Origin of the sequence: Vreelandella neptunia (genome assembly GCF_000712975.1) — a bacterium.
In the GTDB taxonomy this organism is placed as follows: Bacteria; Pseudomonadota; Gammaproteobacteria; order Pseudomonadales; family Halomonadaceae; genus Vreelandella; species Vreelandella qaidamensis.
This window is the reverse complement of the sequence record NZ_JHQL01000003.1, coordinates 519,043-749,728: the sequence shown is the minus strand read 5'-3', so window position 1 is coordinate 749,728 and position 230,686 is coordinate 519,043. Positions and strand designations below refer to the sequence as shown.

The 230,686-nt window shown below is 49.6% G+C and carries 214 protein-coding genes, 7 tRNA genes, 1 other RNA gene and 2 pseudogenes (1 of these 224 cut by a window edge); 95 read left to right on the top strand and 129 right to left on the bottom strand.

The genetic code is table 11. The features are described 5' to 3' along the window. The 3 genes from CR46_RS0111540 to metH form a co-directional block, all read right to left on the bottom strand. Positions 1 to 358: the 5' portion of a nitrite/sulfite reductase gene (locus CR46_RS0111540; RefSeq protein WP_030073003.1), read on the bottom strand. 1,301 nt of this gene lie to the left of the window's left edge; the window shows 358 of its 1,659 coding nt (coding positions 1-358); its start codon is at positions 356 to 358; its stop codon lies beyond the left edge, outside the window. A gap of 138 nt (positions 359 to 496) precedes the next feature. Next, the gene (locus tag CR46_RS0111535) at positions 497 to 1,813 is read right to left on the bottom strand and encodes an MATE family efflux transporter (protein WP_030073002.1); all 1,317 of its coding nucleotides are present in this window, start codon (positions 1,811 to 1,813) and stop codon (positions 497 to 499) included. Positions 1,814 to 1,823: 10 nt separating this feature from the next. Beyond that, positions 1,824 to 5,519: a methionine synthase gene (metH, locus tag CR46_RS0111530; RefSeq protein WP_030073001.1), complete on the bottom strand. Its 3,696-nt coding sequence runs from the start codon at positions 5,517 to 5,519 to the stop codon at positions 1,824 to 1,826. 287 nt (positions 5,520 to 5,806) lie between these two features. Here metH and nfuA point away from each other — a divergent pair, with 287 nt between their 5' ends. Then, positions 5,807 to 6,418 (top strand): Fe-S biogenesis protein NfuA, encoded by a 612-nt coding sequence (gene nfuA, locus CR46_RS0111525; RefSeq protein WP_030072999.1) that lies wholly within the window; start codon positions 5,807 to 5,809, stop codon positions 6,416 to 6,418. A gap of 73 nt (positions 6,419 to 6,491) precedes the next feature. Here nfuA and CR46_RS0111520 read toward each other — a convergent pair whose 3' ends face one another. After that, positions 6,492 to 7,526 carry a DNA-binding protein gene (locus CR46_RS0111520; RefSeq protein ID WP_030072997.1) on the bottom strand — a complete coding sequence of 345 codons (1,035 nt, stop codon included), beginning with the start codon at positions 7,524 to 7,526 and terminating at the stop codon, positions 6,492 to 6,494. Positions 7,527 to 7,724: 198 nt separating this feature from the next. On the opposite strand from CR46_RS0111520, the gene CR46_RS0111515 reads away from it, so the two are divergent. Further along, entirely contained in the window at positions 7,725 to 8,921 is a 1,197-nt protein-coding gene (locus CR46_RS0111515; protein ID WP_030072995.1) for a tyrosine-type recombinase/integrase, read from the top strand. 37 nt (positions 8,922 to 8,958) lie between these two features. Next, on the top strand, positions 8,959 to 9,378 hold the full coding sequence (locus CR46_RS0111510) for a SufE family protein (protein ID WP_030072993.1): 420 nt from the start codon (positions 8,959 to 8,961) through the stop codon (positions 9,376 to 9,378). Between the two features lie 30 nt (positions 9,379 to 9,408). Here the strand turns inward: CR46_RS0111510 and yidD are convergent, their stop codons facing one another. The 6 genes from yidD to CR46_RS0111485 are packed head-to-tail and all read right to left on the bottom strand — an operon-like array spanning position 9,409 to position 14,082. Further along, a complete protein-coding gene (gene yidD, locus CR46_RS18160) occupies positions 9,409 to 9,684 on the bottom strand; it encodes a membrane protein insertion efficiency factor YidD (RefSeq protein ID WP_232222383.1) in 276 nt (91 codons plus the stop codon). Between the two features lie 56 nt (positions 9,685 to 9,740). Further along, positions 9,741 to 10,208: a phosphoribosyl-AMP cyclohydrolase gene (hisI, locus tag CR46_RS0111505; protein WP_030072991.1), complete on the bottom strand. Its 468-nt coding sequence runs from the start codon at positions 10,206 to 10,208 to the stop codon at positions 9,741 to 9,743. Next, complete coding sequence (locus tag CR46_RS0111500) at positions 10,208 to 10,657, bottom strand: transcriptional repressor (protein ID WP_030072989.1); 450 nt, start codon at positions 10,655 to 10,657, stop codon at positions 10,208 to 10,210. Before CR46_RS0111500 ends, hisI begins: the two co-directional genes overlap by 1 nt. 31 nt (positions 10,658 to 10,688) lie before the next feature. Continuing rightward, positions 10,689 to 11,687: an alpha-L-glutamate ligase-like protein gene (locus CR46_RS0111495; protein ID WP_030072987.1), complete on the bottom strand. Its 999-nt coding sequence runs from the start codon at positions 11,685 to 11,687 to the stop codon at positions 10,689 to 10,691. Further along, complete coding sequence (locus CR46_RS0111490) at positions 11,684 to 13,207, bottom strand: inactive transglutaminase family protein (RefSeq protein ID WP_030072986.1); 1,524 nt, start codon at positions 13,205 to 13,207, stop codon at positions 11,684 to 11,686. The genes CR46_RS0111495 and CR46_RS0111490 overlap by 4 nt, the downstream gene beginning before the upstream one ends. 38 nt (positions 13,208 to 13,245) lie before the next feature. Next, positions 13,246 to 14,082, bottom strand: coding sequence for an ATP-dependent zinc protease family protein (locus tag CR46_RS0111485; protein ID WP_030072984.1), 837 nt, complete (start codon positions 14,080 to 14,082; stop codon positions 13,246 to 13,248). A 222-nt stretch (positions 14,083 to 14,304) separates the two neighbouring features. Between CR46_RS0111485 and CR46_RS0111480 the strand changes: the two genes are divergently transcribed. Then, entirely contained in the window at positions 14,305 to 14,841 is a 537-nt protein-coding gene (locus CR46_RS0111480) for a DUF3833 domain-containing protein (RefSeq protein WP_030072983.1), read from the top strand. A 118-nt stretch (positions 14,842 to 14,959) separates the two neighbouring features. On the opposite strand, the gene CR46_RS0111475 is transcribed toward CR46_RS0111480, so the two are convergent. From CR46_RS0111475 to gorA, 4 genes are all read right to left on the bottom strand, one after another. Beyond that, positions 14,960 to 15,352 (bottom strand): ectoine synthase, encoded by a 393-nt coding sequence (locus CR46_RS0111475; RefSeq protein WP_030072981.1) that lies wholly within the window; start codon positions 15,350 to 15,352, stop codon positions 14,960 to 14,962. A gap of 101 nt (positions 15,353 to 15,453) precedes the next feature. Continuing rightward, positions 15,454 to 16,722, bottom strand: a complete 1,269-nt coding sequence (ectB, locus tag CR46_RS0111470) for a diaminobutyrate--2-oxoglutarate transaminase (RefSeq protein WP_030072979.1) — start codon at positions 16,720 to 16,722, stop codon at positions 15,454 to 15,456. Between the two features lie 114 nt (positions 16,723 to 16,836). After that, entirely contained in the window at positions 16,837 to 17,415 is a 579-nt protein-coding gene (ectA, locus tag CR46_RS0111465) for a diaminobutyrate acetyltransferase (RefSeq protein ID WP_030072977.1), read from the bottom strand. Positions 17,416 to 17,685: 270 nt separating this feature from the next. Further along, positions 17,686 to 19,068: a glutathione-disulfide reductase gene (gene gorA / locus CR46_RS0111460; protein ID WP_030072975.1), complete on the bottom strand. Its 1,383-nt coding sequence runs from the start codon at positions 19,066 to 19,068 to the stop codon at positions 17,686 to 17,688. Between the two features lie 171 nt (positions 19,069 to 19,239). Between gorA and can the strand changes: the two genes are divergently transcribed. Continuing rightward, a complete protein-coding gene (can, locus tag CR46_RS0111455; RefSeq protein ID WP_030072973.1) occupies positions 19,240 to 19,887 on the top strand; it encodes a carbonate dehydratase in 648 nt (215 codons plus the stop codon). 58 nt (positions 19,888 to 19,945) lie between these two features. On the opposite strand, the gene CR46_RS0111450 is transcribed toward can, so the two are convergent. The 6 genes from CR46_RS0111450 to CR46_RS0111425 form a co-directional block, all read right to left on the bottom strand. Next, positions 19,946 to 20,476 carry a c-type cytochrome gene (locus CR46_RS0111450; RefSeq protein ID WP_030072971.1) on the bottom strand — a complete coding sequence of 177 codons (531 nt, stop codon included), beginning with the start codon at positions 20,474 to 20,476 and terminating at the stop codon, positions 19,946 to 19,948. Between the two features lie 44 nt (positions 20,477 to 20,520). Beyond that, complete coding sequence (msrA, locus tag CR46_RS0111445; RefSeq protein ID WP_030072969.1) at positions 20,521 to 21,138, bottom strand: peptide-methionine (S)-S-oxide reductase MsrA; 618 nt, start codon at positions 21,136 to 21,138, stop codon at positions 20,521 to 20,523. Positions 21,139 to 21,147: 9 nt separating this feature from the next. Continuing rightward, on the bottom strand, positions 21,148 to 25,155 hold the full coding sequence (tamB, locus tag CR46_RS0111440) for an autotransporter assembly complex protein TamB (RefSeq protein WP_030072966.1): 4,008 nt from the start codon (positions 25,153 to 25,155) through the stop codon (positions 21,148 to 21,150). A 9-nt stretch (positions 25,156 to 25,164) separates the two neighbouring features. After that, positions 25,165 to 27,018: an autotransporter assembly complex protein TamA gene (tamA, locus tag CR46_RS0111435; RefSeq protein ID WP_030072964.1), complete on the bottom strand. Its 1,854-nt coding sequence runs from the start codon at positions 27,016 to 27,018 to the stop codon at positions 25,165 to 25,167. A gap of 82 nt (positions 27,019 to 27,100) precedes the next feature. After that, positions 27,101 to 27,949 carry a hypothetical protein gene (locus CR46_RS0111430; protein ID WP_030072962.1) on the bottom strand — a complete coding sequence of 283 codons (849 nt, stop codon included), beginning with the start codon at positions 27,947 to 27,949 and terminating at the stop codon, positions 27,101 to 27,103. 9 nt (positions 27,950 to 27,958) lie between these two features. Beyond that, positions 27,959 to 29,251, bottom strand: a complete 1,293-nt coding sequence (locus tag CR46_RS0111425) for a nucleotide sugar dehydrogenase (RefSeq protein WP_030072960.1) — start codon at positions 29,249 to 29,251, stop codon at positions 27,959 to 27,961. A 165-nt stretch (positions 29,252 to 29,416) separates the two neighbouring features. On the opposite strand from CR46_RS0111425, the gene ubiG reads away from it, so the two are divergent. Continuing rightward, positions 29,417 to 30,160: a bifunctional 2-polyprenyl-6-hydroxyphenol methylase/3-demethylubiquinol 3-O-methyltransferase UbiG gene (gene ubiG, locus CR46_RS0111420; RefSeq protein ID WP_030072959.1), complete on the top strand. Its 744-nt coding sequence runs from the start codon at positions 29,417 to 29,419 to the stop codon at positions 30,158 to 30,160. Beyond that, on the top strand, positions 30,161 to 30,829 hold the full coding sequence (locus CR46_RS0111415) for an HAD-IA family hydrolase (RefSeq protein ID WP_030072957.1): 669 nt from the start codon (positions 30,161 to 30,163) through the stop codon (positions 30,827 to 30,829). It begins immediately after the preceding gene. 124 nt (positions 30,830 to 30,953) lie between these two features. Here CR46_RS0111415 and CR46_RS0111410 read toward each other — a convergent pair whose 3' ends face one another. From CR46_RS0111410 to CR46_RS0111350, 13 genes are all read right to left on the bottom strand, one after another. Then, positions 30,954 to 31,715, bottom strand: coding sequence for a YciK family oxidoreductase (locus tag CR46_RS0111410; protein ID WP_030072955.1), 762 nt, complete (start codon positions 31,713 to 31,715; stop codon positions 30,954 to 30,956). A 32-nt stretch (positions 31,716 to 31,747) separates the two neighbouring features. Beyond that, positions 31,748 to 32,539, bottom strand: coding sequence for a tol-pal system protein YbgF (gene ybgF / locus CR46_RS0111405; protein WP_030072953.1), 792 nt, complete (start codon positions 32,537 to 32,539; stop codon positions 31,748 to 31,750). 83 nt (positions 32,540 to 32,622) lie between these two features. Then, positions 32,623 to 33,168: a peptidoglycan-associated lipoprotein Pal gene (pal, locus tag CR46_RS0111400; protein ID WP_030072951.1), complete on the bottom strand. Its 546-nt coding sequence runs from the start codon at positions 33,166 to 33,168 to the stop codon at positions 32,623 to 32,625. A gap of 46 nt (positions 33,169 to 33,214) precedes the next feature. Beyond that, a complete protein-coding gene (gene tolB, locus CR46_RS0111395) occupies positions 33,215 to 34,501 on the bottom strand; it encodes a Tol-Pal system beta propeller repeat protein TolB (RefSeq protein ID WP_030072949.1) in 1,287 nt (428 codons plus the stop codon). Further along, positions 34,501 to 35,577, bottom strand: coding sequence for a cell envelope integrity protein TolA (gene tolA, locus CR46_RS0111390; RefSeq protein WP_035536612.1), 1,077 nt, complete (start codon positions 35,575 to 35,577; stop codon positions 34,501 to 34,503). Before tolA ends, tolB begins: the two co-directional genes overlap by 1 nt. Before the next feature lie 13 nt (positions 35,578 to 35,590). Then, on the bottom strand, positions 35,591 to 36,028 hold the full coding sequence (tolR, locus tag CR46_RS0111385; protein ID WP_030072945.1) for a protein TolR: 438 nt from the start codon (positions 36,026 to 36,028) through the stop codon (positions 35,591 to 35,593). A gap of 11 nt (positions 36,029 to 36,039) precedes the next feature. Further along, on the bottom strand, positions 36,040 to 36,720 hold the full coding sequence (tolQ, locus tag CR46_RS0111380) for a protein TolQ (RefSeq protein WP_232222375.1): 681 nt from the start codon (positions 36,718 to 36,720) through the stop codon (positions 36,040 to 36,042). A gap of 144 nt (positions 36,721 to 36,864) precedes the next feature. Further along, on the bottom strand, positions 36,865 to 37,257 hold the full coding sequence (ybgC, locus tag CR46_RS0111375) for a tol-pal system-associated acyl-CoA thioesterase (protein ID WP_030072941.1): 393 nt from the start codon (positions 37,255 to 37,257) through the stop codon (positions 36,865 to 36,867). After that, positions 37,254 to 38,291, bottom strand: a complete 1,038-nt coding sequence (gene ruvB / locus CR46_RS0111370) for a Holliday junction branch migration DNA helicase RuvB (protein WP_030072937.1) — start codon at positions 38,289 to 38,291, stop codon at positions 37,254 to 37,256. The genes ybgC and ruvB overlap by 4 nt, the downstream gene beginning before the upstream one ends. Before the next feature lie 42 nt (positions 38,292 to 38,333). After that, entirely contained in the window at positions 38,334 to 38,942 is a 609-nt protein-coding gene (gene ruvA, locus CR46_RS0111365) for a Holliday junction branch migration protein RuvA (protein WP_030072935.1), read from the bottom strand. Positions 38,943 to 39,012: 70 nt separating this feature from the next. Next, positions 39,013 to 39,570 carry a crossover junction endodeoxyribonuclease RuvC gene (ruvC, locus tag CR46_RS0111360; RefSeq protein ID WP_030072933.1) on the bottom strand — a complete coding sequence of 186 codons (558 nt, stop codon included), beginning with the start codon at positions 39,568 to 39,570 and terminating at the stop codon, positions 39,013 to 39,015. Positions 39,571 to 39,700: 130 nt separating this feature from the next. Next, positions 39,701 to 41,482, bottom strand: coding sequence for an aspartate--tRNA ligase (gene aspS, locus CR46_RS0111355; RefSeq protein ID WP_030072931.1), 1,782 nt, complete (start codon positions 41,480 to 41,482; stop codon positions 39,701 to 39,703). 66 nt (positions 41,483 to 41,548) lie between these two features. After that, positions 41,549 to 41,830, bottom strand: coding sequence for an FmdB family zinc ribbon protein (locus tag CR46_RS0111350; RefSeq protein ID WP_030072930.1), 282 nt, complete (start codon positions 41,828 to 41,830; stop codon positions 41,549 to 41,551). Positions 41,831 to 42,032: 202 nt separating this feature from the next. Here CR46_RS0111350 and CR46_RS0111345 point away from each other — a divergent pair, with 202 nt between their 5' ends. Continuing rightward, on the top strand, positions 42,033 to 42,983 hold the full coding sequence (locus CR46_RS0111345) for a D-2-hydroxyacid dehydrogenase (RefSeq protein ID WP_030072929.1): 951 nt from the start codon (positions 42,033 to 42,035) through the stop codon (positions 42,981 to 42,983). An 11-nt stretch (positions 42,984 to 42,994) separates the two neighbouring features. On the opposite strand, the gene yccX is transcribed toward CR46_RS0111345, so the two are convergent. Together yccX and CR46_RS0111335 are read right to left on the bottom strand one after the other, a co-directional pair. Beyond that, positions 42,995 to 43,270, bottom strand: coding sequence for an acylphosphatase (yccX, locus tag CR46_RS0111340; RefSeq protein WP_030072927.1), 276 nt, complete (start codon positions 43,268 to 43,270; stop codon positions 42,995 to 42,997). Between the two features lie 172 nt (positions 43,271 to 43,442). Then, a complete protein-coding gene (locus CR46_RS0111335) occupies positions 43,443 to 44,342 on the bottom strand; it encodes a YihY/virulence factor BrkB family protein (RefSeq protein ID WP_030072926.1) in 900 nt (299 codons plus the stop codon). 162 nt (positions 44,343 to 44,504) lie between these two features. Here CR46_RS0111335 and CR46_RS0111330 point away from each other — a divergent pair, with 162 nt between their 5' ends. After that, on the top strand, positions 44,505 to 45,599 hold the full coding sequence (locus CR46_RS0111330) for a bifunctional nicotinamide-nucleotide adenylyltransferase/Nudix hydroxylase (protein WP_030072924.1): 1,095 nt from the start codon (positions 44,505 to 44,507) through the stop codon (positions 45,597 to 45,599). A 47-nt stretch (positions 45,600 to 45,646) separates the two neighbouring features. Here CR46_RS0111330 and CR46_RS0111325 read toward each other — a convergent pair whose 3' ends face one another. The 7 genes from CR46_RS0111325 to CR46_RS0111295 all read right to left on the bottom strand — a co-directional run bounded on the left by CR46_RS0111325 (position 45,647) and on the right by CR46_RS0111295 (position 53,323). After that, a complete protein-coding gene (locus tag CR46_RS0111325) occupies positions 45,647 to 46,564 on the bottom strand; it encodes a LysR substrate-binding domain-containing protein (protein WP_030072922.1) in 918 nt (305 codons plus the stop codon). Between the two features lie 53 nt (positions 46,565 to 46,617). After that, positions 46,618 to 48,036: a cardiolipin synthase gene (gene cls / locus CR46_RS0111320; RefSeq protein ID WP_030072920.1), complete on the bottom strand. Its 1,419-nt coding sequence runs from the start codon at positions 48,034 to 48,036 to the stop codon at positions 46,618 to 46,620. A 117-nt stretch (positions 48,037 to 48,153) separates the two neighbouring features. Then, positions 48,154 to 49,659, bottom strand: a complete 1,506-nt coding sequence (locus CR46_RS0111315; RefSeq protein ID WP_030072918.1) for a fumarate hydratase — start codon at positions 49,657 to 49,659, stop codon at positions 48,154 to 48,156. Between the two features lie 180 nt (positions 49,660 to 49,839). Further along, a complete protein-coding gene (nei, locus tag CR46_RS0111310; protein ID WP_030072916.1) occupies positions 49,840 to 50,664 on the bottom strand; it encodes an endonuclease VIII in 825 nt (274 codons plus the stop codon). Between the two features lie 3 nt (positions 50,665 to 50,667). Beyond that, positions 50,668 to 52,692 carry an excinuclease ABC subunit UvrB gene (gene uvrB, locus CR46_RS0111305; RefSeq protein ID WP_030072914.1) on the bottom strand — a complete coding sequence of 675 codons (2,025 nt, stop codon included), beginning with the start codon at positions 52,690 to 52,692 and terminating at the stop codon, positions 50,668 to 50,670. Positions 52,693 to 52,718: 26 nt separating this feature from the next. Further along, entirely contained in the window at positions 52,719 to 53,126 is a 408-nt protein-coding gene (locus tag CR46_RS0111300) for an OsmC family protein (protein ID WP_030072912.1), read from the bottom strand. Then, on the bottom strand, positions 53,126 to 53,323 hold the full coding sequence (locus CR46_RS0111295; protein ID WP_030072910.1) for a hypothetical protein: 198 nt from the start codon (positions 53,321 to 53,323) through the stop codon (positions 53,126 to 53,128). The genes CR46_RS0111300 and CR46_RS0111295 overlap by 1 nt, the downstream gene beginning before the upstream one ends. A 207-nt stretch (positions 53,324 to 53,530) precedes the next feature. On the opposite strand from CR46_RS0111295, the gene ygfZ reads away from it, so the two are divergent. After that, the gene (gene ygfZ, locus CR46_RS0111290) at positions 53,531 to 54,499 is read left to right on the top strand and encodes a CAF17-like 4Fe-4S cluster assembly/insertion protein YgfZ (protein ID WP_030072908.1); all 969 of its coding nucleotides are present in this window, start codon (positions 53,531 to 53,533) and stop codon (positions 54,497 to 54,499) included. Here ygfZ and CR46_RS0111285 read toward each other — a convergent pair. The 8 genes from CR46_RS0111285 to CR46_RS0111245 form a co-directional block, all read right to left on the bottom strand. After that, positions 54,476 to 55,273: a TatD family hydrolase gene (locus CR46_RS0111285; protein ID WP_030072906.1), complete on the bottom strand. Its 798-nt coding sequence runs from the start codon at positions 55,271 to 55,273 to the stop codon at positions 54,476 to 54,478. The two genes, ygfZ and CR46_RS0111285, sit on opposite strands and share 24 nt — an antisense overlap. 16 nt (positions 55,274 to 55,289) lie before the next feature. Next, positions 55,290 to 56,879 (bottom strand): peptide chain release factor 3, encoded by a 1,590-nt coding sequence (locus CR46_RS0111280; RefSeq protein WP_030072904.1) that lies wholly within the window; start codon positions 56,877 to 56,879, stop codon positions 55,290 to 55,292. A gap of 246 nt (positions 56,880 to 57,125) precedes the next feature. Further along, a complete protein-coding gene (locus tag CR46_RS0111275) occupies positions 57,126 to 57,335 on the bottom strand; it encodes a putative motility protein (RefSeq protein ID WP_030072901.1) in 210 nt (69 codons plus the stop codon). A 105-nt stretch (positions 57,336 to 57,440) separates the two neighbouring features. Continuing rightward, positions 57,441 to 58,682: an NAD(P)/FAD-dependent oxidoreductase gene (locus CR46_RS0111270; RefSeq protein ID WP_030072899.1), complete on the bottom strand. Its 1,242-nt coding sequence runs from the start codon at positions 58,680 to 58,682 to the stop codon at positions 57,441 to 57,443. Between the two features lie 533 nt (positions 58,683 to 59,215). After that, positions 59,216 to 59,290: transfer RNA gene (locus tag CR46_RS0111260), tRNA-His, on the bottom strand. 40 nt (positions 59,291 to 59,330) lie between these two features. Next, positions 59,331 to 59,405, bottom strand: a tRNA-His gene (locus CR46_RS0111255). Positions 59,406 to 59,463: 58 nt separating this feature from the next. Then, positions 59,464 to 59,540: transfer RNA gene (locus tag CR46_RS0111250), tRNA-Arg, on the bottom strand. A 92-nt stretch (positions 59,541 to 59,632) separates the two neighbouring features. After that, positions 59,633 to 59,709 (bottom strand) — tRNA-Pro (locus CR46_RS0111245). Positions 59,710 to 59,940: 231 nt separating this feature from the next. Between CR46_RS0111245 and folD the strand changes: the two genes are divergently transcribed. Together folD and mtnN are read left to right on the top strand one after the other, a co-directional pair. Further along, the gene (gene folD, locus CR46_RS0111240; RefSeq protein WP_030072896.1) at positions 59,941 to 60,807 is read left to right on the top strand and encodes a bifunctional methylenetetrahydrofolate dehydrogenase/methenyltetrahydrofolate cyclohydrolase FolD; all 867 of its coding nucleotides are present in this window, start codon (positions 59,941 to 59,943) and stop codon (positions 60,805 to 60,807) included. 50 nt (positions 60,808 to 60,857) lie between these two features. Further along, entirely contained in the window at positions 60,858 to 61,565 is a 708-nt protein-coding gene (gene mtnN, locus CR46_RS0111235; protein ID WP_030072895.1) for a 5'-methylthioadenosine/S-adenosylhomocysteine nucleosidase, read from the top strand. A gap of 134 nt (positions 61,566 to 61,699) precedes the next feature. Here mtnN and pyrC read toward each other — a convergent pair whose 3' ends face one another. Next, the gene (pyrC, locus tag CR46_RS0111230) at positions 61,700 to 62,737 is read right to left on the bottom strand and encodes a dihydroorotase (protein WP_030072893.1); all 1,038 of its coding nucleotides are present in this window, start codon (positions 62,735 to 62,737) and stop codon (positions 61,700 to 61,702) included. A gap of 149 nt (positions 62,738 to 62,886) precedes the next feature. On the opposite strand from pyrC, the gene CR46_RS0111225 reads away from it, so the two are divergent. The 3 genes from CR46_RS0111225 to CR46_RS0111215 are packed head-to-tail and all read left to right on the top strand — an operon-like array spanning position 62,887 to position 65,160. Continuing rightward, positions 62,887 to 63,303, top strand: a complete 417-nt coding sequence (locus CR46_RS0111225; protein ID WP_030072890.1) for a hypothetical protein — start codon at positions 62,887 to 62,889, stop codon at positions 63,301 to 63,303. Between the two features lie 7 nt (positions 63,304 to 63,310). Continuing rightward, complete coding sequence (locus CR46_RS0111220; protein WP_030072888.1) at positions 63,311 to 64,585, top strand: ATP-binding protein; 1,275 nt, start codon at positions 63,311 to 63,313, stop codon at positions 64,583 to 64,585. Between the two features lie 35 nt (positions 64,586 to 64,620). Next, positions 64,621 to 65,160: a response regulator transcription factor gene (locus tag CR46_RS0111215; RefSeq protein ID WP_030072886.1), complete on the top strand. Its 540-nt coding sequence runs from the start codon at positions 64,621 to 64,623 to the stop codon at positions 65,158 to 65,160. A 51-nt stretch (positions 65,161 to 65,211) separates the two neighbouring features. On the opposite strand, the gene CR46_RS0111210 is transcribed toward CR46_RS0111215, so the two are convergent. Next, positions 65,212 to 65,985, bottom strand: a complete 774-nt coding sequence (locus tag CR46_RS0111210; protein ID WP_030072884.1) for a 3-hydroxybutyrate dehydrogenase — start codon at positions 65,983 to 65,985, stop codon at positions 65,212 to 65,214. Positions 65,986 to 66,076: 91 nt separating this feature from the next. Further along, positions 66,077 to 66,526 (bottom strand): [NiFe]-hydrogenase assembly chaperone HybE, encoded by a 450-nt coding sequence (gene hybE, locus CR46_RS0111205; RefSeq protein ID WP_030072882.1) that lies wholly within the window; start codon positions 66,524 to 66,526, stop codon positions 66,077 to 66,079. A 142-nt stretch (positions 66,527 to 66,668) separates the two neighbouring features. Here hybE and CR46_RS0111200 point away from each other — a divergent pair, with 142 nt between their 5' ends. Together CR46_RS0111200 and CR46_RS0111195 are read left to right on the top strand one after the other, a co-directional pair. Then, positions 66,669 to 66,932, top strand: a complete 264-nt coding sequence (locus CR46_RS0111200; protein WP_030072880.1) for a GrxA family glutaredoxin — start codon at positions 66,669 to 66,671, stop codon at positions 66,930 to 66,932. Between the two features lie 134 nt (positions 66,933 to 67,066). After that, a complete protein-coding gene (locus CR46_RS0111195; RefSeq protein WP_030072878.1) occupies positions 67,067 to 67,834 on the top strand; it encodes a VOC family protein in 768 nt (255 codons plus the stop codon). Positions 67,835 to 67,875: 41 nt separating this feature from the next. Here the strand turns inward: CR46_RS0111195 and CR46_RS0111190 are convergent, their stop codons facing one another. Further along, positions 67,876 to 68,541 carry a CoA transferase subunit B gene (locus tag CR46_RS0111190; RefSeq protein WP_030072876.1) on the bottom strand — a complete coding sequence of 222 codons (666 nt, stop codon included), beginning with the start codon at positions 68,539 to 68,541 and terminating at the stop codon, positions 67,876 to 67,878. A 45-nt stretch (positions 68,542 to 68,586) separates the two neighbouring features. Further along, entirely contained in the window at positions 68,587 to 69,285 is a 699-nt protein-coding gene (locus CR46_RS0111185) for a CoA transferase subunit A (protein ID WP_009724478.1), read from the bottom strand. A gap of 147 nt (positions 69,286 to 69,432) precedes the next feature. Between CR46_RS0111185 and CR46_RS0111180 the strand changes: the two genes are divergently transcribed. The 3 genes from CR46_RS0111180 (at position 69,433) to CR46_RS0111170 (ending at position 72,263) form a co-directional block, all read left to right on the top strand. After that, positions 69,433 to 70,326, top strand: a complete 894-nt coding sequence (locus tag CR46_RS0111180) for a LysR family transcriptional regulator (protein WP_030072874.1) — start codon at positions 69,433 to 69,435, stop codon at positions 70,324 to 70,326. Between the two features lie 165 nt (positions 70,327 to 70,491). After that, entirely contained in the window at positions 70,492 to 71,373 is an 882-nt protein-coding gene (locus CR46_RS0111175) for an acyltransferase (RefSeq protein WP_030072872.1), read from the top strand. Positions 71,374 to 71,456: 83 nt separating this feature from the next. Beyond that, on the top strand, positions 71,457 to 72,263 hold the full coding sequence (locus CR46_RS0111170) for a LysM peptidoglycan-binding domain-containing protein (RefSeq protein WP_051690166.1): 807 nt from the start codon (positions 71,457 to 71,459) through the stop codon (positions 72,261 to 72,263). 157 nt (positions 72,264 to 72,420) lie between these two features. Here CR46_RS0111170 and gcvT read toward each other — a convergent pair whose 3' ends face one another. Together gcvT and CR46_RS0111160 are read right to left on the bottom strand one after the other, a co-directional pair. Then, positions 72,421 to 73,533, bottom strand: a complete 1,113-nt coding sequence (gene gcvT / locus CR46_RS0111165) for a glycine cleavage system aminomethyltransferase GcvT (RefSeq protein WP_030072868.1) — start codon at positions 73,531 to 73,533, stop codon at positions 72,421 to 72,423. 93 nt (positions 73,534 to 73,626) lie between these two features. Further along, the gene (locus CR46_RS0111160) at positions 73,627 to 75,045 is read right to left on the bottom strand and encodes an alanine/glycine:cation symporter family protein (RefSeq protein WP_030072866.1); all 1,419 of its coding nucleotides are present in this window, start codon (positions 75,043 to 75,045) and stop codon (positions 73,627 to 73,629) included. Between the two features lie 411 nt (positions 75,046 to 75,456). Here CR46_RS0111160 and gcvH point away from each other — a divergent pair, with 411 nt between their 5' ends. Both gcvH and gcvP read left to right on the top strand, forming a co-directional pair. Next, positions 75,457 to 75,846 carry a glycine cleavage system protein GcvH gene (gene gcvH, locus CR46_RS0111155; protein WP_030072864.1) on the top strand — a complete coding sequence of 130 codons (390 nt, stop codon included), beginning with the start codon at positions 75,457 to 75,459 and terminating at the stop codon, positions 75,844 to 75,846. 78 nt (positions 75,847 to 75,924) lie between these two features. Next, positions 75,925 to 78,819 carry an aminomethyl-transferring glycine dehydrogenase gene (gcvP, locus tag CR46_RS0111150; protein ID WP_030072862.1) on the top strand — a complete coding sequence of 965 codons (2,895 nt, stop codon included), beginning with the start codon at positions 75,925 to 75,927 and terminating at the stop codon, positions 78,817 to 78,819. 39 nt (positions 78,820 to 78,858) lie between these two features. Here the strand turns inward: gcvP and CR46_RS0111145 are convergent, their stop codons facing one another. Then, positions 78,859 to 79,761 carry a LysR family transcriptional regulator gene (locus CR46_RS0111145; protein ID WP_030072860.1) on the bottom strand — a complete coding sequence of 301 codons (903 nt, stop codon included), beginning with the start codon at positions 79,759 to 79,761 and terminating at the stop codon, positions 78,859 to 78,861. Positions 79,762 to 79,936: 175 nt separating this feature from the next. Between CR46_RS0111145 and ppnN the strand changes: the two genes are divergently transcribed. From ppnN to CR46_RS0111130, 3 genes are all read left to right on the top strand, one after another. Next, positions 79,937 to 81,319 (top strand): nucleotide 5'-monophosphate nucleosidase PpnN, encoded by a 1,383-nt coding sequence (ppnN, locus tag CR46_RS0111140; protein WP_030072858.1) that lies wholly within the window; start codon positions 79,937 to 79,939, stop codon positions 81,317 to 81,319. 104 nt (positions 81,320 to 81,423) lie between these two features. Then, entirely contained in the window at positions 81,424 to 82,149 is a 726-nt protein-coding gene (locus CR46_RS0111135) for a sulfite exporter TauE/SafE family protein (RefSeq protein ID WP_030072856.1), read from the top strand. 120 nt (positions 82,150 to 82,269) lie between these two features. Continuing rightward, the gene (locus CR46_RS0111130; protein WP_030072854.1) at positions 82,270 to 82,470 is read left to right on the top strand and encodes a hypothetical protein; all 201 of its coding nucleotides are present in this window, start codon (positions 82,270 to 82,272) and stop codon (positions 82,468 to 82,470) included. 186 nt (positions 82,471 to 82,656) lie between these two features. Here the strand turns inward: CR46_RS0111130 and CR46_RS0111125 are convergent, their stop codons facing one another. From CR46_RS0111125 to CR46_RS17765, 6 genes are all read right to left on the bottom strand, one after another. Further along, positions 82,657 to 85,401: an HAD-IC family P-type ATPase gene (locus CR46_RS0111125; RefSeq protein ID WP_030072852.1), complete on the bottom strand. Its 2,745-nt coding sequence runs from the start codon at positions 85,399 to 85,401 to the stop codon at positions 82,657 to 82,659. A gap of 799 nt (positions 85,402 to 86,200) precedes the next feature. Continuing rightward, a tRNA-Pro gene (locus tag CR46_RS0111115) sits at positions 86,201 to 86,277 on the bottom strand. A 125-nt stretch (positions 86,278 to 86,402) separates the two neighbouring features. Continuing rightward, positions 86,403 to 87,212, bottom strand: coding sequence for an inositol monophosphatase family protein (locus tag CR46_RS0111110; RefSeq protein WP_030072848.1), 810 nt, complete (start codon positions 87,210 to 87,212; stop codon positions 86,403 to 86,405). Positions 87,213 to 87,302: 90 nt separating this feature from the next. Then, positions 87,303 to 87,761 carry an anti-virulence regulator CigR family protein gene (locus CR46_RS0111105; RefSeq protein ID WP_030072846.1) on the bottom strand — a complete coding sequence of 153 codons (459 nt, stop codon included), beginning with the start codon at positions 87,759 to 87,761 and terminating at the stop codon, positions 87,303 to 87,305. Between the two features lie 93 nt (positions 87,762 to 87,854). Continuing rightward, positions 87,855 to 88,244 (bottom strand): pilin, encoded by a 390-nt coding sequence (locus tag CR46_RS17770; protein WP_035536546.1) that lies wholly within the window; start codon positions 88,242 to 88,244, stop codon positions 87,855 to 87,857. 94 nt (positions 88,245 to 88,338) lie between these two features. Beyond that, entirely contained in the window at positions 88,339 to 88,743 is a 405-nt protein-coding gene (locus CR46_RS17765) for a pilin (protein WP_035536543.1), read from the bottom strand. A gap of 244 nt (positions 88,744 to 88,987) precedes the next feature. Here CR46_RS17765 and pilB point away from each other — a divergent pair, with 244 nt between their 5' ends. From pilB to CR46_RS0111065, 6 genes are all read left to right on the top strand, one after another. Further along, positions 88,988 to 90,742, top strand: coding sequence for a type IV-A pilus assembly ATPase PilB (pilB, locus tag CR46_RS0111090; protein ID WP_030072841.1), 1,755 nt, complete (start codon positions 88,988 to 88,990; stop codon positions 90,740 to 90,742). An 8-nt stretch (positions 90,743 to 90,750) separates the two neighbouring features. Beyond that, entirely contained in the window at positions 90,751 to 91,980 is a 1,230-nt protein-coding gene (locus CR46_RS0111085; protein WP_030072839.1) for a type II secretion system F family protein, read from the top strand. Positions 91,981 to 92,021: 41 nt separating this feature from the next. Next, positions 92,022 to 92,867, top strand: a complete 846-nt coding sequence (locus CR46_RS0111080; protein ID WP_030072838.1) for a prepilin peptidase — start codon at positions 92,022 to 92,024, stop codon at positions 92,865 to 92,867. A gap of 40 nt (positions 92,868 to 92,907) precedes the next feature. After that, positions 92,908 to 93,504 carry a dephospho-CoA kinase gene (coaE, locus tag CR46_RS0111075; protein ID WP_030072836.1) on the top strand — a complete coding sequence of 199 codons (597 nt, stop codon included), beginning with the start codon at positions 92,908 to 92,910 and terminating at the stop codon, positions 93,502 to 93,504. Between the two features lie 67 nt (positions 93,505 to 93,571). Then, positions 93,572 to 93,805 carry a DNA gyrase inhibitor YacG gene (gene yacG, locus CR46_RS0111070; protein ID WP_030072834.1) on the top strand — a complete coding sequence of 78 codons (234 nt, stop codon included), beginning with the start codon at positions 93,572 to 93,574 and terminating at the stop codon, positions 93,803 to 93,805. 188 nt (positions 93,806 to 93,993) lie between these two features. After that, on the top strand, positions 93,994 to 94,866 hold the full coding sequence (locus CR46_RS0111065; protein ID WP_030072832.1) for a hypothetical protein: 873 nt from the start codon (positions 93,994 to 93,996) through the stop codon (positions 94,864 to 94,866). A 14-nt stretch (positions 94,867 to 94,880) separates the two neighbouring features. Here CR46_RS0111065 and CR46_RS0111060 read toward each other — a convergent pair whose 3' ends face one another. The 9 genes from CR46_RS0111060 to CR46_RS0111020 all read right to left on the bottom strand — a co-directional run bounded on the left by CR46_RS0111060 (position 94,881) and on the right by CR46_RS0111020 (position 107,296). Continuing rightward, a complete protein-coding gene (locus CR46_RS0111060; protein WP_030072830.1) occupies positions 94,881 to 95,216 on the bottom strand; it encodes a hypothetical protein in 336 nt (111 codons plus the stop codon). A 1,041-nt stretch (positions 95,217 to 96,257) separates the two neighbouring features. Next, positions 96,258 to 96,632 carry a histone-like nucleoid-structuring protein, MvaT/MvaU family gene (locus tag CR46_RS0111055; RefSeq protein ID WP_030072828.1) on the bottom strand — a complete coding sequence of 125 codons (375 nt, stop codon included), beginning with the start codon at positions 96,630 to 96,632 and terminating at the stop codon, positions 96,258 to 96,260. A gap of 290 nt (positions 96,633 to 96,922) precedes the next feature. After that, complete coding sequence (rpsA, locus tag CR46_RS0111050; RefSeq protein WP_030072826.1) at positions 96,923 to 98,599, bottom strand: 30S ribosomal protein S1; 1,677 nt, start codon at positions 98,597 to 98,599, stop codon at positions 96,923 to 96,925. A 184-nt stretch (positions 98,600 to 98,783) separates the two neighbouring features. Continuing rightward, a complete protein-coding gene (cmk, locus tag CR46_RS0111045; protein WP_030072824.1) occupies positions 98,784 to 99,473 on the bottom strand; it encodes a (d)CMP kinase in 690 nt (229 codons plus the stop codon). Next, positions 99,463 to 101,769 carry a bifunctional prephenate dehydrogenase/3-phosphoshikimate 1-carboxyvinyltransferase gene (locus CR46_RS0111040; RefSeq protein ID WP_420038468.1) on the bottom strand — a complete coding sequence of 769 codons (2,307 nt, stop codon included), beginning with the start codon at positions 101,767 to 101,769 and terminating at the stop codon, positions 99,463 to 99,465. The genes cmk and CR46_RS0111040 overlap by 11 nt, the downstream gene beginning before the upstream one ends. Beyond that, positions 101,766 to 102,857 carry a prephenate dehydratase gene (gene pheA, locus CR46_RS0111035; protein ID WP_030072822.1) on the bottom strand — a complete coding sequence of 364 codons (1,092 nt, stop codon included), beginning with the start codon at positions 102,855 to 102,857 and terminating at the stop codon, positions 101,766 to 101,768. The genes CR46_RS0111040 and pheA overlap by 4 nt, the downstream gene beginning before the upstream one ends. A 5-nt stretch (positions 102,858 to 102,862) precedes the next feature. Then, positions 102,863 to 103,966, bottom strand: coding sequence for a 3-phosphoserine/phosphohydroxythreonine transaminase (gene serC, locus CR46_RS0111030; protein ID WP_030072820.1), 1,104 nt, complete (start codon positions 103,964 to 103,966; stop codon positions 102,863 to 102,865). Continuing rightward, entirely contained in the window at positions 103,950 to 106,709 is a 2,760-nt protein-coding gene (gene gyrA, locus CR46_RS0111025; protein ID WP_030072818.1) for a DNA gyrase subunit A, read from the bottom strand. The genes serC and gyrA overlap by 17 nt, the downstream gene beginning before the upstream one ends. 152 nt (positions 106,710 to 106,861) lie before the next feature. After that, positions 106,862 to 107,296: an acyl-CoA thioesterase gene (locus tag CR46_RS0111020; RefSeq protein WP_030072816.1), complete on the bottom strand. Its 435-nt coding sequence runs from the start codon at positions 107,294 to 107,296 to the stop codon at positions 106,862 to 106,864. Positions 107,297 to 107,474: 178 nt separating this feature from the next. On the opposite strand from CR46_RS0111020, the gene CR46_RS0111015 reads away from it, so the two are divergent. The 13 genes from CR46_RS0111015 (at position 107,475) to CR46_RS0110955 (ending at position 120,956) form a co-directional block, all read left to right on the top strand. Beyond that, the gene (locus CR46_RS0111015; protein WP_030072814.1) at positions 107,475 to 108,413 is read left to right on the top strand and encodes a recombination-associated protein RdgC; all 939 of its coding nucleotides are present in this window, start codon (positions 107,475 to 107,477) and stop codon (positions 108,411 to 108,413) included. A gap of 58 nt (positions 108,414 to 108,471) precedes the next feature. After that, a complete protein-coding gene (locus CR46_RS0111010) occupies positions 108,472 to 109,653 on the top strand; it encodes a 1-acyl-sn-glycerol-3-phosphate acyltransferase (RefSeq protein ID WP_030072812.1) in 1,182 nt (393 codons plus the stop codon). 170 nt (positions 109,654 to 109,823) lie between these two features. Continuing rightward, positions 109,824 to 110,105, top strand: a complete 282-nt coding sequence (locus CR46_RS0111005) for a hypothetical protein (protein ID WP_030072810.1) — start codon at positions 109,824 to 109,826, stop codon at positions 110,103 to 110,105. A 114-nt stretch (positions 110,106 to 110,219) separates the two neighbouring features. Next, on the top strand, positions 110,220 to 112,256 hold the full coding sequence (gene metG / locus CR46_RS0111000) for a methionine--tRNA ligase (protein ID WP_030072808.1): 2,037 nt from the start codon (positions 110,220 to 110,222) through the stop codon (positions 112,254 to 112,256). Between the two features lie 91 nt (positions 112,257 to 112,347). Further along, a complete protein-coding gene (locus tag CR46_RS0110995) occupies positions 112,348 to 113,949 on the top strand; it encodes a sensor domain-containing diguanylate cyclase (protein WP_030072806.1) in 1,602 nt (533 codons plus the stop codon). Continuing rightward, complete coding sequence (rsxA, locus tag CR46_RS0110990) at positions 113,946 to 114,527, top strand: electron transport complex subunit RsxA (protein ID WP_030072805.1); 582 nt, start codon at positions 113,946 to 113,948, stop codon at positions 114,525 to 114,527. The genes CR46_RS0110995 and rsxA overlap by 4 nt, the downstream gene beginning before the upstream one ends. Positions 114,528 to 114,532: 5 nt before the next feature. Then, complete coding sequence (gene rsxB / locus CR46_RS0110985) at positions 114,533 to 115,135, top strand: electron transport complex subunit RsxB (protein WP_030072803.1); 603 nt, start codon at positions 114,533 to 114,535, stop codon at positions 115,133 to 115,135. Continuing rightward, on the top strand, positions 115,122 to 116,801 hold the full coding sequence (rsxC, locus tag CR46_RS0110980) for an electron transport complex subunit RsxC (RefSeq protein WP_030072801.1): 1,680 nt from the start codon (positions 115,122 to 115,124) through the stop codon (positions 116,799 to 116,801). The genes rsxB and rsxC overlap by 14 nt, the downstream gene beginning before the upstream one ends. Continuing rightward, positions 116,798 to 117,847, top strand: a complete 1,050-nt coding sequence (locus CR46_RS0110975; protein ID WP_030072799.1) for an RnfABCDGE type electron transport complex subunit D — start codon at positions 116,798 to 116,800, stop codon at positions 117,845 to 117,847. The genes rsxC and CR46_RS0110975 overlap by 4 nt, the downstream gene beginning before the upstream one ends. After that, on the top strand, positions 117,844 to 118,503 hold the full coding sequence (gene rsxG / locus CR46_RS0110970; protein WP_030072797.1) for an electron transport complex subunit RsxG: 660 nt from the start codon (positions 117,844 to 117,846) through the stop codon (positions 118,501 to 118,503). Before CR46_RS0110975 ends, rsxG begins: the two co-directional genes overlap by 4 nt. Continuing rightward, entirely contained in the window at positions 118,500 to 119,201 is a 702-nt protein-coding gene (locus CR46_RS0110965; protein ID WP_030072795.1) for an electron transport complex subunit E, read from the top strand. Before rsxG ends, CR46_RS0110965 begins: the two co-directional genes overlap by 4 nt. A 15-nt stretch (positions 119,202 to 119,216) precedes the next feature. Continuing rightward, positions 119,217 to 119,855 (top strand): endonuclease III, encoded by a 639-nt coding sequence (gene nth / locus CR46_RS0110960; RefSeq protein ID WP_030072792.1) that lies wholly within the window; start codon positions 119,217 to 119,219, stop codon positions 119,853 to 119,855. Positions 119,856 to 119,885: 30 nt separating this feature from the next. Continuing rightward, complete coding sequence (locus tag CR46_RS0110955; protein ID WP_030072790.1) at positions 119,886 to 120,956, top strand: carboxysome shell carbonic anhydrase; 1,071 nt, start codon at positions 119,886 to 119,888, stop codon at positions 120,954 to 120,956. A 12-nt stretch (positions 120,957 to 120,968) separates the two neighbouring features. On the opposite strand, the gene CR46_RS0110950 is transcribed toward CR46_RS0110955, so the two are convergent. Beyond that, positions 120,969 to 122,027, bottom strand: a complete 1,059-nt coding sequence (locus CR46_RS0110950) for a tRNA-queuosine alpha-mannosyltransferase domain-containing protein (RefSeq protein WP_030072787.1) — start codon at positions 122,025 to 122,027, stop codon at positions 120,969 to 120,971. A gap of 165 nt (positions 122,028 to 122,192) precedes the next feature. Between CR46_RS0110950 and CR46_RS0110945 the strand changes: the two genes are divergently transcribed. From CR46_RS0110945 to CR46_RS0110930, 4 genes are read left to right on the top strand one after another with little or no spacing between them, the layout of a single operon-like run. Next, positions 122,193 to 122,567 (top strand): response regulator transcription factor, encoded by a 375-nt coding sequence (locus CR46_RS0110945; protein WP_030072786.1) that lies wholly within the window; start codon positions 122,193 to 122,195, stop codon positions 122,565 to 122,567. After that, complete coding sequence (locus CR46_RS0110940; RefSeq protein WP_030072784.1) at positions 122,564 to 124,624, top strand: 3'-5' exonuclease; 2,061 nt, start codon at positions 122,564 to 122,566, stop codon at positions 124,622 to 124,624. The genes CR46_RS0110945 and CR46_RS0110940 overlap by 4 nt, the downstream gene beginning before the upstream one ends. Beyond that, positions 124,621 to 124,824, top strand: coding sequence for an Asp23/Gls24 family envelope stress response protein (locus CR46_RS0110935; protein WP_030072782.1), 204 nt, complete (start codon positions 124,621 to 124,623; stop codon positions 124,822 to 124,824). Before CR46_RS0110940 ends, CR46_RS0110935 begins: the two co-directional genes overlap by 4 nt. Positions 124,825 to 124,826: 2 nt before the next feature. After that, the gene (locus CR46_RS0110930) at positions 124,827 to 127,583 is read left to right on the top strand and encodes a sensor histidine kinase (protein ID WP_030072780.1); all 2,757 of its coding nucleotides are present in this window, start codon (positions 124,827 to 124,829) and stop codon (positions 127,581 to 127,583) included. A 3-nt stretch (positions 127,584 to 127,586) separates the two neighbouring features. Here the strand turns inward: CR46_RS0110930 and CR46_RS0110925 are convergent, their stop codons facing one another. Genes CR46_RS0110925 through CR46_RS0110915 form a run of 3 tightly spaced genes read right to left on the bottom strand, consistent with a single transcriptional unit; the run spans position 127,587 to position 130,349 of the window. Beyond that, the gene (locus CR46_RS0110925) at positions 127,587 to 128,714 is read right to left on the bottom strand and encodes a DUF294 nucleotidyltransferase-like domain-containing protein (RefSeq protein WP_030072778.1); all 1,128 of its coding nucleotides are present in this window, start codon (positions 128,712 to 128,714) and stop codon (positions 127,587 to 127,589) included. Between the two features lie 34 nt (positions 128,715 to 128,748). Further along, complete coding sequence (locus CR46_RS0110920) at positions 128,749 to 129,075, bottom strand: HlyU family transcriptional regulator (protein WP_030072777.1); 327 nt, start codon at positions 129,073 to 129,075, stop codon at positions 128,749 to 128,751. Positions 129,076 to 129,128: 53 nt separating this feature from the next. Continuing rightward, complete coding sequence (locus tag CR46_RS0110915) at positions 129,129 to 130,349, bottom strand: argininosuccinate synthase (protein ID WP_030072775.1); 1,221 nt, start codon at positions 130,347 to 130,349, stop codon at positions 129,129 to 129,131. Positions 130,350 to 130,558: 209 nt separating this feature from the next. Here CR46_RS0110915 and rnt point away from each other — a divergent pair, with 209 nt between their 5' ends. Beyond that, positions 130,559 to 131,227 (top strand): ribonuclease T, encoded by a 669-nt coding sequence (rnt, locus tag CR46_RS0110910; RefSeq protein ID WP_030072773.1) that lies wholly within the window; start codon positions 130,559 to 130,561, stop codon positions 131,225 to 131,227. 205 nt (positions 131,228 to 131,432) lie between these two features. Next, entirely contained in the window at positions 131,433 to 132,692 is a 1,260-nt protein-coding gene (locus CR46_RS0110905; RefSeq protein WP_030072771.1) for a 6-phosphofructokinase, read from the top strand. Positions 132,693 to 132,780: 88 nt separating this feature from the next. On the opposite strand, the gene CR46_RS0110900 is transcribed toward CR46_RS0110905, so the two are convergent. Beyond that, a complete protein-coding gene (locus tag CR46_RS0110900; protein WP_030072769.1) occupies positions 132,781 to 134,496 on the bottom strand; it encodes a bifunctional protein-serine/threonine kinase/phosphatase in 1,716 nt (571 codons plus the stop codon). A 278-nt stretch (positions 134,497 to 134,774) separates the two neighbouring features. On the opposite strand from CR46_RS0110900, the gene ppa reads away from it, so the two are divergent. The 8 genes from ppa (at position 134,775) to purH (ending at position 143,686) form a co-directional block, all read left to right on the top strand. Continuing rightward, positions 134,775 to 135,305 carry an inorganic diphosphatase gene (gene ppa, locus CR46_RS0110895; RefSeq protein ID WP_009724723.1) on the top strand — a complete coding sequence of 177 codons (531 nt, stop codon included), beginning with the start codon at positions 134,775 to 134,777 and terminating at the stop codon, positions 135,303 to 135,305. A gap of 233 nt (positions 135,306 to 135,538) precedes the next feature. Further along, the gene (dsbD, locus tag CR46_RS0110890) at positions 135,539 to 137,422 is read left to right on the top strand and encodes a protein-disulfide reductase DsbD (RefSeq protein ID WP_030072767.1); all 1,884 of its coding nucleotides are present in this window, start codon (positions 135,539 to 135,541) and stop codon (positions 137,420 to 137,422) included. A 296-nt stretch (positions 137,423 to 137,718) separates the two neighbouring features. Further along, complete coding sequence (accB, locus tag CR46_RS0110885; protein ID WP_030072766.1) at positions 137,719 to 138,180, top strand: acetyl-CoA carboxylase biotin carboxyl carrier protein; 462 nt, start codon at positions 137,719 to 137,721, stop codon at positions 138,178 to 138,180. A gap of 30 nt (positions 138,181 to 138,210) precedes the next feature. Next, entirely contained in the window at positions 138,211 to 139,551 is a 1,341-nt protein-coding gene (gene accC, locus CR46_RS0110880) for an acetyl-CoA carboxylase biotin carboxylase subunit (protein ID WP_030072764.1), read from the top strand. Between the two features lie 123 nt (positions 139,552 to 139,674). Beyond that, on the top strand, positions 139,675 to 140,586 hold the full coding sequence (prmA, locus tag CR46_RS0110875; RefSeq protein WP_030072762.1) for a 50S ribosomal protein L11 methyltransferase: 912 nt from the start codon (positions 139,675 to 139,677) through the stop codon (positions 140,584 to 140,586). 98 nt (positions 140,587 to 140,684) lie between these two features. Beyond that, on the top strand, positions 140,685 to 141,725 hold the full coding sequence (dusB, locus tag CR46_RS0110870; protein ID WP_084180449.1) for a tRNA dihydrouridine synthase DusB: 1,041 nt from the start codon (positions 140,685 to 140,687) through the stop codon (positions 141,723 to 141,725). Further along, complete coding sequence (gene fis, locus CR46_RS0110865) at positions 141,722 to 142,045, top strand: DNA-binding transcriptional regulator Fis (RefSeq protein ID WP_030072758.1); 324 nt, start codon at positions 141,722 to 141,724, stop codon at positions 142,043 to 142,045. Before dusB ends, fis begins: the two co-directional genes overlap by 4 nt. 60 nt (positions 142,046 to 142,105) lie before the next feature. Continuing rightward, positions 142,106 to 143,686, top strand: coding sequence for a bifunctional phosphoribosylaminoimidazolecarboxamide formyltransferase/IMP cyclohydrolase (gene purH / locus CR46_RS0110860; protein WP_030072756.1), 1,581 nt, complete (start codon positions 142,106 to 142,108; stop codon positions 143,684 to 143,686). Positions 143,687 to 143,793: 107 nt separating this feature from the next. On the opposite strand, the gene CR46_RS0110855 is transcribed toward purH, so the two are convergent. Further along, the gene (locus CR46_RS0110855; protein ID WP_030072754.1) at positions 143,794 to 145,251 is read right to left on the bottom strand and encodes an NAD-dependent succinate-semialdehyde dehydrogenase; all 1,458 of its coding nucleotides are present in this window, start codon (positions 145,249 to 145,251) and stop codon (positions 143,794 to 143,796) included. A gap of 119 nt (positions 145,252 to 145,370) precedes the next feature. Continuing rightward, positions 145,371 to 145,922 carry a GTP cyclohydrolase I FolE gene (folE, locus tag CR46_RS0110850; protein WP_030072751.1) on the bottom strand — a complete coding sequence of 184 codons (552 nt, stop codon included), beginning with the start codon at positions 145,920 to 145,922 and terminating at the stop codon, positions 145,371 to 145,373. 297 nt (positions 145,923 to 146,219) lie between these two features. Here folE and CR46_RS0110845 point away from each other — a divergent pair, with 297 nt between their 5' ends. Continuing rightward, complete coding sequence (locus CR46_RS0110845; protein ID WP_030072749.1) at positions 146,220 to 146,813, top strand: hypothetical protein; 594 nt, start codon at positions 146,220 to 146,222, stop codon at positions 146,811 to 146,813. Positions 146,814 to 146,859: 46 nt separating this feature from the next. Here CR46_RS0110845 and CR46_RS0110840 read toward each other — a convergent pair whose 3' ends face one another. Together CR46_RS0110840 and CR46_RS0110835 are read right to left on the bottom strand one after the other, a co-directional pair. After that, a complete protein-coding gene (locus CR46_RS0110840; RefSeq protein WP_030072747.1) occupies positions 146,860 to 147,834 on the bottom strand; it encodes a serine/threonine protein kinase in 975 nt (324 codons plus the stop codon). A 33-nt stretch (positions 147,835 to 147,867) separates the two neighbouring features. Further along, entirely contained in the window at positions 147,868 to 148,467 is a 600-nt protein-coding gene (locus CR46_RS0110835) for a ComF family protein (protein WP_232222374.1), read from the bottom strand. A gap of 203 nt (positions 148,468 to 148,670) precedes the next feature. On the opposite strand from CR46_RS0110835, the gene CR46_RS0110830 reads away from it, so the two are divergent. The 3 genes from CR46_RS0110830 (at position 148,671) to CR46_RS0110820 (ending at position 150,674) form a co-directional block, all read left to right on the top strand. Next, positions 148,671 to 148,755: transfer RNA gene (locus CR46_RS0110830), tRNA-Leu, on the top strand. A 176-nt stretch (positions 148,756 to 148,931) separates the two neighbouring features. Continuing rightward, a complete protein-coding gene (locus CR46_RS0110825) occupies positions 148,932 to 149,561 on the top strand; it encodes a hypothetical protein (protein ID WP_030072743.1) in 630 nt (209 codons plus the stop codon). A gap of 39 nt (positions 149,562 to 149,600) precedes the next feature. Continuing rightward, complete coding sequence (locus tag CR46_RS0110820; RefSeq protein WP_030072741.1) at positions 149,601 to 150,674, top strand: hypothetical protein; 1,074 nt, start codon at positions 149,601 to 149,603, stop codon at positions 150,672 to 150,674. Positions 150,675 to 150,760: 86 nt separating this feature from the next. Here CR46_RS0110820 and CR46_RS0110815 read toward each other — a convergent pair whose 3' ends face one another. After that, a complete protein-coding gene (locus CR46_RS0110815) occupies positions 150,761 to 151,522 on the bottom strand; it encodes an SDR family oxidoreductase (RefSeq protein ID WP_030072739.1) in 762 nt (253 codons plus the stop codon). A gap of 228 nt (positions 151,523 to 151,750) precedes the next feature. Here CR46_RS0110815 and CR46_RS0110810 point away from each other — a divergent pair, with 228 nt between their 5' ends. The 4 genes from CR46_RS0110810 to CR46_RS0110790 all read left to right on the top strand — a co-directional run bounded on the left by CR46_RS0110810 (position 151,751) and on the right by CR46_RS0110790 (position 155,339). After that, positions 151,751 to 152,218 (top strand): FxsA family protein, encoded by a 468-nt coding sequence (locus CR46_RS0110810; RefSeq protein WP_030072737.1) that lies wholly within the window; start codon positions 151,751 to 151,753, stop codon positions 152,216 to 152,218. A 229-nt stretch (positions 152,219 to 152,447) separates the two neighbouring features. Continuing rightward, positions 152,448 to 152,741, top strand: coding sequence for a co-chaperone GroES (locus tag CR46_RS0110800; RefSeq protein ID WP_030072732.1), 294 nt, complete (start codon positions 152,448 to 152,450; stop codon positions 152,739 to 152,741). A 58-nt stretch (positions 152,742 to 152,799) separates the two neighbouring features. Further along, positions 152,800 to 154,443 (top strand): chaperonin GroEL, encoded by a 1,644-nt coding sequence (gene groL, locus CR46_RS0110795; protein ID WP_030072731.1) that lies wholly within the window; start codon positions 152,800 to 152,802, stop codon positions 154,441 to 154,443. A 161-nt stretch (positions 154,444 to 154,604) separates the two neighbouring features. Then, positions 154,605 to 155,339, top strand: coding sequence for an RNA methyltransferase (locus CR46_RS0110790; protein ID WP_030072728.1), 735 nt, complete (start codon positions 154,605 to 154,607; stop codon positions 155,337 to 155,339). A gap of 75 nt (positions 155,340 to 155,414) precedes the next feature. Here the strand turns inward: CR46_RS0110790 and CR46_RS0110785 are convergent, their stop codons facing one another. From CR46_RS0110785 to fabI, 4 genes are all read right to left on the bottom strand, one after another. Continuing rightward, positions 155,415 to 156,761, bottom strand: coding sequence for a Na+/H+ antiporter family protein (locus CR46_RS0110785; protein WP_030072726.1), 1,347 nt, complete (start codon positions 156,759 to 156,761; stop codon positions 155,415 to 155,417). A 153-nt stretch (positions 156,762 to 156,914) separates the two neighbouring features. Next, complete coding sequence (locus CR46_RS0110780) at positions 156,915 to 158,168, bottom strand: acetate/propionate family kinase (RefSeq protein ID WP_035536540.1); 1,254 nt, start codon at positions 158,166 to 158,168, stop codon at positions 156,915 to 156,917. A gap of 2 nt (positions 158,169 to 158,170) precedes the next feature. Continuing rightward, the gene (locus CR46_RS0110775) at positions 158,171 to 159,601 is read right to left on the bottom strand and encodes a bifunctional enoyl-CoA hydratase/phosphate acetyltransferase (protein WP_030072722.1); all 1,431 of its coding nucleotides are present in this window, start codon (positions 159,599 to 159,601) and stop codon (positions 158,171 to 158,173) included. A gap of 58 nt (positions 159,602 to 159,659) precedes the next feature. Next, complete coding sequence (gene fabI, locus CR46_RS0110770; RefSeq protein ID WP_084180447.1) at positions 159,660 to 160,433, bottom strand: enoyl-ACP reductase FabI; 774 nt, start codon at positions 160,431 to 160,433, stop codon at positions 159,660 to 159,662. A gap of 333 nt (positions 160,434 to 160,766) precedes the next feature. On the opposite strand from fabI, the gene CR46_RS0110765 reads away from it, so the two are divergent. The 7 genes from CR46_RS0110765 (at position 160,767) to CR46_RS0110740 (ending at position 166,122) form a co-directional block, all read left to right on the top strand. Then, positions 160,767 to 162,227 carry a GntP family permease gene (locus CR46_RS0110765; RefSeq protein WP_030072718.1) on the top strand — a complete coding sequence of 487 codons (1,461 nt, stop codon included), beginning with the start codon at positions 160,767 to 160,769 and terminating at the stop codon, positions 162,225 to 162,227. A 72-nt stretch (positions 162,228 to 162,299) separates the two neighbouring features. Beyond that, the gene (locus tag CR46_RS0110760; protein ID WP_030072715.1) at positions 162,300 to 163,511 is read left to right on the top strand and encodes an MFS transporter; all 1,212 of its coding nucleotides are present in this window, start codon (positions 162,300 to 162,302) and stop codon (positions 163,509 to 163,511) included. Continuing rightward, the gene (locus CR46_RS18635; protein WP_264018190.1) at positions 163,508 to 163,639 is read left to right on the top strand and encodes a hypothetical protein; all 132 of its coding nucleotides are present in this window, start codon (positions 163,508 to 163,510) and stop codon (positions 163,637 to 163,639) included. The genes CR46_RS0110760 and CR46_RS18635 overlap by 4 nt, the downstream gene beginning before the upstream one ends. A 133-nt stretch (positions 163,640 to 163,772) precedes the next feature. After that, positions 163,773 to 164,537, top strand: a complete 765-nt coding sequence (locus CR46_RS0110755) for a DUF1538 domain-containing protein (protein ID WP_030072713.1) — start codon at positions 163,773 to 163,775, stop codon at positions 164,535 to 164,537. After that, positions 164,537 to 165,352, top strand: a complete 816-nt coding sequence (umpB, locus tag CR46_RS0110750) for a Na,Li,K/H(+) antiporter subunit UmpB (protein ID WP_030072711.1) — start codon at positions 164,537 to 164,539, stop codon at positions 165,350 to 165,352. The genes CR46_RS0110755 and umpB overlap by 1 nt, the downstream gene beginning before the upstream one ends. After that, positions 165,342 to 165,695, top strand: coding sequence for a P-II family nitrogen regulator (locus CR46_RS0110745; protein ID WP_030072709.1), 354 nt, complete (start codon positions 165,342 to 165,344; stop codon positions 165,693 to 165,695). Before umpB ends, CR46_RS0110745 begins: the two co-directional genes overlap by 11 nt. Positions 165,696 to 165,705: 10 nt before the next feature. After that, positions 165,706 to 166,122, top strand: a complete 417-nt coding sequence (locus tag CR46_RS0110740) for a CBS domain-containing protein (protein WP_051690165.1) — start codon at positions 165,706 to 165,708, stop codon at positions 166,120 to 166,122. On the opposite strand, the gene CR46_RS0110735 is transcribed toward CR46_RS0110740, so the two are convergent. Genes CR46_RS0110735 through CR46_RS0110725 form a run of 3 tightly spaced genes read right to left on the bottom strand, consistent with a single transcriptional unit; the run spans position 166,112 to position 168,831 of the window. Then, the gene (locus CR46_RS0110735) at positions 166,112 to 167,050 is read right to left on the bottom strand and encodes a metal ABC transporter permease (RefSeq protein ID WP_035536605.1); all 939 of its coding nucleotides are present in this window, start codon (positions 167,048 to 167,050) and stop codon (positions 166,112 to 166,114) included. The genes CR46_RS0110740 and CR46_RS0110735 overlap by 11 nt on opposite strands. A 14-nt stretch (positions 167,051 to 167,064) precedes the next feature. After that, positions 167,065 to 167,889, bottom strand: coding sequence for a metal ABC transporter ATP-binding protein (locus CR46_RS0110730; protein ID WP_035536538.1), 825 nt, complete (start codon positions 167,887 to 167,889; stop codon positions 167,065 to 167,067). A 6-nt stretch (positions 167,890 to 167,895) separates the two neighbouring features. Continuing rightward, on the bottom strand, positions 167,896 to 168,831 hold the full coding sequence (locus CR46_RS0110725) for a metal ABC transporter substrate-binding protein (RefSeq protein ID WP_030072701.1): 936 nt from the start codon (positions 168,829 to 168,831) through the stop codon (positions 167,896 to 167,898). 153 nt (positions 168,832 to 168,984) lie between these two features. On the opposite strand from CR46_RS0110725, the gene mntR reads away from it, so the two are divergent. Both mntR and CR46_RS0110715 read left to right on the top strand, forming a co-directional pair. Further along, positions 168,985 to 169,497, top strand: coding sequence for a manganese-binding transcriptional regulator MntR (mntR, locus tag CR46_RS0110720; RefSeq protein WP_051690164.1), 513 nt, complete (start codon positions 168,985 to 168,987; stop codon positions 169,495 to 169,497). A gap of 236 nt (positions 169,498 to 169,733) precedes the next feature. After that, positions 169,734 to 171,014, top strand: a complete 1,281-nt coding sequence (locus CR46_RS0110715) for an MgtC/SapB family protein (protein ID WP_030072698.1) — start codon at positions 169,734 to 169,736, stop codon at positions 171,012 to 171,014. Between the two features lie 102 nt (positions 171,015 to 171,116). Here CR46_RS0110715 and CR46_RS0110710 read toward each other — a convergent pair whose 3' ends face one another. Together CR46_RS0110710 and CR46_RS0110705 are read right to left on the bottom strand one after the other, a co-directional pair. Next, positions 171,117 to 171,461, bottom strand: a complete 345-nt coding sequence (locus tag CR46_RS0110710) for a hypothetical protein (protein WP_030072696.1) — start codon at positions 171,459 to 171,461, stop codon at positions 171,117 to 171,119. A 147-nt stretch (positions 171,462 to 171,608) separates the two neighbouring features. Then, positions 171,609 to 172,370, bottom strand: coding sequence for a DUF3750 domain-containing protein (locus CR46_RS0110705; RefSeq protein ID WP_030072694.1), 762 nt, complete (start codon positions 172,368 to 172,370; stop codon positions 171,609 to 171,611). Between the two features lie 626 nt (positions 172,371 to 172,996). Here CR46_RS0110705 and CR46_RS0110700 point away from each other — a divergent pair. Then, on the top strand, positions 172,997 to 173,467 hold the full coding sequence (locus CR46_RS0110700; protein WP_030072692.1) for an antitoxin Xre/MbcA/ParS toxin-binding domain-containing protein: 471 nt from the start codon (positions 172,997 to 172,999) through the stop codon (positions 173,465 to 173,467). Positions 173,468 to 173,849: 382 nt separating this feature from the next. Here the strand turns inward: CR46_RS0110700 and cas6f are convergent, their stop codons facing one another. The 9 genes from cas6f to abiEi form a co-directional block, all read right to left on the bottom strand. After that, complete coding sequence (gene cas6f, locus CR46_RS0110695) at positions 173,850 to 174,458, bottom strand: type I-F CRISPR-associated endoribonuclease Cas6/Csy4 (RefSeq protein ID WP_030072690.1); 609 nt, start codon at positions 174,456 to 174,458, stop codon at positions 173,850 to 173,852. Next, the gene (gene csy3 / locus CR46_RS0110690) at positions 174,455 to 175,504 is read right to left on the bottom strand and encodes a type I-F CRISPR-associated protein Csy3 (RefSeq protein WP_035536536.1); all 1,050 of its coding nucleotides are present in this window, start codon (positions 175,502 to 175,504) and stop codon (positions 174,455 to 174,457) included. The genes cas6f and csy3 overlap by 4 nt, the downstream gene beginning before the upstream one ends. A gap of 10 nt (positions 175,505 to 175,514) precedes the next feature. Then, a complete protein-coding gene (locus tag CR46_RS0110685; RefSeq protein WP_030072686.1) occupies positions 175,515 to 177,572 on the bottom strand; it encodes a hypothetical protein in 2,058 nt (685 codons plus the stop codon). A 4-nt stretch (positions 177,573 to 177,576) separates the two neighbouring features. Then, entirely contained in the window at positions 177,577 to 178,815 is a 1,239-nt protein-coding gene (locus CR46_RS0110680; RefSeq protein ID WP_051690162.1) for a TniQ family protein, read from the bottom strand. Between the two features lie 220 nt (positions 178,816 to 179,035). Then, on the bottom strand, positions 179,036 to 180,052 hold the full coding sequence (locus CR46_RS17760; RefSeq protein WP_232222373.1) for a DUF4236 domain-containing protein: 1,017 nt from the start codon (positions 180,050 to 180,052) through the stop codon (positions 179,036 to 179,038). Between the two features lie 90 nt (positions 180,053 to 180,142). Then, the gene (locus CR46_RS18565) at positions 180,143 to 180,262 is read right to left on the bottom strand and encodes a DUF4236 domain-containing protein (protein WP_232222372.1); all 120 of its coding nucleotides are present in this window, start codon (positions 180,260 to 180,262) and stop codon (positions 180,143 to 180,145) included. A gap of 28 nt (positions 180,263 to 180,290) precedes the next feature. Continuing rightward, a complete protein-coding gene (locus tag CR46_RS0110670) occupies positions 180,291 to 180,812 on the bottom strand; it encodes a hypothetical protein (RefSeq protein WP_030072682.1) in 522 nt (173 codons plus the stop codon). Between the two features lie 716 nt (positions 180,813 to 181,528). Beyond that, positions 181,529 to 181,864, bottom strand: a complete 336-nt coding sequence (locus CR46_RS17965; protein WP_084180445.1) for an antitoxin Xre/MbcA/ParS toxin-binding domain-containing protein — start codon at positions 181,862 to 181,864, stop codon at positions 181,529 to 181,531. A gap of 21 nt (positions 181,865 to 181,885) precedes the next feature. Beyond that, positions 181,886 to 182,425 (bottom strand): type IV toxin-antitoxin system AbiEi family antitoxin, encoded by a 540-nt coding sequence (abiEi, locus tag CR46_RS0110655; protein ID WP_030072677.1) that lies wholly within the window; start codon positions 182,423 to 182,425, stop codon positions 181,886 to 181,888. 295 nt (positions 182,426 to 182,720) lie between these two features. Here abiEi and CR46_RS18435 point away from each other — a divergent pair, with 295 nt between their 5' ends. Continuing rightward, entirely contained in the window at positions 182,721 to 182,966 is a 246-nt protein-coding gene (locus CR46_RS18435) for a hypothetical protein (RefSeq protein WP_198023719.1), read from the top strand. 270 nt (positions 182,967 to 183,236) lie between these two features. On the opposite strand, the gene CR46_RS17750 is transcribed toward CR46_RS18435, so the two are convergent. From CR46_RS17750 to pglZ, 11 genes and pseudogenes are all read right to left on the bottom strand, one after another. Next, positions 183,237 to 184,532: a PDDEXK family nuclease gene (locus CR46_RS17750; protein ID WP_035536534.1), complete on the bottom strand. Its 1,296-nt coding sequence runs from the start codon at positions 184,530 to 184,532 to the stop codon at positions 183,237 to 183,239. A 294-nt stretch (positions 184,533 to 184,826) separates the two neighbouring features. Further along, entirely contained in the window at positions 184,827 to 185,753 is a 927-nt protein-coding gene (locus tag CR46_RS0110640; RefSeq protein WP_030072673.1) for a hypothetical protein, read from the bottom strand. 353 nt (positions 185,754 to 186,106) lie between these two features. Continuing rightward, the gene (locus CR46_RS0110635; RefSeq protein ID WP_030072671.1) at positions 186,107 to 186,712 is read right to left on the bottom strand and encodes a hypothetical protein; all 606 of its coding nucleotides are present in this window, start codon (positions 186,710 to 186,712) and stop codon (positions 186,107 to 186,109) included. Between the two features lie 258 nt (positions 186,713 to 186,970). Beyond that, positions 186,971 to 187,294, bottom strand: a complete 324-nt coding sequence (locus CR46_RS0110630) for a hypothetical protein (protein ID WP_030072670.1) — start codon at positions 187,292 to 187,294, stop codon at positions 186,971 to 186,973. 58 nt (positions 187,295 to 187,352) lie between these two features. After that, positions 187,353 to 187,535 (bottom strand): hypothetical protein, encoded by a 183-nt coding sequence (locus tag CR46_RS0110625; protein ID WP_030072667.1) that lies wholly within the window; start codon positions 187,533 to 187,535, stop codon positions 187,353 to 187,355. 62 nt (positions 187,536 to 187,597) lie between these two features. Then, positions 187,598 to 189,667: pseudogene (gene brxL / locus CR46_RS17745) on the bottom strand (protease Lon-related BREX system protein BrxL). 26 nt (positions 189,668 to 189,693) lie between these two features. Further along, positions 189,694 to 190,218 carry a helix-turn-helix transcriptional regulator gene (locus tag CR46_RS0110615; RefSeq protein WP_030072665.1) on the bottom strand — a complete coding sequence of 175 codons (525 nt, stop codon included), beginning with the start codon at positions 190,216 to 190,218 and terminating at the stop codon, positions 189,694 to 189,696. Then, positions 190,215 to 190,478, bottom strand: coding sequence for a hypothetical protein (locus tag CR46_RS0110610; RefSeq protein ID WP_030072663.1), 264 nt, complete (start codon positions 190,476 to 190,478; stop codon positions 190,215 to 190,217). Before CR46_RS0110610 ends, CR46_RS0110615 begins: the two co-directional genes overlap by 4 nt. Positions 190,479 to 190,837: 359 nt before the next feature. Next, the gene (locus tag CR46_RS18150) at positions 190,838 to 191,239 is read right to left on the bottom strand and encodes a superinfection immunity protein (protein ID WP_035536533.1); all 402 of its coding nucleotides are present in this window, start codon (positions 191,237 to 191,239) and stop codon (positions 190,838 to 190,840) included. 279 nt (positions 191,240 to 191,518) lie between these two features. After that, positions 191,519 to 191,677, bottom strand: a pseudogene (locus CR46_RS18680) (hypothetical protein); the annotation flags it as partial. A gap of 121 nt (positions 191,678 to 191,798) precedes the next feature. After that, positions 191,799 to 193,166, bottom strand: a complete 1,368-nt coding sequence (gene pglZ, locus CR46_RS0110595; protein WP_232222371.1) for a BREX-1 system phosphatase PglZ type A — start codon at positions 193,164 to 193,166, stop codon at positions 191,799 to 191,801. Positions 193,167 to 193,345: 179 nt separating this feature from the next. Between pglZ and CR46_RS18320 the strand changes: the two genes are divergently transcribed. Together CR46_RS18320 and CR46_RS0110585 are read left to right on the top strand one after the other, a co-directional pair. Continuing rightward, complete coding sequence (locus tag CR46_RS18320; protein WP_156963061.1) at positions 193,346 to 193,504, top strand: hypothetical protein; 159 nt, start codon at positions 193,346 to 193,348, stop codon at positions 193,502 to 193,504. 36 nt (positions 193,505 to 193,540) lie between these two features. Further along, complete coding sequence (locus CR46_RS0110585) at positions 193,541 to 194,113, top strand: hypothetical protein (RefSeq protein WP_030072656.1); 573 nt, start codon at positions 193,541 to 193,543, stop codon at positions 194,111 to 194,113. A gap of 165 nt (positions 194,114 to 194,278) precedes the next feature. On the opposite strand, the gene CR46_RS0110580 is transcribed toward CR46_RS0110585, so the two are convergent. The 8 genes from CR46_RS0110580 to CR46_RS0110550 form a co-directional block, all read right to left on the bottom strand. After that, positions 194,279 to 194,836: a DUF1819 family protein gene (locus CR46_RS0110580; RefSeq protein WP_030072655.1), complete on the bottom strand. Its 558-nt coding sequence runs from the start codon at positions 194,834 to 194,836 to the stop codon at positions 194,279 to 194,281. Between the two features lie 57 nt (positions 194,837 to 194,893). Then, positions 194,894 to 195,211, bottom strand: coding sequence for a helix-turn-helix domain-containing protein (locus tag CR46_RS0110575; protein ID WP_009095642.1), 318 nt, complete (start codon positions 195,209 to 195,211; stop codon positions 194,894 to 194,896). 145 nt (positions 195,212 to 195,356) lie between these two features. Continuing rightward, positions 195,357 to 196,376, bottom strand: coding sequence for a TniB family NTP-binding protein (locus CR46_RS0110570; protein WP_030072650.1), 1,020 nt, complete (start codon positions 196,374 to 196,376; stop codon positions 195,357 to 195,359). Further along, a complete protein-coding gene (locus CR46_RS0110565; protein WP_051690160.1) occupies positions 196,376 to 198,271 on the bottom strand; it encodes a Mu transposase C-terminal domain-containing protein in 1,896 nt (631 codons plus the stop codon). The genes CR46_RS0110570 and CR46_RS0110565 overlap by 1 nt, the downstream gene beginning before the upstream one ends. An 8-nt stretch (positions 198,272 to 198,279) precedes the next feature. Next, complete coding sequence (locus CR46_RS0110560; protein ID WP_030072646.1) at positions 198,280 to 198,903, bottom strand: TnsA endonuclease N-terminal domain-containing protein; 624 nt, start codon at positions 198,901 to 198,903, stop codon at positions 198,280 to 198,282. 122 nt (positions 198,904 to 199,025) lie between these two features. Further along, positions 199,026 to 199,122: signal recognition particle sRNA small type (gene ffs, locus CR46_RS18145), an RNA gene on the bottom strand. Positions 199,123 to 199,178: 56 nt separating this feature from the next. Next, positions 199,179 to 199,255: transfer RNA gene (locus tag CR46_RS0110555), tRNA-Met, on the bottom strand. Positions 199,256 to 199,374: 119 nt separating this feature from the next. Next, entirely contained in the window at positions 199,375 to 200,307 is a 933-nt protein-coding gene (locus tag CR46_RS0110550; protein WP_030072645.1) for a choline ABC transporter substrate-binding protein, read from the bottom strand. A 190-nt stretch (positions 200,308 to 200,497) separates the two neighbouring features. On the opposite strand from CR46_RS0110550, the gene betI reads away from it, so the two are divergent. From betI to CR46_RS0110495, 11 genes are all read left to right on the top strand, one after another. Next, on the top strand, positions 200,498 to 201,121 hold the full coding sequence (gene betI, locus CR46_RS0110545; RefSeq protein ID WP_198023718.1) for a transcriptional regulator BetI: 624 nt from the start codon (positions 200,498 to 200,500) through the stop codon (positions 201,119 to 201,121). Positions 201,122 to 201,131: 10 nt separating this feature from the next. Next, positions 201,132 to 202,601 carry a betaine-aldehyde dehydrogenase gene (betB, locus tag CR46_RS0110540; protein WP_030072642.1) on the top strand — a complete coding sequence of 490 codons (1,470 nt, stop codon included), beginning with the start codon at positions 201,132 to 201,134 and terminating at the stop codon, positions 202,599 to 202,601. Between the two features lie 99 nt (positions 202,602 to 202,700). Beyond that, positions 202,701 to 204,377 carry a choline dehydrogenase gene (betA, locus tag CR46_RS0110535; protein ID WP_030072640.1) on the top strand — a complete coding sequence of 559 codons (1,677 nt, stop codon included), beginning with the start codon at positions 202,701 to 202,703 and terminating at the stop codon, positions 204,375 to 204,377. Positions 204,378 to 204,577: 200 nt separating this feature from the next. Continuing rightward, positions 204,578 to 207,064 carry an acyl-CoA dehydrogenase gene (locus tag CR46_RS0110530; RefSeq protein ID WP_030072638.1) on the top strand — a complete coding sequence of 829 codons (2,487 nt, stop codon included), beginning with the start codon at positions 204,578 to 204,580 and terminating at the stop codon, positions 207,062 to 207,064. Positions 207,065 to 207,369: 305 nt separating this feature from the next. Next, positions 207,370 to 208,458, top strand: coding sequence for an ABC transporter ATP-binding protein (locus CR46_RS0110525; RefSeq protein WP_030072636.1), 1,089 nt, complete (start codon positions 207,370 to 207,372; stop codon positions 208,456 to 208,458). Position 208,459: 1 nt separating this feature from the next. Further along, positions 208,460 to 209,557 carry an ABC transporter ATP-binding protein gene (locus CR46_RS0110520; protein WP_030072634.1) on the top strand — a complete coding sequence of 366 codons (1,098 nt, stop codon included), beginning with the start codon at positions 208,460 to 208,462 and terminating at the stop codon, positions 209,555 to 209,557. Then, positions 209,554 to 210,441: a carbohydrate ABC transporter permease gene (locus CR46_RS0110515; protein WP_030072632.1), complete on the top strand. Its 888-nt coding sequence runs from the start codon at positions 209,554 to 209,556 to the stop codon at positions 210,439 to 210,441. Before CR46_RS0110520 ends, CR46_RS0110515 begins: the two co-directional genes overlap by 4 nt. 1 nt (position 210,442) lies before the next feature. Then, positions 210,443 to 211,339: a carbohydrate ABC transporter permease gene (locus tag CR46_RS0110510; protein WP_030072630.1), complete on the top strand. Its 897-nt coding sequence runs from the start codon at positions 210,443 to 210,445 to the stop codon at positions 211,337 to 211,339. Between the two features lie 14 nt (positions 211,340 to 211,353). Continuing rightward, positions 211,354 to 211,626 (top strand): DUF2160 domain-containing protein, encoded by a 273-nt coding sequence (locus tag CR46_RS0110505; protein ID WP_009724636.1) that lies wholly within the window; start codon positions 211,354 to 211,356, stop codon positions 211,624 to 211,626. Between the two features lie 72 nt (positions 211,627 to 211,698). After that, entirely contained in the window at positions 211,699 to 213,438 is a 1,740-nt protein-coding gene (locus CR46_RS0110500; RefSeq protein ID WP_030072628.1) for an ABC transporter substrate-binding protein, read from the top strand. A 166-nt stretch (positions 213,439 to 213,604) separates the two neighbouring features. After that, positions 213,605 to 215,260, top strand: a complete 1,656-nt coding sequence (locus CR46_RS0110495) for a glycerol-3-phosphate dehydrogenase/oxidase (RefSeq protein ID WP_030072626.1) — start codon at positions 213,605 to 213,607, stop codon at positions 215,258 to 215,260. An 83-nt stretch (positions 215,261 to 215,343) separates the two neighbouring features. Here the strand turns inward: CR46_RS0110495 and glpK are convergent, their stop codons facing one another. The 5 genes from glpK to CR46_RS0110470 all read right to left on the bottom strand — a co-directional run bounded on the left by glpK (position 215,344) and on the right by CR46_RS0110470 (position 221,703). Beyond that, positions 215,344 to 216,828 carry a glycerol kinase GlpK gene (gene glpK / locus CR46_RS0110490; RefSeq protein ID WP_030072624.1) on the bottom strand — a complete coding sequence of 495 codons (1,485 nt, stop codon included), beginning with the start codon at positions 216,826 to 216,828 and terminating at the stop codon, positions 215,344 to 215,346. 163 nt (positions 216,829 to 216,991) lie between these two features. Continuing rightward, positions 216,992 to 217,750, bottom strand: coding sequence for a DeoR/GlpR family transcriptional regulator (locus CR46_RS0110485; protein WP_030072622.1), 759 nt, complete (start codon positions 217,748 to 217,750; stop codon positions 216,992 to 216,994). Positions 217,751 to 217,879: 129 nt separating this feature from the next. Then, a complete protein-coding gene (locus tag CR46_RS0110480; protein WP_030072620.1) occupies positions 217,880 to 219,733 on the bottom strand; it encodes an SLC13 family permease in 1,854 nt (617 codons plus the stop codon). Between the two features lie 163 nt (positions 219,734 to 219,896). After that, positions 219,897 to 220,700 carry an enoyl-CoA hydratase-related protein gene (locus tag CR46_RS0110475; protein WP_030072618.1) on the bottom strand — a complete coding sequence of 268 codons (804 nt, stop codon included), beginning with the start codon at positions 220,698 to 220,700 and terminating at the stop codon, positions 219,897 to 219,899. Positions 220,701 to 220,725: 25 nt separating this feature from the next. Next, on the bottom strand, positions 220,726 to 221,703 hold the full coding sequence (locus tag CR46_RS0110470; RefSeq protein ID WP_030072617.1) for an NADPH:quinone reductase: 978 nt from the start codon (positions 221,701 to 221,703) through the stop codon (positions 220,726 to 220,728). A 201-nt stretch (positions 221,704 to 221,904) separates the two neighbouring features. Here CR46_RS0110470 and CR46_RS0110465 point away from each other — a divergent pair, with 201 nt between their 5' ends. Then, on the top strand, positions 221,905 to 222,672 hold the full coding sequence (locus CR46_RS0110465; RefSeq protein WP_030072614.1) for a glycerophosphodiester phosphodiesterase family protein: 768 nt from the start codon (positions 221,905 to 221,907) through the stop codon (positions 222,670 to 222,672). 36 nt (positions 222,673 to 222,708) lie between these two features. After that, the gene (gene nfo / locus CR46_RS0110460; protein WP_030072612.1) at positions 222,709 to 223,584 is read left to right on the top strand and encodes a deoxyribonuclease IV; all 876 of its coding nucleotides are present in this window, start codon (positions 222,709 to 222,711) and stop codon (positions 223,582 to 223,584) included. On the opposite strand, the gene CR46_RS0110455 is transcribed toward nfo, so the two are convergent. Further along, positions 223,554 to 224,141, bottom strand: coding sequence for a helix-turn-helix domain-containing protein (locus CR46_RS0110455; RefSeq protein ID WP_030072610.1), 588 nt, complete (start codon positions 224,139 to 224,141; stop codon positions 223,554 to 223,556). The genes nfo and CR46_RS0110455 overlap by 31 nt on opposite strands. Positions 224,142 to 224,291: 150 nt before the next feature. On the opposite strand from CR46_RS0110455, the gene CR46_RS0110450 reads away from it, so the two are divergent. After that, positions 224,292 to 225,500, top strand: a complete 1,209-nt coding sequence (locus CR46_RS0110450; protein ID WP_030072608.1) for a benzoate/H(+) symporter BenE family transporter — start codon at positions 224,292 to 224,294, stop codon at positions 225,498 to 225,500. Positions 225,501 to 226,060: 560 nt separating this feature from the next. Here CR46_RS0110450 and CR46_RS0110445 read toward each other — a convergent pair. Next, positions 226,061 to 226,495: a hypothetical protein gene (locus CR46_RS0110445; protein WP_030072606.1), complete on the bottom strand. Its 435-nt coding sequence runs from the start codon at positions 226,493 to 226,495 to the stop codon at positions 226,061 to 226,063. A 242-nt stretch (positions 226,496 to 226,737) separates the two neighbouring features. On the opposite strand from CR46_RS0110445, the gene CR46_RS0110440 reads away from it, so the two are divergent. Next, a complete protein-coding gene (locus CR46_RS0110440) occupies positions 226,738 to 228,471 on the top strand; it encodes a proline--tRNA ligase (RefSeq protein ID WP_030072603.1) in 1,734 nt (577 codons plus the stop codon). A gap of 71 nt (positions 228,472 to 228,542) precedes the next feature. After that, positions 228,543 to 229,058 carry a lytic transglycosylase domain-containing protein gene (locus CR46_RS0110435; protein ID WP_232222370.1) on the top strand — a complete coding sequence of 172 codons (516 nt, stop codon included), beginning with the start codon at positions 228,543 to 228,545 and terminating at the stop codon, positions 229,056 to 229,058. Here the strand turns inward: CR46_RS0110435 and CR46_RS0110430 are convergent. Beyond that, positions 229,055 to 230,278, bottom strand: coding sequence for a PqqD family protein (locus CR46_RS0110430; protein ID WP_030072599.1), 1,224 nt, complete (start codon positions 230,276 to 230,278; stop codon positions 229,055 to 229,057). The genes CR46_RS0110435 and CR46_RS0110430 overlap by 4 nt on opposite strands. A gap of 8 nt (positions 230,279 to 230,286) precedes the next feature. After that, positions 230,287 to 230,628, bottom strand: coding sequence for a hypothetical protein (locus CR46_RS0110425; protein ID WP_030072597.1), 342 nt, complete (start codon positions 230,626 to 230,628; stop codon positions 230,287 to 230,289). Positions 230,629 to 230,686 lie beyond the last annotated feature (58 nt).

The following is a 230,686-nucleotide window of genomic DNA, read 5'->3' as shown; positions in this document are numbered from 1 at the left end:
CACTGGTTTGAATGGCGTGCATTTGTACTTTGGCTAGGTCTGCCAAAATATCGGGCACATCTTCCAAGGCGGGCCAGTTCAACTGCAAGTTTTGCCGAGTCGTGAAGTGACCATAACCACGGTCATAACGACGGGTAATGTCCGCTAATGCACGAAGCTGTTTGCCTGCCAACATGCCGTAAGGAATGGCAATACGTAGCATGGGCGCATGCTTCTGAATATAGAGGCCGTTCTGGAGTCGCAATGGGCGAAACTCTTCTTCTCCCAAACGCCCGGCGCGGTAGCGGTCCATCTGGTCACGAAACTGAGCAACACGCTCGTCAACCAACGTTTGGTCGTGAATATCATAACGGTACATGTGGCACGATCCTGCTAAAAGCGAAATGGTCACGTCGAGACGGACGGTAATGTGCCGCCACCTTAACGCGGGCGTCATATTCTACAAAAGAATATATAATTATCTTTTTATCGCTAAATGGTATTTATGGTTCATAAGTCATAGCGCTTGAGCTAACCAGCGTCGACGCTGCCAAACCCATAAGAAGCTGCCGGAATTGAGCGAGCGGTAAAAGAGTTGCACTAACCAGACACCGAGTAGCCCATAGCCCAGTTCAATACCTACCCACCAAGCCATTGGTAAGAATACCAACCACTGTATACCCAAAGTAAGCAGCATCACTGTTCGCTGGGCTCCGGCGCCCATTAATGCCTGAGCCAGCACCAGGGCGGCTGCATCTAGCACAATCATAAGGCCAGTAATTTGTAACGGTAGAGTACCCAGCTGAATGAGCGAAGGGTCTTCGAAGAAAATAGTCAGAACCGCTGCAGGGAACAAGAGCATGGGGAGTGCCAACACGGTTAGCATCACGCCAGCGACACTTAAAGCGTCGATCCCCCAGCGGTGAGCCGCCTGTAGATCATCTCGGCCTAATGCTTCTCCCACCAAACTCATCGCTGCGATGCCAACACCGACCCCAGGTAAAATAAGTAGCAACGATAAATTCACTAACACATGGCCAACAGCGACACTTTCCGTGCCCATCCTGCCTAATAGCCAGAACAACACCACATAACCTGCTGCGAACCACACTTGTTGCATGGAGTGGGGAAAGGCGAGTAATAGCGTTGTTTTTAGTGAGTGCAACGTCTGCTTCTGTTGTGTAAGCGCACCAGCGTGATACGTTACGCCCGCCCAAATGAGTAGCCCAAGCAGTAAAGAAAGCGTTGTACCAATACCCGCGCCACTGATGCCCAGCGCCGGAAGGCCGCCGATGCCGTAAATTAGCCCGGCGCTGGCAATTACGTTAAACACATGCACAATCACAATAATGCGGAGGTAAAGGTGCGTGTGCTGTCGCCCGTTCCAGTAACCACGAAAGCAAAGTGTCAGGGCAATCGCTGTTAACGACACCACGCGCCAGCGGAAATACTCCACGGCAATGGCCGTCACATCATCGGCAGGCGCAATCACTTGTATTAGCCAAGGCGCTTGCCACCATGCCAGGCACGAGAGTGGAAGGGCGACGATTACCGCGATAAGCAAGCCCGAGTGAAGTGAGCGAGTCAGTGGGAAGTGTTTTGCGCCCAGGTCCTGAGAGGTTTGTGACTGGACGCTGGAGGAGAGGCCAAAGACCAGCGCTGTCATCATAAACATGGCATAGCCGCCGATACCAACCCCTGCCAAGGCTTCTTGTCCTAAATGCCCGACCAATGCAGCGTCAATAAGGTTGAGCATGCTTTGTGAGAGCATGCCCAACATGATGGGTAAGGCTAGGCGCATTACCTTACCTTGGCGGCGACCCACTGGCGACATCAGCTAAACGTTAGCTAGGATCGTAGGAAAGCACCGGAGAGAGCCAGCGCTCCATTTCTACTAGTGGCATTTGCTTACGCTGTGCAATCGCTTCCACTTGATCCCGAGTGATTTTGCCCGTAGAGAAGTATTTTGACTGTGGGTGGGCGAAGTACCAACCAGATACTGCCGCCGCAGGCCACATGGCAAAGTTTTCGGTCAGTGCCAAGCCGGTGTTTTGTGTCGCATCAAGCAGCCGGAACAGCGTGGCCTTTTCGGTATGGTCAGGGCAGGCTGGGTAGCCGGGAGCAGGGCGGATACCCTGATATTTCTCGGCAATTAGGGCGTCGTTATCTAGTGTTTCTTCCGGTACGTAGCCCCAAAACTCTTTGCGCACACGCTCGTGCATGCGTTCGGCAAACGCCTCTGCCAAACGGTCAGTTAATGCTTGCACCATGATGGCGTTGTAATCGTCACCAGCTGCTTCATAGGCTTTGGAAAGTTCATCAACCCCATGGCCTGTGGTAACCGCAAAGCCCCCAATCCAGTCGGCTTTGCCGCTCTCTTTAGGCGCAATAAAATCTGCTAGGCTGTAGCAAATACCATCACGCCCTTTGGTGGTCTGCTGGCGAATGTGATGTAAACGCTCAATAACCTCGCTGCGGCTTTCATCGGCATAGACTTCAATGACATCGTCATCAACGCTGTTAGCGGGCCATAAGCCAATCACACCACGCGCCTGTACACGTTTTTCGTCGATTAGCTTGCGCAGCATTACTTTAGCATCGGCAAACAAATTGCGTGCAGCATCGCCAACTATTTCATCTTCAAGGATTTTGGGGTACTTACCGGCCAACTGCCAGCTCATAAAGAATGGCGTCCAGTCGATTCGCTCCACCAGCTCTTCAAGGTCGTAGTTATCAAAGGTTTTTAGACCCAATATTTGGGGCTTAACCGGGGTATGGCTGCTCCAGTCGGTACGAAAGCGCCGTTTTCGAGCTTGGGTGTAATCCAAATCCGCTGCTTTCGGGCGACGTTTGGCGTTACGCTCGCGTACTTTTTCATACTCTTCACGAATTTCGCTAACGTAGGCTTCTTTCAGATTAGGTGCCAGCAAGCGACCCGCTACCCCAACGGCTCGGGAAGCATCTGTCACGTAAATCACCGGGTGATCGTACTGTGGCTCAATTTTTACCGCGGTATGCGCTTTAGAGGTGGTGGCACCGCCAATTAGCAGCGGCAAATCCATTCCTCTACGCTTCATTTCTTTGGCAACGTGCACCATTTCATCAAGCGATGGGGTGATTAGCCCAGAAAGCCCAATAATATCGGCGTTATGATCCAGCGCTGCCTGGAGGATTTTTTCGGTGGGCACCATCACGCCTAGATCGATAACTTCATAGTTATTACACTGCAGCACCACGCCGACAATGTTTTTGCCAATATCGTGAACATCGCCTTTAACCGTGGCCATTACGATTTTGCCTTTGGCTTTGGTCTCTTCGCTTTTTTCCGCTTCGATATAGGGAATCAGATAGGCGACTGCCTGTTTCATGACACGGGCCGACTTAACCACCTGGGGAAGGAACATTTTTCCTGCGCCAAACAGGTCGCCAACCACGTTCATGCCGTCCATCAACGGGCCTTCAATCACTTCTATAGGTCTTGCAGCCTGGGCGCGAGCTTCTTCGGTATCCTCTTCTATGTACGCCGTTACGCCTTTTACTAACGCGTGCTCGATACGCTTATTAACTGGCCAGCTGCGCCACTCCAGATCCTCTTTTTTGGCCGCGCCGCTGCCGTCGCCCTTGTACTTGTCGGCAAGGTCAAGTAGCCGCTCGGTGCCATCGCTACGACGGTTAAGTACAACGTCTTCTACGGCATCACGCAGCTCGGCGGGTAGGTCGTCATACACCGCCAATTGGCCCGCATTGACGATGCCCATGGAGAGGCCAGCGCGAATGGCGTGGTAGAGAAACACCGAGTGGATGGCTTCACGAACGGGATTATTACCCCGAAATGAAAACGAGACGTTCGATACGCCGCCGGAAATCATCGCATGGGGCAGGTGTTCACGAATCCACTGGGTGGCCTCAATAAAATCGACGGCGTAGTTATTGTGCTCGTCTATGCCGGTAGCGATGGCAAAGATATTAGGGTCAAAAATAATATCTTCGGCAGGGAAGCCGATGTCATCGACCAGTAAGCGATAGGCGCGCTCACATATTTCAGTTTTGCGAGCGAAAGTATCCGCCTGACCTTCTTCATCAAACGCCATGACCACGATGGCGGCACCAAAGCGGCGACACTTAGTGGCTTGTTCACGGAACGCGGCTTCGCCTTCTTTTAGCGAGATAGAGTTCACCACCGCTTTGCCTTGAACACACTTTAAACCCGCTTCGATGATGTCCCACTTAGAGGAGTCGATCATGATCGGCACGCGAGCGATATCGGGTTCGCCAGCGATTAAATTCAGGAAACGAACCATCGCTTCCTGGGACTCCAACATGCCTTCATCCATGTTGATGTCAATAATTTGTGCGCCGTTTTCGACTTGCTCAAGGGCAACTTCAAGCGCGGTAGTGAAATCTTCTTCGACGATTAACCGCTTGAAGCGCGCAGAGCCTGTCACGTTAGTGCGCTCGCCCACGTTGACGAACAGAGAGTCGGCTTCAATGTTGAAGGGCTCTAAGCCAGATAGGCGGCAGGCATGGCTGCGCTTAGCCACGTTACGAGGCGCCATGGAGCTAACAGCCTCAGCAATGGCTCGAATATGCTCAGGGGTTGAACCACAGCAGCCACCAATAATATTGACCAGTCCGCTTTGTGCGAATTCGCTGACAATAGCGGCCATTTCCTCTGGTGTTTGGTCATACTCACCAAACTCATTGGGCAGACCCGCATTAGGATGCGCAGAGACAAAAGTATCGGCTTTAGTGGAAAGCTCTTCGATATACGGGCGCAGCTCTTCAGCACCTAGGGCACAGTTCAAGCCAACCGAAAGCGGCTGGGCATGGCGAACTGAGTTCCAGAATGCTTCGGTAGTTTGGCCAGAAAGCGTACGACCTGACGCATCAGTGATCGTACCGGAAATCATCACCGGTAGCCGTGTGCCCAGATCATCAAATAGCTCTTCAAGAGCGTAAATAGCGGCTTTGGCATTAAGTGTGTCGAAGATGGTTTCGATCATAATAAGATCGGCACCGCCTTCGATTAACGCACTAGCAGCTTCATAATAGTTCTCGCGAAGCTCATCAAAGGTGACGTTGCGTTTCGATGGATCGTTCACATCCGGCGACAGCGACGCGGTGCGCGAAGTTGGCCCAAGTACCCCGGCAACATAACGCGGGATATCCGTTTCGGCAGCTACGGCGTCACAAACGTTACGCGCCAGGCGCGCCGACTCGCGGTTTAACTCGGGCACTAGGTCTTCCATGCCATAGTCTGACTGGGAAAGACGCGTGCTGTTAAACGTATTGGTTTCGATGATGTCTGCGCCAGCTTCTAAGTAATCGCGGTGGATACGCGCTACTAAATCAGGGCAGGTAAGTGCTAATAAATCGTTATTACCCTTAAGATCCGATGGCCAGTTACGGAAACGGTCACTACGAAAATCGTCCTCGCTGAGTTCGGCGTTCTGCAACATGGTGCCCATGCCGCCGTCCAAAATCAGGATGCGTTGGGCAAGGCGTTGGGTGAGGGAAGCAGTCAAATCACTAGCAGCCATGGCAGGGGGGAATCTCCAGCGTCTCGGTCAAAAAAGGATATTTTTATAGTCGTCGTTATAGTGTGAGCGGCCACTATCATAACAAAGGGCACACCATAGGGCAGCAAGTAAGGGCGTGAAGTTATTGCAGTATCTGCATTAGGCACGTTCATATACCTAGCCAATAGCCTACTAAAATGGTCGGGATTGTGCTGGCGAGCACTTTTGCTTACCATAGGCGTTAATGAAATAGTTATAAATGACATGTGATGTGGCCACGCCACAACCACGGGAGGATAACATCCCTTATGACCGCGACTACCGAAACTGAAACTCAAGGTATTGATATTACTGACAGTGCTCAGGAGTATCTTGCTGAGCTGCTGGAAAAACAGAACGTTGAGGGTATCGCTGTACGCATTTTTATCACCCAGCCAGGCACACCCTACGCAGAAACCTGCCTAGCGTATTGCCGCCCAGGTGAAGAAGAGCCAACTGACGTTAAGCTTGAGCTTGAAAAGATTAACGTATTTCTTGATAAAAACAGCCTGGCGTTTCTAGATGAAGCAGTAGTTGATTTTAATGCAGATCGTATGGGAGGCCAGTTAACCATTAAGGCTCCTAACGCGAAAATGCCTAAAGTCAATGCCAATAGTCCGCTGGAAGACCGTATCAATTATACGCTTTACAGTGAGATTAACCCTGGGTTGGCAGCTCATGGCGGTGAAATCAAACTGGTCGAACTCACTGAAGACAACGTGGCAATTCTTGCCTTCGGTGGCGGTTGCCAAGGCTGTGCTGCGGTCGATCTAACGCTAAAAGATGGTGTTGAGAAAACACTCATGGAGCGGATTCCCGAATTAGCAGGCATCCGTGATGTGACTGACCATACCGATACAACGAACGCCTATTACCGCTAACGTTATAGTAGTGACATTGTGTTCGCTCCAAAAGCCCAGCAGTAATTTGCTGGGCTTTTTTATGAGTGAACGGTCACTCGTCGTTTGTTCTGTTCTCTTTTTCTTGGAAAGAGAGCGTCTTTGGCAAAGCCGTTAGCTGTTCCTGAAGCGCTTCCATACGCTGCCAAAGCTGCTGCTGCCAGTTATCATCCTTAAGCGCTGTTTGATGCTGTTTTTCTAATGCTTGGTAGGCCTTATTAAGATCATTTTTTAGGCTGTTGTGCTGCTCTTCAAGCGATGCGTTCATGCGCTCAAGTTCATTAATGCGCTGTTGCAAGCTACTGTTGTCTAACTGGTAGTGCTGTAGCGTCTCTTTTTTTAGCTGAAGCTCCTTCGTAAGCGTGTCTGCACGTTGCTCCGTCTGTTGCAGGCGTTTTTGCAGTGCTTTTTCTTCTTGGGCCCGCTCTTGCCTCAACGTATCTAGCAGCGCCATCAGTTTTCCTTCTGCTGCTTCGTTACGCTGCTCTTCCTGCGTAAGACGCTGTTCCCAAACGGCTTGTCGCTGTTGCTGCTCTTCAGCAAAGCGCTCTTTAAGTGTAGCTACTTCATACTCAGATTTCGTTAACAGCTGCTGATACTGCTTGGCATCTTTAGCGGCTTGTTCTGCCTGGTGTTGCCATTGATGCTCATTGGCTTGGCTAGCCGCCAGCTCCCGGTTTAGCGTTTCCAGGCGCTGCTCTGTATGTCTCAAATGCTCCGCAAGGGCGCTTTCACGTTGTTCGGCATTTGCCGCTTGCTGAAGGGCTTCAGCGGCTTCCTGCTGGGCGTTCTCCACTTGTCGATTGGCATCCTCGCGATAGTGGATGAGAGCCTGGTTAGCGACTTCTTGCGCTTCTCTCCACAGCTCGCTTGCCACATTAACGATGACTTCTGGAACGCCCTTAGGTGGCGGAACGTCACGATTTTGCTCTCGCTCAATACGCCAACTACGGAAATGCTCACTGATCGTGGTGAAGCTGCCTGTGCCCAGTACTTCCCGAATGCGTTGAACGCTTGGGGTATCGCCACGAGCGAGCAGGGTATCGACTGCTTGCTGAACATCACTGTATTGAATCCCGCTGCGAGCCATGGCGCTTATCCTTATCAGATTGATAGCACTATTTTCATAGCATTTGGTTAAAATTACAATAATTACGTAATACATAAAACGTAATATTATTTACACTTAGCGCTATAAATTCAAGATTACCCCCATTATCTTGAATTTCTTCGCTCGTAACGTCACACTTAACCCATTGAAGAAGCACTCATAGAGGGAAGCGTAGCGATGCCCACAGAGGTAACAAAACAGCGATCGCTAGGGAGTAAGCGTCTAGAAAAGGACAGCTGGTCTGATTTGTTGCCTAAGCTCTCCTTGCTTGATGCGCCACAAACTGACGTTTTGTTAATTGACGCCCAAAACGATGTCGAGGCGGTGGCTGCGTGGCTGCAGGAGTATCAAGATAGTTCTCAAACGCTGAAAAGTTACCGCCGGGAAGCAGAGCGACTGTTGCTTTGGCTGGCTAGCCAAAACAATCAGTTACGCGATATGAATCGTGAATTGTTGCGCCAATACGAGGCTTTTTTGGAAGATCCACAGCCAGCTGAGCAGTGGGTGGGGCCAAGTAAGCCTCGTTATCATGCCCAATGGCGGCCTTTTCGTGGCGGGCTTTCACCGGCAAGCCGGCGTCAAAGCCTGATTATTCTGCAGGGCCTATATAGCTGGTTGGTAGAAGCTGGGTGGGTAAGGCACAACCCATTTGTGCTGATGCGTGACAAGGCAAGGCGGCTAAATAACCAGACTCAAACCATTGAGCGCTATTTAGAAGGCGATCTCTGGGCCTGGTTTTGGCAGTGGCTAAATACACCAACAAAGCTCACTAGTGAGCGAGAAGCTTACGAGCAAGCGCGGCGACGGTTTATCGTCAGCTTCGCTTATCTGTTAGCCCCTCGGATTAGTGAAATGGCTAACGCACGGATGGATGATTTTCAGGAAAGAGAGGGGCGCTGGTGGTGGGTAGTGGTTGGCAAGGGCAGTAAGCTTGCGCGCATTCCGGTGCCCAACGACATGCTGGAATGCTTAATCGAGTGGCGAGGAGCGCTTGAGTTACAAGGATTGCCCAGTTACCACGAGCCTACTCCACTCATTCGCGCGCTTGATAAGCATCGTGGCATTAGCGATAACCAGCTCTACCGGTTGCTTAAAAGCACATTTAGCGAAGCCGCTGATGCGCTAGAGGCGCAAAATGGCAAGCTCGCTTATGTTAGTGCGCTGCGTAGGGCGACTCCCCACTGGCTACGGCACACGGCGATCACTCATCAGGCGCAGTCGGGGGTAAGTCTGCGCTATTTATCTGAAAGTGCCCGTCACTCTAAGCTAGATACAACAAGCCGCTATTTGCATATCGAGGACAACGAATGGCACCAAGAGCAGCAACGCCATCGCTTGAAATCAGCCCCCAAACCCCCCTCTAAACCGTTATAATATCAGCCACATTAGCCATCAACCCAAAGGTAACGCCATGGCAACTTCAGGCGCTGAGCTGGCCCAGCAAGAGTTGGTCGAAGAGTTTGAAATTTTTGATAACTGGATGGATCGTTATCAATACATCATCGATATGGGGAAGCAACTGCCTGACTTCCCCGAGGAGCAGCGAACCGAGGAGTTTAAGATTCAAGGCTGTCAATCCAACGTATGGATGTGTCATGAAGAGAAGGGCGACAAGCTGGTCTTCAAGGCAACCTCAGATGCTGCCATCGTGTCTGGCTTAATTGCGCTGCTGCTGAGAATCTATAGCGATCGCACACCCGATGAGATTAATCATACCCAGCCACACTTCTTGAAAGATTTAGGCTTAGATAAGCACTTATCACCGACCCGCAGCAACGGCTTACATGCCATGTTGGAGCGTATTTACCAAGTGGCAAAGCAGCCAGAATAAGAAGCTAAAGAACAATCGACTTGAGGTATATCAGCGCCGGTGATTGCAGGTTGAGCACGGCGCCTCGGCTAGGTCGGGATCTTCCTGGCATAATCGTTCACTTCTACCGCCGGGAACCGGGTCAATACCGCCAGCACTGCCTGGGTGACACTTTATAATGCGTTTTATCGCCATCCAGCCCCCTTTAAAAGGGCCATGTACTTGGATGGCTTCAACGGTATAGGAAGAGCAGCTAGGCCAGAATCGGCAGCGAGGCCCCAGCAGTGGGCTAATAGTGTATTGGTAGACTTTAATAAAGCCTATCATCACCAATGAAAGTGTGTTCAAAGTCCAGTGCTTTATTAACGTTAGCAGGCGTAACACTATTTTTTGCCGTAAAGAGTCGCTGGATCGATAAGCGGTTCACTGGTAATCGCTGCGTGCTCATTACTAAGCGATACGTAGAAGCAACTGCGTCGGCCGGTGTGACAGGCGGGACCCGTTTGGTCAACTTGGAGTAGCAGCGTGTCGCCATCACAGTCAAGCGCAGCACTTTTTAGTTGCTGCTGCTGGCCAGAGGTTTCACCTTTACGCCACAGCTTTTGACGCGAACGGGAGTAGTAGCAAACACGCTGAGTGGTTAGCGTTTCTTCGAGTGCCTCGCGGTTCATCCATGCCATCATTAGCACTTCGCCTGAATCAAACTGTTGGGCGATGGCAGGAAGCAATCCGCCTTCATTAAATCGTACGGCATCTAACAAGGCATTTATCTGGGGCAAATCATCAGAAGGGCTGGCAACTTCCAATGCCTTGAAGAGATCACCAGGAGGTAATTGATCAAAACGGGACATCACTCATTACTCGCAGTTCGACATTGTTGACACAAGCCTTGAAGCTCTATGGTTTGACGCTCGACATTAAACCCTTGATGCTTAGCTAACGCAGCCAACTGGTCACTTATTTCATCTAAGTGAAGCTCTTCAACATAACCGCATTTGCGACAAATCAATAGTTGAAAGCCGTGGACATGCTCGGGGCAGGCGCAGGCCACGTAAGCATTCTGAGACTCAATGCGATGTACTAGGCCTTGCTCAATCAGAAAATCGAGAGCGCGATAAACGGTTGGAGGGCGGGCAGCAGCATGCTCAGTAGATAGTTGATCTAGCAAATCATATGCTTTTAAGCCGCCACCATTTTCCGCAATCAGTTCCAACACCCTGCGACGAATAGGCGTAAACCTGACGCCACGGGTATGGCACTGAGACTCCGCTTGTTGTAATAGCGTATTAGCTTCTGTCATTAGGTAACTCGTTGAACGTCTTAGGCGTAGTCTACGCCGTTACCGAAGGCGTGTCAGGGGTTTCGACGAGCTCACTTTGTCGGGCGAAATGATGTTGTGCAAACGCCACCCGCTTAGCAACAGGAACACCGTCTGGCTGTTGTTCGATTAAATCGAGCCGACGCCTCAGCCCTTCACCGTTTGTCATTTGAATAGCAAGACCTGGGCGTGCATTAAGCTCTAGCAGCATAGGGCCATGCTGACGATCAAGTACCATGTCGGTACCTAGGTAGCCAAGCCCAGTCATCTCGTAGCAGCTAGCGGCAAGGTGAAGTAGGGTGTCCCACTGAGGCACGACCAAGCTTGCTAAATCGTGGCCTGTATCAGGGTGGCTATAACAGGGCCTATCAAACTGTACGCCGCGCAATGCCGCCCCTGTCGCAATGTTTAAACCCACCCCAACAGCACCTTGGTGAAGGTTGGCCTTACCATCTGAGGCGGCAGTAGAAAGCCGCATCATCGCCATGACGGGGTAGCCTTTAAACACAATGACACGGATGTCTGGTACACCTTCGTAGGTATAAGCCATCAAGCTTTCATCAAAATTGATCAGTGTTTCGATGACCGCGACATCTGGTGAGCCGCCTAGTGAGTACAGCCCAGAAAGTATGTTTGAAACGTGGCGCTCAATGTCTTCAATCGTCAAACTGACACCGCTGGGCTTGATAAAGGTACCCTCGTGTACTTTCTCTATAACGAGGATTCCTTTGCCGCCACTGCCTTTGGCTGGCTTGATCACAAAGCCTGAGTGGCCACTCAGCATCTCATCGATATGTTTCACACCAAACTGAGTTGTTACCGTACCGATGAGCTCAGGTGTCGTGATGCCGTAGCGTTGAGCAATCAGCTTGGTTTTCAACTTATCATCAACAAGTGGGTACAGGCGACGTGAATTATAGCGGCCAATGTAGCGAATGTTTCGCCGGTTCATGCCGATAATTCCCTTATCTCTGAGCCGAGAGGGCCACGTCCAGTTCTTTAGCCAACTCATGAGGATTTCTCTTCATCGGTAATGGGCTTAAAGCGACGTAACTCTAATAGACGATAACCGGTGTAATTACCTAACAATAAGATCAGCGCCATCAGAATGAACTGAACACCAAGGAAATTGAAGGTGATATGACGGATCCAGGGGTTGTTCATCGCGAGGAACGCTAATACAGCCGTTAAAAGACTGCCCCCACCTTGAATCAATACCTGCTTTGGCCCTTCCTCTTCCCAAAGAATCGACATCCGCTCAATCGTCCACGCTAGAATAATCATCGGGAAAAAAGTGACGGTTAACCCCGCGCTTAGGCCCATACGATAAGCAATGACAGTGAAAATTGAGATAATTGCTATGACGGTAATGATGACCGCTGAAACCCTCGCTACCAAAAGTAAATTAAGGTAGGAGAGGTAGTTGCGAATAATCAGTCCCATCGCCACGATGAGCAGAAACCCTATCAAGCCAGTCAGCAGCGTCGTTTGAATAAATGCTAATGCAATAAGCACCGGCATAAATGTGCCCGACGTTTTCACCCCAACTAGCACTCGCAAGAACACCACTACCAGTGCACCAATGGGAATCAGTAGAATCGTTTGGAAAAGCGCTTGCTCTTCCAGAGGAAGGCTATGGATAGAGAAGTTCAGTAGCGTGTCGTCGGAATAGTGATTACGAACCGCAGCAGAGGCAGGCTGATAGTGCGTCAGCATAGAAAAAGTGACGCGAGAATTGGTGCCGCCTTGAACCTCTAGGACAGCACGACCACCCGTCTCCCAAAGCAGCAAGTTATCTGGCTTTCCTTGTTCTCCAGTGGCAGGGTTAAATAGTGTCCACGATTCAGCAGCTTCATCGAACACCTGAATCCAGCTGCTCAGGGTTTGGCGTCGACGGCCATCTTCCATCAACAGCCCACTAACTTCTCTTGCTTGCACACCGGCTTGATTTAACAAGCGCACAATCAGTGCCGAAGGCTGCTCTTGTGTCAAAAGCAGCCGCGCGTTTTCACCTTGTCTTTCACTATTGATATCTAAAATCAACTCTCTGGCAAAGGTGGCATTATTGGCACTGCGTGACCAAGCTCTATCAATGAGCTGGCTGGCCGCTGTGTCATAAGGGCTCTCCCAAGGAGGTATAGTTGATAATTCTGGCGGCGTTTGTACCGGCGAACGTGCATCAGGCGAAACAAGCATTTGGACGGAATAGTAAAGCTGTTGACTACCAGCTGCCTCCCGAATCGTCCATTCAGCCTGGCGACCTAATTCATCCGCTTTATAGGCAAGTCCATAACCTGAGGAAGCGGTGTTTTCCGTTAAAACCCGGTAGCCGGCCTGATGAGAAGGTAGCGCCAAGTCAACTTGGACAGGGCCGTTTTGGGCATTAAAGTTGATAACCGCTTCAATTTCCCACACTTGGCGCTGTTCACCAGGCAGCCAAGGAATTTCGAATTGAATGTGTCGATGCACACTGGCCGCAATGCCAACCAGCAATAGTAATCCTACAATCAAATAAAACGGCAACCGTGACATCATGATTCCTTTCAGCGAAAAACGGCGGGGGAGAGCTGTTATTCTTCAGTGTCGTCCTGATCAGCGGCTTCATCTTCAGCGGCTTGATCGGCGGGTTCGCCACCCGGGAATTCTGGGCGTTCGTAGAGATACGTTTGAGCCACATCGATAGTGGCAATATCCATCATAAATCGCCGTCCTAATAGCACTGGATAGTCCAGATGAGAACGGTCATTAAGCGTGAACTCAACATTTTCGCGTATCGGGCCTAGGGTCATTAACAGTGAGATTACCGGACGAGATTCTTCACCTGACGCTTGCACAATACGCACGCGGCGAACAATAGGAGCTTCAATCCACTCATCGCGAACACGATCTACCACCACGTCATCGTCATTAAGTGCCAGTTTAAAACGCACCCAGTTTTCACCATCACGCTCAAAGCGGGTAATATCCGATGCTGATAGAGAGGATGTGTTTGCACCGGAATCAACCCGTGCTTTCAAATAAGTGCCAATACTGGGCAGCCCAACCCATTCACTGCGGCCGAGCAGAGTTTTGGTGTCATGAGTGGGATCAATATCACACTCTTCGCGAACAATAACCGGTTCTTCACCCCGTGCTTGGAGGTTGGCCACGTCTTGACGCAAATTGCGCAGCAAGCTGCCAACTTCGCGAACATCAGCCGTTAAACCCTGCTGTTGGCTGAGCTGTTGCTCATGCAAGGCCGAAGAGGAAGCACACTGCCTGGTAAGAGAGGTTTCAAGCTCAAGGATACGAGTGTTAAATGACGCTTCGCTTAATGGCGGTGGTTCATTCGTTTCTGGCGGCGTCACAGCACAGCCTGCAAACGAAAGCGACAAACCAGCCATTAGCCACAATACACCTGAGCGCATAACGAGAGATATCCTTAAACAATAAGAGAAGGAATGATAAGGAGAAGGACATTGTATTGTCCAACCTGAGCATAGCGTTTTGATACCTTTATTTACAAATTTAACATAATATATATTATGCGAACTACGATGAAGACAATTTTATACGCTGCTGGTACTTTGCCTCACTTTTTTCTCCTACAATAGCTATACGAAAACCATTCTCTATGTAAGGGATTTATAATGATTAGCATGCGCAAGCTTATCTATATTGCCACTGCGTTTGTACTAGCAGGCTGTGCCAATGTCGACATCGAAAATTATGCCAGCACAACGCCCCGTTTAGATATCGCTGAGTACTTCACTGGTGACACCCGGGCCTGGGGCATGGTGCAAGACTACTCTGGTGAAGTACAGCGCCGTTTTACAGTCGATATTGTTGGTACTTATGAAAACAACACGCTAACGCTTGATGAAGCCTTTGTGTTTGCGGATGGTGAAACAGATCGTCGGGTCTGGGTATTTGAGCGTGTTGACGATCACCACTGGATTGGCACGGCTAATGATGTGGAGGGTCAAGTAGATGCTCGTCAGTATGGGCATGCCTTTCATATGCGCTATCCGCTTGATATTGAAGTCAGTGGTCGCACTATTCGTTTTACCATGGATGATTGGATGTACTTACAGCCTGATGGGCGTTTAATTAATCGGACTGCCATGCGTAAATTTGGCCTTACATTAGGAGAAATCACGCTGGTTTTTGAGCAGATTGTTCCTTAAGTGACCAACTTAGCGACCTTTTACTTGCTCTCCATCAACCTTGTCTCAATTGTTGATCAAAAAAACAGCCTGCTAGTTAAGCAGGCTGTTTTTATAAGCCATTAATCTAATTGAGGTTTTATTCACTTGCAGGTGCGTAAGAACCGTCTTCCTGATGTACTTCATTGCCAGTAATAGGTGGCGTAAACACACATGCTAAATGCATCGTTTTGTGCGCACGCAGCAGATGTTCATCATGCTGGTCCAGGATATAAATATCGCCTGGCTTGATTGGCCAGATTTTACCATCTGCCAACGTCTCTACTTCGCCTTCACCTTCGATGCAGTATACGGATTCGTAGTGATGCTTGTAATGAATATGAGTCTCAGTACCTTCAAAGATACGAGTGATGTGGAACGAGAAGTTTCCGCCATCATTGGCAAGCACTAGGCGCGTACTATCCCAGTTGCCATTTTCTGCGGTTACCAAACGATCCGTTTTGCGTGCTTCTTCAATATTGCGAACGATCATAGAAGTACTCCATAGTGAGGCGTTTAGCTGAGTCGCTCAACGGCCCAGTACTGAATCGATGCCACTTATTCAAGTGACTGAAAAAGTAGCCTAAAACTGCATTACTCTTGGATAACAGCATTAACCGACGCTTCAAGAATATCCAGTGCTTCCAGTAGATCTTCATCACTAATTGTTAGCGGACATAGGCACTTCACTACTTCGCCATCTTGGCCGCTGGTTTCAATAATGAGCCCATGCTCAAACGCTTTGCTGGTGATCTTGTCAGCAATATCACCTGAGACAACATCAATACCACGCATAAGGCCGCGGCCACGCTCGGTTGCCGGCATGCCGTTATCACTAAGTAAGGCCGCTAGCTTCTGGAAACGTTCTTCAACGATACGCGCTTTACGCTGAATATCACGCTCAAAGATGTCGTTTGACCAATATTTTTTAAGTGCAGCGGTGGCAGTTACCATCGCCAAACTGAAGCCACGGAAAGTGCCGTTGTATTGACCGGGCTTCCATTTATCTAGTTCAGGGCGCATCAATACGTGGGCAAAAGGCAGCCCAAAACCAGAAAGAGATTTCGAATTGGTGATGATATCTGGCGTAATACCGGCATGTTCGAAACTAAAGAATTTACCTGTACGGCCACAACCTGCCTGGATGTCATCAACGATTAATAAAATGTCGTGGGCGTGACAAATACCTTCTAGGCGTTTGAGCCACTCAAGGCCTGCCACGTTAATACCGCCCTCGCCTTGCACGGTTTCAACAATAACGCCCGCGGGAATATCTAGCCCGCCAGACTTATCATTAAGCAGTTTTTCAAAGTAGTCCAGCGTATCTGCGTGTTCACCCATATAGCCATCAAAGGGTAGAAAACTTGCGCCCTGGGTGGGAATGCCGCCGGTTGCTTCACGGAACTTACGGTTACCCGTAGTCGCTAATGCGCCCATAGTAACGCCGTGGAAGCCGTTGGTGAAGGTCACAATATTATGGCGACCTTTAGCAACACGGGCCAATCGGATGGCCGCTTCGACTGCGTTAGTCCCTGTTGGCCCAGGTAGATGTACTTTGTAATCTAAGCCGCGTGGTTTGAAGATAACTTCTTCTAAGGTCTCTAAATAATCACGTTTTGCTGCGGTCCACATATCCAAACCATGCACGATGCCATCTGTAGACAGATAGTCAATCATCGCTTGTTTGAGATGCGGGTTATTATGACCGTAATTAAGCGTACCGGCGCCGGCTAGGAAATCAATGTACTCACGTCCATTCTCGTCAGTTAAACGAGCATTCTGGGCTTTCGTAAACACAACGGGAAATGAGCGCGAATAAGTACGTACGTTGGATTCCATGCGTTCAAGCGTCTGGGTCTGCATTAACGACCTCCTTTTTTAATCATTGAGCCAAGCGTGAGACAAACTGGCAGAAATAGCAGAATCTATTCAAAATGTGGGTCAGCGGGAATAGTTGAGTTGAGCTGATCAGCTTTGTTACATGCTGTCAGTTTGAAATGGACCTATACGAACTAGATTTTCTGGATCATGTTCTCCACCTAGCTGTTCGGTAGAGAAATATTCTCGGCTGTTTAATGGGGCTTGCCAACGTGCTGCTAGACGGCGAAACAACCCCCATGAAGCCTGGTTATCTGGTGTGATGGTGGTTTCTAGGTGATGCACATTGTCGAGTTCTGGACGCGACATGATGGCTTCAACTAAACGGCGTGCTAGGCCTGTACCACGCGCTTTCTCACCAACGGCAACTTGCCATAAGAAGTAGGTGTCTGGTGCGTTGTCTTTCACATAACCAGATACAAAACCTACTATTTCGCCCTCTTCATTTGTCGCAACGGCACAGGTGTCACGAAACTGAGTTGCCAGCAATAGATAGGCATAAGCAGAGTTAACATCAAGTGGTGGGCATGCTTTGATTAATTCATAAACGCCCCAGCCATCATCTGCATTTGGCTTACGAATAAATAGCGGCGTAGACGCATGACCCACGACAGCATCTGCAACTGTCGGGCGTGCAAGATCCGCAGAAGGGGTAAAAGGTGTTATTGGCGTACTCATGGTTATGCTTCGCTGTAGCGAATTTGAGAATCATTATAACAGCTGATTATGAGCAATTCAAAAATCATATTATTCATCCTTACGTTTTCCATAATTTTTGGTTATCAAACGCCGTGTGGTATGCCGAAAGGCTAGGGGGTAAAAAAACAGTTGCGGTAAAAATTACTGGTGATAGAAAACAGTCGTACTGAAGGAGTTTAGATCAACCTGCCATAGTGCGAGATAAAAAAAGGCGAGCTAAGGCTCGCCATAAATAGTGTTGCTAAAATATCAATTGCGTGCAGGTGTTCTCATTGTGACAAACTCTTCTGCGCCTGTTGGATGGATACCGATGGTGCGATCAAAATCTTCTTTTGTAAGACCAGCCCTGACCGCAATTGCAATCCCTTGTATTAATTCACCAGCCTCATCCCCTACCATATGCGCCCCTACGACAACATCCGACGCATCATCCACAATCAATTTCATTAGGGTTCGTTCTTGGCTACCTGACAACGTGTGTTTCATTGCTTTGAAATTCGTACAATAGACGCGTATGTTGCCAATTTTTTTTCTGGCAGCCTCCTCAGATAGCCCTACGGTTCCGATGTTAGGATGGCAAAAAACAGCGGTAGGAATCGTGGCGTAGTCCAGTGGTTTGGGCAGTGTCTTTGTGTAGTGGATGTCCACTAGTTGCATTGCTTCGGCTAAAGCGACAGGGGTTAATTCAGGCCCTTGAGTTAAATCGCCAAGCGCCAAAATGGAAGGAATCGCCGTCTCATAACGCTCGTTGACAGGAATTTTTCCACTGCTGTCGAGGTGAATTCCTAACGCTTCAAGGCCCAGTCCCTGCGTATTGGCATTACGTCCTGTTGCGGCTAAAACGGCATCTACTTCTTGGCACTCACCGTTAGTTAAATACACCTTAAACGCAGAACCATGCGGTTCAATACGCTCAATATTAGTATTGAAATGGAGGTTGACACCCTTTTTAATCATTTCATCGCGAGTAAACGCTCGAACTTCCTCATCAAAGCCCTTCAGAAACAAGTCGCCCCGATAAATCAAGTGAGTATCGCTACCGAGGCCGTTAAAAATACTTGCAAACTCGACTGCAATATAGCCACCACCTAAAACCAAAAAGCGCTCTGGAAATGCATCTAGGTCAAATATTTGGTTAGAAGTGACGGTGTGTTCACTGCCAGGAAAGTCAGGAACCCATGGCCAGCCACCCGTGGCGAGTAGTATCTTTTGCGCGGTGACCTGGTTAACACCCTCTTCCGAAGTCAACGCAACGGTGTGCGGCCCCGTTACCGTTGCTCTGGCATTTAATAACATCACTCCAGCGCCTTCCAACATCCGTTGATAAATGCCATTTAATCTTTTTATTTCGCTGGTTTTATTGTCACGTAAAACGGACCATTCAAATGTTGCAGGACCTGGTAAATGCCAACCAAAGCCTTCAGCATCATCAAAACTATCGTGAAAATGGGCAGCATAAGAGTAAAGCTTTTTTGGAACACAGCCGACATTGACACACGTGCCGCCTAAGTAACGATCTTCTGATATGGCGACTCTGGCTCCTGCTGCAGCGGCCATTCGCGCAGCGCGAACACCGCCTGAACCTGCTCCTATCACCAGTAAATCGAATTCATATTGCGCATTTTCCGACATGTGCTACTCCTGTCCTAAACCACTGCATATACTTGCCATCATCTGCTTAGCACTAACGAGCACTAAGCACAAAGATTGACCTTAGATTCTGAGAAGGTTAAAAACGCTCTCTCTGTAACCTAGTGTGCTCTATCTTGAACCTAACAGCTTTTAACCTGTAGCGGAGATTCAATGTCAAACCCTATTGCGACGCTCCTGGATAATAATCGTGCCTGGGCTGAGCGTATGTGCGATGAAGACCCGGAATATTTCAAGCGCCTTTCTAACCAACAGAACCCTGACTATTTATGGATTGGTTGTTCAGATAGTCGTGTGCCCGCTAATCAGATAATCGCACTTCCACCGGGCGAAGTGTTTGTCCACCGTAACGTCGCTAACCTTCTCCATCATACCGACATGAATGCCTTGTCTGTTGTCCAATATGCGGTGGATGTACTTCACGTTAGTCACATAATGATTGTGGGGCATTATGGTTGCGGTGGTATTAAAGCAGCAGTGACTGGTGGTGAGTGCGGCGTGGTGGACTATTGGCTTCACTCGGTTCGCGAACAATATAATCGCCATCGCGATGCGCTTGAGCATCTCCCACTTGAAGATCAAATCAATCGCATGTGCGAATTGAACGTTAAAGCTCAGGTTAATAGCCTATGCCGGACTAAAATCTTACAACGCGCATGGCAAAGGGGCCAAGATATCTCAGTTCACGGCTGGGTTTACGGGTTAAGCGATGGCCGAGTAAAGGATCTCAATTGCACCATAACTGGTCTGGAACAGGTTGAAACCCTTTACCGTATCGACCGCCTTCAGCAAAGCGACTGACAATAGCCGCGTCTATCTCTGTGAGGTCTATCTCTATTAGTTATAACCCCCCCCCCGGCTAGTTATAGCGATAGGCGCGATGACAGCTTTTACAGCTCAAACCAACATCCGAAAATGCTTGCGTGGCAGCGCGATAATCCTCTTGCTCGGCGGCATCCACTAGCGTTTCCACTTTTTGCTCAAGATCTGTGAAGCCCTCAGCAAAATCTTCCCACTCTTCCCAAATTTCTGGACGGGCATCAGAGCCGCGCCCATGAGTGCCGACGATAAACGCGGGTAAAAAATGTGCTTGGGTAGCTCGCTCTTGGAGCATTACTAGACGTGGGGCAGCCCCGCGCGCATCTTGGTTATTGACCAAGTCAAAACGCAGCTGACGAAGAAGCCTTTCTAACTCCTTCAGCTCGTCTTGGCGCCAAATAACAGCTTCTCTCTCACTTGCAAAGGGGCTGTCTTCAATCGTTTGTGGCATCGGCGGCACAGTATTTTCGACTACCATTTCTTCTGCCATAGCATCGGTAGCAATGCCACTAGAGATAACCACGAACCACACCGAAGGTATGAGCCATAGGCGTTTAAATGTGTGTGGCATGTTAATGACCTTGTGATGGGTTTATTTTGCCGATTTCACCACGATTAAATTGGGCACGTGACGCCGGTACCTTTGAGACCACAGTATCCATTAGGATTCTTGTCCAAATACTGCTGGTGATAAGCTTCCGCATAATAAAAAACGTCCAGGGGTTTGATCTCGGTGGTAATCGCACCACGCCCCGCACTATCAAGAGCTTTTTGATAGGCGTCGGCGCTTTTTTCAGCGGCAATTAACTGTGCAGCTGTTGTCGTAAAAATAGCCGAACGGTATTGGCTACCCACATCGTTGCCTTGACGATTCCCTTGAGTAGGGTCGTGTTGTTCCCAAAAAATTTGCAACAGTGTTTCTAGAGCAGTGGTGCTTGGGTCGTAGACTACCCTGACGACTTCGGTATGACCGGTTTGGCCCGTACAGGTTTCTTGATAAGTGGGGTTTTGTGTTTCGCCTCCGGCATAGCCTGCAGCGGTAACATAAACCCCTGGCACTTGCCAAAATAGACGCTCAACTCCCCAAAAGCATCCCATTCCTAACACGATTTCTTCATACCCTGCTGGAAAAGGAGGATGAAGTGAATGTCCGTTAACGGTATGTGTATGACTCGTTTCAATCGGCGTTAAGCGGCCAAGTGGTGCTGAACTTGCTTTAGAAAATAGCGTCATAACGCCCTCTTACTGCCGTGGAAAAATAGTAGGGTCACCTGAACGAGTGAAGGTATAAATTAAGTCAACTGCTTGGTTAGCGCCCGATACTGCTTGAACGTACAAGTTACGCCAAAGGGTATAGCGAAGTGTTAATTCTGCGATAGGAGAGAAAATGCCGACGCCATAGCTAATGCGAATATCATCGGTTAACTGCCCAGTAAGTGCTACTTGGCTATTATCACCTGCACCTGTGGTATCTAACGTTAAATCGCTAATACCGAATGCTTCCCCAATAGAGCCAACAGCGCCCCCCGTTCGGCCGAGTGACATCCCAATTAGCGCAGTCGTCAGCGCACTATCAATCCCCCCACCAGACGCATCGGGTGCACGCCCTCTTAATAAATATGACAGCGCTCGAGTTTCATCCATACCTGGTTCAGAAAAAATTAATACGTTGGGTTCTTCTGCATTACCACTGACCCGAAGACCGGCAATAACTTCATCTTCGGTGATATCTGGATTGCGAATTGCTTCGAAATCGAGAATTGGAAGCCCCGGAGGGCCACTGAAAATGAGCTGCCCCCTACGGATCAAAAGGTCTTGACCAAAGGCTTGAAAACGCCCATCAACTAGGTTGACATCACCAAATAGCTGAAGTGCCCCACTGTCTTGACGAATTTCTAACGTACCACCTAAGCCAGAATTAAGCCCATATGCTGAGATCTGCATATCACGGCCTAACGTTAGAGTAATGAGCACATCAAGGGCCATGCCTGACTGTGATAATTCGTCAGCAGCACTTGGCTCACCATTCGTTGCCCGTTGCTGGGCTAGCCGCTCAGCTTCTTGGTCGTCACGTTCCGTGATAATGACTTCATCAGAGCTTGGACTAACAGCCGAAGCAGGAAGATCACCAACCTCCAAGCGCGCCCACGGTAAATCCACATTACCTCGCACTTGCAGGCGATCTGGCGTTACCCGGATACGAATATCAGGCGCTGCTTCTAAGCGTCCAAACTGTGGCAGCACGATTAATAATGGCTCTTGGATAGCATTAACATCGACCCCAATACGCCAATCGTCACCCGCGGGCCAGTAGGCATCCCCGGTGATATTTAAGCGGCCACGTTCAGCAGCAACAAACCCATTTATGTCGCCTTGCTCACCATCAAATGCTACGACCAGCTCGCCATCTTTGATATCGATAGGAATATCTGGACCATGAACGCTTAGGTTACGAAGTGCAAGCTGACCTTGTAGGTCTGGCTGATTGGTTGTTCCAGAAATCTGTATACTGCCATTTAAATCGCCTTCTAAGCGATCCATGCCTACCACTAATGGACGATATGGGGTTAAAGAAACTTGCTGGGCTCGTAGCTCGCCATTTAAACCACCACTGCCAAGGGGGTCGCTAACGGTAAGATCAAGGGTAAGTTCACCGGCTTCTTCAAACGACAGCACAATATTGGCATCGGCCTGAGCTTGGTTGGCTTCCAGCTGTGTATCCAAACGAATCACGGGAAGCTGTACTGGCTGGCCGTAATCGTTAACCGCAGTAATCGCCAACTCACTTAATACTTGAACATCCGCCTGCCACTGTGTTCCGCCCTGGCGCCAAGCTGCAACGATGTCTGCCGTCGTGTCACCTTCTAAGCTCCACGCTTCTGGCAGTACCGGCTCCACTGCTTCCATTGGTACTTCTCTAATGCTTAGTACCGCTCGTCCTTGGTCAGCCGACGCGCTAATCGGTTCTTCCGAACAAACGATCCCTCCTTCTTCGCGACGTATACAAAAAGGTGAAAGCTGTGCTTGGCCGTCAGCAAGGCTGTAACGAATATCAAGGGGGGCTTCTAAACGTAGATTGCCAAACTCGGAGTCAACTTCCAGCGGTGTGAGCTGACCCTGATACTGCTGTGCTTGCTGATCAAAACCTCCCTCTAAAGAGACAAATGCACGGCTTAGCATGTTATCGGCTTGGCCGTCGACACTGACAGTCATTGCATGCTGTGATAAACGACCGTTAAGCTCCAGGGCAATATTTGAAAATGCCTGACCACTTGCACTGACTTGCTGCAAGCCAAGGTCAATGTCTAGCGACGGGTCTTCGATCCCGTCGATATTGCTGGTCAGTGATAAGGCGTCAATCCGGTTTTCGGCAAACTGTAAATCACGACCAGTCAATTCGGCTTCCACTCGAGGTTGGCTAAAGCTACCCCTAGCGAGAATATTACCCGTTAATGTACCCGCCAAATCTGGATGCAGCGTCTGTAATTGTCGCAATGCAATCTCGGTATCTAGCGACATTGCTTGCTCACTCATCTGGCCAGAGGCCGTTAATCGGTTGTCTCCTTGAGTGAAAAGAAGTTCTTGAATATCAACTTCGAGAGCACTGTTAGCCTCTAAAGCGGCCTGTAACGTTAAAGGATATTCCTGAAGCTGCCCGTCAATATCAAGCACCGGTAGACTGACTTCCCACAGGTCACCGGTTTGGCGCACGCTAGCCGTAATATTACCATTGAGATTGCCGTTAAGTTGTTCGATAAAGTGTGAAGGATCGAACTGCTCCAGCTTGATGGTGGTGTCAACCCGAAGTGACGAAGCCCAGTTAACTTCCCCTTCACTGCTAAGTGAACTGTCATCAATCGCTAGGGTTAGCGGCGTCCAACGGAATGATGAAAGATCGCCGTCGCCACTGAGTCGGATAGTGGTGGCTGGTACTTGAGGACCTTGAGCGTTCAAGGAAAGCGTCGTTTGGTACGCCTCCAAACTGCCACTGGCAATGATATCTATATCTTCAGCAATATAGGGCTCTGCCGTTGACTCATCACTATTAGGCTGGGTGAGTGGCCACTGCAGGCGGCTACTCTGTAGTCGTAAATCGAAGGGTAGCGTCGGCGCTAACGCATCAACTTGAGCCTCCAGTGACGCATTAACGACACCGGATGCTTCTAAATTGGCTGTAAGCGCCTCTAGTGATCCCGATAGCTCGAGAACAAGCTCTTCGCCACTTAGCTCAGGAAACATCTCGGGTAAAAACAAGGTTGACGTTAATTGGGCATCTAGCGGATAACTGCCTGATAATGTAGCACTGGCTGTTAAATTGGCCTCAGCATCAGGCGTAAGCAACTCTAACGACCGGAGGTTTATTTGGCTACCCTCGGCATTAGCAACGACAGTTAATCGTTCGATTTGGTAATCAACTGATCCGCTGATAGTGACGTCGGCCACGGTAAAAGATGCTAAGTCGATATCAATAGGTAGCACTATCTCGGGTAGTTCAATTCGTTCCCGTGCGGCCAATGCTTCGGACGCTTCATCAGATTCTGCTTTGATAGGCTGGGTAGACTTAATAGCACCATCAATGCCAGATGCATGTAACGGCGTTTGGATACCTTCAGTCAGTTGAGTGCCAGCAGAGGTAGGTAAATAGAGTGTTGGACGCATGAGCGTGGTGGGCGCGACATTAACAAGATGCTGCTGTGCAGTCATTGCGGTTGAAAACGATTCCCAGCCGATACGTGTTCCGTCAGCCAGCTGCAGCTGAACGTTATTCAACTCAACCGAGCGTAGTTCAATAGGAAAAGGAAGTTGGATGCTAGGCATCCCTTCCGATTCAGTTGATTCTGGCGCCGATTCGGTGCTCTCGCCCAAACGAATATCCGCACCTTCTAGATGAAATTTGTCCAGGCACAGCTTACCTGACAGCACACAATCTTCAGCCCAGGCTAGCGCTAGGCTGTCAACGTTGATTCGTGTCTCACCAAGCGACAGCTGAAAACCTTGCAATTCAAAGTGATCAAGCAGTGCGCCTGCTTGATGTTCATAGGTGAAATAGCCTCGCTGCTCGCCCTGAGAGAATAGCTGGCCAGTACCCCAGGGCGAAAGCGCAACGCCGAGCAGTAGCGCAATCAAACCAAATAACCATAGTGGCAGTACAATAACTAGCCGCACTAAACTCCACAATAATAATCCAAAGCGATGTTGAACTGAGAGCGGTTGACGCTTAGTAGATGCCGCTGTTGCAACCTTAGCCAAAGTGCTCTCCTAGAATTCCGGTCCGATGGAAAAATGCAGGCGCCAATCATCTTCATCGTCAAAGGGATGTGCTACGTCTAGTCGGATAGGCCCGACTGGTGAAATCCAGCGTACGCCAAGCCCTGCGCCTGTTTTCAACTCCTCAGGGCCCCAGTTATCGAAGGCGTCACCGCTATCAATAAAAGTGGCTCCCCACCAATCCCCAGAGACTCTGCGCTGGTACTCGAATGTCGAGGTCAACATTTGTTGGCCACCACGTAAGCGCCCTTCTTCATTTCGCGGGGATAGGCTTTCGTAAGAGTAACCCCGAACACTTCGGTCACCGCCTGCAAAAAAGCGTAGCGATGGAGGCAGTTTATCGAAATTATCTGTTTCAATAGCGCCAATGCTTAGTCTTGCTGAAAAACGGTTGTCATTGCCGATGGTTCGGATCCATTCGGTATCGCCTGTTAAACGTGTAAATTGTGCGTCAGATCCCCATAAAGGGTCTGAATATTCGATTGATAGCTGTTGTCGGTCTCCCCATAGGGGGAACCGCTGCGGACGCGTTCTTGTGCGTGACCATTGAATGCCTGGATAAAAGAGCAACACTTCATCGGATACCCCACCTTGGGTAAAGTCTTCGAAGGTGCTACGGAAGTAAAGTGTTTGTACCCAGCGGTTTTCAAATTCCCAGCGCCTCGCGATTTCTACGGTGCCTTCTAACGACTGAGTATCGCCATCATCTAGGTTGCGCAGGCCATACTGCAGCCGGTAGCTATCACGTAAGGGATCGTCTAGCGGAATATTGTAGTTACCTGTAAAACGTTGGTCGGGTGCTGAAATATATAAATCATGATTTAAGCTATGACCAAAACGATTAATCCATGGTTGTTGCCAACCAAAGCGCAAACGTGGCCCTACATCGGTAGCAAAGCCAACCCCCACTTCGAATTGATGACGGTCAGCAGGCTCTACACTTACGTCAATAGGTAGGCGTGTATCGTCGCGCTGAGTAACACTTAGTGCACTTGCGAACGCAGCACTAGAAAGTCGGGGGCGCTTAGGCTGCGACGCCGTTGCCTCATCCCACCACGGCGAGCCACCTGTTGGCGGTGATAGGGCCAGCTCACGTGCTGTTTCTAAGCGTGGTCGAACCGTTACCGAGCTAAACCAACCTGTCTCGGCTAAGCGTTGATTATAAAGTGCTACTGATTCCGCTAGATAAGGCTCCCCTTCCGCAAAGGTCTGCATTTTATGCAAGCGTTCAGGCTCAATATGACTGCCTGAAATAAACGTATTGCCAAATTGATAACGTGGTCCACTATCGAAATCCATATAGAGGCGCGCACTTTCAAGATATGGCCTTATTTCCATACGGCGGTCGGTGAACCCCCAATCAAAATAGCCACGTTCCAGCGCTAAGCCTGAAAATTGATTACGCAGGCGATCCCAGGGTGCATGGCGTAATGTATCTCCCTCCGCTAAGGGAAATGCGTCGAGCGCTTCCTGAAAGGGCGGGTCATCTCTTGCTTCGCCGGCGATATTGATAGACAGCACGTCGATTTTGACCTGTGAACCAGGTTCAATGCGAAGCGTGATGGGAGAGCTTTCAACGTCAACTGTAATGTCAGGTTCGTAATAGCCGAAAACACGCATTGCTTCTCGCGTACGTTTACGTATTTCACCTTCTAACCTGACATCGGTGTACTGGCCCTCATCAATATTTTGTAAATACGCATCAATATTAGCTTCCACTTCACTGCTGACACCATTGATGGAGGCATTAAGCGCCCATCCGGGAGCGGCCCACGTTATAAAAAGTGGTAAAACCACCCCACAAGTCGCTTTTTTGACGGTAGGCCATCGCCGTTTACTTTCCATGCAGTTCATCCCTAACCAAATCAGCGACTCGGTGGCTTCATTACCAATTGCCCCATAACGGACAATTCCTAGCGTTTCATTTCTAGCGGAGCATCTCCATTTGGGCACTAAATGCCAGCTGAGCTTGCCGCACTTGACGGATATCACTCTCTAAGGTGTTAAGCTGTTGTGCCCATTGTTGCTCAAGCGCTTCTAGAGCTTCCACAGTTGCTGGAGTGTCAGTACTGCTTAGAGTCTCAAGTGTTGAGTTTACCTCACTAAAGCGCTGATCAATCTCTTCTTGCCATGCGGTAACTTTTGTTACCAATTCAGTGCTCTCATTTTCCAACTGCTCAATGTCTTCTAATCGGCTTGAAGTAGCTGCTAAGCGCTGTGATAGCACCTCTTCGAGGTAAGTAACCTCTTCGGCTAGGTTTTGGCGCCCAGCAATACCAGCTTGCTCAAGTGCATCAAGCGACGTCCTAATGGCAGCGAGTTGTTGGTCACGCAGTGCTGCCTGCTCTTCTAATTGGTTGATACGCTCTGCAATACTGCTGAGCGCATCGTTATTTACAAGCTCTTCGTTAGACGTTAAAAGCCCATACAGTTCTTCACGAGTGTCCGTTACTGCGACAGCCAGCATCTCCTGTTCTTGGAACAGTGTTGTCATTTGAGCTTGTACAAAGGCTATCGCATCTTGCGTATCCGTGTCACCTGAGTCTAGCCTTGCATGTAGGTTTGATACTTCTCCACTTACTCGATGAACCTCCTCTAGTAAACGTTCTCTTTCATACCAAAGACCTACCCCTGCGGCACCTAATGAAATAATGATAAGCACTATAAATAGCCACAATGGCCACAATGTAGGCCCCTTGCGATGACGCAAGTGTTGTGCAGTCAAGCTTTGATCCACATCGGGAACAATGCGAGAAGACCCAGTGCTATTGGGCATGTTTTTTCCTCAATGCGTTGTAGGGTCGGCACGGCGACCAATTCCTCTATACCTTAAGCCACAGCTAGCTACGAAGGCTGGATCATAGATATTACGCCCATCCAATACTAACTTAGCGCTCAATAATGAGGCTAAACGATGCCAGTCTGGGTTCCAATAAGATTTCCACTCAGTTACTAACATCAGTGCATCTGCACCTTCACATGCTTGGTAAGGATCACTGGTAAACGTAGTTAGATCATTTCGCTGGCCTACTGCTTCATGAAGCGCTGGGGTTGCCGCTGGATCATGAAGGTTTACCTTTACTCCTTGTGCCCATAAAGCGGCAAGAAGCGTGAGTACTGGCGCATGATCGATTCGAGTGGTGCCAGGTTTAAAAGCAGCCCCCCATATAGCAACCGTTTTGCCTGCTAAATCTCCCTCAAAGAATGTCCATAATTTCCTGAACAAGGTCTCTTTTTTCTGCTCATTAATGTCCATTACTTGCTCTAATAACGCCGAATTACGGCCGCTGGCTGACTGAACGTCCGCTAAGCGCATCAGATCGCGAGAGAAATTAGGGCCACCAAAGCCACAGCCAGGATATAAATACTCATAGCCAATACGTGTGTCCGCTCCCATACCACGACGCACATGCTCGACATCTACGCCCAACGTGTCTGCCAGTCCTGCAATTTCGTTCATATAGCTGATGCGTGTTGCCAGCATGCCATTAATAGCTAGCTTAGTGAGCTCAGCAGCTCTACAAGGCATGCGCTGAAATACATCATTGCGACGATTAAAAGCGCGCAAAAGTTCACGTGCCACTTGCTCACCGACGGCATCATCACAGCCCAAAAGCCAACGTGTGGGGCGAGTAAATGCTATCCAAGCTCGTCCTTCTTCAAGCGTGTCTGGTAAAGCAACACTACTGTGCTGAGCTCCCATAAGCGCATGCAGCTTTTCTGTCTCTCCTACAGGAAAAGTAGAATTATTAATTAAGACCGCACCGGGATGGTGTTCAAAAATAGGTATTTTGAGCAGCTGTTTAGCCGCTGGACGCTGGTCTGGAGAAAGTGCCAGCCACACAATATCAGGGGAACTTGCCTGATCCGGAGTGTCAATAATCTTAAGTGTTCCGCCCGCTATCGCCTGATCAATATGAGTCATTAATTCGGGTTCGCGGCGTAGCCAGTCTGCCTTTGAAAGCGCTGACCATGGTGCGCTCTTATGAGGCAACCACTCAACTTGATGTCCCACCCAGGCTAATGCAGCGGCGGCGGTGGCGGCACTTAATTCACTACCATGGAGTAACACTTGCATTCATTACGCTCCCTGAGAAGATAAAAGCCGCGAAAGTAGAAGGTTAAAAATCATGTCGCGTTCCTTTTCATGCGTTGTGCTCCAGGAGTGGTTAGAATGACATCATACTGAACGGCTGGTTGGATGCCACCTTCATGCCAACATAACGACGACGGGAGTCAGAATATGCAAGCGATATCTCAGGATAGCACTACTCATCGCAACCACGACAATGTCGACGCAGCAGAAGTTGCTAAATTTGAAGCACTTGCTAGCCGTTGGTGGGACTTAGAGGGTGAATTTAAACCACTGCATGAGATTAACCCTTTACGTCTTGATTTTATCGACGCTCGCGCAGGGCTAGCCGGCAAACGCGTAGTGGATGTTGGATGTGGTGGCGGCATCTTAAGCGAGTCTATGGCCCATCGTGGGGCCAACGTTACTGGCATTGATCTTGGAGATGCCCCTCTGAGTGTTGCTCGTTTACATGCTGCAGAAAGTGGCGTAACAGTAGATTATCGATTGATAAGTGTTGAAGCCTTAGCAGCAGAAAAGCCAGGGCATTATGATGTTGTCACTTGTATGGAAATGCTTGAGCACGTCCCAGACCCGGCATCTGTTATCCGCGCTTGCAGTAAACTGGTTCGTCCAGGGGGATATATTTTCTTCTCGACCTTAAATCGCACCCCTAAATCCTATGCTTTTGCGATTTTAGGTGCTGAGTACGTGCTTAAACTGTTGCCCCGTGGCACCCATGATTATGCGAAATTTATACGCCCTTCTGAGATGGCTGCTTGGGCAAGAGCTGCCGATCTTGAGATTAACGAACAAACCGGGCTCACATATAATCCCATAACTCGTCACTACCGTTTAGTAGCTAATGATGTGTCGGTTAACTATATGATGTATTGCCGTAAAGCGAGTCAATAAATGTCAACGTCTCTCCCTGAAGCCATACTGTTTGATCTAGACGGAACTCTCGTTGACACAGCCCCAGACCTTGCTGAAGCGACAAATGCATTGAGACGGCATCATGGTCTGGTATCCCTGCCTTACAGCCAAATACGTGGTCAAGTATCTAATGGGGGTAGCGCCTTAGTTACCCTGGCTATTGGTATCGAAAGTGGTTCTACTGAGCATGATACAGCGCGCCAGTATTTGCTAGATGCTTACGAACAGGCCGTTGCTGTCCACAGTCGACTATTTGAACCCCTTGATCAATGGCTCGTCCGCTGGCATGCCGAATCACGCTTATGGGGAATTGTAACGAACAAGCCTCGGCGCTATACCCTTCCACTGCTTGAAGCCTTGGCACTGACCCCAGGTGCGCTTTTATGTGCGGATGATCTTGCGGTTAAAAAACCTGCCCCTGAACCTCTGTGGGAAGCTGCGCGCAGGCTTAACGTGGCGCCGCAAGCGTGTTGGTACGTTGGTGACCATATCCGTGATATTGAGGCGGCAAAAGCAGCGGGAATGACGGCTGTCGCAGTTGGGTACGGGTATATCAGTGAGGAAGACGATTACCATCAGTGGCCAGCTGACTTATGGTTTGAAACCTGTAAAGACTTAGTCGATGCCCTAACGGCCTTTCATCGGTAGGGTTATTGGGCAACGTTATTTGATGAAAATGCGTAGAACATCGACAAGCGGCACGTCAAAAGCTATGTATCAAAAAACTGTGTATCAAAAAGCTGTGTGTCAAAAAGCTATGGGAAGCGTACGCTCATGCACGTGGTGGTTGAGCATCAAATTTTTGACCACTGGTGCCGGCACTATCAGGACCCATCAACCATAAGTAGGTGGGCATTATCTCTTCGGGAGTACGCAGAGTAAGAGGGTCTTCACCAGGATAAGCAGTGCGACGCATTTGAGTACGTGTTGCACCTGGGTTTAGGGTGTTAACCCTTACAGTTGACTGGTTATCAAGTTCGTCAGCAAGCACTTCCACGAAGCCTTCAGTGGCGAACTTGGACACTGAGTACGCCCCCCAATAAGCTCGGCCTTTTCGCCCAACGCTTGATGAAGTGAAAATGACAGAGGCATCTTTTGACTGCTGAAGCAGTGGCAACAACGCTTGGGTCATCCAAATAGGTCCATTGATATTGACCTGCATGACTTGCTCCCACAGCTCTGGGTTGTATTGCTCAAAAGGGGTAATTCTTCCCAGTAAGCCAGCGTTATGAAGCAACCCATCTAAACGACCAAATTCCTTATCGAGGGTTTCAGCCATGTCGTGGAAGTCTTTAAGCGTTGCACCTTCAAAATTGAGCGGAAAAATTGCGGGCTGAGGCCCACCTTCTGCTTCAATTTCATCATAAACACGTTCAAGTTTTGCAATTGTACGGCCAAGCAGTATTACAGTTGCCCCATGACGGGCGTAGCTAAGTGCCGCAGCACGTCCAATACCATCACCCGCACCGGTTACCAACACGACGCGGTTTTCCAAAAGATTGGACGCTGGTTGATAGTCGATTTTGCAGCTCATGAGGTTTCCTTGATGCGAAAGTGTAATCAATATTATCCTGCAGACTGACGTAAAAAGTCATTTGCAAGCCCTGCAGCGCTACTCTGCGGATAATCATCACGTACTTGTTCCAGCAATTCACGGCTGCGTTCAGCCTCGCCTTGGCGTGCTTTCACTAACCCCAGTTTATAGAGCGCGTCGGGCACTTTGCTACTACCGTTGTACTGCTCAATGACGCGACTAAACGACGCATCAGCTGCGCTAAGTTCGCCTTCCGCCGCATAGAGCTCACCCAGCCAGTAATAACCGTTAGCCGTCAAACTACTGTCGGGATGATCGCTGACAAAAGCTTTGAACGCATCGATAGCATCTTCAAATTGACGTGCTTGAACATGGGCGAAGGCCGCCTGATAGTCAGCCTGAGCATCTTCACTGACGTTACGGCTAGAAGGAGCATTGACTACTTGCTCAGCTGCTTCTGGCTCTACTTCCGGTGTGGATTGCTCAATTTGATTTGAAGCGCTATTCATTAAGCGATCTTCAATGTCTAGGTACTGTTGCTGGGATTGTCGACGAAGCTGCTCTAGCTGATGCCGTAGTTCTTCGATCTGGCCACGTAGTTGCTGAATTTCCTTCTGATGCTCTTGTACTTGATTAAACAATACAAGGTTTCCGCCAGATGATTCCTGACGTTGAGTTTGCTGATAAAAGCCACTCGAACCGCTGGATAAATCTTGAACGAGGGGCTGCTGACCAAAGGCCGTCAGGGGCAATACGGACAGCGGGAGCACTATGGCTCCCGCACCGCACAGCCTCTCAAAATAACGTTTGAGACTGTGATTCATGATGACTCCAATCATTACTTAGTTAGCGTACCTAGCGCCTAATAACGCGTACTTAATGTTCAGCACTAGGTACACCAATGCCATCAGTAGTTAAAGACAACGCGACGGTTTTGAGAGTAGGCACTCTCACCTTGGCCACTAGCGGCTGGGCGCTCTTCGCCGTAGCTCACCACGCTCATTTGCGAAGGAGATACGCCTTGAATATTCAAGAAACGCTGAACAGCTCCGGCACGACGCTCACCAAGGGCCATGTTGTATTCGCGAGTACCACGCTCGTCGGTGTGACCATGCAGAACAACTTGAGCGCTGGGGTTGGCGCGTAGGTAGCGAGCATGGGCCATCACTACTGATTCGTACTCGCTTTTGATTGTATCGCGGTCAAAATCAAAATAAATGGTGCGTACTTCTGGAATGCGTGAGTCTGCTTGTTGATTAGAGCCGGCACCTGAACCAGATGTGGAGCCATACTGACCACCAGCGCCCGCACCGGAGGTACTAGACCCCATGCTGCTGCCATCCTGGCTTCCATAAGAATCACCGTCCTGGGTGCCGCCGGTGCTGGAACAGCCAGCGATAACTACGATAGATAGCGCTACTGCCAATGAGCGAGCCAACGGTTTGAGTTGCATAATCAGACTCCTTGCCTGAAAACAAAAAATTAATACTTTTCGTCAATTAATTTAAAAAAGGTGACCACGCGGGATCACGGACATCACCCTGCGCTGCGGGTAATCTAAATGACGAGCGGCCATCCGCTGAAACGGCACTTAATACCCCATTGCTACCCTGTTGGGTAGCGAAGATTACCATGGTCCCGTTCGGGGCAACACTAGGAGATTCATCTCTTGTTGTTTCACTTATGACAACAAGGCGTCCTCCATCACGTTCTTGCCGTGCAACTTGATAACCACGGCTAGAGCGGTGAATCAAAAAGATGTACTCACCATCAGGAGAGTAACGCGCGCGGGCATTATAGTTGCCTGTAAACGTTATGCGGTTTGCCTCACCGCTACCTAGTGAATACTCATAAATTTGTGGTCCGCCGCTACGGTCAGAGGTAAATAGTAAACTACGCCCATCCGGTGCCCAAGCGGGCTCGGTATCAATACTGCTATTTTGAGTAATACGTTCTACCGAGCGATTATTGATATCTAGAATATAAATTTCAGGTTGTCCATCTTTAGACAATGACATCGCGATGCGGCGGCCATCCGGTGACCATGTTGGGGCGCCATTAATGCCTTCAAAAGACGTAGCCTGGACCCGCTGACCAGTCGAGACATCTTGAATATAGATCGCTGGGCGCTCTGTTTCGAAAGAAACATAAGCAAGCTTACGACCATCAGGAGACCAAGCGGGCGACATAATCGGCTGGTCTGAAGTAAGTATCTGTTGGCTATTACGCCCATCAGCATCGGCAACATACAGGCCAAATTGCATGTTATCGCCAAGCCCTTGCGCGGTGACATAGGCAATCCGAGTAGAGAAAGCTCCTCGGATATCGGTGATCTCTTCAAAAATTTGATCACTAATATAGTGTGCGGCTCCACGTAAATCATTTGTGCTCGCAGTAACCGTTTCACTAATCATGCGACGCTGCCCACTAATATCCATTAGCTCAAACTGAATCTGATAACCGCTATCCGTTTGTTGCGCACGACCTACCACTAAATATCGCACGTCTAGCGAACGCCAAGTTCCAAATTCAACGTCATCCGCTTGGTTTGGCCTATCAAACATGGCATCGCGTTCTAAGGGCGCAAAAAAGCCACTGCGTTCGAGATTATCCTGAATGATTTGAGCGACGTCTTCAGGCATATTGTCGCCGCCTGCAAAGGGTACAACACCGATCGGTAAGGCCTGATCACTCCCTCGTGTTATCTCGATCGTTAGGTTTGCATTTGCGTAACTACTCACAAAAAGCAGTACACACAATAGCCATACTTTGCTTATGGTTTGCATCAGCGAACATCCCCCGGGGTAAATCGCAGATTAAATTGACGTAAATTGCGCTGCTGCTCTGCGGGCAAGTCCCTCAGCTCGCTGAACGGTGCAGCGTGTTCTACGGCCTGCATCGCAGATCGGTCAAAGGCGCTATCACCGCTCGATGAGGCGATAGTAGTTAAAAGGACTTCTCCTGACGGGCCAAGCCTTACTTGAATCGTAGCACTCATCGTGTCACTAGCTCCCGCTGGAATTAACCATGCTTGCTCTACCGCACGACGCACAATATTAATAAAACTATTCGCGGCTTGCTGAGCCTGCTGGGCATTAGCGGCAGCCTGAGCTTCCCCTTCTAGCTGACGCTGCCTAGCTGCCTCGGCTTCACGCTGGCGTTGGGCTTCTGCCTCAGCTTCACGCTGGCGTTGGGCTTCTGCCTCGGCTTCACGTTGGCGCTGGGCTTCTGCCTCGGCTTCACGCTGGCGCTGGGCTTCTGCCTCAGCTTCACGTTGGCGCTGGGCTTCTGCCTCAGCTTCACGCTGGCGCTGGGCTTCTGCCTCGGCTTCACGTTGGCGCTGGGCTTCTGCCTCGGCTTCACGCTGGCGCTGGGCTTCTGCCTCAGCTTCACGTTGAGCGTCTTCCCGAGCTTGAGCTTCTACCTCTTGCTGTTCGGCTAGACGCTGGGCTTCTTCTGCCCTTCGCTGCGCTTCAGCTTCGGCCTGAGCTTGAGCCTCTTGAAGCTCGCGTGCTTGCTCTTCTGCCTGCGCTTGAGCCTCTTCTCTCGCAGCAGCTTCATCGGCTTGCTGTTGTAAGGCTTCTTGTTCACTTGTATCAGGTTCAGGCGCTGGTTCAGCTTCGTCAGGTTCACTCGAACTATTAAGTGCAGCCTGTTGCTCCGTTGCCTGCTGGGCCTGATCGGTAAATGTCTCAGTACTGACGAAGGTAGCTTGCACAATAGACGAAGAGTCTGGTTCTGTTGTAGAGCTTGGCAAACTCACTAAACTAAAAAACACTACTAATAGATGCACTGCAACCGCTAGAACGGTAGGCCAAGTATAGCCAACATCCTGCGGGTCACGTGGTGGTTTAACTGCCATTTGCGCGCTACCTTTAACCATCTTGTGGTGGCTCAGATAACAGCCCTACATTAGCAACACCTGAACGTTGTAGTGTGCTCATCAATAACACTATTTGTCCATAAGGCACATTGCGGTCACCACGCACCATGACTGGCGTGCCAGGTCGACGCTGCAATATTGCTACTACCCGTTCGGACATTTGTTCAAGCGAAACAGACGTTGAGTCTTCACCTAACGTAATGAAATAACCACCCTCTCGATCAACTGAAATGATGATTGGGTCACTTTCTTCTTGGCTTTCAATCGGCTCTGAGGTGACTTGTGGAAGGTCTACTTGTACCCCTTGCGTCAGCATCGGTGCGGTAATCATGAAGATCACCAGCAAAACCAGCATGACATCAATGAAGGGCACTACGTTAATTTCCGCCATCGGCTTTTTATTGCCGCTACGATTAAACGGGCCTTGCATAGCGTACTCCCTTAGCTAGCGCTGGACTTACTTTCACGGCCTTGCAAATTACGATGCAAAATGGCGTGAAATTCCTCGGCAAAGTCTTCGTACTTACCCAGCAAGCGTGCAGCATCATTAGATAGGCGGTTATAGAAAATCACCGCTGGGATAGCTGCAAAAAGACCCATTGCTGTTGCGATTAGCGCCTCAGCAATCCACGGGGCAACGGTAGCCAGCGTAGCTTGTTGTGTCATCGAAAGGGATTGAAAGGAACCCATGATTCCCCACACCGTGCCAAACAAGCCAATGTAAGGGCTCGCTGACGCGACGGTGGCAAGAAACACCAAGTGCTGAGTTAGGCGATCTTCTTCTCGAGACCAGGCAACGCGCATACTACGCTGCACACCTTCCAAGATTGTGTCGGGGTTACGTGTTTTTGGCATTAAGCGATTAAATTCACGGAAGCCTGCCTGAAAGATATGTTCTGCACCATAGTGCGGGTCATCCGCGGGAATTTCTCGATACAGCTCGTTTAAATCGACCCCCGACCAAAACGATTCTTCAAATTGGTTGTATTCCTGTTTTGCCCTACGTAGGGCAATGCTACGTTGGAAAATAACCACCCATGAGAGGATTGAACCCACCACCAGCAGCAACATCACCAGCTGAACAACCGTGCTGGCACTCATTATCAAGTGGGGAATAGACATGGTGTTATCGTTCACAGTTACCCTCGTCAAGCTATTAGCGTCGGAAGTTCCGAACAGTGGTGGTGTCTAAAGGTAATGAGGTAGCGCGCTACATCGCACTACTTCATAGATTTACGCAAGTTATCAGCGTTCGCCTAAAATGAATCATCTAAGTGCTTTCAATGCTTGTGGCCATGCCTTAGGCCGCATCTTGTCTGCGCACAGGCAGGCTATCTCGACTGTAGCAGCGCATAAGAGTTCCTCATCTCGCTGAACTTGCTGTAAAAAAGTCATGCGGCATTTGCCAACACTCTCAACAGTTGTGCTGACAATAAGCGAGTCATCTAAGCGAGCTGGCTTGCTGTAGTGGCAGGCTAGGCGATATACCACTAGCTGGGTACCTGCGTCTAGTAACGTTTGCTGATTAAGCCCTAATGTACGCAACCACTCACTACGAGCACGTTCCATAAACTTCAAATAGTTAACGTAGTAGACAATTCCGCCGGCGTCAGTATCTTCCATATATACTCTCACCGACATCGTGGCCCCATTTTTCATGGGCGACGCTCTCCCTCTGGGTCAATAGCATTCTCGTGAGGCGTTTTATTGAAGTGTAACCATGCTTGTCGCGTCACTACACGTCCTCTTGGTGTGCGCATCATTAGTCCTTGCTGGATCAAGTAAGGCTCGATGACATCTTCAATGGTGCCGCGCTCTTCACTGATAGCCGCTGAAATCGAATCTACCCCGACAGGGCCGCCATCAAATTTATCGATCATTGCCAGTAAAAGGCGCCGATCCATATGATCCAGCCCATGGTGATCGACATTTAGCATATTAAGGGCTGCATCGGCGAGCGTTACATCAACGATGCCATTGCCCTTTATTTCTGCGTAGTCACGCACCCGACGCAGCAGTCTATTGGCGATACGAGGGGTCCCTCTTGAGCGTCGTGCGACTTCTACTGCTCCTTCATAGCTGGTTTCTACACCAAGCAAGCGAGCCGAGCGCGTGACAATCTCAGTAAGTTCTTCGAGATTGTAAAACTCCAGCCGCTGCACAATGCCAAAGCGGTCACGTAGGGGGGAAGTTAGTAGGCCTGCGCGCGTTGTCGCGCCCACCAAGGTAAAACGAGGCAAATCGAGCTTGATTGACCGGGCTGCTGGCCCTTCGCCAATCATAATGTCTAACTGAAAATCTTCCATCGCCGGGTACAGTACTTCCTCTACCACAGGGGACAGGCGATGAATTTCATCAATAAACAGTACATCACCGGGTTCTAGATTTGTCAGCATGGCTGCCAAATCACCTGCACGCTCAAGCACGGGGCCAGAAGTTGATTTCAGCCCTACCCCCATCTCAGTAGCAATAATATTAGCAAGCGTTGTTTTACCAAGCCCTGGTGGGCCAAAGACCAAGGTATGATCTAGGCTTTCCTGACGTAGTTTTGCAGCCCCCATGAAGATTTCGAGCTGCTCACGTACGCGTGGTTGCCCAATATAATCCTTGAGATGTTTAGGACGAATCGCATGATCAATACGCCCTTCCCCGTGCTCGGGCTGTGCTGCAATTAATCGGTCATGTTCTAACATAAGGTGCGCACTATCCGTCGTTCCATGAAATAACCTACGTTGTTACCCAGCCATGCGTTTGGTCAGCGCGGCTTTAATAATTGCCTCTGTTGACTGCTTAGGGTTGATATCAGCCAACATCTTTGATGCTTCAGTGAGCTTATAGCCCAAACTTACCAGGGCAGCTTCTGCATCTGCCAGTGTGTCGCGTGGAGCAGGTTCACCATTGGTCGCTTCTAAAGCTAGGGGCGCATCCGCCCCGTTTTCCCATTCAGGGAAGCGATCACGCATTTCAATAATTAACCGCTCTGCGGTTTTTTTACCAACGCCAGGAAGTTTCGTCAGTGCTTTGCTATCGTCGTCACGGATACAGCGCATAAACGCGGCTTCGTCCATACCAGAAAGGATGGCTAATGCTAGTTTAGGCCCTACGCCGTTGACTTTAATTAAGGCCCGAAACAATGCGCGCTCTTGCTCACGCCCGAAACCGTAAAGCAAATGGGCATCATCACGAATCGTAAGGTGCGTATACATAGATACGCTCTCTCCCACAGCAGGGAGCGCTATTAATGTGTTCATGGAGGCTTCTAGCTCGTAACCGACGCCATGTACATCTACTACTATCCAAGGGGGATGCTTTTCTAATAAAAAACCATTGATACGACCGATCATAAGCACGCTCACAATAATAAAAAGCTGTTATTTACTATAAAGACACTCTGTACAAATGACCAGTAGACGGCTAAAGCCGCCATCGACCGGTACTGCGCCTACGGCCACCTCTAGCAGTAGACGATACTGGTAAAAGACCATGCCCAGCGTAGGCATGGGTAAGCGCGATTGCTAGCGCGTCTGCAGCGTCAGCCTGTGGCGTTGATGATAGCTGGAGAATGGCGGTTACCATATGCTGAACTTGGCTTTTATCCGCACCGCCCTGACCTGTAACGGCTTGTTTGATCTGTCTTGCTGCGTATTCCGCAATGTTTAAGCCGTGATTCGCAATGCAAACAAGTGCTGTGCCCCGTGCTTGACCAAGCTTCAGCGCTGAATCAGGGTTTTTAGCCATAAAGACGCGCTCAATTGCCACTGTATTGGGTCGATGTAACCCGACCACTTCGCTCAAGCCTGCATAAATTTGCGCTAAGCGCTGCTCTAAAGGGCCATCGGTGGTTCTAATACAGCCACTGGAGACATAATGAGGCTTAACACCCACTAAATCGATGACACCATAGCCTGTGATACGCGACCCTGGATCGATACCCAAAATTCTAATCGCAGGGGCGGGCTGCTTTTCATCCATGTCACCTTTCCTATAATTGCGAGCTGTTCAAACAAAAACACCGACGCCTAAACGTCGGTGCTGAACTACTCATCATTGACCTAATTGTTGCTGAACCATTCGTTACTGAACGACAAGCAGAGCCGAGCAATTATTCGCTGGTGGTTTCTGCTTTTGCTTTTTGGCGCAGGCGGATATTTAGGTCTTTCAACTGGTCTGCGCTGACTTCACCCGGTGCGTCGGTCATTAAGCAGCCGGCACTTTGGGTTTTCGGGAAGGCAATGACTTCACGAATTGTCTTAGCGCCGGCCATCAGCATGACTAGGCGATCTAAACCGAACGCTAGGCCGCCATGGGGAGGTGCGCCATACTGGAGTGCATCCAGCAAGAAGCCAAATTTTTCTTGCGCTTCTTCTTGGCCAATTCCCAAAATTTCAAACACTGTGCTCTGCATGGTTTGATCGTGAATACGAATGGAACCACCGCCTAGCTCGGTACCGTTAAGCACCATATCGTAAGCGCGTGAAAGTGCGCTTGCAGGGTCAGCTTTCAGCGCTTCTGGCGAGCAAGAAGGGGCTGTGAACGGATGGTGTAGCGGGCTAAGACGACCGTTGTCATCCGCTTCAAACATCGGGAAATCAACAACCCATAACGGTGCCCACGCCTGGGTGTAAAGCTCAAGGTCGGCACCTAACTTGACGCGTAATGCACCAATTGCCTCATTGACGATGCGCGCTTTGTCGGCACCGAAGAAAATGATGTCTCCATCTTCAGCTCCGACCCGATCAAGCAGCTCTTCAACGATGTTTTCCATGAACTTAACAATCGGCGACTGCAGACCCTCAAGCCCTTTTGCGCGCTCATTGACTTTAATCCATGCCAGGCCTTTTGCACCGTAAATACCAACGAACTTAGTGTATTCATCGATTTCTTTACGCGACAGTTTGGCACCACCGGGCACTTTCAATGCCGCTACACGGCCATCTTCAGCACTTGCTGGACCTGAGAAAACCTTGAAGTCAACCTGCTTCATCAGATCGTCAACATCGGTCAACTCTAGCGGAATGCGTAGATCCGGCTTATCAGAACCAAAGCGATCCATGGCTTCTTGCCACGTCATGCGTGGAAACTCAGGCAGCTCAACGCTCATCACTTCTTGGAAGAGTTGACGAATCATGGCTTCGGTAATGCCCATGATGTCGTTTTCTTCGACAAAAGAGGCTTCGATATCAATTTGCGTGAATTCGGGCTGACGGTCAGCGCGCAAATCTTCATCACGGAAACATTTTGCTATTTGGTAGTAGCGGTCAAAACCAGCCACCATTAACAGCTGCTTAAACAACTGTGGTGACTGTGGTAGTGCAAAGAAGCTGCCTGCATGAGTTCGGCTAGGAACTAGGTAGTCGCGGGCACCTTCGGGCGTTGCGCGAGTTAATACCGGCGTCTCGATATCCAAGAAGCCTTGGTTTTCCAAATAGGCGCGAACGTTATGAGAAATACGCGAACGCAAGCGTAGCTTCTCAATCATATCCGGACGACGAAGATCGATATAACGATGCTTTAAGCGAACTTCCTCGCCTACTTTGTTATGTTCATCCAGCTGAAAAGGGGGTGTGGCAGCAGTGTTGAGTACTTCCACCTCTTTAGCTAATACCTCAATCATGCCCGTTGGCATATTGGGGTTTTGCGTTCCTTCAGGGCGCAGCCGGACACGGCCAGTAATACGAAGTACGTACTCACTGCGAGCACGGTCAGCATTAGCAAATGCTTCGGCGGTGTCAGGGTCGACAACGAACTGAGCGATGCCATCGCGATCGCGCATATCTAGAAAGATGACCCCACCATGATCACGGCGGCGATGAACCCAACCGCAGACAGTGACCGTTTGTTCCACCAAAGTTTCGTTAAGCTGGCCGCAATAATGGCTGCGCATGTCTAATCCTGTTCTGTTACGTGGCAATGAGATTGTCGTGGGTCTTTCTGACCCTGACAACCGCGGCTAAGCCGCGGCGCCCTTTTTCGTTGATGCGCTACTGGTATCGTTTGTAGCACTAGCGCTGGAAGTAGATTGGCCATCTGCCGCCAAGTTTTTCTTACTTCCTGTTTTAAAATCGGTTTCATACCAACCGCCGCCAGCAAGGCGAAAACCAGCTGCTGAGACCAAGCGCTCAAGACTGGCTCCCTGGCACGCGGGGCAATCCTTCAGCGGATCCGCGCTGATTTTCTGCAATTTTTCCATGCGATGACCGCAGGCCTTGCACTCGTACTCATAGATGGGCATGTTGATAACTCCTGAAAAGCTCAACTCCGACAGGCTAAGTTTGTATAGACTAGCGGCAAATATAACGGTTGCCAGGCAAAGAATATGTGGCCTACCGGAATAAATTCCAAGACTGCGGTTGATAGAGCGACACATTATACCCTTTTGTGCCCCCTGCTGAGCAAGGCCAAGCGCCTTTCGACAGATAATGGAGAAAAGAAAAATGCCCAATGCGGTAATGCTAGATGCCGAGAGCTTAGGTGCGGATATCGATCTCACAGCAATTCGTCACATTGTTAATCATTTAGAGGTGTATCAGCAAAGTACCTCCGAGCAAGCAAGTGAGCGCTTGGCGGAGGCGGACATAGCGATTGTCAACAAGGTTGTACTGAACGCAGAAACACTAGCAACATTGCCTAAACTGAAGCTGATATGTGTGCTAGCTACTGGGCTTAACAACATTGACATTCACACAGCTAAAGCCCAGAACATAATGGTAAAAAACGTCACTGCCTACGGAACAGCTAGTGTCTCTCAGCATACGTTAATGCTAATGCTGGCATTGGCAAATCGGTTGCCACGCTATCAAGCCGACATTGCTCAGGGTGAATGGCAGCGCAGCGATTTCTTTTGCTTACAAGGCCACCCAACGCTACAACTGTCGGATAAGCATTTAGTAATGGTCGGCCAAGGGGAGCTAGGAACCGAGGTGGCGCGCTTAGCTGAAGCGTTTGGTATGAAAGTAACCTTTGCTGCTCGACCTGGAAATGAAACAGACGACAAACGCCCCTCTCTCGACGACTTATTACCGACGGCAGATATTATTAGCTTGCATTGCCCGCTTAACGAAACAACCAAGCACCTTATCAATCGCACACGATTGGCAAGCGCAAAGCCATCACTACTACTTATTAACTGTGCTCGTGGTGGCATTATTGACGAGGAAGCCGCGCTTGAAGCGCTTCGCGATGGAAAAATTGGCGGGCTAGCGGTTGATGTGCTTCCCACAGAGCCGCCGAAAGAAGGCCATCCTCTATTAACTGCGTTAGCAGAAGGCGAGGCACTCAATTTGATAGTGACTCCTCATAATGCCTGGATTACGCCAGAGGCTCGCCAAAATATTGTGGCCCTCACCGCTGATAATATAAAACAGTGGCAAAGTGAGGCGAATTAATCGAGCGCCGCTTAATAAGTAGCGAAATGATCAGGAGCGCGGTGATCATCCAGTACTTCAATTGTGACATGGGTGACTCGCGCTCCTTCTGGCCCCTGCCATAGCCACTCTGTTAGAGCAGACACAGCCGCTGAATCACCGCATAGAACGACTTCAACACGCCCGTCAGGTAGATTTTTAGCATACCCCGTTAGGCCTCGTTGTAGCGCTTGCTCTTGTGTTGATCGCCGAAACCATACTCCCTGCACTTGCCCCGTTACATAGGCACGCACACAACAAGTCGACATAAACTGTCCTCCCAGTGTTTATAAATCAGTGCTTATAAGAACAGTCCTTTTAGAATTCAGCCTGATAAAGATGCAAACTGAACTCTGTTGATACCCGTACTTCTAAAACAAACCTTTTCTAGGACCATCTACCTATCTGTTTTAAAACAACATTTTTAAATCAACACACGCTTTATAACAACTCTCGTTTCACCAGCACTGCACTATTACGCGGTACCAATGGTCGTCCACGACGGAGTAACAAAGAGCGAGTAAACGCAGCGCCAAATAACAATATTAATGAACTGTAATATACCCATAGCAAAATCATCACAACAGACCCCGCTGCTCCATAGGTAGATGCTGTGGCGGTATATGCCAAATAGATAGCAATGACGCTGCGACCAATTGTAAATAGCACGGCGGTCACTACCGCACCAATTAGTACATCTTGCCAACGGAGAACAACATCTGGCAACACTTTGAAAATAGTAGCGAACAATAGCGCTACCATCGCCAGTGAAATTAATGACTCAAGCGATGTAGTTAATAAGCTAGCATAGGGTAATAAATTACCGGCTCCATGGAGCATACCCCGCAAGATAACTCCTAACACTAACGATACTAGTAGGATGAAGCCAATAGACAAAACAACCGTTAAAGACAGTAAACGATTTTTTATAAAGATAAGAGCACTATTAGAGGTGGGCTTTGCAGTGACGCCCCATATGGTATTAAGCGAAAATTGCATTTGCGCAAATACGGTCGTGGCCCCTACCAATAAGGCCACAAAGCCAAGTATTGTTGGTAAGATACCTGACTCTTCGATACGTGATTGGGCAACGGCCTGCTCAATCGCAAGTGCAGCTTCAGCGCCTAATGTACCCTGAAGCTGAGCAACAATCTGACCTTGAGCAGCCTCTTCCCCCAGGACGACTCCAATAACAGTCACCGCTATGATGACGGTGGGTGCTAAAGAGAACAGTGTGTAAAACGCTAATGATCCTGCATAGCTGAAGGCATTTCGTTCAAGCCATAACGCTGTTGCATCTTGAACCACATTCCACCAAAAAATGATCGTTTTTTTCAGCATATTCATTCCCTTAACAAAAAGTGTCCCTATTAAGCACTTACATAAGCTACATCTGACAATCATACCGAACTAAAACGTTGAGCGCAGGTGGAGACACATTGCGCCCCTTAACTACCCACTTCATAATGGCTCTCCTTTCTCTCTTACGACCAAGGAAGCGTTATGAATTCGGATGCTGTTACACCTGCTACGGCTTACGACTTTGATTGCTTGGTGTTTATTGGTCGTTTTCAGCCGCCTCATCTTGGCCATCTTGCTATTATCCGTGAGGCGTTAAAACAGGCACGTCAAGTCATTGTATTAGTGGGGTCTGCCTGGCAGGCGCGCTCTTTACGCAACCCGTGGAAGTTCGATGAGCGTCAAGCAATGATTCGCTCTGGATTTGATGACCTAGACAATCAACGTCTAGAGATTACGCCATTACTTGATGCGCTTTACAACGATGATGTGTGGGTACGAGACGTGCAACGTAAAGTGCGCGACTTAACTTCGCCTGCGAACGCTCGCTTACCCCGTATTGGTTTGATTGGTGCCAGCAGGGGGCAATCAAGCTACTACTTATCGCTATTCCCCCAATGGGAATCCGTCAGTGTTCCACTCGTTGAAGGTATCTCGGCGAGCCAAATACGTGAGCGCCTATTCCGTTCTCTCGGCTCTACTGATGACTATTTGAGCACGGGGGCTTACCATGATTTACCACCAGAAGTTGTTAAAAGCGTTGATAAATTTTGTAAAGGTATTGACTACCATTGCCTATTAGAAGAGCAGCAGTTACTGGATCAGTATAAGCAAGCGTGGGCACAAGCCCCCTACCCGCCAATTTTTGTAACCGTTAATGCGGTTGTTGTCCAATCGGGCCATATTCTGCTGGTGAAGCGAACGGCTGCGCCAGGAAAAGGGCTTTTTGCATTACCGGGTGGCTTCATAAATCCCCATGAGCGTTTATTAGATGCTTGTCTGAGAGAGCTTCGCGAACGTTTAAGGCTGAAAGTACCCGAACCAGTTTTGAAAGGCTCGCTGCGCGGACAACGATTGTTTGATGAGCCTCATCGAAGTTGGCGAGGAAGAACACTAGCGGAAGCTTTCTATTTTGCCCTTAGACCTGACCAGCAGTTGCCCCGCTTAAAACCAGTCAAAGGTGGTGACCATGCTCGCTGGGTTGCTCTCGCAGACTTGGAACCTGAAAGTTTGTTTGAAGATCACTTTTTTATTATTCAAAACTTCCTCGGTTTGCCGGCAGATTTAAGTACATTTTAGTATCCTGGCGCTTTCTCACATCAATTTTCTAGCTATTATTCTGCAGGCTATGCCTGCAGAAAATCGCGGGGCAGCTTCATCATTTGACGCCAAAGACGCTCAACGCCAGGCTTATGGACTAACGAACAGCGGTAAAGTCTTATTTCTAGAGGAATATCCCAATTTTCATCGCCAGCTCTTACTAATTTGCCGGTTTTGAGCTCTTCACGGATACAAAAATCAGGAATCCAAGCGATCCCCACTCCTTGCAGCACCATACCTTTCAAACCTTCTGCCATGGCTGTTTCATAAACCGTACGAAGCTTGAGTCGCAATGGATCGTTTTTGAGCAGCATGCGTACGCTTCGCCCCAGAAATGCCCCCTGCGTATATGCTAGATAAGGAATTGAACTGTCGTTTTGAATTGAGAACAGTGGTTTGCCTTGTTCATCCGGCAATGAAACCGGCAACATTTTCACTTGGCCAATAGAAAAAGAGGGAAAGACTTCTGCGTCCAGCTGCATAGTGGCAAAGGGGTCATAATATGCCAACATCAGATCACAGTTACCTTCGCGCAGAACATGGATGGCCTCGCCAACGTTCATGGCGACTAACCGAGTAGGTAGTTCACCTAACCCTTTTTGTAGGCGAGAAATCCAAGGGGGATAAAAACTTAACGCTAACGAATGAGCGGCTACGATATCAAGCGCTTCATTAGCAATCGAAACGCCTCTGAGGTGGCTTAAGGATTCATTTAATTGCTCTACTAGGTTCCGCGCGGTGATTAAAAATAACTGCCCCTCTGATGTAAGGCCAATTGGAGTCGTAGAGCGATCAACCAAGGTGACCCCCACTGCTTGTTCTAGCGCACGAATACGACGGCTAAAGGCAGGCTGTGTGACGTGGCGCTGCCTGGCAGATGCCGAAAAGCTTCGTGTGTTTGCTAACGCAACGAAATCTTCGAGCCATTTTGTTTCTAAATTCACCCAAAACTCCTTGTGACTAATCATTGTTAGCAGCGTGCAGGGGGGATTGTTAATTACTGAATAGGCGCGGTTAAATATGCCGCACGTGAAATCACTTTTTTCCACATTGGGCGCTGGCTAATTTCGTCAATGGTAACGCGACGACATTGAGCAAAATCTTGCTCTAGCATGGCATGTACTTTACTAGCAAACACTGTGCTTGGGATGAAAGCTGTTATCTCAAAGTTAAGCCTAAAAGACCGATTATCCAGGTTTATTGTGCCGACTGTCGCGGCACTGCTATCAATCAGCATCACTTTTTGGTGTAAAAACCCAGGGAGATAACGGTATATTTTTACGCCTGCTCTTAACATATCCGGTAGAAATGAAAATGCTGATAAAAACACAAGCAAATGGTCAGGCCGTTCGGGAATCATCACACGAACATCGACGCCTCGCATTGCTGCCAATCTCAGCGCATCCTGTACTCCCTGATCAGGAACAAAATACGGGCTAGTTACCCAGAGTCGTTCATTGGCACTATGAATTAATTGTTGAATTAAAAGACTAGCCGTGTCCTGTTTATCGGCAGGGCCAGATGGCACAATCACTACGTGATGGTCATCTTGTGGATGACTCTCTGCATGCCAGTTTAGGGTAATGACTTCACCTGTAGCCCAGTGCCAGTCTTCCCAAAAAGCTTCCTGTAACCCCAGCACACAAGGGCCGCTCAGGGCTAAATGGGTATCACGCCAAGGACCATGGCGGGGATTTTGCCCAAGATATTCAACACCTACATTAAATCCACCTACCCATCCCTGCTTCCCATCCACTACTGCTATTTTTCTATGATTACGAAAATTAAGCTGAAAGCGATGTTTAAAGCCACGAGAAGAACGAAATGCTTTAACCTCAACGCCTTCTTTCACCATTTCGTTTAAAAAACCATCATTTAACTTTCGGCTACCCACTTCATCGTAAAGAAAATAAACACGCACGCCGCGCTGTGCCGCTTTTATCAAATGATGCTGCAATCGTTTACCTAAGGCATCATTACGCACAATAAAAAATTGTAGCAACAAATAATCTTTAGCCTGATCGATTCCTTCAAAAAGACTTGCAAAGGTCGCTTCACCATCAATTAATAAGTCGGCACTGTTGCCCTTAGTCAACGGCATCATAGCTAGTTGCTCTACTGCCTGGATATCAGTGCTAGTTGGTAATGAAAGGTGGGGCTTAATATTATGGCGATAACGCACTAACACTCGGCGTAACACATTATCTCGTGCACCCCTTGCTGTTACATAGCCATAAAAGCGCGGCCGTCCGAAAAACCAATAGGCGGGTAGCGCCACATAAGGAAACGTTAACAGTGAAATAATCCACGCCACAGCACCCTGGGACGTTCGGCTTGACATAAGCGCCATGACCGCTGACACAATACCCAATAGATGTATCAGCATAATGCTGGTCCCTAGCAACCATGAGGTCATTGACTTTTCCTCGTATGTAGTGAGCTGTTTACTGGGTTATTTCACCGCTAATGCACAAAAGCCCCGTGCGAGACGGGGCTTATTTGCAACCGATAGCAGCTTTACGCCGTCATTGTGCTACGCCTTTTGGGCGATAATTTCCTTCCACTTAGCCGGACCTGTTTGGTGAACAGACGTACCTTGGCTGTCGACAGCGACGGTAACCGGCATATCTTCAACCTCAAATTCGTAGATGGCTTCCATGCCTAAATCTTCAAAGCCAACGACACGGGATTTTTTAATTGCTTGGGCAACAAGGTAAGCAGAACCACCAACGGCCATCAGGTAAACCGCATTGTTGTCACGAATGGCATCAATCGCAGTCTGACCACGTTCAGCTTTACCGACCATACCAAGCAAGCCAGTCTCTTCAAGCATAGTACGGGTAAATTTATCCATCCGAGTAGCGGTAGTTGGGCCAGCAGGGCCAACAACTTCATCACCGATTGGATCAACAGGCCCCACGTAGTATATAAACCTTCCTTTCATATCAACGGGAAGCGGCTCGCCTTTTGCAATCATATCTACCATACGTTTATGTGCTGCATCTCGGCCAGTTAATAACTTGCCGTTCAGCAGTAACGTATCACCTGGCTGCCAGGTTTTCACTTCTTCAGGAGTAACCGTATCAAGGTTAACGCGTTTAACGTTGTCGCCCGTTTCCCGAGTAATTTCTGGCCAATCTTCAAGTTTAGGAGCAGGAAGAGCCACTGGGCCACTGCCATCAAGTGTGAAATGTGCGTGGCGGGTAGCTGCACAGTTCGGGATGATCGCCACGGGTTTATTGGCCGCATGGGTCGGATAGTCTTTAACTTTGATATCCAGCACCGTGGTTAAACCACCTAAACCTTGAGCCCCAATACCGCTTTTATTAACTTTATCAAACAGTTCAAGACGCAGCTCTTCAGCGCGATTGCTAGGACCACGCGCTTGTAAATCTTGAATATCGATAGGATCCAGCAACGCCTCTTTGGCAATCATCATTGCCTTTTCAGCAGTGCCACCGATGCCAATACCCAGCATACCGGGCGGGCACCAACCAGCACCCATTTTGGGCAATTGCTCCATCACCCAATCAACCACACTATCAGAGGGGTTTAACATCGCGAACTTAGATTTTGCTTCACTGCCACCGCCCTTAGCGGCCACATGGATATCAACCTTATCGCCAGGCACAATTGAGTGATGAATAATCGCTGGCGTGTTGTCTTTAGTGTTTGCTCGCTTACCGTCTGGATCTGCTAGAACGGAGGCACGCAGCACGTTATCCGGCAGCTTGTATGCACGCCGAACGCCTTCGTTAATCATATCGTCAAGGCTAAGTTCGGCGTCCCAAGTGACGTTCATACCCACATGGACAAATACCGTCACAATGCCGGTATCTTGGCAAATCGGACGATGGCCAGTAGCGCACATTCTCGAGTTAATTAAGATTTGTGCTATTGCATCTTTTGCAGCAGGGTTCTCTTCACGCTCGTAAGCGGCTGACATTGCATCAATAAAATCTTTTGGGTGGTAGTAAGAGATGTACTGTAGAGCATCGGCAACGCTCTGAATGACGTCGTCCTGGCGAATCACGGTCATGGACTAACAACTCCTCGGTTATCGTCTTGGCTGCGACCTTTGTAATGGCCGTCTAGATGTGTAGTAAGTATACCGTATTGGCCTTTATGCGGCAGCCACATAGGCGGTGAACCTGTTGGTAACACCTACGGCATTAGTCTGATGCAATTAATCGAATTAGAAAGATAACGGTATAAAATATTAATCCAAAGACTGGCACACTGGGCACAAATACAGCCGACGAGAACCAATCATCATCCGCTCTATCACTGAGCCACAGCGATGACAGGAAAGACCAGCGCGTTCAAACACGCTAAAACGCCATTGTCGGCGTGGTTCACCGGCGGCAATGGCCTGTTTAATCCATGCCTCGCGATTAGTAACACCTGCTTCTAAATACGCTTGACGGGTCGTTTCCACGATCATAGCGGCGAGCTGGCTTAACTGATTTTCAGTTAAGTCAACGGGGCGCTTTTTAGGGTGCAAATTAGCTAGAAAAAGAATTTCAGAGCGCAAGTAGTTTCCTAGCCCAGCGACAAGCCCTTGATCAAGTAACAATGCGCCGAGGCTTCTACGCATAAATACTGGATCAGTAAGTCGTTGTTTCACATCATCAGGAGATATGTTTTGACTTAATAAATCAGGCCCAAGGCGCGACAAGAAAGGATGTTGGTTTAGCTCGCTCTCATGCCACAGCGAAATATCAGACGCGCTGTAAAGACTGGCCGCCCTGCCCTCGGCAACCAGCCGAACACGTAACGATCTTTTCGTGCTTGGCAGCTTATCTTCGCTATGCAGCTTCCATACGCCATAGAGCTGATTGTGGGAATACAGCACACGATGGTCTGCAAAACGAATGAGCATGGCTTTGCCCCACGTATCGACTGCCTGAACCCGCTGACCAATCAGCGTTCCTGCTTGCTGGGCGAGTTCAGGAAATGCAAACCAGACATCATCAAGGTGCTTGCCGCCTATCTGTTTCTGTATTTTATCCGCAGCACGACGAATCTCAGGACCTTCAGGCATTATTTATCCTAGCGCCAGCTGTTTTTCTTTCATCTGATGAAGCTGATCACGAAGCCTCGCTGCTTCTTCAAACTCCAAATTTTGCGCAGCCTCGAACATGGCATCCTCTAACTTACTAATAGCGCCCAGCAAATCATGCTTGCTCATCGTGGCAACATCATACTCAGCCGTATTTTCAGCTACTTTCCGGTCGTTGCCACGCCGACGACTACTCTTTTTGCCCGGTGCTTGAGCGGCTTCAAGAATATCCGCTACCGAGCGTGTCACCGTCGTTGGGGTAATACCATGCTCTTCATTATGAGCGGTCTGCTTGGCACGGCGACGCTCGGTTTCATCAATTGCCTTTCGCATTGAATCAGTGATTTTGTCACCGTATAAAATAGCTTTACCATGAGCGTTACGTGCTGCACGGCCAATGGTTTGAATCAGTGAGCGCTCAGCGCGTAAAAAGCCCTCTTTATCCGCATCTAAGATGGCAACCAGCGACACTTCAGGAATATCCAAGCCTTCTCGAAGTAAGTTAATGCCGACTAATACATCGAACTTACCAAGACGCAGATCGCGAATGATTTCTACACGCTCAACGGTATCAATATCCGAGTGCAAATAACGCACGCGGATACCGTGCTCATCAAAGTACTCGGTCAGATCTTCTGCCATGCGCTTGGTCAGCGTAGTTACAAGAACACGCTCACCAACAGCGGTACGTAAGCCAATTTCTGAGAGCAGGTCATCAACCTGGGTGCTGGCAGGGCGAACCTCTATTTCCGGGTCTAACAACCCCGTTGGACGCACCACCTGTTCAACAATTTGACTGGCATGCTCGGCTTCATACTTGCCTGGTGTTGCCGACACAAAGATGGTTTGTGGCGAAATAGATTCCCACTCTTCAAATTTCATTGGGCGGTTATCTAGCGCTGAGGGTAGCCGAAAGCCATATTCAACCAGGGTCTCTTTTCTAGAACGGTCGCCCTTATACATACCGCCAACCTGGGGTACGCTTACATGAGACTCATCAATAAACAGCAACGCGTCATCCGGCAGATAGTCGAAGAACGTCGGGGGTGGCTCGCCAGGCGCGCGGCCTGAAAGATAGCGTGAGTAGTTTTCAATGCCGTTGCAGTAGCCGAGTTCCAGCATCATTTCGATATCGTAGAGAGTGCGCTGTTCTAATCGCTGCGCTTCAACTAAACGCTCATGTTTGCGCATCCACTCAAGACGCTCTTTAAGCTCTGATTTAATCGCATCAATCGCGCCTAAAATAGTTTCTCGCGGTGTGACATAGTGCGATTTTGGATAGATAGTCATGCGAGGCACGTGGGTACGCACCTCGCCGGTTAAGGGGTCAAATAGGCGAATAGAATCAACTTCATTGTCAAATAATTCGACTCTCACCGCTTCCTCGTCAGAGTCCGCAGGAAAAATATCGATGACATCGCCACGTACCCGATAGGTACCTCGGCGGAAATCCATATCGTTACGGGTATATTGCAGCTCGGCTAAGCGGCGTAAAAATGCACGCTGGTCAATCAGCTCCCCGCGGGTAAAATGCAGCCGCATTTTGAGATACTGATCTGGATCACCTAGACCATAGATCGCCGATACCGAGACAACGATAAGCGCATCACGACGCTCCAGCAGCGCTTTCGTAGCAGATAAGCGCATTTGCTCGATATGGTCATTGATAGAAGCGTCTTTCTCGATAAAGGTGTCTGAAGAAGGGACATAGGCTTCTGGCTGATAATAGTCATAGTAAGAGACAAAGTACTCTACTGCGTTATCCGGGAAAAATGCTTTGAACTCGCCATATAGCTGGGCAGCTAGCGTTTTATTGGGAGCCATGACGATCGTTGGTCGCTGCTGCTGCTGCACAACATTTGCCATCGTGAACGTCTTACCCGAGCCAGTCACCCCTAACAAGGTCTGATGGGCAAGCCCCGACTCAAGCCCGCTAATCAGGCTGCGTATCGCGGCGGGCTGATCACCAGCAGGCTTAAATTTGGACTGCAGCCGGAATTCCTTGCTCATCATGACTCCTTCAGAGGGAAAGTGAACTACTCGGTAAACGTGGAAATTTCTACCGTCGCCTGGGTCATCAACCGCTGTATTGGGCAGCGGTGGCTAATATCTTCGAGCTTTGCCCGCTGTTCAGGGTCATCAATACCGTGGAAAGTCATCGTCACGGCTAACTTATAGACACCTTTTCTTTCCTCACTATCATCGCGCTGAACTTTAACGGTGATGCCTTCTAGAGGCCACTCTTTGCGCTTGGCATACATTTGCACGGTAATTGCTTTGCAGGTACCTAGTGCAATATCAAAGTAATCATGCGGATCTGGTGCACTACCGTCTCCGCCTACTACCGGAGGCACGTCCCCATAGAGGTCTTCCAAACCATCCACTTCAATACGCTGACGAAAGGTATGGTTTCGTTCACTGATAATCGTAATTGGCTTATGCATCAGGATACCTTTATGCCGAGATTTAATTTATCGACCGCTTTTATAAGTGCTTCACGCTTCGCCCGCCCCTCCACCTCGGCACCGTAGCGACCTACCTCGGCACTATCGACCCCATCCAGCATCATCAGTGCCGTGGTAATCTTATTTACCTGATCTGCTGTTTTGACACCTTGAAACGTCAATGATTGATACGCCATTCCTTGCCCTTTTCTACGCTGGATTGAAGTCACTATGTTGAAGTCACTACGTTAGTGTAAGTAGACAACTAAAAGCTATGCAAAACTGATACGGACGTAAAATTCTAGCACGCACTAGAACCCTTGCAATCTGCAAGCATTGCCCGCACCTTTGGTACAAATACGATTACGTTACATTTACCCTACCTTGCCTCTTATGGAGTTTATATGGCGACTGCCTCTTCGCTACTCAACATAAACGGCTGCGTCCGTTTGCCTCACCTCGCCGCCTTAGATATCAAAGGAGCAGATGCTGAGAAATTCCTGCAAGGACAAACAAGTGCTCAAGTAGCGTTAGCTGATGGCTTTTTTGCCCCTCTTACCTGCTTTTGTACGCCAAAAGGAAGAATGCTGGCGAATGCTCAACTGCTAAAAGTCAGTGACGGGCATTATAGACTACTGCTGAGCACGTCATTAATAGAGATGCTTGCCAGTCATTTAGCTAAGTTTGCCGCTTTCTATCGCGTCGAATTGCAGACTCAGTCATCAATGCTTATCGTGGGCGCTAGCGAAAGTGCCAACAAGGCTGCCCAGGCGTTTGATTTAGCTCTTCCTAACCAACCCTTTACCCATCACAGTAATGCCCAAGCGACAGCCTTGTGCCAGCCAGGTCACGGGCGTTGGTTAATCACTATAGAGAATGCTGCTGAACAACACGCCATTGAAGTTAATGATAATGAAGATGCGTTCAACACGTGGCTATTAGAAGATATCCGCAGTGGTTTGGCGTGGTTAACAGCTTCTCAGCAAGACCACTTTTTGCCACAAATGCTCAACTGGGAAGCGCTAGGGGGGATTAGCTTTAAGAAAGGTTGTTATACAGGACAAGAGGTTGTCGCTCGGGCGCATTTTCGTGGCCAAGTGAAAAAACGCTTGGTGCGCGTTACAACCACCGCTGACACTTTACCCCGTGTTGGTGACACGTTAGTGGATGAGCAGGATAAAACCGTAGGGGAAGTGGTTAGCAGCGCGTTTAGCGATAAACAGCAAATTGAGATGCTCGCGGTAGCAAATACTAAGGTCACTGAAGCGCTAACCCCCCTTTATTGGCAAGGACATTCGATAACACTCTGCGATTTGCCTTATGCTGTTGAGCGCCTAGATCCTGAACAGTTAGTTAACACTCTCACATCGTAATGGCAGGTCAAATAACCGAATAGCATTTGCACTACTTAGTGCTGCTATCCGTTCAAATGGCTGATGTCGTAGCGCTGCCACCACGTTACCTACCTTCGCCACCCTGCACGGTTCATTACGTTGGCCCTGATAGCCGCTCAGCGGCATATCGGGGCTGTCAGTTTCCAACACAAACCCATTGTCAGGTAAGCGTGCCACCACCTCACGAAGACGCTGCGCGCGCTCGTAAGTAACCGCTCCTCCCAAGCCAAGAGTAAATCCTAGATCGAGAAACTTAGCAGCCTGGTCATAAGAACCTGAAAACGCGTGAATGAGCCCACCACGAGGAAGCGCCAGCTGACGCAGCCGTTTACTCACCTGATCATTAGCTTTTACGCAGTGCACCACGACAGGCAAATCAAATTGTTTAGCTAAGCGGAGCTGCGCGTTGAAGTACTTCCACTGTTCTTCTAATGACTCAGTAAAACGGCCATCGATACCGCACTCACCTACTGCCACAAAGCGTTTTCCCGCCTCAGCTTCGTGCTTAGCTAACAGCGTTTCAAGGGCGACTAAATCGTGGTCAGAGTGCGCATCAATAAAGTAAGGGTGTAAACCGACACACAGGCTTACATCCGTTCGTGAGCCCAGCGCCAGCACATTCGGCCAATGGGAACGTGTCGTTGCTGGCACGACAAAGTGTTCAACACCCACCGCCTTGGCATTTTCGATAACCGCATCGCGATCATCATCAAACGCTGTAAAATCCAGGTGGCAGTGGGCATCAATCAACATAGCAAGGAACGCTAGATCAGTGCTCGCGAGTGGGCTGGAAACGAATATCCGGCCAACGCTCTTGGGTCATCTGAAGGTTAACTCGCGTTGGTGCGATATAGGTCAAGTATCCACCGCCATCGATGGCAAGGTTGGAACTCGCTTTACGCTTAAACTCTTCCAACATCTTGGCATCTTCGCAATAGACCCAGCGTGCGGTTTGTACATTGACCCCTTCATACAGGCAGTCAACTTTGTACTCTTCCTTCAAACGGTGAGCAACAACGTCAAACTGCAGCGTACCGACAGCGCCAAGAATCAGGTCGTTATTATCCATCGGCATAAAGACCTGAGTAGCGCCTTCTTCAGAGAGCTGCTGGAGCCCTTTTTGCAACGCTTTCATTTTTAACGGATCTTTTAAACGAACCCGTTTGAACAATTCTGGCGCAAAGTGGGGAATGCCGGTAAAGCGCATATCCTCACCCACCGTAAAAGTATCACCAATCTGAATCGTGCCGTGATTGTGCAAGCCAATAATATCGCCTGGCCAAGCTTCCTCTACCTGAGAACGGTCTGATGCCATAAACGTTAGCGCATCAGCAATTTTCACGTCTTTGCCTATGCGTACGTGGCGCATCTTCATATTCTTTTCGTACTTACCGGAACACACACGCAAAAAGGCAATACGGTCACGATGGTTCGGATCCATATTCGCCTGAATTTTAAACACGAAACCAGTAAAGCGGTCATCTTGAGCGGTTACTTCACGGGTATCAGTCTCACGCGGCTGGGGCGGCGGCGCATACTCGACAAATCCATCCATCATTTCGCGCACGCCGAAGTTACCCATCGCGGTGCCGAAGTACACAGGTGACAGCTCACCACGACGATAGGCTTCCAGATCAAACTCATGAGAAGCACCGCGAACCAACTCGACTTCCATGCGTAATTCTTCGGCTTGCTCCTCGCCAAGCACAGCTTCAACTTCCGGGTTATCTAAGCCCTCAATCCGCTTGTCGTCTGTAATGCGGCTGCCTTGACCCTGGGTATATAAATGAATGACATCATTATAGAGGTGATACACACCCTTAAAGTGCCGCCCCATACCAATTGGCCATGTCATGGGCGCGCATTGAATGTTGAGCACTGTCTCCACCTCGTCCATAACTTCGATGGGATCGCGAATATCACGATCCATTTTGTTGATGAACGTTAGAATAGGTGTCGTGCGCAAACGGCAGACTTCCATCAGCTTGATGGTACGATCCTCAACACCTTTTGCACCATCAATCACCATTAACGCGGAATCCACCGCGGTTAACGTACGGTAAGTATCTTCGGAAAAGTCTTCGTGCCCCGGAGTATCCAGCAAGTTCACGATACGGCCGCCGTAGGGGAACTGCATCACCGACGTTGTGACCGAGATCCCCCGCTCTTGCTCCATCTTCATCCAGTCTGATGTCGCATGCCGATCATTGCGCTTACTCTTAACAGAGCCAGCTAACTGAATCGCATTTCCAAACAACAGCATTTTTTCGGTGATGGTGGTCTTACCAGCGTCAGGGTGCGAAATAATCGCAAACGTACGGCGTAGTTCAGCTTCGCGCGCTAATTTGGCGTCAGACATGGAGTTCTCTAAAAATGGTACAACGTTATGACTGGGGTGGCGCCTTAAATATCGGCGTTTACATGGATATATGGTAACGCAACTAGGCCGCTGCGGCATACCATGGATAGCAAAGGGGGGATCAAGAAAGTAACCACTTGCGGAGTAAAAAGAAAAGCTTCGGCATACGCTAGTAAAGTCGTTAAGTGAACTCTTAAAAAAAGCGCCGAACTTGTCGGCGCTTTTCTCGTACTGATTTCTGTTTGGCTAGGCGTAAGTATTAACTTGCGTGCCTACGCTGCCCTCTTGGGCAAGGTCTGGCTGGGCCCCCATATTAGCAGAGGCAAGCACTTCAGATACTTGCTGAGCCTGCATATCAAGAGACTGCTTAAAAATCTGCATCTGTGCTTGCTCAGCAGATTGCGCTTGATTCATATAAAGTGCGGTGCTCACTGCGTTGCTTACGGCAACATCCATCTTTCACCTCACGATTGGCTGCATGTTTTACCAAGATAGCAAACATCATGCTTTACTACCAAGAGTCTCTCCCCTTAAACACTTAGGCAACCATCACTCACTGCTTTAGAAACGATCAGCCCTAAAAGGGGTCATATCAATCTCAGTCGGCTTACCTTCCATCATATCCGCCAACAATTGCCCAGTAGCAGGGCCTAAGGTGAATCCCTGATGCCCATGTCCAAAAGCTAGCCATAGACCACGATGCTTAGGAGCAGGACCTATAACAGGCTTCATGTCAGGCAAACATGGCCGCGCACCCTTCCAAGCAGATGCATCTCGCCGTTCACCAAGCGGAAATACTGAACGGGCCACTTTTTCTGCAGCTCCTAACTGCTGCTCATCTGCCGGTGACTCAAGGCGATCAAGCTCAGCCCCTGTTGTTAACCGAACGCCTGCGTTCATTGGAGCAAGTAAATACCCCACCTCAGCATCCATCAGCCAGTAATGAAGCTTCGCAGGTGCTTGGGTGGCGTAGTGCATATGATAGCCACGTTTAACAAACGTCGGAAAATGATAGCCCAGCCCTTTCATCCAGCTGCCTGCCCAAGGCCCTAATGCAACAGCAACATTGTCTGCTTCAAGACACTCAGCGGCAGTATCAACTTGCCAACGCTCTCCCTGCTGCTTCAACCCTTGGATATCTGTTTGTAGAATACGTCCGCCTAACTGAGTAAATGCTTCTGCATAAGCAGCAACTAAACCACCGGGATCTGCAACCGTCCAAGGGTCAAGCCAATGAATAGCGCCGATAATGTCACTGCTTATATCAGGCTCTTTTTCAACTAGTGTGTCACGGTCTAAAACTGAGAACTGGACACCGTAAAGGTCCCGCGCCTCTTCTGCTTCTTTCACTCGCTTGTAGAGCTTGCTTGGCGTGCGATAAATCTCCAGCCACCCTTCGCGGCGAACCAAATGATCCGCCTTAGCCGCTTCAATCATAGGCGCATGAGTTTTCAAACAGAGCTGTATCAATGATGCGTATTCAGGCACTATTTTTTTATAAAGTCGGCTAGACGAATTATGCCAGTAACTGAGCAATGGCGATGCTGCGTTAATCATGCCGGCAGGACGATAGCGGATATCAACACGATTGTTTGGCAGTACGCTCAGTATCGTTTTCATATCCCGTGGAAAAGGATAAGGACGCACCGCTTCCCGCTGAATAATACCGGCATTGCCGAAAGAGGTTTCACGGCCTGGTTGGCGGCGATCAACCAACGTTACTTGATGACCACGCTGCTGTAGGTGCCAAGCAATACTGACACCAACCATACCTGCCCCTAAAACCACCGTTTGACACGCCATTGTGTTGCACTCCCTGAAAGAAAATACCAACTAAAGTTCAGATAATTGTTTTCAACAAATAACCTGCTAAAAAATATCACTAACCAAACAGCTTTAATATAGCTAAAAAAACTGTTTTCAGGCCAGCCAACAGCAATAAACGCCAAATAAATAATGAATATAGATGACTTTACTATCTGTGACGTTAACATTATCAAAATGTACTCACACACCTTATTAAAGAGCTTTTTAAGTGGCTCATCAGGCGCAAGCTGCGCACGCGATTAAAGCGACATCGCGATAAGAAGGCTAGAAAAGAATCTCAGTAACGTCAGGTAGACAGGACATGTTTTTGGCGGGATCAATCAAAAGATAGACAGGCATTGCCTAGCAAATAAGATAACAGATGTTTAAAACACGAGCGATCAAAGCGAAAAAGCCGAATATGAGTCAGCTTGGCTTAAAAAAAGAGTAGTTTAATTAAAAAACAGAGGAGTTAGTAAGGGAGGAAAAACAGAGTGAAGAGGGAATTTTCAAAACAACAGTGAGGTTAATGGGGTGGATGATGGGGATCGAACCCACGACCACCGGAGCCACAATCCGGGGCTCTACCACTGAGCTACATCCACCACAACCTAAAACTACACATAAATAATACGTTACATCAAATGGGGTGGATGATGGGGATCGAACCCACGACCACCGGAGCCACAATCCGGGGCTCTACCACTGAGCTACATCCACCATTGATGAAGTACTGATTTGCATGTCTTACCGAATGCGTCCACTTAAAAGCTTTTTGTGGCACGCCCAGCAGGACTCGAACCCGCAACCTACGGCTTAGAAGGCCGTTGCTCTATCCGGTTGAGCTATGGGCGCACATAAAGCATTCTAAGAGACTGAATACTGATGAGCACTTGACCACAACCAATGTTTGGAAAAGCAAATTACTACCTTCCGCGCTAGGTATGTGGTCGGGATGGAGGGATTCGAACCCCCGACATCCTGCTCCCAAAGCAGGCGCGCTACCAGACTGCGCTACATCCCGATTTCTTACCTTAGACGCTGCTGCATGTCCCGTCTCAAGCGAGGCATATATTACTATTTCTGAGTTTAAAGTCAACACCTAAAATGAATGATTCGTTAGATGCTTTGCCTTACCGCCCTAGCGTGCGAAAATTAGCCCTTCTTGAAAGCCCGTGACCGCCTGCGCTCTGGCGAGCAATTTTAGAACAGTAGTCACTTTGTTCCGCACCTAACCTTCAAGGGATTCTATTACATGACCGCCCAACTCATCGATGGTAAAGCCATCGCCGCTAATGTCCGCCAGCAAGTTGCCGAGAAAATCAGCGCACGCCAGAAGGCCGGCGAGCGGGCACCTGGACTAGCTGTTGTTGTGGTCGGGCAAGACCCAGCTTCTCATGTCTATGTCAGTAACAAACACCGCGCCTGTGAGCAGGCGGGCATCCTCTCCTTTCAGCATGCACTATCAGCCGATACGCAGCAGCACGAACTAGAAGCGCTGGTCGATCAGTTAAACGACGATGCAACAGTCGACGGCATTCTTGTTCAGCTGCCTTTGCCAGAGCACTTAGACTCTCGCCCCATTCTTGAGCGAATTCGACCTGATAAGGACGTTGATGGCTTTCACCCCTACAACATTGGGCGACTAGCTCAACGCATGCCATCACTAAGGCCTTGTACGCCCAAAGGCATTATGACCATGCTGGCCCACAGCGGCATCGCTGTTCGAGGCTTAGACGCCACTGTTGTAGGCGCTTCTAACATTGTCGGCCGACCTATGGCTTTGGAACTGATGCTAGCAGGCTGCACAACGACGGTATGTCATCGCTTTACTCAGCAGCTTGAGACCCATGTTCGCCGTGCAGACCTAGTTGTGGTGGCAGTCGGCAAGCCTGGTATTGTTAAGGGCGAATGGATCAAACCCGGTGCTATCGTGATTGATGTCGGCATTAACCGCCAAGAAGATGGCACCCTCATCGGTGATGTTGATTTTAACGCCGCAGCAGAGCGCGCCAGCTTTATTACCCCAGTGCCTGGAGGGGTGGGCCCAATGACAGTGGCGACGCTGCTTGAGAACACTCTAGAGGCTGCTGAACGTCACGATCAAAGCCAAGGCCAGTAGTCTCTTCTTAACGCTACTGTAAATAACGCTTTCTTAAGGAGTAATGACGCGTGCGACGCATTGGAATTATTGGCGCTATGGCGCAGGAAGTGAAGCAACTAGCTGGTCAGTTAGAAGACGCTCAACGCTACGAGCACGCTGGCTTTGTTTTTTATACAGGTACGCGTCATGGCTTGGAAATCATTGTGCTGCAGTCGGGGATAGGCAAGGTCAACGCGGCGGTAGGCACTGCGATTCTACTTGAGCGTCACCAGCCAGATGCAATCATTAATACCGGCTCCGCAGGCGGCTTTGCGACCGACCTCACTATTGGTGATGTCATCATCTCGGATGAAGTACGCCACCATGACGTAGATGCGGTGGTCTTTGGCTACGAGCTTGGCCAGGTTCCAGGGATGCCTGCAGCCTACCAAGCAGACAAGCAACTTCGTGATATCGCCCGCAACGCCATTACCGCATTAGGTGAAGTCAATGTACGTGAGGGGCTCATCGCTACAGGCGATGCCTTCATGGCCGACCCCGATCGTGTCGCTACTACCCGTGCACAGTTTCCAACCATGCTAGCCGTCGAAATGGAAGGCGCCGCTATTGCACAAACCTGCCATCTTTATAACTGTCCGTTTGTAGTCATTCGCGCACTTTCCGACATTCCCGGCAGTGGTGATAACCACCTATCATTCGAGCAATTTTTGGACGTAGCCGCTGATCACTCATCACGCATGGTAGACCAGATGCTCATCGACCTTGGCAAGCAATAGACCTCAAGAAACACGCCTTAATGAATAGCTTTTTAAAACAGCATTTATAAACAACATTTATAAATTTCTACTAAAAAAACGGAGCCCATCGGCTCCGTTTTTTGTTCAGCTACACTACTGTTCAGATGTTCGAGCTACGCTTTCAGCTTCCATGCCAAGCTCTCACCTGCCATTAACGGGATAATATGCTGACCAGCCGTATAGGGATAATGTGCTGGCAGACTCCAGGAACGACGCTCCAACGTCACGCTATCGGCATTAGTTGGTAATCCATAAAAACGCGGTCCGTTTAGGCTGGCAAACGCTTCTAACTTGTCCAAGGCATCCATTTCTTCAAAGGCTGCTGCATACAGCTCAATGGCAGCTGGAGCTGTATACGCGCCTGCGCAGCCACAACTCGATTCCTTATCGCCCTGAGCATGAGGAGCACTATCGGTGCCCAAAAAGAATTTGGGGCTACCACTGGTCGCCGCTTTTAACAGTGCTTGACGATGCTGTTCACGCTTCAAAATAGGTAGGCAGTAATAATGCGGACGAATACCACCCGCCAGCATTTTGTTGCGGTTAAACAACAGGTGATGAGCCGTAATCGTAGCGGCAATGTTATCAGGTGCAGCGGCGACAAACTCGGCGGCTTGCTGGGTGGTAATGTGCTCAAATACCACGTTTAGGCTAGGATGACGAGCCAAAAGCGGTTTCATAATCTGCTCAATAAACACCGCCTCGCGATCAAAAATATCAATTGCATGATCGGTCACTTCACCATGCACCAACAAGGGCATACCAACTTTTGCTAGCATGGCAATAGTGTCATCGCAGTGCGCAATGTCAGTGACACCCGATGCAGAGTTAGTAGTAGCACCAGCAGGATAGAGCTTTACGGCTTTTACGACACCACTTTCAGCAGCGCGCTCAATTTCTTCAGGGGGCGTTGTGTCTGTTAAATAGAGCGTCATCAATGGCTCAAAAGCACTCCCTTCAGGCAACGCTGCTAAAATTCTCTGACGATACGCTAGTGCTTGAGCGGTAGTCGTTACCGGCGGCTTTAGATTAGGCATTATAATCGCACGCCCCATTTGGGCGGCGGTATGACCTACCACAGCGCTTAGCGCCTCATCATCACGTAAATGAAGATGCCAATCATCGGGGCGAGTCAACGTAATAGCGTCCACGGCAAGTCCTGTGCAGAAATGAATTAAGTAAAAGGGTTAGAACAGTATACCCAATACCGGTAAGGGATAAATCTCCCCTATCCATCCCACAGCCGTTCCCAAGTGTCGTATCATGGCGGCACTTTGTAAGATCAAGGATTAAGTTTGTTATGCAGAATGTGCGTCGCTATGCGGACATTATCGCCAGCATCGAGGGTTTACTATGGCTAGGTCTTGCCTGGTCGATATCTTTTTCGATGCATTTTGGGAGTACCGAACCGACGCTGGCAGTTATCTTCGTTGTGGGTGCACTGGTCTTATTCGGCTGGGCACATCGTCCGATGCGTTATTTATTAAAACGTTATCATGTGCGTAAACGCCGTACTGACATGTGGATTCACACGCTGGCGTTGCCACTCCTGCTCGCCATGTTTTTCCATATTATGCTAGAAGCCATACTAGGCAGCGCTTGGCTTCCCCCTAAAATACTGTTGTTCAACTTACTCGCCTCTGCGGGATGGCTGACGTTTGTTATGACATTATTTATTAAATTTGTTATTCACAACGTGAAAACATCGAGCAAATAGCAACGCTATGCCTACCGCCCTTCCTCTTCCACTTTCGACGCCGAACCGCAACCTCGTTAGACTAACAATCGTACGAGGCATTACCTGGACCGGCTTTTTACTGGCCATTATTGTTGGCATTGAACTACTCACTTTCGATTTGCCCGTAACTGCAGTTGTCAGCGTCGTGATAGCCATGGGCATACTCAATATCGCCACTTGGTGGCGGTTAGGTAGACCCAAAGCGGTTAATCATTTCGAATATCTTGCCCACTTATTGGCGGATATTGCTGGCTTAACGCTGCTATTTTATTTTTCAGGTGGGTCAACAAATCCCTTTATTACTTACTATTTAGTGCCTGTCACTATTGCCGCAGCAACCCTCCCATGGCGCCACGCTTGGATCATTGCCGCTTGCGCAATGGCGGGTTATACCTATTTGATGTTCTTTTACCACCCAATACCACAGCTAGGGCACATTAATAGCGACGGCCCATTAAGCCTTCACGTATTGGGGATGTGGCTTAATTTCGGCCTGTCTGCCGGCTTGGTCACATTTTTTATCTATAAAATGGCACACGCCCTGCGTAATCGAGACAAAGCTCTATCTCGAACCAGAGAGGCTGCGCTGCGCAATGAACAAGTGCTGGCGGTTGCCACTCAGGCCGCTGGCACGGCCCATGAGCTTGGCACGCCGCTTTCAACCATGGCCGTGCTGCTCAATGAAATGCACCAGGACGCGCCCGATGGCTCTACTTTGCAACAAGATATAGCCATACTTCGTCAGCAAGTAGATGTGTGCAAATCACGTTTACAACACCTTGTTACAACAGCTGACCGTCGGCGCATGGCAGAACCAGAAGTACTAGACGCTGAAATATGGCTAGCCGCTGTGGTGCAACGCTGGCTGGTTATTAGGCCTGATGTTAGCCACTTTTTTGAAGTTGCCGAAAAACGTGGCCGACCCTGGATAGCCGTAGATGCCACATTAGATCAAGCGCTAACCAATTTGCTGAATAACGCTGCCGACGCCAACCCAGAGCAAATAGCTATTCGCTTGGATTGGCAAGATGAAAGTGTTGTCATTGATATACGCGACCATGGGCCCGGCATCGCGATGTCGATTGCTGATCAGCTAGGCGACACATTTATTTCCACTAAAAGCAAAGGCATGGGAATTGGCCTGTTTTTAACCCATGCCACCATTAATCGTTTCGGTGGTGGAGTAAGCCTGTACAATCATCCTGAAGGCGGTACGTTAACAGAAGTAACGCTGCCTCTTTGTTCCGCCCCTGACAAGTAACCGTGGCAAGCATTCGTAAGAAAAACGAGGACATCATGCAGACGCAAGACCAACGCCTTTTAATCGTCGACGATGATGAAATGTTTTGTCACGTGTTGAGCAGAGCACTTATACGCCGTGGTTTTGAGGTCAACGTTGCTCACGATGCTGAACAAGCAATGGCACTTGTAGCGCAATTTATGCCAACAATGGCAACACTTGATCTAAAACTTGAGCACAGCTCTGGCCTTAAGCTGCTACCGGATATGCTGGCAAGTGCGCCGAACTGCCGTATTGTTGTGTTAACAGGATATTCAAGTATTGCCACAGCAGTAGAAGCAATCAAACTTGGTGCTGTTAACTACCTATGTAAGCCAGCAGATGCTGACGATGTTATTGCTGCCTTTGAGCACCAGGGGGGCGACCCAAATATTGAATTAGCCGACAACCCTCCCTCTATCAACCGTATTACCTGGGAGCATATTCAGAAGGTGCTGCAAGAGCATGATGGCAATATTTCAGCCACGGCTAGGGCACTTGGTATGCATCGGCGAACATTACAACGTAAATTACAGAAGCGCCCGGTACGCCGATAATTCTCCACTCTTTGCGCAACAACGCCGCAAAGAGTGGACTTCAACTTGATGTTATTGGGCGGTCCATCCTAGATCAATGTTCCAACTGGAGCCTGTCACAGCTCCTGCTGCGTCGGATGCCAAATAGGCGACTAACTGAGCAACCTCGGAAGGTTCAATCAGGCGCTTAACCGCGGCGTTTTTCAGCATAATTTTTTCAATGACTTCTTGCTCATCCATGCCATGAAGCTTGGCTTGGTCAGCAATTTGGTTATCTACCAACGGTGTTTTCACATAGGCTGGACAAATAGTATTAGCCGTAATCCCTTGCTCGCCACCTTCCAGTGCAGCGGTTTTGGTCAGCCCTATCATGCCATGCTTGGCGCTGATATAAGCGGCTTTACCTGGTGAAGCCACTTGCGCATGAACAGACGCAATATTAATCACGCGCCCCCAGCCTTTTTTACGCATATGGGGCCAGGCGGCCTGGGTAAGCAAAAAAGGCGCCGTTAGCATTAGATCGATAATTTGACGCCACTTCTCTTCAGGGAACGTTTCAATAGAAGCGACGTGTTGAATACCCGCATTATTTACCAAAATATCGATGCCACCGAAGCGCTTAACCGCATCGGCAATGGCTCCACGACACGCATCGGGGTCGGTTAAATCCCCTTGATAAAACGCTGCGCCAGCCGCATCCGCTACTTCTTTTCCAGCAGGATTAAAGTCTACTGCTAACACTTGAAAACCCTGTTCACAGAAATGCTTCACCACCGCTTCACCGATACCGCTGCTGGTGCCAGTGACCACTGCAACACGGGGGGTAACAGCTTTTTCAGAGGACATAAACGTTCCTTTTGTTGAGATTATTCAAAGTGATAATGTAAGTTGTCATCATATAAGAACAGACAGTGTAGATAGTGGCTGACGTTTCTGCCTATTCAACCTCTGGAGAAGCGTCGGGAGGTACCATTAATTGCCCCATCATACGCTGAGCCAACCGCGCCGCTTCCTGCATACTGTCAAGATCCGTTAAATCTTCAAGAACAATGCGTTTATAGAGTGCGTTGCCGTCAGGCAGTTGCTCCAGTGTGAGCGAATAGACACCAGAAGGAAGTTTTAAACGCAGCGTAGTGGTTAGTGGCCCCTGCTGAATAGCACTTGGCAAGGCCACTAACCACATTGCACATGGCGTAATTAAGGCACCTACCAGCAACGACTCTTGCTGCTCCTTAAAGGGCGCTTCTAAGAATTGGAAACACAAGGCATCAACACCGAGGCGGGGATTAAAATGATGCTTCTGCTTCATTGAACGTAAGTGTATATCTCGATAATGCACCGCTAGATCGGCTAAGCGTTCATAGTCGTGAGGAGCTAAAGTTCGCATAATGTTTGTCCGATTATGTAACAGCCGCCCATAACGCGGCTTAATAGCCCATGTAGCGTGGCACTATTAGCCAAATACAGCAGGCTAAGCCACAATGGGTAATCAATCTTTCATAGACCATCATCCTAAAGGAGTTTATGCGATGTTTGTGGTAATTTTTGGCCGTATGTCATGCCCTTTCTGCGTTCGTGCAAAGCGTCTTGCTGAATATTTAGAAAGCAATGGAAAGATAGAGGGGTATCGTTACGTTGATATGCCCTCAGAAGGCGTTACCAAAGAGGATATTGCAAAAACGGCTGGCAAACCTATTCATACCGTTCCCCAAATATTTGTCGACCAACAGCACATAGGCGGATTTACCGAATTCGACCATTTTGTGCGTCAACAACAGCTTCTGGCCTCTTAACCCAGACGTTAAAACTGGCGTTTATACCCGTTGAACACCGAAATCTTCGCTTGCCTATACTGAAGTAGCACAGATTATATGACAGTTCATATAACGGCTCATGTGACGTTCGATTAGGCGGCGAGGGTACCCCAATGCAGCAAAAGGAGTTTGTTCAACAGCTTTGGCTAGATTATGTCCACACGCATCCAGATCTCGGTGGGCTTAGATTGTGGCCACTAAGTACGTCAGCTGAATATTTAACCTTGGTCACCTTAAACTACGGGCCTTTTGCAGCCAGCGAACTCAATACCAACCTTGCCCACATGGGTTATCGCTCAGTAGGCCATTACGCTATGGCCGACAAAGGTCTGTTAGTGCACTTGCTGTCACCCAACGACAATAGTAGCTGGCTGGTATTAGCAGAGTTACAGCTTGGTACTCTTTCAAAAGCACCGCGTGAAGCACTGACGCAACTTATCCTGCAAAGCCACCCTGCCGACTGCAAAGGACAAAATCTGTTATGCCGAGGTCGTCCATGGCCAATGCCCTCTTGGGCACTTTATCAACAGCTGCAACAAGCACATCCCCTTGCTGCTTGGCTGGCGATTATGGGTCCCAGACTGCATCATGCAGGCTTTGACTGCTCAACCATTGGCGAATCTTTAGATACGCTGCATAACCAACTTGAGGCTTGCGGCATGCCGAGCTTTGAAGGCCAACAAAATGGCGTGTTTTCCGTTTCACCACTCCTTGAACATCGGTTTTATCCTGCGATGCCGCAAAAAACTGTTTTTAGCTTAGGAGACGAGCATCGCCTTTGTTTAGGCGGTTTAGCACTTGTACAAAAGCATGTTGGCGATGACCATGAACGTATTGCAGAAATCCTACTCCCCTTCCACACTCGCTGTGAAATGGCGTGAGCTGATTAGCTCACGCCTAGCAGGATTTATACGGCTAAAGATTATTCAGCGTCGAACGTCATTTCAGGTACATGATCAGGCACAATCAGTTTACCCGCTGTTTTTTCAACAATTTCTTCGACACTGACACCTGGTGCGCGTTCTTTAAGGATAAAAGCACCGTCTTTAATTTCCAGGTAAGCGAGATCGGTCAACACTCGATTGATGCAGCCTGCTCCCGTTAAAGGAAGCGTGCACTTCTCAAGTAGCTTGGACTCACCATGCTTCGAGGCATGTGTCATGGTGCAAATAATATTTTCTGCGCCAGCAACTAAGTCCATGGCACCCCCCATCCCTTTGATGAGCTTGCCAGGCACCATCCATGATGCAATGTTGCCTTCTTGATCTACCTCAAAAGCACCCAATACGGTCAAATCAACATGACCACCACGAATCATGGCAAATGATTCTGCAGAAGAAAAAATAGCAGCACCTGGACGAGCAGTGACCGTTTGCTTACCAGCGTTGATCATATCTGCATCTACTTCTTCCTCGGTGGGGAAACGCCCCATTCCCAACAGACCATTTTCAGACTGCAGCATGACATCAATGCCGTCAGGCACGTAGTTAGCAACCAACGTGGGAATACCGATACCTAAATTGACGTAAAAGCCATCTTCAAGTTCACGTGCGACGCGTTGTGCCATTTGCTCACGTGTTAAAGCCATGGTGTATACCTCTTAATGAGTGAAAGTGTCTAAACCAAAGAGCGATCAGCTACGCACCGTACGTTTCTCGATTCGCTTCTCGAAGGAGCCTTGGATAATGCGATCCACATAAATACCGGGAGTATGGATCTGACTCGGCTCCAATTCGCCTGGCTCAACAATTTCCTCAACTTCTACAACCGTTATTTTTCCCGCGGTGGCTGCCATGGGATTAAAGTTCTGGGCCGTATGCCGATACATGACGTTGCCGTACCGATCTGCTTTCCAGCCTTTAACAATCGCAAAGTCACCGGTAATGGCTTCTTCTAGAATATAGTGCCGGCCGTTAAATTCACGCACCTCTTTACCTTCACCAATAGGCGTGCCGTAACCAGTGGCAGTGTAAAAGGCGGGTATACCGGCACCACCAGCGCGCATTTTCTCGGCTAACGTACCTTGAGGGGTAAGCACAACTTCAATTTCATCATTCAGCATTTGCTGTTCAAACATAGCGTTCTCGCCGACATAAGAAGCGAGAATTTTACGAATCTGACGATCTTCAAGCAGCACACCAAGGCCAAAACCATCAACGCCGCAATTATTGGATACAACCGTTAGATCGGTGACAGCCCGACGTTTAATCTCAGCAATCAGGTTTTCAGGAATGCCACAGAGGCCGAAACCGCCAGCAATGACGGTCATGCCGCTTTCGATTCCTTCCATTGCTTCCTCATAGGAAGATACACGCTTATCAAATCCTGCCATTGTTATGCCTCGCATTGTTATCGGTGGTACGTTGCACGCGTCGTTATGATGCGGTTGGATCTGTGTAGCCAGTGTTGTACTAGATGATATATTTGTTAAGTTTGTTTTTCTTATCAATTTATATAAATAACTTATAAAAGGGTCAGTATGACCGTCAAGCAACTTCGAGCTTTTCTTGCGGTAGCGCAAACCCTGAGCTTTACCCAAGCCTGTGAACGCCTGCACCTATCTCAACCAGCGCTTAGCTTAGCCATCAAAGGGCTTGAGGACTCCCTCGGGGGGAAACTGTTAATACGCAGTACCCGTAGTGTTCGGCTCACTCCCGAAGGCGAGTCACTTCTCCCACTGGCAAAGCATCTGCTCGCCCAGTGGGACAATACCGAAGAGCGATTACGCCAGCGCTTTACACTCCAGCTTGGTCGTTTAAGCGTAGCAGCCATGCCTTCTTTTGCGTGCAATTTACTGCCAAGCGCGCTAGTAACCTTCCGGCGGCAATACCCTAAGATTAATATTACTGTTCATGATGTTATCAATGAAGAAGTCATCGACATGGTGCGCTCACGCCAAGTGGAAATCGGTATTGCCTTTTCGCCTGAAGGAGACAACAGCCTAACGTTTACGCCACTTTTTGAAGATCAGTTTATTGCAGTGGTCCCACCGCATTCCGTTTTGGCTAAGGCTAGCACGCTCAGTTGGGCGACCTTGTTGCAACAAGATTTTATTACCTTGCAGCGCCCCTCAATGGTACGGCGATTGTTAGAACAAGAGCTTGCCAAACAGCACATTGAATTACCGGTTGCTTTTGAAAGCCATCAGCTGTCGACCGTTGGTAGAATGGTGGCAGATGGTTTAGGTGCAAGTGCGGTGCCTTCTATGTGTTTTCAGCAAATGCACCAACTCGGCGCTCGCTGTGTGCCCCTAACCTCACCGAGCATTGCCTGTCGGGTTGGAATTCTGACACATCACGAGCTATCGGTTGCTGCACAGGCCCTGCGTAAGGTGCTTATCGAAAACATTAATACACCTGTGCTCGCGTCCTGATCTCTGTCCTAATACTGCTGCCAATGCAAAGGTTTCGTAATGTGCTGGGCAGCATGAGCGAGATCCTTTAGCATTTACGCTAGGTTACGTATCGGGTTGCGTATATCGAGCCACGATAACTAGCATTGCGTCACTGCTGTCATCATTTGTAAAAGGAAATGGGGTATGTCTACTGTCAAAGGAGTCGTCAGCTTATTATTGCTGACGCTAACGACGCTATTTTGGGGCGTGCCGCTCATTTTATTAACGCTATTAAAAGTTATTATTCCTGGGCGGCACCAAAAACAGTGGGTGCTTAAAGGGTTATGCAGCGTGGCACTCAATTGGATCGGTGCAAACCTATGGTGGATGCGCCGCTGGATAAAACCTCACGTCAGCATCACGATTCCCGAATCACTCAGCCCACATCAATGGTGGCTGGTTATTTCTAATCATCGTAGCTGGACAGATATATTTATCCTTTTTATGGCACTGCATCGTCGTATTCCCATGCCTAGGTTTTTTTTAAAACATCAATTAATCTGGATTCCTATCGTCGGACTGGCATTTTGGGCGTTAGAATTCCCTTTTATGCGACGCTTCAGTCGCGAGCAAATAGCCAAGAATCCAAAACTTGCCACCATCGATCGTGAATCCACCGAGCGCGTTTGTAGGCAAGCTAGAAATTCACCAATTGCTATATTTAATTTTGTTGAGGGAACACGATTTACCGTAGAAAAACGGGAAAAGCAGCAAAGTCCTTTTCAGCATTTGCTCAGGCCTAAAGCAGGCGGTGTGTCACAGGTACTCAGCCTGCTTGGCGACAAACTAGATGGCATTTTGGATGTAACCATCAGCTATGAAAATCCAACACCCACCTTTTGGGGTTTTCTATGCGGAAAAGAAGCTGGCATTACACTTAACGCAAGGCAACTCGCTATTCCCCAGTGGATGAACGAAGCCAACTATCATGAAGAACAGCAGCACAAGGAACGTTTCCACGCATGGATCAACTCACTCTGGCAGGAAAAAGACGCCTTACTAGCAAAGCAAACCAACCACGACTAGCCCATTGGCTCGCGGTCTGTTTACTGGCTACGGTATTAGTCGGGTGTGCTGGCTCGCCTTCTTCGAACAGCCAAAATAACCCCATGCCAAGCAGTACCGTCGGCCAAATAAACGGCGAATGGATAGAGGTACAGCGTGGTGATACGTTGGGGAAACTTGCGAACCGAGCAAACGTTCCACTGGAGCGTCTTGAACGCTTCAACCCTGGAACAAATGCGCAACGCTTAAACGTTGGACAACGTCTATTAATACCTACCCAGCAAGAGCGTGCCCCCTCTGGCGGGCCATATCGATACCAAATTCGTCCCGGCGACACATACTCAAGTATCGCCCGCCACTTTGGCACTACCTCTGGGCGCATACAGAGTGCCAATCCAGGTACATCTCCAACCGCCCTTAGAGTAGGGCAAATTGTCAGTGTGCCCTTAAGCGGCAGCGTAACTACCAACCGTTCCACAGCAAGCAGTAACCAAACTAGCCAGCCAGCGCCTGCCCCTAGCGCTAGCTTACCGACTTCTGCACGCCGCTGGCCTTGGCCGCTGGAAGATTACCGTATTGTGCGGCGCTTTGGAGCCGATAGCCGTGGCACGCTACAACCCATGTTGCTCGCTACTCAGGCGGGTGCGAAAGCCCAAGCAGTGGCGCCAGGCGAAGTACGCTTTGCAGATGGTATGCGCCAACTGGGTGACGTGGTCATTGTGCATCACGCAGACAACTTACAAACGGTGTATGCACTATGCGAACGGATCCTGGTCAGCGTCGGCCAACAAGTAAGCACCGGAGACGCTCTATGCGATGTCGGCCAAAGCAGCGCTAGCCAGCGTTATGACCTTCTTTTCGACTTACGCCAAGGCGGCAAACCGATTGACCCACGACAGGTGTTGAAATAGCTGTTGAGATAGATATTGAGATAGCTGTTGAACCAAGTGTTGAGACAGTTTTAAGATTGCTATTGAAACAGCCATTGCGCAAAAAACCTCAAGCAAAAAACCTTAAACTACAAAAAAGCCCCTGGTGTGGGGCTTTTCGTATTATCGATTTTTTACATTACCCGCGATAGTAATTGGGCTTAACAAACGGCGTTGCCGCAACCGTCATAGGCAACTGTTTACCACGTACTACCGCATAAACCGTTGTTCCTGGCACTTCCCATTCACGACCCACATAGCCCATAGCAATCGGCTTACCAACACTTGGCCCAAAACCACCCGAGGTGACTTCACCAATTTGGTTGCCCTCGGCATCCACTAACGGAGCTCCTTCTCTTACGGGCGCACGCCCTTCTGCTAACAATCCTACCCGCTTACGCGTATGATCTTTGGCCTCTACTTGGTGCAGAATAAGATCCGCCCCAGGGAAACCTGCTGGACGCTCACCACCATGACGCCGCGGCTTACCAATTGCCCAGATAAGTCCAGCTTCCACAGGCGTTGTCGTCATATCCATATCGTGCCCGTATAAACACAGCCCTGCCTCTAACCGAAGCGAATCCCGTGCTCCCAAGCCAATGGCTTCTACTTCCGGCGCTGCCAATAACTGCTCGGCGAATGCCTGACAGGCATCAGCAGCAACTGATATCTCAAAGCCGTCTTCCCCGGTATAACCGCTGCGACTGACCCACACTTCCTGACCAGCTATCGTGAAACGCCCATGCTGCATAAACGTTAAATCACAGGCGGCTGGACACAAGCGCTGCATCACCTCTCGTGCTTGCGGGCCCTGCAAGGCCAGTAAGCCACGGTCTACCACTTCGATGTGATGTGTGGAGCCAAGATTGGTGCGCAAATGAGCGATATCCTGCTCTTTGCAGGCCGCATTAACGACCAGATAAAAGTGATCACCAGCATTGACGGCCATGAGGTCATCAATTATTCCGCCCTCAGTGCTAGTTAGTAGACCATAGCGCTGCTCACCTTTATTTAATCCCACAAGATCTGCTGGAATCAGTGACTCAAGCGCCTCTGCTACCTTGTCGCCAGAAACAATTATTTGACCCATATGAGAAACATCAAACAGCCCACATTGCTTGCGCGTGTGTTCATGCTCTTTTTTGACACCTAATGGATATTGCACCGGCATGTCATAACCCGCGAAAGGTACCATTTTGGCCCCTAGCGAAAGATGCAATTCATGGAGGGGCGTCTGCTTAAGGTTGGTCATGGGATTTCCTTGGTCGAGAAAGAGAAACGGGAAGCCATGACTGGCTTCCCGGCTCTATTACAACTTACTGACCCCGATTACATTGAACAGGGCTTACTTATCATGATCAAGTGCTTCGCCTGGCAGCACTTCTTTACCAGCAAAGTAATCACGCGTCAGTTTGAATACTACCGGTGAAAGCAGCGCCAACGCGATTAAGTTCGGAATGGCCATCATAGCGTTGAAGGTATCGGCCATCAGCCAAATAAAACCAAGCTGCGCGATAGCGCCCAGCGGAATCGCCAAAACGAACAGCACGCGATACAGCATAATCGAACGTGTGCCGAACAGGAACTGAAAGCACTTCTCACCATAAAAAGACCAGCCAAGGATAGTGGTAAACGCAAACACCGCCAAGGCCACTGCAACAATCTGATTTCCAAAACCGGGCAATGCAGCATCAAACGAAAGAGCGGTTAGCGATGCGCCCGCCTCACCATCAATCCACACTGTGGAGGTCAAAATAACCAGTGCCGTAATGGTACAAACGATGATGGTATCGATAAAGGTACCCAGCATGGCGATAAGACCTTGGCGAACGGGGTTTTTGGTTTGCGCTGCTGCGTGTGCAATTGGCGCGCTACCTAAACCTGCTTCGTTCGAGAAAATACCGCGTGCCACACCAAACCGAATAGCTGCCATTACTGCCGCGCCAGCAAAACCACCCGCTGCTGCCATCGGATTAAAGGCGTAATAGAAAATCAAACCAAACGCTTCGCCAATTTGGCTTGCGTTAACGATCAGTACTAATAGCCCAGCAATAACGTAAGCAATACCCATAATTGGCACTAGCTTACCGGCTACTTTTGCAATGCGCTTAATGCCACCCAGAATGACAGCACCCGCTAGCACCATGATAATGACGCCGGTTAGCCAGTGTGGCACCCCAAAGGTGGAGTCCATGGCATCTGCCACTGAGTTAGACTGTACGGTATTACCGATACCAAAGGCAGCGATTGCCCCAAAAAATGAGAATAAACCACCTAGCCATAGCCACTTTTTGCCCAAGCCATTTTTGATGTAGAACATCGGGCCACCCACGTGGTAACCGGTGCTGTCGGTTTCACGGTAACGCACTGCCAAAACGGCTTCGGCAAACTTAGTGGCCATGCCAACTAACGCAGTGATCCACATCCAGAACACTGCACCGGGGCCACCCAGCGCAATAGCGGTTGCCACGCCAGCAATATTACCGGTGCCAATCGTTGCAGAAAGCGCCGTCATTAGCGCATCAAAAGGCGAAATTTCACCGTCACTGTCTGCTTTGCTTGTTGTTGCTTTATCAGCATCAGCGGTGCCAGGTTTCGGGTCTCGACCTTGCCACATTAGCTTGAAACCTACACCGAGCTTTCTAATCGGCATTAGTTTCAAGCCAATCTGTAGGTATATCCCCACACCTAGCAACAAGATCAACATTAACGGTCCCCAAACGACGCCGTTAATCGCCCCCAAGAGGCTAGTTAAAGTTTCCACTCAATTCTCCTTACCCTGTTCATTAGCTGATTTATTATGGGTGTCGGGCAGTCAGGCTGCCTTCATTCAATGTCGCTGTATCATCAAACGTTCCCACCATAGCGCGTCTCGCGCTTTGAAAAAACGCATGATCTGCATGTTTTACACCATTTTCCTAGTGCGCATCCATCGTAATGTCGCAACTTGGCAGAGAAAGCATCTGTTTTTACAACTTGCGACAGTCACAAAGCAACTGGCAACGCGACGTAATGAATTTACCACCATGGGGTGTTTAAGAAATTTGTTTCCGATTGGAAACACGTTAATATAGGACACCAATCGCCTTACTCAGAGCAGGCCAATAGTCGCCAAGGCGAACGACAGACGTTAGTATGCTCCTGTCCAGACAACTGTTTCATAAAGGGAATCATCATGAGCAATCTTCCTGCTAATCTTCGTTATGCCGAAAGCCACGAATGGGTACTCGACCATCAAGATGGTACCGTCACAATCGGCATTACTGATCATGCCCAAGAAGCACTGGGCGACGTTGTTTTTGTTGAGTTGCCAGAAGTCGGCCAAGAACTCAATAAAGGTGTTGAGTTTGGCGTCATTGAATCTGTTAAAGCAGCCTCTGATTTATACTCGCCAGTAAACGGCGAAGTTATCGAAGTTAACGAAGCGCTTGAAGATTCACCTGAGACCGTTAACGAAGCCCCTTATGAAGGCGGCTGGATCATGAAAGTGCGCTTGGCAGACACAGCCCTTGACGGCTTGTTAGACGCAGACGCTTATCAAGCGACGCTTAGTTCAGACGATTAATTAGCCGGAAAGCCTGCATCCTGCAGGCTTTCTAGTTTTGCCGCTGCACGGTTTTCTCATTACGTTCGGAACCTTCCCATGCCATTTGAAACACGCCGTTTGGCCGAACTGGCCGACCACGATGCTTTTATCAAACGCCACAATGGGCCCAGCCTCGCTGACGTCGACACCATGTTAAAAGCGCTCAATATGCAGCGCATGGAAGACCTAATTGAGCAAACCGTGCCTAGCGATATTCGCCTGGGCCGCGAGTTAGCCTTAGACGACCCGCGCAGCGAAGCAGAAGCGCTAGACTACTTAAGCCAGCTAGCTCGCCAAAACCGCGTTGCCAAAAGTTATATTGGTCAAGGCTATTACGGCACTCACATGCCCGCCGTCATACAGCGCAATGTGCTGGAGAACCCAGGCTGGTATACCGCCTATACGCCCTACCAACCAGAAATTTCCCAAGGCCGCCTAGAAGGCCTGCTTAACTTTCAGCAGGTCATTATGGATTTAACCGGCATGGAGCTTGCCAATGCTTCGCTACTTGACGAAGCAACCGCCGCTGCTGAAGCAATGGCACTTTGCAAGCGTAGCAATAAAAAAAGTAAGTCCAATGCTTTTTTTGTTGCCGATGACCTGTTTCCGCAAACGCTAGACGTGATAAAAACTCGCGCGGAGTTCTTTGGTTTTGAGCTTATCAGTGGTCCTGCCGCTACGCTGGCAGAACATGATGTGTTTGGCGCACTGGTACAGTACCCCTCCGCCAGTGGCAATATTACCGATATCTCGCCTCTGCTAAGCGCTGCCAAAGAACACGGCATCATGACTTGCGTCGCCACGGACCTACTGAGCCTAGTACTACTTAAAGAGCCAGGAGCAATGGGGGCTGATATCGTCGTCGGTAACTCTCAGCGTTTTGGAGTTCCCATGGGCTTTGGTGGCCCACACGCTGCCTTCTTCGCCACATCCGACAAATTAAAACGCTCAATTCCTGGCCGCATTATCGGTGTATCTAAAGATAGCCGCGGTAACACTGCATTACGCATGGCCATGCAGACCCGCGAGCAGCATATTCGCCGCGAAAAAGCGACCTCTAATATCTGTACTGCTCAGGCATTACTGGCCAATATTGCTGGCTTCTACGCCACTTACCATGGTGCTGAAGGCTTACGCAAAATTGCAGGCCGCGTGCATCGCCTCACTACCTTGCTAGCAGAAGGTCTTAAGCAAGCGGGTATCACATTAGCTAACGACAGCTGGTTTGACACGCTGCGTCTTACCCAAGTGGATGCCGGTAAGATTCATGGCCGTGCCATGACCCATGACATCAACCTACACTATTTCGCCAATGGCGATGTGGGCATTAGCTTGGATGAAACCACGACGGCTCATGACGTCGCGACGCTACTTGATGTCCTGTTAGGCGATGAGCACGGCTTGTCAGTGGCAGCGCTCGATGAAAAAGTCATTAACGACAAGATCAGTGGCATTCCAGCGGCATACCATCGTGATAGCAGCTTTTTGCAACACCCCACCTTTAAGCGCTATCGCAGCGAAACTGAGATGCTGCGTTACTTGAAACGTCTCGAGAATAAAGATCTTTCCTTGGCCCATGCCATGATCCCGCTGGGATCGTGCACTATGAAGCTAAATGCTACCAGTGAAATGATCCCGGTCTCCTGGCCTGCGTTTGCGCACCTCCACCCATTCGCTCCTCGCGATCAGGTGGCAGGCTATCATCAAATGATTGATGAGTTAGCCGCTTTCTTAGTGGAAGTAACGGGTTACGATCATATTTCTATGCAACCCAACTCAGGTGCCCAGGGTGAATATGCGGGCTTGCTGGCCATTCGCCGCTATCAGGCAGCCCAAGGGGAAGCCCATCGCGACGTGTGCTTGATTCCCAGCTCAGCCCACGGCACTAACCCTGCCTCTGCTGCTATGCTTAGCATGGACGTGGTGGTGGTTGAGTGTGACGCCAACGGTAACATTGACCTAGATGATCTGACACGCAAAGCCGAGCAGCACAGTGATCGACTTTCTGCGGTGATGATTACGTATCCGTCTACCCATGGCGTATTTGAGTCCCATGTGCGTAAGGTGTGTGATGTGGTTCATCAGCACGGCGGACAAGTGTACGTAGACGGCGCTAACATGAATGCTCAGGTTGGTTTAACGCGCCCCGGTGATTTTGGTGGCGATGTTTCTCACCTCAACCTGCACAAAACATTCTGCATTCCTCACGGTGGCGGTGGCCCAGGCATGGGGCCAATTGGCGTTAAAGCTCATCTTGCACCTTTCGTCTCCAATCATGTGGTCACGCCTATTAATGGCGTTAACCCTGAAAACGGTGCTGTCTCCGCTGCGGCATTTGGCAGCGCGTCGATTCTACCCATTTCGTGGGCTTACATTAAGATGATGGGCGCACGTGGGCTTCGTGAAGCAACCGAACTGGCTATTCTTAATGCCAACTATATTGCCAAGCGATTAGAGAATGCCTACCCGATTCTCTACCGCGGTCAGAACGGCAATGTGGCACACGAGTGCATTATCGACATTCGTCCGCTGAAAAGTGCGTCTGGTATTAGTGAGGAAGATATTGCCAAGCGTTTGATGGATTACGGTTTCCATGCGCCCACTATGTCGTTCCCCGTTCCAGGAACGTTGATGATCGAGCCAACAGAGTCTGAGTCACTCTACGAAATCGATCGTTTCTGTGATGCCATGATTGCAATACGCGAAGAAGTTGCTCGTGTAGAGAGTGGTGAGTGGCCGCTGGATAATAATCCGTTAGTGAATGCCCCTCATACTCAAGCAGATTTGATGGACAGCGAATGGCAGCGCCCCTATGACCGCAAACTTGGCGCTTTCCCAACAGACGCCGTCGCTGCGTCTAAGTATTGGCCTGCGGTTAACCGCGTTGACAACGTATTTGGTGATCGGCAGCTCATCTGCTCTTGCCCAAGCATTGACGAATACCGCCGCTAATACTTAATACTGGCGAACTCTAAACGCTCCTGGCGCTCGTTATTCGGGCATCAGGGGCGTTTTTTCTTGCAGACGTTGACGATGAAAACCCTCTAACAGTTTTTCATACCGTTTTGGCAACACGGAGTCTCGTCGACGCAACAAGTGAAGCACTTCATTGATCCCTTGGGGTAATGCCAATGCTTTTACCTGGCGCTGCCAAGGAGAAGTTTCCAATACCAAACGAGACACCACGGTAAAACCGAGACCACGCGCAACCGCATCTAGCACCATGCTCACTTCGTTGGTAAACCCTTGATGACGAAAATGAGTCATTGAACGAAATTCGTCTGGATAATTGGCGCGCAACAGTGCATTGGCGTGATTAATACCGTCGTAGTAATTAAGAAAACCAATGCCCATTAGATCGGATAGCGTGCTGCCAGCAAAATCAGCGGGTACGACTAAGCATAGTGGCTCTTTATGCCATACCGTACAGGTAAGCTCAGTATGATTAACCTGCTCAGTCACGATACCAATATCGTAGCGGCCTTCAAGCAAGTCATTAACGATTTCATGATTAAACGCAAAACTGTAATTGACCGTTAAGTTGGGATGCATCTGCTGCTGGCCAAGAATAAAAGGATAAAACATAAGCCCAACGCTTCCAGGGGAGGCAATCCGGCACTCGCCGCTATCAAGCGAGTCATCATCTAACCCATGGCGAAACTGTTCATGTTCAGCAAACAGTTTTAAGGCGTAATCATAAGCCCTGCGGCCAGACTCTGTTAACGTAAAACTTCGCCCCTTTCTTTCAATCAGCGGTTTATCTAAATAGCTTTCCAACTTACGAATGTGCTGGCTGACGCCAGGCTGCGTCATCTCCAAACGGCGCGCGGTACGTGTGAAGCTCCCCGTTTCCACCAACGTTATAAACGTCCGAAAATACTGGGCATTAAACATAATAAAGCGCCATCTTAACTAGCCACCATGTGCTTTCAACGAACGTACAGGGTAGCACAAACCACCTACTAAACGGATGCTAGGCTGGATCGCGGCACTTTTGCTTGAATTCAGTCGGTAATGGTCATGATAGTATGTAGATTCATTAATACTATGATTAGGGACAGCCAGACTAATGACGCAACTCCCAGAGCCACGGGCAACTATTTCCAGCATTATTTCCCCAGAGGGAAGCCTTGAAGTACTTTCTCAGCATGAGGTTAATCGCTTAAAAAGCACCTCTAAGAGTGGCTTGCACGATTTACTGCGCCGCTGTGCACTTGCAGTACTTAATTGCGGCAGCCCAACCGATGATAGCGTAGCCATAATGGAAGCTTACAAGGACTTCGATATTGAAGTTCTACAACAAGACCGTGGCATTCGTCTTAAGCTGACCAACGCGCCTGCCGAGGCGTTTGTAGACGGACGTATGATTCGCGGTATTCGCGAACATCTCTCATCGGTTCTGCGCGACATTGTTTATGTTTACAATGAAATCCAGCACCACAAGCGGTTTGACCTGACCACCGGAGAAGGCACCACCAACGCGGTGTTTCATATCTTACGTAAGGCCGGCACCCTAAAACCCGGCCTTGAACCCAGTTTGGTGGTGTGCTGGGGCGGCCACTCTATTTCCAGGGAAGAGTATGAATACACTAAAGATGTCGGTTATCACCTAGGTCTGCGGGAGTTAGATATCTGTACGGGCTGCGGTCCGGGTGCTATGAAAGGCCCTATGAAAGGAGCTAACGTTGCCCATGCCAAACAGCGTCGCAAGGATGGTCGCTATTTAGGCATTTCTGAGCCTGGCATTATCGCCGCTGAAGCGCCCAACCCGATTGTTAACGAACTGGTTGTTATGCCTGATATCGAAAAGCGCCTGGAAGCCTTTGTGCGCTTAGGACATGGCATTATTGTCTTTCCTGGTGGCGTTGGCACAGCAGAAGAAATTCTATACTTGCTGGGCATTCTGCTTCACCCCAGCAACCACGACATTCCCTTCCCTCTCGTATTTACCGGCCCAGCCGACTCCGCTGCATATTTCCAGAAAATTGATGAATTTTTGGTTTATACATTGGGCGAGGATATCCGCCGCTACTACACCATTATTACCGGTGACCCAGTGGCCGTTGCACGCAAGATGCGCCAGGAAATCGACGAAGTTGCTAACTTCCGCCGTACGCACCAGGATGCATTCTATTACAACTGGCGGTTAACCATTGCCCGCGACTTCCAGGCACCCTTTGAACCCACCCATGAAGCCATGCGCGGCCTTGCCCTTCACCGCCAACAGCCTACCCATGAGCTAGCAGCTAACCTGCGACGCGCCTTTTCAGGCATAGTGGCAGGTAATGTTAAAGAGCCAGGCATTCGCGCCATTGCAGCCCATGGCCCCTTTGAGCTAACCGCTGAACCAGCACTCATGCAGCGCTTAGATGAGCTGTTAACTTCGTTTGTCGCCCAAGGACGCATGAAGCTTGACGGGCAAGCTTATACACCCTGCTATGTTCTAAAGTAACGTACTGTTTTAAAGTAACGTACAGTTCTAAAGTGACGCATTTAGCAAAATCATTATCTGTTAGGCACAGTAACCGCTGTGCCTGATCCGTCAGGAAACTCCCAGTGATTATTGCTCTTTTAACGCTAGTTGCAGCAGGCATCGTCAAAGGTGCTATCGGTTCCGGTGTACCCGTTCTCGTAGTACCTGTACTTACCATGCTATATGACGTGAAGCTGGCGATTGCTGTGTTGATTGCGCCCAATTTGTTTAGCAATGTTTTACAGGTATGGCAATATCGGCACCATCTGTTACCGCTGCGTTTTCTTGCCGCTTTCTCTCTATCAGGTGGGTTAGGCATTGTACTCGGCACCTGGGGGCTAGTCGTGCTATCACCCACGCTTTTATCACTGGGTGTCGCGACTGCGATTGTGCTCTATTTAGTAGTTAAACTGGCTAATCGTCAGGTAATTCTTCCTTTCACTACCGCTAAGCGCGTTGTAATGCCTGTCGGTTTGCTAGCTGGCGTACTGCAAGGCGCGGCGGGCATGTCTGCGCCCGCATCCGTAACATTTCTTAACGCCATGCAGCTAGAGCGTCAGGTATTTATTGGCTCTATTTCAGTCTTTTTTGTCGCGATTACCTGCGTTCAAATACCGGCACTACTAAGTGCGGAAATACTCACACTGGAACGCGCATATTACAGTTTCATAGCACTATTCATCATTCTTGCCGCCATGCCAATTGGCGCGCGGCTCGGCAAACGCCTACCACATCGCTGGTTCGATAATCTCATCATGCTGCTGTTAGCGAGTATTGCGGTAAAAATCATTGTAGATGCTGTACTTTAATGTACGAGCGCTTCACCCTTGGGCAAACATGGCGTCAAACCGCTACACTCATTGTGCAGTACTCAAACCTTGCCAGCATAAGCAAGCGGGAGACCACCCACCAAGGAAAGGATAAACAGAATGGAAATGATTAATCAGCTTCAAGACGGCAAAACCAAAGCATTCGCCAAGCACTGCTTTGAACGCTATTCGCCTGAAGAGCTAAATGCCGCTTCAGAAGGCGCACCAGATCAAGATGAAATGGCGCACTGGGAAATTACCGCAGGCCAATGGGAAGAAGCCGTTGCAACTGCGCTCGCAGATCACAAAGCGCAAGGCTAAATAAGCGGCACCTGTGCTTATATTAAAAACGCCACCTACATTAGCTAATCGCTTAACGTAGGTGGCGTTTTTTTGGGTCTTGCTGTTTTTACTTACCTTTTGTATTTATGCCAGCTGTACTTAGACCAAAAGTGCTTAGACCAGCTGTACTTAGACCAGTTTGTACGATCATCAGTCTGCACATAATTAATTTACCTTAGCGTGGGTTTGCTTAGATTCAAGTAAGCGCCACACCTTTTTTTCAATCTCAATGAACAGATAAATCGCCAAACTACCGATTAAGATAGCGAACCAATGCGTAAGGCTTAACCCTTCACTTCCAAAAATAAGCTGCATAAAGGGCAGATACGTAAACGCCATTTGGAGCAACATCACCATCATAATGGCAATCCATACCGGCCGACTGCCAAAAATACCGGCAAACGACAGCGTGCTGTTGATTAAAAAGCGGCTATTGATTAAATAAGCGGCACTGCCTGTAACCAGCATATTGACCGCCCCAGCTCGCGCTAACGCTTCACTACCCCCTTGGTTGAGTATCCAAGAGAACATGCCGAAGACGCCGATAAGTAGCAGCACAGACACAAAAATCACCCGCCACAGTAAAAACAGATCAAGCAACGGTGCTTTCGGGTCTCTTGGCTGGCGCGCCATTAAGTCTTTTTCCCCTGTCTCAAACGCCAATGCCAAGCCTAGCGTAATCGCTACCACCATATTTACCCATAATGCCTGTAACGGCGTTACCGGTAGCACCGAGCCTGACAGCACGGCCAGCATAATCGCCAAGCCCTGAGCACCGTTAGTAGGAAGAATAAACGTAATTGTTTTACGAATATTATCGTAAACCTTACGCCCTTCTTCGATCGCACTAACAATCGTTGCAAAGTTATCATCAGCCAATACCATTTCAGAAGCATCTTTAGCCGCTTCAGTCCCTTGCACGCCCATGGCAACACCAACATCAGCACGTTTTAAGGCCGGGCCATCGTTAACGCCATCCCCCGTCATCGAACAAACCCCGCCCCGAGCCTGCATGGCCTTAACCAAACGCAGTTTATGCTCGGGCGATGCACGAGCGAACACATCAATATCTAAAATAATCTCCTCTAGCGCCTGATCGCTCATTGCTTCAATTTCTCTTCCAGTTAGCGCTTTTTCCGTTTGTGAAAAGCCTAACTGCTTAGCAATAGCAAGCGCTGTCGACGCATGGTCACCAGTAATCATAACGGGGCGAATACCGGCTTGTTGGCAACGCTTAACCGCTTCAATCACTTCTGCTCTGGGTGGATCCAGCAGGCCGATAATACCCAACAAGCGCAGCTTGCCTTCAATATGGTGATGATCAAGTGCATCAATCGCCGCCGCTGGTTTATCTGCAATGGCCAGAACGCGTAAACCACGGGAAGATAGCTCGTGAATGCGGTGCTCCCACTCATGACGGTCAATTTCGACCGAGCCTTCCTTAGTAGCGACGCTATCGCACATTTCTATCAAGCGATCAGGCGCCCCCTTCACAATGACACGCTGCCCGTCATTTTCTGTATGCAGCGTGGCCATGTACTTAAACTCTGACTCGAAAGGGATCGCATCCAGGCGCGGAAATTGCTGGCGCACCTCTAATGTTTTTACACCCGCTTTTTCACCAGCGACCACCAGCGCACCCTCTGTTGGGTCGCCATATATCTGATACTGACCTGACTGCTGGTGCAATTCGGTGTCATTGCACAATACGCCTGCACGCAAAAAATCACTTAAGCCTGGCGCACTGGCGAGATCGACGTGATCAGGTTCTTTTTCACCATCCGGCTGAACACGATAAAAGCGTCCCTTTGGTTCAAAGCCAATACCATCGATTTGGAACTGCTCGTCACCTAACCAAATCGCCTGAGCGGTCATTTCATTACGTGTTAAGGTACCTGTCTTATCGGAAAAAATAGTCGAAATAGACCCCAGCGTTTCTACCGCAGGAAGCCGGCGGATAATAGCGTTGCGCTTAGCCATGCTTTGCACGCCAAGTGCAAGTCCAATCGTCACAATGGCCGGCAAGCCTTCTGGGATAGCGGCTACCGCCAGCCCAACCGCCGCCATAAACATATCTGCAGCGGGCTGGTCATGGATTAAGGTGCCTAGCAAGGCAGTGATGGCTGCCGCTGCTAAGATAAAAATCGCCAGCACCCTGCCTGCCCGATCAAGCTGCTGGATCAGCGGCGTTTTGATTTGTTCTACGCCACGCAGGAGTTCAGAAATTTTGCCGATTTCAGTATAACGGCCTGTCTCAACCACCAAACCACGGGCATTACCTTGCACTACGATCGTGCTGGCAAACGCCATACTACTTCGCTCAGCAAGGTCTGTATCTGCTTTCACGGGGTCAGACAACTTTTCCACAGGCACCGACTCGCCTGTTAACGCCGCCTCATCCGTACGAAAACGCCGCGCTTCAATCAGCCGCAGATCTGCCGGCACACGGTCACCACTTTCAACCAATACAATATCCCCTGGCACTAACTCCTCTGCAGGAATGGTGGAACGCTTTCCATCACGCAAGACATTCGCCTGGGGAGATAACATATTGCGAATGCTATCAAGTGCTTGTTCAGCTTTTCCCTCCTGGATAAACCCAATCAACGCAATGATAGCCACCACGGCAACAATCGCCGCTGCGTCGATCGTATGCCCTAACAAAAAGCTAGCAACAGCAGCAACCAACAAAATAAGAATTAAAATATTATTCAGCTGATCCAGTAAACGTCGATACCAGGGACGCCCTTGAGCCTGCTGAAGTTTATTTGGTCCATAGCGCTGCAGACGCGTCTGCGCTTCAGTGCTCGATAGCCCGTCCACTGACGTAGATTGCCACTCCAGCGCTTGATCCGCTGAAGCACTGTGCCAGTCACGCGATGGCTTAGCAGGTGATTGAGGGTTTTCCATCCATAAGCTCCCTTAATGAATATATCGTCAGCTTACAGCAGGTTGTTGCGCTGCAGTACTGTCATTATTTATAAAGTACCGAGGAAATGATGCAACGCAAAAAACCCGCACCCGATCCTTCCCTCATAATAAGCTAATGGGCAGTAGCTAGAGTTAAATGCAGTTTTGTTTTTAGTAAAGCGAGTACTGTTGACGCTATGAAGCTGGCGATATGCTGCCAATGACTGGGTATGCATAAGGTTGACATCTACCCTACGATAGCAAACGTCAACCTCACGCTTACTCTTGGAGCTAATGCTTGAACGTTACCCATTTAGAGCATGTTGTGATCGCCCTATGCATTCAGCTTGCCCTTCTCCCCTTTTTTACCCCCCGGGCAGCAGGCGCTATTGCTATTACTCTTTTTTTAGGACGGGAAATTGCACAACACGAATATAAACTGGGTATACAACGTGGGTGGAAATGGGGGGAAACTTTACCAGTAGGCATGTTCGAGGGCGTGTGGCGGGGCTGGACACTTGATTCCGCTCTTGACGTACTTCTACCTGCACTTGTATGCATATTGGTCGCAACGGTGCTGAATGCGCGAAACAAGTCGAAATAAAAACAGTCCGCTCCGACTGACTTTCCCTCTAGGCTATTCTCGCCAAGGCCATCAAGACCAAGCCAACATGATCGTGAATGGATCACCCACTGTGACTGCGCCCATTATCTAAACAAGCCAGATACAACGTTTTGGACATGCACAAAAAACCGCCGCTCGGTGTTACCCGTAAGCGGCGGTTTCATTAGAAATTCTTGGTCGGAGTGACAGGATTCGAACCTGCGACCTTTGCAACCCCATTGCAACGCGCTACCAAGCTGCGCCACACTCCGATGTCTTAATTAGCAACGACTGTTAACCAACATCGTTTGCCTCAAGACGGTGCGTATACTAGCGTTTTATTAACCAAATGAAAAGCTCTTTTTGCGCTTTCTTTTCAATTGGTTGCCGCTTGCGCTCAATCGATGCTTTTCAGTAACGATGCCATTGCATCATATACCTTGGGCGTGGTGACAAGCAGTTGCTTTGGGTACAAGTCAGCTGGCACGCCGTCTGGCACGTCTGTTAAGTGGCCTACTTTTGCGCCTGCTTCGCGGGCGATTACCCAGCCCGCAACAAAGTCCCACGGGGAAACACTTTCGTAATACGCATCTAAGCGCCCACAGGCAACGTCGCACAAATCAATCGCAGCGGCACCGTTACGGCGAACATCCTGGCAGTTCGTCAATACGGCTTCTAAACGAGGCAAGAGTTGTTTGCGGGCCTCTTTATCATAGGGAAAGCCGGTCGCTACCAGGGTACTTTCAAGCGTCTCCGCCTGGCTTGGTTTGATCGGCTGCTGATTGCAAAATGCTCCTAGCCCTTGCGCGGCACTAAAGGTATCACCTAGAAAAGGCGCATGAACAACACCAACTTTACCAATGCCATCTTCAATCCAGCCTATCGATACGGCCACATGGCGCAGGCCTTGAGCAAAATTAACGGTACCATCGATGGGGTCCACCACCCACAGCTGCTTAGCGGGGGTTTGCAAGGCACGCTCGGGGCTTAACTCTTCGCTCAACCTTGCCTCACCAGGAAAATGATCTTCCAGGCGCTGGCTAATAAGCGTATCCACTGCCACATCCACATCGGTGACCAGCTCAATGCCGCCTTTCAAACGCTGGCTAAAGTCTTGCTGTTCACGGGCGCGACGAATCATGTCGCCCGCTTCTTCTGCAATACGTACTGCCAGCGCCAGCCGCGCTTCTAGGGTATAGGCCGTCATTAACGCTCCTTACTTGTTGCACGTTAGCTAATATCAACTCAGCATAAGCGGTGGCGTTTGGCATTACTATGACAGTAAGCAAATCCATTATTAACGAAGCGCATTTACCAACACATCAACAACAACGCGGGTAGCGGCTTCAATAAGCACCACATCGGCCCCAACCCGCTCCCACTCGTAGCCTGGGTATTGGGGCAGTTGAGATGCCAGTTGGCCATCAAAACGTTTGGCAATGCCTGGGGGCAGTGGCTTACCGCGTTCTACGTTGCGCTGTATGCCGGGCGGTAAAGGCTGGGCACGCGGCGCATCGTATTGGCGTAGAAGGTGCAACAACTCACGCTCGTTGATACGGGGAAGATCTATACCACGCTCATCACGATGGCGACGCTCGTAGCGTCCTAAATCTTGCTCATTACGCTGGCGCTCAGAATGGTGACCGTTATTGTCTCTAGCACCATGTGCGGGTGCGTGAGCAGGCTGTGCAATAGCCGCTATCTGCCAAAATAGAGTGAAAACTAATAGGCAAGCGCTAAGGGGGATCGATCTCATCATTGGCTCCTTCTGGTCAGGAGCGTTAAGTGTAGAGAGCAAATGCGCAGGCAGTGTGAAGGTTTAGAAAGAGCTAGCGAAAAACAAAGTGAGCTAAGGGGCTACCACCCGCTCAACGCGCCCCTGCTGAGTGATTTGGGCTTGAACGCTCTGGCGTTGGGTATCAATCAGCAGCGCGGTATTTTCTCCTTCGAATATGCCACCAAACGCTGCGGCCACAGCCGCTTGATTGGGCTGGCCATCCCCACCAATGGCGCAAGCACCAAACGCAAACGGCACCAAGGTATCGTCAAGGTGGTCACTTGCTAAGACCTGGGTCTTAAACGTACCCAGCTCCCGCTGACAAGCGCCAAACGCGGAGTGGTCAAGGTAGGTTAAGTAGGCGGGAAGGCTCACTGTTGCCAAGATTCCGACAATGGCAATTACAATGAGAAGTTCAATTAAAGAGAAACCGCTAAACACTGAGTTGATATTTTTTTGCATTAAAATAACCAAAGCTAAATCGCCCCAATGGGCGATTTAGATCAAATTTTAATGCATTTAAACTTAGGCGCAACAATTACCTACTCTAGTGCAGCTACTGAACAACAATACGGCCGTTTTCAATATCAATTACTCCAGCATCGCTGCGACTTGTTGTAATACCTGTTGCGCTCTCATCAGTAATGAAAGCCGTAGCAACCGCTTCATTAGAAGGAGTCGTATCAGCAGTGATGTTACATGCGTCGAAATTAAACTCGACTGCCGTAACCACATCAGTAGCATTAGCGTTACTAGTGGCCGACTCAGCAATAACGGCACTTCTGAAAGATGATAGCTCTGCCTGACAAGCACCTATAGCTGAACGATCCAAATAATTCCCATACTGCGGCACGCCGACGGCGGCGAGTACACCAATGATCGCGACAACGATCAGTAGCTCAATCAGGGTGAAACCGCGTTGCTTAAAGCGGCGCGGGTGGTGCGGTTGGGTAGTTTGCATCATAAGAATCCCTTGCAGTTGTTAATCATTTTTAGTTGGTGAGCAGCCACATTAGCTAATAGAAACTCGGCTAACATTATCCGACCCTTTTCAACTTGGCAATTAGCGATTTCATGCTGTTATTGCCCGCTATTCAGCCTTTTGAGCGAGTTAAGACTGCACTTTATCATGACGAGCACAAGTACCGTGCATAGGCCAAATATGGTACAAGGTGGCTTACATTCGCCATCCTGCCGAGACCACTATGAGCCACCCTGCCCCAGAGTCTACGCTAAGTCATGCGACCTCACATGGTGGTCTACGCGGCATTGCTAAACGACTTGTGAATCACGGTGTGCTTACCGATGCGCAGGCTGCCGTTGCTGAACAAACGGCGGCAGAACTCGAAATATCGCTACTTCAGCACGTCGTGGACAGCGGCTTGGTAGAAACCCATGCTGCTGCGCTGGCCGCCGCCTGGGAGTACGGTTTACCGGTTGTGGATCTTGATGCTATTCGTATTAATGCCCTGCCACCCGCCAACGACTATCCCGTTAAAATTTTAGAACGATTAGACATTCTGCCCCTGGCACGCCACGGACATCGTCTTACCGTTGCGGTGCCCTACCCCGCAACGCTTACCCAGCTTGATGAGCTGCAGTTTGCTACCGGTCTCAGTGTGGATGGCGTACTGGCACCCGCTGACCAGCTAAAGAGCTCTCTGACGCAGTACCTAGCGCAAAATGAACGCAGCATGCTGGATGAGCTGGAAAACGTTGACGACGCCGTCAGTGCACTCAATATCGTTCAGCTTGGCGAAGATGAGGCGACATTTGATAAGGCAATAAAAGATAGCGAAGACGCCCCGGTGGTTAAATTCGTTAACAAAATATTGCTTGATGCCATCAGCCGTGGCGCGTCCGATATTCACTTTGAGCCTTATGAAACCCAGTACCGGGTGCGCTTTCGTATCGATGGCATGCTAATTGAAATTGCGCGCCCGCCTTTCGCGCTGCGACACCGTATTGCAGCCCGTTTAAAAATCATGTCACGACTAGATATTTCTGAACGCCGCCTGCCTCAGGATGGCGCGATTAAGCTACAGCTTTCCCGTACCCGCTCAATTGATTTCCGGGTGAACTCACTGCCCACCGTGTTTGGTGAGAAAATAGTATTGCGCCTGCTAGACCCAGCCTCTGCGCAGTTGGGCATCGAACAGCTAGGCTTTAGCCCTGAACAACAGGCCGCCTATGAGCACGCCCTAAAGAAGCCACAAGGGATGATTCTGGTGACGGGGCCTACCGGTAGCGGTAAAACCGTCACGCTTTACACAGGCATTAATATTCTCAACCAAATTGAGCGCAATATTTGTACCGCAGAAGACCCGGTCGAAATTAAAGTATCCGGCATTAACCAAGTGAACGTTCTTCCTAAAATCGGCCTAAACTTTGCCAGCGCGCTGCGTGCCTTTTTGCGTCAAGACCCGGATGTCGTGATGGTAGGCGAGATTCGTGATCTAGAAACCGCTGAAATTGCCGTGAAAGCAGCCCAAACAGGCCACTTGGTGCTATCTACCGTACACACTAACTCAGCGGCTGAAACACTAACCCGTTTAGCCAATATGGGCGTCGCGTCTTATAACATTGCCAGCTCGGTGAGTTTAATCATTGCCCAGCGCTTAGCGCGTAAGCTATGCAACCTATGTAAAAAGCCCGCCAATATGCCAGCGGAAGCACTGCGAAAAGCTGGCTTTAGCCAGCAGGATATTCGTAATGGCACTATTTACACGGCAGTTGGCTGCAAACAGTGTACTCAAGGTTATAAAGGGCGTATTGGCATTTACGAAGTAGTGCCAATTACCGATGCTATGCGCCAGTTGATCATGCGCGATGGCAACGCGCTGGATATTGACCAGCAAGCCCGCCGTGAAGGCTACCCCAGCCTGTATCAGCGCTGTTTAAGCCGCGTGTTGGATGGCAGCACTAGCCTGGAAGAAGTTAACCGCATTAGTAAGGAGTAACGCGCGACATGGCGAACGCTAAAGCACGCCGCATAAAGCCAGCGCCGCTGCACCGCTGGAAGTGGGAAGGCAAAGGGCCACAAGACCGAGCAATGCGCGGCGAGCTAATTGGGCGCACTAAACCCGATATTGTTGAACAGCTGGCTAAGCAGCGTATTGTCGCTACAAAGGTGCAAAAGCGCAGTAGCTTTAGCGGCCGAGGCAAAGTCACCAACGTCGACATTATGATTTTTGCCCGGCAAATGGCTACCATGGTGCGGGCTGGTATACCTATTCTTCAAGCGCTACAGGCCGTTTCGGAAAGCCTAAAAAAACCCGCCATGGTGGCACTCACCCAGCAAATTATGGAAGACGTTTCTTCCGGCGATAGCCTTTCCAGCGCCATGGCAAAACACCCCAAACAATTTGACCGCCTGTTTGTTAACCTAGTGGAGGCGGGGGAACAAGCAGGTGCGCTTGACCAGATGCTAGAGCGCATTGCCAGCTACAAAGAGAAAGTTGAATCGCTCAAAAATCGCGTTAAAAAAGCACTCTGGTACCCTACAGCGGTAATGACCATTGGCGTTGCGGTTACCATGCTGTTGCTTATCAAAGTCGTACCTGAATTTGAAAGCATGTTCCAAGGTTTTGGCGCGGAACTGCCTGCGCTGACGCAATTCACTGTTAACTTATCAGAGATAGCCCAGGCATATTGGTTACACGCCTTAGGCGCGCTAATCGCCAGTTTTATACTCCTTAAAGCTGCTGTACGGCGATCATCCCGCGTTGCCTATCGGTTGGACAGTCTAATGCTTCACCTACCTATCCTTGGCGATATTTTGCATAAGTCGGCTGTCTCACGGTTTACCCGCACCCTAGCGACTACCTTTACATCAGGTGTTCCACTGATAGAGGGGCTTGAAACCGCCGCTGGGGCAGCGGATAACCGAGTTTACATTAAGGCCATTAATGAGGTGCGCCAAGATGTAACTACCGGACAACAGCTACATTTTGCAATGCGCATGACCAACCGATTTCCCGCCCTGGCTGTACAAATGGTCAGCATTGGTGAAGAAGCGGGTTCGTTGGATGCGATGCTAAACCGTGTTGCCGATTACTACGAAGAAGAGGTTGATAATAAAGTCGATGCCCTGACCTCATTAATGGAACCTATTATTATCGTAGTACTGGGTGCTCTGGTCGGTGGCGTGGTCGTTTCCATGTATTTGCCTATCTTCGAAATTGGCACCGCTCTATAAATCATCCCTCTATTGGTATTTTAACACATAGCAGGAGCACCATGGGCTTACCGCCGAGCGTTATTACTCTTTTTGCGTTACTGATTGGCCTCTGTTTTGGCAGTTTTCTTAATGTTGTCATCACCCGCTTGCCCGTGATGTTAATGCGCGGCTGGCGCAGTGAGGCACGCGCCTCTCTTGAGTTACCCGAAGAGTCGTCACCCCGCTTTAATCTTGCGACCCCTGGATCGATGTGCCCGCGTTGCGAACAGCCCATTGCCTGGCACGACAATCTTCCCTTGGTAGGCTGGTTAAAAAGAAGGGGCAAGTGCGCGCATTGCCAAACGACCATTAGCGCCCAATATCCTCTCGTTGAACTGATGGGCGGACTGCTTGCCGTAGTTGTTGTTATGTTACATGGGGCTACGCTAAGCGCGGCGTTTATTTATGGCGCTTGTTTAACGCTACTTGCCTTGGCAGTCATTGATTTTCGCACCTATTTACTGCCTGATATATTGACCTTGCCACTGCTATGGGCCGGCTTGGTATACCAGCTACTTTTTCAGCCTCTGTTGCTATCAGGCGCTGTCATGGGCGCAATAGCGGGCTATCTTGTGCTGTGGAGCTTTTATTGGCTGTTTAAGCTAGTAACCGGTAAAGAAGGCATGGGCTATGGGGATTTCAAATTGCTCGCAGCACTTGGCGCTTGGTTAGGTTGGGGTATGTTACCGCTGTTGCTTATTTTATCGGCAGGCGTTGGCGCAATAGTTGGATTAGTTGCCCAGGCCCTCTCCCCACGCTTACGTGGACAACCTCTCCCCTTTGGCCCCTTTCTCGCCCTGGCGGGCTGGATTTGCTTACTTGTCGGCAACGAGTTAATGGCACTGTATACGTCGTTGCTTTATTAACCCTCACGCCAATTTTGGTTCGTCCTTTTTGGGAGCTTGCATGATCATTGGGCTAACAGGTGGTATTGGCTCGGGAAAGTCTACCGTTGCTCGGGCGTTTGCAGAACTGGGTATTGGCTGGGTGGATGCCGATGATGTGGCAAGAGAAGTCGTTGCCCTTGGTGAACCTGCGCTAACAGCCATTGCCGAACACTTTGGCACCCACGTTTTGAATACCGATGGCACGCTAAACAGATCAGCACTGCGCACCATCATTTTTGAAGACCCTCAACAACGCCAGTGGTTAGAATCTGTCACCCACCCCAGGGTTCGTGAGCGTCTACTTTTGCATATTAACCGCCTAAAGCAGCACTCTCCCTACGTTCTACTTGTATCGCCACTGCTGTTTGAATCTGGACAAGATAAGCTTGTTGATCGCACGTTAGTCATCGATGTCCCCGAATCGCTCCAGTTGGAACGCACGCTTGCACGGGATGGCGTGAGTGAAAACCAGGTGCGTGCTATCCTCGCCGCCCAACTTCCACGCGAAGAGCGACTTGCTAAAGGCGATGATGTTATCGATAACAGTGGGAACCACGATGATATGATGCGCCAAGTCGTTAAGCTGGATCAGCGTTATCGGGCAACATGTGATTAACAACTGTTCCATTCTTGCGTCAGCTTTTGGCACAGTAATAATAGTAGCTTTAAAATAGGAGTATTAAATGCCTATACCGGCAAACGATTCACCGCTTGAGGTTGCTTGCCCTCAATGCGGCAAAAAAATTATCTGGGGGCCAGAAAGCACCTATCGCCCTTTTTGTAGCAAGCGCTGCCAACTGCTTGATTTAGGTGCTTGGGCGGAAGAGTCGCATCGCATTGCAGGTGAATCTGCCATGGACGAAGCAGACTTGGATACTCTGCTTGCTCAAGCGGATAGAGATGCGCCACTTTCTTAAAGAATGACTTAGGTATTAAGTATCATCTTAGCGCTTAACTAACGTCCTAGGGCTTAAGGAACGTCTTAGGTAACAGCATAAGTGCTTTATTATTGATACCTTAACTTCCTTTTAGCGGTGATCAGAAAGAGTGTTGCTGATAAAGTGGTGCTGATAGAGTGTCACTTTACTCGCATTAAGGCCCGCCCATGACTGATGCTCCGCTATCTTTGTATCACCTACTCCATGAGCTTGATACACACTTTGACCAACTGGTGGCCACTATTGAGCAGGCCGCAGCGCTGTATGAAGCTCACCAACCGCCTACCTGGCGATTTCAGCATGCCTCTAGCAATTCTTTTTGGCTGCGTGAAGCACTGCTAGATATGTGGCATCAGCAAGGTCAAGATGGACGCGAAACGCGTAATTATATAGCTGTTATTGCCGCTGATACTGCATTAATTGATGCGTGTCATCATATTAACCATGCAAAAGCGCGCATCAGCGATCTGCTTGCTCATATTAAACAAGCTCACCCAAATGCATTGAATGATGCCAAATCGCGCCTGCCCCATCGCCACCCACATATTAATGATGTACTACGTAAAAGCGGTTTTGCAAGGCTCCATCTAAAGCAGTGCTGGCGGCAACTCCCTATTGCCCCTGCGCCCGTGTCCAGAGTTAGGCTGGCGTGGTATAGCAGCGGTCGCTCAATTAAAAGAATAAGCGTTCAGGAAGCAGAACAAAAGTTATTGCAACTTGATAGCGACGCACCCCATATTCGTATACAGCTACGCAAGCTCGCCAATCTTCCAAGTGCAGAAATATTGGCACAGGTACAACCTCAGGCACCATTAATGCGCGCTAATCTGTTTTTTGTGGAGCCCCTGGATGATGGACACACGCGACGAGCGCTTAATATTGCCATGCCGTTGATAGTGCCTGCCAATGAAGGGCGGTTGCCGCACCTCAAAGCACCTGCCGAAACGCCTCCAACAACGCGTACTAGAGCCAAGCGGCGTGACGAAAAATTAGAAGAAAACGTTTACTTACCAAGTCTAAGAGTCTTTCGCTATCGCTAGGTAGCCATATCTACCTAGTGAGTTGCTACTGGTGTCTTATCAAGCTCCCATAGCTGATAGTCAACGAGGATCTGAATGACCTCACTGACATCTCGCTCAGATAAACCATACTCTTCAATCAGTGCTTTTAGACGTTGATTAAATAAGCGATCCTGCTCACTCGCGCGTGCAGCTTGATCGTCAGCTTCTAATGCTGCAATTGAGCGTACTGGCGGTCCTGTGGGAATATCGAAACCGCTATTGGGATCTTCTAACTGACGCAACGCCTGAGCGAAGGCATCATCCAACTCACGAAACTTACGAAGCTTTTCACGCTCATCGAGCTGTTTTTGAACCTTTTGATATTTCATTGATGTTTCATTTACACCTTACTTGAAATGGACGACAAGCCTGCTGGTTAGGCCCTTTCCAGAGAGCGATGGTCAAACGCATAAAATCTTCGGGTAAACGTGACGTTGCTCTCTTCTCTCCGAAAAAAACAGCCAATCAACTCTCTTAATCGATTCTCTCAACCAACTATCTCAACCAACTATCTCAATCGACTATCTCTCATAGTGGGCGAGCATCTTGCTGGCAAATCAAACAGCAACTCACAATCACCATTCTCTAATATCACCGGACAGTGGTCTTATAGGTGATACATATAGGAGGCACTGGTGCTTTCTAAAAACGATACGCATACATCGCTAATTGCAGTGTAGGCTAGGCAAACCATCACACGTAGAGGCGATAAGCCACTTGATCACCCTGGACACTGTTTAGTGCCGTACGGCCTTCACTGCTAGAACACCCTAAAGCAGCTCTATCTTCACTCAATTTACCAAATATAGCGCAAATTGCTGTTTGGTGCGGAGATAAATCCTAAAGCCGCGGGCGGGTAAAAAAGTACGCCTGGACAATAGATGCTAGGCCAGCCACATCGCACATTATCTAACGAGACGTTATCGTGCAGCCAGGACCTAAAGTTCACTTACGAACAGCCTGTGTTAAACAATGCGAAAATTCCCTTAAGGCTGCCTCTCGTCAAAAGCTACTCATAACAAGCAGACCTTCAAAAAATCGCCTATCAAAACACGGGGCATACCCAAAGGATTAACACCGCTTTCACTATCCATCATTAGGGTGCTAAGCCGTCACACTAATCTGCAAAATATCGATAAAATTTTGTAGAAGTCTTATACAACAGCCATAACATCAATAAACGGATGAATAAGTACTCACTAGCAGCGATTCATCGTAAATACGATAGCAGTGAATACGACGGCTATAAATACTATGATATCGAAAATATTCGCAATGTGTCATTTTCATCAGTCAGTCCAGCACGGCTACTAGACTAACTATCCAAACTAAAACCGGCACTTCTAATTAGAAATGCCGGCCCCGATTACTCAGTCTTCCATACGCTCAAGCCAAGATTCAACGGCTTCATCACCATGCTCGTCTTTCCAGCTACGCAAGCCTTTATGGTTACCGCCACGAGTTTCAATGACTTCGCCAGTATGTGGATTTTTATAAATTTTCAAGCGGCGTTTACGACGTGTTGAAGCCACTGCTGTGCCTTTAGAGCCGCGTTGTTCCGCGTTAGGGTCAAGCAATGCGATAACATCAGCAGGACGCTTACCAAACTCATTCATTAGTGCTTCAAGATTAGCTTTAAACTCAAGCTCGCCTTTCAGGCGCTGGTCGCTTTCCAAACGCTGCAAATCTTCTTGCAGTTGTTTTAACTGCTGTTCCTTTTGAATATACTCATTTAATAGCGACATACTAATTCCTTTTTAGAGTAGGTTTAGCTGTGTGAGTTATTTGATTGACCAACTCAACACGCACAAGTTCAGGATGCGCATATATTATTGCTGTAAATGAGCTAACTGACAATAGTCTAGTTGATTTTGGCTTAATTACTAATCGATTTTATAGCTTAGGCTTAGTCATTACTAAAAGGGCAAGCTTTACACTCAGCCAAAACAATTACTAATCTCTGTTTAAAATCATACATATTTATAAAAAACGCCGCCCATTAGGGCGGCGTTTTTATAGGCTATCGACTAATTTATTAGTCTTGACCCATTTGCTGCTTGATCAAATCACCGATGGTGGTTGGACCACCCGCTTCCGGCTCTTGGTCACGCAGTTTCTTCAGGTTTTGGCGAGTATCGTCTTGCTCTTTCGCTTTAACCGACAGATTAATCTGGCGGCTCTTACGATCGACGCTAACAATACGAGCTTCAATGCTGTCGCCTTCATTCAGCACATTGCGTGCGTCTTCAATGCGGTCAGCACTGATTTCAGACGCTTTGAGGATAGCGATAACATCAGTCGCCAGCTCGACATGTGCTTCTTTAGCGTCTACTTCGACAATACGACCAGTAACAATGCTTCCTTTGTCATTTACTGACAGGTATTCAGCAACTGGATCAGAATCCATTTGCTTAATACCTAAGGAGATACGCTCACGCTCAGGGTCGATTGAAAGAATAACGGCTTCAGCTTCGTCACCCTTCTTGAAGTTACGAACCGCTTCTTCACCGGTTTCTGTCCAAGAGATATCAGACAGATGAACCAGACCATCAATACCGCCTTCAAGGCCGATAAAGATACCAAAGTCAGTGATTGACTTAATGGTACCGGAAACACGGTCGCCCTTGTTGTATTCAGCGTTGAATGTTTCCCATGGGTTAGCAGTGCACTGCTTGATACCCAGAGAAATACGACGACGCTCTTCGTCGATATCAAGAACCATAACGTCAACATCGTCGCCCACTTGGACAACTTTAGACGGATGGATATTCTTGTTAGTCCAGTCCATTTCTGAAACGTGAACCAGACCTTCAACGCCCTCTTCCAGCTCAGCAAAGCAGCCGTAGTCAGTCAGGTTAGTGACGACTGCGTGTACTTTGGTGCCTTCCGGGTAACGGTCTTTGATGTTGACCCAAGGATCTTCACCCAGCTGCTTAAGACCTAGCGATACGCGGTTACGCTCACGGTCAAACTTCAGTACTTTGACGTTGATCTCGTCGCCAACAGCAACGATTTCAGACGGATGCTTGATACGCTTCCACGCCATGTCGGTGATGTGAAGCAGACCATCAACGCCGCCTAAATCAACGAAAGCACCGTAATCAGTCAGGTTCTTAACGATACCTTTGATTTGCTGACCTTCCTGCAAGGTCGCCAGCAGTGCTTCGCGCTCAGCGCTGTTTTCTGCTTCTAGCACGGCACGACGCGAAACAACAACGTTGTTGCGCTTCGGATCAAGCTTGATAACTTTAAAATCTAGCTCTTTGTTCTCTAGGTGCGCAGTGTCGCGAACAGGGCGAACATCTACCAAAGAACCCGGCAAGAAGGCACGGATAGAGTCGACGTCGACAGTGAAGCCGCCTTTGACCTTACCGTTGATCACGCCCTTGATAACTTCATCTTTCTCGAAGGCCGCTTCCAGAATCTTCCAAGCTTCTGCGCGCTTGGCTTTTTCACGGGACAGACGCGTTTCACCGAAGCCATCTTCTACAGCTTCTAGAGCAACGTGTACGTCATCACCGATAGCGATGGTCAGTTCACCATTCTCATCGCGGAATTGTGATGCAGGGATCTGACCTTCAGATTTCAGACCAGCGTTAACGGTAACCCAGTCACCGTCAATGTCGACAACTTGAGCCGCGACAATAGCGCCTGGCTCCATGTTGATGTCGTTAAGAGACTGTTCAAACAGTTCAGCAAAGCTTTCGCTCATGGTTTTCCTACGTGATCAACGTTGTTGAGGCATAACTGCCTTCTCCGTACCACCAGCAAGTACGGGCCTAATGTCATTCAGCTTTTGGAGGTGTTAGCGCTGGTTAGACCTGACCGGGCTCTCTGATATGGAGTAGTCGCCCTGCCACGTCGTGACACCTTTCCAAAAACGCCGCAAGGGGGAATCAAATGCCGTTTGCCATTCCACGCTGGATTAGCAATTCGGTCAGCTGATCTACCACTTCCGGTATGCTCAGGCGTGTGGTATCAAGCGTTATGGCATCATCTGCCGGCTTGAGAGGAGCCACACTGCGCTGCGTATCGCGTGCATCGCGTGCCTGAATCTCCTTTAAAAGACTCGATAGACTAGCACCCACCCCTGCTTCCTGCAACTGTAGATACCGTCTCCGTGCCCGTTCTTCGGCACTGGCGGTTAGAAAAATTTTCAATGGTGCTTCCGGAAACACCACGGTTCCCATATCGCGACCATCGGCCACCAAGCCAGGCGATCGCCGAAAATCTTGCTGACGCTGAAGCAACGCCTTACGAACCTGTGGTAGCGCTGCTACACGAGAAGCACGCTCCCCAGCGTGCTCTGTGCGTATTTCCCGAGAAACATCTTCACCTTCTAAAAGTGTCCGGGGCTGACCATCCTTAACGGGGAAAGCAACGTCAAGTTGGCTTGCGAGCGATGCTAACGATGCCTCATCATCTAAGGCTACGTTATGTTTTAAGGCTGCCTGGGCGGTAAGCCGATATAACGCCCCGCTATCTAATAGGTGCCACCCCAAGCGCTCAGCCACCAACCCACTAATGGTGCCTTTACCAGCCCCACCTGGGCCATCGATCGTTAGCACGGGGACATTAAGCGTCATTAGCACCCTCCACGCTGACACGCATGCCAATGTGTTGTGCTAGGGCCACGAAGTCAGGGAAAGAAGTTGCCACATTGGCACAGTCATCGATAATGATTTCTTCATTCGCGCGCAATGAGGCAATTGCAAAGGCCATGGCAATACGGTGGTCGCCTAAACTATCAATACGTCCGCCGCCGTAGCTAGCAACGTTATCGTCAGCATTGCCAACGATATCTATACCGTCTTCAACCACTGTATGTTCAACGCCTAGTATCGCTAGTCCATCGGCCATTGCTTGAATCCGGTCAGACTCTTTGACCCGCAGCTCCTCAGCGCCGCGCAAACGTGTTTTACCCTGCGCATTGGCAGCGGCAATAAACAGTGCGGGAAATTCATCTATCGCCAGCGGCACCTGGTCAACAGGAATATCAATACCCTTCAACGGCGTGTAACGAATGCGGATATCCGCCACTGGCTCACCACCAACCTCATGCTCATTTTCAAGTGTTAAATCAGCACCCATCAAACTGAGAATATTAATCACGCCAATACGCGTAGGATTAATGCCTACGTGTTCAAGGGTAATATCTGCCCCTGGTGTAATAGCTGCTGCCACTAAAAAGAACGTTGCCGACGAGATATCCGAAGGCACGTCAATCGGTCCTGCCGTTAGCTTACCGCCACCTTGCAACCAGCAGGTATCACCCTCGCGTGAGACGCTATAGCCAAAGCCATTGAGCATGCGTTCAGTGTGATCGCGAGTAGGCGCTGGCTCACGCACGCGCGTTTCACCTTCGGCGTACATGCCGGCTAACAGCAAGCAGGATTTCACCTGCGCACTGGCCATGGGCATGTCGTAATTGATTCCCTTGAGCGCAGCACCACCTTTAATCCTGAGCGGCGGACGACCGCCCTCAGCGGTGTCGATAGTGGCGCCCATCAAACGCAATGGGTCAGCAACACGTCCCATTGGCCGTTTGGTTAACGACTCATCACCAGTTAGCTCACTGTCAAATGCCTGACCAGCCAATAGCCCAGCAAACAAACGCATGGCAGTGCCAGAGTTACCCACATAAAGCGGGCCTGCTGGGGCTTTCAGTCCATGCATGCCCACGCCGTGAATAGTAACCCGCCCCTGATGAGGCCCTTCAATGGCGACACCCATTTCACGGAAGGACTGCAAAGTCGCGAGGCTATCCTCACCCTCTAAAAACCCTTTAACTTCAGTAACACCCTCTGCCAAGGCGCCCAGCATAATTGAACGATGGGACATTGATTTGTCCCCTGGCACGCGAAGACGACCTTGCGCCTGGCCGCCGGGCTGCACCCGATAAGTCACTTTACCGTGTGGTTGCATATGATATTCCGCCTGATAGCTGGTTTTATTCAATAACGTATCAAAATAATGGCGTGCATGACTGGCACGATCAAACGTTGCAATGAGGGTGTCGCTATCGCCGCTTTCTACCGCCTGCCGTAACCTTGCAAGGCCTGCTTCGAAATCATCTAACGATGACAAGACGGCATCGCGGTTGGCAATAAAGATATCTCGCCACATCACAGGGTCGCTGCCAGCAATCCGGGTAAAATCACGAAACCCACCGGCAGCATAGCGAAAAATTTCTAACCGCTCGTCTTGGCGCGCCAGCGTGTCGACCAACGAAAATGCTAGTAAATGTGGCAAATGACTAGTGCGCGCCAGCACTTGGTCATGCCGCTCTACACTCATTTGCAGTACGTCTGCGCCAGCAGCGCGCCACAGCGCCTCAACCCGCGTAAGCGCGTCTGAATCTGTCGTAGGCTCGGGGGTCAAAATCACTTTATGATTGATATAAAGCGCTGCATTAGCGGCTGCAACACCACTTTTTTCAGAACCAGCAATCGGATGGCCCAGCACCATTGCAGGGGGCATTTCACCAAAGGTACGCACAGCACAGTCACGGATTGTCGCTTTCGTACTGCCTACGTCAGTAATAACCACGTGCTCAGACGCACGGTGAAGAGCCGCCGACAACGTCGACATTACGCTCTCCATGGCTAAGACCGGCACGGCCAGCACCACCATAGAGACACCGTCCAGCAGCTCTGTTAATTGTGATCCGCCGCTATCTATTAACCCTAAATTTATCCCCAAGGCGATTTCTGACGGGTTGGGGTCACACGCTGAAATGCGGCCTTTGAAGCCTGATTGCCGAAGTGCGGCAGCCAGCGACCCCCCAATCAAACCAAGGCCAACAATCAGTAGATGTGACTCTTGACATGGCGGCCAAACGTCAGCGCTAGCTTCCAACGCCCCAAAGGTACACGCCGTCACAGCACGCCTAACGGATAGGAGCCAAGCACACGCAACTCAGAAGCGCGTAGCCTGACTTCTTCAAGCACAGCTGCCACCTGAGGCTCATCACGATGCCCTTTAAAATCAATAAAGAACACGTAGTTCCAAACACCCGTACGTGAAGGACGTGTTTCGATCCGCGTTAAGTCAATACGGTGACGATGAAACGGTTCTAATAAGTCATGCAGCGCCCCAGGCTGGTTGCGCATAGCAACAACAATGGAGGTTTTATCCTCGCCTGATAGTGGCACATCTTGATTACCAATAATCAGAAAACGCGTCGAGTTATCAGGCCGGTCTTCGATCTTGTCAGCTATACGTTCTAAACCATACAGCTTTGCCGCCATATCACCTGCAATTGCCGCGCTGTGCCACTCGGTTTTTACCAGTTTGGCTGCTTCTGCGTTAGAAGAAACAGGCACTCTCTCAGCATGAGGGTAATGGGCATCAAGCCATTTACGGCATTGACCAAATGACTGCGGATGAGAATAAATCCGTGAGACCTTATCGCGCCGCGTGGTTTCGCTAATTAGCAGATGATGATGAATACGCAGAACCACTTCACCGCAGATTTTGATTGACGAGTCCATAAAGGTGTCGAGCGTGTGATTAACAACGCCTTCGGTAGAGTTCTCTACCGGCACCACCCCGTAATGAACGGCGCCCGCCTCAACTTCACGAAAGACTTCGTCAATTGCCGCCATCGGCAAGCTAACAGCGCTCTCACCAAAGTGTTTAAGTGCCGCCTGCTGGGTAAATGTACCCTCTGGCCCCAAGTAAGCAACTTTGACAGGCTGCTCCAGCGCAAGGCACGCTGACATAATTTCACGGAACAGCCTCGCCATTTCCTCTGAATCTAGCGGGCCTTGGTTCAACGACATAATGCGGCGCAACACCTGCGCCTCCCGCTCAGGACGATAAAATATGGCGTCTTTATCTTGAGCAAGTTTAACGTGTGCCACCTGCTGGGCGCAGTTGGCGCGCTCACTAATCAAGCGCAGAATATCGCCATCCAACTGGTCGATACGTTGACGTAAGTCGTCTAAATTAATCGGCGTATCGGACATGATGGTTAGCCTCTTCGTTGTTCAAAATCCGCCATAAAGGCGATTAGCGCATCAACGGCCTCTTCAGGCACCGCGTTATATAAACTCGCACGCATGCCGCCAACACTACGATGGCCCTTCAGGTTAAGAAGCCCCGCCTCGTCAGCTTCTTGCAGGAATACGTTGTCTAAACCACTATCGGCTAACACAAACGGAACATTCATGCGGGACCGGTTACGGCTGGCAATGGGATTGCTATAGAAATCACTGGCATCAATAGCAGCATAAAGCTTCTGCGCTTTGCGCTGGTTTATGTCATCCATCGCCTCTAAACCACCGATATCATCCTTTAACCACTGGAAAACAAGGCCTGCCAAGTACCATGCAAAGGTTGGCGGCGTATTTACCATAGAACCGGCATCGGCAAGCATTTGATAGTCAAACAGTGACGGAATGGAGCTAGGCGCTTTGCCAAGCAAGTCATCACGGACAGCGACCAACGTTAAGCCAGCTGGGCCAATGTTTTTCTGAGCTCCCGCGTAAATCACTCCAAACTGCGCCACATCGATAGGACCGGATAGAATGTTCGAAGACATATCGCAAACCAGCGGTATGTCCATGCCATCAGCGCGCTGAACCCTTGGCGTATAGTCGAACTCTAGACCACCGATGGTTTCATTTGAGGTGTAATGCAAATAGGCGGCATCGCTACTTACTGCCAGCGCTTCTGCTTCAGGCACCGCTGTATGGCCATTGCTTTCGCTACTCGCCGCTACATGACAGTTAAACCCTAATCGCCGCGCTTCACTGATCGCCTTTTTACCCCAAATACCCGTTTGGATAAAATTGGCGCTACCCCCCTGCCCAAGCAAGTTCATCGGCAACATCGCAAACTGCATGCTGGCCCCGCCCTGCAAGAAAAGCACTTTGTAGTTACTTGGAATATCCAGCAACTGGCGCAGGTCGGCTTCAGCGCGATCCGCAATAGCGACAAACTCGTCGCTACGGTGGCTCATCTCCATAACAGACAGGCCACGCCCTTGAAAATCCAGCAGTTCGCTGCGCGCACGTTCAAGCACTGCGACAGGCAGGGCCGCTGGCCCTGCACAAAAATTATAATGACGTGTCATCGGTTCCCGGTTCCTGTTCGCCATTGTCAGTGTTGGCTGACTCACCCGTATCAACGGTATCTGTATCGACCGTGTCCGTGCTATGAACGTCTGTATCTGAAATGTCTGATTCAAATACATCAATTTCTGCAGGCTCATCCACGCGGACAGTTTTGACTAGTTTTTCTTCTTTACCCAGGCGAATCAGCATAACCCCTTGGGTATTACGTGAGGTCGTTGATACCTCTTCGACTCGGGTACGAACTAAGGTGCCTCGGTCGGTGATCAGCATCATTTCGTCACTGTCGTAAACCTGCATTGCCGCCACCAAAGCGCCGTTACGCTCGCTGGTTTGCATCGCAATTACGCCTTGCCCACCACGGCCGCGCAGCGGAAATTCTTCCAGGCGCGTGCGCTTACCATAGCCATTCTCACTGGCTGTGAGAATATAGATCTGACCTTCCGCTTGAGCATTCTCGGCCGCAACAACTTGGGTATCTGCATCTACGTCAGCGTCATCTTCAGCGTCAATTTGCTGGCTCTTAGGTATGATCAAGCTAATAACTTCAGCGGCACCTGCCAGACGCATACCACGCACACCACGTGCGGTACGGCCCATCGCTCGCACATTGCCTTCTTCGAAGCGAATAGCCTTACCGTTAGAAGAAAGCAGCATGGCGTGATCAGAGCCAGACGTAATAGCAGCCCCCACCAAACGATCGCCCTCTTCCAAATCAATAGCAATCAAACCAACACTACGTGGACGAGAGAACTGCTCAAGACTGGTGCGTTTTACGGTGCCTTTCGCCGTTGCAAAGAAAATGTAGTGTTCAGGATCGTAGTCACGCACCGGCAAAATGGCATTGACGGCTTCACCTTCTTCTAGCGGTAGCATGTTGACCAGCGGCTTGCCCCGAGAGCCACGACTGGCATTTGGCATCTCGTACACTTTCAGCCAATACACCTTGCCACGGTTAGAGAACAGCAGCACGGTGTCATGGGTAGACGCCACCAGCAGGTGCTCAATAACATCTTCATCTTTCATCGCGGTGGCTGACTTACCGCGTCCACCACGGCGTTGAGCCTGATAATCAGACAACGGCTGTGTCTTGGCGTAGCCAGAGCGGGAGACAGTCACCACCATATCTTCTTCAGCGATTAGATCTTCAATCGACAGATCAAGGTGGCTCGCCTGAATTTCCGTACGACGGTCATCGCCATACTGGTCACGTACGGCATGCAGCTCTTCTCGAATCACTTCCATCAGACGATCTGGAGACGCCAAAATAGTCGTGAACTCGGCTATCTTTTCAAGAATCGACAGGTATTCGTCTAATAGCTTCTCGGTTTCAAGACCCGTTAGGCGATGCAAGCGAAGCTCAAGAATTGCCTGAGCCTGCGCCGGCGACAGCCGATACTCTGTTGCCGCCGTATTTAGACCAAACCCTTCATCTAGCTCTTCAGGCTTACATGAAGTTGCGCCCGCGCGCTCCAGCATCGCGGTCACCTGACCAGGCTTCCACGTTTTCGCCAATAACTTTTCGCGCGCCTCAGCAGCATTGGGAGATGCTTTGATCAGCTCGATAACGTCATCAATGTTGGAGATGGCAACTGCCAAACCTTCCAACAGATGTCCACGCTCACGGGCTTTCTTTAGTTCATATAAAGTTCGGCGAGTAACAACTTCACGGCGGTGGCGAATAAACGCCTCTAGCATCTCTTTAATATTCAGAGTGCGCGGCTGGCCGTTTTCCAGTGCCACCATGTTGATGCCAAACACATTCTGCAGCTGTGTTTGTGCAAATAGGTTGTTGACAACAACATCACCCGATTCACCACGCTTGATCTCGATTACCACACGCAGACCATCTTTATCCGACTCATCGCGGAGTTCTGCGATACCTTCGATTTTCTTCTCTTTTACCAGCTCAGCGATCTTCTCGATCAATCGCGCTTTATTCACCTGGTAAGGCAGCTCAGTGATGATAATGTGATCTCGACCACTCTTATCATCATGCTCAATCGTGTGGCAGGCACGCACGTAGATGCGCCCACGCCCAGTGCGATAAGCGTCTAAAATACCCGCACGACCATTGATAATACCGCCGGTAGGGAAATCCGGTCCTGGAATGTACTGCATGAGGTCATCGACGGTGAGCGTGTAGTCATCAATTAACGCCAGACAACCATCAATTATTTCCCGCATATTATGGGGCGGGATATTGGTAGCCATGCCCACTGCAATCCCTGATGACCCATTGATCAACAGGTTAGGAACTTTGGTTGGCAGCACAGCCGGAATGCGCTCAGTGCCGTCGTAGTTATCGACCCAATCGACGGTGTCTTTTTCCAGGTCAGCTAACAGCTCGTGGGCAAGGCGTGCCATGCGCACTTCGGTGTAACGCATGGCAGCCGCGTTATCACCATCAATGGAACCAAAGTTACCCTGACCATCCACCAGTACGTGACGCATGGAAAAGTGCTGGGCCATACGAACGATAGTGTCATAAACCGCACTGTCACCGTGCGGATGGTATTTACCGATGACATCGCCGACGACACGCGCCGACTTCTTGTACGGTTTATTCCAATCGTTGCTCAGCTCGTGCATGGCAAAAAGCACACGCCGGTGAACAGGCTTGAGGCCGTCACGCACATCGGGAAGAGCGCGACCGATAATGACACTCATCGCGTAGTCGAGGTACGACTGTTTAAGCTCGTCTTCAATATTGACGGGCAAGATTTCTCTGGCGATGTCACCCATGAAAGTCAGATCCTTTGCACTGCATTGGCACTGCGAGAGTTAAAAGCGCTTAAAAAGCCGCCCTTGATACCACAACAAGGCGGCGCGCAGAGTCAGCACCATCATACCACTGCATAAGCACCATGGGCAGTCAGTGGCAGCGGCATTACGATTTACGCTAAAAAGGTCGATTTATCGACTACAAGGCCATTAAGCACCTCTCGCACGTCTCCCTCGATAGGAGCCGCTTTATTAGCCTTCATATCCAGCAGTACAAAGGTCAAATCTGCTTGAGCAACGAGTACGCCGTCTTGTCGCACAATTCGATGATGACAAATCGCACTACGCTCCCCCACATCGACAATACCGGTCATAATCCGCAAATCATCGTTTTGTACGGCAGCAGCTCGATAATCAATATTTAAATTGACCACGACAAAAGCTCGTCCGGCCTTATGAAGTTGATTGATCAGACGCGGGTGATCATCAAAAAAAGCCCAACGTCCTTCTTCCATAAATTCAAGATAACGTGCGTTGTTGACGTGACCATAGCCATCTAGATGGTAACCACGTACACGAAGCGAAACGCTGGAAATCGATGTAGACATAACCATCCTTTATTCAAAATTCATTAGCGACTAATTTTAAATTCCGTGAACTAGACAAAGCCTCTCAAATCAAACACAAGTTTTAAACTAGCACAACAACCAGGTTAACCCCCTAAGGCGCTGGTAGGAAGGGCTTGGTTTCGCCATAATGTGCCACCTTTTAAATAGGATCGGTGACATGTGGTTTAAGCACCTACATTTATATCGCCTTCATGGCGCCCCTGAACTAGATAGCGCGACACTAGAGGATGCGTTAAACGAGTTTGCAGCCAAACCGCTAGGAAGCGCCGACGCGCGTCGTTTAGGGTGGACAGCCCCCGCAGGCAGATTAGGTAGTGGCCAGCGACTACACGAACTCCAGGGCCATCGGCTACTTTCTGCCCTACGCCAGGAGCGCCTACTGCCTGCTTCTGTAGTTAAAGAGGAAGTGGACGAAAAAGTCGCTGATATCGAAGCTAGCGAAGGACGAAAAGTCACCCGCAAAGAAAAAACAGCGCTAAAAGAGCAGGTCACAGAGGAACTAATGCCTCGGGCATTTGTTCGCAGTCAGAAAATCGATTTATGGTGGGACACGCGTCACCAGTTAATCGGTATCAATGCAAGCTCCCGCACACGCGCTGAAGATGTGCTGGACCTATTACGCGAAACACTGGGTAGCTTGAAAGTCACGCCACTCACATCGCAAACCCTGCCGATACGCGCGATGACTCAATGGTTGGGCGAAGCGGCTAGCCGCCCTGCTGATCTTCAATTAGGGGATCAAGTTGAGTTAAAAGCGAAAGGCGATGACGGCGTGCTACGTGCTCGCCAGGTTGATCTGGACAGTGACGAGATCCAGCAATTACTGGAAAGTGGACGGCAAGCCAGTAAGCTCGCGATTAGCTTGGAGGGCCGTTTAAGCTTTGTTCTGCATGATGACTTGGCGCTGAAATCACTGCGCTTTGGCGATGCATTAATTGAAGAAGCCGATCACGCAGACGATGGCGATGATGCGCTTGCCCGCTTAGAAACTGATTTTATTTTGATGGCGCAGGCACTGTCAGAGGATATTCCTCGCCTAATCGAGTGGCTAGGTGGGGAAGCTCAGCGCGAAGCTGTCACGCAGCCAGACGCTTAATTTAGCCTTCAGCCTGCTGATGTAAACTGTTTATATTTGCCTATATCCAACGGATCGCATGACTCATCACAACAACGCACTTAACGCTGACAACGCCAACGACCCCTGGGCTGACATTCGTCCCTATATGGATCATGAAGTGGCCAATGTTCTTGAGCGTCTATCGCACGATAGCGAGCTTTTAAACGCATTGACCCGCTTCAGGCTACCGCGCATGGCCAAATGGGCGCCTCCCGTTGCCCGCGCTCTGGCGGGCTATGCGATACGTCGTGAAGTAAAGGGCGTTACCTCTGTCTACGACTTCCAAATGCGTATCGCAAGCTACATGGAGCGCATGATCCGCACCACCACGGATGCTTTCGAGGTCTCCGGGCTTGATAAGCTCGACAACGACAGCGCTTATCTGTTTATAGGCAATCATCGCGATATATCGCTAGATCCTGCATTTGTGAACTACGCGCTTTACCAAGCTGGCCGCGATACGGTTCGTATCGCGATCGGAGACAACTTACTTAAAAAGCCCTACGTCACTGATCTGATGCGGCTAAACAAAAGCTTTATCGTACCGCGCAGCGCCCGCGGCAAGCGTGCCATGCTGGCGGCCTATCAGCAGCTATCGGCCTATATTCGCCACTCAATCACCGTTGACCAACACTCTATTTGGATGGCGCAACGCGAGGGACGCGCGAAAAATGGCATTGATCGAACTGACCCCGCTATCATTAAAATGCTAACCATGGCCAGACGGAACGCAGAGCGAGATATGGTGTTTGGTGACGCCATCGCCGAGTTAAAATTAGTGCCGGTATCGATTAGTTATGAATATGATCCGTGTGATCGGCAAAAAGCTCAGGAACTTCATGATATTGCGACTGAAGGCAGCTACGCGAAAAGCGAATTCGAAGATATTAGCTCTATTGTGTCAGGCATCACTGGCTCTAAAGGGCGGGTTCAGCTGCGTTTTGGAAGCCCGGTAGGTGCTGATATGGCGACACCTGATGAAGTAGCAGCAGAAATTGACCGTCAAGTGATCGGCGGCTACCGCTTATTTCCTAGCCACTATTTAGCTCTAGAAGCGCTTGGCGAGTCACCAGAACTCATCGCCCGCAAAACGATCACCCGTCAAGACAGAGAACGCTTTAACGCACGGCTAGCCAGCATACCTGAAGCGTTGCGGCCTTATTGGTTGGAACAGTACGCCAATCCGGTCAAACATAAGGCAGGCCGTTTGAGTTTATAAACCTTGCCTTGGTGGAAGCGCTGTGGCACCAGAGTGCTATTAGAATTGGCAATAAACGGTGCCCAATACCTACTAGGAACCGATGCTCAGCGGTAAAAAAAGTGCTATGGTCAAAGCATTCATTGGTCTCGCTTGAATATTCCTCAAGCGCGGTCTTAAGGAGAACTCCAATGTCCGCATCAGAAATTCAAAAAACCCGCATTATTAACGAACTGCGTGGTTTTATTCGCAAGCTGCTTCAAGATCCAAAAATTTTGGAACAATCGCTGACGATTGCACGGCAACAGCTGCTTGAAGGCAACAGCCCTGCTGTAATGGCCAAAATTGCCAACGAAATCTCCGATACTACTAGCGTTCATATTCCCGAAGACCCCGCTGAGCACTCTGAAGCGGATAAGCTGTTTTTAGAGCTTCTGCGGGAAGTCGTTCAGGAAGAACAGGCTCTCTACTAGCCGATGAGCAGCTTGCGAAAAAGAAATATTCAGTAACTTATTGTCGTTACCGGCGAAGCGCACGCCTACTTCGCCGTCTTTATTTGCCCTGCCTAACCGGAATTATCATTCACCATGTCAAATACTGCTCCGCGCAACATTTTGGTGACAAGCGCGCTTCCTTATGCCAACGGCGCCATTCACTTGGGACACCTTCTTGAGTACATCCAAACCGACATTTGGGTGCGTTTTCAAAAAAGTCGTGGCCAGCAGTGCTACTACGTATGTGCCGATGATGCCCATGGCACTGCCATTATGCTACGCGCCGAGCAGGAAGGTATTACGCCCGAGGCTTTAATTGAACGTGTTTCCCAAGATCATCAAGAAGATTTCGCCCGTTTTGGCGTTGAGTTTGATAACTATCACTCCACTCACTCTGACGAAAACCGTTACTTCAGCGAACTGATTTACACCCGCTTACGTGATAAAGGCCATATTGCCACCCGCGATATTGAGCAAATGTTTGATCCTCAAAAAGGCCTGTTCTTAGCTGACCGCTTTATTAAAGGAACGTGCCCTAAGTGCGGCGCCGATGATCAATATGGCGATAACTGTGAAAAGTGTGGCGCTACTTACACGCCTGCTGACTTAATCAATCCCGTTTCTGCTATTTCAGGGGCAACGCCTGAAGTACGCAGCTCAACTCATTACTTTTTCAAGCTGCCAGATTTTGCTGAGTTTCTTCAGCAGTGGATTAATGACGACCATGTCCAGCCGCAAATTCGCAACAAGCTAATGGAGTGGTTCGAGTCAGGCTTCAATGAGTGGGACATCTCTCGAGATGCACCCTACTTTGGCTTTGAAATTCCTGATGCGCCTGGCAAATACTTCTATGTCTGGCTAGACGCCCCTATTGGCTACCTAGCAAGCTTCAAACACCTATGTGACCGGAAGGGCATCGACTTCGATACTTTTTGGAAAAAGGATTCGGACGCAGAGGTTTACCACTTCATTGGCAAAGATATCGTCTATTTCCATGCCCTATTTTGGCCTGCCATGTTGCATGGTGCAGACCTTCGAACGCCTACTGCGGTTAACTGTCACGGTTTTCTAACGGTTGACGGTGCCAAAATGTCTAAATCGCGTGGCACTTTTATCAAAGCAGCAACTTATGCTGAACATTTAAATCCAGAGTACTTACGCTACTATTTTGCCGCTAAATTAACGTCCAAAGTAGATGACTTGGATCTCAACCTCGACGATTTTTCTGCACGGGTTAACTCTGATCTGGTAGGAAAAGTTGTCAATATCGCCAGCCGTTGCGCCGGTTTTGTGAAAAAACTGGGCGGCGGTAAGCTAGCTGATCATTGCGCCGAACCACAAATGGTTGCGCGTTTTATTGCTGCTGGCGACCAAATTGCTGACGATTTTGAGGCACGTGAATTTAGCCGGGCCATGCGCAAAATCATGGAATTGGCCGATGAAGCCAATACCTATATTGCTGATAAGGCCCCCTGGGCACTGGCTAAACAAGGTGGTCAGGATACCGAGGTACTGGAAATCTGTTCAGTCGGTATCAACTTGTTCCGGCAACTGATGGTCTATCTTGCGCCCGTGGTGCCCGTTATGGCTGAGCAGGCGCGCGACTTTTTAAATATTGAGTCACTCGACTGGAACAGCCGTGGTGACGTGCTGGTCAATCACCCAATCAACAAATTTAAGCCACTGATGACTCGGGTTGAGCGAGATAAAATTGACGCTATGATTGAGGCATCCAAGGAGGATTTAGTGGAAGAACAGAAGCTAAAAAACACGCCCAAAGGCCCTCTGTCGGAAGAGCCAATTGCCGATGAAATCAGCTTTGACGATTTTGCTAAAGTTGATTTACGCATTGCCCGTATCGCCAAAGCGCAGTACGTTGAAGGTGCAGATAAACTGCTTCAGCTTACGCTGGACCTAGGCGGTGAAACACGTAATGTCTTTTCAGGCATTCGTTCGGCTTATTCACCAGAAGCCCTAGAAGGCCGTTTGACTATCATGGTGGCTAATTTAGCCCCTCGCAAAATGCGTTTCGGCTTGTCGGAAGGTATGGTGTTAGCATCGGCCAATAAAGATGGGATTTACTTGCTCTCCCCCGACGCAGGCGCGGAACCAGGGCAGCGCGTTACTTAATTAGATATAGGTTGGCGAAGGGGCTGAGTGAGCAACCTCAGCCCTTTTTTATGAGTCTGCGCTAATATTTTAACCCTACTGAGTTTGCTATATGCACCAGCGTATCCCACGCTCATTGCGTTTTCGTTTTTTTGTTGCACTTGGCGGATTACTTCTATGTGCAATAGCCTCGCTGGCGGCTATCAGCGCATGGCTTATCTTTCCGACATTACAAGCAGAAGAGCGCGCAACGGTCAAACGGGAGCTGGATCGTGTTGAACGTAGTTTTAAACTAGATCAACAACAGCTACATGCCCAAGTAAGGGACTGGGCTCACTGGGATGACACTTATCAGTTTATACGAGGTGATTATCCACGTTACGCAGACGTCAATTTCAGTCAAGAAATGTTTGAAGATATGCGTTATCAGTTCATGGCGTTTTTCACTAGCAGCGGAGAGGTCCACTTTCTAGCTGGCATTAACCCTGAGACAGGTAGTTATCAAACCTGCAGAGCTACCATTGGTGACTGCAGCTGGATGACGCCATGGGTAAACAGCATGCAGGCTGCCATTGAAGATAATAGAACCGATCAAATTAGCATCTATGCTAACCACCCCCCAGCCATCGTTGCTTCCAGCCCCGTATTACGTACTGACAAAAGTGGCGTATCACCCGGATGGTTGTTTAAGACGCGCACACTAAATAGCGAATGGCTAAGTTTTATGGAGGTTTATACAGGCCTACCAATCAGCCTTAGCCTCAGTCACGAGTCAGCGCCTCTCAGCGACTCTTTTAGCTTCTCAGGCAACACGGTAGTTGCTGAACGTTACTTCCCCGTTTCAGGCTCGCCGACGCCTATGTCGTTAAGTATTGGTATAGAACTTAATCGCACGAGCTATTTGACCAGTTTAACCACCTTTCGTTATGTACTGCTATGGACAGCGGGCTTGATGATCATGGTCATTGCTTTAGTGCTATTGCTACTTGAGAAAATTGTGCTTAAGCCGCTGCGGTTATTAACCCAATTTACCCAGCAAGTAGGAACAGATGGGACAGATACCTATGGACTTACCAAGCGCAATGATGAGATTGGCTTGCTGTCACGTACGTTTCAAGAGCAGTTCGCCTGCCAGCAGCAACTCAATGCTGAGCTACTAAAGCTATCTACCCATGACGCTCTGACAGGGCTACCTAATCGTCGGCTTTTTGATCAACGCCTGGAAACAGCTTTTGCAGAGGCAGTCTTAGCACCCAATGCTTTAGCGGTGATGATGTTAGATATCGATCACTTTAAGTTATATAACGATCACTATGGTCACCAATGTGGCGATGAATGCTTGCAGCAAGTGGCGGGGGCCTTTAATAGCATCGCAACCGCATTTAATTTCTTAATTGCCAGAACGGGAGGAGAAGAGTTCAGTGCCATTTTACCCGGTGTTTCCCCAGAGTCTGCCAAAGAAATTGGCGAGCAGCTAACCCAAGCCATCGACCACCTACAGTTGCCCCACGCGACATCTCCTGTGAAGCCTTATGTAACAGTAAGCGTTGGCATTGCTATGCTGAAAGACAGCAAATCGCCTTCAGCAAGCGCAGTAATGAGCGCTGCCGACCAAGCCCTGTATCTTGCTAAGGCAGCCGGGCGGCACCAAGTTGTGCTATTCAAACCACCCCTAGCCAACACTACGTTTTCTGCGCACAATACGCCGCTATGAATGAACTTTTTCTAATTTTGATTAGCACTGCGCTGGTCAATAACTTTGTATTGGTGCAGTTTTTAGGGCTTTGCCCATTTATGGGGGTTTCAAATAAACTGGAATCCGCCATGGGCATGTCTCTGGCGACCACGTTCGTACTCACACTGGCATCTGCCGCTAGTTATGTGGTCTATCATGGCTTACTTGCGCCCTTGGATGTTACCTATCTGCGCACCATCAGTTTTATCGTTGTTATTGCCGCTGTCGTGCAATTTACCGAAATTATGGTGCGCCAACTAAGCCCCCTATTGCATCAAGTGCTGGGGATTTTTCTACCGCTGATTACCACTAACTGTGCGGTACTTGGTGTCGCCCTGTTATCGCTTAACCGCGAGCTGAGTTTCTTTCATACTACCCTTTATGGGCTGGGTGCAGCGCTTGGTTTTTCGATGATTTTGGTGCTGTTCGCAGCAATGCGCGAGCGATTGGCCAATGCTGATATACCAACTCCTTTTAGAGGTGCCGCCATTGCTATGGTCACAGCGAGCCTTATGTCACTGGCCTTTCTCGGTTTTTCAGGATTAGCGCAGGGGTAACCGCCATGGGAGATATATTTTCTTGGTGGAGCATTCTCAGTGCAGTGGGTGTGTTGACCGGAATTGGAATAACGTTTGGAGCACTACTGGGTATGGCCAGTGTGCGCTTCAAAGGAGAAGATAATCCGTTAGTAGAGCAGATTGATGCACTATTACCACAAACCCAATGTGGCCAGTGCGGTTACCCAGGCTGTCGGCCGTATGCGGAAGCTATCAATCAGGGTGATGCGTTGAATAAGTGCCCGCCTGGCGGCGAAGCGACTATTCACGCATTAGCAGACTTATTAGGCCGAGAGCCTGTGCCACTAGATGGCGAAGCAGCTACTGAAGACACTGTCGCGTTTATTCGTGAAGCTGAATGCATTGGCTGTACTAAGTGCATTCAAGCATGCCCGGTGGATGCCATTATTGGCGCTGCAAAGCAAATGCATACGGTGATAGAAGATGAATGCACCGGCTGCGATTTGTGCGTTGCGCCCTGCCCCGTCGACTGTATTGATATGTTGCCTCGAAGCAAGCCTCTCAACCAATGGCAACCTGTGGTCACCATCGCACCTTTAATCGCCAGCGATCGACAGCCAACTAGGAGTCAGCATGCCAGCCTATAAATTCCCAGGTGGCATTACTCCGCCAGAACGTAAAGATCGCTCGAATCAATTACCGCTTCGAAACGCGATTCTGCCTACCCAAGTAACACTTCCGCTCAAACAACACTCAGGTAATTCTGCGATCCCCTGTGTTGATATCGGTGATGCAGTTCAGGTGGGTAGCCTAATTGCCGAGCGAAACGGCATGGTATCGGCCAACTTGCACGCCAGTATTAGCGGGACAGTGACTCAGATTAGTGATAACGCCATCACCATCGATGCTGATGGATTGGACCACTGGCAAGTGCTGCCCTCACTTGATTGGCGAGCCGATAACCACCAAACGATCATTGATCGGCTCGACAGCTGCGGCCTAGTAGGCCTTGGTGGTGCCGGCTTTCCCGCTTATATCAAAGCCCAAATAGCGGATCATCATCGGATTGATACACTCGTTGTTAATGCCGCCGAATGCGAGCCATATATCACAGCAGACGACTTGGCTCTTCGCCATTATCCAACCGAGATACTGGAAAGTGCGCAAATGGTCGCTAAGCTCTGCGGCGCCCGTCAGATTGTAGTGGGTATTGAAGATAATAAGCCCGAAGCGATCCATGGATTAAAAAAGGCACTCTCTCACTTTCAACCGCCTGACCACCAGCAATCAGTAGGCATAACCATCAAGGTCATCGAGACCCGTTATCCCAGCGGTGGTGAGCGCCAATTGATCAAGAAATTGCTCAACCTTGATGTACCCAGTGGCGGCCTTCCTGCCGATGTCGGTGTTCTCTGCCACAACCCCGGCACGCTGCTGGCAGCGCTATACGCAGTACGTGATGGTAAACCTTTAGTCGAGCGAATCGTCACCTTGACGGGAGACGCCATCAGAAAGCCAGGCAACTACTGGGTGCGCCTTGGCACATCTGTTGAAACGCTGCTTCAGCAGGTAGGAGTAGCAAACCAACAACTTCATCAAGTCATTGTGGGCGGCCCAATGATGGGGACACCTCTCCCAATACTTAATACGCCGGTGATCAAAACGACAAACTGTTTAATTGCTGCCACTCGTGAAGAGCTGCCCCCTCTTCCCGAGGAGTCTCCTTGTATTCGCTGTGGTGCTTGTGAAAGCGTGTGCCCGGTCCAGCTGCTTCCGCAACAGCTGCATTGGTATGCCCGTGCGGAGAACGACGATACATTGGAAAAGCTTCACTTATTTGACTGTATTGAGTGCGGTGCCTGCAGCTATGTTTGCCCAAGTTATATTCCATTAGTGCAGGATTATCGCTTAGCAAAACAGCGTATTCGCATTAAACGTATTGAGACCGCTAAAGCCGATCACGCTAAGCATCGATTTGAATTTCGTCAGGCTCGGCTGGCGCGCGAGGATGCAGAGAAGCAAGCTCGCCGCCAAGCCAGACAAGCACAAAGCCGTCAGACGTCAGATAGCTCAAAGGTAGCCGACAGTGCCACACCAGTGGTTGATTTGCGCAGTTTGCGCATTGCTCAGACCGCCGCTAAAGCAGCAGTGAGAAAAGCTGAAAAAACCCTCGCAAGGGCCGCAGCACAAGACCCAAGCCAGCGCCACGATGATTTAGAAACTCAACTGGCCACCGCCCAGGAAAATCTTAAGGCAGCTGATACTCGGCTGGCTGAAGCTCGCGCCACAATGGCACAACAGGAATCGCCATGAGCATGATGCACGCCTCGCAGCGAACGACTGAATCATTCAATACGATGCCACCCACCGCCTATTTAATGCGTTGGGTGATTGTCGCTACCGTGCCTGGACTTGGCGCGATGACGTTTTACTTCGGCCTGGGCATTATTAGCAATGTGCTTTTAGCCGCCCTGTTTGCACTCGGCGCAGAAGCGCTGGTGTTAAAACTGCGCCAGCGCCCGTTACGGCCTGCACTGAGAGATTCAAGTGCGTTATTAACCGGCGTACTGTTAGGTGCATCGCTACCACCTGCTAGCCCCTGGTGGCTCATAGGGATAGGTGTTATTACCGCTGTTGTAGTTGCTAAACAACTGTATGGCGGTCTAGGCCAGAATCCTTTCAACCCCGCTATGGTAGGCTATGCCCTGCTACTCATATCATTTCCCACTCACATGACGTTATGGTCACCTCCACAGCCTCTTATCTCCGACAATTTATGGGCCCAGATCAGCGGCATTTTACCGGCTTCCACGCTTGATGCGCTAAGTGGGGCTACGCCGCTAGATGCCTTTAAACATAAAGGTGAAACGGTGCTGGCTAGCGAATTTTGGGCTAGTCAACCGTTACCTGAAGGCGCATTGAACGCTTGGCGCAACGTAGCGCTGGCTTGGTTAGCAGGTGGGGTGTTGCTAATTGCGAAACGAATTATCAGCTGGCACATTCCTGTTTCAATGCTTGTTAGCATGGCAGTGCTTGCCACACTTTTTTATGCCAGCGACCCAAGCCACTTTGCTTCACCGCTGTTTCACCTAACCACAGGTGCAGCCATATTCGGGGCCTTTTTCATTGCCACTGATCCTGTTTCAGCAGCGACTAGCCGCCGAGGAAAACTTATTTTTGGCGCTGGGATTGGCGCGTTGGTCATGATTATTCGCACGTTTGGCGGCTACCCCGATGCAGTAGCATTTGCCGTTTTACTAATGAACTTATGTGTACCGCTACTGGATATTTATACCGTGCCACGCCCTACAGGCCAGCCTAAAGCACAGCAACATGCAAAGCACGGTGACTCAACATGACACCCCGCCAAGCCATGCTTCGCGGCGCTTTCGCCTTAGGAATGTTCTCTCTAGTCACCGCAGGCAGCGTTGCGTTGACTCGGGCGGTAACTGCCGAGCGTATCGATGATCATCAGCGAGCCTATCAACACCGCCAACTTCAGGAGGTATTACCAGCCATTTTGAAAGATATGGCGGTTCAAACGGTCTTAGACAGCGCATTTCAATTACCCAACCCAGAACAGCTGGGCCATCGCGAACCTCAATATGGGTGGCACGTTGAGCATGATCATCAGCAGGTCGTTATTCTGCCGGTCGTTACTCGTCAAGGGTACAATGGCGAAATTCGGCTACTGGTGGGCATTGATCAGCAGCAACGCATTACCGGTGTACGCGTTACCCAACACCAAGAAACGCCTGGGCTTGGCGATGACATTGAGCGCCAGCGAAGTGACTGGATAACCGAGTTTAATGGCTTGAGTTTAAACAGCCTGCCGCCGGGTGGATGGGCAGTACGTAAAGATGGCGGCCACTTTGACGCTTTTACAGGCGCCACCATTACGCCACGTGCAGTCGTCAACGCCGTCCAGCGTGCACTGAGCTATGTCACCGAACATGTCGCCGAAAACGCCGCTGAAACAGAACTCCCTATCACTTTTGAAGAGACCACCCAATGAGTCAGTGGCGCGAACTAGCCCGAAACGGTCTATGGTCGAATAATCCTGCTCTCGTACAGTTACTGGGGCTATGCCCCTTACTGGCCGTCAGTGGTAGCGTTGTCAATGCACTGGGGTTAGCATTCGCCACCCTGCTTGTCATGGTGGGCGCTAGCACTACTATTTCACTGATTCGCCATCAGGTTCCCAGCGCAGTAAGACTACCCGCCTTTGTCATGGTGATTGCTGCCTTTGTTACCTGTGCTGAGCTTTTAATGGCTGCATTTGCCTATTCGCTTTACCAAGTATTGGGAATTTTTATTCCGCTGATTGTCACTAATTGCGCCATTTTAGGCCGTGCTGATGCGTTCGCTTCCCGCCAGCCAGTATTACCGGCTGCCATCGATGGATTTATGATGGGCCTAGGATTCGGTGCCGTATTGGTTCTGCTAGGAGCTCTACGCGAGCTGCTTGGGCAAGGCACACTGTTTAGCGATATGACGCTGCTATTTGGGCCTATTGCCACCAACTGGCAAATCACGTTCGTAGATGATTATCAGTTTTTGTTTTTCGTGCTGCCTCCTGGGGCTTTTTTCGTTGCGGGGCTATTGATTGCGTTAAAGAATGTACTTGATCAACGCCGTAGCGCTCACGCGCAACCTGCTAAAACAGCGCCCCGAATAGAGCGTCGAGTACGTGTTACCGGCACTATCAAATAACCAAGAGAGCATCCTATGAATGCCCAAAAGCGTCATGAAATTTTTGCTCGTCTACAGGCAGAGAATCCGCATCCCACGACTGAGCTAAACTGGAGCACGCCGTTTGAACTGTTGGCCGCTGTGCTGCTATCTGCTCAAGCGACAGACGTAGGTGTTAATAAGGCCACTGACAAGCTCTTCCCTGTGGCCAATACGCCCCAAGGAATTATTGATCTAGGTATCGATAGGCTAAAGAGTTACATTAAAACCATCGGACTATTTAACACGAAAGCCGAAAACCTGATGAAAACCTGTCACTTGCTGGTCAATCAACATGATGGCGAGGTGCCACAAACACGTCAGGCGCTGGAAGCCTTACCGGGTGTAGGAAGAAAGACCGCCAATGTGATTCTCAATACTGCCTTTGGTCAACCCACCATTGCCGTGGACACGCATATTTTTCGAGTTTCTAACCGCACGGGTATCGCCAAAGGCAAAGATGTCGTTGAGGTTGAGCAAAAGCTACTGCGTCATATTCCTAGTGCTTTTAAACAGGATGCTCACCACTGGCTGATTCTGCATGGGCGCTATACCTGCATTGCCCGCAAGCCACGCTGCGGTAGCTGTATTATTGAAGACTTATGCGACTATAAAGATAAAACCGAACTTGCCTAAGGGCGCTGGTTGTTAACACGAGATAACAAGATGCCAACCCCAGCCAAGCTTCTTCATGACCAGCCCATTGCCCAACGTATTGATGCGCTATTGGATCTCTCCAAACAGCACGCTGAGCATTTTTGTAGCCCTGGTGCGTGGCTGGCACGGCAACGTTACAGGGCACAGCACCCTACCTCAATCGTCGTGATGAAGTGCATGGATGGTCGTATTCATATTCCACACGCCACCCGCACTCCTCTGGGCATTATTACTCCATTTAGGAACTTAGGGGGTATTTTTGATTTAGGCTGGCCCTATTTAGGGGAACTGCTAACCGATGCTGTCATAGACGCTGCAAGCGTGGGTCACGCTACCCTCATGCTGATTACCTACCACTTTTCAAGCGGCCATCAGGCCCGCGGCTGTGCAGGGTTTGATTGTGACACTGAAGCCGCCAAAGCCCATGCCTACGCAATCGCTAAACAGGCAGGCCAGCTATTCGGCAATGACTATCAGCAGGTTTATCCGTTAGTGTGTGGCTTTGAGACCGACAGCGATGCGCTGATTATTCACGGCCACCATAATGAAGTACTTGATATACGCGACTGGCGAAACCAGCCTGTTGAAGACTTAGCCGTAGCGCTTGCCAGTGTATGTCCCGATATGCCTAAAGAAATCCAACGGGATTTACTGCCATTACTTAAGGGTAACCTAGCGCATATCTCTGATTTGCAGAGTGCTGAGCGGGTATTGGATATTGAACATCGCGAATGGGTGATTTGCATAGGTCGTGGGTTTGACTTTCTACACCTTCCCAACACCGCGCTAATTATTGGCCCTTACGGCCCCAATTTAGCGGAACCTATTGGCACTGCCGCCGCCATCATTGATGCGAACATGCGCGCAGGGAGAATCCCTGACGATGGCTTTATGCTGCTTGCCTCAACGCCCTATCAGCATAGCGGCGTGGATCGGGCACGCGCCGAGCTGAAATCGCGCTTTTTATCCGACTTCGCCGAACACGTTATTCAGCGCGAACACCCTGCTCTGGCTAAAAAAATGCGCCGCCATACGGCGGTAGTACACTGGCCCACTAGGCGATTGGATTCACTAACGTGAGTCTCAAGTGGTTCAATGCTCCATCAACAACGCACGATAAGCGCCACGCCATTCAGGCCACTGCCATTGCTCGGTAGCCAACAGTGATGGTTGGCTAACGGGGTCGATTAGCCACGCGCGCAACCGCTGATAAAGCCCCTCTTGCGTACCATCAAAACGATACTCATTCGGGTACAGCTCAGGGAAACACAGCCTGTCAGGCACCAGCGGAATCGCGCCCCGCTGGGCGGCTTCCATAATGGCTAGCCCTTGGAACTCGTGCCAGGTAGTGGAGATCACAATGCCACCGCCCATTAGCAATGCTCGGTACTCCGCTTCTGGCTGTGGCCCCCAGCAAATCGTGTGCGCCGTCAAGCGCTCTTCTGCCTCAGCAAAAATGGCGGGGACATCCCTAAAGCGCTGGCCTAGCACTGCTAGTTCAAAAGGCACCTGCTGCTCAATCAGCTTGAACAGCACGGCAAAAAAATCCTCAGGATTTTTATCGTACTCCCAGCGATGATTCCAAATAATGCGTCGTGGGTGGGTGTTAGCGTGGGGAGTCTCACCCAGCGGCATGATTGGCACGGGCAATACTTTTGCCTGCTGGCGTAAGCGCTCTAACGGTTTGGCTGCTGGCAGGTTTTCAGGCAATTTTTTTAAAAACTGCCGCGCGCCGTCGAAAAAAGAATCACGGTTGTAGGTGGTATTAAACACCAACGTATCCGCCGCCAAAGCCGCGTACAAATTAACCATTTTGGCCTCTACTTGGGAAATTTGATCGCTAGATTCTGGATAGGCAAACTGGTTTTCATGGAAGTAAATAATCTTTCTAGCTCGTCCTAAGTGGGGAAATAAGCCAACGAGCGTGGCAATATCCACCATCGAAGTAGCTAGCACAACCTCATAAGATTCACTAAGGGTTTCGTACTCTTTTAACCACCAACTCAATGGATTACCACGAATTCGCCATGAAAAGTGACGTGGCGGCAAGCTAAGTAGTGTCCACGACACATCATCGACTTCGGCCATCAAGCTTTGTGCCCAATAGCGATGACTAACAGCCTCATAAGCAGACAACAATAAAACGCGCATAAACACCTTACTTAAAAGTCCATTAAGCTTGAATTCAGCTAAGCAAAAGCAGCCGGTTGCTACGGTACTTTGCGAGCATTCGGCCAAGGTCGTCTTGGCCTAACCTGCCGCGCTACATACACTCTAATTAAATACCTAACAACGACACCTTTGGGGAGGGGCATCATGGCCAAAGTACTCGTGGTCGACGACGAGCCCAACATTGTACTGTCTCTGGAATTTTTAATGGAGCAGGCAGGCTTTCAAGTCGTCACTGCTTATGATGGCGAGGCCGCACTTGAACGCATCAATGATTCAGCCCCTGACCTGCTGCTGCTTGATATCAGCCTGCCAGGCATCAGCGGTTTTGATGTACTCGAACACCTTCGCCATTCAGAAGCGACTGCCCAACTGCCCGTTATTATGCTGACAGCACATGGGCGAGATATTGAACGCGAGAAAGGCCTGGCGCTAGGGGCTGATGACTACATCACCAAGCCTTTTTCGACCCAGTCGTTAATAGAGAAAGTTAAATCACTGCTAAAGGGTAACTCGCAATGACCCGTGACGGGCTCCCTAAACGTCAGCGACTCATTGGCCTGTGGCTGTTACTAAGTGGTATCAGCCTACTGGGGGGCGCTATTTTTGCTGCCTGGCTGGATGCTCAGCTTTCGCCTACGGGCATTACCCGGGTAGCACTCTGGCTGGGCAGTTTTTCCGGCGGTGCAACGATATTTTTAGTTGGCCTGCTACTAGAACGCATGCTGTTCACTCCCCTGCGTCATTTACAGGTACAGCTGGCCAGATTAGTAGCTAACCCAGATGCCCGTGATGAGCACCCGCCCGAGGGTTGGCTGAAAGGGCTTGGGCCTGACCTGCGCAGAGTGCGTGAAAGTTGGCGCGTTGACCGCAACCAACTGGCTACCGCTCACGCAGATGGTGCACGCAGTGCCGCCAAAATTCGTCGTGAATTAGAAACGCTACTGCAAGTACTCGAAACCCCCTTGTTACTATGTGACCACCATCGCCGTTTAATGCTATTCAATCAGGCTGCGGAAGACTTTTTCGTCGATAACACGGCGTTAGGCTTGGGTAAACGCCTAGAAGCGCTACTGCCCGTTGCCAGCCTGCAACAAGCTCTTAGCCAGCTACCAGCGGATGGTTCACCTCGCGAGCTGCTTGCTCCCTGTGATAACCGCTGGTTAAAAGTTGTGTTACGCCGTGTGCCAGGCAGTGACGGCGAAACACTGCTAACGTTTAGCGATGCGACTGCATCCTGGTCAAATGAAATGGGGGTTAGAGCGGAACTTGCTACTAAGCTCCCCCTCTTACGCCAACATACGGCAAGCCTAACCAGCGCTGCGGATGCACTGATACAGCTGCGCCATAATGGCTCGGATAACCCTACATTACGCCAACGGTTTGAACAGGTGATTCAAGAAGAGAGTGCCACTCTGGGGAATAATGTTGGTCAAATCGGGCAGCTATTGGACGATTTACAACATCAAGGTGAACGCCTGACCCCCATGTGGTCGAATGATTTCTGGCAAGCTTTAGATGAACGCTTAGATCCAGCACACCGGCTAATCACCCCCGTCGGTATGCCTGCATGGTTTAAAGGCGACGCACCGGCACTAATTGTTCTTTTTGATTCCTTAGTGAAGCATCTTAATTCTCATCTTCCGGTTAGCCATTTTGAAGGTGAAATATGCCTTGGTAACAAGCGAGTTTATTTGGACTTAATTTGGCAAGGCAGCCCCTTACCAGAGCATGAGCTAGCGAAATGGCGGCGTCAGCCTCTGCCGTCGCTACCGCTTAATCCGCTGGTATCTGATGTGTTGCGCCAACATGCCAGCGATATTTGGAGCCTGGCTGACGATGATGCTGTTCATGCGCGCCTGCGTCTGCCGCTACCAGCCATGGATCGCGTTGGGGCACCACGAGAAACAGCACCTCCGCGCCCAGAGTTCCATGACTTCGGCATTGCTGACCTGCCTCCACCCGATGAAGAATTGGCTAACCGCACGTTACGTAGTCTTGAGGTAGTTGCATTTGATACCGAAACCACCGGCCTTGAGCTGCGCCGAGGGGATACGGTGATTAGTCTAGGGGCTTGTCGGGTGGTTAACGCACGTCTACTAGCCAGTGAAGTCTTTGATCAAAAAGTAGATCCAAAACGTCCCATACCTCCTAACAGTACGGCGATACACGGTTTAACTGATGCTGATGTAGCCGGTGCACCGCCCCTTGACATTGTTCTAACGCGCTTTCGAGATTACGTCGGTGAAGCGGTTCTATTAGCGCATAATGCCGCGTTTGATATGCTCGCCATTACTAACAAGGGGGTTGTATTTGATCTGCCTGTCATTGATACCTTATTGATATCAAGAGCATTAGACGAAGCATTAGATGGGCATGATTTAGATACGTTGGCCCAACGATACGACCTTACGTTTCCACCTGGCACTCGCCACACGGCGCTTGGGGACGCCCGTGTAACCGCTGAATTATGGCTAGCGTTGTTACCCCGGCTTGAAGCACGTGGCGTGGACACGTTAGAGCAGTTGCTAGCTCTGCAGGCCAATGCATTTGATCGCCAGGATGCCAGCGCCTCATGAAACAACCAGGCTCACGCAAACTAGAGCGTCTAATCGCGCTATTCGCAGTAGCTATCTTACTGTTCAGCCCCCCGCTGATTATCATGGTTGACCAGCTCTCCTCTTTGCGTATGAGCTGGCTGCCGCTTTATCTCTTTATTGCTTGGGGCACAGTGATTGGCCTCACCGCATGGTTAATGGAACAACGGTCGGGTCGCTGATCATGCGCACAGATGCAGTTATCCTAGGAACAGCATTTGGCTATTTAGCGCTGCTATTTGTAGTCGCTGCCTGGGGTGATCGTCGTGCCGAGCAAGGTCGATCATTAATTGGCTCACCTACGGTATATGCGCTATCAATTGCAGTGTACTGCACTGCCTGGACGTTCTACGGAAGCGTAGGACGCGCAGCTGAGCATGGTCCCAGTTTCCTGCTTATTTATCTTGGGCCCACGCTGGCGATGCTCCTCGCCCCTGTCGTCATTCGTAAAATGGTCCGCATTGCCGCCCGCCAGCGTATTACCTCCATCGCTGACTTTATTAGTGCTCGCTATGGCAAGAGCACCAGCTTAGGCGCTCTTGTCGCTCTGATGGCGCTTATTTGTATAACGCCTTACATTGCCCTGCAGTTAAAAGCGATCACCGTTAGCCATGCGGTGCTAGTCAACTACCCCAATACAGCGGATACCACGCTAGTGGATGAGCGTTTCTGGCTGGATAAATCGCTTTGGGTCGCTTTAGTACTTGCGGTATTTATTATTCTCTTCGGCACTCGCCATCTCGATGCAAGTGAGCGGCATGAGGGAATGGTCGCTGCCATTGCCTTAGAATCACTGGTGAAGCTAATTGCGTTCATGGCCGTCGGCATTTTTGTAGTATTTGTGCTGTATGAAGGCCCCAGTGCATTATTTACCAGCGTTGCTACGATGCCTGACGTGGCAGAAAAAATGGGGCTAAGCAGTGTGCCAGGCGGCGCCACTGGCTGGGTCGGAATGCTAATCCTGGCCTTTTTAGCTTTTTTAACCCTGCCTCGTCAGTTCCAGGTGTTGGTGGTCGAAAATGTCGATGAACAGCATTTAGCCAGAGCGAGCTGGTTATTTCCGCTTTATATGCTGCTTATCAACCTGTTTGTTATTCCTATCGCCTTTGCTGGCCTTATGTTGGGTGCTAGCGCGGGTGATTCTGATAGCTTTGTGCTAACCCTGCCCCTGTCTGCAGGGCTTGAAGGGTTACCCTTACTGGTATTTATCGGCGGTCTGTCAGCCGCCACTGGCATGGTGATTGTTGAAACAATTGCACTTTCTACCATGGTGAGTAATCAACTCGTCATGCCCTTACTACTTAGAACACAACGCCTTCACCTGAGCACGTCCGGCGAGCTGGCAGGCTGGCTGTTGGGTATTCGCCGCATTGCTATTGTGCTGATTCTGCTGCTTGGCTATCTGTATCACGCGCTGATCGGGGACTCCTACAGTCTTGTTACTATCGGGCTTGTCTCGTTTGCGGGAGTGGCTCAATTCGCTCCTGCCCTGTTAATTGGCCTTTACTGGCGTAGCGCGACTCGTCAAGGGGCCACCGCTGGCTTAATTGCAGGCTTTTTAGTCTGGTGCTATACCTTACTGCTGCCAGGCTTTGCTCAATCTGGCTGGTTAGATGCAAGCTTTCTTACACAGGGGCCGTGGGGCATTTCATGGCTAATGCCTTACCGCCTATTTGGTCTGGAAGATTGGGATATTTATTCACACGCCCTGCTATGGAGCATGCTAGCGAATGTCGGTTTGCTGATTGGCGTGTCACTTTTTACCCGCCCTACGCCTCTCGAACAAACCCAAGCCGCCCTTTTCACTGAGGCGCTACACCCTAACTTGCAAACGACTTCTCTATGGAAGGGACAGACAACCCAAGGTGCCTTGAAAGAATTACTTATTCGCTATCTTGGTAACCAAGTCACACAACGCGTGTTTAATCAAAGCATAAATAAAAACGACTATCGCTCAGACGAACCAGCAACAGCCGATCTAATTACCCGTTCAGAGCAGGCGCTTGCAGGCTCTCTTGGCAGTGCATCAGCGCGCGTACTGATCAACTCAGTGGTCCGTGGAGAAGCACTAGACCTTGAGTCGATTTTAAGTATTTTAGACACCACCTCTCAAACTCTAGAATACAATCGTCGGCTCGAGCAAAAATCTCAAGAACTCTTAGCAGTGAGTGACGAGCTACGCAGTGCCAATGAGCAGCTACGCGAGCTAGATCGCTTGAAAGATGAGTTTGTCGCCATGGTGAGTCATGAGCTGCGAACTCCGCTAACGTCAATACGGGCCTTTGCTGAAATATTACGCGATAGCGAACAACTACCTGATGAAAAACGCCAACATTTTCTGGGGGTTATTGTCCATGAGAGTCAGCGCCTTTCGCGTCTGATCGAGGAAATTCTTGACCTGGCGCGTTTAGAGAGCGGTCGCTTGACGCTTCACCCTGTCACCCTTGACCTGGCTGCCCTAGCGAGGCAAAGCATCGATGCAGTTGCCCGCTTACATGAAGATCGAGGTATTACCCTTGATATCAGTTTAGAGGCTGACCCTGCCATGGTGGTCGGTGACCAGGACCGCTTGGAGCAAGTCATTATTAATTTGCTGGATAACGCCAGTAAATTTGCCGACCGACAGCAACCTCAAGTGCGGCTGGCACTTTATCGGCACCGTAATCATTTTCGATTAAGCGTTGAAGATAACGGGCCGGGTATCAGCGCTGACGAACGTGAGCGCGTGTTTGAGAAATTTCATCAAATACAGCAAAGCGGTGAGACTCCGCGCGGACGACCCAAAGGTAGCGGGCTAGGCTTACCTATTAGTCGCGGTATTATTGCTCACCTTGGTGGAAGACTTTGGGTGGAAGACGCTAAAACTCTCGGTGGTGCCTGCTTAACCCTAGAACTGCCAGCAGCGCCCAGCGAGTCTACTCCGCAAACAGCCCCGGAATAATCGCTATAAACGCTTTACCTGATTAACAAACGCCTTGATCTGCTGCAAATCAAACTTCAGTAGTAGTCGTTCATCATCACGAAGACGACGCAGATCCACCCAGCCGTCGGCTGTCTGCCCGTGCGACTTATTATGGCGTTGTTGCTCTAGAAGCAAGTGCTGCATCCGATTAAAAGCAGCTAACAGTAAGGCAGATTGCTCCTTCGTCAATGCACGAGTGAAATGGGCGAGTGCCGTTAGCCGTTCACGTGTGCCTATCTCACTTCGCTGGTAGCGAACACAGAGTAAACGGGCAGCGCTAATTAAGGGCATCAATCCTTGGTGCTTAAGATCGATTGCTTGGTCATAAGGAGCAGCTAATCCAGGATGTGAGGCAATGCGTCCAAACCGATCAAGCGCTACCGGCAACTCATCTAGCAATGCCACCATTTCATTCATAAACAAGGGGGCGCTTGAGAGAGTTGAACGCACCTGCTGGCCTAACGCTTCAGCAAGCTCAGCATTCCCTGCCACAGGATAAAAATCGAGCCATATATTGGTTTGCTGCACTCGCTTAACCTGTCGGTCAGCACTCCAAATTTCAAATTGTTGCTGCCATTCGCTCAAGCGCTTGCGCCACATTGGCCAACGCGCCATGACATGACCACGGCAAAGGGGAATGCCTGCTGCATCAAGATGCTGTGTAAAACGTTCACCTAGCGCCTGAAAATAACCATCAACTTCAACATGTCGAGCGTCAGGGTAGTCGTCAATAATCAGCGCATTGTCTTGATCAGGACCCAATAAGCTTTCAAAGCGAGCCGCCGAACCAAGCGTGAGCACACAAAAATCTACTGGCGGCTTCCCCCATCCTTGCGCCTGCATCTCATCCAGTGCCATTGCAATCGATTGGCGATAAAGCCAAGCGATGTGGTCACTAATGAGTTCGCTAATACGCCAAGCAGGCAAGTCATAACGCACTAGCGTCTCAACAAAAGAGAGCTGTGCGGCATAGGCGTCAGATAAGGATGGACTGAAGATAGTGGCATTCGCGCGAAAATCGCGAAGTGAAGCAGTTAGCGCCGATGTATCCAATAAGCCATCATGACTAACTAAGGAGCGCCAAGGTGAAGCCCGGTATACGATGCGCATACGCTACTCCTTAACGAAACGTAAAGCAGACTGGCTAGGCTTCGCTAGCGTTACGAGGATCCGGTGCAAACATCTCCTCACCCACCTCGTCAATAAAGCGCTGCGCCTTAGCAATCATCATCGCATCGCAAGCGTCTCGACCCGGCAGCATATCAGAACGTTCGAAGCGATGTTCATGGGTTACCCCCTCGCTATCTATCTTACGAATCCAGCCACTCACCCGAAATTGTCCACTCTGATTATCAGGCTGAGACACAATTAAATAATCTTTATATTCAACCGGCTCAGCTGCTTTGGTGTTTCCTTCCGTGACATCCTTATCGGCGCCACCCAACAGGCCAGAAAATAGTTTTTTAAACATTCGCTCTCCCTCAACGTAAAAGCGGCCAGGATAGACCTGACCGCTTAACATGCTTAGCTCTGTTGACGACCTTTACCGGCAGCAATCCGCAGACGCAATGCGTTCAGCTTGATAAAGCCTTCTGCGTCTTTTTGATCGTAGGCACCTGCATCATCTTCAAACGTTGCAATCGACTCATCAAACAACGACTGTTCAGACTTGCGTCCCACAACCGTTGCATTGCCTTTATAGAGCTTCATGCGCACAACGCCCGCGACGTTTTTCTGTGTTTCATCGATCGCCGCTTGCAGCATACGACGCTCGGGGCTCCACCAATAACCGTTATAGATCACTTCTGCATACTTGGGCATTAGCTGATCTTTCAGGTGCGCTTCTTCACGGTCAAGGGTCAGCGACTCAATGGCGCGGTGAGCGCGAAGCATTATTGTGCCACCAGGCGTTTCGTAACAACCACGTGACTTCATACCGACATAGCGGTTTTCAACGATATCTAGACGGCCAATACCGTTATCGCCACCCAGCTTGTTGAGCTTTTCCAGCACTTCATGAGGCTTGAGCGCTTCGCCGTCGATGGCCACAATATCGCCATTCTCAAACGTCAGCTCTACGTAAGTCGGCTGCTCAGGTGCGGCTTCAGGAGAAACGCTCCAACGCCACATATCTTCTTCTGCTTCGGCCCATGGATCTTCCAAAATGCCGCCTTCATAAGAAATATGCAGCAGGTTGGCATCCATAGAGTACGGAGATTTTTTCTTTTTATTAGAAAAATCAACAGGAATTTTGTGCTCTTCACAGTAGGCCATCAACTTCTCACGAGAAGTCAAATCCCACAAACGCCAAGGAGCAATAACCTTTACGCCAGGTTTGAGCGCGTAGCCACCCAATTCAAAACGAACCTGATCATTACCTTTGCCCGTTGCACCGTGAGAAATGGCATCAGCGCCCGTCTCATTAGCAATTTCAATCAAGCGCTTGGCAATTAAAGGGCGCGCAATAGACGTACCTAGTAAGTACTCGCCTTCATAAATGGTGTTCGCCCGAAACATGGGGAAAACATAGTCACGAACAAACTCTTCGCGAAGGTCTTCAATATAGATCTCTTTAACACCCAGTGCTTGAGCCTTGGCGCGTGCGGGCTCGACTTCTTCACCTTGACCGATGTCGGCTGTAAAGGTCACTACCTCGCAGTTGTAGGTCTCTTGCAACCACTTAACGATAACGGATGTGTCCAGGCCGCCTGAATACGCCAGCACAACCTTTTTGACATCGGACATTCTTTGCTCCTTGTTTATGAAAAGTAGTTCACCAAACAACACCGCGCTGGGCGCAGTGCAATAACATAAACTACGAGTATAGCGCTCTCGATGCTCAGCGAATACCGTCAACGACGCCTCAGGGGTAAAGCTGCTAGAATCATACCCAGCAAAGGGGTTGCTTAAACCGCTTATTCTGACTAATTACTCGCTTTACTAAGGAGAGCTGCATGAGCGAGGCATTTGCCCGCGAATTGATGGCACAACGTTTTCGCAGTTATCTGCCGGTTGTCATCGATTTAGAAACGGGAGGGTTTAACGCCCAAAGTGACGCAGTACTTGAAATTGCCGCGGTGACGCTCACTATGGATCCTGACGGTAATTTATTACCTGACGCCACTTATGCGTACCATATTCACCCGTTTGAAGGCGCAAACGTTGAACAGTCTGCCCTCGATTTCACAGGCATTAATCTTGACGATCCACTGCGTCGTCAAGTGGCGCTAAGTGAATCTGAAGCGCTAGGTGAAATTTTTCGCCCTATCAGAAAATCAATCAAAGCACACGGCTGCTCACGGGCAATACTTGTTGGTCATAATGCCGCCTTTGATCAGGGTTTTCTCAACGCGGCAGCGAATCGCTGTAACGTAAAACGCAACCCATTCCACCCTTTTTCCAGCTTTGATACTGCAACCTTGGCGGGCTTTGTATACGGTCAAACCGTACTTGCTCGTGCGTGCCGTGCAGCAGGTATTGAATTTGATAACAAATCTGCCCACTCCGCCCGCTATGATACCGAACGCACAGCTGAACTCTTTTGTGCCATGGTTAACCGCTATAAAGACTTAGGCGGGTGGCGATTAGCCCAGCAGGAGCAAGAGCTGGACGATACCGAGTAGCATGCTACCAAGATGCACCTGCAGTGGCTTTGCGCTAAACTTCGCGGCAGCTACATGTTATGCGGTGTACGCAGTTAATTTGTAAACGCGTGTCTGAAAGACACGCGTTTCAACACGCACCACGATCACTACAAGCAAAGGAAAGTCATTTTCCTTTGCTTGAATACTGTTTTAACTACCCGTTTTCAGGAGATGAGACGTTTCCATGGCCCAGCATAATGCCTTTTACGCCCAGTCCGGTGGCGTTACCGCCGTCATCAATGCCAGCGCCTGCGGCGTTATCGAAGCTTGCAGGCAAGCGCCCGACCAGATTGGCAAGGTCTATGCCGGTCATAACGGCATTATCGGTGCCTTGACAGAAGATCTCATCGATGTGACCCAAGAGAGCGATGAATCCATCGCTGCCTTGCGCCATACACCTGGCGGTGCGTTTGGCTCCTGCCGTTATAAGTTGAAAGATATTGATACTCACCGTGCCCAATATGAGCGCTTGATCGAGGTCTTTAAAGCCCACGATATTCGTTACTTCTTTTATAATGGCGGCGGCGATAGTGCAGACACCTGCCTTAAAGTGTCCCAACTTTCAGAAAAGCTAGGCTACCCGTTAACAGCAATCCATGTACCGAAAACTGTTGATAATGACCTGCCTATTACCGATAACAGCCCCGGGTTTGGTAGCGTTGCCAAATATATTGCTACCTCTACACTTGAAGCTTCGCTAGATATTGCGTCCATGTGTGCCACATCTACTAAGGTATTCGTCCTTGAAGTGATGGGTCGTCATGCTGGCTGGATTGCAGCGGCGGGCGGTTTAGCGGGAGAAAGTGAAGGCGAGCCACCACACTTGATTATCTTCCCTGAGGTCTCTTTTGATCGGAAAGCGGTCATGGCCCGCGTTGAAGAGTGCGTCCAGAAGTATGGTTATTGTGTCATCGTTGTTTCTGAAGGTGCGCGCTATGAAGATGGCACCTTCCTTGCTGATGCGGGCAATACCGATGCCTTTGGCCACCGCCAACTAGGTGGCGTGGCACCAACGCTTGCGGGCATGGTGAAGCAAGACCTTGGTTATAAGTACCACTGGGCAGTGGCCGATTATTTGCAGCGTGCGGCGCGGCACCTAGCGTCTAAAACCGACGTTGAGCAAGCCTATGCCGTAGGCCGCGAGGCAGTCACCTTAGCGCTTGCTGGCAAAAATGCCATGATGCCCGCCATACGCCGTATTTCACAGTCTCCCTATCAGTGGGATGTGATCTCGGCCCCGCTGTCACAAGTGGCTAACCAAGAAAAGTTCATGCCGCGGGATTTTATCAGCGAAAACGGCTTTGCAATTACGCCTGCTTGCCGAGACTACCTCTCTCCGCTTATTCAGGGTGAAGATTTCCCACCGTTCGAAAATGGCCTACCCAAAGTAGCTAAACTGAAGCTTGCAAAAGTGGAACGAAAGCTGCCTACCTTCACGCTATAAGCGTTTAGCGTGTTGTAAAAACGCGGCGATGAAATTATTCATCGCCGCGTTTTTAATGGCTGTCGTTTAGTAATTGAACAACCTTTATTTACCGCAGTAGCCAGGAAAGCACCAGAAGCAGAAGAAGAATACCTGCCACGCCCTGCCAAAAACGCCTTGATTCTTGTCGCGGCTCCTCGCGGCTAGGCGCTCGTCCTAGGGGCACTTTTAATGCGTGTAGAAATTCAGACAATCTTCTATAGCGCAACGCACGCTGGGGATCCAACGCACGCCGCAGTGCATCGTCAAGTTCAGGCGATATCTCTGGATTCGTCGTGCGGGCACTGCGGTAGCTGAGCTCTTCGAGGTCGGTGTGGCTGCGCAGCCGATTAGGGGTTAACGTATAGGGCAACGCCCCCGTCAATAACCAGTAGACCGTTGATGCCAGTGAGTACTGGTCACTACGTCGCCCAACGCTATCACCCAGTGCGTATTCAGGAGCGGTGTGCTCATTAAAGCCAATTTGACGAAGTAACTCGCCAGAGTGACGGTGCCCATCTACCTCGCGCATATGACAGGCGCTGAAATCAGCTAATACCAGTTTGCCATGGGTATCAATTAATACGTTATCAGGGGTGATCTGTTGATGAATAATATCCCTGTTGTGTAATGCTTTAACTGCTTTACCTAGTTGATTGGCAATCTCTAAACGCTGAACCAAGCTAGCTTGCGGATGCCTTTCTGCCCACTGCCTTAACGTTTCACCTTCAATGTGCTGCATTAAGTAATATAAGTAACGTCGTGGTCGCGACGACTCCATCACCTTGACGACAAAGGGTGAGTTTACCCGCTCGACTACCCACTGCTGGAGTAGAAAGTGCTCTAGATAAGCATTACGAAGTGATAGCTCAGGGCTTGGAGCTTTCATCACCATTTCACGTTCTGAATAGACATCACGGACGCGATAAACTCTAGATTGCGCGTTTCGCGATAGTACGGCCAGTATTTCAAGCCCATCAAACCGCTCTCCTGGTGACAGCTCTGGGGGTATAGGCAGATCACCATAGATAAGCCCTGGGTGGTCTTCTGACTCTTCCGGTAGCTCATCAATACGCAGCAGTTGGAAGCAAAACTGATCGCCACCATATCCCCTGTCTTGCGCGCGCTGCTTTGCTTCGCTTGCCAAACATTCACAGGCAGTATCTAGATCACTGGCATTTTGACGAATAAGACGCACGTAATCCGATGGCATCAAAGTGCCACGCACACCCTGGGTAGTGAAAACGAAAAAATCGCCCTGTTTAAGTGGTAGGTGGGTATAGTCGATATCCACACTACCATCCATTCCTAAAGCGCGAGATGGATAACGATAGCCGCCAACATCAGTAATATGGTCGCGGGTAAGCTGTTCAAATTCAGCCCCCCGCAAGCGGAATACTAATGTGTCCCCCATATGAAAAAGATGCGCTTCACGCTCACGAAATACCATTGCTGATAGCGAAGAAACGAAACTTCCTTCTTTAACATGCTGGCTTTGGCTATAGCACCAGCTGTTAAGAGCCCTAAGCACTCGGGTAGCCGACGTTTTCGTATCCCAGTGATCAGGCGTAGAGTAATAATCAGCCAAAAAACCCCGTACGCTTAAATCACCCGCCTGCTTGGCCATGGTGTTACGGGAAATCGAGTCACTAATAACCGCACAGCCCCCTTTTACTTTCAATAGAGGCGCATCAGGCAGCCGTACCGACATAGAACTACGGTGCAAACGCCGATTAGGGGCCACAAAGGCTTGACCATAACTGATTAGTAACTGGGCGTGCGCCAACTCATCCTCCTAGGCTTTAGGCTCTTCATGGGAACCACACAGCGGTTATGATACACGCTGAACAATAGAAACGATGCCCGCCAAACGTCGCGAAGGTGAAAAACGAGGGGTATTTTGAAATTAACAACCATTGTTAGTGGCACACACCTATGTCGCATTGGTAATCCACTAGCCAACTTCGTATAATTCTTCGCATTAATGCAATGCATCAACTGCTATGCATCAACTGCTTAGTGATCGCACTACATAAGCACATAAGCCAAGCCAAGGAATAGACGATGAACTTCGATAACATCCCCGCTGGAAAGGATCTGCCCAACGACATTTACGTGGCGATCGAAATTCCCGCTAATCACGCGCCGATTAAGTATGAAATCGACAAAGACATGGGCGCTCTTCTAGTTGACCGCTTCATGGCGACCCCCATGTTCTATCCGGCTAACTACGGCTTCATCCCCCACACCCTGGCCGATGATGGTGACCCATTGGACGCGCTGGTTGTCACCCCGCACCCGGTAGCTCCTGGTAGCATTATCCGTGCTCGCCCTGTTGGCATTTTGAACATGACCGACGAAGCAGGCGAAGACGCAAAATTGGTCTGTGTCCCTCACCCCAAATTGAGCACTCTGTACGATGACGTTCAAGAAGTGACAGACCTTCCTGAACTGCTGCGTCAGCAGATCGCTCACTTTTTCGAGAACTATAAAGATCTCGAAAAAGGCAAATGGGTAAAAGTAGAATCTTGGGAAGGTGTTGAAGCAGCACGCAAAGCAATTGAAAAATCAGTCGCAGCTTACCAAAAAGCGTAACCGACTGGGTTAGGCCATGAAGCCAATCCCCAGTCACTATCATCCCCAGTCACTATCAAAGGCTGCCTACGGGCAGCCTTTTCTATTATTAGCCGTTAAAATTCTAAAAGTTACGTTTTAACATTAACGCAGCATGAACAAGCGCGTCACGTCACCGCAGCATCTACGCTGCTATCTTCAGGTAGGATATGCTATTTCAACATTTCCCCGATACGTCTGCGTAAGGATACTTCGTGTTGTCTTTTAAGCGTTTAAGCCTGTTACTTTTACTCTGCTGGCTCCCCCTGCTAGCCCATGCCCAATGGTTTTCTTCTTCCAGTAATCAAAGCGAATTTTTGCCGGTTTTGGAAGCATTCCAGCCCGCTGCTTGGCATGATGGCAACGCCGTTTATATTGGTATCGATATTGCTGACGACTATTATTTGTACCGCCACCAATTTAGCGTTAGCAGCAAAACGGAAGCCGTGACGCTGAATAATCCCCGGCTTCCTGAAGGGACGTTTACCAATGATGAATTTATGGGTGATGTCTATATTTTTCGTGACAAACTAGTCTTTGAAACTCCATTTTCACCCTCCTACAGTGGCCCAATTGATATTGAATTGACGTTCCAGGGTTGCGCTGATGCAGGGCTTTGTTATCCCCCAGAAACCATTTTGCTTGAAGCATCAGAGTCGTCACCCCCTAACGCCTTTGCAGACTGGTCGGCTGAAGACCAAGCTTTATCCACGGAGCAACAAAGCAACAATTCGCAACCATCTAAACAAGCCGCCGAGGTAAATGACAGCCCTGAATTTTCAGCGCCGCAAAGCGAAGACAGCCGCTTTAGCGCGTTACTTAGCGATACCAGCCTGCCTCTCGCATTAGGGTTATTTTTTATCGCTGGTTTGGGGCTAACGTTTACACCCTGCGTGCTACCGATGATCCCCATTTTATCGTCTATTGTGGTTGGGCAAAAACCAACCAAGCCTCGTGCGTTTGTACTCTCGGCTAGCTATGTTTTGGGCATGGCGTCAACCTATGCGCTAGTCGGTGTTTTAATGGGTCTGTTTGGCGCAGGCTTAAATATTCAGGCTCATCTGCAATCAGCACCGGTGCTGATTACCTTTGCTGTTCTCTTCAGCTTATTTGCCTTAGCTATGTTTGGGGCGTTTGATTTACGGGTTTCACCACGCCTAGCGTCTAAAGTTGATGGCTGGCAAGCACGTGCCCAGCAAAGTGGCCCTGCAGGCTTAGCCATCGCAGGTGCACTATCAGTATTAGTAGTTTCCCCTTGTGTAACAGCTCCGCTTGCAGGTGCCTTGGTATTTATTTCCTCAACGGGAGACGCCGCTATGGGGGGCGCAGTTTTATTTGCGTTAGGTTTAGGCATGGGGGTACCACTACTATTGGTTGGCACCTTTGGAGCAACGTTGCTACCCCGCTCCGGCGCTTGGATGAACGGGGTCAAAATTGCTTTCGGATTACTGCTATTGGGCGTTGCCATTTGGATGATTGAGCGTCTAGTTCCACCATCGCTAGCACTATTACTCTGGGCTGGGCTGGCGATAGGCAGCGCGCTGGTGCTGGGGGCTTTAAATATGAATCAACCCCAAGGCTGGCCTAAAGCACGACAAACGTTAGGATTGATGTTACTGGCATGGGGCGTTGCTCTTGTCATTGGCGCTGCCCAGGGCGGCAGCAACCCACTGCGCCCCTTGTCGGTATCAAGTTCCTCAACGGTCAGTGGAGCGTCGCAGGCAACACTCGCTTTTCAGAAAGTTGATGAACTGAGTGCGCTAGAAACGGCACTCTCTGAAGCCGCGAACGCCCAACAACCTGTCTTTGTCAACTTCACGGCTGATTGGTGCATCTCTTGTAAATTGATGGAACGTGATGTCTTTCCTGATCCAAACGTAGTCGCCGCACTGAACGATTTTCACCTAATTGAGGTCGATGTTACGAATACAGATGCTCAAAGTCGGGAACTGCTCAACCGGTTCAACTTATTTGGGCCTCCAAGCTTACTTTTTTTTAGCCAAGGTGAAGAAGTCCGTGATGCACGTATTCAAGGTGAAATTACAGCTGCAGGGTTGACGCAACATCTGCAAACGTTACGGCGCTGGCAGCAAGGCTGACCAGATGCCTATAGCAGCCTTGTGTCGCGATCTTCGTCAAACGGTTGTTTAAACAGCGATGAACAAGCATCTATTAGCCGCGACTAGACATGCCCGTACTTTTTCGGCAAACTTCGCAGCCATATTAGCTAAAATCCTCATTTTTTAGGACTTAGCACCGGGTAACGTTCAACATCGTGCAGCGTTCTCTGCATTTTCAATCAAGGTTTACTGCGCTAGAGCAGCGGCCAATGCTTGTTGGCAACACACGCCTTACAGCATTGCGATTAACTTTCATCACATTTGGGGCGACAGGTATGGATATTCGTAAAGTCAAAAAATTGATTGAGCTTCTCGAAGAATCAAATATTAGTGAGATTGAAATTCAGGAAGGTGAAGAATCTGTCCGGATCAGCCGCCACCCTAATGGTGCAACATGGCAGCCACAAGCCATGCCTCAGTATAATATGCCTCCTATGCAACAGGCACCTGCTCCGGCGACTGCTCCTGCAGCTAACGCAGAGCCACAAGGTGTAAGCTACCAAGGTGAAGCCGTTAACTCACCGATGGTAGGTACGTTCTACCGTAGTCCAGCTCCGGGCGCGAAATCGTTTGTGGAAGTGGGCGATACAGTTAAGCAAGGCGATACGGTATGTATCGTTGAAGCAATGAAAATGATGAACCAAATTGAAGCCGATCGCGACGGCGTGGTTGAGGCCATCCTAGTGGAAGACGGCGAGCCGGTAGAGTTCGATCAGCCTATGATCGTCATCGCTTAATCTTTCAAATCAACACGGGTGGATACTCCCATGCTGGACAAGGTACTTATCGCAAACCGCGGCGAGATTGCCCTTCGCATTCTTCGGGCCTGCAAAGAGCTAGGGATTAAAACCGTTGCGGTTCACTCCAAAGCTGACCGTGAGTTAATGCATGTTCGCTTAGCCGACGAGGCGGTATGTATTGGCCCGGCCTCCTCAGCTCAGTCGTACTTAAACATTCCGGCCTTAATCAGCGCTGCCGAAGTGACGGATTCTAGCGCTATTCATCCTGGCTATGGTTTTCTTTCAGAAAACGCTAATTTTGCAGAACAGGTGGAGCGCTCTGGCTTTACCTTTATTGGCCCACGTGCGGAAACCATTCGCTTAATGGGGGATAAAGTTAGCGCCATTGAAGCAATGAAGATAGCTGGCGTTCCTACCGTGCCTGGTTCGGATGGTCCGTTAGGAGATGATGATGCCACTAACCTAGCCACTGCACGCCGCATTGGTTATCCGGTTATTATCAAAGCCGCTGCCGGTGGTGGTGGCCGCGGCATGCGGGTAGTGCACACGGAAGGTCATCTGCTTTCAGCCATTACGGTTACTCGGACAGAGGCGCATTCAGCGTTTGGCGACGGCACGGTTTACATGGAAAAATTCCTTGAAAAACCCCGCCATGTAGAAGTCCAGGTACTCGCTGATGGCCAAGGCAATGCTATCCATCTTTATGATCGTGACTGCTCGTTGCAGCGTCGTCACCAAAAGGTATTGGAAGAAGCGCCTGCCCCTGGTATTGACCCAGAAGCGCGTGCGAAGGTATTAGAAGCCTGTCGCCAAGCGTGTCTCGAAATTAACTATCGTGGCGCGGGCACTTTTGAATTTCTTTATGAAGACGGCGACTTCTTCTTTATAGAGATGAACACACGTGTACAGGTAGAACACCCGGTTACCGAGATGGTAACCGGTGTTGATATTGTCAAAGAGCAGCTGCGCATCGCCTCCGGCTTACCGCTATCTATTCGTCAGGAAGACGTAAAAATTAGCGGCCATGCCTTTGAGTGCAGGATCAACGCAGAAGACGCACGTACGTTCATGCCTTCTCCGGGCAAAGTCACACTGTTCCATGCACCAGGTGGTCTTGGAGTGCGTATGGATTCTCACCTATACACTGGCTACACCGTACCGCCACATTACGACTCACTTATCGGCAAGCTGATTACCTGGGGGGCAGACCGAGAGATTGCGCTGACGCGCATGCGCAATGCCCTAGATGAGCTTCTAGTCGAGGGGATCAAAACCAACATTGATCTGCAAAAAGACTTGGTGAGGGACAGTTATTTCCGCCAAGGCGGTGTCAATATCCACTATCTTGAAAAGAAACTCAGTAGCTAATATCAGAAATTAATAGCTGTAAAAGCGCTGAATAGATAGCTGATAATACTCAACGGGGTGGCCATAGCCACCCCGTTATTGTTTTACCTTTGCGTGAATGCACTTACGCCGTGGAGATTGCTGATGCCCTGGCTCCAACTCAAAGCCCATGTTGCTCCAGAACAAGCCGAACTGCTAGAAGATTTACTGTTAGAGGAAGGTGCGACAGCCATTGGCCTTCAAGATGCCCACGATGATCCTGTTTTCGAACCTGAGCGGGGTACTACACCGCTTTGGCAGGACACTATTCTGACAGGGCTCTATGACGACTTAGATGGAATCGACGCCATGCTTGAACGTATTCGAGCAGCCTGGTCTGAGCGAATGCCCGACGAACCCTGCCCAGTGATTGAGTATGAACTATTAGCTGATCGAGATTGGGAAAGGGAGTGGATGGATGATTTTACACCGCTACGGATGGGACAACGACTATGGATTGTGCCTAGCTGGCACGAACCACCAGAGGCAAATGCCGTTAATCTGATACTCGACCCTGGTCTGGCATTTGGCACCGGCACCCACCCAACGACAGCGCTTTGTTTGGAATGGCTAGATAGCTTGGCAGTTAACGGTGGATTAGAAAATAAACACGTCCTGGATGTTGGGTGTGGCTCAGGCATCCTGGCTATTGCCGCTTTAAAGCTAGGGGCAACTCACGCGGATGGTACTGATATCGACCCCCAGGCATTACAAGCAAGCCGTGATAATGCCGCACGGAATGACATTAACGAAGCGCAATTGTCACTCTACTATCCCGAGCAGTTAGCCAACGGCCTATATCCGATCGTCACGGCCAATATTTTAGCAGGCCCACTGGTTGAACTGGCCTCAATGATTGCAGGTCATGTAGCGTCGGGCGGGCAGATAGCACTATCTGGCATTTTAGCGAACCAGGCAGATGAGGTGTTACAGGCCTACGAGGCACAGGGTCTGATAATGGAAGAACCCACAATTCGTGAAGGATGGGTCCGTCTATCAGGCTACCGGCCCGTTTAATCTAGCCTTCGGCCTTCACCCCATCGCCGAGTAGGCGTATCATACGCCCCCTCTAAACGCCTACTCGGCGACGTTTATCGGTACTACAGCGCAGCATAATGACCACACAAAACTTTCAGCCACCCAAGGTTGGGCCTTACCAGTTACCTAACCACGTTATTTTGGCGCCGATGGCAGGCGTTACTGACCGCCCATTTCGCCAACTTTGTCGACGCTTGGGGGCTGGCTGGGTGGTTGGTGAAATGGTCACCGCCGATCCTTCTCTTTGGCACACCCGAAAATCCAAGCTGCGCATGGATCATGAAGGTGAACCCGACCCACGGGTTGTGCAAATTGCCGGGGGCGATGCTGAGATGCTGGCGAATGCTGCGCGCCTGAATGCAGAACTTGGCGCTCAAGTGATTGATATCAACATGGGCTGTCCGGCAAAAAAGGTCTGCAATAAGGCCGCTGGCTCTGCCCTAATGCGTGATGAAGCACTAGTCGCTGAGATTCTTGATGCTGTTGTAAAAGCCGTTGATATACCCGTTACTTTAAAAATTCGCACTGGCTGGTCTGCTGACGCTAACAACGGTTTACGCATTGCTAAACTTGCAGAATCAGCAGGCATTCAGGCCTTGGCAGTACATGGACGTCATCGAGAGCAGCGCTATACTGGATGGGCTGAGTACGACACTATTGCTGACATTAAATCGCGTTTGACAATCCCGGTGGTCGCTAATGGGGATATTACCAGCCCACAAAAAGCCAAAGAGGTATTGTCATATACAGGCGCCGATGCAGTAATGATTGGTCGTGGAGCGCAAGGTAATCCGTGGATATTTCAGCAAATCACACACTATCTTACCCATGGGGAATTGTTAGCACCGCCTACTCTTAGTGAGCGGCGCCAGGTTCTCGAAGCGCATTTAAGGGCTCTACACGCTTTTTATGGCGAGACTATGGGGGTGCGAATAGCACGCAAACATCTAGGGTGGTATTTAGCTGAAGATCCGCGCTTCAATGAAAAACAACATTATCTGTTAAAGCAGCAATTTAATGCGCTTGCTACACCAGAATCACAATTCGATTGGATTAATGATGCCATGACGCAAGACGCTGCAGGGCGTCTGCTAGCCAAAGGAAGCCATGCTGCATGACTGAACGCGACCTGCTTTCGAACGAGCTCTCTCACCGCCTTTCCGGGACACTCGCAGACCCCGCCGCGAGTGCCCCGCCGCAACCATTAAGGGAAGCAGTTGAGACAGCAATACGCCGTTACTTCGAGCATCTCGATGGCAGCCAGGCAACCGATCTCTACACGATGGTGATGGCCGAAGTGGAAGCACCGTTACTTAGCTGTGTAATGGAGCACACCGAGGGCAACCAAACCCGTGCCGCGGATGTATTAGGCTTAAATCGTGGCACATTGCGCAAAAAACTTAAGCTATATGGCTTGATTGAAGGTGACGCCCCATAAGGGGCGTTATTGTTTGTAATTTTCGACGTTAACTCCTTGACTCTGCACACGAGCACTCTAATGGCTGATAGCACTGCTACCCCCGTCCGTCGCGCCCTTTTGAGCGTATCCGATAAAACTGGCATTGTTGAATTCGCCCGCGGTTTGAGCCAGCACGGCGTGGAACTCCTCTCGACTGGCGGCACCTTCCGTTTACTTCAAGAAAATGCCATTCCTGTTAAAGAAGTTTCTGAGCACACCGGGTTTCCCGAAATCATGGATGGTCGTGTGAAAACACTGCACCCGAAGATCCATGGCGGTATTCTAGCGCGCCGCGGCCAGGATGATGCCGTAATGGCCGAGAACGACATTACCCCTATCGACATGGTGGTGGTTAATCTTTATCCCTTCGCCGCCACCGTTGCCAACCCGGACTGCACCCTAGAAGACGCCATTGAAAATATTGATATCGGCGGACCGACCATGGTGCGGGCATGCGCAAAAAATCACGCCTACACCACTATTGTGGTAAATGCTGAAGACTATGCCCGAGTATTAGGAGAGCTGGCAGCGCAAGACGGTCAAGTAAGCGCTGCGACACGCTTTGATTTGGCAGTAAAAGCGTTTGAACACACCGCTGGTTATGATGGTGCTATTGCCAATTATCTTGGTCGCAAAGTCACCAGCGAAGACTCAACGTTCGCCCGCACCTTTAACCTGCAATTAGCTAAAAAGCAGGACATGCGATACGGTGAAAACCCGCATCAGCAAGCAGCATTTTACGTAGACCCAATGGCCAACGAGCCAAGTGTTGCTACAGCCAAAACCCTACAAGGCAAGCCACTTTCTTTTAATAATGTGGCTGATACAGACGCAGCATTTGAATGCGTTAAAGCGTTTGATGAAACGGCTTGTGTGATCGTGAAACATGCCAATCCTTGCGGGGTAGCCATTGGCACTACTGCGCTTGAGGCATATGAAAAAGCCTTTGCTACCGATCCGACGAGTGCTTTTGGCGGCATTATTGCATTTAACGTAACGCTGGATACTGAAACAGCCCGTGCCATTATCGACCGCCAGTTTGTAGAAGTTATTATTGCCCCGGGTGTAAGTGATGAGGCAGCTGCCATCATTGCAGAAAAACAGAATGTTCGCCTGCTTGATGTCAGCGCCCACTGGCCTGGCGAAGCACAACCAGCGTTTGACTTTAAACGGGTTAACGGTGGGCTGTTAGTACAAGAGCGTGACCAGGGCATGGTAACGCGGGAAGAACTGACCGTGGTTAGCGACCGCTCACCGTCAGAACAAGAACTACGTGATCTAGGCTTTGCTTGGAGAGTCGCTAAATTTGTTAAATCGAACGCCATTGTATATGCCAAAGAAGGGCAAACCATTGGCGTTGGCGCTGGTCAAATGAGTCGAGTTTACTCGGCCAAAATTGCAGGTATTAAAGCAGCCGATGAGGGCCTTTCCGTGCCTGGCTCAGTAATGGCATCGGATGCCTTCTTCCCCTTCCGTGATGGCATTGATGCCGCTGCAGCCGCAGGCATTACCGCGGTAATTCAGCCAGGCGGTTCAATGCGTGACCAGGAAGTGATTGATGCTGCTAACGAAGCAGGCATTGCTATGGTATTTACGGGCATGCGCCACTTCCGCCATTAATCATCTGGCCATAAAAGCAGGCCCCCACTGGTTTTCCGGTGGGGGCCTGCTTGCTGATAGCGCTATTTATTAGTAATGCTATTTATTAGTAGTAATTGTGCCTGCGCTTAACCGAGATCAATGCATAGATATTTTGTCTCAAGGTACTCTTCCAAGCCTTGATGCCCACCTTCTCGCCCAAGGCCAGATGCTTTTACGCCACCAAAGGGGGCAGCTGCATTAGAAATAAGACCGGTATTAACTCCTACCATGCCGTACTCAAGTGCATCAGCAACACGCCAGACGCGACCCAGATCTCGCGAATAGAAATAAGAGGCTAAGCCATACTCGGTGTCATTAGCCATCTCAATGGCCGTTTCCTCATCATCGAAGGGAAAGACCGCTGCTAATGGCCCAAACGTTTCTTCCTGAGCAACTTTCATTTTATCCGTTGCAAAACTGATCAATGTGGGCGTAAAAAAGTTTCCACCCAACGGGTGCGGATGACCACCTAATAGCAGCTCAGCCCCTTTATCGACTGCATCTTGCACGTGCTCACTCACCTTTTTGACCGCGTCACTGTCGATAAGCGGCCCAATGTTGATGTTGGGCTCGGTGCCATTGCCCACATACAACTCACTATTCATAGCAACTGCCAACTTCTCACAGAAAGCATTGATAACACTGGACTGCACCAAAAACCGATTAGTACAGACACATGTCTGGCCCGCATTACGAAACTTAGCCGCCATGGCACCCTCAACAGCGGCATCAAGGTCTGCATCTTCAAAAACGATGAAAGGCGCATTACCCCCTAACTCAAGAGAGATTTTTTGGACATGCTCAGCCGCTTGGGCCATAAGCTTACGCCCAACTTCCGTCGATCCTGTAAAGGTGATTTTGCGCACTTTGGGAGATTGGGTAAGCGCCTTAGCGATATCCGCCGCACTGCCGGGGACTACATTGAATACGCCACGGGGTATACCTGCTCTTTCTGCCAACATAGCAAGCGCAGTGGCAGAAAAAGGCGTTTGGCTAGCAGGCTTAACAACAATCGTACAACCTGCTGCTAACGCAGCACCCGCTTTACGGGTAATCATGGCAGCTGGGAAATTCCAAGGAGTAATAGCCCCCACAACCCCAACTGGCTGCTTTGTTACCACGATGCGCTGGTTAGCTTTAGCGGCAGGAATCGTCTCGCCGTAGACACGACGCGCCTCTTCTGCAAACCAACGCAAGAAGCTTGCGGCATAAACAATTTCGCCTTCGGCCTCTTTTACCGGCTTGCCTTGCTCATAGGTCATAAGCAAAGCAAGATCATGTTTATGTTCCAGCATGAGATCATGCCACTTCAGCAACAGATCAGCTCGTTCCTGAGCGGTCAAAGCACGCCAAGCGGGTAAGGCAGCATCCGCTGCATCAATAGCACGCTCAGTTTCAGCCTTGCCCAGCCGGGGCATGTCGCCAACAGGCTCGCCCGTAGCTGGGTTTAAGACATTAATTTGCTCGCCGCTGTCGGCGGCAACCCAACTGCCATCAATATAGGCAAACGGGCAATATAGCTGTGTTTCTTTCAGCGCTTCCATGACAGACTCCTGACCAAAATTTGGCCTCACGGGCTCATTGACCTGTTCATGCTAAGACGAAACCGCGTAATTAACCAAATCTTTGCGATGAAATCTGCCAAAGGTTTTCTGCCAACGCCTCAGCTGATAAGCGTTAAAAACTCCTGCCTTGTCGCCTGGTTAGTGCGGAAACCACCCAACATCACAGAAGACGTCATACTTGAATTTTGCTTTTCCACACCGCGCATCATCATGCAAAGATGGCGTGCTTCAATCACCACTGCGACACCTCTTGACTGGGTCACTTGCTGCACTGCCTCAGCAATCTCACGGGTCAAATTTTCTTGAATTTGCATACGCCTAGCGTACATATCAACAATACGGGCAAATTTTGACAAACCTAATACTTTACCGCTGGGAAGATAGGCAATATGACATTTACCAATAAATGGCAGCAGGTGGTGCTCACACATCGAGTACATCTCAATGTCTTTTACCAGTACCATTTCATCTGTTTGTGACTCAAATACCGCCCCATTGACAATTTCTTCAAGCGATTGCTGATAACCAGCATTCAAGAACTGCATAGCTTTTGCAGCTCTTTTAGGCGTGTCGCGCAGCCCCTCGCGATCAGGGTTTTCGCCAATTGCTGAAATAATATGGCGGTAGTGCTGAGCAATGTCGTCGGTCATTTGTAGCCTCATCAAAACTGTACGTACCAGCAATTAGATAAACGCATGAAATACAAGAGCGTTTTATCGCCAGCGAAAATATAGATACTTTCAATAGCTTGAACTGTGCATCAATAATGTACAAAAAATATACTTGAAACAACTTTTGCACAATAAAAAACACGGTAGATCACTATTTTAACGCACCTAACTCTGCTGTGGCAGAGTGCCGCGCTCCCCCCTTTGAGACTATTTAAGCTGTGCTATCATTCATCTAACTAGTCAGCTTAATTCGTAGTGCTCATCTGAGAGTTTCTTATGTCATTCAAACCTGCATCATTTTTCTTAACCGCCCTACTCGGAACTGCATTGGCCACGCCTACTCTGGCCGCCGAGCAAACATTAACCCTACCCAGTGGGGCGAGTGTCGGCGTTGAAGTCACCGAAGAATTTACTTTTACCGACAGCCAAACGCGCCATGAAGAGATCTTACTTCACCCTACCCAAGCTGAGGGTGCTTCCCATGAGTTGCCTGAATATTGTGTGCTCGTCGCCAATGCTCAGCTTTCCAATGGACGAATTCGTATCACGACACAAGACGCAACCTGTATTGAGACAAACGACGCTGAAAGCGCTATTTTCACAGGGTCATTTAGTGCAAGTGCATATGCGCAAGATGGTCAGTATGGGCTTGCCTGCGACGATGCTTCGTGCACCTTATCGCCAGGTCAATCGTTTGTAGTTACGCTAGACAAAGATATCGACATAAACGCGCAAGATAATCCTTCAGCAGAGATTAACGCGGCTCGGCGACAAGCGGATGGAGAGGGCGTCGCCAACCCCATCCCATCGGATCAGCCTGACCCCGATGAGAGCGCTGAAAACCCACGCTCTGTTAACCAACCTGAATAGTCCCTCACTTCACTAGCAGGCAATGGCTGCATGACTTTAACCATTGTCATGCTAGCCAAATAGGTCTCTCAAGCTGTAATAGTTGCTGCTCAAGCTGGCGGATGTGCTGGTCCCAATAACCGCGCTCTGCCAGCCATGGAAAAGCACGCGGAAAGGCAGGGTCTTCCCAGCGAGAAACCAGCCATGCGGTATAACGGATAAGGCGATAAGCCCTTAGTGGCTCAATTAATGAAAGCTGGTCATGCGGAAAGGCCCGTTCTTCCTCATATCCTTCAACAATTTCACTTAACTGTGCTCGCCAACTAGAGGGGTCACCCTCGGGGAGCAGCATCCAAATATCTTGTATTGCAGGTGCCATAAGACAATCATCAAAATCTACTAAGGTGAATGCCTCGTCTCTTCCTAGCACATTGCCTAAATGACAATCGCCATGCGTTCGAATCAGCCGGTTGTGGGCAAGGGGATAGTTATCTAACTGGCCAAGAATTTTTTGAACGACATTTCTATAAGCACGCTGCTGATGCTTGCTTAGTCTTTCGCTTTTGATAACACGAGCTTCTGCATCATTAATATCGCTTTGCCAATCAAGTGTTGGCCTGTGGTGAAATGCCTGTCGAGCGGATACCGCATGCAGCCGCCCTATTACGTTACCGAGTGCAAAAAGATGCGCGGGATTGTCTAATTCAGGCGCTTGGCCACTACACTGAGGATAAAGCGTGAAGCGAAACTGCTGATAGGTATGGAGTGATTCACCACACTGATCTCGCCAGGGCGCAATAACAGGCACGTCGGCATTAGCCAACTCTTGAAGAAAATCATGCTCTTCCTGAATAACGCTATCCGCCCAACGACCAGGACGATAAAATTTCACGACCCAACGCTCACCGTCCTCGTCGCGAAACATCAATACGCGATTTTCATAGCTGTTCAGTGCAAACGGCTCACCAGCTGGCCAAATGCCTACCGATTCCGCAGCAGACATCACTAAATCGGGAGAAAGCGTGCTAAACGGGTGTGGCATAAACCGCTCCTATCCAATAAAGCCTGCATTCTATCAATTATGTATCAGCGGTGTTCGCGCAACCGCCCAAATATCGACCCGCTGAGCACCGGCACGGAGTGCTTCTCTTGCGAGCGCATGGCCAGTTGCTCCGGTGGTCACAACATCGTCAATAATTGTGAGATGTTTGGGAAGTGGACCATTAATACGAAAAGCGCCCATTAAATTGTGCATGCGCTCGTTCCTATTTAATGTACGCTGAGAAGGCTGTTGCTTGAGGCATTCCGCTTTTATAACGGGAAATTCGACCTGCCTTCCTAGCTGCGTAGCCAACCAATAAGACTGATTAAAACCACGCTTTCGGGCTCGAACAGTGTGCATAGGGACAGGCAAAAGAGCGCTACCTAACTCGTTAGGTACATTCGCCATCATCAGCTCTACTAACAACATACCCGCACGCGGTGACGCATTGAATTTAAAGTCATGAACTAACGCTCGTATAGGCCCTTCAAATAACAGCTCCACCGTCGCGGCGGTAAATGCTGGCGGTTGCTCTCGGCAGTGACCGCAAACAGCTTGAACGGACGCCACGCCTCCAGCATCCAAGGGCTCTTTACAGCGAAAGCAGCCACTATCATTCCATGGCAACTGCATAAAACACTCCTGGCACCAACTGGCCCGACTCTCAGGAGAAAGACAAAACGCGCAATAACCTGGCAACCCATTCTTGGCCCAAGTACTGGCGTAATGCGCTAGCCGCGTAAAAATCATCTACCCCCCTCACACGCCAATTTTATATTTTTCATAACACAGCGTTGACATTTACAAGGATGCTGTTAATATACGCCTCGTCTTCAGCGGATGTGGTGGAATTGGTAGACACGCTAGATTTAGGTTCTAGTGCCGTAAGGTGTGGGAGTTCGAGTCTCCCCATCCGCACCAATTAAAAAGTATTTACCTTACTCAAGGTGCTTACTTCCAAGAAAATTCGGTAGCCTTGAGCTAACCGAATTTTTTTGTTTTAAGACTCTGCATAACCCGACTAGCTGACCTCAACTCATTTTTGCGCTACGTTAGCAGTTATCCATACCACTTTGATTTGAGAAGGATCTCAACCTATGGAATGGCTTAACGATAACGCCCAAGCAATATCTGCCATCGCCAGCATTTGCACTCTGTTCGTATGGGTGTTTTATGCCCAACTGCTTTATAACGGCTATGTCCGCCAGCGCCGCCCTAGGATTATTGTCAACCGTGGCAAGGGCGTAGGTAAAGACGCATTGTGCTTAATAAGCAATATGAGTAGTGAAGCTATTTATATTCAACATTTAGTCGCTGTACTGCACACAGATGAGCACTGCTATGAACTTGATGTAGTCGAGTATCAGCAACAAAGCGCTGACGATGAAAGCGAGCGTTACCGCACACACCAAGGTCCCCTAGCATCAGGCGATTATCTCCATATACAATCCTTTGGCACAATCGTCGAGCAGCTCATCAGCCATTATAATATTGATGAACAGTCATTAAGACAGCAAAAACCTCAGCTTGAAATACGTGTTATTGCTATCTATGGCTCTGAAGATATGCCGATTGGCGCATCGCGGCACTTTAAATTAGACCTTTCTGCCGACTCACTGCACCAACTCAACCCGCTGCAGGTCGACACAAAACGCATGACCAGCCGCCAAGAACGCAAGCGCGTCTTACAATGGGCTAAAGATATTGAAATGTACAAAGCAAAATAACATGCCATCTTCGGGCAATATTTTTCTAGGAACTCTTCGATGAAACCAGTGCTCGCGGTCGTTTGTCTAGGCATACTTTGTGCACTGTCTCCAGACGTCTATGCTGCCAATAGCAACGCGGATCAGAGCTATGAAACTGAGAGCTATGAAACTGAGAGCTATGAGACTGGCACCTATGAAACTGAAGAAGATAGCGACAGCGACTTACCTGAATGGGCTGAAACACACGTTGAGCCATTTCGAGCACGCATCGGCAACTGGGTAGATAATACCTCACGAAATATTGACTCTTTTTTTGGCGGCGAACAATCCTCTTCTGCCGATAACAGATCTTACCTTCGTCTTGGCCAAGAGATTGACTGGATGGAAGGTGAAGGCACAAGTGGCGATATTAGCGTGCGTTATCGCATTGACCTTCCCACTACAGAAGATCGCCTTCGCCTAATTATCGAGAGCGATCCAGAAGAATCGCAGGGTACGCTAGCCGAACAAGGCTCTGGGCGACTCTACAACGACCAGCGCGATCGCCGAACATCAACCTTTGGTCTTGATTGGTTAGAAAGTAGAGACAAACGCGAGAACTGGAGCAATCGCTTTGGCGCAGGCGTTCGTCTACGCCTTCCACTTGATCCCTATGTACGCTTTACCAGCGAACGTCTGTGGGATTTTAAGGATAGCCCCTGGCAGCTCGAATCATTCAATCGACTATCTTGGTTTAACAACTCCGGGTATTCAGCACGTACTGAGTGGGATATTGGACGTCCGCTGTCTACCAATCGCCACCTGAGATTTATCACCAATGTGCAATGGCGTGAAGAGGAAGACACGCTTGAGTACAGTGAGATAGTGCAGTTAAACCAACGCTTAAATAGCCGTAGCGCGCTGCGTTATTCGGCTATTGCCATTGGTGAAAGCCTATCTAATCCTCGAATGACAAACTACTATTTGCAAACTCGCTACCGCAGAGATATCCATAAAGGGATACTATTTGCAGATGTCATCCCAGAACTACATTTTCAACGCGAGGTCAGCTATGACCCACGATGGGCAATGACACTACGCGTGGAAATGTATTTCCAACGCGAAATACAGCGGGATTATTTTCACTTCTAGTTGCGAACACTCTTTACTAAGACTGCATCAATTGAAACGTACTACAAGGCACTGGCACGGCTACCAGCGCCCCGTCTGTTAACCGATTAAAGCCGCAACCCACCATCACACTCAATAATTCGCGCGGTAAAGTAATCGTTTTCAAAAATGAAAGCGACGCTTTGTGCGATGTTATCGGGATGACCCAACTGCTTAAGTGGAACACTAGAGGCGATTCTTTCTAGCATATCTGGGCGCATGGCAGCGGTCATTTCGGTTTCAATAAACCCTGGCGCTACGGTTCCTGTACGAATCCCGTAACGGGCAAGTTCCTTACCCCAAGTCACTGTTAACGCATGCACACCCGCTTTGGCGGCTGCATAATTGCTTTGGCCTATATTACCAGCGCGAGAAATACTCGAAATATTAACAATAACGCCTTGATGCCCAGCTTCTACCATCTGCGTTGCGGCTTCGCGTCCACATAGAAAAACGCCTGTTAAATTCACATCAAGCACTTTTTGCCATGATGCTAACGACATACGTTTTTCAACCACACCTTCCTTCGCTTTAATCAAGAGACCGTCGTCAGTGATACCAGCATTATTGACACAACCGCCAACCGGACCCATGCGCGATGCAATGTCAGCAAATGCCTGCTGTACAGATTGCTCATCAGCCACATTCGTTACAAATGCTTTTGCTTGGATATCGTGGGATTCCAACACTGATACAGCGTCATCCAATGCTTCGGCACTCATATCCAAAAGTGCCAGTCGTGCGCCCTGCTTACCTAAACGCTGCGCTATAGCAAAGCCTAGACCGCGAGCACCACCCGTAATGGCAATTACTTTATTCGTCAGGTTCATGTGATTCTCCTTAGATCAACACTTCGTAAATGCACCAATGCATAATAATTAGCATCGTGATACGTCAACGCCTCTATTGTGCATTGCAGCATAGAAGTTTCAGCGCAAAATATCGAGTTTTAGAATAGCTAAGAGAGTAGCTAAGACAGCATCCACCCACTGGCAAGCTGCTTGTTTTTTCAATTTCTGTCACCATATTCACCGATTACGCCTGTCATGGAGTTTGTCATGCCCCTTCTTCTTTTTATATCGTTGTTTACGTTAGTTGATTTTGTACTGTTGTTTTCAATTGGTAGCCAAATCGGTTTATTAACCACCCTGCTACTGGTGCTAGGCACTGGTTTTATTGGGCTGCACCTAATTCGCAAAGAGGGCGTTTCCACCTTGGCGCGCGCGCGACAACGTATGCAGGTAGGCGAAATTCCTTCTCAAGAACTATTTACCGGAGCGGCACTAATTTTTGGCGGCGCTCTGTTATTAGCACCTGGTTTTTTGTCCGACGCGCTAGGCATTGCCTGCCTGCTACCTAACGCTCGACAACTAATGTTCAAGGTGCTCACCTGGCTAGGCTTAAAAAGCACCGGTAGCCAGCAGCAGGCAAGCTATGAGCAGGGCAATACATCACGATCAAACGATCAACAAGGGCCGATTGAAGGTGAATTCATTAGTCGAGATGAAACCGCAAGACGGCGCTGAAGCCTCATTCAAGAAGAATGTCACAAAACCACATTTTTTTATCACTTACCCCTTGAAAGGTTCTCGCCAGCCCCCACTTTTGAGTCAGCATACAAATTCGGCGAAGGCTTTAGCATTCGCCATTAACATGAAGGTGTTTAACCTTCACTTTTCGCGGGCTGCTGCCCACGAAAATCTCATTTAGCTAACCGCCCTAATGGGCTCAGACGATACTCAGGAGAACGTGAGCATGAATATCCGTCCTTTGCACGATCGCGTCGTTGTTCGTCGCGTGGAAGAAGAGCAGAAAACCGCTGGCGGCATCGTGCTACCGGGCAATGCCCAGGAAAAACCCACCCGTGGCGAAATCCTGGCAGCTGGTAATGGCCGTATTCTAGATAACGGCGACGTTCGCCCGCTGGACGTAAAAGTTGGCGACACAGTGATTTTCAAAGACGGTTTCGGCGTTGAGAAGCAAAAAATCAATGGCGAAGAAGTTCTGATCATGAGCGAAGCCGATATTTTGGCGGTTGTCGAAGGCTAATCAGCGCCTCGACCACTCACTTTTCCTTTTAAATTTCACTGTTTAGGAAATAACGAACATGGCAGCTAAGCAAGTTAAGTTTTCCGATGATGCCCGCAAACGCATGGCGCGTGGTGTAGACGTTCTGGCTAACGCAGTAAAAGTTACTCTCGGCCCGAAAGGTCGGAATGTGGTACTGGACAAGTCCTTTGGCGCACCGACCGTCACTAAAGATGGTGTTTCTGTTGCTAAAGAGATCGAACTAAAAGACAAGTTCGAAAACATGGGTGCTCAGATGGTTAAGGAAGTTGCTTCCAAGACCTCTGACGCTGCCGGCGATGGCACCACGACGGCTACCGTTCTGGCTCAAGCGATTGTTGCGGAAGGCCTAAAAGGCGTGACTGCGGGCATGAACCCGATGGATCTTAAGCGTGGCATCGATCAAGCGGTGAGCGCGGCTGTTAAAGAGATTCAGGCAATGTCTGTTCCATGCACCGACACCAAGTCGATTGCTCAGGTAGGCACCATCTCTGCTAACGGCGACAAGCGCATCGGCGAAATCATTGCTGAAGCAATGGAAAAAGTTGGTAAAGAAGGCGTTATCACCGTCGATGAAGGCCGTGGCTTTGAAGATGAGCTAGAAGTAGTAGAAGGTATGCAGTTTGATCGCGGCTACCTATCGCCCTACTTTGTCACCAATCAAGACACCATGGCCGTTGAGCTGGAAGACCCCTACATCCTGCTCGTCGACAAGAAAATCTCCAACATCCGTGAACTACTACCGGTGCTGGAAGCTGTTGCTAAGCAAGGCAAACCGCTCGCGATTATCGCTGAAGACATCGAAGGCGAAGCGCTGGCAACCTTGGTTGTAAACAACATGCGCGGCATCGTCAAAGTGGCTGCTGCTAAGGCACCTGGCTTCGGCGACCGTCGTAAAGCAATGCTGCAGGATATCGCTATCCTGACCAACGGTACTGTGATTTCTGAAGAAGTCGGCCTAACGCTTGAACAAGCGAACCTAGATCACCTGGGTACCGCTAAGCGCATGACGATGTCTAAAGAAAACACCACCATCATCGATGGCGCGGGTGTAGAAAACGACATCGAAGCTCGTGTTAATCAGATTCGTGCGCAAATTGAAGAGACCTCTTCTGATTACGACAAAGAGAAGCTGCAAGAGCGCGTTGCCAAACTGGCAGGCGGCGTTGCGGTAATCCGCGTCGGTGCGGCTACCGAAGTAGAAATGAAAGAGAAGAAAGCTCGCGTTGAAGATGCTCTGCACTCAACTCGCGCTGCAGTAGAAGAAGGCGTTGTACCTGGTGGTGGTACTGCACTGGTTCGCGTCATGGCTAAAGTACAAGGCCTGACTGGCGACAACGAAGACCAGAACCATGGCATCAACATGGCGCTGCGCGCTATGCAGTCTCCGCTGCGCCAGATTGTTACCAACGCCGGCGAAGAAGCCGCTGTTGTTATCAACCGCGTAAAAGATGGCGAAGGCAACTTCGGCTACAACGCACAAACTGGCGAGTACGGCGACCTGTTCGAAATGGGCGTTCTCGACCCGGCTAAAGTAACCCGTACTGCTCTGCAGTCCGCTGGTTCCGTTGCTGGTCTGATGATCACCACAGAGTGCATGATCGCTGACGACCCTGAAGAGAAAGACGCCGCTCCAGACATGGGTGGCATGGGCGGAATGGGTGGTATGGGTGGAATGATGTGATCCACCCCTGAGCCTATCGCTCTGACGTTTAACGTCGCTAAGAACCCCGCCATGTGCGGGGTTCTTTTATTTAAAGACGCCCCACCTTCCTGCCTCTGACGATAGTTAAAAGCATGCTACCATCAGCGCCTTTATCCGGCAGCTTGTAGGTCTTCATTACCGTGCTCTCCAATATTCGCATCGTACTAGTGCAAACCTTCCACCCAGGCAACATTGGCGCTACCGCTCGCGCGATGAAAACCATGGGCTTATCTGAGCTCATCTTGGTTAATCCCCGGGCGTTTCCTGATGACGAAGCAACTCGCATGGCCGCAGGTGCAACGGATGTGCTTGAACATGCCCGTTGTGTAAGCAGCCTTGAAGAGGCAGTTAGTGATTGCGTACAAGTGGTGGGGGCGAGTGCAAGGCTCCGCAGCCTGCCGCTCCCGCATTTTGATGAACCCGATGACATGGCGCAGCAAGTGATTGAGAACGCCACACAAGCGCCGGTTGCGCTGGTGTTCGGACGCGAGCGTTCAGGCCTCACTAACGATGAGATACGCTGCTGCACACACCAGGTAAGTATCCCAGCCAACCCTGAATACGGTATTTTAAATCTCTCCCAGGCGGTACAAATTTTAGCCTATGAAGTGCACCGCGCTTGGCGTAGGCGCGACGATAGCGCCTTCATTTATCAACGCCCAATTGAAGCTACGCCACCTAGCCGCGAGCAGTTTTTACACTTTCAAGACCACCTTGGACGTTTAATGCAGCAAAGTGGCTTTCTAACTCAGCCTCATGCTCGCACGGAAGAGCAGCTTCAGGCGCTGTTTGCTCGCGCACAGCCCAGCCGTAAGGAACTCTCCTTACTTCGTGGCCTGCTCAGCGCTTTTGAAACGCATTTACCTAAGCAGTAGTTACAGTTTTAACGTAAAGAAGGGCAGCTCATAGCTGCCCTTCTGTTGGTCTGTAAGAAAACTGTGAAAAAGCGCCTATAGCGACATTGCTGCCAGCCACCCAAATGCAATTAGCGGTACGTTGTAATGCAAAAAGGTAGGCACCACGCTGTCCCACATATGATCATGCTGGCCGTCCACATTTAACCCAGACGTGGGCCCCAGCGTAGAATCAGACGCTGGCGAGCCAGCGTCGCCCAGTGCGGCTGCAGTACCTACTAGCACTACCGTTGCCATCGGCGAGAAGCCAAACTGTACCGCTAATGGAACAAAAATCGCCGCGATAATAGGAATGGTCGAAAACGATGAGCCAATTCCTAGGGTAATAAACAAGCCCACTAGCAGCATCACGAGCGCCGCCAAACCGCGATTATCACCAAACAGTTCAAACGCACCTGCCACTAGCGAGTCAATGGCCCCTGTCGCCTTCATGACTTCTGCAAAACCAGCTGCTGAAATCATAATAAAGCCGATCAACGCCATCATGCGCATACCGCTGGTAAAGAGATCATCCGCTTCACGCCACTTAAAAATACCGCCCAGCGACAGCAAGCCAATCCCCACTAGCCCACCCACAATCATAGAACCGGTATAAAGCTGCAGCCCTAGTGCGGCTACAATCGCCACACCCGACATCACAAGCCCAAATGTATGAGGCTTTGCAGGCGTGTGGCCTTGGTGGGCATTCGTCGCCACAAGGTCTTTACTGGTGTATTCGCGCTGTCCACGGTAGCTAAAAAAAAGTGCTACGAGTAAGCCAATCGCCATGCCACCTACCGGAATAGCCATTGCCATGGGCACCATGCCCCGGGTAATTTCCAAGCCTAGCGACTCGCCAGCGCTATTTAAATTCGCCAGCAGAATATCATTTAGAAAGATCGCGCCGAATCCTACTGGTAGTAGCATATAGGGGGCAGTTAAACCAAAGGTGAGCGCACAAGCCACGGCGCGCCGATCAAGCTGAAGGCGATTCATCACCACTAATAGCGGTGGTATCAGTACGGGGATAAACGCAATATGCACAGGAATGGCATTTTGCGATGAAATAGCCACCAAGAGCACAGCAACAAGCAAAAACACTTTTACTCGCGCTTGATGTGCTGCGGTGGCTTCTTTCCCCAGCATCGTAATTAGCCGATTTGCCAGCATATCGGGAAGCCCCGAACGGGAAATAGCCACCGCAAAGGCTCCAAGGGTGGCATAAGCAAGGGCGACTTGCGCGCCTCCACCAACACCATCATTGAAAGCACTAAGCGTTTCATCCAGTGATAAACCGCCAACTAATCCCCCTACTAACGCACCAACAACAAGCGCAAATACCACGGATACCCGAGCAAGCGAAAGTGCCACCATGACTAGCACAGCAAGAATTACCGCGTTCATGAAAATTCCCAGTAAGATAAGTGAGTGAGCTTACAAAAGCTGGGGATTCTATCAGATCAGTGGTTTCTCGGTAGCGGTAATCACTATAGAAATAGCAACAATCACAATGTCTAACGTCGCACGTGTCGCTTCTGACACCAGGGGACTAGCTGGTTAATCTGCTTTGTTAAGAAGCGTTAGGCAATCAATGGCAATCACGCGCTCCTCATCCGTTGGTATCACCCAAACACCGACGCCACTGTCCGCTGCAGAAATACAAATAGCATTATGATGATTCGCCTGTTCATCAAGCTGCATGTCAAGCCACTCACACTGCGCCACAATACGCGCACGCACAGCGGCGGCACGTTCGCCAATCCCCGCCGTAAACACTAATTGGTCAAGCCCACCAAGCGCCCCGGCTAAGCTGGCAATTTCCCGCGCGGCTCGATAGCAATAAAGCTCAACAGCTTCTGCAGCCTCGGGAGCATCACTTGCAAGTAACTCGCGCATATCACTACTGATACCTGAAACACCCAACAGGCCTGATTGCTTATATAAGAGTGACGACACTTCCTCGACACTCATTTTTTCCTGACCAATTAAGTGCAGCACCAACCCAGGATCCAACGTCCCGGAACGTGTGCCCATCGGCAGACCATCAAGTGCGGTAAAGCCCATAGTTGAAGCGATACTGACGCCATCACGGATAGCGCAAAGACTGGCACCATTACCCAAGTGCGCAACGATCACACGCGAACGCGGTGCATTTTTAGGCAAAACATTCGGCAAAGTGCGCTGAATATAATCATAGGAAAGGCCATGGAAGCCGTAGCGAATTAGCCCCTTGGCGGTAAGCTCACGCGGCAGCGCAAATTGCCGAGCCACCCAAGGTTGGCGAGCATGAAACGCAGTATCGAAACATGCGATCTGTGGCACATCGGGTACTTGTTCCATTAATAGCTTAATAGGGGCAAGACCATGGGGCTGATGCAACGGCGCTAGGCTTGAAAACTTCTCCAACTCAGCCAAATCATTAGCGCTTAACCTAACCGCTTCGTGGTAGGTTTGGCCACCATGAACAACGCGATGCCCTATAGCAATCAGCGTGCCTTTATCGTCACGTTGGTCAAGCCACACCATAAGTTTTGTAATGGCTTCTTCATGATTCGTTGCTGGCGTTAGTCCCATCGCCTGCAGCGCTTGCAGCTCATAGTGATGCGGTTGTTGTCCGACCTTTTTATGTACCAACGACACACGGCACTGAGACGTAGCCAAACCCGAAAAATGACCACTGTAGCTAAGCGTCAACGCTTCTTTGGGTGTGCCAGTAGCGTCTTCATCCATCGCATAATAAGCAGTTCCAACATGATAAAGGGCAAACTTAACGCTAGAAGAGCCGCTATTTAGCACCAATATTTCTTGCATTATTAAGCTCCTGAAGTCCTACCAAGCATGCCACAACGACGCTGATGATCAGCCAGCAGTAACGCTAACGCACTGGACGCCATACGCGTCAACGCGTCGTCTGCACGGCTTGTTAGCATAATCGGCACTCTAGCACCGACAACAACGCCTGCGCCCGTTGCGTCCGCTAAGTGGGTAAGCTGCTTCATTAACATATTGGCTGCTTCAAGATCTGGCGCTAAGAGAATATCGGCACGCCCAGCGACTGGCGAAACGATACCTTTAGTTCTTGCCGCTGCTTCTGAAACGGCATTATCAAACGCTAGCGGACCATCTAAGGTGCCACCGGTTATCTGACCACGCTCTGCCATCTTACACAGTGCCGCCGCATCAATCGTGGAGGTGATTTTAGGATTAACGGTCTCGACAGCAGAAAGAATCGCCACAAGAGGATTGTCATTACCCAGCGCATGAGCCAACTCAATGGCGTTTTGAACAATATCGCGCTTTTCCGCCAACTTAGGATAAATATTGATCGCCGCATCGGTGATTAACAGCGGTCTTGGGTAAGTTGGTACATCAAAGGCCATCACATGACTCAGACACCGTTCGGTGCGCAACCCCGTGTCACGCTTAAGTACTTCACGTAAAAGCTCATCAGTGTGCAGTGCGCCTTTCATCAACGCACCTACGCGCCCCTGGCGGGCTAATGCTACTGCCTGCTCGGCTGCGGCGTGGCTATGGGGTACATCCACCAGCTCAAAGGCGCTGATATCAACCTGAGCTTTTTCAGCCGCAAGCTGTATTTTCCCTTTGGGCCCAACCAGTACGGGAATGATTAACCCTTGTGCCGCTGACTCAACCGCTCCGCAAATGGCGCTTTGATCCACTGGGTGAACGACTGCGGTGGGCATCGGTTCTGGACGATCAGCAGCCGTTAAGATTTCATGTAGCCTGCCACGCTCGGTTAAGCGTACTTTTGGCAGCAGCGCGCGAGGACGACTAATTTTTTTAACCGGCGCTAAGACACTAGCTTCTCCTTCGATGACCGTATCGCCTCGTTGATTTTCACAGCGGCAGGCGAAGGTAATTCGGTGACGCTGGTCGTCTTTTTCAGTAGCCCGCACGGATACCCGTAGTACATCGCCGAGCCTTACTGGCGCCTTAAACTTCAGCGTCTGGCCAAGATAGACCGTACCCGGCCCAGGCAGCTGGGTACCCAATACGGTAGAGATCAACGCCCCACCCCACATACCGTGGGCAATCACTTCCTGAAAACGGCTGCTTTTGGCGAAGTCGCTATCGACATGTGACGGATTAACATCCCCTGACATCACAGCAAATAACTTGATGTCCTCCATGGTCAGGCGTTTTTCCAAATGGGCTTCATCACCAACGCTTATTTCGTCATAAGTGCGGTTTTCAATTAGATCATTTACGTCATTGACCGACATCGAGTTACTCCTTTTGAACGCTTCCTTAAGCTAGGCCGTTTGCTTAGCCCACCATATGTTAAAAACGAAGGTGATGGCCTGCATCAACGTAGTGAGTCAACCCCGTCAGTGAAGCGCCAGCGTCAGAGGCTAAATAAACCACTGCATTGCCAACATCTTGCACGCTAGCAAGCCGGCGTAGTGGCGAGCGCATTTCGCCATCATGAGCTAGTTCATCAAACGCTTTAAGCCCAGACGCTGCCCGTGTACGAATAGCACCTGGCGATACTGCATGCACACGGATGCCCTGGGGGCCAAGCTCAGCGGCCATATAGCGCGTGGCAGATTCAAGCGCGGCTTTTACGGGGCCCATTAAGTTGTAGTTATCAACCACCTTTTCGGCCCCGTAGTAGGTCATGTTGAACAGGCTCCCTCCCTCTTTCATCAACGGTTCGGCATGCTTAGCCATGCGAATAAAGGAGTGGCAGGAAATATCCATAGCGAGTAAAAACCCCTCTTTTGAGCAGTCCACTACCCGTCCATGCAAGTCGTCAAGGGGCGCATAGGCAATCGAGTGAACAACAAAATCTAGTCGGCCCCAGCGCTCTCTGGCCCGTTCAAACAGGGCCTCAAGCTGATCATCATGCTGCACATCACACAGTATTAATTCCGGCTCCCCCATATCAACTGCCAGTGGTGTCACGAACTTTTCAGCACGGGGAGAAGCGTAAGTGACTAGGCATTCAGCACCAGCATGATGCAGCGCCTGGGCACAGCCGAACGCAATACTGTCTTGATTGGCAACACCCGCGACAATACCGACCTTGCCTTGCATGGAAAAAGGATTTGACACCGTTGGCCTCCTAAGAAGTTGATAATAAGAAAATCAAGCCATCGTTAATGTCGTAAAAGGCTTTATTGAATAACGCTTGCTTTCAGGTCTTAACGAGAAGAGTCACTAATAAACGTGGAGCCTTTGTGACACAGGCCTACGACTTTAGTAAAAGCACCCTTGCTGCTGTGCAACATACTACCTAGTATGCCGCCCTCAACTTATTACCGACACTGCTAATTTAACGATACGTCTTTTTTAGCTGCGTTTCTCAGTGACGTTTTCTAACTGCGTGTCTTGTCGTTTAACCCTGTGGCTAACCACATCATTTGTAACCATATCTTGGGAGCCTGTATGGGCATGCTAGCGATTATTATTTCTTTACTGCTACTGATGTTTTTCGCCTACCGCGGCATCTCTGTACTGCTGTTAGCGCCACTTATGGCCTCTCTTGCAGTGCTGTTATCCGGCGATGTGGCATTTCTACTACCGGTCTATACCGATACATTCATGAAGGCACTGGGAAATTACGTCATTCAGTTCTTTCCGTTATTTCTATTAGGAGCGCTGTTTGGCCAATTAATGGCTGACTCGGGAGCAGCGCAGTCAATCTCAAATGGCATTGTTAATCGGCTCGGCACCCATCACGTGGTACTGACCGTCGTTATTGCCTGTGCAGTGCTGACCTATGGCGGCGTATCTCTCTTTGTCGTTGCCTTCGCGATTTATCCCATCAGCCGTGAGTTATTTCGCCAAGCGAATGTGCCAAAGCGCTTAATACCCGCCTCTATTGCGCTGGGATCATTCACGTTTACTATGACTGCCTTACCCGGCACACCTTCTATCCAAAATGCCATTCCTATCCCTTACTTTGGTACCAACAGCTTCGCAGCGCCGGGATTAGGGGTGATTGCGGGGCTGATTATGCTAGGTTTGGGCATTCTCTATCTGCAATCACGCGTTAAAAAAGCGGCAGCGTGTGGCGAAGGCTATGGCACCCATACAGAGCGGGAAGCAACTGACACAACGGATACAACGGATACAACTGACACAACTGACACAACTGACACAACTGACACAACTACAGCTGACACCGCGACTAACTCAGCACCTACCATGCCACTGGCTATTGCATTGATTCCACTGGTCATGGTGATTGGTCTTAACGCCCTGTTTACTTACGGCATCTTTCCAGCGATGGACCTTAGCTTTATCAGCGACAACTTCGAGAACGTGACGCCCAGCAGGCAAACCGGGCTCTGGGCTGTATTAATTGCCCTGCTCAGCGCTTCTGCTTGGTTGATTATTACTCGCTGGCGTTACTGGCAGGATTTGAAAGCCACGGTTAACCAGGGGTGCTTAGGCTCGCTTCTGCCAATTTTCAATACTGCTTCTGAAGTTGGGTATGGAGCGGTTATTGCAACTCTGGCAGGCTTCGCCATTATTCGCGATGACGTGCTGAATGTTTCCCCAGGAAATCCGTTAATATCCGAAGCCATGGCTATGAGTGTGCTCGCTGGGATTACGGGCTCTTCATCAGGCGGCCTTTCCATTGCGTTGCAAACACTTGGCAGCGAATACCTCGCGATGGCGGAGCAAGCGGGAATTAGTCCAGAGCTCATGCACCGGGTAGCAACACTCGCCGCGGGCGGTATGGATACGCTGCCTCACTCTGGCGCAGTGATTACACTTTTGGCTATTTGCGGCTTAACCCACCGCCAGTCTTACGGTAATTTGGCAATGGTAACGATTTTGCTGCCTATTGCCGCACTCGTTAGCGTCATCACTCTAGGCACGCTGTTTGGCAGCTTCTAAAAAAACGCACCACATGCGATAGTTAAGTAATGAGTTAAGCATTTATTAGCCTGAACAATAACGAGACCTTATATGGCTATCGCACGACAAAACGCCTTACTTCTGATACTGCTGGCAAGCTTGGTTATTTCCACGGCCATGGGGCTTCGCCATGGCTTTGGGCTTTTCCTTGAACCGATGAGCAGCGACTTCGGCTGGGGTCGGGGTGTATTTGCCTTTGCGCTCGCGCTTCAGAACCTTGTATGGGGCCTGTCGCAACCATTCACCGGCGCACTGGCCGACCGTTTTGGAGCGGCCAAAATTATTGTGGTTGGGGCCGTTTTGTATGTCGCTGGACTGTGCTTTATGAGCCTTTCCACCAGCGCGCTTGGCATGACGTTAAGCGCTGGGTTACTGATTGGGCTGGGCCTTTCTGGAACAACATTTTCAGTGATTTTGGGAGCAGTCGGTCGTGCGGTAGCGCCTGAAAAACGTAGCATGGCGATGGGTATTGTGAGTGCTGCTGGCTCTTTTGGTCAGTTTGCGATGCTACCCGGTACATTAGGACTAATTGAATGGCTTGGCTGGTCAGCGGCATTACTGGCCATGGGGGTTATTGCCGCGCTGATGGTTCCCCTGGGGGCAATGCTCAAAGACCGCCCAAGCCCTAACGCGCTGGGCGACTTAAGCCTACGCGATGCGCTCAACGAAGCGGCGGGGCAAAAAGGCTTTTGGCTGTTGTGCCTAGGTTTTTTCGTGTGCGGCTTTCAAGTAGTCTTTATCGCGGTTCATCTGCCTGGGTACCTATTTGATAATGGGCTGGCCATTCAAGTGGGTACCACAGTGTTAGCCTTAGTGGGGTTGTTTAATATCCTGGGCACCTACACAGCGGGGTGGATGGGGGGAATTTGGTCGAAGCCACGCCTGCTCAGCTGGTTATATCTGATTCGTGGCGTGGTCATTGCTGTGTTTATTATGCTGCCGCTGTCAGCTACCAGCGCCTATATATTTGGTATCGCCATGGGCCTACTGTGGCTTTCAACTGTTCCTTTAACCAATGGCATTGTGGCATCAGTATTTGGTGTTCGCCATTTATCTATGCTGGGCGGTATTGTGTTCTTATTTCACCAGCTAGGCTCTTTTATGGGCGTCTGGCTCGGCGGCTATCTCTATGATATCACTGGCCATTATGACACTGTCTGGAAAATTGCCATTGTACTTTCACTGGTCGCCGCTGGTTTGCACTGGTTTATCAGCGAGAAACCGTTGGCACGCAACGCAACGGCTCCCCAGGTGGCCTCATGAAGCCACTGTCAACATTGGCCGTATTTGTGGTAATAACAGCTCTCTTGCTGGGTGGAACTGCTCTCGCTTGGTGGGGCTGGCATTCGCTGGATAGCTCACTACTACTGTTTGGCAGCCGACTGTGCTGAAACGTTCAAAACCCTGAGCTGCATCACGCTGATATCTCTTTTTTACTTTATACTTTCCGCTTAAAGGCACGTTCACTAGATGCCAATCCGCGCATAATAATCACGTAAACGCCCCGGTGAAAATAAACGCTCAATGAATATCGTTACGTCGCTTGCACATCAGCTTAAAGATAGCCTCAGAGACCTATTACCTGTTGTACTGGTCATGGGCTTTTTCCAAATTGTCGTCATACGCCAACCACTACCTGATTCACTCGCTCTGTTAGATTTAGTGCTTGGACTCGTGTTCGTTGTCATGGGGCTAACATTATTTATTAAAGGGCTGGAGCTAGGGCTTTTCCCGCTAGGCGAAAATTTAGCACGTGCATTTGTGCAAAAAGGATCTGTTGCTTGGCTGCTGCTATTTGCCTTTGCCCTTGGCTTTGGCTCAACCGTCGCTGAACCGGCGCTTATAGCTGTTGCTGCTCGCGCAGGTGAAGTGGTATCAGAAAGTGGGTTAATTGCGAATACCAGCGAAGCTCAGACTTCTTTTGCTTTTACCCTACGCATGGTAGTGGCCGTTTCAGTAGGTACCGCCGTGGTTGTCGGTGTATTAAGAATTTTCAAAGGCTGGCCGCTACATATGATGATTATTGGCGGCTATATCATTGTCTTATTACTAACACTTGTGGCACCTAGTGAGTTGATTGGTATTGCCTATGATTCCGGCGGCGTTACCACATCAACTATTACTGTTCCGCTCGTCACGGCGCTAGGAGTAGGCTTAGCCTCGACTATAAAAGGACGAAATCCAATGCTTGATGGCTTCGGGCTTATTGCATTTGCATCCGTCATGCCCATCATTTTTGTATTACTGTTCGGCATATTTGGTCTTAATGTAGTCGCTGGGAGCTCATGATGAACTTAATCACTATTTTCTGGGACACCTTGCGCGATATTTTGCCCATTGCAGCTATTATTTTTGGTTTTCAGTTCATCGTGATCCGCAAACGCGTTAAACATTTATCTCAGGTATTGATTGGCTTTTTCATGGTTTGGGTCGGGCTGTCGCTGTTTCTTGTGGGGCTTGAACAAGCGCTATTCCCTATGGGGGAATTAATGGCCACCCAATTAACCAATTATGACTTTTTACCCACCGTTGCAGAGGGTGCTCAGCGGCACTGGAGCGACTATTATTGGGTTTATATATTCGCTTTTGCGATTGGTGCGAGCACTACTATTGCAGAACCATCGCTGATTGCGGTATCCATTAAAGCTGGCGAAATTTCAGGCGGTACTATAAACCCATTTATGCTGCGGCTAGCAGTGGCGTTGGGCATGGCTTTTGGTATTACCCTTGGCGCATGGCGCATTGTGATGGGTTGGCCACTCCAATGGTTTGTTTTTGCAGCGTACTGTTTAGTCATCCTTCAAACCCTGCGCTCACCAAAATCCATTATTCCTCTTGCCTTTGACTCCGGTGGTGTTACTACTTCGACGATTACGGTACCCATAATCGCTGCATTAGGTTTGGGGCTGGCGTCATCGATACCTGGGCGCAGTGCATTAATGGATGGTTTTGGCATGATTGCGCTCGCTTGTTTATTCCCCATTATTACAGTAATGGGATATGCACAAATTGCTCAGTGGAAAGATAAACGCAAGCAAACCACAGACAACCTCTCTTACAGCAAAGCTCCGTCGTCTATTAAAGGAGATAAGAATGCGCTTTAAACTGATTGTAGCGTTAGTTGAGGATGAACTAAGCGACGATATCCTTCAGGCTGCTCGCGATGCTGGTGCTACTGGCGCAACGGTAATCAACAACGCACGGGGCGAAGGTCTTAAAAAAGCACGGGGCATTTTTGGTATGGAAATTACCGCCCAACGTGACGTGTTGCTTTTTTTAGCAGAAGAACATATCAGCCGACATATTCTCCAAGCCATCGCTAACGTGGGTGAGTTCGACGAAACCTCTGGTACAGGCATTGCGTTTCAGCTCGATGTAGAAGATGCCCTAGGTGTCAAACATCAAATTAAATCTCTTTCAGAAACGCTAAACCAGCCTCTGGGCTAAGGAGTTTAAGATGTCGAACATCAAGCCAACGACGGCTGAGCGCACTGTCCGCGATGTCATGCACTCTGACTATGTAATAACAGATGGATTCCTAACGGTTGCAGATGGCATTACATTAATGCGCCAGCACAGGGCTAGCGTCATCATTATCAATAGGAGAACTGAGCATGACGAGTTAGGCATTGTTTTACCTTCTGATATCGCCAAGAAAGTACTTGCGCCTAACCGCCCGGCAGAACGCATCAATCTCTATGAAATTATGAGCAAACCTGTTGTTAGCGTCCGTCCGGAAATGAACGTTCGCTACTGCGCACGGCTTTTTGATCAATTTGGTTTATCCCTAGCGCCCGTTGTAGATGCGAACCAGGAAGTATTAGGTATCGTGGATTACCATAAAATGGTCTTGGGTTGGATGGCTAGTCATTAAGATGACCAATCTTGCGATGTCGCCATAGGCGCATAAGTACACCATGCCTAGGTGAAAACAACAGTGCTAGAAAAAAGCAACCCGTCGCGACTAAGACAATCGTGCCACCGGAAGCTACATCTAGTGCATAGGAAAGCCAGAGCCCAACCACAGCCGAGCCAACGCCCACTGCTACAGAAATTAACAGCATTGTTTTAAAACGATCGGTTAACAGATGGGCAGTGGCTCCTGGGGTAATCAGCATCGCCACCACCAGGATGATACCAACGGTTTCCAAGCTAGCCACAATAGTCAGCGTTAGTAATAGGATCAGCCCGTAATGGATGATACCTGTATTAAAACCAAGCGCCTGTGCCTGGGTTGGATCAAATGCATAAAGCATTAACGGTCTGAAAGCGAGCCAAACGACTAATAAAGCAACAAGGCTGGCAGCCAAGGTAAGTAATAATGCCGACTGCTGAACACCCAGCACATTGCCAAACAAGATGTGCATTAAATGGGTACTGGAGGCAATTTTACTGATCAGTACAATGCCAAGCGCAAAGGCTCCGGTAAACATAATGCCCATGGCCGCATCTGACTTGATTCGCGTATGGCGTTCAATTGCGCCTATCCCTAACGAGGTCAGCGCGCCGGTGACGAAAGCACCGATAAAAAAAGGCAGCCCGACCAAATAAGCGATGGCGACACCAGGCAGCACCGCATGGGAAATCGCATCACCCAGCAGCGACCAACGCTTCAGCACCACATAACAGGAGAGCATGCCGCAGATAGCGCCCACCATCATCGATGTCAGCAATGCTCGCTGCATAAAGGCATACTGAAACGCATCGGAAATACTGCCTGGCAGAAGGTTAACGGGCACCATTAGCGCTGCAATTAACCCACTAACCACGGCGCTACTTATCGTATCTAACAGTTGTAACATCTCAATTGTGCCCATTACTTATGCGCTAGCGCAGAATCTTTAGCGCGCTGCGTACGATCGTTTGCCGACTGCTCGATGGAACTGACAGCTAGCTCGGCTAGCTTGGTATCACTTAGCATCTCTTCAGGCGATCCTTCGCCACGAATAAAGCGGTTGATGAGCACAACATGATCCACATAACGGCGTGCCCCAGGCATATCGTGGGTAACCATTACGATTGTCCTGCCTGCTTCTCGCTCGCGTTTTAATACATCTAGAATGAGCTGCTCACTGGGTGGATCAACGCCCGCTAAAGGTTCGTCCAACAACAGAATATTAGCTTCTTGAGCTAGTGCTCTAGCGAGCAAAACCCGCTTCTTTTGGCCGCCAGAGAGGGCCCCAATCGGTCGTTCCGCCAGTGCCAACATATCAACATCGGTTAACGCTTTCTGAACAGCTTGGTGATGGCGGGCGGCCTGCCAGCGCGCAGGTAACAGTTGCCTCCATAAAGGATCACGGCGCATGTGGCCATAACGCGCGCTCATTACGGTGTCCCGAACCGAAATAGGAAAATCCCACTCGATCGCTTCACGCTGAGCCATATACGCAATACTGCCCGCCTTGCGATGATGTTCAATCGCCTCGCCAAACGCTTTTATATGCCCGCGAAGCGGCTTCATGCTACCCGTTAAAATATGAAATAACGTCGACTTACCCGCCCCGTTAGGGCCAACGATAGCTGTCCATTGGCCAGCAGGAAACGCCAAGTGAATATTCTCTAAAACGGGCTGCCGTTGATAGGCTGCATAAAGCCCCTTCACCTCAATCGCGGCGATTGCACCTGAAACGGACGTGGTCATATAAACTTACTCAGTTGCCAAGTAACGACGCAGTAATTCCACGTTATGGCGTTGCATTGAAAAGTAATCGGCAGCTTCACCGTCAGGCTCGCTTAACGAATCAACGTAAAGTGGTCCAGCCACGGGCAGGCCCGTATCACGCGCAATACTGGTTACATGCCGATCTGAAATAGTGCTTTCCCAAAAAAGCGCTGCGGGCTGGCGTTCATTAATCATATCAATGACCCGCATCAACTGGCGAGGAGAGCCTTCCGTTTCTGAGTTGGTTCCCCAGATACCATCGTGTTCAAAATGGTAAGCGTCCGAAAAATAGAGAAACGCCGCTTCGCTTGAAAGCAGAACCCGACGATCTTCAGGAATAACTTCCAGCGCTTCCTGCAATTCAACATGTAGCTCATGGAGTTGGTTTTTCAACTCAGCGGCACGCTGCTGAATAGCATCCGCTTTTTGCGGCAAGCTATCTTCTAGTACGTTGGCAATCGCCTGCACGTAGGCGCCAGCCGCACGAGGATCCATCCACAAGTGTGGGTCGATATCGCCTTCCATCTCACCTGTAACGATAGATTGAGTGGGGTACTCCGATGCCTCAGCAACCGCTACGATGGGAACATCTTCAGTGACCGTAGCCTCCACTTGGCGCATCCACTGCTCTAGCTGGTAGCCGTTATAGAACACCACGTCGGCATCTTCCAACGCAGCAAAGTTATCGGGTGTTAGCTCCCATTCATGTACTTCAGCATTCACAGGAGTAAGCACAGTTACGCTGGCGTCTTCACCCGCCACGCCTTTAACCAAATCACCCAGCACCGAAAATGTCACGGCTATGTTAATAGGTGCCTGATTCAGTTCTTCCGCCTGTGCAGAGGATATCGAGCCTGAAAAGATCACTGAGGCGCTTAACATTACCCAACCGTACTGCGTGCTCCCAAGCTGCTTAGTCATTAGTTACTTCTCCTGTGCTAGGATCCCAACACGTACAACTGTAGCTTAATAAAAAAGCTTTGTGCAAACAGTTTAGCCTTGGCTAACAATTATCTGAAAAAATGCGCTACCATCACCAATTAACGTTTCCACTAACCTTGATAAACTTTGCCAATGAGTGAATACCAACAGCAGCACTCTTCAACTGACTTGCCGTCTGACTCTCCTGCTAGCTCTTCCACTGCGCAGGGGCAAAGTGGAGATGCACTTCCTCCCGTGGAGCAGCATGCACAGCAGTATGAAACCGTACGCAATGCTCACGAAACCGAGTTAATTGAAGACTATGTCGAGTTAATCGGCGATTTATTACGTCACCGTGGGGAAGCTCGCGCTGCAGATATCGCAAATCGAATGGCAGTGAGCCAGGCCACCGTTTCTAAAATGATTCGCCGCCTGAACGAGCTAGGCTTGGTGACAAGCAAGCCCTATCGCTCGCTTTTCCTTACCGAGGAAGGGCAAAAAATGGCCGAAATTTCCCGGGCACGCCACGATGTTGTGTTGCATTTTTTGCGAGCTTTGGGAGTAGATGACAGCACGGCCCGCATTGATGCCGAAGGCATGGAACACCATGTTAGCGATACAACGCTGTCCATCATGAAGCGCTTTACTGAACAGCAGCAAAAATAGCCAAAAATAGTTATTTATCAGCATTTTACAACATAAATTTATAACAGAGCCTTATAATAAAACTTTCTATTAGTACTGTTTATTGACACTTTCTAAGTATAGTTATTCATTATCGCTTACTCATTACGCGTGCGGGCATACCCACACGCCTTACTACCATCAATGTCCATGTTAGGGCATACAATGTTCAGCATTACTATTTTCGTTGACTGGCTATCTTGATAGCGGAGCACTCCATGGATGACGTCACCAGTCAGTTTATTATTGACAACCAAACTAGCCTTCATCTAGCCATTGCCCTGCTATTGGGCGCTATTATTGGTTTAGAGCGCGGATGGGATGCCAGGAAACAAGCCAGCGGAGAACGAATTGCCGGTATTCGCACCTTTGCCCTGATTGGCCTGCTAGGGGGCGTGGCTGCCCTGCTGGCAAAAGAAGTTACCGAGTGGGCCTTTCCAGTCCTGCTCATTAGCGTAGTGGCTATGGCTCTGGTGGCATTTAATGAAAGGCTCACCCATATACGTAATTTCAGTATCACTGGCACCATCGGCATCGTGCTCACCTTCTGCTATGGCGCTATTGCCGTTGCCATAGACCCAGCCATCGCCACCGCTGCCGCGGTAGTAACAGCACTACTGTTAGATAACAAGCAGGAGATACATGGGCTAATCGATAAGCTGCAAGAACACGAGTTAGATGCAGCTTTAAAGCTGCTGGTTATCTCAGTCGTGATGCTGCCCTTGCTGCCGAATGAAGACTTAGGTCCTGGCGGCGTTCTCAACCCGCAAGAAATTTGGTGGATGGTTGTACTGATCGCCTCGGTTTCCTTTGTAGGCTACTTCGCCATTCGGCTGGCAGGTACTAGCAAAGGCATTCTGTTTACCAGCCTGTTTGCGGGACTCAGCTCCTCTACCGCTTTAACACTGCACTATGCTAGGCAATCCAAGCTCTCGCCAGACGTAAGCCCACAGTTTGCTAGTGGCATTCTCATTGCTTGCGGCACTATGTTCCCACGCATTCTGATCTACTGTGCCTTGATTAACCCTGCGCTATTACCCAGGCTGGTATGGCCTATTGTGGTGATGACCCTGTTACTGTACATACCTGCCTTTTTCATCTGGAAGCGATACGCGAAGCGCCTAAACGTAGGTCGACCGGAACTTACCCAAAATCCTTTAGATTTAAAACCCGCGCTGCTGTTTGGCCTATTATTGGTGGCTATCCTTCTGTTGGGGGAGTTCCTGCAGGCATGGCTAGGTGATTTGGGCATTTACGTGCTGGCAGCCACCTCCGGAATAGCCGATGTAGATGCTATCACCCTGTCACTAACTCGGATGTCTCAGGACTCGCTAGCCCTGCAAACAGCCGTCATCGGCATTGTCATCGCAGCAGCCACCAACAACTTAGTAAAATCGGCTATCGCTGGTGCCATTGGCTGCAAAGAATTGGGTATACAGGTGGCGGGGCCTATGCTGTTGTCATTAGCGGCTGGGTTAACAGTCGCATGGCTTCAATAGATCAGATTAACGTGGTGGGCAATAAAACGCTTTCAACAACTCGTTTTCAGACACGCGTTTTCAAGTACTCGCTTTCAAGTACTCGCTCCTTTAAGACGGTACTTAAAGACGTCTTGAGGCAAGGGCGTGGTCGAACTCTTCGCGGTAGGCCATGCGATGCGATGCAGGATCTTCCGGCAGGCGGCCAAGCGCCACTGCCAACTCAAAGAACCCCGGCCCGGGCAGGTCGCCCCGCCGACTGATCACTAGAGCTGCCATCATTGGGCGTTCGGCGGCAATATCCTCGCGCATCATAATTTCCAGCGCTTCCGTGACCTGCCGTATGGTACCAGGCGGCGTTAACTGCATGGCTGCCGCGGCGTCTCGATAGGTAGTAGGCACGGCGTTATCAGGCAGCGACTGCAGCCATGCACGCAAACGAAGCACCAACGAGGTTTGATGTGTCACTGGAGTGCTCCTTTTGCTTGATGATTCGTTTTGCTTGATTATTGAGCTGTACTGCCGCTTAGCAGGTTAACTGAACCAAGGGCCGGGGCGTATGGAGTGCGCTGCCGCGTCATGCATCTGCCTATTAACTGGCCGTCTATTAACTAGCTATTCATTACCTGCCACCTTGGTAGGCATGCCAAGACGACCGATACCAGGCAGCTTGATAGCAGGACGCATAAAATCAATGCCCGCGCTCAGCCCCAACAGATTAATTTCCAATCCCTCTTCCAGCGCAAACATAATGCCCATCACCCCACCAAGTGAAAGCTGATAGCCAGAGCCGCTGGGCACTGTGGCAGCAACACCATTAAACAAATAATCTTTACCAACCGCAGTGGTTGGCAATGCAACGTCTAAGCCTTCGACCTCTCTTATGACCCAGGCAATAAAGCTATTACTGTTAGGGCCAGGCCATACCCGATAAAGGTCGGCTTGGGGATAGCGCGCCACGGCTTCGGCAATCATTGGTATCAAGCGTGCAGCTTCTTCACCACGGTAGTCTGCCAGTAGTTCTGGAGGATTACCAAACCACGCCCGGTCAGGGGTATCGATTGACGAAACCACGGTTGGCCGACGCCAGCTCAATACCTGGTGCAGCCGATAGTCCGCCGCCCCTTCTGCTTTTGTTGCAATCCAGATATGGACACCAAATGCTCCGCGCCAGTTATAAGCACGCGCGGCATAAACCTGAACAACGGCCTCTTGCACGCTCTCAGGGTCAGGCGCTAAACCCGCTGAAGAACGATCAAGGGTTGACCAGTGACCATCAGTGTCTACTTGATTGCTCGCCAATAGCCAGGCAGGCCCCGCAAGCAGTAGCGCTAATAACGCGACCAGGCCAAACAGCCAGCGCAGTATAGGTTTCATAGGGTTATCCAGAGCAAAAGTATCTGAATACCTGAATTAACGAGAATGCGCAAACAAAGGCACAACAACCAATGGTGCTGGTAAGAGGGTAATAATAGGGCAAATACAAGAAAAAATAGAACGGCGGGGAAAAACCAAAGCAGAAATGTCGTTTCCACTTCAATCTGACATAACCAGAACGAAAAAACAGCCACTTACATCAGGAATTCCACCGCAAAATGACATAATTTTTCCACTTTAAGATGACATAAAGTAAAACGATCGTTTGCTCTGGTAGCAAAATAACGTCATAAAAAAACATCCTTATAAACAGCTCTTGGCCGCAGCACATGATCAAAACTGCTGAGCATTCCGCTAAAATGGACACCTTACAACTTACGTTGAATTCAGCTATGAAAAGCTCACAAGAGAAGCTGGTTATATGGCTGATCTGGCCACCATACCATGTCTATATTCTCTTCATACTTCGACATAGACCCATCCAGTGCCGATACCTAAAAACATAGTTCGCAAGCACAACCAACTATGGGATACAGACTACACTTCAACCAGAAACAGTCGCTCCGTGCTGTTATCCATCTCCGCTTCTTGTGGAGTTTCATAACCACTACTTGATGAGGCAACTTATGCCAGAACCACCAATCTCGCCTCTTAAAGCTGGGAATAATAAGCGTGAAATACGGACAGCAGAGTTCTGGCGGTTCATCACAGCCCAAGCGATGCGTAAAGAGTCTGAGCGTTTACAAAGTATCCAGGAGGGCCTCTCACCAACGTTATTGCTAACAGTGCAAGAGACCTTTCAGCTACAGGATAAGCAGGTTAAGGCATTGTTCAATGTGTCCGTCTCGGCTGTTCACCGCCGCAGACGTGAAGGAAAAAATCTAAACTCAGTGACATCAGAACGTCTTGATAGGGTTGCGACCGTAAATCACCTCGCGATGGTGGTATTCGAGGACAAGCTGGCCACGATCAACTGGATGTCTAGTTCGAACGAAGCGCTGGGAGGACAGGCACCTGTCATGCTCTGTGGTACTGATATCGAGGCCAAACAGGTTCGGCGTCTACTCCTCGCTATGGAGTGTGGCGGTGTGGCGTGAAGGTAGGTATTCATTATTACCCCGGCTGATGCACTAAGAGCAAACCAACTCATCTTCAGAAATAGCCTTCACCTAGCACCACAAAAAACCCTCCAAGAAATCTTGGAGGGTTTAGAACTATTGCTGCCTTGCGGCGGTGTGTATCATTACCGTTGCTGGCTTCCAGTCCTAATATCAGCTGCCTATTCGGCGGTTCACTCCGCTTCTGCAATCGCTCTGTCCGTTGCCTCTTTTTCAGCTGCCTATTCGGCGGTTCACTAGACCTAGCTAGCAGTATAAATATAGGCATCAACAAGATAAGTACAAAACGTTAAAAATACCCTTTTTTAGCGCAACTAGAGCAAGTCATTGATAACTATAATAATATATATTCTGAAAATATTTAGGTAATCTGCTTAAAATTTGGCACAGAACCAGAGTGTGTATGTTGTGTAGCCAACCCGTAGCTATTGTAGCTACCGCATTTGCTTTCTTCGCTGAGAGCTTCACACTGGATATACAGCGGAAAGCGTTGGCCTGATGAGCGGCTATCAATAGGAATTACGTGGCAGTAATCAACGAAGCGATCTGATACAACACTGCCAGGCATGAACGTCTCGCCACGTTTTTCAGCTCGATTTTTGCTGCGGATCAGCCGTCTCTTAATTTCTCCTGGAAAAGATTTAGCAACATGCTGATTTCTAATAAATCTCACTTCCTCCAATGTCGCTGGAACCATTTTAATATCACTAATTTCAATAAACCCTTCGTCCGCCATATTCTTAAAATACCGCACTGATGATAAGTAGGACAAAGCATTAATATCTTTACTCACGAAAGCGATTGAATCCCCAACTGTATCCGTAGCCCATGATGGAAACGAAACACCAATGCCGGAACTCGTTATTTTAGGGCCGCTTATAAACCCATGTAAGCAAGCAATACACCTCCCTGCTAAAAATGCGTGATTAGCTGAAGGAATTAAATATCTTATGTAAAAAAAGTATCTCATTTTTCACCCTTCTTAATTCCTTTTTGGAACATACCTCCTTTCACTAGCACTGACATCACGTAGTGTGCATTGGAGCTGGCCTGTCTGGTTTTACTCATTTCCTTCGTAATGCTTGTTACTTCGTTTAACAGCGAATAAAAATCTTTTTTCGTAACCGGTTCGCGCATAGCTAAAACTCGACTACGGTCTGCACCGTACTCGCTCACCCTTAAGGGGTACTCAGCATCTTTATCTAGCCACCAGTCATCAATTTTTTGAATTGCTGCTCCGACCTTATGAGCACCAAAGCTAACTGCTTGACGACCATCACTCATTGTGCTTTTCATAAACTGCCTAGCCGCACTTCCGTTGCCTCTATCATCTTTCTCAACAAATAATTGACTGGGAAAGATTTCTTGGCAAAATTCTGTTTTTATTTTGGCAGTTACATCAGCAAAAAGAAATTTTTGTGGGCAAGAAAGTGCTTCTGCAAGCTCGGCTGCTAGTCCTTCTAATGATTTAAGGTCATCTCCTTCCCAAGAAGAACCCCATTCTTTATACTGTACATCTTTAACACAGTAGTTTTTTAAATTTGAGGTAGAAACTTCAACAACTATTCCTCTTGCAACTTTATTTCTCCAAAGCCACTCAGCTGAAAGAATATTTTTAGCATATCGGGTTGCTAGCTCTTGGTATCCGCCCAAACTTCTATAAGTATCAGAAAATTCTCTCAATGCTTTTGTTGCTTCTGCATTATCACAGATATTTGGTTCTAAACTGTTTGAAATGATGCGTAAAGAAAAACGACAATACACCGTATCGACTAAAGGTGGTACATAACACGTTTCGAGCATGATAGGATTAGAAAAGCCTAAATCACTTGTTTCTTTTGCGCGTGCAGTTCCAGATGCCATATAACCATCACTAAACGTTGCCTTGGGGCCACGAAACCGTGTCACTTCAGCTTGCAACGGCTCAAATTCGCTCGAAACTGTCCGGTAATAAAAAACCGCCTTGCCCGGATTGAGAGAGCGCTCATAGCTAAGATGTCTGAAAGAGTTCATCATGCCGACCTGCCTATGCTTTTTTCATTAGCATAGTCAGGTTCTGGCTTTTCAACCTCCAAAAAGCGTTTTTAAGAAAGTCAGCTTTACCATTGAGCCTGACGCTTGCCGATGACAACGTCTCTGTTAGACCGACTAAAGGCTCAGCATAAGCATGGAGTTCCCTGTGTGAACCAGACCGATAGCAAGGTTCTTCAAGCAGCTGGTAGCCACTCATAGCAGGTAAATGATTGGGATGCTTGGAAAACCATGTCACCAAGCTGTCGATGCTTTGCACCTGTTTTTCTGAGTCGACAACCCAACGACCTTCGTCCGGCAGAAGCGATATGGCTGCCAATAAACTGTTTGCATCTCCATATAGTTGGCACCACTGCAACTCTTCATAAAGTGGCGGGGGCTGCATAGTTCCCCCAGCGAACCTCCCAGGGAACGCAGACTTCAGCATAGTCAATTCGTCATTTCCCAGAGGGGTATCGCCTCCATCCTCTAGTCGATAGCGAATAACTAAATCCATGCGCAAATCGCAAAAGCGCATATCAACAAGACCTGGCCGCTTGGGAGTCTCACCTGGCTTCGCTGGTGGTAGATAAGGGGCAGGTATCTTGGCACCCGAGGAGGACTCATACTGCCGCAAAAACCAGGCAACTCCTTCAAAGACAATGTTCCGCTTAAGGATGTTTCGTAAACGTAGCTGGTAGTTATAGACTGTTCCCCATACGGCTAGAAGTGAAGGCAGGCCCACTAGATAGGGACAAGATAGCGCCTGCGCATCGAATACATGTAGGTTTTTTAAGTGAAGGTAATGATATGGCTCTTCAGCCATGGGTTCACCTTCTTTGATTTTCATCCCAATCAACAAGGACTTAAGCTGAGCCTTGAAAGGAATTAATAGCTCTGGATGATAAGCAAAGCTTCGCGTTTGGGGATACCTCACCAAAATACTGTGCAATTCTTTATTAACCTCAGGTAGGATTTCAAGTAAATCTTCGTCAAGAGCAGAAATCAAAAGAAATGCAGTGCTGTTTTCCCAGTCTGAAGGTACCTCCCCTCCTACATTTCGCCAATAGCTAACTGGGGATAGCCATTCAGATAAAGACTGCCTCAGCAACTTAATAGCAGAACGCCTATGATCTCGCCTTTCCTTAGCTACCAACAAGCTTTTACTTTCAACAATTTCATTACATGCCAGGATAAACGACTTATTTCTTAAAGAACTGTGATGAAAGTCTACACACACACTTTCAGAAAATCTCCCACTTTTATAGCAACTATTAGATATCAAGCGAGGTGGATAATTAAGAGCGGAGATATTGCCTCCAAGTGATGATGCTAAATCTCCAACACTTGAGGGGTGCCAATGTTTTATTGTTGAAAAACTCCCAGCTTTATTGCGGCGAGAAATTTGAATATCGGCCAACAATGAATGTGATGTGACCGGTGTAATGCTTACATCTTTTCCTTGGTAGATAAATGTCACTTGTACAGAATATCTATCCACATAAGAGGGTAATAGATTTTCTGTAAAAAATTTCACTAAAAGCGACTGAAGGTAAATCCACTGACCATCAGATATACCAAGCTTCTTGAATTCTTCCTTCCACCTTTCTTCATTATCTATAATGACAGTAGCTAAACAGTGTGTCATACCATTAAATATAAATTGAGCTCCAAAAAGCTTTGCTTTATTAACAGCTGCTGAGTTGTGTGACCAGCCCAAACGTCTTACGCTATTATATGAAGAAACAACACTGTCCGAGGGCTTCTCAGCTTTTACTAACAATCTCTGATGTGCAACACGTGTATCAGGGTGCTTTAGGTTATGTGAGTGCAGCCACTGTACTTCCTGCGCACAGCTTTCTATATGCTGCCAATCTTTGAGTATTTCAATTGCTCTTTTTTTATTCAACAAATCGGGTGCCAACTGACGCTTATGCGATAAGTTAAGCAGTGCTAGAATAGCGAAGTTAACATTTTCAGAAACTTCTAGCAGCGGCGTGTAGGGAGCGAAAGCTTTACGAATTGCTTCTGAGCGGCTTGGCTCATCCAATTTCAACAACGTACTTAACGACATGACATTACCACGCTGGTAGATAATTATTATAGCTGCTTGTCTCAACCGGCATTCGCGACTGACGTAACTCCATGATTTCTCTTAAATAAAAAACCCCTATACCGTTCACTAGCTTTTCATGTGATTTAAACTTTACCGCGCATTTGAGATACCCTTCTTCATATAGACGGTACGCTTGCTCATACGACGTGCCAAGCAAAATAGCGGCTTCCGGCATACTGATAAGCAGATCTGCGACGTTTGGCACACGTGTTTGCGGATTCTGGTCAACCAATCGTGCTAAAAAATTCTCCAATGGCATCAAGACGAAATCGCTTTCTGGATAAACCTTCAACAGTAGACGCGAAATGCCGACAATGTTGCCAAAAACATCGCGAAATGAGGTTTTATTATAATCACATACCAATTTATCTCCTGAGAGCGCCGCTTGCTGCTCTAGTTCCTGTGTAAACACTTCAGGCCAATGCGTGAAATACTCGATAGCCCGCTCAATCGTAAGAGTGGGAACCTGATCACTAGCATCTAACGTTTTATATGCGTACAGCTGGTACCACAACAGACACGCTAGGCGCAAACTGACTGAACGGATGTCGAGTAGAGGATGGTTTGAAGGCGAAGGCTCACCTACTACGAGACGGCTAGCGATAAGCTGCCATTCGTCTGCTGGCTCTGTGTCAGCATTTCGAAGATCAAATCCGCAGCGGCAAGTATGCAAACATTCAGAATGGGTGTAATTTAATTTTTCTTCGCATTTTGGACACTCATGCAGCATCTGTTTGCCATGATTAATACAAGCTTCGTAGGGCATCCAGTGCCATTCTTGCCGAATATAGTTAGCTTCAGTGAGGCAATTCGGGCAGACAGGTATCCCCTTTTGGCGAACTAACGCTCGGGGTACATGGCTACCTGCATAAAACACGCTACTGTAGCGCGAACAAAATTTCTCGCTTGAGTGCATTACTGCTAGATGTAAAAGGGGCAACTGCTCATTATCGGTCAACGACTCCACGAGCTTGAGCGCCCGAACCCGTCGACTGCTACTCTGAGCCGCGTGATAGACATTTAAACGGCTTAGCTCTTCTGGGAACGCCCCTGCTGCTTCATGGTCATGCAGCTGCAGCCAGTCTTTTATCGCTCGACTAAGCTGCTGATAGTATTCGAAGAAATTCTCTTGCGATAGACGGAGCATGTAGCTCTCAAGTGACTCGTTAATGAACGGACTTGGGCGGACAAGCAATTTCATGGCAATCACCTGCTAAGATATCCTTATCAAACATATAGCAGCTATCCACCATAAAGCATAAATTTTACTAAAAATATTGACTTGTGGAGCTCATCCCCCCTCCCACGATTAAAGGTTGAGCTGTCATGTCAACGCCGCTCACGCCTGCCCGTTGTCACTACCACTGAATAGGAATCCCTGGTCAAACACAAAAGCCTTGGAATTATGCCTCGGCCAGGGTTTAGACGAGCTTAAACGGATCAATGTCCCGAAAAATACCTGTTTTGGTCATGTCACGGCGGAGTGTAAACGCTTCAACAGCTGCCACCGGATCGACCTGCTCCAGCTGATCAAAGTGGATTCGGTTCCACTGTGCTCGGGTGACCTTGATGCTGTAAAGATACTGATCGCGCGTATCACCCGTGGCGGGATCGACCACCTGACGATACCCGGATACCCGCGCTTCTTGAACAGAGGGCAAACGCACAAACACGGCGCCAAGCACACGAAAGGCAATGCCGTGAACATGGTCACGGTACAGTTTCCGCTGTCGGGTGGCACTCAGGGATGTTGGGGTGAGCTTGAGCGCTTTTGCGGGCATCGTCCATTCTCGATCCGGCATGTCATCGTCAGATGGCAGGTCAATATCCAGCGCCATCGTGGTGTCATCGCTTCCCAAATCAAAATCGATCACGGTCTCGCGGGGCCAATCGATCTCTTCCAGGCGCTCTTGCAGCGTGAGCGTCATATCGTCGCGTTGCCTTAGCACGCCCTGCTCTTCTCGCTGCTGCCGGGCAAACTCGGCGGCATCAAAATCGGCTTTGCGGTGCTCCCAGGCACGATAATAGTCATCATTAAACTGCGTCTGGCGACGTGTGTTGTTGGCCTCGTGTTGACGGCGTGCCGGTGGCCATAGCGCTTTCCACCATGGAAGAGGCACCGGCGTGGGCGGTGTGGGTGCCGGCTCAGCAAAATGGCGTGGGACATAGCCACGGCAGTGAGGAGATGGGGTGTCGTGGTGCAGCTGCCCTAAGCGCACGATGTCCGCGTTTAATTCATCGCAGAGTGTCTTGAGCTGTGCACGAATAGCATCACGTGCATGGCGGCGAAGCCAACGCACGTCCTGGTCGCTGAGCGGGGTGCCGTCTTCAAATAGGTAGCGCACGCTGCCGTCTTGATTAATCGATAGCCGTAGCCCCAGAGACTCGCCTTGCCTGATGCGCTCTTCCAGCGTTGCACGGGTCGAAGGAGTTGCCACCTGCCTTTGTCGTGAGGCCTGGGAAGAACGGGAAATCTTCGTTCGATAGGCCAGCCCTGTCCCAGGAATACCGGCATGTGCATGCGCACCTCACGGCCCCATGCTCACACTCGCTCCGCGAAGGCCTACGGAGAGCCCCACGCCACGCTTGCTGATATTCAATCGCACGCCGGGCGCAAGCGAAATGCGGCGTTGGAAGCGAAAAGCCATCGGAACTCCTTGAAGATGGGATTTTACATTATTGATTCACGCGCCGTTGATCGCGCTTACCTACGACACAGTACCAGCGCGCTTCTTCCTCTTGACGCCGCTTAATCGCCGCCTGCATGGCTTCATCTGAGGTTGCATAGCGGGTGCGTGTTGTACCGTAACTGAACTGCGCGCTGCGTTTTTTGCGTGAACCGTCGGGCATCAACTCATACCAAGCCGCTACCCAGAGTGTTGTTCCAGTGGGGCGTTCGTAGTGATAAACGCCCGTTATCGGGCCAACGGGCTGTTCACGATGTCGCGCGACGGAGCGTGCATCCACTAGCAACAGCTCTTTCCAGCGACGTGCGCCCCAAATCTCTCTGCCACGTTGGTCTCGATACGCAAGGCACCACTCAAAAGTATCGTACTCACTGGCTAGGCGTGGGATCGACTTGGTTTCGGGTTTGCCTGATGGGCCTGGCACGCGCACCACAGGGTTAACGTGGCTTTTTGGCCACGAAATGTATTTGGTGCTTTCCCATAGCTGGGGTAATGATAACGGTGCTCTCATTGATACTCGTTACTTATTGTTGATTCACAACGCATCTCGATGCACGCCTTTATCTGGTCTGCCGTTCAGTTCACTCGCGTTCACTGTGCGTAATTGAGGCTCTTGCATATAATGCAAAGCCGTATCCTATTGAGATGCTGAACTTGAGTACAGCCACATGCCCGTCACTGGCTCTGCGCATATCAACCCTCTATCTTACTTGGTGCTTCTCGTTGCTGGTTCGGTCTGGTTAATGACACTGCAGCCAAGGCAGAGTGAAAAGCGAGCGCCGCAAACGGCATGTCCAGATAGACTAGGAAAGTAAGTGCCTAGGCACTTAACTAACGTACACGGCAACTTAGATCATTTACGCTTATCACTGAACAAAAAGATAATAAACAGGAGAACGGTCATAACGCGACACAAAAACATTTTTGCAGCCTTAGGCGGCATAGAGCTAAACGAAGCGATACAGCGCACCCGTGACTCGCTCAAACAGCAGTGGCAGCCGTCACAACTGGTTGTATCCACCGCCGCTAATGAGCCACTCACTTTGACTCTAGAAGAACGTCATGCAATAGGAAAGGTAGTTCGTGAAATACTGGAAACGCGCTTATCAGTTCTAGAAAACGAAACCGAATAGCCAGAAGACTATCGGACTGCGAAGGATGCTTCAGCATTCGACAAAGAGCGTGCCAGCTAGGTTACAACCATGCGCTTGTCAAAGAATAGCAAGGTTATGTGTAAACGCCTCTGTCCATCCTTGTAATCAGATCCAGCACTTGCTGCGCATCCTCCTCCATGATATCAATGGGACGCTGCCAATCCAGACCCATGGCTTCACTGTGCAACCACTGGTTCGCTGCTGTTTGATCCCCACCAAACAGCTCGACAGCCGCAATCCAAATGACGTTAGTAATTTGCTGCTTTGGGTCATCAGCGCTTGGCATATCTTCATCACCCCTTGCAAGTTCTTTTGAAGCTGTAAATTTGATGAGTCTAGGTGGTATAGGATTTGTCTTTGCTTCTTCATTGCTATGCATAGGAACAAAAACAACTCCTGGCGTAATCATAGCTTGGCAAAATCCTCGGGCTCAATCCTGGCCATGGACCACCTCCGCATCTACTAAATACGTATTTCGTCCCACACGTTTGAGATCCACCCAAGCAGCGTCAGGCGTCGCCATTTTGAGCGGCCGGCCAATATCACGCATACGTGGCAGCAGCTCGATGATGGGCCTGCTCGTATGAGTGAACTCAATGGTGCCAAAAGGAGTGCGGTGCGTACCTTTACGCCCAGTTGTCATAATGGTGAGGCGATCGACGGGGATTTGTGAGATGGCCCCATACTCTGACAGGGCTGACTCCAGCGACACGTAGCTGTACTCCCCACGGCGCATGGCCCGAGCGATTCGCTCTAGCCGATATGGGTCGGGTGTGCGCATAAGGGCGTAGCAATAGATGCCCCGAGCAACGCCTTCAAGAACGCCATGCCTACGCAGTCGGTTGATCCCTTCCTGAAGGGTTTTCGGTTTGTCTTCATGAAAGATCTTTGCCAAGTCACTTAGCGTGAATACGCTTCGTCCTAACTTGTCCCAGCCGTCCAGTCGCTGCCGAGCGCTCATCTGATTCATAAATGTACACCTAAACTATGTATCTATAGTCTAGGTGTACACTAAATTGCTCGCAAAAACTGACCAAGATTTCTTAATTACTAACATGCAGCGGTTCATCTATACGAGTCATTGGGTAACCCCCATACCTCCTGGGACTTCTGAAGGAACAGTCGTCGAGCGTAAGGAAAAAGACCGTATTGTATTCCTTCAGATATCGGCCAAGAGCGGATGTTAAGGAGTTTTCAGATTAATGATGTTCACAACATCTATTCCACGCCCCCTTCCCTAAAACGCGGAGCGTGGCGGGCTGGGAATGTCAGTTTCCGTCCTTGAATTTTGCTTTGCAATTGCCGCTCATGCACATGGTACAGTAGTGCTTTCTATCCTCATGCTGGGTACCCTCAGCGATGATTATGCCGCAGCCGTTGCAGAACAGGGTGCCAATCCCGTCTTCGAATTTCACAATTGCATGTTCGTAGTCCATAAAGTTCTCCGCGAAGACCCCATCCTGCAAGAACGGGTAGTAATAGCTTGTCAGCAAAAGCCGACCTTTATCTGATATTTCCTTCGATGGCGCTATCAGGCGTCAGTTCAATTTCCTCTCGACCATCAGGTTGATACAGATAATAACAACACACCTAAACAGCACAGGCTAAGCAATTCTCTCCCTGGCAACAGATGCATTCAGTGCCATGATTCTCGGATAAGCAACTCTGCATCACCAAAGTTGGCTTGGCCGCTACCGGCCAAGAGCGGCCTTTTAGTCTTCTCTGATATAATGCCGCTCAGCACGCTCGGTTGCCAATCATGCTCTATGCCGTATTAGTTTTTAATTGCCTTCAGTTATAGCTTTCTCAACAATGCTAATAACATAGCCGTCCTCATAGCCTGGAAAAAATTCTATGAGTGTGCAGCCGTTAGCTTCACATAACACTCTCTTCCTTCTATCGCGCTCTTGCTGTTTTTCAAAAGCTGCCTGGCCACCAAAAAACTCGACTGGCCTCATGTGTTGAGCGCCTTGATATTCAATTCCGATATTGTGGTCAGGCAAATAAATGTCTAGGCTTTGCCTCCCGAGCCATTTTGGCTTTGCTTGATGCACTACTTTTGTTTCGAGAAAATGGTTCTTGATGACATGGAATAGTCGCAGTTCGTTTATCCAGCCTTGACCAAACTCACCCAGCCCATCTTTTCTCAAGACTCTATTTTCAGCTTCCCTAAGATAAATCATCATCCATGACCTAGACGTTTCTTGAAAAAGTCGAGAAAATGAATTCTTAAATTTAAAATCTTCATCTTTATAACTCTTACTTTCCAATGGGGTTACGACATTGAAATTCCTGGGGTATAGGTATAGAAAAACTGCATCCTCTTTAGCTGTTGTTCCAAAGTCTATGGCGCTTCCGACCGGATAATGCATAAACAACTTTTCCGTTCTTGAGTATCGTTGATTCTCCATAGATGTGTTAAGACGATCAATGTTCGATATTGGAGCAATGTAGTCTGAATATTCTAAAAGTTTTTTGATTGCAATTTCTTTGCTTGTTAATGTATGAAATAGGTTAATTGCTTCAGCGGCTATATTTCTATTATTGGTTGCACTGAATTCGTCTATTACGTTCTGAAGCTCGTCTAAAACTCTATTCTTATTTTTCTTCCCATGTATTCCCAAGCCATATTCTTTTCCTCTCCAAGCAGATACATAGCTAAAAACCCACTCTGACTTTATATTGATTTTCTGTAAATAAGGATAAATTCTTTCATCTTCAAAAAGACTAAATACCTCTCTTATCTTTAGGCTATCAGAAGAGAATTTTAATAAACCGTCTACATCCCCTTCCATTATAGATGCGTCGTAAGCTATTTTTTTAAAAGTGCCTGCGTGAGCAGGGCATTTTTCAATCGCCAACTCGCATAAAGAAATAAGAAAGTGATAGTTTTTGTCATGTAAATACTTATTTATAATAACCGTTAAATACTTTGATGCTTTTTTTGCTAATTCAAAATCGCTTTCTGGGTTTAGTCTAACCTCTAGTTTGTTAAATATATTGATATCAAAATTTCTTATAAAAAAATCGACTTGTTTAGCGCTATTATCGTCGAAACATAAAGCATCCTTATCCATATTAATTCCTCAATTCCTTAATAAAAGGGTTTTTCGCTATAGGTTAGGTTAGGTTAGGTTAGGTTAGGTTAGGAAAGTATCGGTGATTCTCAACCCAGTTATCCAAATGGCTGCCGCTAAGCAGCCTGTTTATTACGCTCGACTTCTTGCAACTTGCCAGGGTTGAGCGATACCGGACCGGGTACCTCCCAGTTGCGGGTGTTGCCCGACCAACGCTGTGGATGTCGGCGCTTAGCACGTAAGCGCCCCTAAACCGGCACCTTCCGCTCTCGCTTTTGCCACCTCACGTTCGCCTTAAAGGGGCGAGGAAAGGCCTTGTTCGGAAATGTCGTGACGTTCGATCCATTCAACCGTTATTGTTTGCTCATCACTGACCTGATCTTGGCTAGTCATATCTATCTGCAGCAGCTTTGGCTCTCGAGGCCCAGTCTTTAGCGTCTCAATACTGTCAGTCAGTGGTGGAATCGAAACCTCAAAGGTTCTATTTGCTCTACTGATATCAGCAATCTGTTTGTCGGAATATATGGGTACGTGATAGAACATCCCTGCTACATAGTAAACAGCAATAAACCTGGGGTAGTCTTCTCCGGCGTGTGCTCTTTCAAAAAGGAAGACAGAGTATTTATCCTTCAGCCGTCCCCAAGGGGCCGCCGCGATGAGAAGCATACAAGGTTCAATCGGTGAGCGACCTTGTGGATTCAACAACATGCGCCTCGTAGCTTCAAATTCGCCCAGCAACTCACTTGGAATTAATGCGAAGATAGGCTTCACCAAACCTTTCCAAGCAGCAAATCTCGAGTGCGGCTCGGAACGATACCGAAGAGTTAGCGATTTGTCGTCTGACTCAGCCGTTCTTTCTGGATCAGTGATAGTCACACCATCTAAAGCGTGCTCTATTCTTAACCCATTCCCGGATTTAGCTGTAGGCACACCTTTTCTTCCCCTAACCCCGGTGACCGCATGAAAGAACTTGGTTAGCTTCGCAAGATGGTCATCATATTGACACCCAAACAAATCATTGCAACTCGAACATTCATCAGCGGAAAAGAGTTCATTATTCTCAAAAAATGCCGGGAGAACATGAGCCAAATTCCACCCCCGACCTTCTTGCTTTGTTTGGCCGCAGTAACGGCAATGGCTATTTTTCTTGCCGATAACCAGACGTCCATCGCTCTTGGAATGACAGAACACTGGCCTATATAGTTTTTCGTAAAACCCCATTCCTTAACTCCTTATCTATTTCTGCCGAACTCCCGCAGCACGGTCAAAGTTGAAGCGCAGCAGAAAATTTGTCCGGCAGCAGCGATTTGTTAGACATTTCTGGTCTGTGAGTTAAGAAGATTCGGGAAGATAGCTCAATATCCAATCTTGGGCTCTTAAACCAATATCGGACGGGCGGGAGCTGATACAGCACGATCGCAATTATCGAAACGACCACTGCCCAAAAAGACCAATTTGTCAGCATGCGTACTCCGTTGTCATTGGTAGATCCTTTTACATAACGCCGCCAACACGCGCAGCTTTGTAGTGAAGGCGAAGCCGCAACGAAAAAGCTGTCGCCGTGATTGGCCTTATTAGGCAAAGCAATCTGGGACCTGAACAACCTGCTGATCCTTTGTAAGTGGGGATAGCATCCACTCAAGACTCCGAAGTGGATATGTCCGCACCCAAATAGTACTGGCTAGGAAATGGTGCGCTGCAGGCTCCGACAGGACGGATTTAACATTCTGTAAAGCAGCTTGCTTATCTTCTGCTTGATGGATGATAGACCCATAGAATATTGCACGGATCATCTCTTCAGTATCCAAACCATGCCACTTTTTTCCGGACCCAGCTCGCTGCCACTGCTGTTTGTTGTGCTTGAGGGCCGCCTTGACCGCATTCGACTCACGACAGTGCTTTCCAATAAGCCCCTGAATCGTGAAGAAATGTGAGGGTTCTTCATTACCCCAAAAAAAGCGAAAATCAATATACAGCCCTTTCAGGCGGTGAACACTTACTGGAATCCCAGTAGTGTTGAATTTCCCTTCGGAATCATGCCCCACCCACCCTGAAACAGTGAATCCTTCGCTTTCAAGCTCAATCCAGTTCCGCTCAAGTTCCGCGAGGCGGTCGCGGAAAAATTGGATAGTTCTTAACGCTTCGTCATCCATTGGTTCAGTCAGCTCGATTACACTCAAAGCTTTCCCTCTTTTGCCTAACAGTGTATTAGACGGCGCGCTCTATGATTGAATGAACGTGCTGGCACTTTTTCCCAGCAAATGCCGCCTGTCAGATTCTTCCAAGCCTATGATCTTTAAGGCTATTAATTTAAATTAGGTTATATATCCAAAATTCGCGCGCCTACTGCATTTTCCGAAATGTCCGCTCAGGGTCGAAATCTGCCTTAAGCAGCTCTCTATACCAGTCCAAAAGCGTGGCGAAACTGCATAGCACGCTTAGGCGTCTCTATCACCAAAATAGTCATCCGTCGCCACGAGCCCCAGGCGGTCATCTGTATTGAAGGCCTGATCTCTGTCGCTATCTTCGCTGAATAAATTTTGTACGCGACGTTCTTGTTTGAAGTAAGCCAGCGTGCTGAAAAAACAGCTTTCACACAGGTGAACTTCATAGCGCTCACCGTCGTGTTGAGAGCCATAGCCCCAATGGGCTTTGAGGGTGGCGTACTCAAGGTTTTCGTCTGCTACCCGTGTCGTGGTTAGGCAGACATCGCACACCACATCAGTGACGGCCTCGACTTCTACTTTTTCAGTCACTTTCATTGCTATGCTCCTCCCCTACCGACCATGTACTCACTAACATGGCATGTGCAATGCGTGCCTATCTCGGCGGATGCTCATCACCTGATTGGGTGGCTGGAACAGGCTCTTCCACCTGCATGGCTTCCCAGTCGTCAACGCCTATAGGCTCAAATGGCAGCTCATATTTGCCGACCGAGCCCTTAAGCCGCTGCAGAGAGCCGCCGTCTGCTTTTATATCACTGGACTCATTAGATTTTTGCATCTAAATGCCTTCTGCAGTGCGTGCGAAACCATGAATGCAGTATCACGGTAGACTCATTAACCTTAATCCACCCCAAGCGCTTTGACCACTGCATCAATCGGTTCGGCATAGAAGCTGGTTTGGAACTTGGTGAACAGCTCTCCGGGGATGGTAGGAATATCCATGGCGCTGCTCATGGGCAGGGTGACGCGCTTGCCACCGGCATCAAAGGCAACCTGCAGGCATTCCGCTAAGCTTTCGACGGGCTTTAGACTGCCCCCTAGACTCATATCGCCCAGCACGACCATTTGGCTCTGAGTAGGTTTACCTACCAGACCTGAAGAGAACGCGACCAAGCTGGCGAGCGAGAGGTCACGCAAAACGCCGCTATTTTGCAGGTCGACCACATGCAGGTGGAAATCATGCTCCAACACTTTACGGGCACCACTGATACGGCTGGCGTTGGCCTTGAAGTAATCAAACGCCATTTTGACTTGCTCTTTGGCGGCCATTGAGTTCCAGAGCCCTGACATGGCCAGCTTGCCGCTGCCTGCGGTTACCTGCATTTCGATGCGATAAACCCCCGGCATGCCTTTATCGCTGAGGCCAATAGTATGCACCACACCTGGCTTGCCCTGGCCTTCTGGAATTAGGCCGCCACCGCCCTGCTCTTTCACCGACACAAAGTGCTCTTCCAAGGTCTCTTTGTCGATGTAGCTGAAGTGGACATCGTAGAACTCCATGCCACCAATTTTTTTCAGCTGCTCCTTCACGCGGTGGCGTACTTGCATGGCGTATTCCAGGCAGTCCCGTACATCGTCTTTCATCAGCCCTTGTGAACCGCCGCCATGGGGAAACATCAGTTTCAGCAAGCCTGACACCGTTTTACGTACCGCGATCACGTCACGCTGGTTGAGGTTATTACCCAACGAGAAGTAGCGATCAATGGCATCGGCGAAGCTGCGCTTGCGCATCTCGCGGAAAAATTCAGCAAGGTAATCGACGATAAACCCATAGCGCTGAGTGAAGAACGAGGGCCGCATCTTGGGGATTTCCCAGCCAGGGATATAAGCATGGAAGCGATCAAAGAAGGCAGCATCGATCATGGCATCAGGGAATGGCGTCAATAGGTGGCTGGTTTTCACCAGCGACTCCACGCTTTGGTTGATGTTGCCAACGAACACCATCGAGGCTGAGGCTTCCATCTGTTCGCGCCCACGGGCAAAAGAACCAGAGGCCATGTAATCCTTCATGATCTGCACCCCGTCCTTATCCTTGAACGAGATACCGGCCACTTAATCGAATGCCACCAAATCCCACATACCCACCAGGCCAATGCGCCGTGAGCTCATGTTGTAGAACAGGTTAGCCACCGTGGTTTGCCCGCCGGAGGCCAAAATGCTGTTGGGTGAACACTCTTTGTAGATATGGCTTTTGCCAGTGCCCCGTGGCCCTAACTCGCAGACGTTGTAGTTGTTCTCGACAAACGGAATCATCCTGGCCAGCAGATGCCACTGCACGCTCTCATCCAGCTCGGCAGGTTCCATACCAATCGAGCGAATCAGCACTTCACGCCATTGAGCATTGGTGAACCCACGCCGCCCTTCAAACAGCTCGTCCATATTCATGTGGGGCATCTGAATCGGCTTGAGCAGGCTGACACCAAACGGCGAGCTTGTTTGCCCCTCTTCATGGAAGTAGCTGAGTGTGGCGATCACCCAAATACCGCCTACCAGCAGCTTCTCGTGCTCTTTAACAATGCCTGCGGAGATTTCGGCATCTTTGATGCCCAGGTTACTGAACGCCGCTTCATAGCGATCTTTCTTCTCATTCAGACGCACCGTGACACGATCAATCACCTTGAAGCTGCCGCGCTCACGCACGATGGATTTCACTTTCTCCGCTTCATCTGGGCGAACGTAGTTATCCGTCAGAATCGCTTTGACGTTTTCCAACCCTTTAGCGATCACCTCCGCATCATAAGAGACGCAGTACATGCCCAACAGGTACTCCAGCACATACACGGGCACATTAGCGCCCTCTTTCACCCGCTGGGTGAGATCCTTACGCACCACGCGGCCCGCAAAGTGCGTGTTGAGCAGCGTATCCAGATCAGCAGACTCAGGAGCTGAGAAGCTAGGGGATGATTCCATTCGGGAGGGTTCCAAGAAAATAGTAATTAGGACGCCAGAACATCATTAAAGTGACGGATTTGTTCTGTGGGCACCCTGCGGCTTTCACGGGCCACATTGGCTTGCATACAAACCCTCGCCACCTCGCACAAGGCGCTATCCACCTGCCGACGCTGATGGGCCTGAAACCAGTCCAGTACCTCCGACAAATGCCATAGCGATGCGCGCCCTTCGTGAAGAGGTAGCGGAAACGTGGCTAAGTGAGACTGAACCAGCTTACGCATATTCTGGCGCGTGAACACGAGCAGTTCAGCGATGTCCGTTACCCCGACCAGGTCAGGCCCCACTTCAATCAGGCGTGCGTCAGGAATCGCGCGCTTCACATCTGCCATGGCGGAAGTGATTGCCTGTTGGGCTGACGCGGCTTCGCGGGCAAACTCCAGAGCCAAACGCCCCTTCAATCCGATGCCAATCAACGCATCATCGCAACCAGACTCATAAAGGCTAGTTTCCAACACCTCTCCATCGAGATCACTGGGAATAGCAAACTTCAGGATAAACTCATACGTCATGTTTCTTCCTCCTCAGAGGATATGCCGCCGGTACAGTTATCCACCACACGGCGCAGCTGCCTGGCATGATTGGCGGAATTTTTTGGTGTGCTCCACACACTGACAATGCAAAACTCACCACAACGGCAATCACTATCATTGTACGGGCAATATAATCGACCCCACGCATGCCCAGAAGCGAGGTCAATTCGCCAGCCTTGCGCCTCCGCATAGGTCAGCGCTTCTTCAATCTCTTTTTTGCTGTGTCGGTGGCGCGGCATGGTGTCTCCTGATCAAAGTGTAAGCATCGCCAACTAAGGTTGTCAACTGACAACTCCGTGTGCTCCACAGCGTATCCAGAGCGATTCTTGCTGGTATTCAAGGATGATAAGCAAATGTCGACACCAGCAAAGAATAAGCCCACAGCCAACGGAGTTACTTCGTGCTATAAAAGCGAAATACTGGACACATTGGAAGCAGTTGCAGAGAAGCAGACACCGATTAGGAAGCCTCAGCGTAGAGTAACTCATAGAGGCATCATGCTCAGCAAAGCCGCGTAAATTGCGACGGCCCCACCACTTTATGATGGGGCATCCATTAATATATTTTTTTATAGTTACAAGGTCAGTTTTGTTAAAAATTAGCTTAAAGAATTATTGCAAAACCTGCATACTTTAGCTTTGTTTTTTATCTTTTCGGCACAATAAGGACATTCTTTTTCGTCACTTTCATGTACGTTTCTTATTCCGTTTTTCTCTTTTTCACGATCGGCATCTTGAAGAACTGCCCAGATAAGCGAACCAACCCAACCGAACAAAGTCCAACCTAAAAAAAAGTTCAACAAAAGAATTCCAACTTTGTTTTTATGATTTCTATGCACAGCAATTATGGAAGGTATAAAATGAAACAAAATGCCAATGATTATTAATACTATACTTATCAAAATGTCTGCACCTTGAGCACCAGCAACTTTTATAAACCCTACGATTAGGACGGATGCTATAGCTGCAACCAGAACATGTATCCACCAATTATTATTCAAGACAATTACCTATATGATTAAAAAAGAAGTTATAAGTTAATAGTTCCTACAAGCGGTGGTACTGTCAAACGTCACTGGCGGTTTTTTTCTGATACAATCTGCTAACTTTCACCAGCTTAAAAGGCCGTGATATTCCATCACTGCATCGCGGTGCCAACCGCTGGGAATATCCTCGACGAAAACGTTTAAGTCTTCTTCCAGCCAGCTATCAAGCGAATTAATATTTATCTATACACATTCTATCGGCAATGATCTTACCCAGCAACAGTGGACACTAGTTTAAGATATCATTCGGGCTCCAGGTGCCTCTGGGCTGATCATCCCAATAACACTGTGTTGTCGTCGCGTTTTGTAGTCCAGTTCGATGCATTTAAACACCTGGCGCCTTATTGCACCCCGAGTTTTAAATGGCTCTCCGCGGATCGCCTCAAATTTGAGGCTGTGAAAAAGCTTTCAGCACAAACGTTATCATGTCAATTGCCTTTAGCGCTCATGCTGCACCTCAGCGCATGACAGGGAAGCAGCTATTGGTAATAGCGTGGATCATTAGGCTTAGGGCCTAGAAAAAATCATCCGTAAACGCGAGATCGATCACCACCCGGTAGCGCTCCCGCTCGGTGCCCAGGTCTTTATCGCGCAGCACCAGGAAGTAGTCGTTTTTACGGTCGAATGACGTGCCCGATAGCGAGAGGCGCACCGACTTCATGCGCTCGTTCATATTGTCGCTTGCGCTATCGAAGGTCACGACTTCTTCACTGGAAACCACCTCACTGCCCGCGTAAATCGCCACCGACGGCGTGATCGGGCGGAGACGCTCGCTCACCGCTTCGGTTTGCAGCAGGTCAAAACGCTGAATGTTATTGACCATTTTCAGCGATGCCTTGGGTGAGATTACCTCCACCTTGCGGCTGGTGCGCTTTTCCACCTTCTCGCCCCGTAGCTGCTGAACGGTGAGCACGGGCACCACAATTTCCTGGGGCATAATGCCCCCGTGTACAAACCGCGCCCCGCCGACAAAGTGAAAACGGTGTGCGCCTTTGGGTATCCAGAACTGGGTGTCGCAGGTGGTGCCTGCCGTATCGCGGGTATGGCCGTACCACACGCTGGGGTTATCGGGCAACGATTCACCCAGCACATAGCGCTTTTTGCTTTTGAAGGCCGACGTTGGCTTGTCTGACAGCGCCGTGCGGTCGGTAGCATCCAACGCGCTGCGCTGGAATAGGAAGCCGTGGTCGGCGGTGACCAGCACCGTGCTGGTGTTCAAGTGCATGAGAATTTTACGGGTTAGCTGATCCAGTTCATCAATGGCATCCTCCACCGCTGCGAACGTCTCGCTTTCGGTGTTAGCGGCATCCCCACGGGCATCCACCACGTTGTGGTAAACGTACATCAGCTGCACGCCTTTGATCTTTTCGCGCCCCTCTTCACGGCTCCAGCCCTTTACGTCCTCGGCGGTGACGGCTAACGCCTCCCCGCCGAGGGCTGCTTTGAGTAACTTGCTGCGGTTCGCCGTGCCTTGGGTGGATTGGCCATTCACCAGCACCGTATCGCTGCCCGGCTGATAGCTGAGCTCTCGGTGCGGTAACAGCGAGGCCATCCCCAGGGTGGTATAGCTAGGCACCACACCTAACTGGCTTTTTAACGTCGCTTCACTGTAGCGCTTGGCATTAATGCGCTCACGCAGCTCTTCCGCCGCCTCATAGCGAAAAGCATCACTAATCACGACCACCACACGCTTTTGGCGGCTAGCGGCTAGCTGGGGCTGCACCCAGTCACGGTAGAAATGCTGCTGGCTGGGGATATTGGGTAGCTTCCAGTGGGTGAGCCGCTGTTCGGCTTCCACGCGCTCGCTCCAGTTACGGGTGAGCTGGCCCAGGAACCACTCGTCATAACAGCGCTCAACGGCGGCATCCAGGTTTTTAAGCAAGCTGTATTACAGCTACCCCTTACCTTTTAGCTTTGATTAGATATGGAGTCTGGCACACCGGTGCGAGACGACCACAATCCAAGCGTGCCCGTACGACACACATAGACTCAGCTAGTGACACGCTTATTAACCAAGCATTGCTAGAAGAGATCCGCCGTCAAACAGCAGTGATAGAGCGTATGAGTGAGCGTATAGAGCGCCTAGAACAAGCATTGCTGACACTACCAGCACCGCCAGCTCAAAAAGTAGAGCATGACACCCCACCAGCAGCCTCAGAAATTAAGCAGCGCCACCAATTTAGCGACTTGATTGACGCTATCCGCAAAAGCGAAGGCTAGTCCTAAGACATATTGGCAGGTATTATTAGGATTCTAATGATATTTGAGAAAAAAATAATGAAGCTATCAATAAAAAGCGCTGCGATTCTTTCAGGTGTACTGCTTTCTGCCAGTGTCTTTGGACAATCTGCTGCCGCTGAAAGTGACCCGTTTGACTTATCTTCGTCAGCGTCCCAGGTCGATAGGCTAGGCATCGTTACAAAGCCAGAAGTTGACGAGCTTAGAAGGGGTGTTGCTGAGCACTTTAACGCTGGAAATTGTGATGCTGCCCTACCGTTATTAGAAGAGCTTTCTAGAAAATCCAATTGGCTGGCTAACATGGTGTCGTCCACTCTTTCTCCATTTTATAGTGCCAGTCGGGAAGACCGGAGAAGCTACGTTAAAATAACGCCTCTTATACCACTAGAAAATATGTCTAATGAATACAAGAACATAAGAAACGTTGCTTTTGCGATGCAAGGCGAATGCCTTACAAAAATAGGTAGGCAAGAACAAGCCATCCCAGTTTTACTGAAAGCCTTAGACCTCTTAACACTAGATGATGAGGAATGGTGGGAAAGAACCCGTAATAACCTTCTAGAAATTATAGAAGTAGAACAGACTGAATAATCTCCTCTTTTTAAATAAAAAATAGGGTATGCCGCTAGCCACCTGCGTTGTAAGGTCTACTTAGTCGTGTTTTGACGTGAGCACGGTTTTTAAGAAAAGAACGAGTTTAAGAAGGCAACTTGAACATTACCGCAGCAGGCGACAACATGTTTGTAGTCGTTCGTGCTAGTAGGTTTCAAGCAAGCTTTTTACTTCTGGCCTCAGCAGCAAGGGCTGTAACTTGCGCGAGCGACTGGACGCCAATACGCCGACTTCTGCCAACATACGATACACCACCTGCCCTATTTTACGTTCGGAGCTTTCGGCCCACCCCGCTATCGCCTCATCGCGGTGTGCACGCTCTGCTAAAAACTCATCCCACTGGTAGGCCTGAAGCGCTTCCGCCTGGGTTAAAAACGCATCAGCGACGACACTTTCAAGAAACTCTACCAATAGCAGGTTACGTGCCATGGCCGCACAGAAAGACACCTGTGTGGCGAGCTGGTCGTCGCCATCGCGAAGCGCTCGCCAAAACGGTGGCTCCAGCTTCTCTAAGCGCTTGCGAATCGCTTGCCCTGCACGTTTAGCAGTGGCGGGACGGTTCTTCTGGAGGCGGTTATCAATGATGATTGCCTGGTGCCACTGCCCTTCATCCGCATTAGAGAGCAGCAAATCAGCAACGGCACGGCTTTCGCGCACCAGTCCACCGCCGATCAGATCAGAGTTGTAGCTGAAAGAAGTCAAAAGGCGCTCATCAAGGTCAATTACGTTGAAGTTGCAGGCGGCTGATCAGTAACGAGATCAGCTTTCGCTAGGCGCACTGCCCTTTTTAAGCTGTTCCAACAAGCGTTGGCGTTCTGCAGGGTCGAGTTTATCTAACTCAAGGATCAATTCTGCCACGGTGTCGTCTTCGCAGAAAAAATAGGGAATGGGCACCTCTAGTGCCTCTGAAAGCCTCTTCAGCAACTGGAAATTGGGCGCATGCTGCCCCTTTTCATACTGCGTCATACGCGCACTCGCCAGATTCGGCTCCATGCCGAGGTATTCACCCAACTGCCTTTGTGTCATACCCGCTGCTTGCCTGGCGGCTCTCAAGCGATCTGGAAGCGGACTGTCCATGAAAACACCATCGCTACTTGGAAAGCCGCTAGGCTAGCGCAAGATGACACAAAAATATGCTAAGAGATTCTTAGCAAGAATGCAATGATACTTTAAAAAGCTCCCATCAACTCTGTAACTAGAGAATGGCGTCTTAATAAGCTGCTTATGTTTTTGAAAAAAGCGCTTTCGTTGAAATTTTTGGCGTGAATTGAGTACTCACAAACATTTCAGATTCCACAGTTGAATAACGGTTATAAGAAGCATACTTAGACACCTCACACAGAGGCACTTCTTTGAAGGGTAATTTGAAGGGGTTATCCTCATCAAAAAAAGCAGAATCCATTACTTCGGCAAAATGCTGTTGATGGACAGTATTTTCACCTCTCCATAAAGCTAAGGAAAGAGCTTCACTTAAAATATGTTTAATTTTTCTTGCCTCGCCTCGTGTTGCGGAAAAAAGGGGAAACAAAATCTCATCGCTTTCAAATTTAGGAGGCTCTTCAAACCCCATTCTACATGCTAAACCTTTAACGAAGCGCGTGAACTCTTTTCGATCATCTTCATTTAAAAATTTAAAGTACGGTAACTCGATTTTACACATCAGACGAGAGGCCCATTGAGGCTCATTTGAAATCTCAGAAGCCCATGGCATTCCTACCAGTACAACAGGTATACCCGCCTGCTCACTAATGAGCTTCAGCCTGTTTGCAATCCTTTGTCGATCTTCAACTGATTTAAACTCTATTAACTCCTGAAACTCATTTATAATAATTATTTGAGTTTTGCAAACTTTCAACATTTTAACTAGTGCCTCTGCCAGACCAATCTCCCTCCTCCTACTTTTTCTTGCTTCAGAACCAAACTGACCTAAGTCGTTCATGAGTTCAATCATCATTTTTTCAACATCAGGCTTACTTGGAATACGTGACACAAGCACGGGCTGGATCAAAACACCGTTTTCTTCATAACCAGGAAAAGCGGAAGAAAATTCTTTAATTAATGCACTTTTCCCAGTTCCAGTATCGCCTGTTATCAGCATGCATTGCTGCTCTCCCCCGAACATTTGGTTATTTTTTAAACGATACAAAGAATTCATTGCCTTTTCCAGAGCTGCATGCTGAACAAAACAATTTAGGAATTTATATAACCTATACTGATTATATTCAGAATGAATAATATTCATTAATAAGGCTCCAAATTATCAGCAATCTCGTTCCAATCATCGATAGACTCTAATTTTTTTTCATCTAACATTTCACCTTCAAAAAACCTCAATTTTTTATCTTTTTTATTTTTCAAATTATTGCGAACACTTTCAAAAGATGTTTCACCTTCACTATCTATGCCTACGAAAGCAGCCACACTTTTCATTCCCCTTGAGCGACTTTTTTTATTAACCAAAGCCAGATTGTTTATATCATCCATCCTTTCGCTTAATTTCATATTCGCTAAAGCAAGCCCTGCATGGTCGACATTGGCGTCAATATATCTAGTTAACACTTTCCTCATAATTTGGTACTGAAAAATAGAGACACCATCCAACGAAAAATCTTGACTAGTCGCATCAACCTTAATATATTTTTCTAAATTAGGTAAGTATACATAAACATAAGAAACATCAGACGGATCTCGCTTCACACAAAGCTTATGTTTTGTTTTTCCAAAGGGTGGCGGGTTGTTTTTTCTAAACTCTACTAGCGTTTCGTTACTATAGCTTATATGATCCACCTCTATCCCAATTGGCCGTAAATCGCGATATACGGTAGGAAAGCTCTCTATTTTAAATCTCTGCTTTTCAAGACCCTGATAAATAACAGGAGGAAATTCCGCATACCCAACTTGCCATGATAAAGCGGGTATATGTGTCTTACGGCTGTTTGACTGCTGGTTATAAATATCAACAACCCAGATATGCAGCAAATATAAGAATTCGGAGAAAGGCAATAGCGCATCTTTCTGAGGCTCATAACCCTCTAGGTCTTTTGCACTTGAGAAAGTTTTTCCCGGTATCTGATGAACAAATTTTGTATTATAGGTATTAAAAATTCTTTCGACTAAAGGCTTCTTCCATGGCTTTCCGACTGGATTATATTCAATATTCATCCCTATTGAAGCAGAAAACCTCTCAAGATCTTTCGACCAAAATTCTGCACCATTATCAACAACCAGCGTTTCAATGCGACCCTGACATGGCCAATCTTTTTCGACGTCAGGATATTTCTTCAAAACATCCTCTTTGTCCAGAGATGCATTTATTATCGCACATCTTACAGAATTATAGCTCGGCCCTCTAAAGCTTAAATAAAACCCCACGATACATTTACTAAATGTATCAATCAAGACAGTTATAAATGGCCTTCCAATAGGGATATTCAAAGTATCATCAAGCAAGATCAAGTCAAGAGCAGTATGATCAATTTCAACACGCTCCATCACCCTAGTAGATTTTGTGAAACTATTGATCAATCGATATTTTTTATCCGCATATCGTTTGCCATAACGCTTCAAGTCACAAATATAAGGTGGAAGCTTTTTAACTCTATCGTAAAAGGCGCTTCGCCCAACAGCTACAAACTTATTATCTGGGTTTTCATTATTATGGACTAATATTAAATCCTTATAAAACTGATAAGTGGTCGCAACAGACCCCCTCACTCGTGTAAGATACTTCTTTTCGATTGCATCCCAAAAGAAAGTGTCTTTTGAAAAAGAATTAAAATCACAAAAATTATTTTTTATAGCTCTTCTATCAACTAAGTAAAGCAAATTTTTATCTACACGATACTTTGCATTCCATCTAGCTACACTTTGCCACCCAGGCTTTTTATCTATAACACCTTCATTATATAATTCATAGATAATTGGCTCTACGTTCTTCTTCGTCCAGCCTCCATTAAGCCTTTTATTGACCAACTTTATTACTTTATACTTGAACAAAGCTTTATCGGCGCACTCCTCATCAAGATCATCTATTGTTATGAATGCCACATCTTCAATTTCATCACGGCTTTTTTTACTCGCTGCTTGCGAAAAATCTATGCCTGCTAAAAACTCATCAAAAAAAGGATCTTCCAACATAAATCACCTCATGCCCAAAGAAGCAAATCATTACCAATTTGCTTTTCCAATATATTGGCCTTTAATTTCCCAGAGGCTATTAACGAAACCAGTGAGCGAATAACTCTAGGACGTAAACTAATGTCATATAGAGCACAAATTTCATGCAAGAAAATGGGAGAGTGACTTTTCACAAGGCCATAAACACTATCATACAACTCGCAATGGCTTTGAAAACCAGCGTAACGATGTAGCAGCTTAAAATTATTCAAGACTGGATACTTTCTGATTTGAAGCTCAGTGACTAAGCTCAGCTCGAAACCTAACTGACATGCTGCTTCTTTTTTTGCCTGGAATTTTTGAAAAAATTCTGGATGAAGGGTTTTACTATGGGGCTTGACCTCAATAAAGGCTATTTTTTGATTATTATTTATTATCTTAAAATCAGGAGTATAGGGGTTAGTTTTCCCATGAATCGAATAAGTGAAACCCATAGGCTGGGCAATGAAAGACTTAACGTGAGGAGAGTATTCAAAGTGGTAGCAGGCATCAAACTCAAGGGAAGACTCTACAGTGTGAGCAGTAGCAGTTTTGAAGCTAGCAAATTTGTAGAGGTTCTTGACACGGGAATGATGGAGCTTACGCCTGTACATGACAGCACCCCATTTCGTAGGTTTACTACAAAAATAGGTTATGTCACGAGAAACCGCAAATTATGTCATTTTAACCGGAATTTATGTCAAAACAGACCGGAAACGACAAGAAATGGAGGCGGCCCCAAAAGCCACATCCCGGCACACGCAGCCACCGCTACCGTTGCTCCCTTCCGGGCCTGGCGGGGTTTGCAGTTTAGCGTTGCGGGAGGACCTAAGGGGCCACCATAACGGCACACTCTGATACTTAACATATGAATGTGCTAACGCTGATGTGGTGGCTACGCCCTGATTTGAACAGGGGACCCCATCATTATGAGTGATGTGCTCTAACCAGCTGAGCTACGTAGCCTTTTCCTCATCAACGGGTGCAGATTATGCCTATCTTAACGACGAAAGGCAAGCCGAAAACGACCTGCCTTTTGTTCAATAACCTTGAATGTGAAAAATACGCTTAGAGGCAGTGCGTGCTTATAAAGCTTCTCGGACTGCCGACAGCGCTTCTCCGCCATCACGGGTCGTCACCCCTTCAAGCCACACTTCTAACACATCACTGTTGTCGTTAAGATAACTGCGTGCGGCCTCTCGCGGGTCTACCCCATCGTCCATGATGGCACTCATCAATTGGTTTTCCATTTCCAGCGTGAACGTCATATTTTTTAGCAGTTCACCAACATTTGGACACGCATCAACAAACCCTGCCCGGGTATTGGTATGCACAGTTGCACCGCCCAAGTTGGGTCCAAAATAGTCATCGGCACCCGATAAATATGCCATCTCAAAATTAGTGTTCATGGGATGCGGCTCCCAGCCTAAAAACACCATCCATTTTTCATTGGGCACCCGCGCGCGAAGCTCAGCCAGCATGCCCGCCTCGCTCGAATCAACGACTTGCCAATCACCTAGCCCATAAGCGTTGTCATCAATCATTTGCTCAATGAGTTCATTGCCATCGTTGCCAGCTTCGATACCGTGCAAGCGTTGCTCAAACTGATCAGCATGCTCTGCCAAATCGTTAACCGAGGTTACGCCCGCATCATAAACATATTGTGGTACTGCCAGGGTGTACTTGGCACCTTCAAGGTTGACCACTAAACGCTCAACCTCACCGCGCTCTACATAGGGGTCACTGATTGAAGCCATCGAGGGCATCCAGTTCCCTAAAAAAACGTCAAAATCATTGTTACGCATACCCGCGTAAGCAATGGGCACCGAAACGGTATCAACACGGGTTTCATAGCCAAGCGCTTCTAACACTTCGGTAGCCAGCGCCGTCGTTGCGGTGATATCGGTCCAACCCACTTCTGCGAAGCGAACGCTACTACACTCGTTTGCATAGGCAGCCGCCGGTAAAAAGGCTGTCAGTAATAACGTGCTTACGCTTCGTGTATATGTGCGTTTCATCTGATTTTCCCCATTATCGGTTTTATATGAACACGCCCTGTACGTATAAGTCGTAGGAACAGGATAACAATGCACCCTTTTATTGATTGAACGTTCAATAAAAAAATGCCATCATGGTCAGGTAATCATGCCTACTCCTGGTTTTCAAGGGCAGGAGCCAATGGGCATTCAACGTCAGTAGGAGATAGCTGTGCCTAAGGTGGGAATGGAACCGATACGCCGCCAGCAGTTAATTAAGGCTACCATGGCGGCCATTGACGAGGTTGGTTTAGCAGAAGCGACGGTCATGCGGATTGCCCGTCATGCTGGCGTCTCAGCCGGCATTATCAGCCACTATTTTGGCGGTAAGGATGGCCTACTAGAAGCAACCATGCGGCAAATTTTGACTGACCTCAGCGACGCCGTTGCCGCACGCCGCCGCGCGTTAGAAGACGACTCTCCTCGCGCTCACATCGGCGCCATCATCGAAGGTAACTTTGATCGCACTCAGGTGACCGGCCCTGCCGCTAAAACGTGGCTCGCCTTTTGGGCTAGCAGCATGCATAAGCCGGTGCTTCAACGGCTTCAGAATGTCAACGACCGCCGTTTGTACGCCAATTTATGCCATCAATTTCAGCGTGTAATGCCCCGAACAGATGCCCGCAATGCCGCCCGTGGGCTGGCCGCGATGATTGATGGTCTATGGCTACGTGGTGCGCTTACGCCTGAAGGGCTCGATGCCCCTGAAGCGCGACATCTTGCGCACACCTATCTCGACCAACTGCTTATTCATTATGGATGTCATCAACGCGCATCCACTGCAGAAACACAGTAAGGAGACCAACATGGCCGCTCAAGATATACAGCCACTTTATATTGATGGTCGCCCGGTAGATGCCACCTCCGGCGAAACATTTACCGTTACCAACCCCTATAACGGCAGCATGCTGGCCACCATTGGCCAAGCAAGCCAAGCCGATGTCGATAGCGCTGTAGAAGCCGCCCAGCACGGCCAGCGTGAATGGGCAGCAATGACCGGCATGGAGCGCTCACGCATCTTGCTGCGCGCGGTTGCACTGTTACGAGATCGTAATGATGAGCTTGCTGCACTGGAAACTCAAAACACCGGTAAGCCGATCAGCGAGACTGCCAGCGTCGATATTGTGACCGGTGCCGATGCCTTGGAATACTACGCAGGCCTTGCCCCTGCCATTGAAGGCAGCCAAATTCCACTGCGCGATAGCTCCTTTGTGTATACACGCCGCGAGCCACTCGGCGTCATTGGCGCTATTGGTGCCTGGAACTACCCTATTCAAATCGCCTGCTGGAAAGCCGCGCCTGCGCTGGCAGCGGGTAACGCGATTGTCTTCAAGCCCAGTGAAGTCACACCGCTAACCGCTCTCAAGCTTGCCGAAATTTTCACAGAAGCAGGCCTACCCAACGGTGTTTTCAATGTCGTTCAAGGCGATGGCCGCGTTGGCGCGATGCTGACTGGGCACCCAGGTATCGCCAAGGTATCGTTTACTGGCGAAGTAGGCACTGGCAAAAAGGTCATGGCCGCTGCCGGTGGCTCTACCCTGAAAGATGTCACTATGGAACTGGGCGGCAAATCGCCACTGATCGTGTTTGCCGATGCCGATTTAGATCGTGCCGCCGATGCCGCGATGATGGCCAACTTCTACTCCAGTGGCCAGATTTGCACTAACGGCACTCGCGTATTCGTTGAGCGCAGCGTTAAAGAGGCCTTTGAGGCGAAGCTGGTTGAGCGCGTTCAGCGCATTAAAGCGGGCGATCCGATGGACCCCAGCGTTAACTTTGGCCCGCTAGTCAGCTTTGAACACCAGCAAAAAGTGCTTTCCTACATTGCCCTAGGTAAAGAGCAAGGCGCGCGGGTATTGGCTGGCGGTGATGAGTGGAATACCGGTGACTGGGCGAATGGTGCCTGGGCGGCGCCCACTATCTTCACTGACTGCACTGACGATATGCGCATCGTCAAAGAAGAGATCTTTGGCCCGGTGATGTCCGTACTTGCCTTTGACGACGAAGACGAGGTTATTTGTCGCGCCAATGACACCAACTACGGCTTGGCAGCGGGTGTGTTCAGCGAAAGCTTGAATCGCGCTCATCGGGTTATTCACCAGCTAGAAGCGGGTATTTGCTGGATCAACACCTGGGGCGAGTCGCCTTCCGAAATGCCGGTAGGCGGTTACAAAGAGTCGGGCATTGGCCGTGAAAACGGCGTTGAGACGCTGAATCATTACACCCAGACCAAGTCTGTGCAAATCGAAATGGGGCCGTTTGAGTCGGTGTTTTAATCGAAGTAATGGACGCTACCGGTAGGCATATAGAAAAGAAGCTTTTCAGTTATACCTGCCGGTTCATTACCCATCATTCGGCTCTTTCAAGGTAAAAGCATGTCTCAATCACGTGAATATGATTACATCATTATCGGCGCCGGCTCAGCGGGTAACGTGCTGGCCACCCGCCTGACCGAAGACAGCGACGTCAGCGTTTTGCTGCTTGAAGCAGGCGGCCCCGATTACCGTTTCGATTTTCGTACCCAAATGCCCGCTGCACTGGCGTATCCACTACAGGGCAAACGCTACAACTGGGCGTTTGAAACCGATCCCGAACCACATATGGATGGCCGCCGTATGGAGTGTGGTCGGGGTAAAGGCCTGGGCGGCTCATCGCTGATCAACGGCATGTGCTATATCCGCGGCAACGCGCTAGATTACGATAACTGGGCCAAAGAACCCGGTTTGGAAGAGTGGGATTACCTCAGTTGCCTGCCCTATTTTAAAAAGTGCGAAACCCGCGATATTGGCCCTAATGATTACCACGGCGGCGACGGCCCGGTCAGCGTGACCACGCCTAAAGCTGGCAATAACCCGCTTTACCGCACGTTTATCGAAGCGGGTAAGCAGGCAGGCTATCCAGAAACAGACGATGTAAACGGCTATCAGCAAGAGGGTTTCGGCCCTATGGACCGTTTCGTCACGCCCAAGGGCCGCCGCGCGTCTACGGCACGCGGTTATCTGGACATTGCCAAGCAGCGCAGCAACCTGACCATCGAAACCCACGCCGTCACGGATGTGATTGAGTTTGATGGCAAGCGTGCTGTTGGCGTGCGTTACGAGCAAAAAGGCCAGCCACACCAGGCTCGCGCCCGCCGAGAAGTACTGCTGTGTGGTGGCGCCATTGCCTCACCGCAGATTCTCCAGCGTTCTGGGGTAGGCAATCCCGAGTGGCTTAAAGAACTGGGTATTTCGTTGGTTCATGAGCTTCCCGGTGTAGGCGAAAATCTCCAAGATCACCTTGAAATGTACATTCAATACGAATGCAAAGAGCCCATTTCGCTGTATCCAGCGCTGAAATGGTACAACCAGCCAAAAATCGGCGCTGAGTGGCTGTTTAAAGGCACTGGCGTGGGCGCCAGTAACCAGTTTGAATCCTGTGGCTTTATTCGTAGCAATGATGAGGAAGCATGGCCAAATCTGCAGTACCACTTTCTACCCATCGCGATTAGTTACAACGGTAAAAGCGCCGTCCAAGCACATGGCTTCCAGGCCCACGTTGGCTCAATGCGCTCGGAAAGCCGCGGGCGGATTCGCCTCACTTCAAAAGACCCGCACGCGGCCCCTAGCATCTTGTTTAACTACATGGCCAAAGAGAAAGATTGGCAAGAGTTCCGCGATGCGATTCGCTTAACCCGCGATATCATCGCGCAACCCGCCTTTGATAAGTACCGTGGTCGTGAAATTTCACCTGGCCCTAGCGTACAAAGTGACCAAGAGCTTGACACTTTTGTTAAACAGCACGCTGAAACCGCCTATCACCCTTGTGGCAGTTGCCGCATGGGCGAAGGTGAGATGGCAGTCACCGATGGGCAAGGCCGTGTGCACGGGCTCGAAGGCTTACGCGTCGTTGATGCATCGCTATTCCCTGTTATTCCCACCGGCAACCTCAACGCGCCAACCATCATGCTGGCGGAGAAAATTGCTGACCAGATTCGCGGCCGCGAGCCACTACCCCGCGCCAACGTTGATTACTATGTCGCTCACGGCGCGCCAGCTAAGCAGGCTTCATAAAACGCAGTCTATCAACCTATAAAGTAACGCTAAACGCTATGGCCATATGCCATGGCGTTTTTTTATGCCTTATGTACGCTACAGTAGGGATATAACGCGAACGTATGACAGTGAAACGCTTGCACTTTGGCTAGTGACTCTGCCAATATTCAAACATACGTTTAAATGCGTTCATTATAAACCCCGATGGAGATACAACCATGCTCACCCTACTGCTCATTGTGCTTGCCGTTATCGGCTTGCTCGTGGTGATGCGCCGCGAAGCAGGCGCAACGCCAGCCTTCGCTCTGCTTGGCGCACTAGGCTTGGTCGGCTTAGTGCTTGACGCGCCTGTTATTGGCACGCTGCTACTGATAGCAGCCGTTGCGGTTGCGGTTGCTGGTCTGCCTGCACTGCGCAGCAAGTGGCTAACGCCGCGCATTTTCGCCACCTTTAAAAAGGTAGCGCCAAAAGTATCCGACACGGAGCGCACAGCGCTAGAAGCTGGCACTGTCTCCTGGGATGGCGAACTCTTCTCTGGCAAACCGCAATGGGAATCGCTGCTCAACTATAAAGACGACGGCCTGAGCGAAGCAGAGCAAGCTTTCTTGGATAACCAGTGTGCCAAAGCAGCCGGCATGTGTAATGCCTGGGATATCGCCCAAGAGCGCGCTGACCTACCCCAACAACTGTGGGATTATCTAAAGAAAGAAGGCTTCTTCGGCATGATTATTCCGAAGGAGTATGGCGGCCTAGGGTTCTCGGCGAAAGCACAATCCATGGTGCTGCAGAAACTCTCTGCTAATGAGACGCTAATGGTCACCGTTGGCGTACCTAACTCACTCGGCCCAGGCGAGCTGCTACTTAAATACGGTACCCAAGAACAGAAAGACCACTACCTGCCACGCTTATCCGATGGCCGTGAGATCCCTTGCTTTGGCTTAACCGGCCCACGTGCTGGCTCTGATGCCACGTCGCTGCCGGATACCGGCGTCGTCTGTAAACAAGTCATCAACGGCGAAGAAGTGCTTGGCCTACGGCTTAACTTCGAAAAACGCTGGATAACTCTGGCTCCCATCGCCACGGTGGTAGGCCTAGCCTTCCGCCTGTTCGACCCAGAAAAACTGCTCGGTGACGAAGAAGATCGCGGCATTACTCTAGCGCTCATCCCCCGCGACACCCAGGGCATGGACATCGGCCGCCGCCACCACCCCATCGGCAGTCCGTTTATGAATGGCCCAATTAAAGGTAACGACGTGTTTGTGCCGTTGGATACCATTATCGGTGGCCCCGATATGATCGGCCAAGGCTGGCGCATGCTGGTCGAGTGTCTCTCGATTGGTCGCTGCATTACTCTACCTTCTGGCGCCACCGGCACCGCGCGCTATGCGCTAGGCTGGAGCGGCGGCTTTACTCGCGTTCGTCGTCAGTTCAACGTCCCCGTCGCAGAAATGGAGGGCGTACAGGAGCCGTTAGCACGCATGGCTTCGCTGGCTTACATCTCTGCTGCGACGGTTTATCAAACCGCCAACCTGATCGACCACGGCGAAAAACCTGCCGTTCCTTCAGCAATTTTGAAAAGCCAGTTGACCGAATTCCAGCGCGTATTGCTTAGCGACGCTATGGATGTTCATGGTGGTAAAGCCGTTACCCTTGGCCCACGCAACTATCTAGGCATTGGCTACAGCGCTAACCCGGTGGCTATTACCGTGGAAGGCGCGAACATTATGACCCGCAACCTGATGATCTTTGGTCAAGGTGCGATTCGCTGCCACCCTTATGTGCTGGACGAGCTAGCCGCTAAAGATGCCAACGATGTTAAAGCCTTCGACAAAGCCTTCTTTGGTCATGCAGGGCTGATCTTCGGCAATGCTGCTCGTGCCTTTACGCTTGGTTTTGGACTAGGCAAACAGAGCGTTCCCTTCAGCGGCCCTGCAGCTACCTACGCGCAAGATATCGCACGCCTTTCTGCAGGCTTTGGTTTATGCGCCGATGCCGCCATGGCAAGCCTTGGCTCTACGCTGAAAAAGCGCGAAATGCTATCAGCGCGCTTGGGTGATGTACTGTCTAACCTTTACTTGGCCTCGATGGTGCTAAAGCAGTGGCACACAGGCAATAAAGTGGAAGGTGAAGAAGCACTGTTGCATTACAGCCTGCAGTTCCTACTTAACCGTGCAGAGCAAGCGTTTGTGGAAATTTTCGATAACCTGCCAAACCGTACGTTAGGTAAGGTGTTGAAAGTTGTGGTCATGCCGACGGGCCGCCGCTGGAACAAACCCCATGACGACCTGGCCCGCGATATTGCGCAACGTGTATCTACACACAGCGCTCTACGCAGCAAGCTACTTTCTAATACCTGGGATAAAGATGATGGCGCAGAGTCTAACCCCCTTGCTCGCTACAACGCGCTGCTGGTGGACTATGACCGTGCCGAAGCCCTCTACCGCACGGTGAACAAAGCTTACGCCAAAGGTGAGCTGCCACAAACGGCGCTACACCCTGAAGCACGCATAGAAGCCGCGCTGGAAAAAGGGCTTATCAAAGAAGACGACGCACAGTTTATGCGTACCTTCGAAGCAGAAGTGCTGGAAATGCTGACGGTAGATGACTTCGCCTATGACGCGTTTGCTAAGGATAAATCAACGTTGATTAATCACAACGCAGCGCCTGTAGCACCGCCCCTACAAGAAGAAACCAGCGTTAAGTAGTCACACCCCACTTTAACTAGCCTTCCCAACCGGCCTCTTCAGGCCGGTTTTTTTACGCGCATTTTCAAAAACGAAACAAACGAACATTTGTTTATCACCTCAAGAGATTGAAAAGTCACCAGTTAACTTTCTTTAATGGCCAATGTACGCCTAAAAGCGAATACAAACAGCCTCAAAAGTCGTTGCAAGTTCGCAAGTGATCAACTAGCCTTTCGTTATTGAAAATAAAGCGCGTAAAAATTACGATCAACGCAAGACTTCTACCGACAACATCTACCAATAACAATGACGTTAGCGAGATCGGCATGTCCTTACATCTGCAAAATATCGACCATATCGTCGGTGGTGAATCCCATATCAGTGGGATAAACCTTGAGCTGGAGCCGGGTTCTTTCAATGTGCTGCTAGGACGAACCTTAGCAGGTAAAACAACGCTCATGCGCTTAATGGCAGGCTTGGAGCCCCCAACTCGTGGGCGTATTTATATGGATGGCAACGACGTTACTGGTGTGTCAGTACGTAACCGTAATGTCTCCATGGTGTATCAGCAATTCATCAATTACCCAGGCCTTAACGTTTATAACAACATAGCGTCTCCTCTTAAGTTAGCTAAGACATCGAAGAAAGAAATCGACAAGCGCGTCAGAGAAACCGCCGCTATGCTGGGTATAGACCACTTATTAGATCGCTTACCACTAGAGCTTTCTGGTGGGCAGCAGCAGCGTACCGCCATGGGGCGTGCGCTGGTTAAAGATGCTGACCTGATCTTGTTTGATGAACCTTTGGTCAATCTTGATTACAAACTGCGTGAAGCGCTACGCGATGAACTTCGCGAGTTATTCAAATCGCGTAACTGCATTGCTGTCTATGCCACCACTGAGCCTAATGAAGCATTAGCACTAGGCGGCAATACTGCCGTGTTGCATGAAGGCAAACTGTTGCAGTACGGCCCCACCGAGCAAATTTATCGCGAGCCTAAGAGCATCTTGAGTGCTGAGATGTTTTCAGAACCGCCAATTAATATTGTGCCGGGGCATCTTACTGACAATGAAATTACCTTTGACCAAACTATTCACTTCCCTTGCGACGTGGCTCTGCGCAATCTGCCCCCTGGGGCGTATCGTTTTGGCGTCCGCGCCTCTCACGTTAGCTTAACGCCGAATGCGGCGGATGACTTAGAGCTGGAAGTTGAAGTAGAAGTCGCTGAAATCAGCGGCTCGGAAACCTTTCTGCATGTGCGACACAGCTTATTTCCTTTAGTACTTCATTTGCTGGGCATTCATACGCCTAAAGTCAACCAACGCCTTAAGATCTACTTCCCCACGCACAAGCTGTTCGTGTTTGATCAGCAGGGCTCTATCGTCCATACGCCGGAAACGCGGGGAGGCAACTAACATGGCTGAGATTGTACTGAAATCCCTTGCCCATACTTATAGCGCGAATCCTCAATCGCCTGAAGACTACGCAATCCGTCAGATGGAACACGTATGGCACCAAGGTGGTGCCTATGCCCTACTTGGGCCATCGGGCTGTGGCAAGTCCACCCTGCTGAATATTATCTCTGGGCTACTTGAGCCTTCCGAAGGGGATGTATTGTTTGATGGACAGCGCGTGAATGAGCTGCCGCCTGAGGAGCGTAATATCGCTCAGGTTTTCCAGTTCCCAGTGATCTACGACACCATGACGGTGTTTGATAATCTCGCCTTTCCATTGCGCAATATCAATATTCCAGGTCATCGCATCACGCCAAAGGTAGAGGAAGTCGCCGAAATTCTGGAGTTAACTCCGCTGCTCAAGCGCAAAGCAAAAGGGTTAACGGCCGATGAGAAACAGAAGGTCTCTATGGGGCGCGGCCTTGTCCGCGATGATGTCTCGGCAATTCTGTTCGACGAGCCATTGACGGTGATCGACCCTCAGCTCAAGTGGAAGTTACGCCGTAAGCTGAAGGAAATTCACCAGCGCTTCAATATCACCATGATTTACGTCACTCATGACCAGCTGGAAGCCTCGACCTTTGCCGATAAAATTGCCGTAATGTATGAAGGTCAGGTGGTCCAGTTTGGTACCCCCCAAGAGCTGTTTGAAACCCCCGCCCATACCTTTGTTGGCTATTTTATCGGCAGCCCCGGCATGAATTTTATGGATGTTCACTACCATGCGGGTGACGTCATCTTTGCTGATATTCCACTGCCCATGCCGCAAGCGTTTGTGGATGCTATTGCTACTGCGAAAAGCTCGAATATAAAAGTCGGCATTCGCCCCGAGTTTGTCTCTGTACATGCCTCTAAGCGTGAAGGCGCTTTACCCGCTCTTAAGCGCCAAGTTCAGGACCTAGGCACTTATTCAATTGTTACCTTTGAGCTAGCTGGTCAGACGTTTAAGGCACGCTTGCCGGAAGGTCACCCTGAATTCGGAGACGATATTTATCTCACCTTCGATCACGATCAGTTAGGGCTGTTTGTGGACGAATACCGGGTGGAGGTTACCTCATGAATAATAAAGTCTATAACAACCGCGCCTGGCTATTAGTCCTGCCAATGCTGGTACTGGTAGCGTTTTCGGCCATCATTCCTTTAATGACCGTCGTCAACTATTCAGTACAGGACGTACTAGGCCCCAACGCCAGCTTCTTTACTGGCACCGAGTGGTTTCGCACCATGCTTAACGACTCGGCGCTGCAAGCTGCATTTGGTCGGCAGATACTGTTTTCACTGATTATTCTCACCATCCAGATCCCCCTGGGCATAGGCATTGCTTTGCTTATGCCTAAGAAAGGCTGGCAGGCGTCAGCAGTGCTGATTCTGATTACGCTCCCGTTGCTAATTCCATGGAACGTTGTTGGCAGTATCTGGCAAATTTTCACCCGTGGCGATATTGGGTTAATGGGCTGGGGCCTGCGCGAGCTAGGTATTAATTACAACATCACCCGTAATGCCGGTGACGCCTGGGCAACCATTATCTTAATGGATGTATGGCACTGGACACCGCTTGTCGCGATGCTCTGCTATAGCGGGTTGCGCTCTATTCCAGAAGCCTATTATCAAGCAGCAAGAATTGACCGGGCCTCTAAATGGGCAGTGTTTCGCTATATTCAGTTACCAAAGCTCACTAACGTTTTGGTTATCGCGGTACTACTGCGTTTTATGCACTCGTTCATGATCTACGCCGAACCGTTCGTTCTCACCGGTGGAGGACCTGGCAGTTCTACTACTTTCCTAAGTCAGTCGCTTGCCACTATGGCTATCGGTCAGCAGGACTTGGGCCCTTCTGCCGCCTTCTCAATCATTTACTTCCTGGTCATTTTGCTAGTGAGCTGGGTCTTCTACACCACCATCATGCATCTGCAAAAAGACAAGAATTCACAGGGAGGCGCGTGAGATGACTTACCAACTTGAAAACACCCAACAGGGTGAAAAATACAACACTATTTTCAGTAAGGTTCCAGCAGCTGAGCGGCGCAAGCGTAACTCACGCTCTCGGTTAAGAAAGCGAGTGCTACTGGGTATTTACATTGTGCTGCTGATGCTACCCCTTTATTGGCTACTCAATATGTCGCTGCAAACTAACAGCGAGATCCTTGGGTCAATGACGCTATGGCCGCAGAACCTGACCTTTGATAATTACATTGGCATCTTCACTAACCCAAGCTGGTACATGGGGTACGTCAACTCCATCATGTATGTGGTGATGAATATGATTATCACCATGTTAGTGGCACTGCCTGCCGCCTATGCCTTTAGCCGTTACAAGTTTATCGGTGATAAACATCTATTTTTCTGGCTATTAACAAACTTGATGGCACCGCCAGCGGTCTTCCTGCTGCCCTACTTCCAGCTGTATTACTCTGTTGGGCTATTTGACACCCACATTGCGGTGGCCATGGCACATTGCTTGTTCAATATCCCGTTAGCTATTTGGATATTGGAAGGCTTTATGAGCAGCGTTCCTAAGGAAATCGACGAAACCGCTTATATCGATGGTTACAGTTTTCCTAAGTTCTTCGTCAAGATTTTCATTCCCATGATCAGTTCTGGTATCGGCGTCGTACTGTTCTTCCTATTCATGTTCTCCTGGGTTGAACTGCTGCTGGCGCGAACATTAACTGCCACTGATGCACAGCCTATCGGCATGATTATGACAAGAACATCCACGGCTTCGGGTATCGATTGGGGCACACTGGCCGCCGCCGGTATGTTAACCATCGTTCCCGGCATTCTAGTGGTTTACTTCGTACGCAATCACATCGCTAAGGGCTTTGCCCTGGGCCGCACCTAAGAGGAGTAAATCTCATGTCCTGGATGGTATGGACCTTACCGACGGCTATTTTCTTTTCTTCCATTGCGGCCATGTTAGCAGGCATGACGATCTGGGAACTGCGTTCACCCAGCATTGAAAGAAAAGGCTTTTTACCTATATCGACCACCCGAGGTGACCGCCTGTTTATTAGCCTGCTGTCAGCCGCCTTTATTCACCTGGGTGTTATTGGATTCACGTCACTTTCGATTTGGATTGCACTGGCACTATCAGCGGTATGGCTGCTGGTGTTAATGCGCTGGGGATAGCCCTAGCGTTAAGTACGGCAGTATCAAGGACGCTCATGCTATCAAGGAAGAACACAATAAAACGAGGTCAACATGCGTAATAACAAGTTCAAACTTACTACACTCGCCGCCAGTCTTATGCTCGCATCAGGGACACTGATGGCCGACGATCACGACGCACGGGCAATCGCGGAACGCTTGGTCGACGAACATTTCCAAAACTCGACCCTAAGTCGTGAAGAGCAAATTGAAGAGCTTCTTTGGTTTGCAAAAGCAGCTGAGCCATTCCGTGGTATGGATATTCAAACTGTCGCAGAAGGCTTAACCACCCACGTTTATGAAAGCGAAGTACTGGCAGAAGCATTCAGTGAGCTAACCGGCATCAATATTACTCACAATATTATTGGTGAAGGCGACGTTGTCGACACCATGCAAAACCAGATGCAATCAGGTAACAGCATCTATGACGGCTTTGTTAATGATACCGACTCTATCGGCACGCACATCCGCTACGGCACTACCATCAACCTCACGCAGGCAATGGAAAACGAATGGGCAGATTACACACTGCCCACACTGGACCTAGACGACTTTATTGGCTTGCAGTATGGCACCGGCCCAGATGGTAGCTTATTCCAGCTACCTACTCAGCAATTTGCTAACCTTTACTGGTTCCGCTATGACTGGTTCCAGCGTGAAGACCTGCAAGAGCAGTTCCGAGAAATTTACGGCTATGATCTCGGAGTGCCCACCAACTGGACGGCTTACGAAGATATTGCCGAGTTCTTTACCGATCATGTCGGTGAAATCGATGGAACTACCGTCTATGGCCACATGGATTACGGCCGTCGTGATCCATCACTTGGCTGGCGTTTCCACGACTCCTGGCTCTCCATGGCAGGCATGGGCAGTCCTGGCGTGCCGTCTGGCAACCCAGTTGACGACTGGGGCATTCGTGTCAACGAAGATAGCCAGCCGGTAGGCGCTAGCGTTAGCCGTGGCGGTGCGACCAACTCGCCAGCGTCTGTCTTTGCAATGCAAAAAGCGGTTGATTGGCTTCGTGACTACGCTCCCGAAGAAGCCCAAGGCATGACCTTTGGTGAGGCCGGCCCAGTTCCCGCCCAAGGCCATATTGCCCAGCAAATTTTCTGGTATACCGCCTTCACAGCAGACATGACCGACCCTGCCGTGGCAGTAACCGACGATGAAGGCAACCCGCTATGGCGTATGGCCCCTTCCCCCACTGGCCCGTATTGGGAAGAAGGCATGAAAGTAGGCTATCAAGACGTGGGGGCATGGACATTCTTTGACTCCACACCTGAAGATCGCCGTACCGCTGCTTGGCTATTTGCCCAGTTTACGGTGGCCAAAACAACCTCTCTTGAAAAACTGATGGCTGGCCTAACGCCTATTCGCGAGTCTGACATTTTCTCTGAACAGATGACCGAAATGGCACCTAAGCTTGGCGGTTTGGTTGAGTTCTACCGCAGCCCCAACGAATCCAACTGGACACCTACGGGCACCAACGTACCCGATTACCCACGTATGGCTCCACTGTGGTGGCAAAACCTAGCACCGGTAATGAGTGGTGAAGTTACTCCTCAAGAGGGTTTGGATAAGCTAGCAGCAGACATGGATAACACCATGCACCGCTTAGCACGCGCAAACGTCTTCGACAGCTATGCCCCAATGCTTAACGAAGAGCGCGACCCGCAATACTGGCTGGATCAAGAAGGCTCTCCTAAGCAGAAGCTTGATGATGAAATGCCGCAAGGAACTACCGTTCCTTACGATGAAATGATGGAAGCTTGGATGGAAGCGGGTACCCGCTAATCCTTTTGGGCGGGCAGTTGCCCGCCCCTTTCAGGCCGACACTAGGTTTCATCAGCGGCAAGCAAATAACAGCAGGGCTGGCTGGTCTACTTAGGCTTATTGCTTTGTTGTCATGTTGAAACCGCTACCTAAATACGGGGCTTTTTCTTTGTTAATTGGAACCGCTATGAAACTGCGTAACCGGAATATTGAGAAATTGCACACTGACGACTTTGACGCACTAATCATCGGTGGCGGCATTAATGGTGCAGCGACCGCCGCTGCGCTTGCAGGAAAAGGTGCTAAGGTCGCTTTAATAGACCGCGGTGATTTTGCGGGAAGCACCAGTATGCACTCCTCTAACTTAGTTTGGGGGGGCATTAAATATATGGAAAGCAAGGATTTCGCATTAGTTCGTAAACTGTGTAAAAGCCGTAATCACTTGATTAAAAGTTACCCTTCTACCGTTCAGGAAATTCGCTTTCTTACCACTATCAGCAAAGGTTTCCGCCATTCGCCAAAGTACTTATGGGCGGGTACCTGGCTCTACTGGCTCATGGGCAACGGCTTTACTAAGTTGCCTCGTTTACTGTCCCCTAAAAACATTAAGCAAGAAGAGCCAATTATTGATATCGAAGGTTCAATAGGCGGGTTCGAATACTCAGATGCCTACCTACACGATAATGATGCCCGGTTTGTATTTAATTTTGTTCGTCATTCGCTAAATTATGGAGCGATTGCAGCCAATTATGTTGAGTCTCTTGGTGCTGAGCGCGAGGGACAGTACTGGATAACAAAAGCGCGTAATGTGATGGATGGCAGCACGTTTAACATTCGCTCAAAAGTATTAATTAATGCTGCTGGCCCGTGGGTAGACCAGCACAACGCGCTCACCGGAGAAAAAACCACCCATCAGCACCTTTATTCAAAAGGTATTCACCTTATCGTCCCGCAATTAACCAAAACAAAACGGGTTCTTGCGTTCTTTGCCGACGATGGACGACTGTTTTTTGTCATCCCTATGGGAAACCGTACTTGTATCGGCACCACTGATACGCATATGGAACATCCAGAGGTCGATGTCACTGCTGAAGATATCGACTTCGTATTAGAAAATATCAATAAGCGCCTAACGTTAGAAAAGCCACTGACACAAGACGATATTATTTCAACACGCTGTGGTGTTCGCCCGTTAGCCATCAAAGCGGATCAAGGTAGCGATCGCGATTTTCTCCAGCTGTCGCGTAAACACGTGATCGATACCAATGCGGATAGCGCCCACATCAGTATTTTTGGCGGTAAATTAACCGACTGCTTGAATGTAGGCGATGAAATCGCTGAAGAAGTAGTTAGATTAGGCGTTAACCTCAGCGATATTGACTATCGCTGGTATGGTGAGCCGCCAGAGCCCGTTAAACAGCAATTTATGGATCAGGCTAAGCGGATGGGGTTAGATGCGATGACCGCCCCGACATCCACTGAACCACTCTCCTCGCGGCTATGGCGTCGTTATGCTGAGCAGGCCATGCAAATGCTAGAAAAGATCCGCCAAGACCCTGCGGAGGCTGATATTCTCATTGAAGGTACCGAGTATATTCGTTGCGAACTAGAGCATGCCCGGGACCATGAAATGATTACTCAATTGGAGGACTTCTTGCGCCGAAGAGCTAAGGTCTCGCTGGTTGTCCACCATGAGCAGTTGCGTCACTCTAAGGGGCTGAAAGAGGCGTGCCAAGTTCTATTTGGGGATCAAGCGGAAGAGCGCTTTGCCACCTACTTTGCTGAGAATCGCGACACATCACAGCCCTACGTTGCCCAAGCAGAGCCACAGCATACTCATTGATCAACCATCAACCATCAACAACATCAAAAAGCCGCTATCATCGATAGCGGCTTTTGCGTATTGAAGTGACCAATAAATTGTTGTTAATTCGAACGCACGCGATTTACGGCGTCTAGCCAGCCTTGATATAACGCATCCCGGGTTGTCTCTTGCATTGTTGGCGTAAAGCTCTTTTCGCACCGCCAGAGTTGTTCAATTTCTTCCAGTGTGTCGTACCAGCCCAAACGCAAGCCTGCCAAGTAAGCGGCTCCCAGCGCTGTTGTTTCAAGAATCGTGGGTCTATCTACCTGAACGTTAAGCATATCGGCTAAGAACTGCATCACCCAGCTATTCTTTACCATGCCACCGTCTACACGTAGATTACCTGGCGTAGCTTCCATATCGTCGTTCATGCAGTGTTGTAAGTCACGGGTTTGGTAACACACTGCCTGAAGCCCTGCCGCAACAATTTCGGCAATGCCAGTATCTCGGGTCAGACCAAAAATTGCCCCTCGCGCTTTAGGATCCCAATGAGGAGCACCCAAGCCAGTAAAGGCCGGCACCAAGTAAACGCTATGTCCGCTGCGAGTTTCTTTGGCAAGCGCCTCGGTCTCTGACGCATCCGCAAACAAATTCAATCCATCTCGCAGCCATTGAACAGTCGCCCCTGCAACGAAAATACTGCCTTCCATTGCATAGGTGGGCTTGCCGTTAATTCGGTAGCCTATCGTCGTTAATAGGCGGTTGCGTGATACCGACGGCGTATCTCCAGTATTGACGATCATAAAACAGCCGGTGCCATAGGTGCTTTTTCCCATCCCTGGCTGAAAGCACGCTTGACCAACCAGCGCGGCCTGCTGGTCACCTGCAACACCGGCAATGGGGATAGATGCCCCTAACCAATGCGCGTCAGTGGTACCAAAATCATCGCTGGAGTCTTTTACCTCAGGCAGCATGTTGGCAGGAACGTTGAATAACGCTAACAGTTCCTCATCCCATGTTTGATTATGAATATTAAAAATAGCTGTCCGTGACGCATTGGTGGCATCAGTGACATGCTGTTTACCATTGGTTAATCGCCAAATTAAAAAGGTATCAATAGTGCCAAACAGTAACTCACCGCGCTGTGCACGCTCGCGGGCTCCTGCGACGTTATCGAGTATCCAGGCGAGTTTGGTGGCAGAAAAATAGGGGTCTATCAAGAGGCCAGTCTTCGCTTGTACTGCCTCAGTGTGCCCTTGATCGCGGAGTGTTTGACAAAGCTCAGAGGTGCGCCGATCTTGCCAAACAATTGCATTATAGAGAGGCTTACCCGTCTCTCTATCCCATACCACCGTGGTTTCACGCTGATTAGTAATGCCAATTCCATCAATCTGCTCTGGCAAAATACTCGCTTTTTCGAGCACCTCACGACAAGTGGCAATGACAGTCTCCCAAATATTTTCGGGATCATGTTCTATCCACCCATCTTGGGGGAAGTGCTGGGGGAATTCCTGTTGAGCAACCGCCTCTATTTGGCCTTGGCGGTCAAACAAAATGGCGCGCGAGCTGGTGGTACCTTGGTCAATGGCGAGAATAAAGGAGGACATATGGCGTTCACTTTGTTGTAGGTTCTTTCGATTTTGTATGTTTTGTTTCGCTTTATTATCATTCAAGGCTACTCCAGCCGCCCCAAATGCTCAAGTATGAAACTACTCTCCTTTATCCTTAACGCATTGGCGGCCATGCTACGCCATTGATTAGGCAACATACTTAGGCGATATGTAGCGCCACGCCATGCTGGGTCAACAACTGCTGAATGGCTTCGGGAGGCTTTCGATCGGTAAATAACGCATCAAGCTGAGAAATATTGCCCTGGCGAACCACTGGGTTGCGATGAAATTTAGAGTAATCGGCAGCCAAATAAACGCGGCGCGAATTGGCAATAATCGCCTGGGCAACACGCACTTCCTGGTAATCAAATTCAAGTAGCGAGCCATCCTCATCGATGCCGCTAATCCCGATAATGCCGTAATCGACTTTAAATTGGTTGATAAAATCGATCGTGGCTTCACCAATAATCCCGCCATCGCGAGAGCGAACTTGCCCACCAGCAATAATCACGGTGAAATCTTCTTTGTGCTGAAGAATAGCTGCCACATTTAAATTATTGGTAATGATTTCTAAGCCCTGGTGTTCAAGCAATGCCTGGGCAATCATTTCATTACTGGTACCAATATTAATAAACAGCGAAGAGTGATGAGGAATTTGCTGTGCTAAGCAGTACGCAATTCGCTCTTTTTCCTCTAAATGGAGTGTTTTACGCGTGCTATAAGCGGTATTAACAGTACTCGACTCTATACCTACACCACCATGCACACGACGCACCCGCCCTTCATTTGCTAGCGTATTTAAATCACGACGAATGGTTTGTGGTGTCACTGCAAAGTGATCGGTCAGCTGCTCAATACTCATATAGCCATGCTGGCGTACCAGCTCGACGATGGCATCCTGGCGAAACTGTTGGTTCATAAGCCCGGCCTGTCCGTTATTTATTGGTTTATAAGTGCTGTTCTCTATGGGCTATAGAGTAGCAAATTTTCGAAATTCAATAATACGAACATTGGCCACTCCTCTTGTGCTCGCTAAGTAACTGCCCCATTAAAGGGGCCATACCCATAAAATGGCAGGGATAGCGACCACCATCACCACTAACGAAAGCGGCAATCCGAGCTTCCAATAATCACCAAATTGGTAACCACCCGGCCCAAGTACGAGAGTATTGGACTGGTGGCCTATCGGCGTTAAAAACGCACAGGAGGCACTCACCGCCACCACCATTAGAAAAGGGTCGAGTGACACGCCAAAGCCTTTGGCAAGACTCGCAGCAATGGGTGCCATTAATAACGCGGCGGCGGCATTATTGACGACATTGGAAAGCAACATTGAAAGAATAAAGAGTCCCGCTAATGAAACAATAATGGGCCACTCAACGCCAAACCGGAGTAATGCGTCAGCAATAATGTCGGCACCACCACTCGTTTCAAGCGCCTCTCCTACCGGTAGCATGGCCGCAAGAAGAACAATCACGGGACCATCAATGGCCTGATATCCTTCCCTCAATGGCAGGACACCAATTAGCAGGGAAATCAGCGCTGCTGAACTCATCACAACGGCTGCTGGCAGCAGATCAAATAGCATCGCAAGAATAGCGAGGGCAAAAATACCAATCGAGAGCGCTAATTTTCGTGGCTGCCCTAAATGAAGTTCACGGTTGGCCAGCGGCAAACACCCCAGGGTCGCTAAGCTATCAGCTATTTCGTTTTCACTGCCTTGTAACAGCAGAACATCGCCTGTTTGAAAACGAATGTCCCGAAGACGCTGCTTTAAACGCCCTCCATCGCGGGCCACCGCGACTAAATGCAGACCGAATTGCTGGTTTAGCCGCAGCTGGCGAACGCTTCGATTAACCATCATCGAATCGCTGCGCACTACTGCTTCAATTAACTGCAAACCCTCCGTATCAACAGGCTGGCGCTCATCCAACGGTTGTGAAGCCCCGTTTTCACTATCAGCTTCATCACGGTCAGTCTCATTATCTTCTTCTGGCTCTGCAATAGCACTCAGCCCTACTTTATCTTCTAGCAGTTTTAATTCATCAGGCCCTGCTTCTAATAATAAAATATCGCCTTCTTGAAGCACCCCATGAAATGAATACCCGGCTCTGCGATTATCTTCCCGCACCACGGCAAGTACCGGAATAGTCTCTTCTAGCTCATCATGAAGCTGATGCAGTGTCAGACCATTGGCCTTTGATTCTTCTGTCACCTTTAGCTCGACTAGGTAATTAGCCGTATCAAACATTTCCTCGGTCGACGCCTGTCCACTGCGCTTAGGCGTCAATCGCCAGCCTACCAGCACAATAAATACAAGGCCGACCAGTGCTACCACTACCCCCACTGGGGTAAAGCTGAACATACCGAAGTTTTCACCGGTGACATTGCCGCGGTAGGTAGAAATAATGATGTTAGGCGGCGTACCAATCAGCGTGGTTAAACCGCCCAGCAATGAACCAAAAGCAAGCGGCATCAACAGTAGCGATGGCGACGTATTATGTTCACGGGCAAGACGCATTGCCACCGGCAACAGCAGCGCCAGCGCACCCACATTATTCATTACCCCAGAAAGCACCACGACCGTACCAACCAACACCAGCAACTGCAGCAGCAGTCGCTCACCTACTTTCAGAACTTGGTTGGCAATAATATCGACGACACCAGAACGTTCAAAGCCACGGCTAATCACTAGCACTGCGGCCACTGTAATGACAGCCGGGTGCCCAAACCCCATAAAGGCATCATCTGCGGGAACCAGCCCTAGCATTACCGAACCGAGCAACGCCGCAAGCGCGACTAAATCATAGCGAAACCGCCCCCACATAAAAGCAGCAAGCGTTAACCCCAAAACGATAAAAACCAGCGTGCTGGGCGTAAGCCCAATGCTTTCCATTATCATGCGATGTCCTTCTCCTTGGGTTGGGTACGCTCGGCTTATGCGCCAACTAACAACACATTAGATGATGACTATACGACCGTATAGTCTTAGGAGAGCAGAACAATAAAAGAACAATAAAAAGCCTGACGAGGCCAGGCTTTTATATAAAACAGTTGATTAAAAACTACTTTTTCATTCGTGCTAGCAATCGCTCAACCGCTTCAAGATGCTCCGGCTCGTTATGACACATGCCTTGAAAAACTGCACACACATCTAAAAATGCTTTTAACTCCATATCTGGCGCCAATTTCATCAACCGCTTGGTTAAGCGGGTCGCTTTTGGCGGCTGTGCCGCGATACGCGTAGCATGAGTCATGGCGGTAGTCATTAATGCATCCGGTGCAACCACTTCCAATACCACACCATAAGCTAACGCTTCTTCGGCATTGATAATCCGGCCTGAAAGCGTCAGCTCGAAAGCGCGTTGATAGCCTATCTGACGCTGCATAAACCAAGCGCCTCCATCACCTGGAATGATCCCTAGGTTTAAAAAGGTTTCACCAAACGTAGCGTTGCTAGAAGCAACGCGAATATCCGCCATATTGGCTAGGTCAAATCCCGCCCCAATGGCTGCGCCATTGACAGCTGCGATAATTGGCACCTCGACGTTACTTAGCGCCAACGGTATGCGCTGAATACCTCGACGGTAGCGTTCAGCCACTTCCGCTACATCGCCTGCGAAATCGCCCCCACGTTCAGCCATGTCTTTGACGTTACCCCCGGCGCAGAAAGCAGATCCCGCACCAGTGATCACTAATACAGATACGTCACTTGCGGTATTCAGCCACTCAGCCGTTGTGACGATATCATCAACCAGTGCGGTGCCCGTTAGCGCATTACGCACATCGTGGCGGTTTAAGGTCAGCGTTGCCACCCGGTGCTCCAGGGTCAGGGTAGCATCGATAAGTTTAGGTGACGCCTGGCTCATTGATTGCACTCCACAGGTATTCGGGCTAAGGCAGAAGAATAGTTGAGCCTGTTGTTTTACGGCTTTGCAGGGCATCTTGTGCCTTTCCTGCATCCTGGAGCGGGTAGCGATTGGCTACATCAATACGAAGCTTGCCGCTTTCGATCATGGCAAAAAAGTCATCGCACATCATTTCAAGACGCTCACGGGTATCCGCATAGCCGTTCAGACTTGGCCGCGTTACATACAGCGCACCTTTTTGGTTCAGAATACCAATGTTCACGCCATCTACTGGTCCAGATGCATTGCCAAAGCTAACCATTAGCGAACGAGGCTTTAGACAATCTAACGACATTTCCCAGGTATCTTTTCCTACCGAATCATAAACGACGTCGCACATATCACCATTGGTTAGCTCGCGCACCCGCTCAACCACATTCTCTTCGCTGTAGTTGATCGTCGCCCATGCCCCATTGGCCATGGCAAGGTCAGCTTTCTCCTTTGAGCTAACCGTACCGATTAACTTAACGCCCAGCGCCTTGGCCCACTGGCAAGCTATCGAACCAACGCCACCAGCAGCAGCATGAAAAAGAATGGTCTCGCCGCCCTTTAATTCATAGGTTTGGCGCAGCAAGTACTGCACGGTTAAGCCTTTCAGCATGCTGGCCGCTGCGGTTTCAAAATCAATAAAGTCCGGCAGCTTGACCACTTTGGCGGCTGGCAACGTATGCAATTCTGCATAGGCACCTAAGGGGCCTTGGGCATACGCTACTCGGTCTCCCTCTTTTAAATGGGTAACGCCTTCACCTACAGCGTCGACAACCCCGGCACCTTCCGTCCCTAAGCCAGAAGGCATGGAGGGCGCAGGATAAAGCCCCGTCCGAAAATAGATATCAATAAAATTCAGGCCTACTGCTTTATTCTCAATGCGCACTTCGCCAGCATCGGGAGCTTTAGGCTCTGTCTCGACCCACTCCAATACCTCTGAACTACCCGTTTTTGAAAATTGGATACGCTTTGGCATCTGGATAAACTCCTATTGTTAATTATTGGATATATAGCAGGCCATCCAACCGCGTTGAGCAATTAAAATCAAGCGATTAGCCATCCATACAGGACATATTGCTGTCATGCCAGCATGCTAAACTACTTATCATTATCGACGGTAACGTTGATCGGTTACGCCTACATCTCCGCCTACATCGACAGTTTATACGGATAGACTATGACGCACCCAGCCATCTGTTTGCCAACGCTTATTGCCCACCGTGGCTACTCAGCAGCCGCGCCTGAAAATACCTTAACGGCGGTGCGTGCCGCTCACCAAGCAGGTGCTACCTGGGTAGAACTGGACGTTCAGCTACTGGGCGATGGGACCCCTGTGATTTGGCACGATAGCGATATTAACCGCTGTTCTGACCAGCGCGGTGAACTTGCCAGCCTGACGTGGCAACAAGCGCAACAGCTTGACGTTGGCAGCTGGTTTGGCGATGCATTTGCAGGTGAAAGGATGGCCAGCCTTGAGGCAATGCTAGCGCTATTGAACGAGCTGAACATGGGGGTGAATTTAGAAATCAAGGTAAACAAAGGCCGCGACCCCATCGCCTTAGTGGAGACCGTCTTGCCAGTCGTATTAGCCGCCCTACCCGCCGAACGGCTGATTGTGTCCTCGTTTGATGCCCAAGCCTTAGCTCGTTGCCGCCTTATTGCACCTAAAGAAGCACTCGCGCTGGGCGTACTGTTTGGCAGTATACCGCCTACCTGGCGTAGCCAATGTGAAGCCGTCGAGGCGTTTAGCATTCACCCCCACTGGCCACGCTTAAAACATACACAGGCCGCTGCCATGCGCCGCGATGGTTATGAAATTTTATGCTATACCGCCAACGACCCAGGCGCGTTTGAAAGCCGTTGGAACTGGGGAATAGCCAGTGCGATTACCGATGAGCCTGAAGCTTTTCAACGCTATTTGAATAATCGACGGCAACACGGTTAAATTCGCTCACTGCCTAACTAATTGCTAAGGAAAATCATGCACTATCTTGGTGCCCATGTGAGCGCAGCGGGTGGCGCTGATCAAGCAGTGTTACGCGCGGTCGATATTGGCGCAAACGGCTTTGCCCTCTTCACTAAAAATCAGCGACAGTGGAAAGGTAAACCACTGACTGACGAAGCGATTGTAGCGTTTAAACACGCCTGCCAAACCCATGGGTTTGGCCCAGAACAAATTTTGCCCCATGACAGTTACCTGATTAACTTAGGCCACCCAGAAGCCGATGGGCTTGAAAAGTCACGCGTGGCGTTTTTAGACGAAATGCAGCGCTGTGAGCAACTAGGCCTTACCTTATTGAACTTTCACCCTGGCAGTCACCTGAACAAAATTAGCGAAACCGACTGCCTCAAACGCATCGCGGACTCGATCAACGAAGCGTTGTTACCTACAAAAGGTGTCACGGCAGTGATTGAAAACACCGCCGGACAAGGCACTAACCTTGGCTGGCGCTTCGAGCATTTGGCAGAAATTATTGCTCACGTTGATGATAAAACCCGTGTTGGCGTCTGTATTGATACTTGCCATGCCTTCGCCGCCGGATATGACTTGCGTACTGCCGAGGCCACCAAGGCAACGTTGAATGAGCTAGGCAAGGTGGTCGGCTTTGAGTATTTACGTGGTATGCATTTAAACGATGCCAAGAGTGCTTTCGCCAGCCGTGTAGACCGCCACCACAGCCTGGGTAAGGGCAATATTGGCCTGGACGCGTTCACAACGATCATGCAAGACGAACGCATTCATGACATACCGATGATTTTGGAAACCGTCGAACCCGGCATTTGGGCTGACGAACTCAATTGGTTACGCTCGCAAGTGCTCGATGCTCAAGTGCCTGACGCAGCGCCTGGCAAATAGTGAATCACATCGTGAAACCGTAGCCGTGTCGTCGTACTGTTACGCATGGCGTGGGGGCGGTCGGCAAAAAAGCGCAGCCCCTCGCCAACCCGCAATGTTTGCCAGCGCTCGTCAATGCGCAGCTCCATCTCACCCTCGACAACGACAATGTGCTCTACCACCCCGCTAGCGTGGGGAGACGATTCACTGATGGCTCCAGGCGCCAGTTCAATCATAAACATTTCAAAGCCCAACAGCGGGTCATAAGGAAATAGCAACCTCGCCTGCATGCCAGCACTATCATCGCCCCAAACAGACTCCCAGCCATATCGGTGAAGTTCTCCTAGCGCAGGCTTATCGCCATCAAATAGGGTTGAAAACGACACCCGAAAGCCGCTAGCAATTTTCCACAGCGTTGATACCGTTGGGCTTGATTCACCACGCTCTATCTGTCCCAACATGGCTTTACTCACCCCCGTTTTACTCGCCGCGCGATCTAGGCTCCAGCCACGATCTTTGCGCAGTTTTTTAACGGTTCCCGCAACATGTTCAGCAATGGTGTGTGGCTCACTTGCCATGAGGCTCTCCTCGATATTCACCTAAGTAGTTTACCGATTCATTCATTGATACACACGGGCACTTAACACTTGTGCGTTATTACGCACAATGATAGCCTCTTGCGATCGTGCGTTATAACGCACAAACTACCGCACTAGCGAGGCAACACAATGGAAGCGCCACAAACTCTGCCGACCAATGACACGCCCAACACCTCTTTCTGGCAAGACATCAGCGTCTCGACCGTTACCGCAGGTTTTGTGGCGGTAACCATTGGCTATACGAGCTCAGCGGCGATCATTTTCCAAGCGGCTGCCGCTGCGGGTGCCAGCACCGCACAAATTAGCTCCTGGCTGTGGGCGCTGGGTATTGGTATGGGCATTACCTCATTAGGGCTTTCGCTGCGCTATCGCATGCCTTTATTAACAGCATGGTCAACGCCAGGTGCAGCGTTTTTGGCGACGAACCTTCCTGGCGTTCCCATTGAAGAAGCTATCGGTGCTTTTCTATTCTCTGCGCTGCTGATTACGCTATGCGGGGTAACAGGGTTGTTTGAGCGCGTGATGCGTTATATACCCAGCGCGATTGCATCCGCTTTATTGGCAGGTATTCTGCTGCGCTTTGGCTTAGAGCTGTTTAACGTTATGGAAAACCAATGGCGGCTACCACTGGCTATGTTAGCCGCCTGGGTAGCAGGCCGACGTTTATGGCCGACACTCGCGGTGCCCGGCGTACTATTAATCGGCATTGCAATTACCCTGTGGCAGGGCCAACTAAACCTACAAAATATTCCGCTGGCACCTACAGCCCCTGTTTTCATCACGCCCGTCTTTTCGCTGCCAACACTGATCAGCATTGGCATTCCTTTGTTTGTGATTACCATGGCGACCCAAAACTTACCTGGTGTAGCAGTGCTCCGGGCAGCAGGCTATCAGCCAAACAGTTCGCCACTTATCAGTTGGACAGGGGGTGCAACGCTTTTGCTCGCCCCCTTTGGTGGCTATGCGCTTAATATGGCGGCTATTAGCGCAGCAGTATGTATTGGGCCAGATTCACATGCCGACCCGCGCAGACGCTATACCGCAGGCGTGGCAGCGGGTGTGTTCTATATCGCAATGGGGATCTTTGGGGGCACAGTTACCGGCGTCTTCAATACACTTCCCAGTGTCTTGGTCATGTCGCTAGCAGGTATTGCGTTACTGGGCACCTTAAGTGGTGGGTTAGCAAATGCATTTGAGAATAGCGGGCAACGAGATGCCGCCATTATCACCTTTTTACTCACTGGTTCAGGCATCACTTTGCTAGGTATAGGCGGCGCATTCTGGGGGCTTGTAGCAGGCTTGGTGGTACTAAAGCTGACAAAGCCCCCACACGGTTAGACGTAGATAAGACAACGCGCTAATAAAAAGCCCCCAGAGCGTTCACTACTGGGCTAATGCCAGTCAGTTAAGCCTGTCTGGCATTAGCCGATGGGCTGGTAAGTGCCTGACGGTGATTCCACAGCCCTCCGTGTCGCCCTCGTCATTCCCGCAGGCCCTTAGCGGGAATCCATGTTGACCTGGGATTTCGGGCGGCTGCAGGCCAAGGTCAAGGTGGATTCCCGATTACCCCACTCGGGAATGACACTTTCCACCCCGTCATTCCCGCGTGCCTGCCGTCTTGTCATTCCCGCATGCTTTTAGCGGGAATCCAGTTTGATGTTGGTACGCTGGCCTCGGCGGGTAAGGTCAAGGTGGATTCCCGGTTACCCCACTCGGGAATGACACTTTCCACTCCGTCATTCCCGCGTGCCTGCCGTCTTGTCATTCCCGCATGCTTTTAGCGGGAATCCAGTTTGACGTTAGTACTCCGGCCTCGGCGGGTAAGGTCAGGGTGGTTTCCCGATCACCCCACTCGGGAATGACGTACGGTGACTCGGGAATGACGTGCGGTTTACGCGTTACATCGTCGCGAGGCGTTCTTCATCCATCACGCCCGACATCCTCACCATGGCTAATGCTTCATCCAGGCTTGCCACTTCTTCCATCATCAACAACTCGTTTTCCAAACTAACCGGCTGTCCAGCTTTATCTGATAACAGCTTCTCTAATGCAGCTACGTCCATAGCGTCGTCTAAGTGGTGAATATCTACCGACGCACTGCTCGCGCTGGGCAGGTAGATAGTGCCATTAGAGAAATCCACGGCATAGGCGATGACACCCGGCACAATGAAAAACAGAAGCCCAACACCGTTGGCGATAGCCACGACCGGGTCTACATTACCACTTAATTGCCCTTTACGTTCAGGGTAAAAAAGCGTCCCACAACCACTTAACGTTACAATGGAGACACCTACAATGGCCCCCGTTAACCAACGGCGTACTACTTGCTGCATGAAGGTTCCCTCAAAGTCCTAACATACCGATAGCCGAAGAAAATGCTGTTATTAACCAGTGCTATCGAGCCACAAAACTTGGCGAGTTTAACACATTTGATTACCAACACACGCCAAGCTGTTAACGTAGGATTTTGCCGCTTTACCCGCTTAGCCGTACAATGCCGCATTCAACGCTAGCTTAAGCGCTGCATTACCTAACGATTTTGCATTACCCCTACCAACAAGGAATACTCACGCCCATGCGCGCCAGCCAATTATTGATTGCGACATTAAAAGAAACTCCGGCCGACGCTGAAGTCATCAGCCACCAGTTAATGCTGCGCGCTGGTATGATCCGTCGTCTTACCTCTGGCCTCTATACGTGGCTGCCTCTTGGCCTACGCACGCTGCGTAAGGTTGAAGCCATTGTTCGCGAAGAGATGAACCGTGCCGGCGCTCAGGAAGTATTGATGCCCGCCGTGCAGCCTGCTGACCTATGGCAAGAGTCTGGCCGCTGGGAGCAGTACGGCCCGGAACTGCTGCGTCTGAAAGACCGTCACGAGCGCGATTACTGCGTAGGCCCAACCCATGAAGAAGTGATTACCGACCTGGTACGTAAAGAAATTGCCAGCTATAAGCAATTACCGGTTAACTTCTATCAAATCCAGACAAAATTCCGTGATGAGATTCGCCCACGCTTTGGAGTGATGCGCTCTCGCGAGTTTATTATGAAGGATGCTTACTCCTTCCATCTGGACGAAGCCTCCCTCAAAGAGACTTACCAAGCGATGTATGATGCCTATACACGCATCTTCACTCGCCTAGGTCTCGACTTCCGTCCTGTCATTGCTGACAACGGCTCGATTGGCGGTACTGGCTCCCACGAGTTTCACGTATTAGCCGATTCAGGAGAAGATGATATTGTGTTCTCCAACGCCTCTGATTACGCCGCTAACATGGAAAAAGCTGAGGCTCTCCCCGCACCTCTCGGTAGCAACGTAGAGCGCGCAGCCCCCAGCGAAGAGATACGCTTGGTCGATACGCCAAATGCTAAAACTATCGCCGCCCTGGTCGAGCAGTACGACCTGCCTATCGAAAAGACCATTAAAACGCTAATGGTGCACGCCGCCGAAGGTGGCTTGATTGCTCTTCTTATCCGTGGCGACCATGAGCTAAATGAAGTCAAAGCTGAAAACCTTCCCCAGGTGGCCGCTCCGCTGACCATGGCGAGTGAAGAAGAAATTCGTGCAGCCGTTGGAGCAGGGCCTGGCTCCCTCGGCCCTGTCGGCTTGGAAGTGCCGATCATTATTGACCGCAGTGTAGCGCTAATAAGTGATTTTGGTGCCGGCGCAAATATCGATGGTCAACACTACTTTGGCATTAACTGGGAGCGCGACGTTGCCCTACCCCAAGTTGCCGATCTACGTAACGTGGTAGAGGGGGACCCTTCGCCCGACGGTAAAGGCACGCTTTCTATCAAACGTGGCATAGAAGTGGGTCACGTCTTCCAGCTTGGACAAAAGTATTCCGAAGCAATGAACGCGACAGTACTGGGCGACAACGGTAAAACCAGTCACCCATGGATGGGCTGCTATGGCATCGGCGTTACCCGCGTGGTAGCTGCCGCCATTGAGCAAAACCACGATGATTCAGGCATTATCTGGCCAAACGCCATCGCACCGTTCCAAGTAGCGCTGGTACCGATGAACGCCCACAAATCACAACGTGTGCGCGAAGAGTCTGAACGCCTTTACCAAGCACTAACAGCGGCGGGCTTAGACGTGCTGCTTGACGACCGCGATACACGCCCCGGTGTTAAGTTTGCCGACCTGGAACTGATGGGTGTGCCCCACCGCTTGGTGATTGGTGATCGCGGCCTAGATAACGGTGAACTGGAATACAAAGGTCGCCGAGATAATGAAGCGACCATGATTCCTGCTGACACCATTATTGATTTCTTGCGTGAAAAAGCAGGGCTGAGTAGCAATAAGTAAGACCACGTATGTTGCTGGGCGCAATAGCGTGGCATTTTCGCTGGGTTAACCGGTGGCTTTTAGCAGGCAGCATGTTCATTGCTGCCTTGCTGACGGCCAATGCAGTGGCAGCACCGCTGCGACTGACCCTTGATGCTGCCCATCAACAAACATCTTATTCTCAGCAGCAGTTGCAACAGTGGCGTAGCCGTATGGATGCGCCACTATCACGGTTTATCCGCGAACCAGCACAACGCCACGAATTATTAACGAGGCTGTACCAAGAAGCCCATTTAGCGGGCTTACCACCTGAGCTAGTGCTAGCTCTCATTCAAGTAGAGAGCGCATTTGAAGCCGATGCGGTCTCGTCTGCTGGCGCTACCGGACTCATGCAAATTATGCCTTTCTGGGTCGAAGAGCTTGGCCTGCCAATAGACAACCTTAGCGATCCTAATCGTAATCTGCGTTATGGCTGCACTATTTTAGCCCACTACCTCGCCGTCGAACGCGGCGACTTCACCCGCGCATTGGCTCGTTATAACGGCAGCCTAGGACAAACATGGTACCCAGAACGGGTGCTAAAAGCATGGCGAGATGATTGGCGTTAATCGGCGACAGGCTGCACTAACCCTAAGCTGACTAGTTGGCCCAGTAAATGGCAGATATCCCGCTTGATACTTTGCCTGCTAGCACCAACAAAAAAAGCCATTAAGGTATCAACAATGTCATCTTGGCATAGAGCCTCATGCTGCAGCAGCGCCCACACGGCTCTACTCGTCACATTCAAACGATGAATTTCGCCGCCCTCTTTCGCAATGACGAACAGCTCTTCACCCAATGGAAACTCATGAGCCACCGGGCTAATTTGCCACCTGCGCGTGTCGTTTGGTGCCAGTGCATGGCTCTGTTTGAACGCCTCAGGCGCAGTTTGGCGACGACACATATTCGTCGCCACAGCACCGCCAAGAAACCCATCGTTATCTATCTCGGTTGCCAGCCACGTTGCCGCTTCGTAAGCATCTCGGTAACGCATTAAAAAACACGGCAAATCTTTTAAGAGTGGCAAAAAGCGTTCAATCAACGTTTTATCCGACTCATGCTCAGCAAAATTCTGCTGCAACAACTGCCAGAGTCCATCCCCTGGCTGCAGGCGAACAAGCTGTGGCTCACTGATCGATTCATCGCGCTCAATAAGGAGTATGGCGCCTAGCGGACAACGCACCCCATGTGATGCCAGCTGCTGCTCGTTTAACGCTAAGTAGCCGTAGCGATCATCATGCGGCCCAAGATGAGTGGCAACAAACTGATGAAACTCAGACGCTAGAGTCTCGGGCAACGGTAAACGCAACCTAGGTGCAACACCCAGCGCTATCCCTTCACCATAACTGTTAAGTGTAAGTACATCATCGCCGAACACCCGATAACCAGCCGCGGCAAACGCTGCGGTCAGAGTACTTTTACCCGCTCGGTGGCTATCCGGAAATATTACTAGCTGTTGATTAACCTCTACCGCCCCGCAGTGAATCCCAATATGCTCAGGATGATGCCGAAGATAGGCACCTGCTAAATCAGCAATCACACTGCATGCGGTTCCTGCGGGTGTATCTAATAACATGCCACCCGGTAATGCCGGCGCTTCCTGCCAGTAACCATTAGGATGCTGCCAAACGCAAATAGCAGGCGCATGCTGCTGAGGCTCACAGGGTGTTAACTGCCAGCCAGGCATTGCCTGTTGAATCACTGGAAGTAGGTTTTCAGCATCAACCAAGCGCAAGCAAGGACCAATATTTTCCAGTGCATAATCGTCAGTAATCGATGTGCTAGCCACGTTCAATCCTACCAGCGAGGTAATAAACGACTTATGCGAATCTCAATAACAGCGTCTCTATCCCAACGAGAGCGCTGTGGGCGAGAGTAGTAAGGGCGGGAATAACCTGGGCGTGAATGCTTTGTTTTTGAATAGCGAGGTCTTGAATAGCTATGTCTTGAATAACGGGGCCTTGAATAGCTGGGCCGCGAGTAACGTGAACGGGAATGGTGATGTTCGCGCGCTTCAGCTTGCCCCATGGAAAACAGCGTAGGGGCAACGTAAAGTGCAGCGGCGCCAAGGCCTAAACTTGCTAGCACTTGACGGCGTGAACGCTGCTTATTCAGCAGGGAATCGGCTTCATTGCTCATATCAGCACTCCGGATTAATCGCTAGAAAGGTTATGAAACACTGTTTCAAAAACAATCC

Excerpts from the sequence above, each read along its gene's own strand:
- CR46_RS0111535 (WP_030073002.1), bottom strand. The coding sequence starts at position 1,813 with ATGTCGCCAGTGGGTCGCCGCCAAGGTAAGGTAATGCGCCTAGCCTTA.
- metH (WP_030073001.1), bottom strand. The coding sequence starts at position 5,519 with ATGGCTGCTAGTGATTTGACTGCTTCCCTCACCCAACGCCTTGCCCAA.
- nfuA (WP_030072999.1), top strand. The coding sequence starts at position 5,807 with ATGACCGCGACTACCGAAACTGAAACTCAAGGTATTGATATTACTGAC.
- CR46_RS0111520 (WP_030072997.1), bottom strand. The coding sequence starts at position 7,526 with ATGGCTCGCAGCGGGATTCAATACAGTGATGTTCAGCAAGCAGTCGAT.
- CR46_RS0111515 (WP_030072995.1), top strand. The coding sequence starts at position 7,725 with ATGCCCACAGAGGTAACAAAACAGCGATCGCTAGGGAGTAAGCGTCTA.
- CR46_RS0111510 (WP_030072993.1), top strand. The coding sequence starts at position 8,959 with ATGGCAACTTCAGGCGCTGAGCTGGCCCAGCAAGAGTTGGTCGAAGAG.
- yidD (WP_232222383.1), bottom strand. The coding sequence starts at position 9,684 with ATGATAGGCTTTATTAAAGTCTACCAATACACTATTAGCCCACTGCTG.
- hisI (WP_030072991.1), bottom strand. The coding sequence starts at position 10,208 with ATGTCCCGTTTTGATCAATTACCTCCTGGTGATCTCTTCAAGGCATTG.
- CR46_RS0111500 (WP_030072989.1), bottom strand. The coding sequence starts at position 10,657 with ATGACAGAAGCTAATACGCTATTACAACAAGCGGAGTCTCAGTGCCAT.
- CR46_RS0111495 (WP_030072987.1), bottom strand. The coding sequence starts at position 11,687 with ATGAGTTGGCTAAAGAACTGGACGTGGCCCTCTCGGCTCAGAGATAAG.
- CR46_RS0111490 (WP_030072986.1), bottom strand. The coding sequence starts at position 13,207 with ATGTCACGGTTGCCGTTTTATTTGATTGTAGGATTACTATTGCTGGTT.
- CR46_RS0111485 (WP_030072984.1), bottom strand. The coding sequence starts at position 14,082 with ATGCGCTCAGGTGTATTGTGGCTAATGGCTGGTTTGTCGCTTTCGTTT.
- CR46_RS0111480 (WP_030072983.1), top strand. The coding sequence starts at position 14,305 with ATGATTAGCATGCGCAAGCTTATCTATATTGCCACTGCGTTTGTACTA.
- CR46_RS0111475 (WP_030072981.1), bottom strand. The coding sequence starts at position 15,352 with ATGATCGTTCGCAATATTGAAGAAGCACGCAAAACGGATCGTTTGGTA.
- ectB (WP_030072979.1), bottom strand. The coding sequence starts at position 16,722 with ATGCAGACCCAGACGCTTGAACGCATGGAATCCAACGTACGTACTTAT.
- ectA (WP_030072977.1), bottom strand. The coding sequence starts at position 17,415 with ATGAGTACGCCAATAACACCTTTTACCCCTTCTGCGGATCTTGCACGC.
- gorA (WP_030072975.1), bottom strand. The coding sequence starts at position 19,068 with ATGTCGGAAAATGCGCAATATGAATTCGATTTACTGGTGATAGGAGCA.
- can (WP_030072973.1), top strand. The coding sequence starts at position 19,240 with ATGTCAAACCCTATTGCGACGCTCCTGGATAATAATCGTGCCTGGGCT.
- CR46_RS0111450 (WP_030072971.1), bottom strand. The coding sequence starts at position 20,476 with ATGCCACACACATTTAAACGCCTATGGCTCATACCTTCGGTGTGGTTC.
- msrA (WP_030072969.1), bottom strand. The coding sequence starts at position 21,138 with ATGACGCTATTTTCTAAAGCAAGTTCAGCACCACTTGGCCGCTTAACG.
- tamA (WP_030072964.1), bottom strand. The coding sequence starts at position 27,018 with ATGGAAAGTAAACGGCGATGGCCTACCGTCAAAAAAGCGACTTGTGGG.
- CR46_RS0111430 (WP_030072962.1), bottom strand. The coding sequence starts at position 27,949 with ATGCCCAATAGCACTGGGTCTTCTCGCATTGTTCCCGATGTGGATCAA.
- CR46_RS0111425 (WP_030072960.1), bottom strand. The coding sequence starts at position 29,251 with ATGCAAGTGTTACTCCATGGTAGTGAATTAAGTGCCGCCACCGCCGCC.
- ubiG (WP_030072959.1), top strand. The coding sequence starts at position 29,417 with ATGCAAGCGATATCTCAGGATAGCACTACTCATCGCAACCACGACAAT.
- CR46_RS0111415 (WP_030072957.1), top strand. The coding sequence starts at position 30,161 with ATGTCAACGTCTCTCCCTGAAGCCATACTGTTTGATCTAGACGGAACT.
- CR46_RS0111410 (WP_030072955.1), bottom strand. The coding sequence starts at position 31,715 with ATGAGCTGCAAAATCGACTATCAACCAGCGTCCAATCTTTTGGAAAAC.
- ybgF (WP_030072953.1), bottom strand. The coding sequence starts at position 32,539 with ATGAATCACAGTCTCAAACGTTATTTTGAGAGGCTGTGCGGTGCGGGA.
- pal (WP_030072951.1), bottom strand. The coding sequence starts at position 33,168 with ATGCAACTCAAACCGTTGGCTCGCTCATTGGCAGTAGCGCTATCTATC.
- tolB (WP_030072949.1), bottom strand. The coding sequence starts at position 34,501 with ATGCAAACCATAAGCAAAGTATGGCTATTGTGTGTACTGCTTTTTGTG.
- tolA (WP_035536612.1), bottom strand. The coding sequence starts at position 35,577 with ATGGCAGTTAAACCACCACGTGACCCGCAGGATGTTGGCTATACTTGG.
- tolR (WP_030072945.1), bottom strand. The coding sequence starts at position 36,028 with ATGCAAGGCCCGTTTAATCGTAGCGGCAATAAAAAGCCGATGGCGGAA.
- tolQ (WP_232222375.1), bottom strand. The coding sequence starts at position 36,720 with ATGTCTATTCCCCACTTGATAATGAGTGCCAGCACGGTTGTTCAGCTG.
- ybgC (WP_030072941.1), bottom strand. The coding sequence starts at position 37,257 with ATGAAAAATGGGGCCACGATGTCGGTGAGAGTATATATGGAAGATACT.
- ruvB (WP_030072937.1), bottom strand. The coding sequence starts at position 38,291 with ATGTTAGAACATGACCGATTAATTGCAGCACAGCCCGAGCACGGGGAA.
- ruvA (WP_030072935.1), bottom strand. The coding sequence starts at position 38,942 with ATGATCGGTCGTATCAATGGTTTTTTATTAGAAAAGCATCCCCCTTGG.
- ruvC (WP_030072933.1), bottom strand. The coding sequence starts at position 39,570 with ATGGATGAAAAGCAGCCCGCCCCTGCGATTAGAATTTTGGGTATCGAT.
- aspS (WP_030072931.1), bottom strand. The coding sequence starts at position 41,482 with ATGCGCAGCCATTATTGCGGCCAGCTTAACGAAACTTTGGTGGAACAA.
- CR46_RS0111350 (WP_030072930.1), bottom strand. The coding sequence starts at position 41,830 with ATGCCCATCTATGAGTACGAGTGCAAGGCCTGCGGTCATCGCATGGAA.
- CR46_RS0111345 (WP_030072929.1), top strand. The coding sequence starts at position 42,033 with ATGCCCAATGCGGTAATGCTAGATGCCGAGAGCTTAGGTGCGGATATC.
- yccX (WP_030072927.1), bottom strand. The coding sequence starts at position 43,270 with ATGTCGACTTGTTGTGTGCGTGCCTATGTAACGGGGCAAGTGCAGGGA.
- CR46_RS0111335 (WP_030072926.1), bottom strand. The coding sequence starts at position 44,342 with ATGCTGAAAAAAACGATCATTTTTTGGTGGAATGTGGTTCAAGATGCA.
- CR46_RS0111330 (WP_030072924.1), top strand. The coding sequence starts at position 44,505 with ATGAATTCGGATGCTGTTACACCTGCTACGGCTTACGACTTTGATTGC.
- cls (WP_030072920.1), bottom strand. The coding sequence starts at position 48,036 with ATGACCTCATGGTTGCTAGGGACCAGCATTATGCTGATACATCTATTG.
- CR46_RS0111315 (WP_030072918.1), bottom strand. The coding sequence starts at position 49,659 with ATGACCGTGATTCGCCAGGACGACGTCATTCAGAGCGTTGCCGATGCT.
- nei (WP_030072916.1), bottom strand. The coding sequence starts at position 50,664 with ATGCCTGAAGGTCCTGAGATTCGTCGTGCTGCGGATAAAATACAGAAA.
- uvrB (WP_030072914.1), bottom strand. The coding sequence starts at position 52,692 with ATGAGCAAGGAATTCCGGCTGCAGTCCAAATTTAAGCCTGCTGGTGAT.
- CR46_RS0111300 (WP_030072912.1), bottom strand. The coding sequence starts at position 53,126 with ATGCATAAGCCAATTACGATTATCAGTGAACGAAACCATACCTTTCGT.
- CR46_RS0111295 (WP_030072910.1), bottom strand. The coding sequence starts at position 53,323 with ATGGCGTATCAATCATTGACGTTTCAAGGTGTCAAAACAGCAGATCAG.
- ygfZ (WP_030072908.1), top strand. The coding sequence starts at position 53,531 with ATGGCGACTGCCTCTTCGCTACTCAACATAAACGGCTGCGTCCGTTTG.
- CR46_RS0111285 (WP_030072906.1), bottom strand. The coding sequence starts at position 55,273 with ATGTTGATTGATGCCCACTGCCACCTGGATTTTACAGCGTTTGATGAT.
- CR46_RS0111280 (WP_030072904.1), bottom strand. The coding sequence starts at position 56,879 with ATGTCTGACGCCAAATTAGCGCGCGAAGCTGAACTACGCCGTACGTTT.
- CR46_RS0111275 (WP_030072901.1), bottom strand. The coding sequence starts at position 57,335 with ATGGATGTTGCCGTAAGCAACGCAGTGAGCACCGCACTTTATATGAAT.
- CR46_RS0111270 (WP_030072899.1), bottom strand. The coding sequence starts at position 58,682 with ATGGCGTGTCAAACGGTGGTTTTAGGGGCAGGTATGGTTGGTGTCAGT.
- folD (WP_030072896.1), top strand. The coding sequence starts at position 59,941 with ATGACCGCCCAACTCATCGATGGTAAAGCCATCGCCGCTAATGTCCGC.
- CR46_RS0111225 (WP_030072890.1), top strand. The coding sequence starts at position 62,887 with ATGCAGAATGTGCGTCGCTATGCGGACATTATCGCCAGCATCGAGGGT.
- CR46_RS0111220 (WP_030072888.1), top strand. The coding sequence starts at position 63,311 with ATGCCTACCGCCCTTCCTCTTCCACTTTCGACGCCGAACCGCAACCTC.
- CR46_RS0111215 (WP_030072886.1), top strand. The coding sequence starts at position 64,621 with ATGCAGACGCAAGACCAACGCCTTTTAATCGTCGACGATGATGAAATG.
- CR46_RS0111210 (WP_030072884.1), bottom strand. The coding sequence starts at position 65,985 with ATGTCCTCTGAAAAAGCTGTTACCCCCCGTGTTGCAGTGGTCACTGGC.
- hybE (WP_030072882.1), bottom strand. The coding sequence starts at position 66,526 with ATGCGAACTTTAGCTCCTCACGACTATGAACGCTTAGCCGATCTAGCG.
- CR46_RS0111200 (WP_030072880.1), top strand. The coding sequence starts at position 66,669 with ATGTTTGTGGTAATTTTTGGCCGTATGTCATGCCCTTTCTGCGTTCGT.
- CR46_RS0111195 (WP_030072878.1), top strand. The coding sequence starts at position 67,067 with ATGCAGCAAAAGGAGTTTGTTCAACAGCTTTGGCTAGATTATGTCCAC.
- CR46_RS0111190 (WP_030072876.1), bottom strand. The coding sequence starts at position 68,541 with ATGGCTTTAACACGTGAGCAAATGGCACAACGCGTCGCACGTGAACTT.
- CR46_RS0111185 (WP_009724478.1), bottom strand. The coding sequence starts at position 69,285 with ATGGCAGGATTTGATAAGCGTGTATCTTCCTATGAGGAAGCAATGGAA.
- CR46_RS0111180 (WP_030072874.1), top strand. The coding sequence starts at position 69,433 with ATGACCGTCAAGCAACTTCGAGCTTTTCTTGCGGTAGCGCAAACCCTG.
- CR46_RS0111175 (WP_030072872.1), top strand. The coding sequence starts at position 70,492 with ATGTCTACTGTCAAAGGAGTCGTCAGCTTATTATTGCTGACGCTAACG.
- CR46_RS0111170 (WP_051690166.1), top strand. The coding sequence starts at position 71,457 with ATGCCAAGCAGTACCGTCGGCCAAATAAACGGCGAATGGATAGAGGTA.
- gcvT (WP_030072868.1), bottom strand. The coding sequence starts at position 73,533 with ATGACCAACCTTAAGCAGACGCCCCTCCATGAATTGCATCTTTCGCTA.
- gcvH (WP_030072864.1), top strand. The coding sequence starts at position 75,457 with ATGAGCAATCTTCCTGCTAATCTTCGTTATGCCGAAAGCCACGAATGG.
- gcvP (WP_030072862.1), top strand. The coding sequence starts at position 75,925 with ATGCCATTTGAAACACGCCGTTTGGCCGAACTGGCCGACCACGATGCT.
- CR46_RS0111145 (WP_030072860.1), bottom strand. The coding sequence starts at position 79,761 with ATGTTTAATGCCCAGTATTTTCGGACGTTTATAACGTTGGTGGAAACG.
- ppnN (WP_030072858.1), top strand. The coding sequence starts at position 79,937 with ATGACGCAACTCCCAGAGCCACGGGCAACTATTTCCAGCATTATTTCC.
- CR46_RS0111130 (WP_030072854.1), top strand. The coding sequence starts at position 82,270 with ATGGAAATGATTAATCAGCTTCAAGACGGCAAAACCAAAGCATTCGCC.
- CR46_RS0111125 (WP_030072852.1), bottom strand. The coding sequence starts at position 85,401 with ATGGAAAACCCTCAATCACCTGCTAAGCCATCGCGTGACTGGCACAGT.
- CR46_RS0111110 (WP_030072848.1), bottom strand. The coding sequence starts at position 87,212 with ATGACGGCCTATACCCTAGAAGCGCGGCTGGCGCTGGCAGTACGTATT.
- CR46_RS0111105 (WP_030072846.1), bottom strand. The coding sequence starts at position 87,761 with ATGAGATCGATCCCCCTTAGCGCTTGCCTATTAGTTTTCACTCTATTT.
- CR46_RS17770 (WP_035536546.1), bottom strand. The coding sequence starts at position 88,244 with ATGCAAAAAAATATCAACTCAGTGTTTAGCGGTTTCTCTTTAATTGAA.
- CR46_RS17765 (WP_035536543.1), bottom strand. The coding sequence starts at position 88,743 with ATGCAAACTACCCAACCGCACCACCCGCGCCGCTTTAAGCAACGCGGT.
- pilB (WP_030072841.1), top strand. The coding sequence starts at position 88,988 with ATGAGCCACCCTGCCCCAGAGTCTACGCTAAGTCATGCGACCTCACAT.
- CR46_RS0111085 (WP_030072839.1), top strand. The coding sequence starts at position 90,751 with ATGGCGAACGCTAAAGCACGCCGCATAAAGCCAGCGCCGCTGCACCGC.
- CR46_RS0111080 (WP_030072838.1), top strand. The coding sequence starts at position 92,022 with ATGGGCTTACCGCCGAGCGTTATTACTCTTTTTGCGTTACTGATTGGC.
- coaE (WP_030072836.1), top strand. The coding sequence starts at position 92,908 with ATGATCATTGGGCTAACAGGTGGTATTGGCTCGGGAAAGTCTACCGTT.
- yacG (WP_030072834.1), top strand. The coding sequence starts at position 93,572 with ATGCCTATACCGGCAAACGATTCACCGCTTGAGGTTGCTTGCCCTCAA.
- CR46_RS0111065 (WP_030072832.1), top strand. The coding sequence starts at position 93,994 with ATGACTGATGCTCCGCTATCTTTGTATCACCTACTCCATGAGCTTGAT.
- CR46_RS0111060 (WP_030072830.1), bottom strand. The coding sequence starts at position 95,216 with ATGAAATATCAAAAGGTTCAAAAACAGCTCGATGAGCGTGAAAAGCTT.
- CR46_RS0111055 (WP_030072828.1), bottom strand. The coding sequence starts at position 96,632 with ATGTCGCTATTAAATGAGTATATTCAAAAGGAACAGCAGTTAAAACAA.
- rpsA (WP_030072826.1), bottom strand. The coding sequence starts at position 98,599 with ATGAGCGAAAGCTTTGCTGAACTGTTTGAACAGTCTCTTAACGACATC.
- cmk (WP_030072824.1), bottom strand. The coding sequence starts at position 99,473 with ATGACGCTTAATGTCCCCGTGCTAACGATCGATGGCCCAGGTGGGGCT.
- pheA (WP_030072822.1), bottom strand. The coding sequence starts at position 102,857 with ATGTCCGATACGCCGATTAATTTAGACGACTTACGTCAACGTATCGAC.
- serC (WP_030072820.1), bottom strand. The coding sequence starts at position 103,966 with ATGACACGTCATTATAATTTTTGTGCAGGGCCAGCGGCCCTGCCTGTC.
- gyrA (WP_030072818.1), bottom strand. The coding sequence starts at position 106,709 with ATGGGTGACATCGCCAGAGAAATCTTGCCCGTCAATATTGAAGACGAG.
- CR46_RS0111020 (WP_030072816.1), bottom strand. The coding sequence starts at position 107,296 with ATGTCTACATCGATTTCCAGCGTTTCGCTTCGTGTACGTGGTTACCAT.
- CR46_RS0111015 (WP_030072814.1), top strand. The coding sequence starts at position 107,475 with ATGTGGTTTAAGCACCTACATTTATATCGCCTTCATGGCGCCCCTGAA.
- CR46_RS0111010 (WP_030072812.1), top strand. The coding sequence starts at position 108,472 with ATGACTCATCACAACAACGCACTTAACGCTGACAACGCCAACGACCCC.
- CR46_RS0111005 (WP_030072810.1), top strand. The coding sequence starts at position 109,824 with ATGTCCGCATCAGAAATTCAAAAAACCCGCATTATTAACGAACTGCGT.
- metG (WP_030072808.1), top strand. The coding sequence starts at position 110,220 with ATGTCAAATACTGCTCCGCGCAACATTTTGGTGACAAGCGCGCTTCCT.
- CR46_RS0110995 (WP_030072806.1), top strand. The coding sequence starts at position 112,348 with ATGCACCAGCGTATCCCACGCTCATTGCGTTTTCGTTTTTTTGTTGCA.
- rsxA (WP_030072805.1), top strand. The coding sequence starts at position 113,946 with ATGAATGAACTTTTTCTAATTTTGATTAGCACTGCGCTGGTCAATAAC.
- rsxB (WP_030072803.1), top strand. The coding sequence starts at position 114,533 with ATGGGAGATATATTTTCTTGGTGGAGCATTCTCAGTGCAGTGGGTGTG.
- rsxC (WP_030072801.1), top strand. The coding sequence starts at position 115,122 with ATGCCAGCCTATAAATTCCCAGGTGGCATTACTCCGCCAGAACGTAAA.
- CR46_RS0110975 (WP_030072799.1), top strand. The coding sequence starts at position 116,798 with ATGAGCATGATGCACGCCTCGCAGCGAACGACTGAATCATTCAATACG.
- rsxG (WP_030072797.1), top strand. The coding sequence starts at position 117,844 with ATGACACCCCGCCAAGCCATGCTTCGCGGCGCTTTCGCCTTAGGAATG.
- CR46_RS0110965 (WP_030072795.1), top strand. The coding sequence starts at position 118,500 with ATGAGTCAGTGGCGCGAACTAGCCCGAAACGGTCTATGGTCGAATAAT.
- nth (WP_030072792.1), top strand. The coding sequence starts at position 119,217 with ATGAATGCCCAAAAGCGTCATGAAATTTTTGCTCGTCTACAGGCAGAG.
- CR46_RS0110955 (WP_030072790.1), top strand. The coding sequence starts at position 119,886 with ATGCCAACCCCAGCCAAGCTTCTTCATGACCAGCCCATTGCCCAACGT.
- CR46_RS0110950 (WP_030072787.1), bottom strand. The coding sequence starts at position 122,027 with ATGCGCGTTTTATTGTTGTCTGCTTATGAGGCTGTTAGTCATCGCTAT.
- CR46_RS0110945 (WP_030072786.1), top strand. The coding sequence starts at position 122,193 with ATGGCCAAAGTACTCGTGGTCGACGACGAGCCCAACATTGTACTGTCT.
- CR46_RS0110940 (WP_030072784.1), top strand. The coding sequence starts at position 122,564 with ATGACCCGTGACGGGCTCCCTAAACGTCAGCGACTCATTGGCCTGTGG.
- CR46_RS0110935 (WP_030072782.1), top strand. The coding sequence starts at position 124,621 with ATGAAACAACCAGGCTCACGCAAACTAGAGCGTCTAATCGCGCTATTC.
- CR46_RS0110930 (WP_030072780.1), top strand. The coding sequence starts at position 124,827 with ATGCGCACAGATGCAGTTATCCTAGGAACAGCATTTGGCTATTTAGCG.
- CR46_RS0110925 (WP_030072778.1), bottom strand. The coding sequence starts at position 128,714 with ATGCGCATCGTATACCGGGCTTCACCTTGGCGCTCCTTAGTTAGTCAT.
- CR46_RS0110920 (WP_030072777.1), bottom strand. The coding sequence starts at position 129,075 with ATGTTTAAAAAACTATTTTCTGGCCTGTTGGGTGGCGCCGATAAGGAT.
- CR46_RS0110915 (WP_030072775.1), bottom strand. The coding sequence starts at position 130,349 with ATGTCCGATGTCAAAAAGGTTGTGCTGGCGTATTCAGGCGGCCTGGAC.
- rnt (WP_030072773.1), top strand. The coding sequence starts at position 130,559 with ATGAGCGAGGCATTTGCCCGCGAATTGATGGCACAACGTTTTCGCAGT.
- CR46_RS0110905 (WP_030072771.1), top strand. The coding sequence starts at position 131,433 with ATGGCCCAGCATAATGCCTTTTACGCCCAGTCCGGTGGCGTTACCGCC.
- ppa (WP_009724723.1), top strand. The coding sequence starts at position 134,775 with ATGAACTTCGATAACATCCCCGCTGGAAAGGATCTGCCCAACGACATT.
- accB (WP_030072766.1), top strand. The coding sequence starts at position 137,719 with ATGGATATTCGTAAAGTCAAAAAATTGATTGAGCTTCTCGAAGAATCA.
- accC (WP_030072764.1), top strand. The coding sequence starts at position 138,211 with ATGCTGGACAAGGTACTTATCGCAAACCGCGGCGAGATTGCCCTTCGC.
- prmA (WP_030072762.1), top strand. The coding sequence starts at position 139,675 with ATGCCCTGGCTCCAACTCAAAGCCCATGTTGCTCCAGAACAAGCCGAA.
- dusB (WP_084180449.1), top strand. The coding sequence starts at position 140,685 with ATGACCACACAAAACTTTCAGCCACCCAAGGTTGGGCCTTACCAGTTA.
- fis (WP_030072758.1), top strand. The coding sequence starts at position 141,722 with ATGACTGAACGCGACCTGCTTTCGAACGAGCTCTCTCACCGCCTTTCC.
- purH (WP_030072756.1), top strand. The coding sequence starts at position 142,106 with ATGGCTGATAGCACTGCTACCCCCGTCCGTCGCGCCCTTTTGAGCGTA.
- CR46_RS0110855 (WP_030072754.1), bottom strand. The coding sequence starts at position 145,251 with ATGGAAGCGCTGAAAGAAACACAGCTATATTGCCCGTTTGCCTATATT.
- folE (WP_030072751.1), bottom strand. The coding sequence starts at position 145,922 with ATGACCGACGACATTGCTCAGCACTACCGCCATATTATTTCAGCAATT.
- CR46_RS0110845 (WP_030072749.1), top strand. The coding sequence starts at position 146,220 with ATGTCATTCAAACCTGCATCATTTTTCTTAACCGCCCTACTCGGAACT.
- CR46_RS0110840 (WP_030072747.1), bottom strand. The coding sequence starts at position 147,834 with ATGCCACACCCGTTTAGCACGCTTTCTCCCGATTTAGTGATGTCTGCT.
- CR46_RS0110835 (WP_232222374.1), bottom strand. The coding sequence starts at position 148,467 with ATGCAGTTGCCATGGAATGATAGTGGCTGCTTTCGCTGTAAAGAGCCC.
- CR46_RS0110825 (WP_030072743.1), top strand. The coding sequence starts at position 148,932 with ATGGAATGGCTTAACGATAACGCCCAAGCAATATCTGCCATCGCCAGC.
- CR46_RS0110820 (WP_030072741.1), top strand. The coding sequence starts at position 149,601 with ATGAAACCAGTGCTCGCGGTCGTTTGTCTAGGCATACTTTGTGCACTG.
- CR46_RS0110815 (WP_030072739.1), bottom strand. The coding sequence starts at position 151,522 with ATGAACCTGACGAATAAAGTAATTGCCATTACGGGTGGTGCTCGCGGT.
- CR46_RS0110810 (WP_030072737.1), top strand. The coding sequence starts at position 151,751 with ATGCCCCTTCTTCTTTTTATATCGTTGTTTACGTTAGTTGATTTTGTA.
- CR46_RS0110800 (WP_030072732.1), top strand. The coding sequence starts at position 152,448 with ATGAATATCCGTCCTTTGCACGATCGCGTCGTTGTTCGTCGCGTGGAA.
- groL (WP_030072731.1), top strand. The coding sequence starts at position 152,800 with ATGGCAGCTAAGCAAGTTAAGTTTTCCGATGATGCCCGCAAACGCATG.
- CR46_RS0110785 (WP_030072726.1), bottom strand. The coding sequence starts at position 156,761 with ATGAACGCGGTAATTCTTGCTGTGCTAGTCATGGTGGCACTTTCGCTT.
- CR46_RS0110780 (WP_035536540.1), bottom strand. The coding sequence starts at position 158,168 with ATGCAAGAAATATTGGTGCTAAATAGCGGCTCTTCTAGCGTTAAGTTT.
- CR46_RS0110775 (WP_030072722.1), bottom strand. The coding sequence starts at position 159,601 with ATGTCGGTCAATGACGTAAATGATCTAATTGAAAACCGCACTTATGAC.
- CR46_RS0110765 (WP_030072718.1), top strand. The coding sequence starts at position 160,767 with ATGGGCATGCTAGCGATTATTATTTCTTTACTGCTACTGATGTTTTTC.
- CR46_RS0110760 (WP_030072715.1), top strand. The coding sequence starts at position 162,300 with ATGGCTATCGCACGACAAAACGCCTTACTTCTGATACTGCTGGCAAGC.
- CR46_RS18635 (WP_264018190.1), top strand. The coding sequence starts at position 163,508 with ATGAAGCCACTGTCAACATTGGCCGTATTTGTGGTAATAACAGCTCTC.
- CR46_RS0110755 (WP_030072713.1), top strand. The coding sequence starts at position 163,773 with ATGAATATCGTTACGTCGCTTGCACATCAGCTTAAAGATAGCCTCAGA.
- umpB (WP_030072711.1), top strand. The coding sequence starts at position 164,537 with ATGAACTTAATCACTATTTTCTGGGACACCTTGCGCGATATTTTGCCC.
- CR46_RS0110745 (WP_030072709.1), top strand. The coding sequence starts at position 165,342 with ATGCGCTTTAAACTGATTGTAGCGTTAGTTGAGGATGAACTAAGCGAC.
- CR46_RS0110740 (WP_051690165.1), top strand. The coding sequence starts at position 165,706 with ATGTCGAACATCAAGCCAACGACGGCTGAGCGCACTGTCCGCGATGTC.
- CR46_RS0110735 (WP_035536605.1), bottom strand. The coding sequence starts at position 167,050 with ATGTTACAACTGTTAGATACGATAAGTAGCGCCGTGGTTAGTGGGTTA.
- CR46_RS0110730 (WP_035536538.1), bottom strand. The coding sequence starts at position 167,889 with ATGACCACGTCCGTTTCAGGTGCAATCGCCGCGATTGAGGTGAAGGGG.
- CR46_RS0110725 (WP_030072701.1), bottom strand. The coding sequence starts at position 168,831 with ATGACTAAGCAGCTTGGGAGCACGCAGTACGGTTGGGTAATGTTAAGC.
- mntR (WP_051690164.1), top strand. The coding sequence starts at position 168,985 with ATGAGTGAATACCAACAGCAGCACTCTTCAACTGACTTGCCGTCTGAC.
- CR46_RS0110715 (WP_030072698.1), top strand. The coding sequence starts at position 169,734 with ATGGATGACGTCACCAGTCAGTTTATTATTGACAACCAAACTAGCCTT.
- CR46_RS0110705 (WP_030072694.1), bottom strand. The coding sequence starts at position 172,370 with ATGAAACCTATACTGCGCTGGCTGTTTGGCCTGGTCGCGTTATTAGCG.
- CR46_RS0110700 (WP_030072692.1), top strand. The coding sequence starts at position 172,997 with ATGCCAGAACCACCAATCTCGCCTCTTAAAGCTGGGAATAATAAGCGT.
- cas6f (WP_030072690.1), bottom strand. The coding sequence starts at position 174,458 with ATGAGATACTTTTTTTACATAAGATATTTAATTCCTTCAGCTAATCAC.
- csy3 (WP_035536536.1), bottom strand. The coding sequence starts at position 175,504 with ATGATGAACTCTTTCAGACATCTTAGCTATGAGCGCTCTCTCAATCCG.
- CR46_RS0110685 (WP_030072686.1), bottom strand. The coding sequence starts at position 177,572 with ATGTCGTTAAGTACGTTGTTGAAATTGGATGAGCCAAGCCGCTCAGAA.
- CR46_RS0110680 (WP_051690162.1), bottom strand. The coding sequence starts at position 178,815 with ATGAAATTGCTTGTCCGCCCAAGTCCGTTCATTAACGAGTCACTTGAG.
- CR46_RS18565 (WP_232222372.1), bottom strand. The coding sequence starts at position 180,262 with ATGGCTTTTCGCTTCCAACGCCGCATTTCGCTTGCGCCCGGCGTGCGA.
- CR46_RS0110670 (WP_030072682.1), bottom strand. The coding sequence starts at position 180,812 with ATGAGAGCACCGTTATCATTACCCCAGCTATGGGAAAGCACCAAATAC.
- CR46_RS17965 (WP_084180445.1), bottom strand. The coding sequence starts at position 181,864 with ATGATTACGCCAGGAGTTGTTTTTGTTCCTATGCATAGCAATGAAGAA.
- abiEi (WP_030072677.1), bottom strand. The coding sequence starts at position 182,425 with ATGAATCAGATGAGCGCTCGGCAGCGACTGGACGGCTGGGACAAGTTA.
- CR46_RS18435 (WP_198023719.1), top strand. The coding sequence starts at position 182,721 with ATGTCAGTTTCCGTCCTTGAATTTTGCTTTGCAATTGCCGCTCATGCA.
- CR46_RS17750 (WP_035536534.1), bottom strand. The coding sequence starts at position 184,532 with ATGGATAAGGATGCTTTATGTTTCGACGATAATAGCGCTAAACAAGTC.
- CR46_RS0110640 (WP_030072673.1), bottom strand. The coding sequence starts at position 185,753 with ATGGGGTTTTACGAAAAACTATATAGGCCAGTGTTCTGTCATTCCAAG.
- CR46_RS0110630 (WP_030072670.1), bottom strand. The coding sequence starts at position 187,294 with ATGAAAGTGACTGAAAAAGTAGAAGTCGAGGCCGTCACTGATGTGGTG.
- CR46_RS0110625 (WP_030072667.1), bottom strand. The coding sequence starts at position 187,535 with ATGCAAAAATCTAATGAGTCCAGTGATATAAAAGCAGACGGCGGCTCT.
- CR46_RS0110615 (WP_030072665.1), bottom strand. The coding sequence starts at position 190,218 with ATGACGTATGAGTTTATCCTGAAGTTTGCTATTCCCAGTGATCTCGAT.
- CR46_RS0110610 (WP_030072663.1), bottom strand. The coding sequence starts at position 190,478 with ATGCCGCGCCACCGACACAGCAAAAAAGAGATTGAAGAAGCGCTGACC.
- CR46_RS18320 (WP_156963061.1), top strand. The coding sequence starts at position 193,346 with ATGAGTGAGCGTATAGAGCGCCTAGAACAAGCATTGCTGACACTACCA.
- CR46_RS0110585 (WP_030072656.1), top strand. The coding sequence starts at position 193,541 with ATGATATTTGAGAAAAAAATAATGAAGCTATCAATAAAAAGCGCTGCG.
- CR46_RS0110575 (WP_009095642.1), bottom strand. The coding sequence starts at position 195,211 with ATGGACAGTCCGCTTCCAGATCGCTTGAGAGCCGCCAGGCAAGCAGCG.
- CR46_RS0110570 (WP_030072650.1), bottom strand. The coding sequence starts at position 196,376 with ATGAATATTATTCATTCTGAATATAATCAGTATAGGTTATATAAATTC.
- CR46_RS0110565 (WP_051690160.1), bottom strand. The coding sequence starts at position 198,271 with ATGTTGGAAGATCCTTTTTTTGATGAGTTTTTAGCAGGCATAGATTTT.
- CR46_RS0110560 (WP_030072646.1), bottom strand. The coding sequence starts at position 198,903 with ATGTACAGGCGTAAGCTCCATCATTCCCGTGTCAAGAACCTCTACAAA.
- CR46_RS0110550 (WP_030072645.1), bottom strand. The coding sequence starts at position 200,307 with ATGAAACGCACATATACACGAAGCGTAAGCACGTTATTACTGACAGCC.
- betB (WP_030072642.1), top strand. The coding sequence starts at position 201,132 with ATGGCCGCTCAAGATATACAGCCACTTTATATTGATGGTCGCCCGGTA.
- betA (WP_030072640.1), top strand. The coding sequence starts at position 202,701 with ATGTCTCAATCACGTGAATATGATTACATCATTATCGGCGCCGGCTCA.
- CR46_RS0110530 (WP_030072638.1), top strand. The coding sequence starts at position 204,578 with ATGCTCACCCTACTGCTCATTGTGCTTGCCGTTATCGGCTTGCTCGTG.
- CR46_RS0110525 (WP_030072636.1), top strand. The coding sequence starts at position 207,370 with ATGTCCTTACATCTGCAAAATATCGACCATATCGTCGGTGGTGAATCC.
- CR46_RS0110520 (WP_030072634.1), top strand. The coding sequence starts at position 208,460 with ATGGCTGAGATTGTACTGAAATCCCTTGCCCATACTTATAGCGCGAAT.
- CR46_RS0110515 (WP_030072632.1), top strand. The coding sequence starts at position 209,554 with ATGAATAATAAAGTCTATAACAACCGCGCCTGGCTATTAGTCCTGCCA.
- CR46_RS0110510 (WP_030072630.1), top strand. The coding sequence starts at position 210,443 with ATGACTTACCAACTTGAAAACACCCAACAGGGTGAAAAATACAACACT.
- CR46_RS0110505 (WP_009724636.1), top strand. The coding sequence starts at position 211,354 with ATGTCCTGGATGGTATGGACCTTACCGACGGCTATTTTCTTTTCTTCC.
- CR46_RS0110500 (WP_030072628.1), top strand. The coding sequence starts at position 211,699 with ATGCGTAATAACAAGTTCAAACTTACTACACTCGCCGCCAGTCTTATG.
- CR46_RS0110495 (WP_030072626.1), top strand. The coding sequence starts at position 213,605 with ATGAAACTGCGTAACCGGAATATTGAGAAATTGCACACTGACGACTTT.
- glpK (WP_030072624.1), bottom strand. The coding sequence starts at position 216,828 with ATGTCCTCCTTTATTCTCGCCATTGACCAAGGTACCACCAGCTCGCGC.
- CR46_RS0110485 (WP_030072622.1), bottom strand. The coding sequence starts at position 217,750 with ATGAACCAACAGTTTCGCCAGGATGCCATCGTCGAGCTGGTACGCCAG.
- CR46_RS0110480 (WP_030072620.1), bottom strand. The coding sequence starts at position 219,733 with ATGATAATGGAAAGCATTGGGCTTACGCCCAGCACGCTGGTTTTTATC.
- CR46_RS0110475 (WP_030072618.1), bottom strand. The coding sequence starts at position 220,700 with ATGAGCCAGGCGTCACCTAAACTTATCGATGCTACCCTGACCCTGGAG.
- CR46_RS0110470 (WP_030072617.1), bottom strand. The coding sequence starts at position 221,703 with ATGCCAAAGCGTATCCAATTTTCAAAAACGGGTAGTTCAGAGGTATTG.
- CR46_RS0110465 (WP_030072614.1), top strand. The coding sequence starts at position 221,905 with ATGACGCACCCAGCCATCTGTTTGCCAACGCTTATTGCCCACCGTGGC.
- nfo (WP_030072612.1), top strand. The coding sequence starts at position 222,709 with ATGCACTATCTTGGTGCCCATGTGAGCGCAGCGGGTGGCGCTGATCAA.
- CR46_RS0110455 (WP_030072610.1), bottom strand. The coding sequence starts at position 224,141 with ATGGCAAGTGAGCCACACACCATTGCTGAACATGTTGCGGGAACCGTT.
- CR46_RS0110450 (WP_030072608.1), top strand. The coding sequence starts at position 224,292 with ATGGAAGCGCCACAAACTCTGCCGACCAATGACACGCCCAACACCTCT.
- CR46_RS0110445 (WP_030072606.1), bottom strand. The coding sequence starts at position 226,495 with ATGCAGCAAGTAGTACGCCGTTGGTTAACGGGGGCCATTGTAGGTGTC.
- CR46_RS0110440 (WP_030072603.1), top strand. The coding sequence starts at position 226,738 with ATGCGCGCCAGCCAATTATTGATTGCGACATTAAAAGAAACTCCGGCC.
- CR46_RS0110435 (WP_232222370.1), top strand. The coding sequence starts at position 228,543 with ATGTTCATTGCTGCCTTGCTGACGGCCAATGCAGTGGCAGCACCGCTG.
- CR46_RS0110425 (WP_030072597.1), bottom strand. The coding sequence starts at position 230,628 with ATGAGCAATGAAGCCGATTCCCTGCTGAATAAGCAGCGTTCACGCCGT.